189 protein-coding genes, 15 tRNA genes, 6 rRNA genes, 2 other RNA genes and 1 riboswitch (2 of these 213 cut by a window edge) are annotated in these 230,686 nt (G+C 59.9%); of the genes, 148 read left to right on the forward strand and 64 right to left on the reverse strand.

The genetic code is table 11. The features are described 5' to 3' along the window. On the reverse strand, positions 1–263 hold the 5' portion of the coding sequence (gene ppiC, locus SSARUM2_RS00490) for a peptidylprolyl isomerase PpiC (protein ID WP_004934175.1). 19 nt of this gene lie to the left of the window's left edge; only the first 263 of its 282 coding nucleotides appear in the window; the start codon lies at positions 261–263; the stop codon falls past the left edge of the window. Positions 264–372: 109 nt separating this feature from the next. Between ppiC and rep the strand changes: the two genes are divergently transcribed. Further along, entirely contained in the window at positions 373–2,397 is a 2,025-nt protein-coding gene (rep, locus tag SSARUM2_RS00495; RefSeq protein ID WP_033654001.1) for a DNA helicase Rep, read from the forward strand. 177 nt (positions 2,398–2,574) lie between these two features. On the opposite strand, the gene ppx is transcribed toward rep, so the two are convergent. Together ppx and rhlB are read right to left on the reverse strand one after the other, a co-directional pair. Beyond that, positions 2,575–4,071, reverse strand: a complete 1,497-nt coding sequence (gene ppx, locus SSARUM2_RS00500; protein WP_033636627.1) for an exopolyphosphatase — start codon at positions 4,069–4,071, stop codon at positions 2,575–2,577. A 5-nt stretch (positions 4,072–4,076) separates the two neighbouring features. Then, positions 4,077–5,363 carry an ATP-dependent RNA helicase RhlB gene (rhlB, locus tag SSARUM2_RS00505; RefSeq protein ID WP_004934183.1) on the reverse strand — a complete coding sequence of 429 codons (1,287 nt, stop codon included), beginning with the start codon at positions 5,361–5,363 and terminating at the stop codon, positions 4,077–4,079. A 131-nt stretch (positions 5,364–5,494) separates the two neighbouring features. Here rhlB and trxA point away from each other — a divergent pair, with 131 nt between their 5' ends. The 20 genes from trxA (at position 5,495) to SSARUM2_RS00605 (ending at position 23,254) form a co-directional block, all read left to right on the forward strand. After that, complete coding sequence (trxA, locus tag SSARUM2_RS00510) at positions 5,495–5,821, forward strand: thioredoxin TrxA (RefSeq protein WP_033636629.1); 327 nt, start codon at positions 5,495–5,497, stop codon at positions 5,819–5,821. A 400-nt stretch (positions 5,822–6,221) separates the two neighbouring features. Next, the gene (gene rho / locus SSARUM2_RS00515; protein WP_004934188.1) at positions 6,222–7,481 is read left to right on the forward strand and encodes a transcription termination factor Rho; all 1,260 of its coding nucleotides are present in this window, start codon (positions 6,222–6,224) and stop codon (positions 7,479–7,481) included. A gap of 296 nt (positions 7,482–7,777) precedes the next feature. Continuing rightward, positions 7,778–8,875 carry a UDP-N-acetylglucosamine--undecaprenyl-phosphate N-acetylglucosaminephosphotransferase gene (wecA, locus tag SSARUM2_RS00520; RefSeq protein WP_049233749.1) on the forward strand — a complete coding sequence of 366 codons (1,098 nt, stop codon included), beginning with the start codon at positions 7,778–7,780 and terminating at the stop codon, positions 8,873–8,875. A 20-nt stretch (positions 8,876–8,895) separates the two neighbouring features. Then, positions 8,896–9,948 carry an ECA polysaccharide chain length modulation protein gene (wzzE, locus tag SSARUM2_RS00525; protein ID WP_033636634.1) on the forward strand — a complete coding sequence of 351 codons (1,053 nt, stop codon included), beginning with the start codon at positions 8,896–8,898 and terminating at the stop codon, positions 9,946–9,948. Positions 9,949–10,034: 86 nt separating this feature from the next. Then, a complete protein-coding gene (wecB, locus tag SSARUM2_RS00530; protein ID WP_041037227.1) occupies positions 10,035–11,165 on the forward strand; it encodes a UDP-N-acetylglucosamine 2-epimerase (non-hydrolyzing) in 1,131 nt (376 codons plus the stop codon). Continuing rightward, positions 11,162–12,424 (forward strand): UDP-N-acetyl-D-mannosamine dehydrogenase, encoded by a 1,263-nt coding sequence (wecC, locus tag SSARUM2_RS00535; RefSeq protein ID WP_049212737.1) that lies wholly within the window; start codon positions 11,162–11,164, stop codon positions 12,422–12,424. The genes wecB and wecC overlap by 4 nt, the downstream gene beginning before the upstream one ends. Beyond that, positions 12,415–13,488, forward strand: coding sequence for a dTDP-glucose 4,6-dehydratase (rffG, locus tag SSARUM2_RS00540; protein WP_172905242.1), 1,074 nt, complete (start codon positions 12,415–12,417; stop codon positions 13,486–13,488). The genes wecC and rffG overlap by 10 nt, the downstream gene beginning before the upstream one ends. 49 nt (positions 13,489–13,537) lie before the next feature. Then, positions 13,538–14,419, forward strand: a complete 882-nt coding sequence (gene rfbA / locus SSARUM2_RS00545) for a glucose-1-phosphate thymidylyltransferase RfbA (protein ID WP_047569833.1) — start codon at positions 13,538–13,540, stop codon at positions 14,417–14,419. Then, positions 14,397–15,128: a dTDP-4-amino-4,6-dideoxy-D-galactose acyltransferase gene (gene rffC, locus SSARUM2_RS00550; RefSeq protein WP_049212738.1), complete on the forward strand. Its 732-nt coding sequence runs from the start codon at positions 14,397–14,399 to the stop codon at positions 15,126–15,128. The genes rfbA and rffC overlap by 23 nt, the downstream gene beginning before the upstream one ends. Next, entirely contained in the window at positions 15,115–16,245 is a 1,131-nt protein-coding gene (gene rffA, locus SSARUM2_RS00555; RefSeq protein ID WP_033636640.1) for a dTDP-4-amino-4,6-dideoxygalactose transaminase, read from the forward strand. Before rffC ends, rffA begins: the two co-directional genes overlap by 14 nt. Position 16,246: 1 nt before the next feature. Next, positions 16,247–17,497 carry a lipid III flippase WzxE gene (wzxE, locus tag SSARUM2_RS00560; protein ID WP_049212739.1) on the forward strand — a complete coding sequence of 417 codons (1,251 nt, stop codon included), beginning with the start codon at positions 16,247–16,249 and terminating at the stop codon, positions 17,495–17,497. Continuing rightward, entirely contained in the window at positions 17,494–18,579 is a 1,086-nt protein-coding gene (locus SSARUM2_RS00565; protein WP_033636643.1) for a TDP-N-acetylfucosamine:lipid II N-acetylfucosaminyltransferase, read from the forward strand. Before wzxE ends, SSARUM2_RS00565 begins: the two co-directional genes overlap by 4 nt. Next, a complete protein-coding gene (gene wzyE, locus SSARUM2_RS00570; protein ID WP_060439286.1) occupies positions 18,576–19,943 on the forward strand; it encodes an ECA oligosaccharide polymerase in 1,368 nt (455 codons plus the stop codon). Before SSARUM2_RS00565 ends, wzyE begins: the two co-directional genes overlap by 4 nt. Positions 19,944–19,957: 14 nt before the next feature. Further along, positions 19,958–20,698, forward strand: coding sequence for a lipopolysaccharide N-acetylmannosaminouronosyltransferase (wecG, locus tag SSARUM2_RS00575; RefSeq protein WP_033636645.1), 741 nt, complete (start codon positions 19,958–19,960; stop codon positions 20,696–20,698). 365 nt (positions 20,699–21,063) lie between these two features. Beyond that, on the forward strand, positions 21,064–22,467 hold the full coding sequence (locus tag SSARUM2_RS00580) for an amino acid permease (protein WP_060423426.1): 1,404 nt from the start codon (positions 21,064–21,066) through the stop codon (positions 22,465–22,467). A gap of 135 nt (positions 22,468–22,602) precedes the next feature. Continuing rightward, a tRNA-Arg gene (locus SSARUM2_RS00585) sits at positions 22,603–22,679 on the forward strand. 59 nt (positions 22,680–22,738) lie between these two features. Further along, a tRNA-His gene (locus SSARUM2_RS00590) sits at positions 22,739–22,814 on the forward strand. 41 nt (positions 22,815–22,855) lie between these two features. Beyond that, positions 22,856–22,942: transfer RNA gene (locus SSARUM2_RS00595), tRNA-Leu, on the forward strand. A 74-nt stretch (positions 22,943–23,016) separates the two neighbouring features. Continuing rightward, a tRNA-Pro gene (locus tag SSARUM2_RS00600) sits at positions 23,017–23,093 on the forward strand. A gap of 32 nt (positions 23,094–23,125) precedes the next feature. Then, a non-coding RNA gene (locus SSARUM2_RS00605) (RtT sRNA) lies at positions 23,126–23,254 on the forward strand. A 725-nt stretch (positions 23,255–23,979) separates the two neighbouring features. Here the strand turns inward: SSARUM2_RS00605 and hemY are convergent. Genes hemY through hemC form a run of 4 tightly spaced genes read right to left on the reverse strand, consistent with a single transcriptional unit; the run spans position 23,980 to position 28,005 of the window. After that, entirely contained in the window at positions 23,980–25,176 is a 1,197-nt protein-coding gene (gene hemY, locus SSARUM2_RS00610) for a protoheme IX biogenesis protein HemY (RefSeq protein WP_033649634.1), read from the reverse strand. 3 nt (positions 25,177–25,179) lie between these two features. Beyond that, positions 25,180–26,304, reverse strand: coding sequence for a uroporphyrinogen-III C-methyltransferase (gene hemX / locus SSARUM2_RS00615; RefSeq protein ID WP_049195196.1), 1,125 nt, complete (start codon positions 26,302–26,304; stop codon positions 25,180–25,182). 22 nt (positions 26,305–26,326) lie between these two features. Further along, the gene (hemD, locus tag SSARUM2_RS00620; RefSeq protein ID WP_033636649.1) at positions 26,327–27,067 is read right to left on the reverse strand and encodes a uroporphyrinogen-III synthase; all 741 of its coding nucleotides are present in this window, start codon (positions 27,065–27,067) and stop codon (positions 26,327–26,329) included. After that, positions 27,064–28,005 (reverse strand): hydroxymethylbilane synthase, encoded by a 942-nt coding sequence (gene hemC, locus SSARUM2_RS00625; RefSeq protein ID WP_004934233.1) that lies wholly within the window; start codon positions 28,003–28,005, stop codon positions 27,064–27,066. The genes hemD and hemC overlap by 4 nt, the downstream gene beginning before the upstream one ends. Before the next feature lie 316 nt (positions 28,006–28,321). Between hemC and SSARUM2_RS00630 the strand changes: the two genes are divergently transcribed. Then, complete coding sequence (locus SSARUM2_RS00630; RefSeq protein WP_019452546.1) at positions 28,322–30,874, forward strand: class I adenylate cyclase; 2,553 nt, start codon at positions 28,322–28,324, stop codon at positions 30,872–30,874. Between the two features lie 36 nt (positions 30,875–30,910). Here SSARUM2_RS00630 and cyaY read toward each other — a convergent pair whose 3' ends face one another. Continuing rightward, positions 30,911–31,231 (reverse strand): iron donor protein CyaY, encoded by a 321-nt coding sequence (gene cyaY / locus SSARUM2_RS00635; protein ID WP_033649637.1) that lies wholly within the window; start codon positions 31,229–31,231, stop codon positions 30,911–30,913. Between the two features lie 78 nt (positions 31,232–31,309). Between cyaY and SSARUM2_RS00640 the strand changes: the two genes are divergently transcribed. The 6 genes from SSARUM2_RS00640 to uvrD all read left to right on the forward strand — a co-directional run bounded on the left by SSARUM2_RS00640 (position 31,310) and on the right by uvrD (position 36,987). Continuing rightward, positions 31,310–31,516, forward strand: a complete 207-nt coding sequence (locus tag SSARUM2_RS00640) for a lipoprotein (RefSeq protein WP_004934241.1) — start codon at positions 31,310–31,312, stop codon at positions 31,514–31,516. Positions 31,517–31,587: 71 nt separating this feature from the next. Next, the gene (dapF, locus tag SSARUM2_RS00645) at positions 31,588–32,412 is read left to right on the forward strand and encodes a diaminopimelate epimerase (protein ID WP_004934244.1); all 825 of its coding nucleotides are present in this window, start codon (positions 31,588–31,590) and stop codon (positions 32,410–32,412) included. Next, entirely contained in the window at positions 32,409–33,122 is a 714-nt protein-coding gene (locus SSARUM2_RS00650; protein ID WP_033636652.1) for a DUF484 domain-containing protein, read from the forward strand. The genes dapF and SSARUM2_RS00650 overlap by 4 nt, the downstream gene beginning before the upstream one ends. Further along, positions 33,119–34,030, forward strand: a complete 912-nt coding sequence (gene xerC / locus SSARUM2_RS00655; protein ID WP_033654013.1) for a tyrosine recombinase XerC — start codon at positions 33,119–33,121, stop codon at positions 34,028–34,030. The genes SSARUM2_RS00650 and xerC overlap by 4 nt, the downstream gene beginning before the upstream one ends. Beyond that, on the forward strand, positions 34,030–34,746 hold the full coding sequence (gene yigB / locus SSARUM2_RS00660; protein WP_049234398.1) for a 5-amino-6-(5-phospho-D-ribitylamino)uracil phosphatase YigB: 717 nt from the start codon (positions 34,030–34,032) through the stop codon (positions 34,744–34,746). The genes xerC and yigB overlap by 1 nt, the downstream gene beginning before the upstream one ends. Before the next feature lie 78 nt (positions 34,747–34,824). Next, positions 34,825–36,987, forward strand: a complete 2,163-nt coding sequence (uvrD, locus tag SSARUM2_RS00665) for a DNA helicase II (protein WP_033649640.1) — start codon at positions 34,825–34,827, stop codon at positions 36,985–36,987. 46 nt (positions 36,988–37,033) lie between these two features. On the opposite strand, the gene SSARUM2_RS00670 is transcribed toward uvrD, so the two are convergent. Next, entirely contained in the window at positions 37,034–37,507 is a 474-nt protein-coding gene (locus tag SSARUM2_RS00670; RefSeq protein WP_033636654.1) for a WbuC family cupin fold metalloprotein, read from the reverse strand. A gap of 445 nt (positions 37,508–37,952) precedes the next feature. Here SSARUM2_RS00670 and corA point away from each other — a divergent pair, with 445 nt between their 5' ends. Continuing rightward, the gene (gene corA / locus SSARUM2_RS00675) at positions 37,953–38,903 is read left to right on the forward strand and encodes a magnesium/cobalt transporter CorA (protein ID WP_004934262.1); all 951 of its coding nucleotides are present in this window, start codon (positions 37,953–37,955) and stop codon (positions 38,901–38,903) included. 16 nt (positions 38,904–38,919) lie between these two features. Here the strand turns inward: corA and rarD are convergent, their stop codons facing one another. Next, entirely contained in the window at positions 38,920–39,807 is an 888-nt protein-coding gene (gene rarD / locus SSARUM2_RS00680) for an EamA family transporter RarD (RefSeq protein WP_033636655.1), read from the reverse strand. A gap of 65 nt (positions 39,808–39,872) precedes the next feature. Then, positions 39,873–40,343: a thioesterase family protein gene (locus tag SSARUM2_RS00685; RefSeq protein WP_033636656.1), complete on the reverse strand. Its 471-nt coding sequence runs from the start codon at positions 40,341–40,343 to the stop codon at positions 39,873–39,875. Between the two features lie 203 nt (positions 40,344–40,546). Between SSARUM2_RS00685 and pldA the strand changes: the two genes are divergently transcribed. The 3 genes from pldA to rhtC are packed head-to-tail and all read left to right on the forward strand — an operon-like array spanning position 40,547 to position 43,934. Next, a complete protein-coding gene (pldA, locus tag SSARUM2_RS00690; RefSeq protein ID WP_004934270.1) occupies positions 40,547–41,425 on the forward strand; it encodes a phospholipase A in 879 nt (292 codons plus the stop codon). A 43-nt stretch (positions 41,426–41,468) separates the two neighbouring features. Next, entirely contained in the window at positions 41,469–43,301 is a 1,833-nt protein-coding gene (gene recQ / locus SSARUM2_RS00695) for an ATP-dependent DNA helicase RecQ (protein WP_033636658.1), read from the forward strand. A gap of 12 nt (positions 43,302–43,313) precedes the next feature. Further along, entirely contained in the window at positions 43,314–43,934 is a 621-nt protein-coding gene (gene rhtC / locus SSARUM2_RS00700; protein ID WP_016929486.1) for a threonine export protein RhtC, read from the forward strand. Positions 43,935–43,981: 47 nt separating this feature from the next. Here rhtC and rhtB read toward each other — a convergent pair whose 3' ends face one another. After that, the gene (rhtB, locus tag SSARUM2_RS00705; protein ID WP_025304879.1) at positions 43,982–44,602 is read right to left on the reverse strand and encodes a homoserine/homoserine lactone efflux protein; all 621 of its coding nucleotides are present in this window, start codon (positions 44,600–44,602) and stop codon (positions 43,982–43,984) included. Positions 44,603–44,750: 148 nt separating this feature from the next. Here rhtB and pldB point away from each other — a divergent pair, with 148 nt between their 5' ends. Both pldB and yigL read left to right on the forward strand, forming a co-directional pair. Further along, on the forward strand, positions 44,751–45,794 hold the full coding sequence (pldB, locus tag SSARUM2_RS00710; protein WP_060439278.1) for a lysophospholipase L2: 1,044 nt from the start codon (positions 44,751–44,753) through the stop codon (positions 45,792–45,794). Positions 45,795–45,798: 4 nt separating this feature from the next. Next, positions 45,799–46,596, forward strand: coding sequence for a sugar/pyridoxal phosphate phosphatase YigL (gene yigL / locus SSARUM2_RS00715; protein ID WP_033636660.1), 798 nt, complete (start codon positions 45,799–45,801; stop codon positions 46,594–46,596). Between the two features lie 54 nt (positions 46,597–46,650). Here yigL and glpQ read toward each other — a convergent pair whose 3' ends face one another. Beyond that, a complete protein-coding gene (gene glpQ, locus SSARUM2_RS00720) occupies positions 46,651–47,730 on the reverse strand; it encodes a glycerophosphodiester phosphodiesterase (protein ID WP_033649644.1) in 1,080 nt (359 codons plus the stop codon). A gap of 82 nt (positions 47,731–47,812) precedes the next feature. Continuing rightward, the gene (gene glpT / locus SSARUM2_RS00725) at positions 47,813–49,168 is read right to left on the reverse strand and encodes a glycerol-3-phosphate transporter (RefSeq protein WP_033636663.1); all 1,356 of its coding nucleotides are present in this window, start codon (positions 49,166–49,168) and stop codon (positions 47,813–47,815) included. Positions 49,169–49,532: 364 nt separating this feature from the next. Here glpT and glpA point away from each other — a divergent pair, with 364 nt between their 5' ends. From glpA to glpC, 3 genes are read left to right on the forward strand one after another with little or no spacing between them, the layout of a single operon-like run. Continuing rightward, positions 49,533–51,182 carry an anaerobic glycerol-3-phosphate dehydrogenase subunit A gene (glpA, locus tag SSARUM2_RS00730; RefSeq protein ID WP_033636664.1) on the forward strand — a complete coding sequence of 550 codons (1,650 nt, stop codon included), beginning with the start codon at positions 49,533–49,535 and terminating at the stop codon, positions 51,180–51,182. Continuing rightward, entirely contained in the window at positions 51,172–52,440 is a 1,269-nt protein-coding gene (gene glpB / locus SSARUM2_RS00735) for a glycerol-3-phosphate dehydrogenase subunit GlpB (RefSeq protein ID WP_033654017.1), read from the forward strand. The genes glpA and glpB overlap by 11 nt, the downstream gene beginning before the upstream one ends. Beyond that, positions 52,437–53,636: an anaerobic glycerol-3-phosphate dehydrogenase subunit GlpC gene (gene glpC, locus SSARUM2_RS00740; RefSeq protein WP_060431217.1), complete on the forward strand. Its 1,200-nt coding sequence runs from the start codon at positions 52,437–52,439 to the stop codon at positions 53,634–53,636. The genes glpB and glpC overlap by 4 nt, the downstream gene beginning before the upstream one ends. A gap of 35 nt (positions 53,637–53,671) precedes the next feature. Here the strand turns inward: glpC and SSARUM2_RS00745 are convergent, their stop codons facing one another. From SSARUM2_RS00745 to SSARUM2_RS00755, 3 genes are all read right to left on the reverse strand, one after another. Continuing rightward, a complete protein-coding gene (locus SSARUM2_RS00745; protein WP_033636670.1) occupies positions 53,672–54,235 on the reverse strand; it encodes a DcrB family lipoprotein in 564 nt (187 codons plus the stop codon). 80 nt (positions 54,236–54,315) lie between these two features. After that, positions 54,316–54,750 (reverse strand): GNAT family N-acetyltransferase, encoded by a 435-nt coding sequence (locus SSARUM2_RS00750; RefSeq protein ID WP_060439274.1) that lies wholly within the window; start codon positions 54,748–54,750, stop codon positions 54,316–54,318. A 41-nt stretch (positions 54,751–54,791) separates the two neighbouring features. Then, complete coding sequence (locus SSARUM2_RS00755; RefSeq protein WP_033636672.1) at positions 54,792–55,451, reverse strand: 7-cyano-7-deazaguanine/7-aminomethyl-7-deazaguanine transporter; 660 nt, start codon at positions 55,449–55,451, stop codon at positions 54,792–54,794. 219 nt (positions 55,452–55,670) lie between these two features. Between SSARUM2_RS00755 and tusA the strand changes: the two genes are divergently transcribed. Continuing rightward, a complete protein-coding gene (gene tusA / locus SSARUM2_RS00760) occupies positions 55,671–55,916 on the forward strand; it encodes a sulfurtransferase TusA (RefSeq protein ID WP_025304890.1) in 246 nt (81 codons plus the stop codon). 89 nt (positions 55,917–56,005) lie between these two features. Here the strand turns inward: tusA and SSARUM2_RS00765 are convergent, their stop codons facing one another. Beyond that, entirely contained in the window at positions 56,006–58,324 is a 2,319-nt protein-coding gene (locus tag SSARUM2_RS00765; protein ID WP_060439272.1) for a zinc/cadmium/mercury/lead-transporting ATPase, read from the reverse strand. A 681-nt stretch (positions 58,325–59,005) separates the two neighbouring features. On the opposite strand from SSARUM2_RS00765, the gene SSARUM2_RS00770 reads away from it, so the two are divergent. Both SSARUM2_RS00770 and SSARUM2_RS00775 read left to right on the forward strand, forming a co-directional pair. Next, a complete protein-coding gene (locus SSARUM2_RS00770) occupies positions 59,006–60,469 on the forward strand; it encodes a serralysin family metalloprotease (RefSeq protein WP_033636674.1) in 1,464 nt (487 codons plus the stop codon). A gap of 55 nt (positions 60,470–60,524) precedes the next feature. Continuing rightward, entirely contained in the window at positions 60,525–60,902 is a 378-nt protein-coding gene (locus SSARUM2_RS00775; RefSeq protein ID WP_038874139.1) for an AprI/Inh family metalloprotease inhibitor, read from the forward strand. Between the two features lie 42 nt (positions 60,903–60,944). Here the strand turns inward: SSARUM2_RS00775 and SSARUM2_RS00780 are convergent, their stop codons facing one another. Continuing rightward, on the reverse strand, positions 60,945–61,571 hold the full coding sequence (locus SSARUM2_RS00780; RefSeq protein ID WP_033636676.1) for a lysoplasmalogenase: 627 nt from the start codon (positions 61,569–61,571) through the stop codon (positions 60,945–60,947). Positions 61,572–61,730: 159 nt separating this feature from the next. Here SSARUM2_RS00780 and SSARUM2_RS00785 point away from each other — a divergent pair, with 159 nt between their 5' ends. Continuing rightward, positions 61,731–62,087, forward strand: coding sequence for a DUF2500 domain-containing protein (locus SSARUM2_RS00785; RefSeq protein ID WP_033649654.1), 357 nt, complete (start codon positions 61,731–61,733; stop codon positions 62,085–62,087). Between the two features lie 3 nt (positions 62,088–62,090). Here SSARUM2_RS00785 and SSARUM2_RS00790 read toward each other — a convergent pair whose 3' ends face one another. Further along, the gene (locus tag SSARUM2_RS00790) at positions 62,091–62,363 is read right to left on the reverse strand and encodes a DUF1145 family protein (protein ID WP_004934327.1); all 273 of its coding nucleotides are present in this window, start codon (positions 62,361–62,363) and stop codon (positions 62,091–62,093) included. Continuing rightward, entirely contained in the window at positions 62,353–62,973 is a 621-nt protein-coding gene (gene rsmD, locus SSARUM2_RS00795; RefSeq protein ID WP_033636678.1) for a 16S rRNA (guanine(966)-N(2))-methyltransferase, read from the reverse strand. Before rsmD ends, SSARUM2_RS00790 begins: the two co-directional genes overlap by 11 nt. 242 nt (positions 62,974–63,215) lie before the next feature. On the opposite strand from rsmD, the gene ftsY reads away from it, so the two are divergent. From ftsY to rpoH, 4 genes are all read left to right on the forward strand, one after another. Further along, complete coding sequence (gene ftsY / locus SSARUM2_RS00800; RefSeq protein WP_060449761.1) at positions 63,216–64,904, forward strand: signal recognition particle-docking protein FtsY; 1,689 nt, start codon at positions 63,216–63,218, stop codon at positions 64,902–64,904. Between the two features lie 5 nt (positions 64,905–64,909). Further along, complete coding sequence (gene ftsE, locus SSARUM2_RS00805; RefSeq protein ID WP_004934337.1) at positions 64,910–65,581, forward strand: cell division ATP-binding protein FtsE; 672 nt, start codon at positions 64,910–64,912, stop codon at positions 65,579–65,581. After that, the gene (ftsX, locus tag SSARUM2_RS00810) at positions 65,571–66,524 is read left to right on the forward strand and encodes a permease-like cell division protein FtsX (RefSeq protein ID WP_033636680.1); all 954 of its coding nucleotides are present in this window, start codon (positions 65,571–65,573) and stop codon (positions 66,522–66,524) included. The genes ftsE and ftsX overlap by 11 nt, the downstream gene beginning before the upstream one ends. Positions 66,525–66,841: 317 nt before the next feature. Next, entirely contained in the window at positions 66,842–67,699 is an 858-nt protein-coding gene (rpoH, locus tag SSARUM2_RS00815; protein ID WP_004934345.1) for an RNA polymerase sigma factor RpoH, read from the forward strand. A gap of 62 nt (positions 67,700–67,761) precedes the next feature. On the opposite strand, the gene SSARUM2_RS00820 is transcribed toward rpoH, so the two are convergent. Genes SSARUM2_RS00820 through panM form a run of 3 tightly spaced genes read right to left on the reverse strand, consistent with a single transcriptional unit; the run spans position 67,762 to position 71,427 of the window. Beyond that, positions 67,762–69,777, reverse strand: coding sequence for a hypothetical protein (locus tag SSARUM2_RS00820; protein ID WP_120150903.1), 2,016 nt, complete (start codon positions 69,775–69,777; stop codon positions 67,762–67,764). Between the two features lie 43 nt (positions 69,778–69,820). Further along, positions 69,821–71,038: a DUF3142 domain-containing protein gene (locus SSARUM2_RS00825; RefSeq protein ID WP_033649657.1), complete on the reverse strand. Its 1,218-nt coding sequence runs from the start codon at positions 71,036–71,038 to the stop codon at positions 69,821–69,823. Beyond that, complete coding sequence (panM, locus tag SSARUM2_RS00830; protein ID WP_033636683.1) at positions 71,035–71,427, reverse strand: aspartate 1-decarboxylase autocleavage activator PanM; 393 nt, start codon at positions 71,425–71,427, stop codon at positions 71,035–71,037. Before panM ends, SSARUM2_RS00825 begins: the two co-directional genes overlap by 4 nt. A 405-nt stretch (positions 71,428–71,832) precedes the next feature. Here panM and SSARUM2_RS00835 point away from each other — a divergent pair, with 405 nt between their 5' ends. From SSARUM2_RS00835 to SSARUM2_RS00890, 12 genes are all read left to right on the forward strand, one after another. After that, positions 71,833–72,948, forward strand: a complete 1,116-nt coding sequence (locus SSARUM2_RS00835) for a branched-chain amino acid ABC transporter substrate-binding protein (RefSeq protein ID WP_033636684.1) — start codon at positions 71,833–71,835, stop codon at positions 72,946–72,948. A gap of 117 nt (positions 72,949–73,065) precedes the next feature. Continuing rightward, on the forward strand, positions 73,066–73,992 hold the full coding sequence (livH, locus tag SSARUM2_RS00840) for a high-affinity branched-chain amino acid ABC transporter permease LivH (protein WP_015376290.1): 927 nt from the start codon (positions 73,066–73,068) through the stop codon (positions 73,990–73,992). After that, complete coding sequence (locus SSARUM2_RS00845; RefSeq protein WP_049234513.1) at positions 73,989–75,272, forward strand: high-affinity branched-chain amino acid ABC transporter permease LivM; 1,284 nt, start codon at positions 73,989–73,991, stop codon at positions 75,270–75,272. Before livH ends, SSARUM2_RS00845 begins: the two co-directional genes overlap by 4 nt. After that, positions 75,269–76,039, forward strand: a complete 771-nt coding sequence (livG, locus tag SSARUM2_RS00850) for a high-affinity branched-chain amino acid ABC transporter ATP-binding protein LivG (RefSeq protein ID WP_033636686.1) — start codon at positions 75,269–75,271, stop codon at positions 76,037–76,039. The genes SSARUM2_RS00845 and livG overlap by 4 nt, the downstream gene beginning before the upstream one ends. Before the next feature lies 1 nt (position 76,040). Further along, the gene (livF, locus tag SSARUM2_RS00855) at positions 76,041–76,742 is read left to right on the forward strand and encodes a high-affinity branched-chain amino acid ABC transporter ATP-binding protein LivF (RefSeq protein ID WP_049234511.1); all 702 of its coding nucleotides are present in this window, start codon (positions 76,041–76,043) and stop codon (positions 76,740–76,742) included. A gap of 44 nt (positions 76,743–76,786) precedes the next feature. After that, complete coding sequence (locus SSARUM2_RS00860) at positions 76,787–77,974, forward strand: PLP-dependent aminotransferase family protein (protein WP_049234510.1); 1,188 nt, start codon at positions 76,787–76,789, stop codon at positions 77,972–77,974. 188 nt (positions 77,975–78,162) lie between these two features. After that, positions 78,163–79,482 carry a sn-glycerol-3-phosphate ABC transporter substrate-binding protein UgpB gene (gene ugpB / locus SSARUM2_RS00865; RefSeq protein ID WP_033636688.1) on the forward strand — a complete coding sequence of 440 codons (1,320 nt, stop codon included), beginning with the start codon at positions 78,163–78,165 and terminating at the stop codon, positions 79,480–79,482. A 78-nt stretch (positions 79,483–79,560) separates the two neighbouring features. Beyond that, positions 79,561–80,448, forward strand: a complete 888-nt coding sequence (gene ugpA / locus SSARUM2_RS00870) for a sn-glycerol-3-phosphate ABC transporter permease UgpA (protein ID WP_015376293.1) — start codon at positions 79,561–79,563, stop codon at positions 80,446–80,448. Continuing rightward, positions 80,445–81,290, forward strand: a complete 846-nt coding sequence (ugpE, locus tag SSARUM2_RS00875; RefSeq protein ID WP_060453008.1) for a sn-glycerol-3-phosphate ABC transporter permease UgpE — start codon at positions 80,445–80,447, stop codon at positions 81,288–81,290. Before ugpA ends, ugpE begins: the two co-directional genes overlap by 4 nt. A gap of 5 nt (positions 81,291–81,295) precedes the next feature. After that, a complete protein-coding gene (locus SSARUM2_RS00880; protein WP_033649662.1) occupies positions 81,296–82,366 on the forward strand; it encodes a sn-glycerol-3-phosphate import ATP-binding protein UgpC in 1,071 nt (356 codons plus the stop codon). Further along, entirely contained in the window at positions 82,366–83,103 is a 738-nt protein-coding gene (gene ugpQ, locus SSARUM2_RS00885; protein WP_033649663.1) for a glycerophosphodiester phosphodiesterase, read from the forward strand. Before SSARUM2_RS00880 ends, ugpQ begins: the two co-directional genes overlap by 1 nt. A 60-nt stretch (positions 83,104–83,163) precedes the next feature. Next, positions 83,164–84,120, forward strand: a complete 957-nt coding sequence (locus SSARUM2_RS00890) for an AEC family transporter (RefSeq protein WP_049212052.1) — start codon at positions 83,164–83,166, stop codon at positions 84,118–84,120. On the opposite strand, the gene SSARUM2_RS00895 is transcribed toward SSARUM2_RS00890, so the two are convergent. Beyond that, the gene (locus tag SSARUM2_RS00895; protein WP_049234504.1) at positions 84,101–84,430 is read right to left on the reverse strand and encodes a hypothetical protein; all 330 of its coding nucleotides are present in this window, start codon (positions 84,428–84,430) and stop codon (positions 84,101–84,103) included. The two genes, SSARUM2_RS00890 and SSARUM2_RS00895, sit on opposite strands and share 20 nt — an antisense overlap. A 151-nt stretch (positions 84,431–84,581) precedes the next feature. On the opposite strand from SSARUM2_RS00895, the gene SSARUM2_RS00900 reads away from it, so the two are divergent. After that, a complete protein-coding gene (locus SSARUM2_RS00900) occupies positions 84,582–85,442 on the forward strand; it encodes a carboxylate/amino acid/amine transporter (RefSeq protein WP_033649666.1) in 861 nt (286 codons plus the stop codon). A 22-nt stretch (positions 85,443–85,464) separates the two neighbouring features. Here SSARUM2_RS00900 and metR read toward each other — a convergent pair whose 3' ends face one another. Beyond that, positions 85,465–86,409 carry an HTH-type transcriptional regulator MetR gene (metR, locus tag SSARUM2_RS00905; RefSeq protein ID WP_033655133.1) on the reverse strand — a complete coding sequence of 315 codons (945 nt, stop codon included), beginning with the start codon at positions 86,407–86,409 and terminating at the stop codon, positions 85,465–85,467. 90 nt (positions 86,410–86,499) lie between these two features. On the opposite strand from metR, the gene metE reads away from it, so the two are divergent. Then, the gene (metE, locus tag SSARUM2_RS00910) at positions 86,500–88,788 is read left to right on the forward strand and encodes a 5-methyltetrahydropteroyltriglutamate--homocysteine S-methyltransferase (protein WP_077791448.1); all 2,289 of its coding nucleotides are present in this window, start codon (positions 86,500–86,502) and stop codon (positions 88,786–88,788) included. Positions 88,789–88,872: 84 nt separating this feature from the next. Here metE and SSARUM2_RS00915 read toward each other — a convergent pair whose 3' ends face one another. Beyond that, complete coding sequence (locus SSARUM2_RS00915) at positions 88,873–89,700, reverse strand: dienelactone hydrolase family protein (protein WP_033655132.1); 828 nt, start codon at positions 89,698–89,700, stop codon at positions 88,873–88,875. Between the two features lie 489 nt (positions 89,701–90,189). Between SSARUM2_RS00915 and udp the strand changes: the two genes are divergently transcribed. From udp to hemB, 12 genes are all read left to right on the forward strand, one after another. Then, complete coding sequence (udp, locus tag SSARUM2_RS00920) at positions 90,190–90,951, forward strand: uridine phosphorylase (protein WP_004934432.1); 762 nt, start codon at positions 90,190–90,192, stop codon at positions 90,949–90,951. A 130-nt stretch (positions 90,952–91,081) separates the two neighbouring features. Then, positions 91,082–91,864: a tyrosine-protein phosphatase gene (locus SSARUM2_RS00925; protein ID WP_033636699.1), complete on the forward strand. Its 783-nt coding sequence runs from the start codon at positions 91,082–91,084 to the stop codon at positions 91,862–91,864. Between the two features lie 79 nt (positions 91,865–91,943). Next, positions 91,944–92,474, forward strand: coding sequence for a DedA family protein (locus SSARUM2_RS00930; RefSeq protein WP_033649669.1), 531 nt, complete (start codon positions 91,944–91,946; stop codon positions 92,472–92,474). A gap of 140 nt (positions 92,475–92,614) precedes the next feature. Continuing rightward, positions 92,615–94,162: a DNA recombination protein RmuC gene (gene rmuC, locus SSARUM2_RS00935; RefSeq protein ID WP_033655131.1), complete on the forward strand. Its 1,548-nt coding sequence runs from the start codon at positions 92,615–92,617 to the stop codon at positions 94,160–94,162. A 78-nt stretch (positions 94,163–94,240) separates the two neighbouring features. Further along, positions 94,241–94,996, forward strand: coding sequence for a bifunctional demethylmenaquinone methyltransferase/2-methoxy-6-polyprenyl-1,4-benzoquinol methylase UbiE (gene ubiE / locus SSARUM2_RS00940; RefSeq protein ID WP_025304918.1), 756 nt, complete (start codon positions 94,241–94,243; stop codon positions 94,994–94,996). Between the two features lie 13 nt (positions 94,997–95,009). Continuing rightward, positions 95,010–95,618, forward strand: a complete 609-nt coding sequence (locus SSARUM2_RS00945; RefSeq protein ID WP_033636702.1) for an SCP2 domain-containing protein — start codon at positions 95,010–95,012, stop codon at positions 95,616–95,618. Next, positions 95,615–97,246, forward strand: a complete 1,632-nt coding sequence (gene ubiB / locus SSARUM2_RS00950) for a ubiquinone biosynthesis regulatory protein kinase UbiB (protein ID WP_033655130.1) — start codon at positions 95,615–95,617, stop codon at positions 97,244–97,246. Before SSARUM2_RS00945 ends, ubiB begins: the two co-directional genes overlap by 4 nt. 80 nt (positions 97,247–97,326) lie before the next feature. Continuing rightward, positions 97,327–97,590: a Sec-independent protein translocase subunit TatA gene (tatA, locus tag SSARUM2_RS00955; RefSeq protein ID WP_033636704.1), complete on the forward strand. Its 264-nt coding sequence runs from the start codon at positions 97,327–97,329 to the stop codon at positions 97,588–97,590. A 3-nt stretch (positions 97,591–97,593) separates the two neighbouring features. Further along, positions 97,594–98,163 carry a Sec-independent protein translocase protein TatB gene (gene tatB / locus SSARUM2_RS00960; RefSeq protein WP_049234500.1) on the forward strand — a complete coding sequence of 190 codons (570 nt, stop codon included), beginning with the start codon at positions 97,594–97,596 and terminating at the stop codon, positions 98,161–98,163. 3 nt (positions 98,164–98,166) lie between these two features. Further along, complete coding sequence (tatC, locus tag SSARUM2_RS00965) at positions 98,167–98,937, forward strand: Sec-independent protein translocase subunit TatC (RefSeq protein WP_033649673.1); 771 nt, start codon at positions 98,167–98,169, stop codon at positions 98,935–98,937. 53 nt (positions 98,938–98,990) lie between these two features. Further along, entirely contained in the window at positions 98,991–99,773 is a 783-nt protein-coding gene (gene tatD / locus SSARUM2_RS00970; protein WP_033655127.1) for a 3'-5' ssDNA/RNA exonuclease TatD, read from the forward strand. 14 nt (positions 99,774–99,787) lie between these two features. Further along, the gene (gene hemB / locus SSARUM2_RS00975) at positions 99,788–100,810 is read left to right on the forward strand and encodes a porphobilinogen synthase (protein ID WP_033636707.1); all 1,023 of its coding nucleotides are present in this window, start codon (positions 99,788–99,790) and stop codon (positions 100,808–100,810) included. A gap of 45 nt (positions 100,811–100,855) precedes the next feature. Here hemB and rfaH read toward each other — a convergent pair whose 3' ends face one another. Beyond that, positions 100,856–101,344 carry a transcription/translation regulatory transformer protein RfaH gene (gene rfaH / locus SSARUM2_RS00980; protein WP_004934466.1) on the reverse strand — a complete coding sequence of 163 codons (489 nt, stop codon included), beginning with the start codon at positions 101,342–101,344 and terminating at the stop codon, positions 100,856–100,858. Positions 101,345–101,590: 246 nt separating this feature from the next. Here rfaH and pepE point away from each other — a divergent pair, with 246 nt between their 5' ends. The 3 genes from pepE (at position 101,591) to fre (ending at position 104,651) form a co-directional block, all read left to right on the forward strand. Next, positions 101,591–102,316, forward strand: a complete 726-nt coding sequence (gene pepE / locus SSARUM2_RS00985) for a dipeptidase PepE (RefSeq protein WP_033636709.1) — start codon at positions 101,591–101,593, stop codon at positions 102,314–102,316. 62 nt (positions 102,317–102,378) lie between these two features. After that, positions 102,379–103,899: a 4-hydroxy-3-polyprenylbenzoate decarboxylase gene (ubiD, locus tag SSARUM2_RS00990; RefSeq protein ID WP_033649678.1), complete on the forward strand. Its 1,521-nt coding sequence runs from the start codon at positions 102,379–102,381 to the stop codon at positions 103,897–103,899. Between the two features lie 50 nt (positions 103,900–103,949). After that, entirely contained in the window at positions 103,950–104,651 is a 702-nt protein-coding gene (gene fre, locus SSARUM2_RS00995; protein ID WP_004934474.1) for an NAD(P)H-flavin reductase, read from the forward strand. Positions 104,652–104,823: 172 nt separating this feature from the next. Here fre and fadA read toward each other — a convergent pair whose 3' ends face one another. Next, positions 104,824–105,987 (reverse strand): acetyl-CoA C-acyltransferase FadA, encoded by a 1,164-nt coding sequence (gene fadA, locus SSARUM2_RS01000; protein ID WP_025304928.1) that lies wholly within the window; start codon positions 105,985–105,987, stop codon positions 104,824–104,826. Between the two features lie 10 nt (positions 105,988–105,997). Next, positions 105,998–108,187 carry a fatty acid oxidation complex subunit alpha FadB gene (gene fadB, locus SSARUM2_RS01005; protein ID WP_060453009.1) on the reverse strand — a complete coding sequence of 730 codons (2,190 nt, stop codon included), beginning with the start codon at positions 108,185–108,187 and terminating at the stop codon, positions 105,998–106,000. 430 nt (positions 108,188–108,617) lie between these two features. Between fadB and pepQ the strand changes: the two genes are divergently transcribed. The 10 genes from pepQ (at position 108,618) to birA (ending at position 120,443) form a co-directional block, all read left to right on the forward strand. Then, on the forward strand, positions 108,618–109,949 hold the full coding sequence (gene pepQ / locus SSARUM2_RS01010; RefSeq protein ID WP_033649681.1) for a Xaa-Pro dipeptidase: 1,332 nt from the start codon (positions 108,618–108,620) through the stop codon (positions 109,947–109,949). Continuing rightward, a complete protein-coding gene (locus tag SSARUM2_RS01015; protein WP_033649682.1) occupies positions 109,949–110,563 on the forward strand; it encodes an IMPACT family protein in 615 nt (204 codons plus the stop codon). Before pepQ ends, SSARUM2_RS01015 begins: the two co-directional genes overlap by 1 nt. 35 nt (positions 110,564–110,598) lie before the next feature. After that, a complete protein-coding gene (gene trkH / locus SSARUM2_RS01020) occupies positions 110,599–112,050 on the forward strand; it encodes a Trk system potassium transporter TrkH (protein ID WP_004934492.1) in 1,452 nt (483 codons plus the stop codon). Between the two features lie 21 nt (positions 112,051–112,071). Then, positions 112,072–112,605, forward strand: a complete 534-nt coding sequence (hemG, locus tag SSARUM2_RS01025) for a menaquinone-dependent protoporphyrinogen IX dehydrogenase (RefSeq protein ID WP_047569749.1) — start codon at positions 112,072–112,074, stop codon at positions 112,603–112,605. A gap of 391 nt (positions 112,606–112,996) precedes the next feature. Continuing rightward, positions 112,997–114,538, forward strand: a 16S ribosomal RNA gene (locus SSARUM2_RS01030). 88 nt (positions 114,539–114,626) lie between these two features. Next, positions 114,627–114,702, forward strand: a tRNA-Glu gene (locus tag SSARUM2_RS01035). Positions 114,703–114,941: 239 nt separating this feature from the next. Continuing rightward, positions 114,942–117,849: ribosomal RNA gene (locus tag SSARUM2_RS01040) — 23S ribosomal RNA — on the forward strand. Between the two features lie 104 nt (positions 117,850–117,953). Continuing rightward, positions 117,954–118,069 (forward strand): 5S ribosomal RNA (gene rrf, locus SSARUM2_RS01045). The 16S, 23S and 5S rRNA genes sit together here with 1 tRNA gene alongside, the layout of an rRNA operon. A 377-nt stretch (positions 118,070–118,446) precedes the next feature. Further along, positions 118,447–119,484, forward strand: coding sequence for a UDP-N-acetylmuramate dehydrogenase (gene murB, locus SSARUM2_RS01050; RefSeq protein ID WP_039569855.1), 1,038 nt, complete (start codon positions 118,447–118,449; stop codon positions 119,482–119,484). Then, positions 119,481–120,443: a bifunctional biotin--[acetyl-CoA-carboxylase] ligase/biotin operon repressor BirA gene (gene birA / locus SSARUM2_RS01055; RefSeq protein WP_033636716.1), complete on the forward strand. Its 963-nt coding sequence runs from the start codon at positions 119,481–119,483 to the stop codon at positions 120,441–120,443. Before murB ends, birA begins: the two co-directional genes overlap by 4 nt. A 47-nt stretch (positions 120,444–120,490) precedes the next feature. On the opposite strand, the gene coaA is transcribed toward birA, so the two are convergent. Together coaA and SSARUM2_RS01065 are read right to left on the reverse strand one after the other, a co-directional pair. After that, positions 120,491–121,441, reverse strand: coding sequence for a type I pantothenate kinase (coaA, locus tag SSARUM2_RS01060; RefSeq protein ID WP_033636718.1), 951 nt, complete (start codon positions 121,439–121,441; stop codon positions 120,491–120,493). A 219-nt stretch (positions 121,442–121,660) separates the two neighbouring features. Then, complete coding sequence (locus tag SSARUM2_RS01065) at positions 121,661–122,209, reverse strand: GNAT family N-acetyltransferase (RefSeq protein WP_033636719.1); 549 nt, start codon at positions 122,207–122,209, stop codon at positions 121,661–121,663. A 396-nt stretch (positions 122,210–122,605) separates the two neighbouring features. On the opposite strand from SSARUM2_RS01065, the gene SSARUM2_RS01070 reads away from it, so the two are divergent. The 17 genes from SSARUM2_RS01070 (at position 122,606) to SSARUM2_RS01150 (ending at position 139,255) form a co-directional block, all read left to right on the forward strand. Then, positions 122,606–122,681: transfer RNA gene (locus tag SSARUM2_RS01070), tRNA-Thr, on the forward strand. A gap of 25 nt (positions 122,682–122,706) precedes the next feature. Further along, a tRNA-Tyr gene (locus tag SSARUM2_RS01075) sits at positions 122,707–122,791 on the forward strand. 46 nt (positions 122,792–122,837) lie between these two features. Beyond that, positions 122,838–122,953: non-coding RNA, RtT sRNA (locus SSARUM2_RS01080), on the forward strand. A 36-nt stretch (positions 122,954–122,989) separates the two neighbouring features. Continuing rightward, positions 122,990–123,064, forward strand: a tRNA-Gly gene (locus tag SSARUM2_RS01085). Positions 123,065–123,070: 6 nt separating this feature from the next. Then, positions 123,071–123,146 (forward strand) — tRNA-Thr (locus SSARUM2_RS01090). Positions 123,147–123,255: 109 nt separating this feature from the next. Then, on the forward strand, positions 123,256–124,440 hold the full coding sequence (gene tuf / locus SSARUM2_RS01095) for an elongation factor Tu (RefSeq protein ID WP_015376315.1): 1,185 nt from the start codon (positions 123,256–123,258) through the stop codon (positions 124,438–124,440). A gap of 260 nt (positions 124,441–124,700) precedes the next feature. Beyond that, positions 124,701–125,084, forward strand: coding sequence for a preprotein translocase subunit SecE (gene secE, locus SSARUM2_RS01100; protein ID WP_004929916.1), 384 nt, complete (start codon positions 124,701–124,703; stop codon positions 125,082–125,084). Position 125,085: 1 nt separating this feature from the next. Beyond that, entirely contained in the window at positions 125,086–125,631 is a 546-nt protein-coding gene (gene nusG / locus SSARUM2_RS01105; RefSeq protein WP_004929914.1) for a transcription termination/antitermination protein NusG, read from the forward strand. Positions 125,632–125,796: 165 nt separating this feature from the next. Next, positions 125,797–126,225, forward strand: coding sequence for a 50S ribosomal protein L11 (gene rplK / locus SSARUM2_RS01110; protein ID WP_015376316.1), 429 nt, complete (start codon positions 125,797–125,799; stop codon positions 126,223–126,225). Positions 126,226–126,228: 3 nt separating this feature from the next. Next, complete coding sequence (gene rplA / locus SSARUM2_RS01115) at positions 126,229–126,933, forward strand: 50S ribosomal protein L1 (protein ID WP_033636720.1); 705 nt, start codon at positions 126,229–126,231, stop codon at positions 126,931–126,933. Positions 126,934–127,271: 338 nt separating this feature from the next. Further along, positions 127,272–127,769, forward strand: coding sequence for a 50S ribosomal protein L10 (gene rplJ / locus SSARUM2_RS01120; RefSeq protein WP_004929905.1), 498 nt, complete (start codon positions 127,272–127,274; stop codon positions 127,767–127,769). A 63-nt stretch (positions 127,770–127,832) separates the two neighbouring features. Further along, a complete protein-coding gene (gene rplL / locus SSARUM2_RS01125) occupies positions 127,833–128,198 on the forward strand; it encodes a 50S ribosomal protein L7/L12 (protein WP_004929903.1) in 366 nt (121 codons plus the stop codon). A 332-nt stretch (positions 128,199–128,530) separates the two neighbouring features. Next, positions 128,531–132,559, forward strand: coding sequence for a DNA-directed RNA polymerase subunit beta (rpoB, locus tag SSARUM2_RS01130; protein ID WP_033636721.1), 4,029 nt, complete (start codon positions 128,531–128,533; stop codon positions 132,557–132,559). Between the two features lie 118 nt (positions 132,560–132,677). Next, positions 132,678–136,901, forward strand: a complete 4,224-nt coding sequence (rpoC, locus tag SSARUM2_RS01135) for a DNA-directed RNA polymerase subunit beta' (RefSeq protein ID WP_021505232.1) — start codon at positions 132,678–132,680, stop codon at positions 136,899–136,901. Between the two features lie 167 nt (positions 136,902–137,068). Beyond that, positions 137,069–137,515 (forward strand): GNAT family N-acetyltransferase, encoded by a 447-nt coding sequence (locus SSARUM2_RS01140; protein ID WP_033649989.1) that lies wholly within the window; start codon positions 137,069–137,071, stop codon positions 137,513–137,515. Then, a complete protein-coding gene (locus SSARUM2_RS01145; protein WP_033655328.1) occupies positions 137,515–137,979 on the forward strand; it encodes an oxidoreductase in 465 nt (154 codons plus the stop codon). Before SSARUM2_RS01140 ends, SSARUM2_RS01145 begins: the two co-directional genes overlap by 1 nt. Position 137,980: 1 nt before the next feature. After that, entirely contained in the window at positions 137,981–139,255 is a 1,275-nt protein-coding gene (locus SSARUM2_RS01150) for a HAMP domain-containing sensor histidine kinase (protein WP_060439664.1), read from the forward strand. Here the strand turns inward: SSARUM2_RS01150 and SSARUM2_RS01155 are convergent. The 8 genes from SSARUM2_RS01155 to SSARUM2_RS01190 form a co-directional block, all read right to left on the reverse strand. Then, a complete protein-coding gene (locus SSARUM2_RS01155) occupies positions 139,241–139,936 on the reverse strand; it encodes a response regulator (RefSeq protein WP_049212543.1) in 696 nt (231 codons plus the stop codon). The two genes, SSARUM2_RS01150 and SSARUM2_RS01155, sit on opposite strands and share 15 nt — an antisense overlap. An 821-nt stretch (positions 139,937–140,757) precedes the next feature. Further along, the gene (gene thiH / locus SSARUM2_RS01160) at positions 140,758–141,891 is read right to left on the reverse strand and encodes a 2-iminoacetate synthase ThiH (protein WP_060439662.1); all 1,134 of its coding nucleotides are present in this window, start codon (positions 141,889–141,891) and stop codon (positions 140,758–140,760) included. Further along, entirely contained in the window at positions 141,891–142,670 is a 780-nt protein-coding gene (locus SSARUM2_RS01165; RefSeq protein ID WP_041037145.1) for a thiazole synthase, read from the reverse strand. Before SSARUM2_RS01165 ends, thiH begins: the two co-directional genes overlap by 1 nt. A gap of 1 nt (position 142,671) precedes the next feature. Then, on the reverse strand, positions 142,672–142,872 hold the full coding sequence (gene thiS / locus SSARUM2_RS01170; protein ID WP_016929423.1) for a sulfur carrier protein ThiS: 201 nt from the start codon (positions 142,870–142,872) through the stop codon (positions 142,672–142,674). Then, positions 142,869–143,618, reverse strand: coding sequence for a HesA/MoeB/ThiF family protein (locus SSARUM2_RS01175; protein ID WP_060439660.1), 750 nt, complete (start codon positions 143,616–143,618; stop codon positions 142,869–142,871). The genes thiS and SSARUM2_RS01175 overlap by 4 nt, the downstream gene beginning before the upstream one ends. Beyond that, a complete protein-coding gene (thiE, locus tag SSARUM2_RS01180) occupies positions 143,611–144,261 on the reverse strand; it encodes a thiamine phosphate synthase (RefSeq protein ID WP_033655322.1) in 651 nt (216 codons plus the stop codon). The genes SSARUM2_RS01175 and thiE overlap by 8 nt, the downstream gene beginning before the upstream one ends. Next, on the reverse strand, positions 144,254–146,197 hold the full coding sequence (gene thiC, locus SSARUM2_RS01185) for a phosphomethylpyrimidine synthase ThiC (protein WP_060439656.1): 1,944 nt from the start codon (positions 146,195–146,197) through the stop codon (positions 144,254–144,256). Before thiC ends, thiE begins: the two co-directional genes overlap by 8 nt. 114 nt (positions 146,198–146,311) lie before the next feature. After that, a riboswitch (TPP riboswitch) is annotated at positions 146,312–146,436 on the reverse strand. A 39-nt stretch (positions 146,437–146,475) separates the two neighbouring features. After that, positions 146,476–146,967 (reverse strand): Rsd/AlgQ family anti-sigma factor, encoded by a 492-nt coding sequence (locus SSARUM2_RS01190; protein WP_033636734.1) that lies wholly within the window; start codon positions 146,965–146,967, stop codon positions 146,476–146,478. 101 nt (positions 146,968–147,068) lie between these two features. On the opposite strand from SSARUM2_RS01190, the gene nudC reads away from it, so the two are divergent. From nudC to SSARUM2_RS01220, 6 genes are all read left to right on the forward strand, one after another. Next, a complete protein-coding gene (gene nudC, locus SSARUM2_RS01195) occupies positions 147,069–147,836 on the forward strand; it encodes an NAD(+) diphosphatase (RefSeq protein WP_033638644.1) in 768 nt (255 codons plus the stop codon). A gap of 38 nt (positions 147,837–147,874) precedes the next feature. Then, entirely contained in the window at positions 147,875–148,939 is a 1,065-nt protein-coding gene (gene hemE / locus SSARUM2_RS01200) for a uroporphyrinogen decarboxylase (RefSeq protein WP_033636735.1), read from the forward strand. Between the two features lie 9 nt (positions 148,940–148,948). Continuing rightward, the gene (gene nfi, locus SSARUM2_RS01205) at positions 148,949–149,635 is read left to right on the forward strand and encodes a deoxyribonuclease V (protein ID WP_060439654.1); all 687 of its coding nucleotides are present in this window, start codon (positions 148,949–148,951) and stop codon (positions 149,633–149,635) included. A gap of 48 nt (positions 149,636–149,683) precedes the next feature. Next, positions 149,684–150,274: a YjaG family protein gene (locus tag SSARUM2_RS01210; protein ID WP_025160203.1), complete on the forward strand. Its 591-nt coding sequence runs from the start codon at positions 149,684–149,686 to the stop codon at positions 150,272–150,274. A gap of 189 nt (positions 150,275–150,463) precedes the next feature. Then, the gene (hupA, locus tag SSARUM2_RS01215; RefSeq protein WP_004929874.1) at positions 150,464–150,736 is read left to right on the forward strand and encodes a nucleoid-associated protein HU-alpha; all 273 of its coding nucleotides are present in this window, start codon (positions 150,464–150,466) and stop codon (positions 150,734–150,736) included. 36 nt (positions 150,737–150,772) lie between these two features. Next, the gene (locus SSARUM2_RS01220) at positions 150,773–151,444 is read left to right on the forward strand and encodes a DUF1481 domain-containing protein (RefSeq protein WP_079656126.1); all 672 of its coding nucleotides are present in this window, start codon (positions 150,773–150,775) and stop codon (positions 151,442–151,444) included. 49 nt (positions 151,445–151,493) lie between these two features. Here the strand turns inward: SSARUM2_RS01220 and purD are convergent, their stop codons facing one another. Next, on the reverse strand, positions 151,494–152,777 hold the full coding sequence (purD, locus tag SSARUM2_RS01225; RefSeq protein ID WP_033636738.1) for a phosphoribosylamine--glycine ligase: 1,284 nt from the start codon (positions 152,775–152,777) through the stop codon (positions 151,494–151,496). 48 nt (positions 152,778–152,825) lie between these two features. After that, complete coding sequence (gene purH / locus SSARUM2_RS01230) at positions 152,826–154,415, reverse strand: bifunctional phosphoribosylaminoimidazolecarboxamide formyltransferase/IMP cyclohydrolase (RefSeq protein WP_049234649.1); 1,590 nt, start codon at positions 154,413–154,415, stop codon at positions 152,826–152,828. 633 nt (positions 154,416–155,048) lie between these two features. Here purH and SSARUM2_RS01235 point away from each other — a divergent pair. The 5 genes from SSARUM2_RS01235 (at position 155,049) to rrf (SSARUM2_RS01255) (ending at position 160,190) form a co-directional block, all read left to right on the forward strand. Next, positions 155,049–156,590: ribosomal RNA gene (locus SSARUM2_RS01235) — 16S ribosomal RNA — on the forward strand. Between the two features lie 75 nt (positions 156,591–156,665). Beyond that, positions 156,666–156,742 (forward strand) — tRNA-Ile (locus SSARUM2_RS01240). A 38-nt stretch (positions 156,743–156,780) separates the two neighbouring features. Beyond that, positions 156,781–156,856, forward strand: a tRNA-Ala gene (locus tag SSARUM2_RS01245). A gap of 207 nt (positions 156,857–157,063) precedes the next feature. After that, positions 157,064–159,971, forward strand: a 23S ribosomal RNA gene (locus SSARUM2_RS01250). 103 nt (positions 159,972–160,074) lie between these two features. Beyond that, positions 160,075–160,190, forward strand: a 5S ribosomal RNA gene (gene rrf, locus SSARUM2_RS01255). Between the two features lie 166 nt (positions 160,191–160,356). Here the strand turns inward: rrf (SSARUM2_RS01255) and actP are convergent. From actP to acs, 3 genes are all read right to left on the reverse strand, one after another. Further along, positions 160,357–162,009 (reverse strand): cation/acetate symporter ActP, encoded by a 1,653-nt coding sequence (gene actP / locus SSARUM2_RS01260; protein WP_041037522.1) that lies wholly within the window; start codon positions 162,007–162,009, stop codon positions 160,357–160,359. After that, positions 162,006–162,317, reverse strand: a complete 312-nt coding sequence (locus SSARUM2_RS01265) for a DUF485 domain-containing protein (RefSeq protein WP_004930047.1) — start codon at positions 162,315–162,317, stop codon at positions 162,006–162,008. Before SSARUM2_RS01265 ends, actP begins: the two co-directional genes overlap by 4 nt. A 91-nt stretch (positions 162,318–162,408) precedes the next feature. Next, on the reverse strand, positions 162,409–164,367 hold the full coding sequence (acs, locus tag SSARUM2_RS01270) for an acetate--CoA ligase (protein WP_033655143.1): 1,959 nt from the start codon (positions 164,365–164,367) through the stop codon (positions 162,409–162,411). An 899-nt stretch (positions 164,368–165,266) separates the two neighbouring features. Here acs and gltP point away from each other — a divergent pair. Together gltP and SSARUM2_RS01280 are read left to right on the forward strand one after the other, a co-directional pair. Continuing rightward, positions 165,267–166,583, forward strand: a complete 1,317-nt coding sequence (gene gltP / locus SSARUM2_RS01275; RefSeq protein ID WP_015376334.1) for a glutamate/aspartate:proton symporter GltP — start codon at positions 165,267–165,269, stop codon at positions 166,581–166,583. A 274-nt stretch (positions 166,584–166,857) separates the two neighbouring features. Beyond that, positions 166,858–168,201: a condensation domain-containing protein gene (locus SSARUM2_RS01280; RefSeq protein ID WP_033655144.1), complete on the forward strand. Its 1,344-nt coding sequence runs from the start codon at positions 166,858–166,860 to the stop codon at positions 168,199–168,201. Between the two features lie 42 nt (positions 168,202–168,243). On the opposite strand, the gene SSARUM2_RS01285 is transcribed toward SSARUM2_RS01280, so the two are convergent. Together SSARUM2_RS01285 and SSARUM2_RS01290 are read right to left on the reverse strand one after the other, a co-directional pair. Further along, a complete protein-coding gene (locus SSARUM2_RS01285) occupies positions 168,244–171,339 on the reverse strand; it encodes an amino acid adenylation domain-containing protein (RefSeq protein ID WP_282488601.1) in 3,096 nt (1,031 codons plus the stop codon). A gap of 64 nt (positions 171,340–171,403) precedes the next feature. After that, positions 171,404–173,014 carry a condensation domain-containing protein gene (locus tag SSARUM2_RS01290; protein WP_060439184.1) on the reverse strand — a complete coding sequence of 537 codons (1,611 nt, stop codon included), beginning with the start codon at positions 173,012–173,014 and terminating at the stop codon, positions 171,404–171,406. A 534-nt stretch (positions 173,015–173,548) separates the two neighbouring features. Here SSARUM2_RS01290 and SSARUM2_RS01295 point away from each other — a divergent pair. From SSARUM2_RS01295 to SSARUM2_RS01305, 3 genes are all read left to right on the forward strand, one after another. Then, positions 173,549–175,642, forward strand: a complete 2,094-nt coding sequence (locus SSARUM2_RS01295; protein WP_033655147.1) for a TonB-dependent receptor — start codon at positions 173,549–173,551, stop codon at positions 175,640–175,642. Positions 175,643–175,720: 78 nt separating this feature from the next. Then, positions 175,721–178,630, forward strand: a complete 2,910-nt coding sequence (locus SSARUM2_RS01300; RefSeq protein WP_060439183.1) for a condensation domain-containing protein — start codon at positions 175,721–175,723, stop codon at positions 178,628–178,630. 47 nt (positions 178,631–178,677) lie between these two features. Beyond that, on the forward strand, positions 178,678–179,910 hold the full coding sequence (locus SSARUM2_RS01305) for a hypothetical protein (RefSeq protein WP_033636746.1): 1,233 nt from the start codon (positions 178,678–178,680) through the stop codon (positions 179,908–179,910). Between the two features lie 58 nt (positions 179,911–179,968). On the opposite strand, the gene SSARUM2_RS01310 is transcribed toward SSARUM2_RS01305, so the two are convergent. Then, entirely contained in the window at positions 179,969–182,251 is a 2,283-nt protein-coding gene (locus SSARUM2_RS01310) for a TonB-dependent siderophore receptor (RefSeq protein ID WP_060439182.1), read from the reverse strand. 284 nt (positions 182,252–182,535) lie between these two features. Here SSARUM2_RS01310 and fes point away from each other — a divergent pair, with 284 nt between their 5' ends. From fes to SSARUM2_RS01360, 10 genes are all read left to right on the forward strand, one after another. Further along, positions 182,536–183,909: an enterochelin esterase gene (fes, locus tag SSARUM2_RS01315; protein ID WP_072264937.1), complete on the forward strand. Its 1,374-nt coding sequence runs from the start codon at positions 182,536–182,538 to the stop codon at positions 183,907–183,909. Then, positions 183,884–184,090, forward strand: coding sequence for an MbtH family protein (locus SSARUM2_RS01320; RefSeq protein ID WP_033636748.1), 207 nt, complete (start codon positions 183,884–183,886; stop codon positions 184,088–184,090). The genes fes and SSARUM2_RS01320 overlap by 26 nt, the downstream gene beginning before the upstream one ends. Before the next feature lie 32 nt (positions 184,091–184,122). Continuing rightward, positions 184,123–188,067, forward strand: coding sequence for an enterobactin synthase subunit F (locus SSARUM2_RS01325; protein ID WP_060439181.1), 3,945 nt, complete (start codon positions 184,123–184,125; stop codon positions 188,065–188,067). Between the two features lie 176 nt (positions 188,068–188,243). Then, the gene (gene entS / locus SSARUM2_RS01330; RefSeq protein ID WP_033649954.1) at positions 188,244–189,500 is read left to right on the forward strand and encodes an enterobactin transporter EntS; all 1,257 of its coding nucleotides are present in this window, start codon (positions 188,244–188,246) and stop codon (positions 189,498–189,500) included. A gap of 211 nt (positions 189,501–189,711) precedes the next feature. Then, positions 189,712–190,917, forward strand: a complete 1,206-nt coding sequence (locus tag SSARUM2_RS01335; protein WP_060439180.1) for an isochorismate synthase — start codon at positions 189,712–189,714, stop codon at positions 190,915–190,917. Between the two features lie 7 nt (positions 190,918–190,924). After that, positions 190,925–192,553, forward strand: a complete 1,629-nt coding sequence (locus SSARUM2_RS01340; RefSeq protein WP_060439179.1) for a (2,3-dihydroxybenzoyl)adenylate synthase — start codon at positions 190,925–190,927, stop codon at positions 192,551–192,553. A 3-nt stretch (positions 192,554–192,556) separates the two neighbouring features. After that, positions 192,557–193,417 (forward strand): isochorismatase, encoded by an 861-nt coding sequence (locus SSARUM2_RS01345; protein WP_004930014.1) that lies wholly within the window; start codon positions 192,557–192,559, stop codon positions 193,415–193,417. Between the two features lie 60 nt (positions 193,418–193,477). After that, entirely contained in the window at positions 193,478–194,542 is a 1,065-nt protein-coding gene (locus tag SSARUM2_RS01350) for a YncE family protein (RefSeq protein WP_033655153.1), read from the forward strand. Positions 194,543–194,663: 121 nt separating this feature from the next. Next, entirely contained in the window at positions 194,664–195,284 is a 621-nt protein-coding gene (locus tag SSARUM2_RS01355; protein ID WP_080335459.1) for a DUF2238 domain-containing protein, read from the forward strand. 158 nt (positions 195,285–195,442) lie between these two features. Then, entirely contained in the window at positions 195,443–195,823 is a 381-nt protein-coding gene (locus SSARUM2_RS01360) for a hypothetical protein (protein ID WP_033649959.1), read from the forward strand. Between the two features lie 230 nt (positions 195,824–196,053). On the opposite strand, the gene SSARUM2_RS01365 is transcribed toward SSARUM2_RS01360, so the two are convergent. The 6 genes from SSARUM2_RS01365 to aspA form a co-directional block, all read right to left on the reverse strand. Continuing rightward, positions 196,054–196,129 (reverse strand) — tRNA-Phe (locus SSARUM2_RS01365). Positions 196,130–196,289: 160 nt separating this feature from the next. Then, the gene (locus SSARUM2_RS01370; RefSeq protein WP_016929381.1) at positions 196,290–196,865 is read right to left on the reverse strand and encodes a transcriptional regulator; all 576 of its coding nucleotides are present in this window, start codon (positions 196,863–196,865) and stop codon (positions 196,290–196,292) included. Positions 196,866–196,904: 39 nt separating this feature from the next. After that, a complete protein-coding gene (locus tag SSARUM2_RS01375) occupies positions 196,905–198,629 on the reverse strand; it encodes a protein-disulfide reductase DsbD (RefSeq protein WP_060439178.1) in 1,725 nt (574 codons plus the stop codon). After that, positions 198,605–198,928: a divalent cation tolerance protein CutA gene (gene cutA, locus SSARUM2_RS01380; protein WP_004929657.1), complete on the reverse strand. Its 324-nt coding sequence runs from the start codon at positions 198,926–198,928 to the stop codon at positions 198,605–198,607. The genes SSARUM2_RS01375 and cutA overlap by 25 nt, the downstream gene beginning before the upstream one ends. 109 nt (positions 198,929–199,037) lie before the next feature. Continuing rightward, entirely contained in the window at positions 199,038–200,339 is a 1,302-nt protein-coding gene (locus SSARUM2_RS01385) for an anaerobic C4-dicarboxylate transporter (RefSeq protein WP_041037552.1), read from the reverse strand. A 125-nt stretch (positions 200,340–200,464) separates the two neighbouring features. Next, positions 200,465–201,901 carry an aspartate ammonia-lyase gene (gene aspA / locus SSARUM2_RS01390; RefSeq protein WP_004929659.1) on the reverse strand — a complete coding sequence of 479 codons (1,437 nt, stop codon included), beginning with the start codon at positions 201,899–201,901 and terminating at the stop codon, positions 200,465–200,467. A gap of 369 nt (positions 201,902–202,270) precedes the next feature. On the opposite strand from aspA, the gene SSARUM2_RS01395 reads away from it, so the two are divergent. The 5 genes from SSARUM2_RS01395 (at position 202,271) to SSARUM2_RS01415 (ending at position 207,301) form a co-directional block, all read left to right on the forward strand. Further along, positions 202,271–202,759 (forward strand): FxsA family protein, encoded by a 489-nt coding sequence (locus SSARUM2_RS01395; RefSeq protein WP_033636764.1) that lies wholly within the window; start codon positions 202,271–202,273, stop codon positions 202,757–202,759. 189 nt (positions 202,760–202,948) lie between these two features. Then, positions 202,949–203,242 (forward strand): co-chaperone GroES, encoded by a 294-nt coding sequence (locus SSARUM2_RS01400; RefSeq protein ID WP_004929661.1) that lies wholly within the window; start codon positions 202,949–202,951, stop codon positions 203,240–203,242. Between the two features lie 44 nt (positions 203,243–203,286). Beyond that, entirely contained in the window at positions 203,287–204,933 is a 1,647-nt protein-coding gene (gene groL / locus SSARUM2_RS01405) for a chaperonin GroEL (protein WP_004929662.1), read from the forward strand. Between the two features lie 225 nt (positions 204,934–205,158). After that, complete coding sequence (locus tag SSARUM2_RS01410; RefSeq protein ID WP_049194607.1) at positions 205,159–206,778, forward strand: methyl-accepting chemotaxis protein; 1,620 nt, start codon at positions 205,159–205,161, stop codon at positions 206,776–206,778. A gap of 178 nt (positions 206,779–206,956) precedes the next feature. Next, on the forward strand, positions 206,957–207,301 hold the full coding sequence (locus SSARUM2_RS01415; protein WP_025305007.1) for a DUF4156 domain-containing protein: 345 nt from the start codon (positions 206,957–206,959) through the stop codon (positions 207,299–207,301). 82 nt (positions 207,302–207,383) lie between these two features. Here the strand turns inward: SSARUM2_RS01415 and epmB are convergent, their stop codons facing one another. Further along, the gene (gene epmB, locus SSARUM2_RS01420) at positions 207,384–208,412 is read right to left on the reverse strand and encodes an EF-P beta-lysylation protein EpmB (protein WP_049234702.1); all 1,029 of its coding nucleotides are present in this window, start codon (positions 208,410–208,412) and stop codon (positions 207,384–207,386) included. Between the two features lie 42 nt (positions 208,413–208,454). On the opposite strand from epmB, the gene efp reads away from it, so the two are divergent. From efp to sugE, 4 genes are all read left to right on the forward strand, one after another. After that, a complete protein-coding gene (gene efp / locus SSARUM2_RS01425) occupies positions 208,455–209,021 on the forward strand; it encodes an elongation factor P (RefSeq protein ID WP_004929666.1) in 567 nt (188 codons plus the stop codon). A 70-nt stretch (positions 209,022–209,091) separates the two neighbouring features. Next, on the forward strand, positions 209,092–209,223 hold the full coding sequence (locus tag SSARUM2_RS01430) for an entericidin A/B family lipoprotein (RefSeq protein WP_019453400.1): 132 nt from the start codon (positions 209,092–209,094) through the stop codon (positions 209,221–209,223). A 121-nt stretch (positions 209,224–209,344) separates the two neighbouring features. Then, the gene (locus SSARUM2_RS01435) at positions 209,345–209,476 is read left to right on the forward strand and encodes an entericidin A/B family lipoprotein (protein ID WP_033636766.1); all 132 of its coding nucleotides are present in this window, start codon (positions 209,345–209,347) and stop codon (positions 209,474–209,476) included. A 192-nt stretch (positions 209,477–209,668) separates the two neighbouring features. After that, positions 209,669–209,986 carry a quaternary ammonium compound efflux SMR transporter SugE gene (sugE, locus tag SSARUM2_RS01440; RefSeq protein ID WP_004929669.1) on the forward strand — a complete coding sequence of 106 codons (318 nt, stop codon included), beginning with the start codon at positions 209,669–209,671 and terminating at the stop codon, positions 209,984–209,986. On the opposite strand, the gene blc is transcribed toward sugE, so the two are convergent. The 5 genes from blc to frdA all read right to left on the reverse strand — a co-directional run bounded on the left by blc (position 209,980) and on the right by frdA (position 213,900). Beyond that, positions 209,980–210,513 carry an outer membrane lipoprotein Blc gene (blc, locus tag SSARUM2_RS01445; RefSeq protein ID WP_060452843.1) on the reverse strand — a complete coding sequence of 178 codons (534 nt, stop codon included), beginning with the start codon at positions 210,511–210,513 and terminating at the stop codon, positions 209,980–209,982. The genes sugE and blc overlap by 7 nt on opposite strands. An 84-nt stretch (positions 210,514–210,597) precedes the next feature. Then, positions 210,598–210,957 carry a fumarate reductase subunit FrdD gene (gene frdD, locus SSARUM2_RS01450; protein ID WP_033636768.1) on the reverse strand — a complete coding sequence of 120 codons (360 nt, stop codon included), beginning with the start codon at positions 210,955–210,957 and terminating at the stop codon, positions 210,598–210,600. 12 nt (positions 210,958–210,969) lie between these two features. Beyond that, entirely contained in the window at positions 210,970–211,362 is a 393-nt protein-coding gene (gene frdC / locus SSARUM2_RS01455) for a fumarate reductase subunit FrdC (RefSeq protein ID WP_004929673.1), read from the reverse strand. A 14-nt stretch (positions 211,363–211,376) separates the two neighbouring features. Continuing rightward, complete coding sequence (locus tag SSARUM2_RS01460; protein ID WP_033648713.1) at positions 211,377–212,111, reverse strand: succinate dehydrogenase/fumarate reductase iron-sulfur subunit; 735 nt, start codon at positions 212,109–212,111, stop codon at positions 211,377–211,379. Next, the gene (frdA, locus tag SSARUM2_RS01465) at positions 212,104–213,900 is read right to left on the reverse strand and encodes a fumarate reductase (quinol) flavoprotein subunit (RefSeq protein ID WP_060452842.1); all 1,797 of its coding nucleotides are present in this window, start codon (positions 213,898–213,900) and stop codon (positions 212,104–212,106) included. Before frdA ends, SSARUM2_RS01460 begins: the two co-directional genes overlap by 8 nt. 385 nt (positions 213,901–214,285) lie before the next feature. On the opposite strand from frdA, the gene epmA reads away from it, so the two are divergent. Next, on the forward strand, positions 214,286–215,263 hold the full coding sequence (epmA, locus tag SSARUM2_RS01470; protein WP_004929681.1) for an elongation factor P--(R)-beta-lysine ligase: 978 nt from the start codon (positions 214,286–214,288) through the stop codon (positions 215,261–215,263). 67 nt (positions 215,264–215,330) lie between these two features. Here the strand turns inward: epmA and mscM are convergent, their stop codons facing one another. The 3 genes from mscM to rsgA all read right to left on the reverse strand — a co-directional run bounded on the left by mscM (position 215,331) and on the right by rsgA (position 220,711). After that, a complete protein-coding gene (mscM, locus tag SSARUM2_RS01475) occupies positions 215,331–218,678 on the reverse strand; it encodes a miniconductance mechanosensitive channel MscM (protein WP_033648710.1) in 3,348 nt (1,115 codons plus the stop codon). Between the two features lie 13 nt (positions 218,679–218,691). Further along, positions 218,692–219,585: an archaetidylserine decarboxylase gene (asd, locus tag SSARUM2_RS01480; protein WP_047569661.1), complete on the reverse strand. Its 894-nt coding sequence runs from the start codon at positions 219,583–219,585 to the stop codon at positions 218,692–218,694. Between the two features lie 76 nt (positions 219,586–219,661). Continuing rightward, positions 219,662–220,711, reverse strand: coding sequence for a small ribosomal subunit biogenesis GTPase RsgA (rsgA, locus tag SSARUM2_RS01485; RefSeq protein WP_004929686.1), 1,050 nt, complete (start codon positions 220,709–220,711; stop codon positions 219,662–219,664). A 240-nt stretch (positions 220,712–220,951) separates the two neighbouring features. On the opposite strand from rsgA, the gene orn reads away from it, so the two are divergent. The 4 genes from orn to SSARUM2_RS01505 all read left to right on the forward strand — a co-directional run bounded on the left by orn (position 220,952) and on the right by SSARUM2_RS01505 (position 222,036). Further along, positions 220,952–221,497: an oligoribonuclease gene (gene orn / locus SSARUM2_RS01490; protein ID WP_033636776.1), complete on the forward strand. Its 546-nt coding sequence runs from the start codon at positions 220,952–220,954 to the stop codon at positions 221,495–221,497. 191 nt (positions 221,498–221,688) lie between these two features. Beyond that, positions 221,689–221,764 (forward strand) — tRNA-Gly (locus SSARUM2_RS01495). Positions 221,765–221,830: 66 nt separating this feature from the next. Continuing rightward, positions 221,831–221,906 (forward strand) — tRNA-Gly (locus tag SSARUM2_RS01500). A gap of 54 nt (positions 221,907–221,960) precedes the next feature. Next, positions 221,961–222,036: transfer RNA gene (locus SSARUM2_RS01505), tRNA-Gly, on the forward strand. 311 nt (positions 222,037–222,347) lie between these two features. Here the strand turns inward: SSARUM2_RS01505 and queG are convergent. After that, the gene (gene queG / locus SSARUM2_RS01510) at positions 222,348–223,487 is read right to left on the reverse strand and encodes a tRNA epoxyqueuosine(34) reductase QueG (protein WP_033648708.1); all 1,140 of its coding nucleotides are present in this window, start codon (positions 223,485–223,487) and stop codon (positions 222,348–222,350) included. Here queG and nnr point away from each other — a divergent pair. The 7 genes from nnr to hflX form a co-directional block, all read left to right on the forward strand. Next, positions 223,486–225,000 carry a bifunctional ADP-dependent NAD(P)H-hydrate dehydratase/NAD(P)H-hydrate epimerase gene (nnr, locus tag SSARUM2_RS01515; protein WP_049233074.1) on the forward strand — a complete coding sequence of 505 codons (1,515 nt, stop codon included), beginning with the start codon at positions 223,486–223,488 and terminating at the stop codon, positions 224,998–225,000. The two genes, queG and nnr, sit on opposite strands and share 2 nt — an antisense overlap. Positions 225,001–225,010: 10 nt before the next feature. Continuing rightward, the gene (gene tsaE / locus SSARUM2_RS01520) at positions 225,011–225,481 is read left to right on the forward strand and encodes a tRNA (adenosine(37)-N6)-threonylcarbamoyltransferase complex ATPase subunit type 1 TsaE (protein ID WP_033648706.1); all 471 of its coding nucleotides are present in this window, start codon (positions 225,011–225,013) and stop codon (positions 225,479–225,481) included. 7 nt (positions 225,482–225,488) lie between these two features. Continuing rightward, a complete protein-coding gene (amiB, locus tag SSARUM2_RS01525) occupies positions 225,489–227,321 on the forward strand; it encodes an N-acetylmuramoyl-L-alanine amidase AmiB (protein ID WP_060438176.1) in 1,833 nt (610 codons plus the stop codon). A gap of 22 nt (positions 227,322–227,343) precedes the next feature. Continuing rightward, a complete protein-coding gene (gene mutL / locus SSARUM2_RS01530; RefSeq protein ID WP_060452841.1) occupies positions 227,344–229,227 on the forward strand; it encodes a DNA mismatch repair endonuclease MutL in 1,884 nt (627 codons plus the stop codon). Next, positions 229,220–230,161: a tRNA (adenosine(37)-N6)-dimethylallyltransferase MiaA gene (gene miaA / locus SSARUM2_RS01535; RefSeq protein ID WP_004933679.1), complete on the forward strand. Its 942-nt coding sequence runs from the start codon at positions 229,220–229,222 to the stop codon at positions 230,159–230,161. Before mutL ends, miaA begins: the two co-directional genes overlap by 8 nt. A 114-nt stretch (positions 230,162–230,275) precedes the next feature. After that, positions 230,276–230,584 (forward strand): RNA chaperone Hfq, encoded by a 309-nt coding sequence (gene hfq / locus SSARUM2_RS01540; RefSeq protein ID WP_004933678.1) that lies wholly within the window; start codon positions 230,276–230,278, stop codon positions 230,582–230,584. A gap of 98 nt (positions 230,585–230,682) precedes the next feature. After that, positions 230,683–230,686, forward strand: partial view of a ribosome rescue GTPase HflX gene (gene hflX / locus SSARUM2_RS01545; RefSeq protein ID WP_004933675.1) — the beginning only. The gene runs 1,277 nt beyond the window's last position; only the first 4 of its 1,281 coding nucleotides appear in the window; its start codon is at positions 230,683–230,685; its stop codon lies beyond the right edge, outside the window.

Raw genomic sequence — 230,686 nt, forward strand, 5'->3', positions numbered from 1 at the left:
TTGATGATGTGGTAACCGAACTGGGTTTTGACCGGGCCATAAGGTTTGAGCAGCGGGATGCTGAACACCGCTTTATCGAACGCCGGCACCATCGCGCCCTTGTTGAATTCGCCCAGCGAGCCGCCGTTGCGTTTTGACGGGCAGCTCGAGTATTTGCGCGCCAGCGTGTCGAAGCTGACGCCGCGCTTCAGCTTGGCCAGCAGCTCGTTGGCCAGCTTTTCATTGTCTACCAGAATGTGCAGGGCGCACGCCGTTTTTGCCATGGTATTGCCTTTGTCGATGCGAAAATTGCGCTGATTATACCCGCTAAATCTCATCGGCGCTTTCTGCTACAATTCCCTTCCACGTTTTACAGCCGAGCAAGCCAGCACCATGCGATTAAACCCCAGCCAACAACAAGCCGTCGAATTCGTTACCGGGCCCTGCCTGGTGTTGGCCGGTGCCGGTTCCGGCAAGACGCGCGTTATCACCAACAAGATAGCCCACCTGATCCACCATTGCGGCTACCAGGCGCGGCACATCGCCGCCGTGACCTTTACCAACAAGGCCGCGCGCGAGATGAAAGAGCGCGTATCGCAAACCCTGGGGCGCAAAGAAGCGCGCGGGCTGATGATTTCCACTTTCCATACCCTGGGGCTGGAGATCATCAAGCGGGAATACGTGGCGTTGGGGATGAAGTCCAACTTCTCGCTGTTCGACGATCAGGATCAGCTGGCGCTGTTGAAAGAGCTGACCGAAAAGTGGCTGGAAAGTGACAAAACGCTGGTGGCGCAGCTGATTTCGACCATTTCCAACTGGAAAAACGACCTGATCGATCCCCAGCGGGCGGCGGCGCTGGCGCGCTCGGAGCGCGACAAGCTGTTTGCCCACTGCTACGGCCTGTACCACGCCCATATGCGGGCGTGCAACGTGCTGGACTTCGACGACCTGATCCTGTTGCCGACGCTGTTGCTGCAACGCAACGAAGAGGTGCGCGAACGCTGGCAGCAGCGCATCCGCTACCTGCTGGTGGATGAGTATCAGGATACCAACACCAGCCAGTACGAGCTGGTTAAGCTGCTGGTGGGCAACCGCGCGCGCTTTACCGTGGTGGGTGACGACGACCAGTCGATCTACTCCTGGCGCGGCGCGCGGCCGCAGAACCTGGTGCTGCTGAAGGAAGATTTCCCGGCGCTGCAGGTGATCAAGCTGGAGCAAAACTACCGTTCCAGCGAGCGCATTCTGAAGGCGGCTAACATTCTGATCGCCAATAACCCGCACGTGTTTGAAAAGCGGCTGTTTTCCGAGCTGGGGTATGGCGAAGAGCTGAAGGTGGTGACCGCCAACAACGAGGATCACGAAGCCGAGCGGGTGGTGGGGGAGTTGATCGCCCACCACTTCGTGAAAAAGACCAACTACGGCGACTATGCGATCCTGTACCGCGGCAACCACCAGTCGCGGGTGTTTGAAAAGATGCTGATGCAGAACCGCATCCCGTACAAGATTTCCGGCGGCACCTCATTCTTCTCGCGCCCAGAGATCAAGGATCTGCTGGCCTACCTGCGCGTGCTGACCAACCCGGAGGACGACAGCGCCTTCCTGCGCATCGTCAATACCCCCAAGCGCGAGATCGGCCCGGCGACGCTGCAGAAGCTCGGCGAGTGGGCCAACCAGCGCAACAAGAGTTTATTCCACGCCAGTTTCGATCTGGGGCTGAGCCAGCACTTGACCGGACGCGGGCTGGAATCGTTGCAGCGTTTCACCCACTGGCTGGGCGGCATCGCCCAGCAGGCGGAGCGTGAGCCGGTGGCGGCGGTGCGCGATCTGATCCGCGGCGTGGATTATGAGAGCTGGCTGTTTGAAACCTCGACCAGCCCGAAGGCCGCCGAAATGCGAATGAAGAACGTCAATACGCTGTTCGGCTGGATGACGGAGATGCTGGAAGGCAGCGATCTGGACGAGCCGATGACGCTGACCCAGGTGGTGACGCGCTTCACCCTGCGCGACATGATGGAACGCGGTGAAAGTGAAGAAGAGCTGGATCAGGTACAGCTGATGACGCTGCACGCCTCCAAGGGGCTGGAGTTCCCTTATGTGTTCCTGGTGGGCATGGAAGAGGGCCTGCTGCCGCACCAGAGCAGCATCGATGAAGACAATGTCGATGAAGAGCGGCGTCTGGCCTATGTGGGGATCACCCGCGCGCAAAAAGAGCTGATTTTCACCCTGTGCCGCGAGCGCCGTCAGTACGGCGAGCTGGTGCGGCCGGAGCCGAGCCGCTTCCTGCTGGAGCTGCCGCAGGACGATTTGGCATGGGAAACCGAGCGCAAAGTGGTGAGCCCGCAGGAGCGGATGCAGAAAGGGCAGAGCCATCTGGCCAATATCCGCGCCCAGCTGGCCAAGGCCAAAGGCGGGAATTAAAAAGACAGGGCTAGATGACTGACAAAGGAGGAAAAAGCGTGGTTTTTCCTCCTTTGTGATTATCAGCCGAAAATCAATGAATTGATTTTCCTTATTTTTTATATGCTATCTTCTGTAAACCTGGCAATGTCATCAGGTTTGCCATTAACCTCAGGCGTGAATCGCGCCCTGGTCATTTCAACGCTGTTCTTCCAATCGCAGCGTCCAGTGGACGTAGCTCTGCCAGTGGCTTTCCTGCTCCAGCGCCTCGGCGCGCAGCGGATGCTGTTCCAGCCAACCCGGCGGCAAGATCACCGTCAGTTCATCGTCCTGATTGGCGCGCAACCGCACCGCCGGCAGCGTGTCATCGCGGCGGCGGCTGGCGAAGATGATCGCCAGGCGCAAAATGCGGCACAGACGCTGCGCAGTGCGCGGCGGCAGGGCGTTTTGCTGGTTCAACAGCGACAGGTCGAGGGGGTTGCTCTGGTTTTGCAGCAGGGTGGCCAGCAGTTTTTTCTGCGCCGGGGTAAAGCCGGGTAAGTCCAGGTGGCGGATCAGGTAGGCGGCGTGTTGCGGCGCCTGCTTGAAATCGACGCTGAGGCCGAGTTCGTGGATCAGACTGGCGCTGTGCAACAGCTCGCGACATCGCGCATCCAACTGCCACTCGTTGGCGACCTGCTGCGAGAAGTTGGCGGCGAGTTGGCTGACGCGTTCGGCCTGCTCGGTGTCGATCAGGTAGCGGCGCTGCAGGTTGCGGATGGTGCGGATGCGAATATCCTGCTCCACCGGCAGATGCAGCATGCCGTAAACCAGGCCTTCACGCAGCGCCCCGCCGGCAAGCATCATGCTCTCGATGCCCAGTTCCTGGAAGATGGCCAACAGAATGGACAGGCCGCTCGGGAACACCAGCGCGCGCTCCAGCGTCAACCCTTCGATCTCCAGCTCTTCCAGCTTGCCGCACTGAATGGCGCGCTGTTTCAGCTGGCGCAGTTTGGGCAGGGTGATGCGCTCATCCATGCCTTGCGCCACCATGATCTCCTGCAGCGCCTGTACGGTGCCGGAAGCGCCGACGCAGATCTGCCAACCTTGCTGGCGCAGCTGCGGTGCGATCGGCCGCACCATTTCGCGCGCGGCCTGTTCGGCGCGCTCGAAGTTTTCTTGCCCGAGGTTGCGATCGCTGAAGTAGCGCTCCAGCCAGGTGACGCAGCCCATCGACAGGCTATACAGCTGCGATGCCTGTGCGCCGGTGCCGGTGACCAGTTCGGTGCTGCCGCCGCCGATGTCGACGACCAGCCGCCGATCCGGCCCGCCGGTGGTGTGCGCGACGCCATGATAAATCAGCCGTGCTTCTTCTTCGCCGCTGATCACCTGTACCGGGCAGCCGAGGATTTGCTCGGCGGCCTGCAGGAACTCATCGGCGTTGGACGCCAGGCGCAGCGTGGCGGTGGCGACGACGCGGATCTGCTCGCGCGGAATGTCCTGCAGGCGTTCGGAGAACAGCCGCAGGCACTGCCAGCCGCGTTGCATGGCCTCATGCGACAGGTGATTGTTCTGATCCAGCCCGGCCGCCAGGCGCACCTTGCGCTTGATCCGCGCCAGGGTCTGAATGCTGCCGGCCACCTCGCGCACCACCAACATGTGGAAGCTGTTGGAGCCGAGATCGATGGCAGCATAAAGCGTGCTGGAACTGAGCATGGCGATCAGCTCGAGCGTTTACGGTTGTTGCGCGGCGCGCCGCCGCGACGTGGCGCGGAGTTGCGACGTGGGCCGTTGCCGCCGCGCGGGCGCGACAGGCGTTTCGGCGCCGGCAGATCGGTCAGCAGCGCATCGCTGTTGTACTTACTTACCGGAATGCTGTGGTCGATATAGGTCTCGATCGCCGGCAGGTTGAGCGCGTACTCTTCACACGCCAGGCTGATGGAGTGGCCGCTGGCGCCTGCGCGGCCGGTACGGCCGATGCGGTGCACGTAGTCTTCGCAATCGTCAGGCAGATCGTAGTTGAAGACGTGCGTGACGGCAGGAATGTGCAGACCGCGCGCGGCGACGTCGGTGGCGACCAGGATGTCGAGGTTGCCTTTAGTGAAGTCGTCAAGGATGCGCAGGCGTTTTTTTTGCGCCACGTCACCGGTCAGCAGGCCCACGCGGTGACCGTCGGCGGCCAGATGGCCCCAGATGTCTTCGCAGCGGTGCTTGGTGTTGGCGAAGATGATGGCGCGATCCGGCCACTCTTCTTCGATCAGCGTCTGCAGCAGACGCATTTTTTCTTCGTTGGACGGGTAGAACAGCTCTTCTTTAATGCGGTGGCCGGTTTTCTGTTCCGGTTCCACTTCAACATATTCGGCGTTGTTCATCTGCTCGAAGGCCAGCTCGCGTACGCGATAGGACAGGGTGGCGGAGAACAGCATGTTCAGGCGTTGATCGGCCGCAGGCATGCGGCGGAACAGCCAACGGATGTCTTTGATAAAGCCGAGATCGTACATGCGATCGGCTTCATCCAGCACGACAACCTGCATCGCGCCGAGATCGACATAGTTCTGCTTGGTGTAATCGATTAAACGGCCGGTGGTGCCAATCAGAATGTCCACGCCGCTTTCCAGCACTTTCAGCTGTTTGTCGTAGCCGTCGCCGCCGTAGGCCAGGCCCAGTTTCAGGCCGGTGCTCTGGGAGAGCGCTTCTGCGTCGGAGTGGATTTGCACCGCCAGTTCACGCGTAGGCGCCATGATCAAGGCGCGCGGCTGATTGGTCTGGCGATCCTGTTTCGCCGGGTGAGTCAGCAAATAGTGAAAAGTAGACGCCAAAAACGCCAGCGTCTTTCCGGTACCGGTTTGCGCCTGACCTGCAACGTCACGCCCGGAGAGCGTGAGCGGCAATGCTAACGCCTGGATGGGCGTGCAATTGTGAAACCCTTTTTTCTCAAGGGCTTCAAGGACTAACGGGTGCAGGGCGAAGTCGGAAAACTTCTGTTCAGTCAAGTGTGTTTTGCTCATAGTGTGGTAGAATATCAGCTAACTATTGCTTTACGAAAGCACATCCGTTGAAATAAACGCGGTGCAATAAAATCACCTTGAGTTGGTTAATGCTACACCAACAAGGTAGACATAATCCTGTGGAGTAGAACATGAGCGATAAAATTATTCACCTGACTGACAGCAGCTTCGACGCTGACGTGCTGAAAGCGGAAGGGCCGATCCTGGTCGATTTCTGGGCTGAATGGTGTGGGCCGTGCAAGATGATTGCTCCGATTCTGGATGAGATTGCCGAAGAGTTCGAAGGCAAACTGACCATCACCAAGCTGAATATCGATCAGAACCCGGCTACCGCGCCCAAGTACGGTATCCGTGGCATCCCTACGCTGTTGCTGTTCAAGAACGGTGAAGTGGCCGCGACCAAGGTTGGCGCGTTGTCCAAAGGTCAGCTCAAAGATTTCCTGAACGCGAATCTGTAATCGGGCGGGAAGCCCAGTATCAGGCGCCTGGCGGTGATGTTCAATTCACCGCTAGACGCCTGCCAAGAAGCGTGTTAAGTTTAACCACACTGCATATAGAACTTGCCCGAAGTTTTAAATCTAAAGAGTTTGAATCTAAAGCTATACTCTGTGTCGAATCACTGGCGTTGAAAGTAAACTGAACTCAGCCCGTGTTTTGGCAATCAAACGGTTTTGCAAAAATCATTTTTAAGGTACCTTCGATCTTCAACCGTCAATGCGTGCGCCCGATGTAAGCCATTTCTTACCGCGACGGCTCTGCGCCCGGTGATCGAACGTCCAGTAAACAGGCACGCATCTCGCTGCCATACCATTCACGATACAAGTTCGAGACATACCCCGAGTTTAAGAACCCACCACTATGAATCTTACCGAATTAAAGAATACGCCGGTTTCTGAGCTGATTACTCTCGGCGAAAATATGGGGCTGGAAAACCTTGCCCGCATGCGCAAGCAGGACATTATCTTCTCCATTCTGAAGCAACATGCGAAAAGCGGAGAAGATATCTTCGGCGACGGCGTGCTCGAGATATTGCAGGATGGATTCGGTTTCCTCCGCTCTGGAGACAGTTCCTACCTCGCCGGTCCCGACGACATCTACGTATCCCCTAGCCAAATCCGCCGCTTCAACCTCCGCACAGGTGACACCATTTCCGGTAAGATTCGCCCGCCAAAAGAAGGCGAGCGCTATTTTGCCCTGTTGAAAGTCAACGAAGTCAACTACGACAAGCCGGAAAACGCCCGCAGCAAGATCCTGTTCGAGAACCTGACGCCGTTGCACGCCAATTCCCGTCTGCGGATGGAGCGCGGCAATGGTTCGACCGAAGACCTGACGGCGCGCGTACTGGATCTGGCGGCACCGATTGGCCGTGGCCAGCGCGGCCTGATCGTGGCGCCGCCGAAAGCCGGTAAAACCATGCTGCTGCAGAACATTGCGCAGAGCATCGCCTACAATCACCCAGACTGCGTGCTGATGGTGCTGCTGATCGACGAACGTCCGGAAGAAGTGACCGAGATGCAGCGTCTGGTGAAAGGCGAAGTGATCGCATCGACCTTCGACGAACCGGCTTCGCGCCACGTGCAAGTGGCCGAAATGGTGATCGAGAAGGCCAAGCGTCTGGTTGAGCACAAGAAAGACGTGATCATTCTGCTCGACTCCATCACCCGTCTGGCGCGTGCCTACAACACCGTGGTACCGGCTTCCGGCAAGGTGCTGACCGGTGGTGTGGACGCCAACGCCCTGCATCGTCCGAAGCGTTTCTTCGGTGCGGCACGTAACGTGGAAGAGGGCGGCAGCCTGACCATCATCGCGACCGCGCTGGTTGATACCGGTTCGAAGATGGACGAAGTGATCTACGAAGAATTCAAAGGTACCGGCAACATGGAATTGCACCTGGCGCGTAAAATCGCCGAGAAGCGCGTATTCCCTGCGATCGATTACAACCGCTCCGGTACCCGTAAAGAAGAGCTGCTCACCACTTCCGAAGAGCTGCAAAAAATGTGGATCCTGCGCAAAATCATTCACCCGATGGGTGAGATTGACGCGATGGAGTTCCTCATTAATAAGTTGGCGATGACTAAAACCAACGATGAATTCTTCGATATGATGAAACGCTCATAATTCGTTAAAAAATTCGCTGAACGCCACGCCTAGTCGTGGCGTTTTTCGCTTTTGGCGGATACGATAAGTAGCAGTAATGGAAAAGTAAGTTGTTTCCTCGACTTATTGAGAATTCATCTTGTTTGTCGGTCGGCTCGGTGCCGGTCGGCTTTGCTGCTGTCGTTTTGTCAGCCGATGCGAAGAAAATAGGCATGAATCACCGTTGTCATAGGAAATGACCGAAAGGTGGCGGGGGTCGATGGCACAAGCTATTGCCCGTGGTAAGCTGCCTTATCTTCTACAGAGATCTGTTAACTGTGAACTTACTCACTATGAGTACTGAAATTCTATTTGTTTTCCTGTTTTCTTTGGCTTTTCTCTTTGTTGCCCGCAAGGCGGCAAAACGTATTGGTCTGGTAGATAAACCCAATTATCGCAAACGCCATCAGGGGCTGATTCCACTGGTCGGCGGTATTTCCGTTTATGCCGGATTGTGCTTCGCGTTTTGGATTTCCGAACAACCTATCGCGCACGCCAAGCTTTATCTGACCTGCGCCGGCATTCTGGTGTTTGTGGGCGCGCTCGACGATCGTTTCGACATCAGCGTTAAAATCCGCGCCCTGGTGCAGGCGTTGGTCGGCATCGCCATGATGGTGTTCGCCGGCCTGTATCTGCGCAGCTTCGGCCATGTACTGGGCGACTGGGAGATGTTGCTGGGGCCGTTCGGCTATCTGGTGACGCTGTTCGCAGTATGGGCGGCGATCAACGCCTTCAACATGGTCGACGGCATTGATGGCCTGCTGGGTGGGCTGTCGTGCGTCTCCTTCGGCGCGCTGGGTCTGTTGCTGTACCTGAGCGGCCACCATGAGATGGCGTTCTGGTGCTTTGCGATGATCGCCACCATCGTTCCCTATATTTTGCTCAACCTCGGCATTCTCGGCCGCCGTTATAAGGTGTTCATGGGGGATGCCGGCAGTACCCTGATCGGCTTTACCGCCATTTGGCTGCTGCTGCAAAGCTCGCAGGGCAAGGCACACTCGATTAATCCGGTGACCGCACTGTGGATCATCGCTATTCCGCTGATGGACATGATAGCAATTATGTATCGTCGTTTACGCAAGGGGATGAGCCCCTTCTCTCCCGATCGTCAACATATTCACCACCTGATCATGCGAGCCGGCTTTACGCCGCGGCAGGCTTTTGTGTTGATTACCCTGGCGGCCGCATTGCTGGCGGCGGTTGGCGTGATCGGCGAACGCCTGACTTTTATCCCAGAGTGGGTTATGTTGGCATTATTCTTGCTTGCTTTCTTCCTGTACGGTTACTGCATCAAGCGCGCCTGGCGGGTTGCGCGGTACATTAAGCGTATCAAGCGTCGCCTGCGGCGTTCGAGCGATAACAAGCAAGTATCTTAACCAGAGGCTTTTTGGCTGTGATGAATCCAGAAACAACGTCTGACAAGCATACCCCGGCGGTGGATAACGAACTCGATATCCGCGGCCTGTGCTGCACCCTGTGGCGCGGCAAACCGTGGATTATCGGCATTGCGGTGCTGTTCGCGGCGGTCGCGCTGATCGTCTCTTATCTGGTTAAGCAAGAATGGAGCGCGACCGCAATCACCGACAAACCCACGGTGAATGCGCTGGGCGGTTACTACTCCCAGCAGCAGTTCCTGCGCAATCTGGATGTGCGCACGCTGCCGGCGACGGCCGGCGATCAGCCGAGCATCGCGGACGAAGCCTACAATGAGTTCATCATGCAGCTGGCGGCTTACGATACGCGTCGCGATTTCTGGCTGCAGAGCGATTACTACAAGCAACGTCAGGAAGGGGATGCCCGCGCGGATGCGGCGCTGCTCGACGAGCTGATCAACAACATCCTGTTCACGCCGCGCGACGACAAGAAAGTGCCGAACGACGGCGTGAAGCTGACGGCGGAAACTGCCGCGGACGCCAACCGCCTGCTGCGTCAATACGTGGCCTTCGCCAGCCACCGCGCTGCCCTGCACCTGAACGAAGAGATCCAGGGGGCGTGGGCCGCTCGCACTACCTCGATGAAGGCGCAGGTCAAGCGTCAGGAAGCGGTGGCGGAGTCGGTTTACAAGCGCGAGCTGAACACCACGCAGCAGGCGCTGAAAATCGCCGAAAGCCAGGGGATCAGCCGCGCGCAGACCGACACCCCGGCCGAGCAACTGCCGGATTCGGATCTGTTCCTGTTGGGCCGGCCAATGCTGCAGGCGCGTCTGGAAGGCCTGCAGGCCTCCGGCCCGACCTATGACCTGGATTACGATCAGAACCGCGCGATGCTGGCGACGCTGAACGTTGGCCCGACGTTGGATGAGAAGTTCCAGACCTATCGTTATTTGCGCACGCCGGAAGAGCCGGTAAAACGCGACAGCCCGCGCCGGGTATTCTGGCTGATTCTGTGGGGCGCGATGGGCGCTTTGGTTGGCGCGGGCGTTGCCTTGGCGCGTCGGCCGCGTAGTTAAAAAATAATATAATAATCTGATGCAGGGCGCGTGAGCGCCCGATTCGCAGGCGGGGCCTGCGATTAACCGACCAAAAGAGAGTCGCTGTGAAAGTGTTGACTGTTTTCGGCACCAGACCTGAAGCCATCAAAATGGCGCCGCTGGTACATGCACTGGCCCAGGATGAGGCTTTTGACGCAAGAGTCTGCGTAACGGCGCAGCATCGTGAGATGTTGGATCAGGTATTGCGGTTGTTTGAGATCACGCCGAATTACGACCTGAACATCATGAAACCTGGCCAGGGGCTAACGGAAATCACTTGCCGCATCCTGGAAGGGCTGAAAGGGGTGCTGGAAGACTTCAAACCGGACGTGGTGCTGGTGCATGGCGATACCACCACCACGCTGGCGACCAGCCTGGCGGCGTTCTATCAACGCATCCCCGTCGGGCATGTCGAGGCCGGGCTGCGTACCGGCAATCTGTATTCTCCCTGGCCGGAAGAGGCCAACCGCAAACTGACCGGCCACCTGGCGATGTACCATTTCGCGCCAACCGAGAACTCGCGCCAAAATCTGTTGCGCGAACTGCTGCCGGACAACCGTATTTTCGTGACCGGCAATACGGTGATCGACGCGCTGTTCTGGGTGCGTGACCGCGTGATGAGCGATGCCGCGCTGCGGGCTGGCCTGGCACAGCGTTATCCGTTCCTCGACGCCGACAAGAAACTGATCCTGGTCACCGGTCATCGCCGCGAAAGCTTTGGCGGCGGCTTTGAGCGAATTTGCAGCGCGCTGGCGGAGATCGCCCGCAATCACCCGGAAGTACAGGTGGTGTATCCGGTGCATCTCAATCCGAACGTCAGTGAGCCGGTGAATCGCATTTTGAAAGGCATCGACAACGTCATGCTGATCGAGCCGCAGGATTATCTGCCGTTTGTCTATTTGATGACCCAGGCTTACATGATCCTGACCGATTCCGGTGGCATTCAGGAAGAGGCTCCATCGTTAGGTAAACCGGTGCTGGTGATGCGCGACACCACCGAACGCCCGGAAGCGATAGATGCGGGCACGGTGCGTCTGGTCGGCACCGATGTGGCCAAAATTGTTGAAGCGGTGACCCGGCTGTTGACGGACGAAAGCGAATATCACGCGATGAGTCGGGCGCATAACCCATACGGTGACGGACATGCCTGTCAGCGTATCCTCGAAGCTTTAAAGAATCATCAGGTGACACTATGAGTTTTGACACTATTTCGGTTATCGGCCTGGGTTATATCGGCTTGCCAACGGCGGCGGCGTTCGCTTCCCGCAAGAAAAAAGTGGTGGGTGTAGATGTTAACCAACATGCGGTAGATACCATTAACCGCGGCGCGATCCACATCGTCGAACCGGATCTGGACAAAGTGGTCAAGGACGCCGTCGACGGCGGTTTCCTACGGGCGGTGTCCAAACCGCTGGCGGCCGATGCGTTCCTGATCGCGGTGCCTACGCCGTTCAAGGGCAATCACGAGCCGGATCTGGCCTATGTCGAAGCGGCGGCGAAATCGCTGGCGCCGGTGCTGAAAAAAGGCGATCTGGTGATCCTGGAGTCCACCTCGCCGGTGGGGGCCACCGAACAAATGGCGGACTGGCTGGCGCAGGCGCGCAGCGATCTCAGCTTCCCGCAGCAAGCGGGCGAAGCGGCGGACGTGAATATCGCCTACTGCCCGGAGCGCGTGTTGCCGGGGCAGGTGATGGTGGAGCTGATTCAAAACGACCGCGTGATCGGCGGCATGACGCCGAAGTGCTCGGAACGTGCCAGCGCGCTGTACAAGATTTTCCTCGAGGGCGAATGCGTGATCACCAACTCGCGCACCGCCGAGATGTGCAAGCTGACGGAAAACAGCTTCCGCGACGTGAATATCGCCTTTGCCAACGAACTGTCGCTGATCTGCGCTGAGCAGGGGATCAACGTCTGGGAACTGATCCGCCTGGCGAACCGCCATCCGCGGGTGAATATTCTGCAGCCGGGGCCGGGTGTCGGCGGTCACTGCATTGCCGTCGATCCGTGGTTTATCGTGGCGCAGAATCCGCAGCAGGCGCGCCTGATCCACACCGCACGCCTGGTGAACGACGGCAAACCGCTGTGGGTGGTCGATCGGGTGAAAGCGGCGGTGGCCGATTGTCTGGCCGCCACCGACAAGCGCGCGTCCGAGGTGAAAATTGCCTGCTTCGGCCTGGCCTTCAAACCGAATATCGATGATTTGCGTGAAAGCCCGGCGGTAGAAGTGGCGCACCTGATCGCCGAATGGCACGTCGGCGAAACGCTGGCGGTGGAACCGAACGTCGAACAGTTGCCGAAGTCGCTGGCCGGCCATGTGACGTTGACGCCAATCGCGGAAGCGTTGCAGCAGGCCGATGTGATCGTGATGTTGGTCGATCACCAGCAGTTCAAGGCCATCCGGCCGGAAGATGTAAAACAAACATGGGTTGTTGATACCAAAGGAGTATGGCGTTGAAACGTATTTTAGTTACCGGTGGTGCCGGTTTCATTGGCTCCGCAGTCGTGCGGCACATCATCGAGGCCACCGGCGATAGCGTGGTGGTGGTGGATAAGCTGACCTATGCCGGTAACCTCGAGTCGCTGGCGGTGGTGGCCGAGAGCGAGCGCTATGCTTTCGAGCAGGTCGACATCTGCGATCGTGCCGAACTGGATCGGGTATTTGCCCAGTATCAGCCGGACGTGGTGATGCACCTGGCGGCGGAAAGCCACGTCGATCGCTCTATCGACGGCCCGGCGGCCTTTATCGAGACCAACGTGGTGGGCACTTACACCATGCTGGAAGCGGCGCGCCATTACTGGCAGCCGTTGGCAGCGGAGAAGAAGCAGGCTTTCCGTTTCCATCATATCTCCACCGACGAAGTATACGGCGACCTGCACGGCACCGACGATCTGTTCACCGAAACCACGCCGTATGCGCCGAGCAGTCCGTATTCCGCCTCCAAGGCGTCGAGCGATCATCTGGTGCGCGCCTGGTTGCGCACCTACGGTTTGCCGACCCTCGTGACCAACTGCTCGAACAACTACGGCCCTTATCACTTCCCGGAGAAGCTGATCCCGTTGGTGATCCTGAATGCGGTGGCCGGCAAACCGCTGCCGGTATACGGCAACGGCGCACAGGTGCGCGACTGGCTGTATGTCGAGGATCACGCGCGCGCGCTCTATCAGGTCGTGACCGAAGGCGTGGTAGGCGAAACTTACAATATCGGCGGCCATAACGAGCGCAAGAATATCGAAGTGGTGCAGACCATTTGCGATCTGCTGGAAGAACTGGCGCCGAACAAGCCGCAGGGCGTGGCGAACTACCGCGATCTGATCACTTACGTGAAGGATCGCCCGGGCCACGATATGCGTTACGCCATCGACGCCGGCAAAATCGATCGTGAGCTGGGCTGGCGGCCGCAGGAAACGTTCGAAAGCGGCATTCGCAAGACGGTAGCCTGGTATTTGGCTAACGAAACCTGGTGGCGCCGGGTGCAAGACGGCTCTTATGCCGGCGAGCGTTTGGGGTTGTCAGATTAATTTAACGCCGCGCGCGCTTTGCGGCGGCGCGGCGGGTTTTGGAGTACGTATGAAAGGTATTATTCTGGCCGGCGGTTCCGGTACGCGTCTGCATCCGATTACTCGTGGCGTGTCAAAGCAACTGCTGCCGATTTATGACAAGCCGATGATCTATTACCCGATGTCGGTGCTGATGCTGGCGGGGATCCGCGACATTTTGATCATCTCGACCCCGGAAGATCTGCCGTCCTTCGAGCGTTTACTGGGTAACGGCGAACAGTTCGGCGTCAATCTCAGCTACGCTGCGCAGCCTAAGCCGGAAGGTTTGGCGCAGGCGTTTCTGATCGGCGAGGAGTTTATCAACGGCGATTCTTGCTGCCTGGTGTTGGGAGATAATATCTTCTTCGGCCAATCTTTCAGCCCGAAATTAAAAACCGTCGCGGCCCGCACCGAAGGTGCCACCGTGTTCGGTTATCAGGTCATGGATCCTGAGCGCTTTGGCGTCGTGGAGTTTGACGACAACTTCCGTGCGCTGTCGATCGAAGAAAAACCGAAGAAACCGAAATCCGATTGGGCGGTGACCGGCCTGTACTTCTACGATAGCCAGGTGGTGGAGTTTGCCAAGCAGGTGAAACCTTCCGAGCGCGGCGAGTTGGAAATCACCAGCATCAACCAGATGTATCTGGAGCGCGGTGAACTGACCGTCGAGCTGTTGGGGCGTGGTTTCGCCTGGTTGGACACCGGGACTCACGACAGCCTGCTGGAAGCCAGCAGCTTTGTGCAGACGGTAGAAAAACGCCAGGGCTTTAAAATCGCCTGTCTGGAAGAGATTGCCTGGCGTAACGGTTGGCTGGATGATAAGGAACTGAAACGCGCCGCCACTTCATTGTCCAAAACGGGCTACGGCAAGTATTTGCTGGATCTGCTGCATGCGCGTCCACGCCACTATTGAGCCTTTGTCATGGGAAAGCGAGTTTTTCGCGCTCGACAGCGCGAAACTCGGTTTTTCCTCCTCGGCTCCGGCGCTTGCCGAGGCCGATCTGGCGGCTTATAACCTGGTGCAGGCCAAAATTCCCGCGCAGCACCTCGCGTTGGCGGACGGCCTGGCTGATTTGGGATTTCGCCTGGTTGAGGGCGAAGTCGATCTGGTTCTGGCTCTTGAGAGTGATCTAGCGGTTGAACCGGGTTCCGCCGCCCAGATCTCCCGTCTGGCAACCGAGGCCGATATCCCGGCATTGCGCACCGCGGCGGCTCAGGCGTTCACCGTCAGCCGCTTTCGCACGCCCTGGTATCAACCTGATGACAGCGGCCGGTTTTATGCTTTGTGGATCGAAAAGGCCGTTCTGGGCACCTTTGATCATCAATGCTTGCTGGTGCTGGATAGCCAGGGGCAACCCGAAGGCTTTGTCAGCCTGCGTGACATTGGCGGCCAGGAAATGCGCATTGGCCTGTTGGCGGCGTTCCCCGGCGCATACGGCCGGGGCGTGGGCGCCAGGCTGATGACGGCGGCGATCGCCGAATGTCGGCAGCAGGGGATGCAGCGCCTGCGGGTTGCGACCCAGGTGGGCAATATCGCCGCATTACGACTCTATCAACGACAGGGTGCCGTGATTGAAAGCACCGCGTACTGGTTATACAGAGGTAGACATGATTCCATTTAACGCTCCACCGGTTGTTGGCACTGAACTGGAATATATGCAGGCTGCCATGGGCAGCGGCAAATTGTGCGGCGACGGCGGTTTCACCCGCCGCTGCCAGCAGTGGATGGAACAGCGTTTCGGCAGCGCGAAAGTGTTGTTGACGCCTTCCTGCACCGCGTCGTTGGAAATGGCCGCCATTCTGCTGGATATCCAGCCGGGTGACGAAGTGATCATGCCAAGCTTTACCTTCGTTTCCACCGCCAACGCCTTTGTGCTGCGCGGCGCCAAAGTGGTGTTCGTCGACCTGCGTCCAGACACCATGAACATCGACGAAACCAAAATCGAAGCGGCGATCACCGATAAAACCCGCGCGATTGTGCCGGTGCACTATGCCGGCGTGGCCTGCGAGATGGATACCATCATGGCGCTGGCGAAGAAATATAACCTGTTCGTGGTGGAAGATGCCGCGCAGGGCGTGATGTCGACCTACAAAGGCAAGGCATTGGGCACCATTGGCCATATCGGCTGCTTCAGCTTCCATGAAACCAAAAACTACACCGCCGGCGGCGAAGGCGGCGCGACGCTGGTGAACGATCCGGCCCTGATCGATCGGGCGGAAGTCATCCGCGAAAAAGGCACCAACCGCAGCCAGTTCTTCCGTGGCCAGGTAGACAAATATACCTGGCGCGACATCGGTTCCAGCTATCTGATGTCCGACCTGCAGGCCGCCTACCTGTGGGGCCAGCTGGAAGTGGCGGAGCGCATCAACCAGCGCCGTTTGGCTCTGTGGCAGAAGTACTACGACAGCTTCCTGCCGTTGGCCCGCTCAGGCCGCATCGAACTGCCGGTAATCCCGGCCGACTGCGTGCATAACGCGCACATGTTCTATATCAAGTTGCGCGATATCGAAGAGCGCACGGCCTTTATCGACTACCTGAAGGAAGCCGAAATCATGGCGGTGTTCCACTATATCCCGCTGCATGATTGCCCGGCCGGCGAACGCTTTGGCCGCTTTGCCGGCGAAGATCGTTACACCACGCAGGAAAGCGCGCGCCTGGTGCGCTTGCCGCTGTTCTACAATATGTCTGATGTCAATCAGCGTACGGTAATCAATACCATCCTGAGTTTCTTTGCCTGATATGTCGTTGGCAAAAGCATCGATATGGACCGCCGGCTCCACGCTGATCAAAATCGGCGTGGGGCTGTTGGTGGTGAAACTGCTGGCGGTGGCGTTTGGCCCCAGCGGGGTGGGGCAGGCGGGTAACTTCCGCCAGTTGATTACCGTGCTGGGCGTGCTGTCCGGCGCGGGCATTTTTAACGGTATCACCAAATACGTGGCGGAGTACCACCAGGATCCGCAGCGTCTGCGTCTGGCGGTGGGCACCGCGTCGAGCATCGTGCTGGGCTTTTCGACCTTGCTGGCGCTGGTGTTTCTGTTCGCCGCCGAACCGATTAGCATCGGGCTGTTCGGGCATGCCGATTACGTCGATGTGGTGCGCGCCGTCGCTTTCATTCAGATGGGCATCGCCTACGCCAACCTGTTTATGGCGGTGCTGAAAGGCTATCGCGACGCGATGGGCAATGCGCTGGCGGTGATCGGCGGCAGCCTGCTCGGCGTGGTGGCTTATTACCTGTGCTTCAAGCTGGGCGGTTATGAAGGCGCGCTGGCGGGGTTGGCACTGGTGCCGGCGTTGGTGGTACTGCCGGCCGGGCTGATGCTGTGGCGGCGTAAAACGCTGCCGTTGCGCTACCTGGCGCCGCGCTGGGACAAACTCGTGGCCGGCAACCTCGGCAAGTTCACCGTCATGGCGCTGATCACTTCGGTGACGCTGCCGGTGGCCTATGTGATGATGCGTAACCTGTTGGCCGCGCATTACGGTTGGGATGAAGTGGGGATCTGGCAGGGCGTCAGCAGCATTTCCGATGCCTATCTGCAGTTCATCACCGCCTCGTTTACCGTCTATCTGCTGCCGACGCTGTCGCGGCTGACGAACAAGGGCGCCATCTCGCGGGAGATCGTGCGCTCGTTGAAATTCGTGCTGCCGGCGGTAGCGGCGGCGAGCTTTACGGTGTGGCTGCTGCGTGATTTCGCCATCTGGCTGCTGTTCTCGGACAAATTCGTCGCCATGCGCGATCTGTTTGCCTGGCAGCTGGTGGGCGACGTGCTGAAAGTCGGGGCTTATGTGTTCGGCTATCTGGTGATCGCCAAAGCGTCGCTGCGCTTCTATATCCTGACGGAAGTCAGCCAGTTTCTGCTGCTGACGCTGTTCTCGCACTGGCTGATCCCGCTGCACGGCGCGTTGGGGGCGGCTCAGGCCTATATGGCAACCTACATCGTGTATTTCGCGCTCTGTAGCTGCGTATTTCTTATCTATCGTAGACGAGTATGACCACACTGATTCACGTTCTGGGATCCGATATCCCGCATCATAACCAGACGGTGCTGCGCTTCTTCAACGACGTGCTGGCGCCGCGTTTGCCGGCTGAGCAGACGCGGCATTTTATGGTGGCGGCCAAGGATGTGGCGGCACTGGGAGATTTCCCCGCCCTGAACATTGCGCCCTATGCGGACAAGAAAAGCCTGGCGGCGGCGGTCATCGCGCGCGCCCAGGCCGATCGCGATGCGCGCTTCTTCCTGCACGGCCAGTTCAATCCGGGGCTGTGGCTGGCGCTGCTGAGCGGCAAGATCAAGGCGCGTCAGGTCAGTTGGCATATTTGGGGCGCCGATCTGTATGAAGACGCCACCAGCTGGAAATTCCGGCTGTTCTATCTGCTGCGCCGCATTGCCCAGGGGCGGGTGGGGAACGTGTTTGCTACCCGCGGCGACGTGATCCACTACCAGCAGCGCCATGCGCGGGTGCCGGCCTCGCTGCTGTACTTCCCGACCCGCATGGATCCGGCGCTGACCGACGTTCACGTCGAGAAAAACCTGGCCGGGCCGATGACGATTCTGGTCGGTAACTCCGGCGATCGCAGCAATCGGCATATCGAAGCGCTGCAGGCGATTCATCAGCAGTTCGGCGCCGACGTGCGCGTGATCCTGCCGATGGGCTATCCGGCCAATAACGACGCCTACATCGAGCAGGTGCGCGCCGCCGGGTTGCCGCTGTTCGGCGAGAAAAACCTGCAGCTGCTCACGCAGCAGGTGGCGTTTGAGGATTATCTCAATATTTTACGCGCCTGCGATCTCGGCTATTTCATTTTCAATCGCCAGCAGGGGATTGGCACCTTGTGCCTGCTGATTCAGTTCGGCGTGCCTTTCGTGCTCAGCCGGCAAAACCCGTTCTGGCAGGATTTGGCGGAACAGCATCTGCCGGTGCTGTTCTACGGCGATTCGCTGGACGAGGCGGTGGTGCGTGAAGCGCAGCGTCAGCTGGCGGCGGTGGATAAACAGGCGATCGCCTTCTTCAATCCGAACTATGTTGACGGTTGGCAGCAAGCCCTGGCGTTGGCGGCGGGAGAGCACTCATGACGTTGGCGCAATTCGGCGGCCTGTTCGTCGTCTATCTGGTCAGCCTGACGTTTATCCTGACGCTGACCTATCAGGAGTTTCGGCGCGTGCGCTTTAACTTCAACGTCTTCTTCTCGCTGCTGTATTTGCTGACGTTTTATTTCGGTTTTCCTTTGACCTGCCTGCTGGTGTTCCAGTTTGACGTCGAGGTGGTGCCGGTGGAGTTTCTGCTGTACGCCCTGCTGTCGGCGACGGCGTTTTACGCCATCTATTACGTTACCTACAAGACCCGGCTGCGCAAGCGCCGCATGCAGCCGCGCGCTGCGCTGTTTACCATGAACCGGGTGGAAACCCATATGACCTGGGTGCTGCTGGCGTTGGTGGCGATCGGTACCGTTGGGATCTTCTTCATGCAGAACGGCTTCCTGCTGTTCAAGCTCAATTCCTACAGCCAGATTTTCTCCAGCGACGTGTCCGGCGTGGCGCTCAAGCGGTTCTTTTACTTCTTCATTCCGGCGATGCTGGTGGTCTATTTCCTGCGGCAGGATCTGCGCGCCTGGTTCTTGTTCCTGGTGGCGACGGTGGCGTTCGGCATTCTGACCTACGTGATCGTCGGCGGCACCCGCGCCAACATCATCATCGCCTTCGCGCTGTTCCTGTTTATCGGCATCGTGCGCGGCTGGATCACACTGTGGATGCTGGCGGCGGCGGGCATATTCGGCGTGGTCGGCATGTTCTGGCTGGCGTTGAAGCGCTACAGCCTGGACGTCAGCGGCGCGGAGGCGTTTTATACCTTCCTCTACCTGACCCGCGATACCTTCTCGCCGTGGGAAAACCTGGCGCTGCTGTTGCAAAATTACGACAAGATCGATTTCCAGGGCCTGGCGCCGATCTTGCGTGATTTCTACGTCTTTATCCCTACCTGGCTCTGGCCCGGCCGGCCGGACGTGGTGCTGAACTCGGCCAACTACTTCACCTGGGAAGTGCTGAACAACCACTCCGGGCTGGCGATTTCGCCGACGCTGATCGGTTCGCTGGTGGTGATGGGCGGCGCGCTGTTTATCCCGCTCGGCGCGATTCTGGTGGGCATGATCATCAAGTGGTTCGACTGGCTGTATGAGCTGGGCAAAACCGAGCCGAACCGCTATAAGGCGGCCATTCTGCAGGGGTTCTGCTTCGGCGCGGTGTTCAACATGATCGTGTTGGCGCGGGAAGGGGTGGATTCATTCGTGTCGCGCGTGGTGTTCTTCTGCATTATTTTCGGCGCCTGTCTGGTGCTGGCGAAGTTGCTGTATTGGCTGTTCGATACCGCCGGGCTGATCAAGGCCAGAGTGACGCGCACCCGCGCGCTGGCGTCGCCGCCTCGGGCCAACGGTCTTTTGTAAGGGTAATGAGAACGATGGAAGCAAAGATTTCGGTGCCGCAGTATGAGCTGCGCGGTTTCAGCCTGTGGGGCTTTCGCGATATGGCGCACTGCATGGACTTTTTGTTCGACGGCGGCCGGGTAAAACAGGGCACGCTGGTGGCCATGAACGCGGAAAAGATCCTGAAGGCGGAAGAGGACCAGGCGCTGCATGCGTTGCTGGATGAGGCGGAGTACAAGTACGCCGACGGCATCAGCATGGTGCGCTCGATTCGCCGCAAATACCCGGCGGCGGACGTTTCGCGCGTTGCGGGCGCCGATCTGTGGGAAGCCTTGATGCAACGCGCCGGCCGTGAAGGCACGCCGGTCTTCCTGGTCGGCGGCAAGCCGGAGGTTTTGGCGGAAACCGAGCAAAAGCTGCGCAGCCAGTGGAATGTCAACCTGGTGGGCAGCCAGGACGGCTACTTCAAACCGGATCAGCGCGAGGCGCTGTTCGAGCGTATTCGTGCCAGCGGCGCCGCGATCGTGACGGTGGCGATGGGATCGCCGAAGCAGGAGATTCTGATGCGCGACTGCCGCAAGGTGCATCCGCAGGCGCTGTATATGGGCGTGGGCGGCACCTACGACGTCTTTACCGGCCATGTGAAGCGTGCGCCCAAGGTGTGGCAGAACCTCGGTCTGGAATGGCTCTACCGCCTGCTCAGCCAACCCAGCCGCATCGGCCGGCAGTTGAAGCTGTTGAAGTTTGTCGGCTACTACTACAGCGGCAAGATGTAACCCCTCATCCGGGGCGGAAAGTGCTGTTCCGCCCCGGTCTGCTGTACCAATAATCTGCTTTTGCACGTTTCTCCCGCATATCTATAACCCTCGGCCCTAAACGTCGTCGCATTTATTCCATAAAGTTTTAAATTGCGGTTTGCTTATAGCGGCGAAATGCGAAACGATACCGCCCGGAAATTATCCCTGGCCGCTGAAGCTTGATGCGACAGCGCTGAACGATGTCCTTCTCACGGTCACTTCGCTCCGACAACCCGTTGATGCCAATCCGATCGGCAGGGGATGATTTATTCTTTTAATAATGACAATAACGACCGGCAGCGGCCGGCAGGCAAACACGACCCGAGAAAAATTATTGAGGATTTATGGCACACAAAGAGAAACCGCAAGGGCTACACCGGGGCCTTGAGGCCCGGCATATCGAGCTTATCGCTCTGGGGGGCACCATCGGTGTCGGCCTGTTTATGGGCTCGGCCAGTACGCTGAAATGGGCGGGGCCGTCGGTGCTGCTGGCTTACATTATCGCCGGGCTGTTCGTGTTCTTCATTATGCGTTCGATGGGGGAGATGCTGTTCCTCGAGCCGGTTGCCGGGTCGTTTGCCGTTTACGCGCATAAGTACATGAATCCCTACTTCGGTTACCTGACCGCCTGGGGCTACTGGTTTATGTGGATTGCCGTCGGCATTTCTGAAATCACCGCCATCGGGGTATATGTGCAGTTCTGGTTCCCGGAAATACCGCAGTGGGTGCCGGCGCTGATCGCCGTAGCGATGGTCGCGTTGGCCAACCTGGCGGCGGTGCGCCTGTACGGTGAGCTGGAGTTCTGGTTTGCCATGATCAAGGTCACCACCATCATCGTGATGATTCTGGTGGGGCTGGGGGTGATCCTTTTCGGCTTCGGCAACGGCGGTGAACCTATCGGTTTCGCCAATTTGACGGCGCACGGCGGTTTCTTTGCCGGCGGCTGGAAAGGCTTCCTGTTTGCGCTGTGCATCGTGGTGGCGTCCTATCAGGGGGTTGAACTGGTGGGCATCACCGCCGGGGAAGCCAAGAACCCGCAGGTGACGCTGAAACGCGCGATCAACAATATCCTGTGGCGCATCCTGATCTTCTATGTCGGTGCGATCTTCGTCATTGTCACCATCTTCCCGTGGAACGGCATCGGCACCACCGGCAGCCCGTTCGTGCTGACCTTCGCCAAGATCGGTATCGTTGCCGCCGCCGGCATCATCAACTTCGTGGTGTTGACCGCCGCGCTCTCCGGTTGCAACAGTGGCATGTACAGCGGCGGCCGCATGCTGTACGCCCTGGCCAAGAACCGCCAACTGCCGGCGGCGCTCACCAAGCTTTCCGCCAGCGGCGTGCCGGTGAACTGCATCGCCGTCACCATCGGCTGCCTGTTGGTGGGCTCCGCGCTGAACTACATCATCCCGAATCCGGAGCAGGTGTTCGTTTATGTCTACAGCGCGAGCGTGCTGCCGGGCATGGTGCCGTGGTTCGTGGTGCTGATAAGCCAACTCTATTTCCGCCGCGCCCATAAGGAAGCGATCAAAAACCACAGCTTTAAGTCGATCATGTTCCCGTATGTGAACTATCTGACCATTGCTTTTCTGGTTTGCGTGCTGGTCGGCATGGGAATCAACCCGGATACGCGCATTTCCCTGCTGGTCGGGGCGATTTTCTTAGCCGGCGTCAGCTTGTGCTACTTCGCTTTCGGCATGCACAAGAAACATCATCCGGTTGAAAATCGGGTAGAAACGCGCCAATAAACGGCGAAAAGGGGCTACGGAGTGCGCTTTTGTGCGTGGGAGTGAGCAAAGCGTAATCAAACGCAACATTTCTGCGAAAAAGCACTAGACAGGATTGGCGTAAATCCGTAGTATCCCCTCCCGCAACGGCGCTACGCGCCCGTAGCTCAGCTGGATAGAGCGCTGCCCTCCGGAGGCAGAGGTCTCAGGTTCGAATCCTGTCGGGCGCGCCATTAAGTTTGTGCGCAGGAGCTGCGGTGGTATATTACCGCGTGAGTAAGAAGTAGTAATGGTGGCTATAGCTCAGTTGGTAGAGCCCTGGATTGTGATTCCAGTTGTCGTGGGTTCGAGTCCCATTAGCCACCCCACTTCCTGACGAAGTGACGATTTAGCAGTATTTTGTGACAGTGCGAAGGTGGCGGAATTGGTAGACGCGCTAGCTTCAGGTGTTAGTGTTCTTACGGACGTGAGGGTTCAAGTCCCTCTCTTCGCACCACGCAAAATATCTGATAAATATAAGATTTATATGGACAATGGTCTGATAAATCGGGTAGTATGAGCAATACAAATCGGCGAGTAGCGCAGCTTGGTAGCGCAACTGGTTTGGGACCAGTGGGTCGGAGGTTCGAATCCTCTCTCGCCGACCACTTTCAAAAAAACCGACGCAAGTCGGTTTTTTTACGCCTGCAGTTTATGAGGATGAGCACCTCCGCAGGAGGTTCGAGCCTCGCGAAGCGAGACAACGTTGCTTTAGCAACGGCCCGCAGGGCGCGCATCAAAGATGCGCGTAATCCTCTCTCGCCGACCACATTCGAAAAACCTGCTTTTTAAAGCAGGTTTTTTTTCGTCTGCAGTTTATGAGGATGAGTACCTCCGCAGGAGGTTCGAACCTCGCGAAGCGAGACGAAGGTAGACCCGTGCAGCAATGCGCGGGCTTTTTGCGTATCTAAGGATGGGCACTTTGTCTCTGTCGGCAAGCGTGTTGGTTTTCAGCGACAGCGCCATCCAGCGCTGTCGTCAGGTTGAGACAAATAATTGATTGATTTAAAAAGATAAAATGGGCTTTGGCTTAAGTCGTCGTTTTGAGGCGACATTCTTATTACGGCTGCTGGCATGGAATGCCAGAGAGTGGCATATAACAGGAAAGACAGGGTTAAATTAAAAATTAATATATTTCAATGCATTGAGACCCATTTTTTATTGGGAATGGCCTTAGCCTTAAAGTTGGCACGCCAAGTGCAATATTAATAGCGTAGATGCTCATTCCACCTCTTATGTTCGCCTTAGGCCTCATAAACCCTGGGAATGACGCAGAGCCGATTTAGGGTGCCTATCGCCCACGAGAACGATGACTAACCCGTCATCACGCTCAGGGCAAAACGTTGAGTGAGGCACCGCCCCTGTTGTCCTAGACCTGATTGCTTCTTTATACACTTGCCCTACGGCAAGTGTTTTTTTTTGCGCCTCAGGATGTTAACTGGCAAAAAAAAGCGCGGCATCAAGAGCCGCGCTGTTCTTCAATCGTGCAGGGCGCTATTCGCCGCCGTTCTGTTTCAGCGTCAACATCAGTCCTTCGCGCCGCATCTGCGCCGCTTCATCCGAACGATGCAGTTTTTCCAGCGTATCGGCCAACCAGGCGTAGTCGTAGGCATCCGGGCGCTGTTTCAGCGCTTCGCGGAAGACGTCGGCCGCCTGCTGCCACTCGCCGTGTTTCATCAGCAGCTGCCCCAGCGTGCTGTTCAGCAGCGGCGTCGCGCCGTGCTGCTTCATCTGCTGGCGCAGCGCTTTCTCCAACTGCTCGGGGTTGCCGGACTTCAGCCGCGGCAGCAGCAGCACCAGGCGCTCGTCGTATTGGCGCTTCAGGCTGTCGAGCACGATCTCCTGCGCCAGTTCGTGGTCGTTGCATTCGATCAGGTGTTCCACCATCGCGATTTGCAGCGGCACTTCGTGACGCGTCTTGCGGCTCTGATCTTTCCACCAGCGCTTCAGGCCTTCGCTGCCTTCGTCCGCCATCGCCTGATTCATCAGCCCGATATAAGCCTGCTGCTGCAATGCCTGCAGTTGCTCTTCGCTGTGGAGTTCGATTTTACGCATCGACGGCAGCACTTCCAGCAGCGACGCATAGGCGCCGGTGCGCAGATAGGCTTGTTCCGCCAGGCGCAATACTTCCGGATGACGCGGCGCCTGGTTCAGCAGGCGATCGACGCCGTGGCGCGCGGCGTGGTTCTCGCCCTGTGCCAGCTGGATGCGAACCCGGGTGATATCCACCGGCAGCTGATCGGTGTCGGCCGCTTCGGCAGCGCGCTCCAGATATTGGTTGGTGCGGAAGTCATCGCCGCGTTGCTGTGCGGCCTCGGCGGCCAGCAGGTAGTTCACCACCGGCTGTTCGGCATGATCGGCGTTGCGCGTCATCAGCTTCTCGACCTGCTTGTAGTCGCCTTCCGCCAGCTTGATCAGCGCGGCTTTGGTTTGCTGGCGCGCGCGAGTACGCTTGCGGCCGATAAACCAACCGCGCGTGCGGGCGCCGGTGCGGAAGAGACGGCGCAGGATCCACTCGATCGCCAGCAGCACCACGAACAGCAGCACCAGCATGATCGCCAGGCCGGTGACGCTGGTTTCGATATTGTAGTTGTCGGTCTGGATCAGCACATAGCCTTGATGCCCGGCCAACATCGGCCCGAGCACCACGCTGGCGATCACCACCAGGAACAGAAATAGCACGCGTAACATGGCTTAACCCTCCTGGTGAGCGGCAGGGGACTGGGTCATCAGGTTGCGCACCCGGGTCTGCATCACTTTTTCCAGCAGCGGCTGGCTTTTCAGCTGATCTGGCACGTCCATCGAGATCGACTGTTGGCTCAGGCTGTCCAGCTCTTCCAGGAAGGCCTTGGTCGCCGGATCGGTGGTGTCGAAATAGGCGCGCACCCAGGTGGAGACGGTTTCCAGCGATTGCTTGTAGGTCTCGTTCTGGTGGCGCGGGATGGCCTGCGCGGCCACCAGCAGGCGCGAACGGATGTTTTCGCGCAGGTAGATGTCCTGGTTCGGCGCCAGCAGCGGTTCGGCGCTGGCGTCGCGGCGGCGGATGGTAATGAAGTCGGCCATGAAATTGCGCCAGCTCTTGGCCAGGTTCTGCCGCCACTCGGCGATCGAACCGGAGAGCTCGCTGCTGTTTTGATCCATCGGCGCTTCGTCGGTGTCGTTGTCCGCCAAGCGCAGGTTATCCACCTGATTGGACAGCTGATTGACCTTGAGGATGATGCCGTCGTAATCGACCTGGGTCAGCGTAGCAAGCGTGCCGATGTCTTCGGTAATGGCGCGGCGCACGTCGAGCAGGCTAGGATCGTTCATGTCCGCCAGGCTGGCGTCGGCGCTTTTCAGCAGCGCGGCGGCGCTGATCACGTCCTGATCGCTCCACAGCTTGCGGCCGGCCATTTTCACCAGGAAATCGGCCTGCGCCAGCAGCCAGGTTTTGGCGTCGCTGCCGGAGATGGTCGCCACTTTTTCCTGCAACTCGCTCAGTTGGCGCGCGAGGTTAGCCTGCTCGCGATCGGCGGCGTCCAGGGTTTTACCCTGCTGCTGCAACAGGCCTTCCAGCGCATTTCTTTCCTGCTGCTGGCTCTGCTTCACGCCTTCAAGCTGCTGCTGCAGCGCCTGATTGGCGGCGATCAGCTGTTGCGCCTGCTGGTGCGTGTGGTAATAGCCGCCCGCGCCGAGGGCGATGACCAGCACGATAGCGATCGCGCCGAGCACCGGGCCGGTGTTCTTGCCTTTGCGGCTGGCAGCGGCTGGCTGCTGGGAGCTCTCAACCGCGGTGGTTGGCTCTTCAACCGGGGCGGATGGGGTATTTTGTTCCGTCATAGTGGCACATCCCATAGTCAGATTATTGTAGCGCGCGGATCAGCGCGTCATTATCGGCGTTGTCAGCTACCCGAATCGTACGCCAGCCCAAATCCCGGGCGAGGGTAGCCAGGCGTTCGCTCACTACTACCAGGCGGCAACGCAGCAGCCATGAAGAACGATAGTAATCAGGAACTAAAGTATAGAGCTGTTGTAACATTTCACCGCTGGTCACCACCAGCGTATCCACACCGGCGCGCTGCCAGTGGGCGCTCTGCTCGCTGCCGTCGTAGTGCACCGGGCTGCGTTGATAGCATTCATAATAGCTGACGTCGGCGCCGCGCTCGCTCAGCGTCGTGCCCAGCAACTCGCGGCCGCCGTTGCCGCGCAAAATCAGCGCGCGTTTGCCCGCCAGCTTTTGCAGCGCCGGCAGCAGCAGCAGCGTTTCGCTGATCTCGCGTTCGCGCGGGTATTCCACCGGCAAACTGCTGATGCGGTGCAGCGCCAGCCCGGTGGTGCGGCCGATGGCGTAATAAGTCAGGTGCGCGGGCCAGCTCAGCCCGGCGCGGCCGATGACCGAATCGGCATAGTTCACCGAATGCTGCGACAGCACGAATACCAGATCGCCGGCGTTCAACTGCTGCAACGCCTGCGGCAGCTGCGGCAGATCGCCGCCGGGGGCGAAGTCGATCAGCGGTGCATGATAGGCAACCCGGCCGAGTGCGCGCAGCCGGCTCACTAACTGCTCTCCCGAAGGCGATGGGCGGGTTACCAGGATCGTCATGCCGGCGGATTTCCCTGATAAACTTCGCGCAGGATCTCGCGCGCGCCGCGCGCCAGCAGCTCTTCCGCCAGCTCAACGCCCATCCGTTCGGCCTCGGCGGCCGGGCCGCGGCGCTCGCCGCGCACCATCTGGCTGCCGTCCGGCGCGCCGACCAGGGCACGCAGCCACAGGCTGTCGCCATCCAGTTCGGCATAGCTGCCGATCGGCACCTGGCAGCCGCCTTCCAGACGGGTGTTCATCGCCCGTTCGGCGCGCACGCGGGTTTCGGTGGCCGCATGGTTCAGCGGCGCCAGCAGCGCGCGGGTGACGCTGTCGTCGAGACGGCATTCAATGCCGACCGCACCCTGGCCGACCGCCGGCAGGCACTCTTCGGCGCTCAGCGGGCTGCGGATGCGTTGCTCCAGCCCCAGGCGTTTCAGGCCGGCCACCGCCAGAATAATTGCGTCATAGTCGCCGTTGTCCAACTTGGCCAGGCGAGTGCCGACGTTGCCGCGCAGGTCGCGCACGATCAGATCCGGGCGGCGTTCACGCAGCTGGCACTGGCGGCGCAGGCTGGAAGTACCGACCACGCTGCCCTGCGGCAGTTGATCGAGCGAGGCGAAACGGTTGGAAACAAAAGCGTCGCGCGGATCTTCGCGTTCGCAAATGGTGGTCAAACCCAGGCCGGCGGGGAAATCGACCGGCACGTCTTTCATCGAGTGCACGGCGATGTCGGCGCGGCCTTCCAGCAGCGCCAGCTCGAGTTCTTTAACAAACAGGCCTTTACCGCCGACTTTCGCCAGCGGCGTATCCAGAATAACGTCGCCGCGCGTCACCATCGGCACCAACTCGACCTGCAGGCCGGGATGGCAGGCCATCAGACGTTGCTGCACATAATGTGCTTGCCAGAGTGCAAGCGGGCTTTGTCGGGTGGCAATTCGAATAATTTTGTCTAACATGCTTGTTACCGTTTTTATATTTCGCCATCCATCCTACCACTGAGAGCCAATACTGTCAGTGCAAGAAGCCGGAGGCGGAAAAAGGACAACGGAATCAAAGGGACGTGTGATGTGCTTTGGGGCAGTTAACACTGCGGGTAAATCGTTTAGGGAAGCGCTACAATAATTGTGAAGCGTTACCTCCTTTACGGTCAATCAGCAAGGTGTTAAATTGATCACGTTTCCAGCAATAAGTCGCCAAATATTCTTCTTACACTAACGGCGCTTATGGAATACGGGTTTTTTTCTAAACACCGGGATAATCAGGCGAGACGTCTTGTACCTCTACATCGAGACATTGAAGCAGAGACTGGATGCGATCAATCAGCTACGCGTCGATCGCGCCCTGGCGGCTATGAAGCCCGCGTTTCAACGGGTATACAGTCTGCTGCCCACCTTACTGCACCACCATCACCCGCTGATGCCGGGTTACCTGAACGGTAACGTTCCCCACGGCATTTGCCTCTACACGCCTGATGAAACTCAACAAGATTACCTGAACGATTTAGAAGACAAATGGGGCAGCCCGTTTGACAAACCGGCCAGCGGTGAGCTGCCGATCACCGGCGTCTATTCGATGGGCAGTACCTCGTCTATCGGCCAAAGCTGCAGCTCGGATCTCGACATCTGGGTCTGCCACCAGTCCTGGCTGGACAACGAAGAACGCACCCGCCTGCAGCAAAAATGCAGCCTGCTTGAGAAGTGGGCCGCCTCGATGGGGGTGGAAGTCAGCTTCTTCCTGATCGACGAAAACCGCTTCCGCCATAATGAAAGCGGCAGCCTGGGCGGCGAAGACTGTGGCTCGACGCAGCATATCCTGTTGCTCGACGAATTCTACCGCACCGCGGTGCGCCTGGCCGGCAAGCGCATCCTGTGGAACATGGTGCCGGGCGAAGAAGAAGCGCACTACGATGAATACGTGCTGTCGCTGTACGCGCAGGGCGCGCTGACGCCGAACGAGTGGCTGGATCTCGGCGGCCTGAGTTCGCTGTCGGCGGAAGAGTACTTCGGCGCCAGCCTGTGGCAGCTGTACAAGAGCATCGATTCGCCTTACAAGGCGGTGCTGAAGACCCTGCTGCTGGAAGCCTATTCCTGGGAATATCCCAATACCCAACTGCTGGCGACGGACATCAAACATCGCCTGCATCAGGGCGAGATCGTCAGCTTCGGGCTCGACGCCTACTGCATGATGCTCGAGCGCGTCACCCGCTACCTGACCGACATCAACGACACCACCCGCCTCGATCTGGCCCGCCGCTGTTTCTACCTGAAAGTGTGTGAAAAGCTGTCGCTGGCCAAGGCCTGCGTCGGCTGGCGGCGCGAGATCCTCAGCCAGCTGGTCAGCGAATGGGGCTGGAGCGAAGAGCGTCTGGCGATGCTGGACAACCGCGCCAACTGGAAAATCGAACGGGTGCGCGAAGCGCATAACGAGCTGCTCGACGCGATGATGCAGAGCTACCGCAACCTGATCCGTTTCGCCCGCCGCAACAACCTCAGCGTCAGCGCCAGCCCGCAGGATATCGGCGTGCTGACCCGCAAACTGTACGCGGCGTTCGAAGCGCTGCCCGGCAAGGTGACGCTGGTGAACCCGCAGATTTCGCCGGACCTGTCGGAAAACGACTTAACCTTTATTCACGTGCCGGTTGGCCGCGCCAACCGCACCGGCTGGTACCTGTATAATCAGGCGCCGGCTATGGATTCTATTGTCAGCCATCAGCCGCTGGAATATAACCGCTACCTGAACAAGCTGGTGGCCTGGGCCTATTTCAACGGCCTGCTGACGCCGCAGACCCGCCTGCACATCAAGAGCGGCAACCTGTGCGACACCGCCAAGCTGCAGGAGCTGGTGGCCGACGTTTCCCATCACTTCCCGCTGCGCCTGCCGGCGCCGACGCCGAAAGCGCTGTACAGCCCGTGCGAAATTCGCCATCTGGCGATCATCGTCAACCTGGAAAACGATCCGACCGCCGCCTTCCGCAATCAGGTGGTGCACTTCGATTTCCGCAAGCTGGACGTGTTCAGCTTCGGCCAGCAGCAGCAGTGCCTGGTAGGCAGCATCGATCTGCTGTATCGCAACTCCTGGAATGAAGTGCGCACCCTGCATTTCAGCGGCGAGCAGTCGGTGCTGGAAGCGCTGAAAACCATTCTCGGCAAAATGCACCAGGACGCCGCGCCGCCGGAGTCGGTGGAAGTGTTCTGCTACAGCCAGCACCTGCGCGGCCTGATCCGCACCCGTATCCAGCAGCTGGTGTCGGAGTGCATCGAGCTGCGCCTGTCCAGCACCCGCCTGGAGCCCGGCCGCTTCAAGGCGGTGCGCGTCGCCGGGCAGACCTGGGGGCTGTTCTTCGAGCGCCTGAGCGTATCGGTGCAAAAGCTGGAGAACGCGGTGGAGTTTTACGGCGCCATCTCCAACAACAAGCTGCACGGCCTGTCTATCAAGGTGGAAACCGATCAGGTGCATTTGCCGCCGGTGGTGGACGGCTTCGCCAGCGAGGGGATCATCCAGTTCTTCTTCGAAGACACCTCAGACGACAAGGGCTTCAATATCTATATTCTGGACGAGTCGAATCGGGTGGAGGTGTACCACCACTGTGAGGGCAGTAAAGAGGAGCTGGTGCGCGACGTCAGCCGCTTCTATTCATCCTCGCACGATCGCTTCACCTACGGCTCCAGCTTCATCAACTTCAACCTGCCGCAGTTCTATCAGATCGTGCAGCTCGACGGGCGCACGCAGGTGATCCCGTTCCGCAGCAACGTGCTGTCCAGCCTGTGCGTGACGGTGGCCGACGGCGCCGCGCAGCCGCTGAAACAGCAGTTCCAGCTGCATTGACGCCGCAAGGGCTCGGTTGCCGAGCCCTACTTAGCCTCAGGAAAAACGCAATTCCTCGCCGGCCTGCGCGCTGGCCGCTTCGCTGAGCAGCTGATAAAACGGCTGCCCGCTGCGATCGCATAGCCAAGCGCCGTCGCGGTAGTTGAAGTGGTAACCGCCGGCCTTGGTGGCGAGCCACACCTGGTGCAGCGGCTCTTGGCGGTTGATGACGATTTTGGTGCCGTTTTCGAAGCTCAGCGTCATTACGCCGCCATTGGTTTCGTAATCGATGTCCGCATCGCCGTCAAAATCGTCCAGTGTCTCTTCAATATTCAGCATCAGCTGGTCGGCCAACTGGTGAAACTCGCTGTCGTTCATATTCAATTCCTATTGCTTTTCATGATCCACCTGCGATTATAGAGACCTTGGACGCATGAATTACAGGCATTAATGCAAATGAAAAAACAACTACGCTATGCGCTGATGGCCGTTCTGGTTACCGGCCTCGCCGGCTGTGGTCTGAAAGGCCCGCTTTACTTCCCGCCTGCCGACCCCGCCAGCCAAAAACCGGCCAAGCCGCCGGTGCAAACGGGCGATCAGGTGCAAAAGAACCAGCAGGAGCAGTCTGGCTCTCAGCAAAAACCGTCGATGGTCGACCAGTAACACCCTGTTTACGGTGGCGAGCGCCGCCGTAAAATCAAGACGGATAGCGCGTCCAGATAGCGGAGTATGATATGCAGTTCTCCAAAATGCACGGTCTGGGCAACGACTTTATGGTGGTCGATGCCGTTACACAGAATGTCTATTTTTCACCTGAGCTGATCCGCCGGCTGGCCGATCGGCACCTGGGCGTCGGCTTTGACCAGATGCTGGTGGTAGAACCGCCTTACGATCCCGAGCTGGATTTTCACTACCGAATTTTCAACGCCGACGGCAGCGAAGTGGCGCAGTGCGGCAACGGCGCGCGCTGCTTCGCGCGCTTTGTGCGGCTGAAAGGGCTGACCAACAAACGCGACATCCGCGTCAGCACCCAAACCGGGCGCATGGTGCTCAGCGTCACCGACGACGATCTGGTGTGCGTCAACATGGGCGAGCCTAATTTCGATCCGCAGGCGGTGCCGTTCCGCGCCGCCAAGGCTGAAAAGACCTACATCATGCGCGCGGCGGAACACACCGTGCTGTGCGGCGTGGTGTCGATGGGCAACCCGCATTGTGTTTTGCAGGTTGACGATGTAAAAACCGCCAAGGTGGAGCTGCTCGGGCCGGTGCTGGAAGGGCATGAGCGCTTCCCGGAACGGGCCAACATCGGCTTTATGCAGGTGGTCAGCCGCGATCATATCAAGCTGCGCGTTTACGAGCGCGGCGCCGGCGAAACGCAGGCCTGCGGCAGCGGCGCCTGTGCGGCGGTGGCGGTGGGGATCCAACAGGAATTGCTGTCAGAAGAGGTGCATGTAGAACTGCCGGGCGGCAGCCTGCATATTCGCTGGAAAGGGCCGGGCAACCCGCTGTTTATGACCGGCCCGGCAACCCATGTCTATGACGGATTTATTCATCTATGAAAAGCGTAGAAGAACAGAGCGTCGCCGGCCTGGCGCTGGATGACGACACCGTGATGCAGTACCTGCTGCAGAACCCGGATTTCTTTATTCGCAACGCGCGCCAGGTTGAGCAGATGCGCGTGCCGCACCCGGTGCGCGGCACTGTTTCGCTGGTGGAATGGCATCTGGCCCGCCAGCGCAATCACATCGAACGGCTGGAAGAAGAGATCACGCTGCTGATGGAGCAGGCCAGCGCCAACGAAGGGCTGTTCGCCCGGTTGTTGCACCTGCAGGCCGATCTGGCCACCGCCGACAGCCTGCAGGACATGCTCAACCGGCTGCAGCGCTGGGCACGCGGCTTTGGTTTGGCCGGCGCCACGGTGCGCCTGTTCGCCGAGCGCTGGAAGATCGGCGCGCCTTCCGATTTCACCCATCTGGCGCTGACGCGTTCGGCGTTCGAGCCGTTTCGCATTCAGCGGCTGGGCAGCGAACAACATTACCTCGGCGGCCTGAACGGCCCCGAACTGCTGCTGCTGTTGCCGCAGGCCAAACAGATTGGCCAGATTGGCTCGGTGGCGCTGTCGATGCTGGGCGACGATGGCGAACTGGGCATGGTGATCTTCAGCAGCCGCGATACGCAACACTATCAGCAGGGCATGGGCACGGTGATGCTCAATCAACTGGCGCGCATGCTGCCGGCGCTGCTGGAACGCTGGGTCGAACGCGCATGACGCCGATTGCGCCCAGCCTGCAGCAGCCGGTGGACGCTTTTCTGCGTTATCTCAAGGTAGAACGGCAACTCAGCCCGCTGACGCAGCTTAGCTATTCGCGCCAGTTGGCGGCGCTGATGCGCCTGGCGCAGGAGATCGGCGTCACCGACTGGACGGCGCTGGACGCCGCCCGGGTGCGCATGCTGGCGGCGCGCAGCAAACGCGCCGGCCTGCAGTCCGCCAGCCTGGCGCTGCGGCTTTCTTCATTGCGCAGTTTCCTCGACTGGCTGGTCAGCCAGGGCGTATTGCACGCCAACCCCGCCAAAGGCATTCGCACGCCGCGCAGCGGCCGCCATCTGCCGAAAAACATCGACGTCGATGAAATGAACCAGCTGCTGGAGATCGATCTCAACGATCCGCTGGCGGTGCGCGATCGCGCCATGCTGGAGGTGATGTACGGCGCCGGTCTGCGCCTCTCCGAACTGGTGGGGCTGGATTGCCGCCATGTCGATATGGCGGCCGGCGAGGTGTGGGTGATGGGGAAAGGCAGTAAAGAGCGCAAATTGCCGATCGGGCGCACCGCCGTCACCTGGCTGGAACACTGGCTGGCGATGCGCGATCTGTTCGGGCCGGAAGATGACGCGATGTTCCTGTCCAATCAGGGGCGGCGCATCTCGACGCGCAACGTGCAAAAGCGCTTCGCCGAATGGGGCGTGAAACAGGGCGTCAACAGCCATATTCACCCGCACAAGCTGCGTCACTCCTTCGCCACTCACATGCTGGAGTCCAGCGGCGATCTGCGCGCGGTGCAGGAACTGCTCGGCCACGCCAACCTGACCACCACGCAAATTTATACCCACCTCGACTTTCAACATCTGGCGAACGTGTACGATGCCGCGCATCCGCGCGCCAAACGGGGGAAATCCTGATGCATTTTTATCGCCCGCTGCGCCCGCTGGCGGCGCTGACTTTCGATCTGGACGACACGCTGTATGACAATCGCCCGGTGATCCGGCAAACCGAACAACAGTCGGTGGCCTTCCTGCAGAGCTACCATCCCGGTCTGAACAGCTTCCAGTCGGCGGATTTCCACCGCCTGCGCCAAGAGCTGCGCGAGCAGGATCCGGAGATCTACCACGACGTCACCCAGTGGCGCTGGCGCGCCATTCATCTGGCGCTGAGCCGGCAGGGGCTGCGCGATGCCGACGCGGCGATCGGGGCCGATGCGGCGATGCAAAACTTCGCGCTGTGGCGCAGCCGCATCGAGGTACCGGAAGTGACCCACGCCACGCTGAAGGCGCTGGCCGCGCGCTATCCGCTGGTGGCGATCACCAACGGCAACGCCGATCCGGCGCAGTGTGGCCTGGACGGCTACTTCCAGTTCGTGTTGCGCTCCGGGCCGGACGGGCGGGCCAAGCCGTACCAGGACATGTACCACCTGGCCGTTGAGCGGCTGGGCGTGGCGCCCGAGCAGATCCTGCACGTGGGCGACGATCTGACCACCGACGTCGCCGGTGCGCTGCGCGCGGGGCTGCAGGCCTGTTGGATCAACGATCGGCAACGGGATCTGATGCAGGCCGCCGACAGCCGCCTGCTGCCGCATATTGAGATTTCGCAGTTGGCATCGCTGACAGCATTGTTATAATCCCTGCCAGAACTCTGTATAAATTTCCAGTGAAAAACCCGTCAGCGGCGGGTTTTCCCTTAACCATTAGTGGTGCCTATGGACGTCTCCGATCTGCTCGACAGCCTGAATGAAAAACAACGTGAAGCCGTGGCGGCGCCGCGCAGCAACCTGTTGGTTCTGGCCGGAGCGGGCAGCGGCAAGACGCGGGTGCTGGTGCATCGCATCGCCTGGCTGCTGTCGGTGGAGAACTGCTCGCCGTATTCGATCATGGCGGTGACCTTCACCAACAAGGCGGCGGCGGAAATGCGCCACCGTATCGAACATCTGATCGGCACCAGCCAGGGCGGCATGTGGATCGGCACCTTCCACGGCCTGGCGCACCGTCTGTTGCGCGCCCACCACCTGGAAGCCAACCTGCCGCAGGATTTCCAGATCCTCGACAGCGACGACCAGCTGCGGCTGCTCAAGCGCATCATCAAGGCGCTGAACGTTGACGAGAAGCAGTGGCCGCCGCGTCAGGCGATGTGGTACATCAACGGCAAGAAAGACGAGGGTCTGCGCCCGCAGCACGTCGAGACCTACAACAACCCGGTAGAGGCCACCTGGCTGCGCATCTACCAGGCCTATCAGGAAGCCTGCGATCGCGCGGGGCTGGTGGATTTCGCCGAGCTGCTGCTGCGCGCGCACGAGCTGTGGCTGAACAAGCCGCATATCCTCAACCACTACCGCGAACGTTTCACCAACGTGCTGGTGGACGAATTTCAGGATACCAACAGTATCCAGTACGCCTGGATCCGCCTGCTGGCGGGCGGCAACAGCAACGTGATGATCGTCGGCGACGATGACCAGTCGATCTACGGCTGGCGCGGCGCGCAGGTGGAAAACATCCAGCGCTTCCTGAAAGATTTCCCCGGCGCGGAAACCATCCGCCTGGAGCAGAACTACCGTTCCACCAGCAACATCCTGAAAGCGGCCAACACCCTGATCGCCAACAACGACGGGCGCATGGGCAAAAACCTGTGGACCGAAGGCGGCGAAGGCGAACCGATCTCCATCTACTGCGCCTTCAACGAACTCGACGAAGCGCGCTTCGTGGTCAACCGCATCAAGACCTGGCAGGACAACGGCGGGGCGCTGAACGACTGCGCCATCCTGTACCGCAGCAACGCCCAGTCGCGCGTGCTGGAAGAGGCGCTGCTGCAGACGGCGATGCCGTACCGCATCTACGGCGGCCAGCGCTTCTTCGAACGCCAGGAAATCAAGGATGCGCTGGCCTACCTGCGCCTCATTTCCAACCGCAACGACGACGCAGCCTTCGAGCGCGTGGTCAACACCCCGACGCGCGGCATCGGCGATCGCACCCTCGACGTGGTGCGCCAGGCGGCGCGCGATCGCCAGCTGACGCTGTGGCAGGCGACGCGTGAGCTGATGCAGGACAAGGTGTTGGCCGGCCGCGCCGCGTCGGCGCTGCAGCGCTTTATCGAACTGGTGGAGTCGCTGGCGCACGAAACCGCCGACATGCCGCTGCACGTGCAGACCGACCGGGTGATCCGCGATTCCGGGCTGTTCATCATGTATGAGCAGGAGAAAGGCGAAAAGGGGCAGGCGCGCATCGAAAACCTTGAGGAATTGGTGACGGCGACGCGCCAGTTCAGCTATCAGGACGAAGATCAGGATCTGATGCCGCTGCAGGCGTTCCTGTCGCATGCGGCGCTGGAAGCGGGCGAAGGCCAGGCCGACGCCTATCAGGACGCGGTGCAGCTGATGACCCTGCACTCGGCCAAGGGGCTGGAGTTCCCGCTGGTGTTTATCGTCGGGATGGAAGAGGGCATGTTCCCGAGCCAGATGTCGCTGGATGAAGGCGGCCGTCTGGAGGAGGAGCGCCGCCTGGCCTATGTGGGCGTAACGCGCGCCATGCAGAAGCTGACGCTGACCTATGCCGAAACGCGCCGTCTGTATGGCAAAGAGGTTTACCACCGGCCGTCGCGCTTTATCGGCGAACTGCCGGAAGAGTGCGTGGAAGAAGTGCGCCTGCGCGCCAGCGTATCGCGCCCGGTCAATCACCGCCGCATGGGCACGCCGATCAGCGAGAACGATACCGGCTACAAGCTGGGCCAGCGCGTGCGCCATCCCAAGTTTGGCGAAGGCACCATCGTCAATCTGGAGGGCAGCGGCGAGCACAGCCGGCTGCAGATCGCCTTCCCGGGCGAGGGCATCAAGTGGCTGGTGGCGGCCTACGCTCGCCTGGAAACGGTATAAAAGAGAGGGGCGCGTTGCAGGGGGCAGCCCCTGCAATCGTTCAGGATCAGTGAGGGTAGCGATCGCCGACCTGCGCGGTGGCATACCAGCGCATCACCGCTTCGGTGCCTTCACCGCCTTCCTGCGGTGCCCACGGCATGCAGTCCTCTTCGGTCAACGCCTGATACGGGCCCTGCTTTACTTCGAACACCACGCCGCCGGCATCGACCGACAACACCGCATGCCAGGTAAATGCCGGCATCTCCAGCACTTTGGTTTCTTCGCCGAGCAGGGTGCGCTGCGTCACGACGCCGTCATCGTTGAACTGCAGCACGACAAAACGGCCGCGCAGCGGCGTCAGCAGTTCCCAGGTTTGCGGGTGACGGTGCGGGCGGATATAGGTGCCGGGTTCCATGGCGATCGCCAGGCGTTGCACCGGGTCGCTCAACTCTTCGTGTAAGGTGCGGTGCGCGCGCAGGCGGGGCACGCTGGCGGCCTGTTCGCTCATCGCGGTCAGTTCATGGGCGGTAATCTGTTTCATCGTTTAAATCCGCATGCTTGTCGTACCATTAGGGTGATGTCATCTTAGCAACATTCTTGGTGGCGGTAAGCGATCGCCGCGACTTTTTCAGTACGGTTTAGGCGCCATTTTTGCCATTGAACATCGTGATGATTTGTTGCGCAATTATCCCGCCTAACGTGTTGACAGGCTTTTTCTTCTCGGCGTAACATGCGCGCACTATTATCATTGAGGACAGACGCCTTGGACACACCCAGTAGATACTGGCTCACTGACCTGCGCCGCAGGTATAACTTCTAAGGCTCTCCGTTTTTGCTGATAGCCTTCGTGGTTGTCGGCGACCCCGCAAAGCGTCGCTATGAGTCAGATCTCTTCATGGTCTGAAACAAATCGGTGATACGCATCCCCTCTGTTTCTGTGCTTCAACGCGTTGTCCGCACCCGTTACCTTCACGGAGTTTTGGCACATGCTGAGCGCTTTTAAATTAGATAACCGCCGCTTGTCCCGTCTGGAGCTGGACGACTCGGATGATCTCACGTCATCGCTGTGGGTTGATCTGGTCGAGCCGGAAGAGGGCGAGCGTGAGCGCGTGCAGAATGAGCTGGGACAAAGCCTGGCGACGCGTCCCGAACTGGACGACATCGAAGCCTCCGCCCGTTTCTTCGAAGATGAAGACGGTCTGCATATCCACTCCTTCTTCTACTTTGAAGATGCGGAAGATCACGCCGGCAACTCCACGGTGGCGTTCACCATCCGCGACGGCCGCCTGTATACCCTGCGCGAGCGTGAACTGCCGGCGTTTCGCCTGTACCGCATGCGCGCCCGCAACCAGACCATGCTCGAAGGCAACGCCTACGAACTGCTGCTGGATCTGTTCGAAACCAAGATTGAACAGCTGGCGGACGAGATAGAGAACATCTACAGCGATCTGGAACAGCTCAGCCGGGTGATCATGGAAGGGCATCAGGGCGATGAATACGACGCCGCGCTGTCGACGCTGGCGGAGCTGGAAGATATCGGCTGGAAGGTGCGTTTGTGTCTGATGGATACCCAGCGCGCGCTCAACTTCCTGGTGCGCAAGGCGCGTTTGCCGACCGGCCAGTTGGAGCAGGCGCGTGAAGTGCTGCGCGACATCGAATCCCTGCTGCCGCACAACGAATCGCTGTTCCAGAAGGTGAACTTCCTGATGCAGGCGGCGATGGGCTTCATCAACATCGAGCAGAACCGCATCATCAAGATCTTCTCGGTGGTGTCGGTGGTGTTCCTGCCGCCGACGCTGGTGGCCTCCAGCTACGGCATGAACTTCGAATTCATGCCGGAGCTGAAATGGTCGTTCGGCTACCCGGGCGCCATCACCTTGATGATCCTGGCCGGTCTGGCCCCTTACCTGTACTTCAAGCGCAAGAACTGGCTGTAACCCGGCGGCGCCGGGCTCAGCGCAGCTTGCGCTGGGTGTAGAGCGCGTCGAGGGTGAACAGGATCAGCGCCGCCCAGATAAAGCCGAAGGTCACCAGTTTGTCCTGGCCGACGGTTTCGCCGTAGAAGGTGATCGCCAGCAGGAACATCAGCGTCGGGCCGAGATACTGGAAGAAACCGAGCGTCGACAGGCGAAGCCGGGTGGCCGCCGCGGTGAAGCACAGCAGCGGCACGGTGGTGACGATGCCGGCGGCGACCAGCAGCAGGTTCAGCGACCACGGGTTGGCGCTCAGGTGGCTGGTGGGGCTGTCGGCGAACAGGAACAGATAGGCCGCCGCCACCGGCAGCAGCCACAGCGTTTCGATCAGCATGCCGGTCTGGGCGTCGATGGCGATTTTCTTGCGCAGCAGGCCGTAGAAGGCGAAGCTGAACGCCAGCCCCAGACCGATGATCGGCAACGAACCGAACTGCCAGAGCTGCACCAGCACCCCGGTGAACGCCAGCGCCACCGCCACCCACTGCATGCGGCGAAAGCGCTCGCCGAGAAACAGCATCCCCAACAGCACGTTAACCAGCGGGTTGATGAAGTAGCCCAGGCTGGCTTCCAGCATATGGTGGTTGTTCACCGCCCAGATGAACAGCAGCCAGTTGCCGCCGATCAACAGCGCGGTGACCGCCAGCAGCAGCAGCCGTTTGCGATTTTGGCAGGCGGCGCGCACTTTCGGCCAGTTGCGGCCCAGCGTGATCAGCGCCAGCATGAAGAAAAACGACCAGATGATCCGGTGGGTAAGGATCTCGTCCGCGGATACTTGCTGAATCAGTTTGAAATAGGCCGGGGCGATGCCCCACATAAAATAGGCGGCCAGGGCGAAGAAAATGCCCTGACGCGTTTGCTTTGCGTCCATGACGTCACTCGGTGGGGAACGTAAGATGCGGTGAGTGTACTGAAGACGCCCACCGCACACAATCATCAGCCGACCAGATAGGTGGCGGTCGCGGTCGCGATATGCAGGCCGTCGTGGTTATGCAGTTCTACGCGGGCGACGGCGACCTTATTGCCGCTGCGCAGCACGCTGGCGGAGGCGACGAAGTGTTCGCCGCGGCCGGGGCGCAGGTAGTCGACGCGCAGATCGATGGTGCCCATACGCGACAGTTTGGCGGCGATCTCTTCTTCGATCAGCGGCTCCATGCGCGTCAGCACCCCGCCGGCGCAGGCCAGCCCGGCGGCGACGTCGAGCACCGCGGCGATCACGCCGCCGTGCAGAATTTCCTGTGCGGCGTTGCCCACCAGCTTGCGCTGGTTGGTGAAGCTCAGCTCGACGTAATCATCGTCGAAGCGGCGCAGCTCCAGGCCAAGCTCGCGGTTGAACGGCATGTGGTAGACAAAGATTTCGCCGATCTTGCGGCGGGCGGCTTCCAGGGTCAGTGGTGTGGTCGACATAGCGGGTTTCCGTTTTTCTTTTGCGTTTTAAGGGAGCTAACTGGTCAGTCCAGGTTAATGGAATGTTGATTTTATGCTTAACCTTTGTTGCTTTCCAGACTATTCCAATAAAACCGACCTGCGCTGCGGTAAAGCCCCCTTTGTGTGTAAAATGGCCTGATTTTTTCCGGGCTTGCCCTTTTTCGTTGGAGTGAGGAGAGGTTATGCGCATTTTGTCAGGGATCGTTTCCGCCACGCTGCTGATGCCGGCGCTGGCATTGGCTGAGGAAGCCAAAGAGCAGCAGATTCACGATAAGCCGGCGGTGCGGGGCAGCATTATCGCCAACCTGCTGCAGGAGCACGATAATCCGTTCACGCTGTATCCTTACGATCCCAATTACCTGCTGTACACCGACACCAGCGATATCAACAAAGAGGCCATCAAGACGTACAACTGGGCCGACAAGGCGCGCAAGGACGAGGTGAAATACCAACTTAGCCTGGCGTTTCCGCTGTGGCGAGGCATTGCCGGCGACAACTCGGTGCTCGGCGCGTCTTATACTCAGCGCTCCTGGTGGCAATTGTCCAACCGCGGCGAGTCTTCGCCATTCCGCGAAACCAACTACGAGCCGCAGCTGTTCGTGGGGTGGGCGACCGATTACCGCTTTGCCGGTTGGACGCTGCGCGATGTTGAAATCGGCGTTAACCATCAATCCAACGGCCGCTCGGACCCGACGTCGCGCAGCTGGAATCGCGGCTATGCGCGGCTGATGGCGCAAAACGGCAACTGGCAGGTGGATCTCAAGCCCTGGTTCCGCTTCTCGGAGAGCTCGAGCAACGACGACAACCCGGACATCACCAAATACATGGGATACTACCGGTTGAAGGTCGGTTACGCCTGGGGCGACAGCGTGTTCAGCGTCGACAGCCACTACAACTGGAACAGCGGCTACGGCGGCGCGGAACTGGGCTGGAGCTATCCGATCACCCGCAACGTGCGTTTCTATACCCAGGTGTTCAGCGGCTACGGCGAATCGCTGATCGACTATAACTTCCGGCAGACACGGGTGGGCGTTGGTGTCATGCTGAACGATATTATGTAATCATACCCGGTGGGTGTGTACCGATGAAAAAATGGGGAAGTGTGTGTCAACCGCAGCAGTGATTAACAGAGAGTTGCTGGCCGAGCAGGTATTGCGCGATACCTTCGGCTACCAGCAATTCCGTCCGGGCCAACAAACGATTATCAACGCCGCGATCGGCGGGCAGGATTGCCTGGTGGTGATGCCGACCGGCGGCGGCAAGTCGCTGTGTTACCAAATCCCGGCGCTGGTGATGGACGGCCTGACCCTGGTGGTTTCCCCGCTGATCTCGCTGATGAAGGACCAGGTCGACCAACTGTTGGCCTACGGCGTTTCCGCCGCCTGCTACAACTCGACGCAAACCCGCGAGGAGCAGCTGGACGTCATGGCCGGCTGCCGCAACGGCACCATTAAGATGCTGTACATCGCGCCGGAACGGCTGATGATGGAAAGCTTCCTCAACCTGCTCGACCACTGCCCGCCGGCGATGCTGGCGGTGGATGAGGCGCACTGTATTTCGCAGTGGGGCCATGACTTCCGGCCGGAATATCGCGCGCTGGGTCAGCTGAAACAGCGCTTCCCGTCGATGCCGGTGATCGCGCTGACCGCCACCGCCGACGAGTCCACCCGCGGCGATATCGTGCGCCTGCTGTCGTTGCAGGATCCGCTGGTACAGGTCAGCAGCTTCGACCGGCCGAACATCCGCTACACGCTGGTGGAAAAATTCAAGCCGCTCGATCAGCTGTGGCGCTTCGTGCAGGATCAGCGCGGCAAGAGCGGCATTATCTATTGCAACAGCCGCGCCAAGGTGGAAGACACCGCCGCGCGCCTGCAAAGCCGCGGGCTGAGCGTCGGCGCCTACCACGCCGGGCTGGACAACGATCGCCGCGCGCAGGTGCAGGAAGCGTTCCAGCGCGACGATCTGCAGGTGGTGGTGGCCACCGTCGCCTTCGGCATGGGCATCAACAAACCCAACGTGCGCTTCGTGGTGCATTTCGACATCCCGCGCAATATCGAATCCTATTATCAGGAGACCGGCCGCGCCGGGCGCGACGGTCTGCCGGCCGAAGCCATCCTGCTGTACGATCCGGCCGACATGGCCTGGCTGCGCCGCTGTCTGGAGGAAAAACCCGCCGGACAGCAGCTGGATATCGAACGCCACAAGCTGAACGCCATGGGCGCGTTCGCCGAGGCGCAAACCTGCCGTCGCTTGGTGCTGCTCAACTACTTCGGCGAAGGCAAGCACGAGAACTGCGGCAACTGCGACATCTGCCTCGATCCGCCGAAGCGCTATGACGGGCTGGAGGATGCGCGCAAGGCGCTGTCCTGCGTGTACCGCGTCGGCCAGCGTTTCGGCCTGGGGTACATCGTGGAAGTGCTGCGCGGCTCCAACAACCAGCGCATTCGCGAATACGGCCACGATAAGCTGCCGGTGTACGGCATCGGCCGCGATCAGACCACCGAACACTGGACCAGCGTGCTGCGCCAGCTGATCCATCTGGGCTTTATCACCCAGAACATCGCCATGCACTCGGCGCTGCAATTGACCGAGGCAGCGCGTCCGGTGTTGCGCGGCGAAGTGGCGCTGCAGCTGGCGGTGCCGCGCATCCAGAGCCTGAAGTCGCGCGGCAGCGCCAACCAAAAATCCTACGGCGGCAATTACGATCGCAAGCTGTTCGCCAAGCTGCGCAAACTGCGCAAATCGATCGCCGATGAAGAAAACATTCCGCCCTACGTGGTGTTCAACGACGCCACGCTGCTGGAAATGGCCGAGCAGATGCCGATCAAGGCCGGCGATCTGCTGAGCGTCAACGGCGTCGGCCAGCGCAAACTGGAGCGTTTCGGCGCGCCCTTTATGGCGATGATCCGCGACCATCTCGACAATGATGAAGACTGAGGGCAATAAATCATGCTGATGCTGTTTCTCACCGTGGCGCTGGTGCATCTGATTGCGCTGATGAGCCCGGGGCCGGACTTCTTTTTCGTGTCGCAAACCGCCGCCAGCCGCTCGCGCCGCGAGGCGATGATGGGCGTGGTCGGCATTTCTCTCGGCATCGTGGTATGGGCCGGCGTGGCGTTGATGGGGCTGCATCTGATCCTGCAGAAGATGGCCTGGCTGCATCAGATAATCATGGTCGGCGGCGGCATTTACCTGTGCTGGATGGGGTGGCAATTGCTGCGTTCCGCGCGGGCGCAGCAAGCGCAGCCGGCGGCGGAGGCCCAAGTAGCGTTGCCGAAGGCCGGGCGCAGCTTTATTCGCGGCTTCCTGACCAATCTGTCCAACCCGAAGGCGGTGATCTATTTCGGCAGCGTGTTCTCGCTGTTCGTCGGCGACAGCGTCGGCGCCGGGGCACGCTGGGGACTGTTCCTGCTGATCGTCGCCGAGACCTTCGTCTGGTTCAGCCTGGTGGCGGTGGTGTTCGCGCTGCCGGCGATGCGCCGCGGCTACCAGCGGTTGGCCAAGTGGATCGACGGGGTGGCGGGCGTGCTGTTCACCGGCTTCGGGTTACACCTGATCTTTACCCGCTGACCGGCAGTGACATGCCCAAGGCCGAGCAGCGATGCCCGGCCTTTTTTTCAGGCCTTGCGGGCGGTCGCCAGCAGCCCCGCCACCAGAATGAACAGCGAACCGAATACCCGGTTGAGCAGCTGCATTTGGCGCGGCGTTCTCAGCCAGCCGGCGATGCGCGTCGCCAGGGTGGCGTAACCGATCATCACCAGAATATCCACCACCACGGTGGTGACGCCGAGCACCAGATACTGCTCGGCCTGCGGCTGATTGGGCAAAATGAACTGCGGGAACAGCGCGGCGAGGAACACGATGCTTTTCGGGTTGGTCAGGTTGACCAGCACCGCGCGGCGGAACAGACGGCGGCGCGGCATGCTGCCCGCCAGCGCATGCAGATCCAGCGCCCCGGCGGCGCGCCATTGCTGGATGCCGAGCCACACCAGGTAGGCGGCGCCCAGCCATTTCAGCAGCTCGAACGCCAGCAGCGATTGCGATATCAGCGCACCGAGGCCGATGCCCACCAGCACGATGTGCGCGCTCAGCCCGACCTGTAGCCCGGCGATCGACGCGGCGGCGCCGCGATAGCCGTGGCTGATGCCGGTGCTCATGGTGTTGATGGCGCCTGAGCCGGGGGACAGGCTGAGGATAAGCGTGGTCAGCAGATAGGTTAACCACCAGTCCAAGGTCATGGTTCTTCGGCTCCCTGAAAGTGTCGTTTTGTGCCACAATGCGCCGAGGCGGCGCCGTTTTTTGTAAGAATTGAATCACAATACGCTAGTATGATTTCTTGTGCCAGCGGTCACATTTTCCGCCGGCCCCACAGGGAAAACGCTCTCGATGACCTCGTTCACTCTCAGCTCCGATGACTGGTTAACGCGTGAAACGCAGTTCGCTGCCTTCGCCACCGGGCCGCTGCTGGATTTCTGGCGGCTGCGGGAAGAGGGCGAGTTCAGCGGCGTGGACGGCGTGCCGATCCGCTTTGTGCGTTTCAGTTCTGCGCGGCATCAGCGGGTGGTGGTGGTCAGCCCCGGCCGCATCGAAAGCTACGTGAAATACCCCGAGGTGGCCTACGATCTGTTCCACTGCGGTTACGACGTGGTGATCGTCGATCATCGCGGCCAGGGGCGCTCCGGCCGTTTACTGGCGGATACGCACCGCGGTCATGTGGTAAACTTCGCCGACTACGTGGACGATTTCGAGCAGCTTTGGCAGCGCGAGGTCGAATCGCGCGGTTATCGGCAGCGCTTCGCGCTGGCGCATTCGATGGGCGGCGCGATCCTGGCGCAGTTCCTGCAGCGCCGGCCGCAGGCGTTCGACGCGGCGGCGTTTTGCGCGCCGATGTTCGGCATCCAGTTGCCGATGCCGGATTGGCTGGCCGACCACATTCTCGACTGGGCGGAGAGCCGCCCGGCGATCCGCGACTATTACGCGGTGGGCACCGGCCAGTGGCGGCCGCTGCCGTATGTGGTCAACGTGTTGACCCACAGCCGCGAACGCTACCGGCGCAGCCTGCGCTATTACGCCGATTACCCCGAGCTGCAGGTGGGCGGGCCGACCTACCATTGGGTGCGGGAGAGCATCCGCGCCGGCCGGCAGATTATCGCTCGGGCCGGGGCGATCACAACGCCGCTGTTGCTTTTGCAAGCCGGTGAAGAACGAGTCGTCGACAACCGTTCGCACCAGGCTTTTTGTCAGGCTCTGTCAGACGCGGGGCGCCCTTGCGAAGGGGGGCTTCCGTGGGTTATCAACGGCGCACGCCATGAGATCCTGTTCGAGCGGGACGCGATGCGCGCCGAAGCACTGAACGCAATCCTGCGCTTCTTTGCTCAACACTTAGGCGGCGCGCTGCCGCCGACAACTCCATCAGAGGTTAGAACATAACGCTATGTATCACGTCGTCGCTTCCGATTTAGATGGCACGCTGCTGTCTCCCGACCATACCCTGTCGCCGTACGCCAAAGAAACGCTGAAGTTGCTGACCCAGCGCGGCGTGCATTTCGTATTCGCCACCGGCCGCCACCATATCGACGTGGCGCAGATCCGCGACAGCCTGGAGATCAGCGCCTTTATGATCACCTCCAACGGCGCGCGGGTGCACAATACCGCCGGCGAGCTGATTTTCAGCCACAACCTGGACGAGGATATCGCCCGCGATCTGTACGGCATGCTGCACGACGATCCGGAGATCACCACCAACGTCTACCGCAACGACGATTGGTTTACCAACCGCGAAAGCCCGGAGCAGGAAGAATTCTTCCAGGAGTCGGTGTTCAAATACCAGCTGTTCGAACCGGGCCTGCTGGAAACCGACGGCGTCTGCAAGGTCTACTTCACCTGCGAAGATCACGAGCGGCTGCTACAGGTGGAAGACGCCATCAACGCGCGCTGGGGCGATCGGGTCAACGTCAGCTTCTCGTTCCCGACCTGCCTGGAAGTGATGGCGGGCGGCGTGTCGAAAGGGCATGCGCTGGAAGAAGTGGCCAAGATCATCGGCTATACGCTGCAAGAGTGCATCGCCTTCGGCGACGGCATGAACGATCTGGAGATGCTGTCGATGGCCGGCAAGGGCTGCATCATGCGCGACGCGCATCAGCGCTTGAAGGATATGTTGCCGGAGCTGGAAGTGATCGGCTCCAACGTCGATAACGCGGTGCCGCACTACCTGCGCAAGATGTTCCTCTGACATAACCCGGGCGTTTCTCGGAAATAACAAGGGCGCCTTGCGGCGCCCTTGGCATTACTTGTGCTGGCCCTGCTTCTGCAGGAACTGCACGCCCTTGTCCGGGAAGTCGGTGAACACGCCGTCGACGCCGGCCTGGTTGTAAATCACGTCATACAGCTGGTTCACGTCGGTCACGTACTTCGGCAGCGCATCGGCGCGGATGGTGAACGGATGCACCGCCAGCTTGCTGGCGTGCGCTTCTTTCACCATGTCGGTCAGCACGATGTGGCCCGGCTTGGATTTATCCGCCACCACCAGCATGTGGTAGTCCGGCCCGATGCCGTCGGCATACTGAGCGATTTTCTGCATCGCGCCCGGCTTGAACATCCAGTCGTAGTCGTATTCTACCCACTTGCCGTCGGCTTTCTGCTCGTAGGTTTCCTGCCAGTCGTTATAGGCGATCAGCTGCACCAGCTTCAGATCCATGCCCAGCTTCGGCTCCAGCTCGTTCTTGATGCGTTTGAGCTCGTTGGCGTCGAAGCACTGCAGGTAGACGTTGTCGTTTTTGCCGGTGTAGCCGTATTGCTTGAGCACCGCCAGCACTTTGCTGGAGATGTCCTTGCCTTCCTGTTTGTGGAACCACGGCGCCTTGATTTCAGGGTAGATGCCGATGTTCTTGCCGGTCGAATGGTTCAGACCCTGCACGAACTCGATCTCTTCCTGGAAGGTGTGTACGCGGAAGTCGGATTTGCCCATCGGGAAGCGGCCAGGGTAGCCCTGCACCTTCTTGCCGTTTTCGATTTCAAAGCCTTCGGTGAACTTCAGCGATTTGATCTCCGCCAGAGTAAAGTCGATGGCGTAATAACGGCCGTCCTTGCGCGCGCGGTCCGGGAAGCGTTCGGCAACGTCGGTGACGCGATCGAGGTAATGGTCGTGCAGCACCACCAGCTCGTTGTCTTTGGTCATCACCAGATCTTGTTCGAGGTAATCGGCGCCCTGCGCGTAGGCCATCGCCTTCGCCGGCAGGGTGTGTTCCGGCAGGTAGCCGCTGGCGCCGCGGTGGGCGATCACTACTTTGTCCGCCGCCTGCGCGGCGCTGACCATTGAGGTAGCGAGAATGATCCCTGTCAGCAGGGCTTTGACTTGAGTCCGCATTCCGTTTTCTCCGTGTTGTTGGGGGCAGGGTAGTAAAAAGGCCGCAGGGCGGCCTTTAAATCATGCAAAAGTCGTGTGACGGTTAGCCGCGCTTGCCGGCAGCGATTTCCGCGTGGTGTTTCTTTTCGTTCAGCATGGTCAGCAGCAGCAGGATAACCGCCAGCACGCCGCCGCCGATCATCACCATGAAGCCGCCGTCCCAACCGAAGAAGTCTACGGTGTAGCCGACGATGGCGCTGGCCGCAACCGAGCCGCCCAGGTAGCCGAACAGGCCGGTGAAGCCTGCGGCGGTGCCGGCGGCTTTCTTCGGCGCCAGCTCCAGCGCGTGCAGGCCGATCAGCATTACCGGGCCGTAGATCAGGAAGCCGATGACCAGCATACAGATCATGTCCACGGTCGGGTTGCCCGGCGGGTTCATCCAGAACACCACGGTGGCGATGGTCACCAGCGTCATGAAGAACACGCCGGTGGCGCCGCGGTTGCCTTTGAACACTTTGTCCGACATCCAGCCGCACAGCAGGGTGCCCGGGATACCGGCGTATTCATACAGGAAGTAAGCCCAGGAAGACTTGTCCAGCGCGAAGTGCTTCACTTCTTTCAGGTAGGTCGGCGACCAGTCCAGAATGCCGTAACGCAGCAGATAGACGAACACGTTGGCGACCGCGATGTACCACAGCAGCTTGTTCGGCAGGATGTACTGCATGAAGATCTGTTTGGCGGTCAGCTCTTCTTCGTCTTTTTCGCTGTAGTCGTCCGGATAGTCGTTTTTGTACTCTTCAATCGGCGGCAGGCCGCAGGATTGCGGGGTGTCCCGCATCAGGCCGAAGGCGATCAGAGCCACCAGGATGGCGCCGAAGGCCGGCATGTAAAGCGCAGCGTGCCAGTCGTTGAACCAGGCCATGCCCAGCAGGAACAGCAGCGGCGGCAGGCCGCCACCCACGTTGTGGGCGCAGTTCCAGATGGAGACGATGCCGCCGCGTTCTTTCTGCGACCACCAGTGCACCATGGTGCGGCCGCACGGCGGCCAACCCATGCCCTGGAACCAGCCGCACAGGAACAGCAGGACGAACATGATGGCGATGCTGGAGGTGGCCCACGGCACGAAGCCCATGAACAACATCACCGCCGCCGCCAGGATCAGGCCGGCAGGCAGGAACACTCGCGGGTTGGAACGGTCGGAGACCGAACCCATGATGAATTTGGAGAAGCCGTAGGCGATGGAAATGCCCGACAGCGCGAAGCCGAGGTCACCGCGGCTGAAGCCTTGTTCGATCAGGTAAGGCATGGCCAGGGTGAAGTTCTTACGCACCAGATAGTAAGCGGCGTAACCGAAGAAGATCCCCAGGAAAATTTGCCAGCGCAGCTTACGGTAGAGCGGGTCTACCTTATCGCTCGGCACACGGGCGATGTGTGCGGCCGGCTTAAAAATACTCAACATGAGCGCCTCCGATGGCTTTATCTGTTATCACATCAATATGACCTTTTACGTTCATTTGATGATTGAGCGGATATCGAATGTGGTGTTTTTGTGTTCCATAACGAGCGCCATTGTCGTCAAATACGCCTGGTGTCGCTGTGACGAATGGCGCAATTGTTACACTTTTATGAAACCACGGCGGATTTTGAGCGATTCGTTAACGTTATGAAATAGAAAAACGTCCAAAAATCGTGATTATGATCACATTGATGGTTTTTTGTGGACATTTTTATTTCGTTTGATGTTCGTTATTGTTCCTTATCAAACAAAGACCCTTATAACCGTGGCTCAATAGGCTCATAACTACCGATCCTGAGGGAGCGACATGAGCAGCTATTTTGACGGCGGCGAAACGGATGTGATCATCATCGGCGGCGGCGCCACCGGCGCAGGCATCGCCCGCGACTGCGCGCGGCGCGGCTTGCGCTGCATTTTGCTGGAGCGCCACGACATCGCCACCGGCGCCACCGGCCGCAACCACGGTTTGCTGCACAGCGGCGCGCGCTATGCGGTGACCGACGGCGAGTCGGCGCGCGAGTGCATCGAAGAGAACCGCATCCTGAAACGCATCGCCCACCACTGCATCGAGCGCACCGATGGGCTGTTCATCACCCTGCCGCAGGACTCGCTGGACTATCAGCAACAGTTTATCGCCGCCTGTCGCCAGGCCGACATCGACGCCGAAGCGATCGACCCGCAGCTGGCGCTGCGGCTGGAGCCGGCGGCTAACCCGGCGCTGATCGGCGCGGTGCGCGTGCCGGACGGCACCGTCGATCCCTTCCGGCTGACCGCCGCCAACATGTTGGACGCGCGCGAACATGGCGCGCAGATCCTGACCTACCACCAGGTGGTGGGATTGTTGCGCAGCGGCGATCGGGTGACGGGCGTGCGCGTTTACGACCATCAGAATCAGCGGCGCTATGCGCTGCATGCGCCGGTGGTGGTCAACGCCGCCGGCATCTGGGGCCAGCAGATCGCCGAATACGCCGATTTGCGCATCCGCATGTTCCCGGCCAAGGGGGCGCTGCTGATCCTCGGCCACCGCATCAACAACATGGTGATCAACCGCTGCCGCAAACCGGCGGACGCCGACATCCTGGTGCCGGGCGACACCATCTCGCTGATCGGCACCACCTCGACCCATATCGACTACGACCAAATTGACAACATGCTGGTGACCCCGCAGGAAGTGGACATTCTGATCCGCGAGGGGGCGCTGTTGGCGCCCACCCTGGCGCAGACCCGCATTCTGCGCGCCTACGCCGGGGTACGGCCGCTGGTGGCCAGCGACGACGACCCCAGCGGGCGCAACGTCAGCCGCGGCATCGTGCTGCTCGATCACGCCGCCCGCGACGGGCTGGAAGGGTTTATCACCATCACCGGCGGCAAGCTGATGACCTACCGCCTGATGGCGGAGTGGGCCACCGACAAGGTGTGCGAAAAGCTTGGCGTAAACCGCCCGTGCACCACCGCGCAGGATGCGTTGCCCGGCTCCCGCCAGTCGGCGGAGGAGACGGTGCGCAGCGTGGTTTCTCTGCCCGCCAGCATTCGCGGCTCGGCAATTTACCGCCACGGCGATCGCGCCAGCCAGGTGCCGGCGGCCGATCGGCTCGACACCAGCCTGGTGTGCGAATGCGAGGCGGTGACCGCCGGGGAAGTGCGTTATGCGGTCAACTCGCTGACCGTCAATAACCTGGTGGATCTGCGCCGCCGCACCCGCGTCGGCATGGGCACCTGCCAGGGCGAACTCTGTGCCTGCCGCGCCGCCGGGCTGTTGACGCGCTTTAACGTCAGCACGCCGCAGCAGTCCATCGCGCAGCTGTCGCAGTTCCTCAACGAACGGTGGAAAGGCGTGCGGCCGATCGCCTGGGGCGATGCGCTGCGCGAGAGTGAATTTACCAGCTGGGTTTACCAGGGGCTATGCGGGCTTGAAGCCCAGGCCGACAAGGAGCAGGAGGCGGATGATGCGATTTGACGTAGTGGTGATTGGCGGCGGCCTGGCGGGCCTGAGCTGCGCCATTGCCGTGGCCGAACAGGGCAAGCGCTGCGCGGTGGTCAGTTCCGGCCAGAGCGCGCTCTACTTCTCTTCCGGCTCGCTCGACCTGCTGGCGAGATTGCCGGACGGCACGCCGGTCGAAATGCCGCTGGCGGCGCTACCGCAGCTGGCGCAGCAGGCGCCGCAGCATCCGTATGCCCTGATCGGGCCCGGCCGGGTGGCGGCGCTGTCCGCCGCCGCGCAGCGGTTGTTGGAGCGCTGCGGGCTGAACCTGCAGGGCGAGGGCGCCAACAACCATCTGCGCATTACGCCGCTTGGCACGCGTCGCGCCACCTGGCTCAGCCCGCAGGCGATCCCGACGTTGCCGCTGACCGGCCAACTGCCGTGGCGGCGCATTGCGGTGATCGGCATCGAAGGCTTCCTCGACTTCCAGCCGCAGATGGCCGCCGACTCTCTGAGCCGGGAGCTCGGCGTAGAGACGGAGGTGGCCTATCTGCACATGCCGGCGCTGGACAGATTGCGCAATAACCCCAGCGAGTTCCGCGCGGTAAACATCGCCCGGGTGCTGGATTTGATGGAAAGTCTGCCGCCGATGGCCGAGGAACTGCGGCGGTTGGCGGGGGCAGCCGACGCGCTCTTTCTGCCGGCCTGTTTGGGATTGGAGGACGACGCGTCGCTGGCGGTGCTGCAGGATGCGGTCGGCAAGCCGATCCGGCTGCTGCCGACGCTGCCGCCTTCGGTGCCCGGCATGCGCTTGCATCAGGCGCTGCGGCGGCGTTTTCAACAGCTGGGCGGCGTTTTCATGCCCGGCGACAGCGTGCTGCGCGCCGAGTGCGAAGCCGGCCGCGTCACGGGCCTGTATACCCGCAACCACGGTGATATTCCGCTGCGGGCGCAGCAGGTGGTGTTGGCCAGCGGCAGCTTCTTCAGCAACGGGCTGGTGGCGGATTTCGACGGGGTGCGCGAGCCGATCTTCGGGCTGGACGTACACAGCCGCGCGGATCGCGCCGACTGGAGCCGGCGCGAGCTGTTCGCGCCGCAGCCTTATCTGCAATTTGGCGTGCGCACCGACGGCAGGCTGCGGGCGATGAAGCAGGGCATGCCGTTCGACAATCTGTACGCCATCGGCGCGGTCGCCGGCGGCTACGATCCGCTGCAGCAAGGCTGCGGTGCCGGCGTGTCATTGATCGGTGCGCTGCACGTCGCGCAGCAGATCGCCGCGGAGGAAAATGCATGAGCCTGCATCAGGACCACAGCTTTGAAAGCTGCATCAAATGCACCGTCTGCACCACCTATTGCCCGGTCGCCAAAGTGAACCCGCTCTATCCGGGGCCGAAACAGGCGGGGCCGGACGGCGAGCGGCTGCGGCTGAAAGATCCGGCGCTGTACGACGAAGCGCTGAAATACTGCACCAACTGCAAACGTTGTGAAGTGGCCTGCCCGTCCGACGTCAAAATCGGCGATATCATTCAGCGCGCCCGCGCCGACTTCGCCCAGAGCAAGCCGACGCTGCGCGACGCCATCCTCAGCCACACCGATATCATGGGCTCGCTGTCGACGCCGTTCGCGCCGATCGTCAACGCCGCCACCGGGCTGAAACCGGTGCGCAAGCTGCTGGACAAGGCGCTGAAGATCGATCACCGTCGCGAACTGCCGAAATACTCGTTCGGCACCTTCCGCCGCTGGTACCGGCAACAGGCGCAGGCTCAGCGGCGCTATGCCGAGCAGGTGGCGTTTTTCCACGGCTGCTTCGTCAACTATAACCATCCGCAGCTGGGCAAGGATTTGATCCGGGTATTCAACGCGCTGGATATTGGCGTGCAGCTGCTGAAGCGCGAGAAATGCTGCGGCGTGCCGCTGATCGCCAACGGGTTTATCGAGCAGGCCAAAAAGCAGGCCAGGGTTAACGCCGAGTCGCTGCATGAAGCGGTGCTGGAGCGCGGCATCCCGGTGGTGGCGACCTCATCGAGCTGCACCTTCACCCTGCGCGACGAATATCCTCATCTGCTGGACGTGGACACCACCCCGGTGCGCGACCGGGTGGAGCTGGCGACGCGCTATCTCTATCGCCTGATCAATCAGGGGCGCAGCCTGCCGCTGAAGCGCACGCCGCTGCGGGTGGCTTATCACACGCCTTGCCATATGGAGAAGATGGGCTGGACCGCCTACACCCTGGAGCTGCTGCGGCAGATACCGGGGCTGGAGCTGGTGGTGCTGGATTCGCAGTGCTGCGGCATCGCCGGCACCTACGGGTTCAAATCGGAGAACTACGCCACTTCGCAAGGCATCGGCGCGCCGCTGTTCCGGCAGATCGAAGAGAGCGGAGTGGATCTGGTGGTGACCGACTGCGAGACCTGCAAATGGCAGATAGAAATGTCCACCAGCAAGCACTGTGAGCATCCGATCACCCTGCTGGCGCAGGCGCTGGTATAAAAACGAGAGGGCCGGCAAGCCGGCCCTCTGTGGGATTACTGCTTCAGCTTCAGGGTGGAGATGATGCCTTCGGCTTCGGCCTGCGCCTGTTGCTGATTGTCCGCCGGCAGCGTCACCTGAATGGTCAGCATGTTGTTGTTCAGCGAGCCGATCAGGACGGAGGAATAGGCTTTTTCGCCGCCGCTGGTGATGATGCTGTCCAGCTGACGCAGCGGCACGCCGTTGACGTCGAGCGCTTTGTTGGTGATCACCTGCAGGTTGGCGTCACGCGCGCGCTGGGTATTCTCCAGGCGCTTGGCCAGGGTCTCCAGGCTGTCGGCGGTCTTGTCGCCCAGGATCACGATCACCGCGCGCTGGCCGGTGCTGTCTGCGTAAACATGCATGTTGTTGGCCTGGTTGCCCAGCTTGCCGCTCTGATCCGCCATGCCGACCGGCAGGGTGAACGCCAGTTTACCGTCCAGCAGGCTGACCTGCTGCCCGGCCGGCGCGCTGGCCGCCGCGCCGTCAGACGCTGCCTTGGTGTCTTTGGTGTCGCCGTCGCAGGCCGCGAGGCCAAGCGCCAGCAGGCTGATACCCATCAATTTCGCTACTTTACGCATCGGGCTTCCTTCTTCCTTTCCGGTAGGGATTCACTGTCGTATCGCAACCTATTCCAGGCTGAAATGCAAGGCAGATGTTGTCACAAGTTTTTCTCCAGTAATAGCCGATAATCAGCCACTTCGCCTTTCTTTTCCAGCTGAACAATCTGATAGTGGTGGGCGAGCAGCATCGTCAGCATGGCGCGGAACCGGTTACGGGTTTTGACCGTCAGCCGGCGATAGCCCTGCGCCCGCGCCCAGCGCTCCTGTTCGGCTAACAAGGCCTGCGCCACGCCGTGGCGACGAAATGCCGGCAGCACGCCGCCCAGCCAGCTGTAAAACACCGTTTCCCGCTGTTGATAACCGAGTTTGAAACCGGCCGGCTGGCCGTCGATGTCGGCGATCAACAGGCTGGCGGAGGCACCGCCGATGCGCCGCTGCAGATCGGCCAGGCTATGCAGGCCGCCGAATTCGGGGATGCGCTGGTAAAGGCGGTGGATTTCTTCGAGCGTGGCGGTGCGGACGATTGGGATCATGGGCGGCCTCCAAAGGATAGGGCCGCCCAGAATAACACGGCTCAGCCCGGCTGCAGGCTGCCGCTGCGCGCCGCGATGCGTTTGAGCAGCATGTTCAGCAACACGCCGTACATCGGCAGGAAGAACAGCAGGCAGATCATCACCTTGAAGCTGTAATCCACCAGCGCGATCTCCACCCAGTTGTTGGCCATGAAGGGATCGCTGCTCTTGTAGAAGGCGATGAAGAAGAACGCCAGCGTATCGCTGATATTGCCGAAGAACATCGCCGCCGCCGGCGCCACCCACCAGGCGCTGCGTTGGCGCAGGCGATTGAAGACGTGAACGTCGAGGATCTGGCCGAGCACGTAGGCCATAAAGCTGGCGACGGCGATACGCGCCACGAACAGGTTAAAACTGCCCAGCGCCGCGAAGCCCTGCCATTCTCCCTGATAGGTGACGGTGGAGATCACGTAGGAGATGAACAGCGCCGGCACCATCACCGCCAGGATAATCCGCCGCGCCAGCGGCGCGCCGAAGATGCGCACGGTCAGATCGGTCGCGAGGAAGATAAACGGGAAGGTAAAGGCGCCCCAGGTGGTATGGAAGCCGAAAACGGTGATCGGCAGCTGCACCAGGTAGTTGCTGGAGGTAATGATGGCGATATGAAACAGCGAAAGCCAGACCAACGCCGTGAAGCGCTGCTGTGCGGTAAACGAATACATATTGTAGCCTTTTTAGCAGTGGGGTGAGGGAACCCAGTGTGTCTTGTCAAAACAGCAAAAAACGCTGCGCGGCGGCATGATACGCGTTTGCGCAACCAATGCAATGGTTAAATTTAACGCAAACGTTAACGCATCTTGCGCAGAAAAACTACCGGCGTAAACTAGGCGCTAATGAGATGCGGCGAGCGTTCGCCGATCGTTTTGAACGAGAAAAATTGCATGACTGACTTATTTGCCCAGGCAGACCAGACGCTCGACGCGCTGGGCCTGCGTTGCCCGGAACCGGTGATGATGGTGCGCAAAACCGTGCGCCATATGGACAACGGCGAAACGCTGCTGATTATCGCCGACGATCCGGCCACCACCCGCGATATTCCGGGGTTCTGCCGCTTTATGGAGCACACGCTGGTGGCGCAGGAGACCGAGCAGGCGCCATACCGTTATCTGCTGCGTAAAGGTGTATAACGGCGACACGGTGGTGTTGATGAAGGAAAAGTCCCTTTCCCCGAAATGACAACGGGCGCGCTCTGCCGCGCCCGTATTGGTTTCCGAACTTAGCTGCGCTTTTTCAACAACCGCAGCGCGTTGGCGGTGACCAGCGCGGTGGCGCCGGAGTCGGCCAGCACCGCCAGCCACAAACCGGTCAGCCCCAGCAGGCTGGTGATCAGGAAGACCCCTTTCAATCCCAGCGCGATGGTGATGTTTTGCCGGATATTGGCGTGGGTGGCGCGCGAGATGCGGATCATCTCCGCGACGCCCAGCAGCCGGTTGTGGGTCAGGGCGGCGTCGGCGGTTTCCAATGCCACGTCGGTGCCGCTGCCCATGGCGATGCCGATGCTGGAGGCTTTCATCGCCGGGGCGTCGTTGATGCCGTCGCCGATCATCGCCGTCGGACGCAGTTCGCTCAGCTCGGTGACCGCGTTGACCTTATCTTCCGGCAACAGACTAGCGCGATAGTCGAGGCCCAGCTCGCCGGCGATCGCCGCGGCGGCACGCGGGTTGTCGCCGGTCAGCATCACGCCGCGAATACCCAGCGCGTTCAGTTCGGCTATCGCCTGTTTGGCGTCGCTGCGCAGCGTGTCGCGCAGCGCCATCAAGCCGATGGGCGCGCCGTCTTCCAGCACCACCACCGCCGTTTTACCGGCGTTTTCCAGCTTGTCTACCTGGCTCTGCCATTGAACGTCGAGCAGGCCCGGCGCCAGCTTGCCCGGCGCGCTGATCAGCACGGTCTTGCCGTCCACGATCCCTTCCACGCCGACGCCGGCCAGCGCGCGGCGCGCCTGCGCCAGCGGCAGCTCGGCCCCGCTTGCGGCGGCGCGGTTGATGATCGCCTGCGCCAGCGGGTGATGTGAACCGGCCTCCACCGCGGCGGCAAGCTGCAGCAACCGCTGTTCGGTGAGTGTGCCTATCGGCAGCACGTCGGTCACCGTCGGCTTGCCTTCGGTCAGGGTGCCGGTTTTATCGAAGGCGATGGTTTGTATCTGGCCCAGTTGCTCCAGCGCCGCGCCGCCTTTAATCAGCGCGCCGCGCCGCGTGGCGGCCGCCAGCCCGGATGTAATGGCCGCCGGGGTCGAGATCACCAGCGCGCACGGACAGCCGATCAGCAGCAGCGTCAGGCCGCGATAGATCCAGGTATCCCACGGCTGCGAGAACAGCAGCGGCGGCACCAGGATCACCGCGACAGCCAGCAGCATAATGGCCGGGGTGTAAAAACGGCTGAACCGATCGAGGAAGCGTTCGATCGGCGCGCGGCGCTCTTCGGCTTCTTCAATCAGCTGCAGAATGCGGTCGATGGCGTTTTTGCCGGGCTCGGAGATCACCTTCATCTGCGCCGCCTGATCGACGGACAGGCTGCCGGCGGCCACTTTCTCGCCCTGCTGGCGCTCGACCGGCACCGATTCGCCGGTCAGGGCGCTTTCGTCGAAGCTGGCGAACGGATTGAGCAGCTCGGCGTCGGCCGGCAGGCGCCCGCCGGGCGCGATTTCAATCACGTCGCCAGGGCGCAGGCTGGCGACCGGCACGCGTTTGCGTTCCGTGCCTTGCAGCAGCAGCGCGTCTTCCGGCACCAGCTCCATCAGCGCCGTCACGCCGCGTCGCGCGCGGTTGGCGGCGTAGGATTCCAGCAGTTCGCCGACCATAAACAACAGCAGCACCATCGCCGCTTCGGCGGTGGCGCCGATGAACAGCGCGCCGATGGCCGCCACGCTCATCAGCGTTTCGATGGCGAATGGCGTGCCGGAGCGGATCAAACGCAGCGCCTTGGCGGCGACCGGCGCCAATCCGACCAGCGTGGTGGCGATAAAGGCGATGCGCCCCAGCTCCGGGTTAACCCGATCCAGCACCCAGCTGACGACCATCAGGGTAGTTAACAGCAGCAGCGGTGCGAATTCGCCGAAGCGTGAGGTTTTCGGCGCGGCGGCTTTGGCGTTCTGAGTGCCGAGCAGGGTAAAGCCGGCCTGGGCGACCGCGTCCTGGATCCGCAGGCTGATGTCGGACTGTGCGTCGACTACCAGTTTCTCGGTCGCAAACAGCACCCGCGCGCTGTCGACGCCGGGGAGTGCGGTGACGGCATTTTCGATTTTCTTGGCGCAGCTGGGGCAGTCCATGCCGGTGACTTTCCAGCTGAAACGTTGGCTACCGGAAGGGGGAGCGGCGGCCAGCCTGTCGCTTTCCTCGTCCGGATCGTCGGGCGTGGCGGCGCAGCAGCCGCTATCGCCATGATCGTGATGATGGTGGGCCTGTTCGGCCTGCGCGGCGGCGTTTTTCGGTTCGCTGCTGCAGCCATGCTGCGTTTTGCTGTGGCTGTGGTTGCAGCCGCATCCGCCTTCGGCGTGGTGATGTTCCTGATGATTATGGTTTTGCTGATTGTGCATAACGTCCCCCTTCGGGCTGTTAAACGGGTTTGCTCAACTGACTCTACACCCTGGAGTCCACTCCAGAGTCAAGCGCCGGATGAGAATTATTGCTAACGGCGTTCAAGCGTAGAAAGGGGGATTCATTCAATAATGAATAATGCGAATTTTAATCTATCGGCTTTTCTTATTCCCTATTTGGGGAAACAGGCTCGCCGCCGATAGTTTAAATAAGAAAATAATATTCCTATAGAAACTAAAAAATCGCCCGACCTAATAATAAAGAGTTATTAATCTATAACGCTTTAGCAAAATTTACCTTTTACCCTGGGGAAAGCCAGCATGATTCGCTTGAGTCTGCAGGCCGCATTGCTATTGAAGTTTGGTGCCAACTTCTCCTCATCAAGTTTCATTTGTTTTGTAAAGAAGCCAAAAAAGCAGCATAACAAACTTTCGTTGTGATAATAAATGGTTGATTATTTTATGTGCAGTTTTGCGACCCTGCCTATAATTGGAATCGATTACCATTTTTAATGGTGATCTTATTTACTGATATATATGCATTAATTCTACCTAACACACTGCCGGCAACGGCGCATAAGCCCCTTCCAGCAGGCCTGAGGTTCATTAGCCCTGGCTTACGGGGAGGTTATGTCTATCTGTCTGATTGATATCAATCAGGTAATGAGTGGAATCGAACCAATGCAATCTACTAAAAAGGCAATTGAAATTACTGAATCCAGCCTTGCAGCCGCAACAACTGGCTACGATGCTGTAGACGACCTGCTGCATTATCATGAGCGGGGCAACGGGATTCAGATTAATGGCAAGGATTCATTTTCTAACGAGCAAGCTGGGCTGTTTATTACCCGTGAGAACCAAACCTGGAACGGTTACAAGGTATTTGGCCAGCCGGTCAAATTAACCTTCTCCTTCCCGGACTATAAGTTCTCTTCCACCAACGTCGCCGGCGACACCGGGCTGAGCAAGTTCAGCGCAGAACAGCAGCAGCAGGCTAAGCTGTCGCTGCAGTCCTGGGCGGACGTCGCCAATATCACCTTCACCGAAGTGGCGGCCGGTCAAAAGGCCAACATCACCTTCGGCAACTACAGCCAGGATCGTCCCGGCCACTATGATTACGGCACCCAGGCCTACGCCTTCCTGCCGAACACCATTTGGCAGGGCCAGGATCTGGGCGGCCAGACCTGGTACAACGTCAACCAATCCAACGTGAAGCATCCGGCGACCGAAGATTACGGCCGTCAGACGTTCACCCATGAGATTGGCCATGCGCTGGGCCTGAGCCACCCGGGCGACTACAACGCCGGTGAGGGTAACCCGACCTATCGCGACGTCACCTATGCAGAGGATACCCGCCAATTCAGCCTGATGAGCTACTGGAGTGAAACCAACACCGGTGGCGACAACGGCGGCCACTATGCCGCGGCTCCGCTGCTGGATGACATTGCCGCCATTCAGCATCTGTATGGCGCCAACCTGTCGACCCGCACCGGCGACACCGTGTACGGTTTTAACTCCAACACCGGTCGCGACTTCCTCAGCACCACCAGCAACTCGCAGAAAGTGATCTTTGCGGCCTGGGATGCGGGCGGTAACGATACCTTCGACTTCTCCGGTTACACCGCTAACCAGCGCATCAACCTGAACGAGAAATCGTTCTCCGACGTGGGCGGCCTGAAGGGCAACGTCTCGATCGCCGCCGGTGTGACCATTGAGAACGCCATTGGCGGTTCCGGCAACGACGTGATTGTCGGCAACGCGGCCAACAACGTGCTGAAAGGCGGCGCGGGTAACGACGTGCTGTTCGGCGGCGGCGGGGCGGATGAGCTGTGGGGCGGTGCCGGCAAAGACATCTTCGTGTTCTCTGCCGCCGGCGATTCCGCACCGGGCGCTTCAGACTGGATCCGCGACTTCCAGAAAGGGATCGACAAAATTGACCTGTCGTTCTTCAACAAAGAGGCGCAGAGCAGCGATTTCATTCACTTCGTCGATCACTTCAGCGGCACGGCCGGCGAAGCGCTGCTGAGCTACAACGCTTCCAACAACGTGACCGATTTGTCGGTGAATATCGGTGGCCATCAGGCGCCGGACTTCCTGGTGAAAATCGTCGGCCAGGTTGACGTCGCCACTGACTTTATCGTGTAACACAGCAACGGAACGCCCGGCGCAGTCTCGGCCGGGCGTGATGCGGGAGCCCGGTATGAAAGGTACTTTAACGCGCACCGCTTTGGCGGCGGGCGGCATGATGGTGACGAGTGCGGTCATGGCCGGCAGCCTGGCGCTGCCGACCGCGCAGTCGCTGGCGGGGCAATGGCAGGTGGCCGACAGCGAGCGGCAATGCCAAATCGAGTTTTTGGCGAATGAGCAAAGTGAAACCAACGGCTATCAGCTGGTGGATCGGCAACGTTGTCTGCAAAGCGTGTTTGCGGCCGAGGTGGTGGGCTGGCGCCCGGCGCCGGACGGCATCGCCCTGCTGCGGGCGGATGGCAGCACGCTGGCGTTCTTCTCGCGCGACGGCGATCTGTATCGCAATCAGCTGGGCGCCGATGATGCCCTGACGTTGAAAGCGCTGGCTTGATAATGAAAAACGGGTTCGGCGCGCCGAACCCGCGGCAGATAGTTACAGGTAGAGCGAACGCACGATCAGGAAGTGGCCGGAGAAGTAACAGAAAGCCACGATGGCGTCCGCCGCGCGGAAGGTGAAACGGTAGCGGTTGAGCAGCCAAACCACGTTGGCCAGCAGCAGCAGCGAGGTGCCGGTCAGCAGCGAGAAGCCGAAATCGGTGCTGCGCAGGAAATATTGCTCGCCCGCCAGCCAGACCATCAGCAGCGTCATCGCCACGTAGGTGACGATCGGCCAGCGCATCTCTTCCAGCCGGGTCCAAAGGGTGGCCAGCAGCAACGCGCCGATCGCCAGCAGCGCCAGCGGCAGCGGCCAGAACAGGCTGAACGTCATCTGGCTGGCGAAGCTCAGGGTATACAGCAGATGGGACAGGAAAAAGGCGCCGATGGCGTACAGCACCCGCTCGCGCGGCAACAGGAGCAGCGCGTCGCCGATCAGCGTCGCCAGCAGGCCGAGCACGATCAGATAACCTGCTGCGCCGAGCACCGGCGCCTGCCAGGCCAACAGCAACAGCAGCAGCAGCGTGACGGGTTTGAACACCCAGCGCTGCCAGCGCGGGCCACGGTATGAGGCGTCGACGAACAGCCAACCGGAAAAGAATACGGCAAGGAACGGCCAACTCATTTATGTCTTCCTTATGCATGAGGGAGCCGCAACAACCGGCTCCAAACTGTCACCAATGTCACTTCTTATTTCAGTGTAGGTAGCCTGCCGACGATCGACAATGCTTTCTTGAGAATGCTATGTTTACGCCGATTTGGCCGTGAAGGAAATGGGAAACCGATGAGCAAGCCACCGTTATTTTTTGTCGCCGTGATTGCGCTGATCGCCGTGCTGGCCACGCAACGCTACTTCAAACAGCGCCAGCGGGAGGCGGAAAACGATCGCGCGCCGATGCGCAGCCTGCAGGTGACGGTGAGCGACAAGCGCAGCTTCCCGGTCGCCAGGACCCGCGCGCCGCAGCGCGAACCGCTGGTCAATGAGCCGATGTATTACGAGGTGGTGTTCAGCCCGAACCAGGGCGGTGAAGACATCACGCTTCGGCTGAAACAGTGGCAATACAACCCGATAGAAAAAGGCGCGCAGGGCACGTTGAACATGCAGGGCACGCGCTTCGTCTCTTTCAGCGTTCAGCCGTAGCGGTCATTTCTTCTTGATGGGCGGCTGTTTCTTTTGCCAGGCCAGCAGCTCGAACACGCCAAAGATAAAGATCTTGGCTTCTTGCCAGTAGCTGATTGGCTGATCCTTCGGCTGGGTGGATTTCAACAGCACCAGCTGCAGGCCGTGCATCACCACCATAAAGAACAGCGCCACGTCGATGAAATACTTCAGCGGCTTGGGAAAAGGATGGAACAGGTTAGAGAGCAGGAAGCCCCACACGCACAGCATCAGCAGGCGGCCCAGATTAATCAGCATGGTCGGTTTTCTCTTGCGAACGAATATAAAGGCGATAGGCCACCTGGCCGGCGACCTTCTCCCGGTGCAACTGCCAGCTGGCAGGCACGTCCGCCGCGGCGCTTTCCGCCTCGGCTTCTACATAGATCCAGGCCTCGTCGGCCAGCCAGCCACGCTGCTCCAGCAGCAAGGCGGTCTCTGCCAGCAGGCCTTTGCGAAACGGCGGATCGAGGAACACCACGTCGAACGGTTGGCCCTCGCCCGCCAGCCAGCTCAGCGCGTTGGTGTTGATAACCACCCCCTTGCCCTGCAGCAGCGCCAGATTTTTTTCCAGCTGCTGCGCCACCGGCCGTTCGAATTCCAACAGCGTGGCGCTGCCGGCGTAGCGCGACAGCGCTTCCAGCCCTAATGCGCCGCTGCCGGCGAAACAGTCCAGGCAGCGCGCGCCCTGAATCACCGGCGCCAGCCAGTTGAACAGGGTTTCGCGCACCCGATCGGTGGTGGGGCGCAGCCCCGGGCTGTTCGGCACCGGAAGCTTGCGACCGCGCCATTGGCCGCCGATGATGCGGATCTGTCCGGCTGCGGCCTGGGGCGGTTTTTTGGCCGCCGCCCGTGGCGAGAGTCTTGTCATAAGCGTTGTTTGATTTCTTTTGCGGCGCGGAGCCGTAGAGGTTAACGAAAAGTTGCCCCTATTCTACCGGTGACGGGCTTCGGGGGGAACGGTAAAACTTTGTTGTCTGATTTCACACCGGAAAGCATGCCGGATGCGTGTTGCTGCGCGAGGGAAAGTGATAGACTCGGCGGATTATTGTCAGCATATATCCTTCAGGTATGTAGGGTAAGCGAGCCTTCGGTACGGAGTAGAGTCATAACATGGCAAAAGATAAGAAACGTGGGTTTTTCTCCTGGCTGGGGTTTGGCCAGAAGGAAAAGGAAGAAGAGCAACAGCAACCTGAGCAGCCGGTAGAGCAGGCGGAGCCTCAGGCCGCGGAGACACCGGCTGAACCGGCCACCGCCAAGCTGGATGACAAGCTCCCCGCCCAGGAATCTGAACCTGCCGCCTCCGTCGACACCCCGGGAGAGTGGGATAGCGGCCAGGCCGGCGAACCCATCGCGGAAAACCTGCCGGCGGCGGCCGAACACCCGACGGCGCAAGCGTTGGCCGAAGAGATTGTCAGCGTGACCGAGCAGGTAGTGGCGCAGCAGCAGCCGGTCGTCGAGCCCGAGCCGGTGGTTGAGCCCGAGCCGGTCGTTGAACCCGAGCCGGTCGTTGAACCCGAGCCAGTTGTTGAGCCTGAGCCGGTGGTTGAGCCTGAGCCGGTCGTTGAGCCTGAGCCGGTCGTTGAGCCTGAGCCGGTCGTTGAACCCGAGCCGGTCGTCGAGCCCGAGCCGGCCGTCGAGCCAGAGCCGGCCGTTGAACCTGAGCCGGTTGTCGAGCCTGAGCCTGTCGTCGAACCTGAGCCGGTCGTTGAGCCCGAGCCGGTCGTTGAACCCGAGCCGGTTGTCGAGCCCGAGCCGGTTGTTGAGCCCGAGCCAGCCGCTGAGCCCGAGCCGGTCGTCGAACCAGAATCGGAGCCGGAAGAAGAAGCGCCGCTTGAACCTGTGGTGCCGGCCGCTGCGCAAGAGCAGGAGCGGCCGACCAAAGAGGGCTTCTTCGCTCGCCTGAAACGTAGCCTGCTGAAAACCAAGCAAAACCTCGGCTCCGGCTTTATGGGGCTGTTCCGCGGTAAAAAGATCGACGACGACCTGTTCGACGAGTTGGAAGAACAGCTGCTGATCGCCGATGTCGGCGTGGAGACCACGCGCAAGATCATCACCTCCCTGACCCAGCACGCCAGCCGCAAGCAGCTGAAAGACGCCGAAGCGCTGTACGGCAAGCTGAAGGAGGAAATGTCCGAAATTCTGGCCAAGGTCGATCAGCCGCTGGATGTCAGCGGGAAAACCCCGTATGTCATTCTGATGGTCGGCGTGAACGGCGTGGGTAAAACCACCACCATCGGCAAGCTGGCGCGCCAATTCCAGGCGGAAGGCAAGTCGGTGATGCTGGCGGCGGGGGATACTTTCCGCGCCGCGGCGGTGGAGCAGCTGCAGGTGTGGGGCGAACGCAACCGCATTCCGGTGGTGGCGCAGCATACCGGGGCGGATTCCGCTTCGGTGATCTTCGATGCGGTGCAGGCCGCCAAGGCGCGCGGCATCGATGTCTTGATCGCCGATACCGCCGGTCGTCTGCAGAACAAATCGCACCTGATGGAAGAGCTGAAGAAGATCGTCCGCGTCATGAAAAAACTGGACGACCAGGCCCCCCATGAGGTTATGCTGACGCTCGATGCCAGCACCGGCCAGAATGCGGTCAGCCAGGCGAAATTATTTAATGAGGCCGTGGGCTTAACCGGCATCACGCTGACTAAACTGGACGGTACCGCCAAGGGCGGGGTGATCTTCGCCATCGCCGATCAGTTCGGTATCCCGATTCGCTATATCGGCGTCGGGGAAGGCATCGAAGATTTGCGGCCGTTTAAGGCTGACGATTTTATTGAGGCACTTTTTGCCCGAGAGGATTAATACGGATGATTCGCTTTGAACAGGTCAGTAAAGCTTATCTGGGCGGACGGCAAGCGCTGCAGGGGGTCGATTTCCATCTGCGCCCGGCGGAAATGGCGTTTCTGACCGGCCATTCCGGCGCGGGGAAAAGTACCCTGCTGAAACTGATTTGTGGTATCGAACGGCCCAGCGCCGGCCACATCTGGTTTGGCGGCCACGACATCAGTCGTTTGAAAAACCGCGAGGTGCCGTTCCTGCGTCGGCAGATCGGCATGATCTTCCAGGATCACCACCTGCTGCTGGATCGCACGGTGTATGACAATGTGGCGATGCCGCTGATCATCGCCGGCGCCAGTACCGAAGACATCCGCCGCCGCGTCTCCGCCGCGCTGGACAAGGTCGGTTTGCTGGATAAAGCGAAGAACTTCCCGATTCAACTGTCCGGCGGTGAGCAGCAGCGCGTGGGCATCGCCCGTGCGGTGGTGAACAAGCCGGCGGTGTTGCTGGCGGATGAACCGACCGGCAACCTGGACGACGCGCTGTCGGAAGGCATTCTGCGCCTGTTTGAAGAATTCAACCGCGTCGGCGTCACCGTATTAATGGCGACGCACGACACCGGGCTTATCGCCCGCCGCAATTACCGCATCCTGACGCTGAGCCAGGGCCGCATGCAAGGGGGCGCTCACCATGGCCAATAACGCAAAAACCGCCAAGAGCAAGGCGCTGCGCGGCGGCTGGCGCGAACAGTGGCGTTACGCCTGGATGAACGCCATCAAAGACATGCTGCGCCAGCCGTTGGCGACGCTGTTGACGGTGATGGTGATCGCCATCTCCCTGACGCTGCCGAGCGTGTGCTACATCGTGTGGAAAAACGTCAGCACCGCGGCCAGCCAGTGGTACCCGACGCCGCAGCTGACGGTCTACCTGGATAAATCGCTCGACGACGACGCGGCGCTGAAAGTGCTCGACGCCATCAAGGCGGAAGCCGGCGTGGAGAAGGTGAATTACCTGTCGCGTGAAGAAGCGCGCGGCGAGTTCCGCAACTGGTCGGGCTTTGGCGGCGCGTTGGACATGCTGGAAGAGAACCCGTTGCCGGCGGTGGCGATCGTTACGCCGAAGATGAGCTTCCAGAGTTCGGATACCCTCAACACCCTGCGCGATCGCGTGGCGGCGGTGCAGGGCGTGGAAGAAGTGCGTATGGATGACAGCTGGTTTGCCCGCCTGGCGGCGCTGACCGGGTTGGCGGGCCAGATCGCGGCGATCATCGGCGTGCTGATGATCGTGGCGGTGTTCCTGGTGATCGGTAACAGCGTGCGTCTGAGCATCTTCAGCCGCCGCGACACCATCAACGTGATGAAGCTGATCGGCGCCACCGACGGTTTTATCCTGCGGCCGTTCCTTAACGGCGGGGCGATGCTCGGCTTTGCCGGCGCGCTGCTGTCGCTGGTGCTGTCCGGCGCGCTGGTGTGGCAGCTGGAGTCGGTGGTCGCCGGGGTGGCCAAGGTGTTCGGCACCACCTTCACCCTCCACGGGCTGGGCTGGGACGAGGCGCTGTTGCTGCTGATCATCTCCGCGATGATCGGTTGGATCGCCGCCTGGCTGGCGACGGTGCAACATTTACGCCGATTTACACCACAGTAAGATTTTTTTGGTATACTCTTCTCCTGCTGCTTTTGATCGCGTTGCGGGAGAAGAGTGACCTCAAGCGAAGTCAGCACAACACCTCTCTTCTTAGCGCACAAATTCCCTATCGGCCTGCACTCTCGTCACGTATTGTCAGCAACAATGCTTGCAAAAAAGGGTGAACTTTTAGGGCGGAGTACGGTCAAAAATTGCAGCAAATGTTAAGGTGCCCGGCGTGTGGAACCGCTTTTGCTTCAGCAACTGCCGTAGAATCAATCATTTCCCCGCTGTAATAATCACCTGCATGATTTTGTATTCTCATAGAGAGGGTTTGAATGACCAAAGAAATGCAAACTTTAGCCTTAGTACCCCAAGGTAGCTTGGAAGCCTATATCCGGGCAGCCAACGCCTATCCGATGCTGACGGCAGAGGAAGAGCGGGAGCTGGCTGAACGGCTGCATTATCAGGGCGATCTGGATGCCGCTAAGCAGCTCATCCTGTCTCACCTGCGCTTTGTCGCTCATATTGCCCGCAACTATTCAGGCTATGGTCTGCCACAGGCGGATCTGATTCAGGAAGGCAATATCGGCCTGATGAAAGCCGTTCGCCGCTTCAACCCTGAAGTCGGCGTGCGTCTGGTTTCCTTTGCGGTGCATTGGATTAAGGCGGAAATCCACGAGTACGTATTGCGCAACTGGCGCATCGTGAAAGTGGCGACCACCAAAGCGCAGCGCAAGCTGTTCTTTAACCTGCGCAAAACCAAACAGCGTTTGGGCTGGTTCAACCAGGACGAAGTGGAACTGGTGGCCCGCGAGCTGGGCGTAACCAGCAAAGACGTGCGCGAGATGGAATCTCGCATGGCGGCGCAGGACATGACGTTCGATCCGACTCCGGACGACGAGGCCCGCGATGGCCAGTCGATGGCGCCGGTGCTGTACCTGCAGGACAAGAGCTCCGACTTCGCCGAAGGCATTGAGGAAGATAACTGGGAAAGCAACGCCGCAGACAAACTGGCCTATGCGCTGGAAGGTCTGGATGAGCGCAGCCAGCATATCATCCGCGCCCGCTGGCTGGACGACGACAACAAGTCGACGCTGCAGGAGCTGGCCGATCAGTACGGCGTTTCCGCCGAGCGCGTGCGCCAGCTGGAAAAGAACGCCATGAAGAAATTGAAAATGGCGATCGAAGCCTGAGTCGATGCGATATTCGAAAAAAAGCCCGGCAAGCCGGGCTTTTTCATGCCTGAAATTCGGCGTTATGGCGCCACGGTGGCGAAGTCCGGCGCTGGGCAGTCGTAGCCGAATTTCGCCGCCCACGGGTAGCGAGTGCCGGTGTTAATGTAGCGTTGATAAAGCGCCCGGCCGGTCTTGGCGTCGCGCTTGATAACCCAGCTGGCGGCGTTACACAGCACGGCGGCATAGGCCTGGCTCTTCGGCGGCAGCAGATCGGCCGCCTGTTGCGCCAGCCCCACCGCCTGCCAGCGATAGTGCAGGAAACGGTTGTCCTGCGCCAGCAGCGCCGCCTTGGCGCGCGCCGCTTCTGCGCTGTCGATCCAGCTTTTATGCTTCAGCTCGCGAGTATCGAACGCATCCCCCAGATAGGAATAGCCGGCGCCATAGATGGCGTAATCCGGCGTCATCTCATAGCCGGTAAACTCCAGCCCCTGGGCGCGCAGCAGGTTGGCCGCACGATAGTAAGCTTGCGCGCGCGCCAGCGGCGCGGCGGATTTGTCCTTGGCGGCCTTCAGCTCATCGGCGTACTGCTGCGCCGCTTGCCGGTAGTTAGGGATATCGAAATAGGCCTGGGCTTCCGCGGCCCGCCCGGCGCGCATCAAGCGCCGCGCCAGCAGTTCGCGCAGCTGCACTTCCGGCGTGATTTGCTGGCCACCACCGTAGTCGTCCGGGTTAACCGGCTTGAGCGGCGTCGTCGGCGCCGGGGCGTGCTTATCGACAAAGCCTTTCAACTCATCGACGGTCAGCACGCGCTCCGCCACGTCGGCCACGTCGGCCCAGTAGATCGCCTTGCCGCGATACAGCAGGTCCATCGCCTGCAGATAGTCGCCGCGGTTCAGCGCCAGAATAGCCTGTTCGCCGGCCACCCGGCACTCGGGGACGATGGTTTCCGCGACGAAGTCGGCGTTGCGCTGTTCGCCCCAGCTTTCGTCGGCGGGGAACGCGCTTGCCGCCTTGGCGTAGGCGGCGGTGGCGGCTTTCACGTCGCCGTCGCGCAGCGCCATTTTGGCGCGCAGCCACCACGCCAGGCCGCTGTCGCCGGCGTTTTTCAGCAGGCTCGCCGCCATCGGGTACTGCCCGGAACGGTAGGCCAATGCCGCCAGCCGATCGCTGCCGGCGAAGCCGCTTTTCACCGTGCCGTCCAGCAGCGTCAGGATCTGGCTGATGATCTGGGCAGAGCGGCCGTTGCCGTCGGTATCCGCCATTTGCAGATTGCCGCTGCGGGCGAACAGCTCAATGGTCACCAGCTGCTGGATCAACGGATCGCCGATCACCTGCTTCAGCGTTTCCAGATGGTCGGGATTGACCAGGTAGCTGGAGACGTACTGCAGCGACTGCCCGCCGCTCGGATCGCCCTGCGCCGCCTGCTGTGCGTACAGGTGGGCAGCGGGGGCGACGTCACCCAGCCACAGGTGGATGCGCGCCTGCTGCCCGAGGCTGCTTAGCGCCAGCTGGTCGGGATCGGCGGCGCCGCTTTTCACCCGATCGATCACCTGCTGGAACGCCGCCAGCGCCTGTTCAAGTTCGGCTTTAGGCGGATGCTCGGCGGCGGGGGCCGCTTCACCCGATTCATTCACCGGCGTACCGTGGTCAGCCATCAACACCCGCCCAAGCGAATACTGCGCCCGCAGCCCCCAGTCGCCTTGTTCGGCGGCCGGGAGCTTCAGCACCTGCTGGAAATAGTCTGTGGCGCGCGGATCATGGCTGGCGAAAGCGACGGCGCCCAGTTGATAAAGGCGTGCGGCGTTGGACAACCCCTGAGTATTGACGGCGTCAGCCTCTTCCACCGTTTTGGCGGCGCGCATTTTGCCGATCGCCACCGTTTCCGGCGACTGCGGCATCGGTTTCGGCGGCATCGGCGGCGGCGGGGCTTGCCAGTGCGGCAGCTGCTTATCCGCCGGCACCAGTCGGCTGGCTTCGAAGGCGAAATTGCCCTCCGGCATATACAGCAGGGTGCCGTTGCGGTCGATCAGCAGCCGGTTAGGGAAATCCGGGCCGCAAGCATAGCCGCTCAGCGGCAGCGCGGCGCCGATCAGCATGGCCAGCGGAAGAAGGCGGCGGGTGTTCCGTGCCGCGCGCGTATCAAGGTGTGACAAGGGTGCCTCCTGGCGTCAGTTGTTGGCAGCGTAGCCAGCCCAGCGGCCGGGATTGCCCGGCGCGCAGCTGATCGCCGCTGATGCGAATAAAGCGTTGCCGCTGCGGTGCGGATTCCAGCCGGTAGTTGCCGACCGCGTCCGCCGCCAGGCAGTCGTCGGCGCGGATGGCCACCTCTTGCGGCAGCGGGGCGTCCACCAGCCCGTTGTTATGAATTATCAGATCATACAGCCCGTTTTGCTGTGGCTGAGGCCTAAATTTTACCTGCCAGTCGACGTTCAGCGGCTGCCGTTCGATCACCGCTCGCAGCGTGGCGAGCGACCAGGCGCGCCGATCGTCCGCCAGCGGCAAGCGGAACCAGATAATGCCGCGCAGCCGGGGCGGCGTTTGCTGCGCCAGCGTCTGCAGAAAATCGGCGATCTGCTGCGGCGCGACCGTCAGCTCGCGGCCGTTGCCCGCCACGCGCAGCGAGGACTCGCTCTCCACCTGCGCGCCCTGCGCATCAAACCCCAGCAGCGCCATGCCGTAGGCCGGCAGCGCGACGCGAAACGGCTTCGGTGTGACGGAGGCGTACTGCCGCACCCAGCGCAGCGCCAAGGAGCCGTCAAACAGCCCCTGCTGCGGCGAGAGCACCGCGTGCACCTGCAGGACGGAGCTGTCGGCCTGTTGCAATACGCCGGGCAGGTCGGGCGAGCCGATCCAGGCCGGCAGGGCGGTGATGCCGAGCTGCAAAGCGGCGGGCAGCCGTTGGCGCAGTTGCTGCAGAAAGCGTTGGTAGTCCGGCAGGCGGGCGGTGGCGGCGTCATGATCGATCTCGACGCCGGTGACGGGCAGCCCGGCCGCCTGCCAGCGTTGGGTGAGCGCCAGCAGGCGCTGGATAATGGCCTCTTGGTCCAGCTGCGGCAGCTGGCCGTCGAGGCGCGCCACCAGCCAGAGCGGGCGGCCGTCCTGCCGCAGCAGGTTGAGATCGGCCGGGATCTCCCGCCAGCCCTCGCGCGGATGTACCTGCAGCGCCAGCACGCGCAGCCCACCGAACAGATCGCGGCTGTGTGCCAGCGCATCGGCGTGCTGCGGCGTCCAGACCCGCTGCCAGATATAAACCTGCTGATCCCAGCCTGAGGCCAGGCGCAGCGCCTGCTGGCGCCCGAGGAACGCGGCCGCCAGCCCCAGCGCAATCAAGACCAGCGCCGCCAGCCGGCGTTTCATTTTTGCCAGAGATCGCCCTGCGGTGCGAAGCCGCAGGCGCGCATGAAGTTATCGACTTCCCCGCGTTCGCGCGGCGCCAGGCCGGCGGTCGACAGCTGCCAGTGGGCGATCTGCGGCAGCTGACGCTGCGCATCCTGCACCAGGTAAAGACCGACGCCGCGGCGGCGCGTCACTTCGCGTACCAGCAGGTCCTGCAGCTCGGCGCGGTCGTTCTGCAGCGCGATTTTCACCGCCCCCAGCAGCCGCTCGTTGAAGCGGGCGGCGAACAGCGCCTTGCCGTCGCTCAGCCAGCTCTGCCACTGTTCCGGCTGCTGGTGCGGCCAAATTTTACCGAGGTCGATAAGGTCTTGCGGGGACAGCGCGGTCAGGCGCTCGATGGTCAGTTTCATGCAGAATTTCCGCGCAGCTAAATGATGCCGACAGTGTAATAGATCTTGTGCAGAGCGTTGTGTAAGTTTTTCTGTACGATTACTGTGCAATATGTTTTTTGCACGGGGCATTTTCCGAGTAAATAGTTAGTAAACGGATTGTTAACCAGCACAACGCACTACGCCTCAAGGTAAAGAGCGCAGGTTTAATTCGAATTTTATCCTGTTTACACCGCTTGTTTCTGCCTGATGAAGTTGATTTGCAGAAGAAAATTCCTGTTTAATGGCATGAAAAATAAAGTCTTATTAGAAAATAATGCCGACAAAGCGCCTAAATCATTATTACTTATAACAAAAGCGGTCAATAACGATCCGGTGCAGGCAAACACAACAGGTACGTTCACAACGACAGATGGGGATTCGCGGATGAAATTAACAACAGGTAAGGCACTGCTGGCGGGTTGTATTGCGATGGCCATGAGCCAGGCGGCCATGGCGAAAGACATCAAGGTGGCGATCGTCGGGGCGATGTCCGGCCCGGTCGCGCAGTATGGCGACATGGAGTTTACCGGCGCGCGCCAGGCGATTGCCGACATCAACGCCAAGGGCGGCATCAAGGGCGACAAGCTGGTCGGTGTGGAATACGACGACGCCTGCGACCCGAAACAGGCGGTTGCGGTCGCCAACAAGGTGATCAACGACGGCATTCGCTACGTGATCGGCCACCTGTGCTCCTCGTCCACCCAGCCGGCGTCCGATATTTATGAAGACGAAGGCGTGATCATGATTACCCCGGCGGCCACCAACGCCGATCTGACCACCCGCGGCTACAAGATGATCATGCGCACCACCGGCCTGGACTCGGATCAGGGCCCGACCGCTGCCAAATACATCCTCAGCGACATCAAGCCGAAGCGCATCGCCGTGGTGCACGACAAGCAGCAATATGGCGAAGGCCTGGCGCGCTCGGTGCGCGACAGCCTGAAAAAACAGGGCACCGAAGTGGCGATGTTCGAAGGCATCACCGCCGGCGACAAAGACTTCTCCACCCTGGTGGCGCGCCTGAAGAAAGAGAATATCGACTTCGTGTATTTCGGCGGTTACTACCCGGAAATGGGCCAGATCCTGCGTCAGGCCAAGCAGGCCGGGTTGACCACCCGCTTCATGGGGCCGGAAGGCGTGGGCAACTCCTCGCTGTCCAACATCGCCGGAGCCGCTTCGGAAGGCATGCTGGTGACGTTGCCGAAACGCTACGATCAGGTGCCTGCCAACCAGCCGATCGTCGATGCGTTGAAAGCCAAGAAGCTGGATCCGACCGGCCCGTTCGTCTGGACCACCTATGCCGCGCTGCAGTCGCTGACCACCGGCATGGAGCGCAGCGGCAGCCAGGAGCCGGCGGACATCGTCAAGGATCTGAAAACCGGCAAGCCGGTGGAGACCGTGATGGGGCCGCTGAGCTGGGATGACAAGGGCGATCTGAAAGGCTTCGAGTTCGGCGTGTTCGAATGGCATGCCAACGGCACGTCCACACCGATCAAATAAGCCATAATGATTAGGGTGGGGCGCGGCTCGCTGCGCCCGGCGGGTCGGCTTGCCGGCCCCGTCTCCCTTTACCCGCCGGTTCTCCGCTGGCGGGTTTCGCAGCCAAGGGTTCAGAGTATGTCAGAGCAGCTCCTCTATTTTCTGCAGCAGATGTTCAACGGCTTAACGTTGGGCAGCACCTATGCATTGATCGCCATCGGTTACACCATGGTTTACGGCATCATCGGCATGATCAACTTCGCCCACGGCGAGGTGTACATGATCGGCAGCTATGTCTCCTTTATCGTTATCGCCGCCCTGATGATGCTCGGCATCGACGTCGGCTGGTTGCTGATCGGCGCCGCGTTTCTGGTCTCGATCGTCATCGCCAGCGCCTACGGCTGGAGCATCGAGCGGGTGGCCTACAAGCCGGTGCGCAACTCCAAGCGCCTGATTGCGCTGATCTCGGCCATCGGCATGTCGATATTCCTGCAAAACTACGTCAGCCTGACGCAGGGCTCACGCGATCTGGCGCTGCCCAGCCTGGTGACCGGCCAGTGGGTGCTGGGGGAAAGCAATGGCTTCGCCGCCACCATCAGCACCATGCAGCTGACCATCTGGCTCGTGACCTTCCTGGCGATGCTGGCGCTGACGCTGTTTATCCGCTATTCGCGCATGGGCCGCGCCTGCCGCGCCTGTGCGGAAGACCTGAAGATGGCCAGCCTGCTGGGCATCAACACTGACCGGGTGATCTCGCTGACCTTCGTCATCGGGGCTGTGATGGCGGCGGTGGCCGGGGTGTTGCTCGGCCAGTTCTACGGCGTCATCAACCCCTACATCGGCTTTATGGCCGGCATGAAAGCCTTCACCGCCGCGGTCTTGGGCGGCATCGGCAGCATTCCCGGCGCGATGATCGGCGGCCTGGTGCTGGGCGTGGCGGAAGCGCTGACCTCCGCCTATCTCAGCACCGAATACAAAGACGTGGTGTCGTTCGCGTTGCTGATCGTGGTGCTGCTGATCATGCCGACCGGCATCCTCGGGCGTCCGGAGGTTGAGAAAGTATGAAACTCAATCTGCTCAATGCGCTGATCGCCACGGCGGTGCTGTTCGTGATGGCGTCGTTCCTGATGGGCATGCAGCTTAGCCTGGACGGCACCAAGCTGGTGGTGCACGGCGCGGCGGAAGTGCGCTGGATGTGGATCGGCATCGGCTGCGTCATCGTCTTTTTCTTCCAGCTGTTGCGCCCGCTGCTGCAGCAGGGATTGAAAAAAGTCTCCGGCCCGGCGTTCGTGCTGCCGAGCTTCGACGGCACCACGCCGCGGCAAAAGCTGCTGGCGGCTCTGCTCATCGTCGCGGCGGTCGCCTGGCCGTTCCTGGTATCGCGCGGCACGGTGGATATTGCCACCCTGACGCTGATCTACGTGATGCTGGGCCTCGGCCTCAACGTGGTGGTGGGCTTGTCCGGCTTGCTGGTGCTCGGCTACGGTGGTTTCTACGCCATCGGCGCTTACACCTACGCGCTGCTGAATCACTATTACGGCCTCGGCTTCTGGGAGAGCCTGCCGCTGGCGGGCATCGTCACCGCCGCCTTCGGCTTCCTGCTCGGTTTCCCGGTGCTGCGGCTGCGCGGCGACTATCTGGCGATCGTGACGCTCGGCTTCGGTGAGATCGTGCGCATCCTGCTACTGAACAATACCGAGATCACCGGCGGGCCGAACGGCATCAGCCAGATCCCGAAACCGACCTTTTTCGGCCTGGAGTTCAACCGCAGCGTGCGCGACGGCGGTTGGAATACCTTCCATAACTTCTTCGGCCTGAAATACGATCCGAGCGATCGCATCATATTCCTGTATCTGGTGGCGCTGCTGCTGGTGGTGCTGACGCTGTTCGTCATCAACCGCCTGCTGCGCATGCCGCTGGGGCGCGCCTGGGAAGCGCTGCGCGAAGACGAGATCGCCTGCCGCTCGCTGGGCCTCAGCCCGACGCGCATCAAGCTGACCGCCTTTACCATCAGCGCCGCTTTCGCCGGGTTTGCCGGCACGCTGTTCGCCGCGCGCCAGGGCTTCGTCAGCCCGGAATCTTTCACCTTCGTCGAATCGGCCTTCGTGTTGGCGATCGTCGTACTGGGGGGCATGGGCTCGCAGTTCGCGGTCATTCTGGCGGCGATCCTGCTGGTGGTGTCGCGCGAACTGATGCGCGATCTGAATGAATACAGCATGTTGCTGCTGGGTGCGCTGATGGTGTTGATGATGATTTGGCGGCCGCAGGGGCTGTTGCCGATGAAACGGCCGCAGCTGAAGCTGCAGGCGGCGGACATTCAGGCGGGCAAGGGGGAGCAGGCATGAGCGTTCAACCTTTACTGCAGGTGGAGGGCCTGTCGATGCGTTTCGGCGGGCTGCTGGCGGTCAACAACGTGGCGTTGACGCTGAACGAAGGCGAAATCGTGTCGCTGATCGGCCCCAACGGCGCCGGTAAGACCACGGTGTTCAACTGCCTGACCGGTTTTTACCGCCCGACCGGCGGCACCATCAAATTGCGCGATCGCCACCTGGAAGGGCTGGCGGGGCAGGCCATCGCCCGCATGGGCGTGGTGCGCACCTTCCAGCACGTGCGGCTGTTCCGTGAAATGACGGTGATCGAGAACCTGCTGGTGGCGCAGCATCAGCACCTGAAAAGCGGCGTGTTTGCCGGGCTGTTGAAAACCCCGGCCTTCCGCCGCGCCGAAGCCGAGGCGCTGACGCACGCGGCGGAGTGGCTGGAGCGCGTCGGCCTGCTGGAGATGGCCAACCGTTCGGCGGGCAACCTGGCCTACGGGCAGCAGCGGCGGCTGGAGATCGCCCGCTGCATGGTGACCCGGCCGGAGCTGCTGATGCTGGATGAACCGGCTGCCGGCCTCAACCCGAAAGAGACCGACGAGCTGGACCACCTGATCGTCGAGCTGCGCGATCGGCATAAGGTATCGGTGCTGCTGATCGAGCACGACATGAAGCTGGTGATGGGCATCTCCGACCGCATTTATGTGGTGAATCAGGGCACGCCGCTGGCGCAGGGCACACCGGCGGAGATCCGCAACAACCCGGACGTGATCCGGGCTTATTTGGGCGAAGAATAATATGCTGTCATTCAATCAGGTATCCGCCCATTACGGCAAAATTCAGGCGCTGCATCAGGTCAGCCTCACGATAAGCCAGGGTGAAATTGTGACGTTAATCGGCGCCAACGGCGCCGGTAAAACCACGCTGCTAGGCACTCTGTGCGGTGAGCCGCGCGCCAGCGAAGGCAGCATCGTCTTCCAGGGTCAGGACATCACCCAGTGGCAAACCTCGCGCATCATGCGTGAAGCGGTGGCGATCGTGCCGGAAGGGCGGCGCGTCTTCTCGCGCATGACGGTGGAAGAAAACCTGGCGATGGGCGGCTTCTTCGCCGATCGCCGGCAGTATCAACAGCGCATCGAACGGGTGTTCACTCTGTTCCCGCGCCTGCTGGAGCGCCGAAACCAGCGCGCCGGCACCATGTCCGGCGGCGAACAGCAGATGTTGGCCATCGGCCGCGCGCTGATGAGCCAGCCGAAGCTGCTGCTGCTCGACGAGCCCTCGCTCGGGCTGGCGCCGATCATCATCCAGCAGATCTTCGACATCATTCAGCAGCTGCGGGAAGAGGGCATGACCATCTTCCTGGTGGAGCAAAACGCCAATCAGGCGCTGAAATTGGCGGACCGCGGTTATGTGCTGGAAAACGGCCGCGTGGTGTTGGAAGATACGGGGGCTGCATTGTTAGCCAACGAAGCAGTGAGGTCGGCGTATCTGGGCGGTTAATCCGCCCCCCTACGAATTAAAATAATCAGGTACGAGAAGAAGAAATGAAGACAGAAGGGTTACTCGCGCAGCGCATCGTTAACGTAAAAAGTTCGGCCATCCGTGAATTGCTTAAACACAGCAAGATGGAACACGTCATTTCGCTGGCGGGCGGCATCCCCTCTGATGCGCTGTTCGATTTCGAAGGATTGAGCATCGCCACCCAGCAGGCGATCACCGAACAGCCGAAAAGCGCGTTCCAGTATGGCTTGACCGAGGGCAGCCCGCTGCTGCGTGAGCGCATTTGCGCGCTGTGCGCCGAGCGCGGCGTCACCGCGCGCGCGGAAGAGGTGATGGTCACCGCCGGCTCGCAGCAGGCATTGGATTTGGTGATGCGAGCCATCGTCAACCCCGGCGACGTGTTCGTGGTGGAGCGCCCGACCTACCTGGCGGCGCTGCAAACGCTGGAGCTGGCGGAAGCCAACATCATGTCGGTCTCGTCAGACAGCGACGGTATGGTGGTGGAAGAGCTGGCCGAGCTGCTGAAAACCCAGCGCATCAAGGGCGTGTACGTGGTGCCGAACTTCGGCAACCCCAGCGGCATCACCCTGAGCGCCGCGCGCCGCGAACTGCTGGTGAGGCTGGCCGCCGAACATAACTTCCTGATCATCGAAGACGATCCGTACGGCGAGCTGCGTTTCACCGAAGAGCGCCACCCGACGCTGCATCAGGTGTCGCAGCGGGTGCTGGGCAACACCGACCACATCATTTATACCTCGACCTTCTCCAAGATCCTGGCGCCGGGCCTGCGGTTGGGCTGGGCGATCCTGCCGCCGTTCCTGTTGCATAAAGTGGCGATCATCAAGCAGGCGGCGGATCTGCACGCCAGCGCGCTGTCGCAGAGCATCGTCGAATGCTACCTCGGCCTGGATCGCCTGCCGGCGCAGATCGACAAGATCCGCGCCGCCTACAAGCAAAAGGGCGAGATCCTGGCCGGTTTGGTGGAGCAGGAGCTGGGCGACTACATCACCTTCGATAAGCCGAAGGGCGGCATGTTCCTGTGGGCGCGTTTCCGCCAGCCGTTCAACGCCACCGAATGGCTGAATACCACGCTGCAGCAGGGCGTGGTGTTCGTGCCGGGGGAATACTTCTTCTCCGACAACCCGGATCGTTCGACCTTCCGCCTGTCGTTCGCCACCGCCACCGAGCAACAAATGCAGGAAGCGGTGGCGCGCCTGCGCCGTTCGATGTAATCCCCGCGGCGGCGGAGCCCATGCCCGCCGCCGACATCAAACTGCCATCTTCACTTCACTCTCCTGTCACATGGCTGTCACTTTTTAGTTATTTTTCTGTCATCCGCGCATGGCATGTTAGCTTCCGAACAAAAAACTGATTCTTTTCGCTCACGCGCTTTTACACCAGCTTTTTTCAGGAGTTAGGCATGCTCACCTACGCTATTCGCAAAACCACGCTGTGCGTCGCATTGACCCTGGCGGTCAGCACTCAGGCGCTGGCGGCGACCGAGATCCCGTTCTGGCATTCGATGGAAGGCGAACTGGGTAAGGAAGTGGACTCCCTGGCGGATCGCTTCAACCAGTCGCACAGCGACGTCAAGATTGTGCCGGTTTACAAAGGCAACTACGAACAGAGCCTGGCGGCGGGCATCGCCGCTTACCGCTCCGGCAAGGCGCCGGCGATCCTGCAGGTTTACGAGGTGGGCACCGCCACCATGATGGCCAGCAAGGCCATCAAACCGGTCTACGAAGTGTTTAAAGAGGCCGGCATCAACTTCGACGAGTCGGTGTTCGTGCCGACGGTAGCCGGCTATTACACCGACAACAAGAGCGGCCATCTGCTGTCGCAGCCGTTCAACAGCTCCACGCCGGTGCTGTACTACAATAAAGACGCCTTCAAGAAGGCCGGCCTGAACCCGGATCAGCCGCCGAAAACCTGGCAAGAGCTGGCGGCGGATACCGCCAAACTGCGTGAGGCCGGCATGAAGTGCGGCTACGCCAGCGGCTGGCAGGGCTGGATCCAGCTGGAGAACTTCAGCGCCTGGCACGGCGTGCCGTTCGCCAGCGAAAACAACGGTTTCGGCGGCACCAACGCCAAGCTGGAGTTCAACAAGCCGCTGCAGGTCAAGCATATCGCGCTGCTCGAAGCGATGAACAAGAAGGGTGATTTCACCTACTTCGGCCGCAAAGACGAATCCACCGAGAAGTTTTATAACGGCGACTGCGCCATCACCACCGCGTCATCCGGTTCGCTGGCGGACATCAAGCACTACGCCAAATTCAACTACGGTGTCGGCATGATGCCGTACGACGCCGACGCGAAAAACGCGCCGCAGAACGCCATCATCGGCGGGGCCAGCCTGTGGGTGATGAACGGTAAAGACGCCGCCACCTACAAGGGCGTGGCCGAGTTCCTGCAGTACCTGGCGCAGCCGGAAATCGCCGCCGAATGGCACCAGAAGACCGGCTATCTGCCGATCACCACCGCGGCTTACGATCTGACCAAGCAGCAGGGCTTCTACGACAAGAACCCGGGGGCCGACGTCGCCACTCGCCAGATGCTGAACAAGCCGCCGTTGCCGTTCACCAAGGGCCTGCGCCTCGGCAACATGCCGCAGATCCGCAGCGTGGTGGATGAGGAACTGGAAGGCGTGTGGACCGGCAAGAAAACGCCTCAGCAGGCGTTGGACGCCGCCGTGCAGCGCGGTGACGTGCTGCTGCGCCGTTTCGAAGCATCGACCAAGTAACCCTGCGTCGCGGGCCCGGCAGACCGGGCTCGCGTCTTCACGCCGATCCTTCCGTACCCGATTAATGGTTTAACTGCTATGTCATCTTCCCGTCCCGGTTTCGGCTGCAGCTGGTTGCCCTATGCGTTGGTGCTGCCGCAGCTGCTGATTACCGCCGTCTTCTTTTTATGGCCCGCCGGCGAGGCGCTGTGGTATTCGGTGCAGAGTCTCGATCCGTTCGGCCTGTCCAGCCAGTTTGTCGGGCTGGATAACTTTAAGCAGCTGTTTCAGGATCCTTACTACCTCGACTCGTTCTACACCACGCTGATCTTCAGCTTCCTGGTGGCGGGCATCGGGCTGGCGGTTTCGCTGTTCTTCGCCGCGCTGGTGGACTACGTGCTGCGCGGCAGCCGCCTCTATCGCACGCTGATGATCCTGCCCTATGCGGTGGCGCCGGCGGTGGCGGCGGTATTGTGGATCTTTCTGTTCAACCCCGGCTTGGGGTTGATCACCCATTTCCTCAACGGGCTGGGTTATAACTGGAACCATGCGCAAAACAGCGGCCAGGCGATGTTCCTGGTGGTGCTGGCCTCGGTATGGCAGCAGATAAGCTATAACTTCCTGTTTTTCCTCGCGGCGCTGCAGTCGATCCCGCGCTCGCTGGTGGAGGCGGCGGCCATCGACGGCGCCGGCCCGGTGCGGCGTTTCTTCCATCTGGTGCTGCCGCTGATCGCGCCGGTGAGCTTCTTCCTGCTGGTGGTCAATCTGGTGTACGCCTTCTTCGATACCTTCCCGGTGATCGACGCCGCCACCGGCGGCGGGCCGGTGCAGTCCACCACCACGTTGATCTACAAGATCTACCGCGAAGGCTTCGCCGGATTGGATCTCTCCAGCTCTGCCGCGCAGTCGGTGATCCTGATGCTGCTGGTGATCGGCCTGACGGTGATCCAGTTCCGCTTCGTTGAACGTAAGGTGCGCTATCAATGATTGAGAATCGACGCGGGCTGGATATCTTCAGCCATGTGATGCTGATTATCGGCGTGCTGGTGGTGCTGTTCCCGCTGTACGTGGCCTTTGTCGCCGCCACGCTGGACGACAAGCAGGTGTTTCAGGTGCCGATGACGCTGGTGCCCGGCGGCCACCTGTGGGAAAACATCCGCAATATCTGGCAGGGCGGCGTGGGCAACCTCAAGGTGCCGTTCTCGCTGCTGCTGCTGAACAGCGTGATCATGGCGCTGGCGATCACCTTCGGCAAGATCGCGGTGTCGGTGCTGTCGGCTTACGCCATCGTGTACTTTCGCTTCCCGCTGCGCAGCCTGTTCTTCTGGCTGATTTTCCTCACCCTGATGCTGCCGGTGGAGGTGCGTATCTTCCCGACGGTGGAGGTGATCTCCAACCTCAACCTGCTGGACAGCTACACCGGCCTGACGCTGCCGCTGATGGCCTCGGCCACCGCGACCTTCCTGCTGCGCCAGTTCTTCATGACGCTGCCGGATGAGCTGCTGGAGGCGGCGCGCATCGACGGCGCCGGGCCGATGCGTTTCTTCTGGGACATCGTGCTGCCGCTGTCGAAAACCAATCTGGCGGCGCTGTTCGTCATCACCGTTATCTACGGCTGGAACCAATACCTGTGGCCGATCCTGATCACCAGCGACGCCTCGATGGGCACCGCGGTGGCGGGCATCAAGAGCATGATCTCCACCTCCGGCGCGCCGACCCAGTGGAACCAGGTGATGGCGGCGATGATTCTGACTTTATTGCCACCGCTGGCGGTGGTGCTTCTGATGCAGCGCTGGTTTGTGCGCGGTCTGGTTGATAGCGAGAAATAACGACGATGGCAGGATTAAAACTACAGGCGGTCACCAAGTCTTACGACGGTAAAACGCCGGTGATCAAACAGATCGACCTCGACGTGGCGGACGGCGAATTCATCGTGATGGTCGGCCCGTCCGGCTGCGGCAAATCCACGCTGCTGCGGATGGTGGCCGGGCTGGAACGCACCACCAGCGGCGATATCTATATCGATACCCGACGCGTGACCGATCTGGAGCCCAAGGATCGCGGCATCGCGATGGTGTTCCAGAACTACGCGCTCTATCCGCACATGAGCGTGTACGACAACATGGCCTACGGCCTCAAGATCCGCGGTTTCGGCAAGGATCATATCCGCCAGCGGGTGGAAGAAGCGGCACGCATCCTGGAGCTGGAGCCGCTGCTCAAACGCAAACCGCGCGAGCTTTCCGGCGGCCAGCGCCAGCGCGTGGCGATGGGGCGCGCCATCGTGCGCGAACCGGCGGTATTCCTGTTCGATGAGCCGCTTTCCAACCTGGATGCCAAGCTGCGGGTGCAGATGCGCCTGGAGCTGCAACAGCTGCACCGCCGTCTGAAAACCACCAGCCTGTACGTGACCCACGATCAGGTGGAGGCGATGACGCTGGCGCAGCGGGTCATCGTGATGAACAAGGGCGTGGCGGAGCAGATCGGCACCCCGAGCGAAGTGTACCAACGGCCGGCTTCGCTGTTCGTCGCCGGCTTTATCGGATCGCCGGCGATGAACCTGCTGCCAGGCACCCTGAGCGCCGACGGCGGCCAGCTGCTGCTGGCGGACGGCATGGCGCTGCCGTTGCCGGTGGCCAAACCGCAGTGGGCGGGGCGGCCGTTGACGTTGGGCATTCGGCCGGAGCATATTCAGTTGGTGGCGCAAGGCCAGGGCGTGCCGCTGCAGCTGCAGACGCTGGAGCTGCTGGGGGCCGATAATCTGGCGCACGGCCAGTGGGGCGGCCACGGGGTGATCGTGCGGCTATCGCATGAAACCTTGCCGGCGGCGGGCAGTACGCTATATTTGCAGCTGCCTGCTCAGGCGCTGCACTTCTTTGACACCGACAGCGGATTACGGATGGATTGATGACCAGACACTGGCCTTACCCTCATATCGTCGCCCACCGCGGCGGCGGTTCTCTGGCGCCGGAAAACACCCTGGCGGCGATCGACGTCGGCGCGCGCCACGGCCACAAGATGATCGAGTTCGACGCCAAGCTGGCGCAGGACGGGCAAATTTTCCTGCTGCACGACGACACGCTGGATCGCACCAGCAACGGCTGGGGCGTGGCGGGCGAGCTGCCGTGGGACAAACTGGTGCAGCTGGACGCCGGCAACTGGTACAGCTCGGCCTTCAAGGGCGAGCGGCTGCCGCTGCTGTCGGAGGTGGCGGAACGCTGCCAGGAACACGGCCTGATGGCCAATATCGAGATCAAGCCGACCACCGGCAGCGACGATGAAACCGGCCGGGTGGTGGCGCTGGCGGCGCGGCTGCTGTGGCAAGGGCAGACCGATCCGCTGCTTTCTTCCTTCTCGGTGGACGCGCTGGCGGCGGCGCAGCGCACCGTGCCGGATTTGCCGCGCGGCCTGCTGCTGGAGGACTGGGACGACAACTGGCGCGAGCTGACCGAACGCCTGGATTGCGTCTCGCTGCATATCGATCACAAAGCGCTGACCGCCGAGCGGGTAAAAGCGTTGAAAGACGCCGGGCTGCGCATTCTGGTGTATACCGTCAACCAACCGGATCGCGCGCGCCTGCTGCTCGACTGGGGCGTTGACTGCATTTGCACCGACCGGATAGATTTGATCGGCCCGGATTTTTAATCCGGCGCCGATGAATCCCGCGACGACAAGCCTTGCCGCCGCACCACCGGAAGGAATGCGATGCCTGGCTTTATGATGTCACTGTGGCACCAGATCGTGCTGTCTTTACCGCTGTTTGTGCTGATCGCGTTGGGTTATGGGCTGATTCGCTGGGGGAAATGGCCTGCTGGCATCACCGATGGCCTGACGCGCTTCGTGTTTTCCCTCGCCTTGCCCGCCATGCTGTTTCGCATGATGTGCGACTTCTCGCAGCGCCCGGCGGTCGACGCCCGGCTGCTGATCGCGTTTTTCGGCAGTTGCCTGATCGTGTTCGTGCTCGGCCGTCTCGTCGCCCGGCACCTCTTTCGGCTGGATGGCGTCGCCGGATCGGTGTTTGCGCTGGGCGGCATTTTCTCCAATAACGTGATGCTCGGCTTGCCGATCGCCAGCGTGATGCTGGGGGAGGCGGCGATCCCGTCGGTGGCGCTGGTGCTGGTGTTCAACGGCCTGATCCTGTGGACGCTGGTGACGGTGTCGATCGAGTGGGCGCGCAACGGTTCGCCGACGCTGAGCGGTTTCGTTAAAACCGCGCGCAGCGTGCTGACCAATCCGCTGATCGTCGGCATTCTGTCCGGCACCCTGTTCAGCCTGACCGGCCTGCCGCTGCCGGCCTTCGTCGATCGGCCGATCAGCATGCTCGGCCAGGTGGCGGCGCCGCTGTCGCTGGTGGTGCTGGGCATGGGGCTGGCGGAGTACCGCATCGGCGAAGGCTGGCGGCTGAGCAGCGCCATCTGCGTGCTGAAATTGCTGGTGCAGCCATTAGTGATTTGGCTGCTGGCCTGGATGATGGATCTGCCGCCGATGGAGACCCGGGTTGTGGTGCTGCTGGGCTCGATGGCGGTGGGGGTGAACGTCTACCTGATGTCGCGCCAGTTCAATACGCTCACCGGCCCGGCCGCCACCAGCCTGGTGATGTCCACCGTGCTGGCGGCGATCACTACGCCGCTGATCCTCACCGTTATGGGCGTGCGGGCGTAGCCGGCATCGGCGCCTGCGGCACCGCCGGCGCGGTGCGATTGAACGGATCGCGCGGCTGGTTGCCGTTGGGCAGCAGCTGCCCGCCGTTCGGCGTGGTTTGCAGCAGCTGCTGCCGTTGATTGTCGGACTGCCGTTGCTGCTGCAGGCGGCGTTGATCCATCTGCCGATTGTTCAACAGACGCTGTTGCTGAGCCTGTTGGCTGTTTTGGTTGAGCAACTGCTGCTGTGAGCGCAGGTCGGTTACGCCGTTGGCCGCCGCAGCCAGGCCGGGCAGCCACAGCAGAACAAACAGGATGTGAGAAGTTTTCATAATGGTTACCTCGCCTTTTTATTAAGCCTAACCCAACGGTGAAATTTTGCCGGTAGTTTGTCTTTTGTTCAGATGTAAACCGCCTTTTCGCCAACGCGGCGCGCATCTTCCGTTACAATCGCCCTTTCGGTCTTTTTAGGGTGAACCCATCGTGCTGCTTTTGGTTATAACCACCATCCTGTGGGCGTTTTCTTTCAGCCTGATTGGCGAGTACCTGGCGGGCCAGGTCGACAGCGGGTTCTCGGCGCTGGTGCGCATCGGGCTGGCGGCGTTGGTGTTCCTGCCGTTTCTGCGCTGGCGCAATATCAAGCCCAGGGTGATCCTGCTGTATATGCTGGTGGGCGCCTTCCAACTGGGCATCATGTACCTGTTCAGCTTCCGCGCCTATCTCTACCTGACGGTGCCCGAATTCCTGCTGTTCACCGTGCTGACGCCGCTGTACATCACCTTGATCTACGATTTGCTGAGCGGCCGGCGTCTGCGGTGGGGCTACGTATTCAGCGCGCTGCTGGCGGTGCTGGGCGCGGCGATCATCCGCTATCACCAGCTGAGCGAACACTTTTGGTGGGGGCTGCTGTTGGTGCAGGCGGCGAATATCAGCTTCGCCATCGGCATGGTCGGCTATAAGCGCCTGATGGAAGTGCACCCCTTGCCGCAGCACACCGCATTTTCCTGGTTCTACCTGGGGGCGGCGGTGGTGGCGGTGGTGGCCTGGTTCCTGTGGGGCAATCCGCAGCAGCTGCCGACCACCAATCTGCAGTGGGGCGTGCTGATCTGGCTGGGCGTGGTGGCGTCGGGGCTGGGCTACTTCATGTGGAACTATGGCGCGACGCAGGTGGATGCCGGCACGCTCGGCATCATGAACAACATGCATGTGCCGGCCGGTTTGTTGGTCAACCTGGCCATCTGGCAACAGCAGCCGCATTGGCCGAGCTTTATCATTGGCGGGGCGGTGATCGTCGCTTCGCTGTGGGTACACCGGCGCTGGGTGGCGCCGAAACGGCTCGGCTAAGCGGGCGGGCCACCCGGTACGTTTATACGTCGGCCGTCAACGCTTTGGCGCCGGCAGCGCCAGGGCGTGCCGCGTCGCGCACAAACGGCAGATGATCGCAGGCGTGCTGGCGGGCCGAGCGGATAAAGGCTTCGGTCACCGCCTGGCGCTGTTCGCCGTCGCGCACGGCGGCGTACAAGCGACTCCACAGGCCGTCACCCAGGGTTTTGGTCACTATCAGCCCCTGCTGTTCGAAACTTTCCACCACCCAGTGCGGCAGCGCCGCAATCCCCATCCGCGCCGATACCATCTGGATCAGCAGCAGTGTGTTATCGACGTTCTTCAACGCCGGGCTAACGCCCGCCGGCTGCAGAAAATGCCGCCAGATATCCAGCCGCTGGCGCTGCACCGGGTAAATCAACAGCGTTTCGTCACTCAAGTCTGCCGGCTCGATGTGCGGCTTGCCGGCCAGCGGATGATCCGGCGCCAGCACCAGGCGTACCTCGAAATCGAACATCGGCGAATAGTGCAGGCCGCTGCGCGGCAGAATATCCGACGTCATGACCAGATCCAGCTCGCCCTGTTGCAAGGCCGGCTGCGGATCGAAAGTCACGCCGGAAGTAAAGTCCATCACCACCTGCGGGAAACGCCGGCGGAAGTTGTCCAGCGCCGGCGTCAGCCACTGAATGCAGCTGTGGCATTCGATGGCGATGCGCAGCGTGGTCTGGTGCGGTTCGTGGCAGGCCTGCAGCGCCTGTTGGATCTGCGGCAGCACCTGTTCTGCCAGCTGCAGCAGGATCTCGCCCTGGGCGGTGAAGCGCAGCGGCTGGCTCTTGCGCACGAACAGCTTGAAGCCCAGACGTTGCTCAAGATCGCTGAACTGGTGCGACAGGGCAGACTGCGTCTGATGAAGTTGGGCCGCCGCCCCCGCCAACGAACCGCTGTTGCGCAGGGCCTGCAGCGTCCGTAAATGTTTCAGTTCGATCATGAGAGTCCTTCACATTGACAGTGAATAAATTGCGCTTGTGGTTAATACAGTACCTGCTGATTATGGATGTGTAAACATCTGGACGGCTAAATGGGGAATATGACGATGGCAATTTTGAATCACACACTGGGTTTTCCTCGCGTTGGGCTACGACGTGAGCTGAAAAAAGCTCAGGAAAGCTACTGGGCCGGCAACTCAACGCAGGAAGAGCTGTTGGCGGTTGGCCGCGAGCTGCGCGCTCGTCATTGGCAACAGCAACAGCAGGCCGGGGTGGATTTGGTGCCGGTCGGCGATTTCGCCTGGTACGATCATGTGTTGACCACCAGCCTGCTGCTGGGCAACGTGCCGGCGCGCCATCAGAATGCGGATGGCACGATCGATCTGGACACGCTGTTTCGCATCGGCCGTGGCCGCGCACCGACCGGCGAGCCGGCGGCCGCGGCGGAAATGACCAAATGGTTCAACACCAACTATCACTACATGGTGCCCGAATTCCAGCAAGGCCAGCAGTTCAAGCTGGGCTGGACTCAGCTGCTGGACGAAGTGGACGAAGCGCTGGCGCTCGGCCATCGCATCAAGCCGGTGCTGCTGGGCCCGGTGACCTATCTGTGGCTGGGTAAGGTGAAGGGCGAGCCGTTCGACCGCCTGTCGCTGCTGAAAGACATCCTGCCGGTTTACCAACAGGTGCTGGCCGAGCTGGCGAAACGCGGCGTCGAGTGGGTGCAAATTGATGAGCCTGCGCTGGTGCTGGAACTGCCGCAAGCCTGGCTGGATGCGTTCAAACCGGCTTACGACGCGCTGCAGGGGCAGGTGAAGCTGCTGCTGACCACGTATTTCGACAGCGTCGGCCACAACCTCGATACCGTCCGCACGCTGCCGGTGCAGGGGCTGCATGTCGATCTGGTCGCCGGCCATGACGATATCGCCGTGCTGAGCGCCGCATTGCCGCAAGACTGGCTGCTGTCGCTGGGGGTAATCAACGGGCGCAACGTCTGGCGCGCCGATCTGAGCCGCTGGTTCGAACGTCTGCAGCCGCTGGTGGGCAGCCGTCCGCTGTGGATCGGCAGCTCCTGTTCACTGCTGCACAGCCCGATCGATCTGAGCGTGGAAAGCCGTCTGGACGAAGAAGTGAAAAGCTGGTTCGCCTTCGCCCTGCAAAAATGCGCCGAGCTGGCGCTGTTGAGCTCGGCGCTGAACGCGCCTGACGCGACGAAACTGGCCGAACTGGACGCCTACAGCGCGCCGATCCGCGCCCGCCGTCAGTCGAGCCGCGTGCACAACCCACAGGTCGAGCGCCGCCTGGCGGCGATCACCGCGCAGGACAGCGAACGCCACAGCGCTTACGCCGAACGCGCCAGGGCGCAGCGCGAACGTTTCAACCTGCCGGCCTGGCCGACCACCACCATCGGTTCGTTCCCGCAGACCACCGAGATCCGCGGCCTGCGTCTGGACTTCAAACAGGGCCGTTTGGACGGCAACAACTACCGCACCAGCATCGGTGAGCACATCAAACAGGCGATCGTCGAGCAGGAGCGTCTCGGGCTGGACGTGCTGGTGCACGGTGAAGCCGAGCGCAACGATATGGTGGAGTATTTCGGCGAGAACCTCGACGGCTTCGTGTTTACCCAGAATGGCTGGGTGCAGAGTTACGGCTCCCGCTGCGTGAAGCCGCCGGTGATCATCGGTGACGTCAGCCGCCCGGAAGCCATCACCGTCGAATGGGCCAAATTCGCCCAGTCGCTGACCGACAAGCCGGTGAAAGGCATGTTGACCGGGCCGGTGACCATCCTGTGCTGGTCGTTCCCGCGTGAAGACGTGACCCGCGAAGTGATTGCCAAGCAGATTGCGCTGGCGCTGCGCGATGAGGTGGAAGATCTGGAAAAAGCCGGCATCGGCATCATCCAGATCGACGAACCCGCGCTGCGCGAAGGGCTGCCGCTGCGCCAATCCGACTGGGCGGCGTACCTGAACTGGGCGGTGGACGCCTTCAAGCTGAACGCCGCCGTGGCGCGGGACGACACCCAGATCCACACCCACATGTGTTACTGCGAGTTCAACGACATCATGGACTCCATCGCCGCGCTGGACGCCGACGTGATCACCATCGAGACCTCGCGTTCCGATATGGATCTGCTGGAAGCCTTCAAAGAGTTCGAATACCCGAACGAAATCGGGCCGGGCGTCTACGATATCCACTCGCCGAACGTGCCGAGCGTGGAATGGATTGAAGCGCTGCTGCGTAAAGCGGCGCAGAACATCCCGGCGGAACGCCTGTGGGTTAACCCGGATTGCGGCCTGAAAACCCGCGGCTGGCCGGAAACCCGGCAGTCGCTGGCCAACATGGTATTGGCGGCACAGCGCCTGCGCGAGCAAGCGTGATGTCGTGCGGCGGATAAGCCGCCGCTTATAGATTTACTGGTGTGATGATTGGGCGCTTCGGCGCCCTTTTTTATGCGGGGGAAATTATTTGACGCCGTGCTGGGCAAACCACGCCAGCATGCGCTGCCAGCCGTCCTCCGCCGCTTCGGCGTTGTAGCTGGGACGATAATCGGCGTTGAATGCATGCCCGACCTCGGGATACACCACGATTTCGGCCTCGGCGTTGGCGGCGCGGATCGCCTGACGCATGGTTTCCACCGTCTCCAGCGGGATGCCGCTGTCCTGCCCGCCATACAGCCCCAGCACCGGCGCCGACAGGTGGGTGGCGACATCGACCGGATGCTTCGGCGAGTTCAGCGTTTTCTCGCCGACCAGTTTGCCGTACCAGGCGACCGCCGCCTTCAACTGCGGGTTATGCGCCGCGTACAGCCAGGTGATGCGGCCGCCCCAGCAAAAACCGGTGATCGCCAGCTTGCCGGCGTCGCCGCCGTGGCGGATAGCCCAGTGCGCCGCGTGATCCAGATCCGACAGCACCTGACGATCCGGCACCTTGGTGACCAGCTGCTGGAACAGCTCGCCGATATCGGTGTAGTCGTTGGCGTCGCCCTGGCGGAAATAGAGCTCGGGCGCGATCGCCAGATAGCCCTGCTTGGCCAGGCGGCGGCACAGATCCTGAATATGTTCATGGACGCCGAAGATTTCCTGCACCACCAGCACGATGGGGAAAGGGCCGCTCTGGTCGGCGGGTTTGGCGACGTAGGCCGGCAGCGCATCGCCTTGGGAAGGGATGGTCGTTTGCCCGGCGTGAATGCCCTGTTCGTCGGTGATAATCGCGGAGGCGGCCAATGGCGCGGCGGCCGGGGCGAATCCCCCCTGAGCCTGTTCTAATGTCATCACATGTTCGGTTTTCATTGCGGTCTCCGTGCAATAGAAAAAAGCGCTGAGATTAACTATAGGAAAGATTACCCATTATTGGCGCTGCGTGGCGCACTTTCGGACAAGTCGATAAAAAACGGCTAATTATCTGGCTTTGCGGCATTTTTAAGCGCTTTTTATCATGTTATTACGCGTTTTGCCCCGCGTAAGTGCCATAAGGTGCGTTAGAAGGCTTTTTTGTCCCTAAGCAACCGATAAGTTGGGGTTATTTCGGATTGATCAGCTAAATAGTTTCAGCCGGCAACCAACGGGCGAGGAGCAGCCGAGTTTGTCGGCTAGACTGAGGTTTAGCGGCGCGTTCCGGATGCGTCATAGTTCTTTTTTTTGTGATAAAAATCACAAAAAATATGTAGCATGTAATTTGTTTCTCTTTTCATAGTGATTGTCGTCACGAAATTAAGCGGCGATTTTCAGTAGAGTGCTTTTTTGTTCCTCCCAATAAACATGATCCATGAGGAGTCTCGTATGTCTCAGTCTGACGTTTTTCATCTCGGCCTCACCAAGAACGATTTACAAGGGGCCCAGCTTGCCATCGTGCCGGGCGATCCGCAGCGCGTAGAGAAGATTGCCAAGCTGATGGAAAATCCGGTGCATCTGGCCTCCCATCGTGAATTCACTACCTGGCGCGCGGAGCTGGACGGCAAGGCGGTGATCGTCTGCTCTACCGGTATCGGCGGCCCGTCTACCTCTATCGCGGTGGAAGAGCTGGCGCAGCTGGGCATTCGCACCTTCCTGCGCATCGGCACCACCGGCGCCATTCAGGCAAACATCAACGTCGGTGACGTACTGGTCACCACGGCGGCGGTACGCCTCGACGGCGCCAGCCTGCACTTCGCGCCGATGGAGTTCCCGGCGGTTGCGGACTTCGCCTGCACCACCGCGCTGGTGGAAGCGGCCAAGGCCAGCGGCGCCACCACGCACATCGGCGTGACCGCCTCTTCCGATACCTTCTATCCGGGCCAGGAGCGTTACGACACTTACTCCGGCCGTGTGGTCAGCCGCTTCAAAGGTTCGATGGAAGAGTGGCAGGCGATGGGCGTGATGAACTATGAAATGGAATCCGCCACGCTGCTGACCATGTGCGCCAGCCAGGGCCTGCGTGCCGGCATGGTGGCCGGGGTGATCGTCAACCGCACCCAGCAAGAGATCCCGAACGCCGAGACCATGAAAAACACCGAAAGCAAAGCGGTGCAGATCGTGGTGGACGCCGCCCGCCGCCTGCTGTAATCGCCTTTCCCCCAGCGGGCCGCCGACGCGGCCCGTTTTTCCATTCGCGGCGAATCTGTTACGGTGATACTCCTCAGCGCTGCGCCGATGGCCGCCGCGCGTTGTCATAACAAAAACAACGAGGACGTTTATGACCGCCCAGATCCTGCTTCATCCTTCGCTCGCGCCGCTCGACGGCGGCATCAATTTCCGCGACTTCGGCGGCAACGGCGTGGCCGACGGGCGCCGCATCAAGCGCGGCCTGCTGTTCCGCTCCGGTTCCCTCGAGCGGCTGACGGAAAACGACTGCGCCTTTCTCGCCGGCGTGCCGGTGCGCTCGGTGCTGGACTACCGTGATGCCGACGAGGTGCAGGCCAAACCGGATATTCTGTGGAGTGGCGCCGATTATCACCATGTGCCGGCCAACCCGCTGAGCAGCGAAGTCAACGCCAACCTGGAGAAGCTCACCAACGAAACGCTGGCCGCCTTCGACGCCCGCGCGTTCATGCTGGAGCTGTATCGCCGCCTGCCGTTCGGCAATGCGGCCTATCAGCGGCTGGCGCAGCTGTTGAGCAATCCTGGCGGCGGCGCCATCGTGCAGCACTGCGCGGTCGGCAAGGATCGCACCGGGGTCGGTTCGGCACTGGTGCTGTTCGCGCTGGGGGCCGACGAAGCGACGGTGCTGGAAGACTATCTGCTGACCGAAACCACGCTGGCCACTTTCCGCGAGCAGATGCTGGATCAGCTGTCTATCAAGCTGAATGCGGCGGCGCTGGAGCAATTCGCCTACGTGCTCAGCGCGCGCGAGGAGTTCCTGATGACGGCGCTGGGCTGCATCCGTCAGCAATACGGTTCCACCGATCGCTGGCTGGAAGCGGAATACGGCCTGGGCGCAGCCCAGCGCGAAGCGCTGCAGGCGTTCTACCTCGAGTAAATCGCCGAGCGTTTAGCCGGGGTTTAACTCGCCCCGGCCTATCCTAGGCGGCGAATTATCGCGTATCAGGAGCCCCGCATTGAGCCTCAATGACGTTATCAACTGGGTCAGCGACGTCGTGCGTCAGCACGAAGGCTGGGCCATTCCCATCATCTTCTTCCTGGCGTTCGGCGAGTCGCTGGCGTTTTTGTCGCTGCTGCTGCCGGCCACGGTGATCCTGCTGGCGCTGGGCGCGCTGATCGGCGAAAGCGGCATCGCCTTTTGGCCGATTTGGGCCGCCGCCGCCGTCGGGGCGTTTTTCGGCGACTGGCTCTCTTACTGGATCGGCTATCACTATCAGGATCGCGTGGCCCATATGTGGCCGCTGTCGCGCAATCCGCAGCTGCTGGTGCGCGGCCACGCATTCTTTGAACGCTGGGGCGTGCTGGGCATTTTCATCGGCCGCTTCTTCGGCCCGCTGCGCGCTGTGGTGCCGCTGGTGGGCGGCATTTGCGGCATGCCGCAGCGTTATTTCCAGTTAGCCAACGTCACGTCGGCGATGATCTGGGCGTTCGGCATTCTGGCGCCGGGGGCATTCGGCATCAAGTGGCTCAGCCAGTGGCTGGGCTGATTTCTCGCTAAATTGCGCAGCGCCGCGCAATATTGTGCTCGGCGGGTAAAATCAGGCTGGACATCCATACAGCCTCCCCTTAACGTGACGGGCAATGGGCGTGCGAAACGCTGGAACGGCAAGGTGCAACAGGAGGCAGGGTGGATACCAGTCTGATTTATGGGATTGGCGGCGTAGCGATCGGCATGCTGTTGGGGTGGTTGATCGCCAGTCTGCGGGTGCAGCAGGCGAATGCGCAACATGAAACCGAACTGCGGTTGCTGGAGCAAGCGTTGCAGCAGGCGCAGCAGGAAACGGCTGCGCGGCAAGAGGCTCTGCAGCGCCACGAGCAGCAGCTGCGGCAGAGCGAGCTGGAGCTACGCAACCTGCACAGCCAGTTGGCGGCCGGGCATGAAAAGCTGCAACAGCTCAACCATTGGCGCAACGAATGTGAACTGCTTAATCAGGAGCTGCGCGCCCAGCGCGAGGTCAACAGCGCGCAGGAGGCCGAGCTGCGCGAAGTCACCATCCGTCTGGAAGAGACGCGCATGGCGGCGGAAGAGAAGCAGCGCCTGCTTATCAACAGCGAACAGCGCCTCACCACCCAGTTTGAAAACCTCGCCAACCGCATTTTTGAACACAGCGGCCGCAAGGTGGACGAGCAAAATAAGCAAAGCTTGGATCGGTTGCTGCTGCCGCTGCGTGAACAGCTGGACGGTTTCCGCCGGCAGGTGCAGGACAGTTTTGGTCAGGAAGCGCGGGAGCGCCACACGCTGACGCACGAGATACGCAATCTGCAGCAGTTGAACGCGCAGATGGCGCGCGAAGCCATCAACCTCACCAAGGCGCTCAAAGGCGACAACAAGACGCAGGGCAACTGGGGCGAGGTGGTGCTGAGCCGGGTGTTGGAGGCTTCCGGCCTGCGCGAAGGGCACGAGTATGAAACGCAGGTCAACGTGCGGGTGGATCACCAGAGCCGCATGCAGCCCGATGTGATCGTGCGCCTGCCGCAGGGCAAGGACGTGGTGATCGACGCCAAGATGTCGCTGATCGCCTACGAGCGCTATTTCAACGGTGAAGACGAGGTGGAGCGCGAAGCGGCGCTGAGCGAACATATCGCCTCGCTGCGCGGCCACATTCGCATGCTGGGCCGCAAGGACTATCAGCAGTTGCCGGGGCTGCGCTCGTTGGACTATGTGCTGATGTTCATTCCGGTCGAGCCCGCCTTCCTGCTGGCTATCGATCGCGAACCGGAGCTGATCAGCGAAGCGCTCAAGCACAACATCATGCTGGTCAGCCCGACCACGTTGCTGGTGGCGCTGCGCACCATCACCAACCTGTGGCGCTATGAGCATCAAAGCCAGAACGCGCAGCGCATCGCCGATCGCGCGGCGAAACTGTATGACAAGATGCGGCTGTTCGTGGACGATATGTCCGCGCTGGGGCAGAGCCTGGACAAGGCGCAGGGCAGTTATCGTCAGGCGATGAACAAACTGAGCGAAGGCCGTGGTAATCTTATCGGCCAAATTGAAGGTTTCCGCGCGCTGGGGGTTGAGGTCAAACGGCCGATAAACCCGCTGCTGGCGCAGCAAGCCGGCGCGCAACACGATGAAGCGGAAGAGGCGAACGACGACGATGTCGCCGCGCTGCCGCAGACGAAAGACGATGACGATACCGCCGGGGAACCGGGCTTCGTTTCGCACGGCTGAGGCCGTGGCGAGGTGGGGTATTCTCCGAGCTTCTGGTACACTCATCCACACAAAATTGACTGAATAGCAGGCAGGACAATGGCAGATCAACCGCAGGAAACCACCGATTTCGGTTTTCGCACCGTCGCTAGAGACGAAAAACAGGCCATGGTGGCGGACGTTTTTCATTCGGTAGCGGCAAAGTATGACGTGATGAACGACCTGATGTCGTTCGGCATCCACCGTATCTGGAAGCGTTTCACCATTGACTGCAGCGGCGTGCGCCGCGGGCAGCGCGTGCTGGATCTGGCCGGCGGTACCGGCGACCTGGCCGCCAAGTTCTCCCGCATGGTCGGCGAGCAGGGGCAGGTGGTGCTGGCGGACATCAACGATTCGATGCTGAAGATGGGGCGCGAGAAACTGCGCGATCGCGGCATCGTCGGCAACATCAATTACGTGCAGGCCAACGCCGAAGCGCTGCCGTTCCCGGACAACTACTTCGATTGCATCACCATCTCCTTCGGCCTGCGCAATGTCACCGACAAAGACAAAGCGCTGCGCTCAATGTTCCGCGTGCTCAAGCCGGGCGGCCGCCTGCTGGTGCTGGAGTTCTCCAAGCCGCTGCTGGCACCGCTGAGCAAGGCTTACGATGCCTACTCCTTCCACGTGCTGCCGAAGATCGGCGAGCTGGTGGTGAAAGATCCGGACAGCTACCGCTACCTGGCGGAATCGATCCGCATGCACCCCGATCAGGAAACCCTGAAGGGCATGATGGGCAACGCCGGTTTTGAAAACGTCACCTATTTCAACCTGACCGGTGGGATTGTTGCCCTGCATCGCGGCTTCAAGTTCTGAGAGGGAGATGCCGATGCTGTTTACCCCTCTGCTGACCGCTGCGCTGGAAACCTCGCTGAATAACCTGCTGTTTCGCGATCGCAGCATGAAAGCCGCTCGCCAACGCCTGGCGGGCAAGGTGCTGCGCATCGAACTGGAAGAGCTGGCTTCACCGCTGGTGCTGGTGTTCAGCGAACTGCGCGTAGACGTGCTTGGGCAGTCCGAAGACAGCGCCGATTGCACGGTGCGCAGCCGCATTCCCGTCTTACTGAAGCTGCGCGATCGCCAGCAGTTGCCGGTGCTGATGCGCAGCGGCGAATTGACGGTGGAAGGCGATATTCAGGTGGTGCAACAGCTGGTTGGCCTGCTCGATCTGGCGGAGTGGGATCCGGCGGAGTGGCTGGCGCCTTACATCGGCGATATCGCCGCCCAGGGTATTACGCAGGCGCTGGGAAAAGGCGCCTCGCTGCTGAAAGCCGGCTTTATGCGCCGGCAGCAGGACATGGCGGAGACGTTGACGGAAGAGTGGCGCCTGGCGCCGGGGCCACTGGAAGTGGTGTGGTTCAACGAAGAAGTTGATGCTCTCGCCCGCAGCGCGGAAGCGCTGTTTGCCCGCATGGACAAGTTGGAGGGCAAGCGATGACCCCAGGCGAACTGCGCCGTTTGTATTTTATCGTCCGCGTTTTTCTCAGCTATGGGCTGGACGAACTGATCCCTAAAATGCGTTTGACGCTGCCGCTGCGCTTTGGCCGCCGGCTGCTGTTCTGGATGCCGAATCGGCACAAGGACAAGCCGCTGGGCGAACGGCTGCGGCTGGCGCTGCAGGAGCTGGGGCCGGTATGGATCAAGTTCGGCCAGATGATGTCGACCCGCCGCGATCTGTTTCCGCCGCACATTGCCGATCAGCTGACGTTGTTGCAGGATCGGGTGGCGCCTTTCGACGGCGCGCTGGCGCGTAAACATATCGAGCTGGCGATGGGTGGCCCACTGGAAACCTGGTTCGACGATTTCGACCAGCAGCCGCTGGCCTCTGCCTCGATCGCGCAGGTGCATACCGCGCGGTTGAAAACCACCGGCCAGGAAGTGGTGCTGAAGGTGATCCGGCCGGATATCGGGCCGATCATCAAGGCCGACGTGCGGCTGATGTACCGGTTGGCCGGCTGGGTGCCGAAGCTGTTGCCGGACGGCCGCCGTCTGCGCCCGCGTGAAGTGGTGCGCGAGTACGAGAAAACCCTGCTGGACGAATTGAACCTGCTACGCGAAGCGGCCAACGCCATTCAGCTGCGCCGCAATTTCGACGGCAGCCCAATGCTGTACGTACCGGAAGTTTATTCCGACTACTGCCGTGAAAGCGTATTGGTGATGGAACGCATCTACGGCATTCCGGTCTCGGACATCGCCACGCTTGAACGGCAGGGCACCAACATGAAACTGTTGGCGGAACGCGGCGTCCAGGTGTTCTTTACCCAGGTATTCCGCGACAGCTTCTTCCATGCGGACATGCATCCCGGTAATATTTTCGTCAGCTACGAACATCCTGAAGATCCTTGCTATATCGGCATCGACTGCGGCATCGTCGGCTCGCTGAACAAGGATGACAAGCGCTATCTGGCGGAAAACTTCATCGCCTTCTTCAACCGCGATTACCGCAAGGTGGCGGAACTGCACGTCGACTCCGGTTGGGTGCCGCGCGACACCAACGTGGAAGACTTCGAATTCGCCATTCGCACCGTGTGCGAGCCGATTTTCGAGAAGCCGCTGGCGGAAATTTCCTTCGGCAACGTGCTGCTGAACCTGTTCAACACTGCGCGCCGCTTCAATATGGAAGTGCAGCCGCAGCTGGTGTTATTGCAGAAGACCTTGCTGTATGTTGAAGGGCTGGGGCGCCAGCTCTACCCGCAGCTGGATCTGTGGACTACCGCCAAGCCGTTCCTCGAGAGCTGGCTGCGCGATCAGGTCGGCATTCCTGCCGTGGTGCGCGCGCTGAAAGAGAAAGCGCCGTTCTGGGCGGAGAAGCTGCCCGAACTGCCCGAGCTGTTTTACGACAGCCTGCAGCAGCATAAACTGTTGCAACAAAGCGTTGATAAGCTGACCAACCAAATGCAGGCTCAGCGGGTTCGTCAGGGGCAGTCACGTTATTTGTTCGGCGTTGGCGCTACACTGTTAGTAAGCGGTACGCTGTTGCTGCTGGGGCAAATCGAGGTGTTTCCCGCCTGGATGATGGCCGCCGGCATCGTATGCTGGGTGATTGGCTGGAAGCGAACCACCTGATTTAATTCGTTACTCTGGTAAGGCCAGGCCTATAATGCGGGCTGGCTTTAAAAGACCCTTTAAAATTAGAGGTAATTGAAATGGGCGGTATTAGTATTACGCAATTGTTGATCATCGCAGTGATCGTGGTGCTGCTGTTCGGCACCAAAAAACTGCGCACGCTGGGCTCCGATCTCGGTGCCTCAATCAAGGGCTTCAAAAAGGCGATCGGCGACGATACGCCGTCGAACCCCAACACGGCTGAAAAAAGCAGCCTGGATGACGCTGACTTCGCGGCCAAGCCTATTACCGATAAGCAGCCGGAAGTGAAACCGGAAGAGTCGAAGAACAAAGAGCAGGTATAAACCGTGTTTGACATTGGGTTTAGTGAGCTGCTGCTGGTGCTGGTGATCGGCCTGATTGTTCTGGGGCCGGAACGGTTGCCGGTCGCGGTCAGAACGGTGTCGGGCTGGATCCGCGCGCTGCGCTCGCTGGCGGCCTCGGTGCAGCACGAACTGTCTCAGGAACTGAAGCTGCAGGAGCTGCAGGACAGCCTGAAAAAAGCCGAACAGGCCGGCCTGCAGAACCTGACGCCGGAACTGAAGGCATCGATGGATGAGCTGAAAGACGCGGCGGAATCATTGAAACGCACCTACCGGGGCGAGACAGAAGAGCTGGCGAACACCATTCATAACCCGCAGGCCATCGATCCGGAAGCCTTGCACGACGGCGTGACGCCGGCGGAAGCGGCAACCCGCGTCAGTGCGCCCGCCGCCGTGCCAAAACCGGCAGCGGAGCCTGAGGCCGTTGCGGCTGCGTCCCCGGCTACGCCCGTGGCGGCGCAACCGGCCAAAGCACCGGTGGAAACCGCGCCGGCACCTGTCGAACCTGTTGCGGATAAAACCCCAGCGTCTCACCAACCTAGTGGCGATCGTTAATACATGGCTGTTGAAGATACCCAACCCCTTATCAGTCATCTGATAGAGCTGCGCAAGCGGCTGTTGAACTCGATTATTTGCGTGCTGGCGGTGTTCGTGGTGCTGGTGTTTTTCGCCAACGACATCTACCAGCTGGTTTCTGCACCGCTGCTCAAGCAGCTGCCGGCCGGGGCGAGCATGATCGCCACCGACGTGGCGTCACCGTTCTTTACGCCGATCAAGCTGACCATGATCGTCTCGGTGTTCGTCTCCGCGCCGATGATTTTGTATCAGGTGTGGGCATTCATCGCACCGGCGTTGTACAAGCATGAACGCCGCCTGATGATGCCGCTGCTGGTGTCCAGCAGCCTGCTGTTCTACCTCGGCATGGCTTTCGCCTACTTCATCGTGTTCCCGCTGGCCTTCGGCTTCTTTGCCAAGACCGCGCCGATGGGGGTGACCATTGCGACCGACATTAAAAACTACCTCGATTTCGTCATGGCGCTGTTTATGGCGTTTGGCGTCGCCTTCGAAGTGCCGGTCGCCATCATTCTGCTGTGCTGGAGCGGCGTCACCTCGCCGGAAGATCTGAAGAAGAAACGGCCATATGTGTTGGTCGGCGCGTTTGTGGTCGGCATGCTGTTGACGCCGCCGGACGTGTTCTCGCAAACCCTGTTGGCAATACCGATGTATCTGCTGTTTGAAGTGGGGGTATTCTTCGCTCGCTTCTATACCGGCAAGCGTCGTCCGCAAGCGGAAGAAGAAGACGAGGGTGACGAACCCCCAGCCTCCTGATCCACATTGATTGCTAAGCCGCCCACTGGGCGGCTTTTGCTTTGGAAAAAACCATGTTTGATATCGGCGTTAATCTCACCAGCAGCCAATTCGCCAAAGATCGCCAGGCGGTGGTGGAACGCGCCCGCGCCGCGGGCGTGACGGGGATGTTGATTACCGGCACCGATCTGGCGGAGAGCCGCGAGGCCGCCGAACTGGCGCGGCAACATGCGGGCTACTGTTGGTCTACCGCCGGCGTGCATCCGCACTACGCCAGCGGCTGGGATGAACACACCGCCGAGCAGATTTATGCGTTGGCCGCGCGCCCTGAAGTGGCGGCGATCGGCGAATGCGGCCTGGATTTCAACCGCAATTTCTCGACGCCCGCGCAGCAGGAAGCGGCGTTCACCGCGCAGCTGGCGCTGGCGGCGGAGTTGGCGCTGCCGGTGTTTCTTCATTGCCGCGACGCACACGCACGTTTTGCCGAGCTACTGACGCCGTGGTTGGATAAACTGCCCGCGGCCGTGGTGCACTGCTTCACCGGCACCGCCGAAGAATTAACTAGCTGCCTGTCGCTGGGCCTGTCGATCGGGATTACCGGTTGGGTCTGCGACGAGCGGCGCGGCCTGGAATTGCGCGCCCTGTTGCCGCAGATCCCGGCCGAGCGTCTGCTGCTGGAAACTGACGCCCCTTATCTGTTGCCCCGGGATTTACAGCCTAAACCCGCATCTCGCCGCAACGAACCCTGTTTCCTGCCCCATATCGTGCATCAGGTCGCCGTCTGGCGACAGGAAGAGCCGCAATGGCTGGGGCAAAAAACCGATGAGAACGCCCGCCGGCTATTCCGGCTGGTTTGAGCTAGGAGAAAACTATGAGCTATGCATTTCCGGGCACCTTCCCTGGTCGCCGTATGCGCCGCGTGCGCCGTCATGATTTCAGCCGCCGCCTGGTGGCCGAGAACCAACTGACGGTCAACGACCTGATTTATCCGGTGTTTGTCATGGAAGGCAGCAACCGTCAGGAAGAAGTGGCCTCGATGCCGGGCGTATCGCGCATGACGATCGATCTGCTGGTCAAGGAAGCGGAAACTATCGCCAAACTCGGCGTGCCGGTGATCTCCCTGTTCCCGGTGATTGAGCCAGGTCTGAAATCGCTGCATGCGGAAGAAGCCTATAACCCGGAAGGGCTGGTGCAGCGCACGGTGCGCGCGCTGAAAGACGCGGTGCCTGAGCTGGGCATTCTGACTGACGTAGCGCTCGATCCCTACACCACGCACGGGCAGGATGGGGTAATCGATGAGCAGGGTTATGTGATTAACGATGTGACCAAAGACATCCTGGTGCGTCAGGCGCTTTCCCATGCCGAAGCGGGCGCGGAAATCGTGGCGCCGAGTGACATGATGGACGGCCGCATCGGGGCGATCCGCGATCGTCTGGAATTGCAGGGTCTGGTGAATACCCAGATTATGGCCTACTCCGCCAAGTATGCTTCCTGTTACTACGGCCCGTTCCGCGATGCGTTGGGTTCCAGCGGCAATCTGAAGGGTGGCAACAAGAAGACCTATCAGATGGATCCGGCCAACAGCGATGAAGCGCTGCAGGAGATTGCACAGGATCTGCAGGAAGGCGCGGATATGGTGATGGTGAAACCGGGCATGCCGTACCTCGACGTTGTGCGCCGCGTGAAGGATACCTTCGGCGTGCCAACCTTCGCTTATCAGGTGTCCGGCGAGTACGCCATGCATATGGCGGCGATTCAGAACGGCTGGCTGCAGGAGCAGCCAGCGGTGATGGAGTCGTTGATGTGCTTCAAACGCGCCGGCGCCGACGGCGTGCTGACCTACTTCGCCAAGCGTGTCGCACAGTGGCTGCATGACGATGCGATGCGTCGCTAAGCGTGAAATGAGCCAACAAAAAGGCGCCTGAGGGCGCCTTTTGCATTACATCTTCTGGAACTGTCGGTTGTCGATGCTTTGGCTGACCTGTTTGTTGATCAGGTTGAGCAACAGCATGGAGCGCGCCTCGCCGTCCGGCTCGGTGTAGATCGCCTGCAGCCCTTCGAACACGCCGTCGACGATCAGGACGGTATCCCCCGGCTGTGGGGTTTCCGGATCGACATAGGTTTCGCTGGCGTGCGTGCGCAGCTCATCGATCACCTTGCTTGGGATGACGCTCGGCAGCGCGCCGAAGCGCACGAAGTGGCTGACGCCGCGGGTGGCGCTGATGGTGGTGGTGTGAATGCGCTCCGGGTCGAACTCCACAAACAGATAGTTGGGAAACAGGGGTTCGCTGACCGCGATACGCTTGCCGCGCACGATCTTTTCCAGCGTGATGATCGGGCTGAGGCAGTTTACCTGCTGCCGTTCCAGATGTTCCTGCGCCCGCAACAGCTGACCGCGTTTGCAATAAAGTAGATACCAGGATTCCATAATTTCACATGCCTTTCTGCCAGCCGGTAAGCATATCAAAAGCGCTTCCGGATACATAGTGATGCAAGTTTCAGCGTGTAACATCACCTATCTCTATGAAGATGCGGCTATTAGCGAGGGGTCACACACTTATCGATACGGCGCTGGTATAACAGAGGGCTAAAAATTTGTTACCGTCACAGTATGGCAAGGCGTTGCGCTACCGGCTGTGACGCTATTCATCGTTTTTGACCGAGGGAAAGATAAATGGAGCTGTTTCTGTTGAGCAACGGCAAGCTGTCTGGCGAAGCCGAGCTGCTGGGGTATGCCAAAAGCCAACTGCTGGCGATGATTGCACGTCGCGGCATCAAATCCGCCGTCTTTATCCCTTATGCGCTGATCCGTTACGACTACGACCAGCGTGCGCAGGAGCTGGCGCAAACGCTGGGCATCGAAGTCACCAGCATCCATCACGCCGCTTCGCCGGCGGCGGCGATCGCGCAGGCGGAGTGCATTTTGGTCAGCGGCGGCAATACCTGGTTGCTGAACCAAATGCTGCACGAACAAGGCTTGATCGTGCCCATCCAGCGCGCGGTGCGCGAGCGCGAAGTGCCTTACGTCGGCTGGAGCGCCGGTTGCAACGTGGCCACGCCGAGCATTCGCACCACCAATGATATGCCGGTGCGCTGCAGCGTAGTGCTGCCGGCGCTGGGGCTGTTCCCGGTGCAAATCAACCCGCATTACATCGACGCGCATATCAGCGGCCACATGGGCGAAACCCGTGACGAGCGCCTGGCGGAGTTCTGCGCGATCAACCCAAGTGAATCGGTGGTGGCGCTGCGTGAAGGCAGCCTGCTGCACGTTGAAGGCAACGAGCTGCGTTACTTCAGCGCCAACGGGCAGGGCTTCAAGGTGTTCCGCCACGGCGAGGAGACGCGCGAATATCAGGATACGCGTGCGCTGGCTGCGCTGGTGCCGTTCAACTGCGGCTGAGGGCCACCCCGCAGCGGGCGGCGTTAACAAAATTGCAGCAACAACCGTGAAGAGGGCTTATAATGCCCTCCCCACTGGCCGTTATAATGATCAGCATGAAATACCGTGACTTACGCGATTTCCTCTCGTTGCTGGAGAAGAGAGGGGAACTAAAACGCATCAGCCAGCCGATCGATCCTTACCTGGAAATGACGGAGATTGCCGATCGCACCCTGCGGGCGGGCGGCCCGGCATTGCTGTTTGAAAACCCGAAAGGCTACGACATGCCGGTGCTGTGCAACCTGTTTGGCACCGCCAATCGCGTAGCGATGGGCATGGGGCAGGAAGACATCAGCGCGCTGCGCGAAGTCGGCAAACTGCTGGCGTTCCTCAAAGAGCCGGAGCCGCCGAAAGGCTTCCGCGATCTGTTCGACAAAATGCCGAAGTTCAAGCAGGTGCTGAACATGCCGACCAAGGTGCTGGGATCCGCGCCTTGTCAGGAGCAGGTATGGCAGGGCGAGGACGTCGATCTGGGCCGTATTCCGGTGATGCACTGCTGGCCGGAAGACGCCGCGCCGCTGATCACCTGGGGGCTGACGGTGACCCGCGGCCCGCATAAGGAACGGCAAAATCTCGGCATCTATCGCCAGCAGGTGCTGGGCAAGAATAAAGTGATCATGCGCTGGCTGTCGCATCGCGGCGGCGCGCTGGATTATCAGGAGTGGTGCCAGGCGCACCCCGGCGAGCGTTTCCCGGTTGCGGTGGCGCTGGGCGCCGATCCCGCCACCATCCTCGGCGCGGTGACGCCGGTGCCGGATACCCTGTCTGAATACGCTTTTGCCGGGCTGCTGCGCGGCAATAAAACCGAAGTGGTCAAGTGCCTTTCCAACGATCTGGAAGTGCCCGCCAGCGCTGAAATCGTGCTGGAAGGCTATATTGAGCCGGGTGAAATGGCGCCGGAAGGCCCCTACGGCGACCACACCGGTTACTACAATGAAATCGACCAGTTCCCGGTGTTCACCGTCACCCACATCACCCAGCGCCGCAACGCGATCTACCACTCGACCTACACCGGCCGCCCGCCGGATGAGCCGGCGATCCTGGGCGTGGCATTGAATGAAGTGTTCGTGCCGATTCTGCAAAAGCAGTTCCCGGAAATCGTCGATTTCTATCTGCCGCCGGAAGGGTGCTCGTACCGCCTGGCGGTAGTGACCATGAAGAAACAGTACGCCGGCCACGCTAAACGCGTGATGATGGGTGTCTGGTCGTTCCTGCGGCAGTTTATGTACACCAAATTTGTTATCGTCTGCGATGACGACGTCAATGCGCGCGACTGGAACGACGTAATTTGGGCGATCACCACACGAATGGATCCGGCAAGGGATACCGTTCTGGTGGAGAATACGCCGATCGACTATCTGGACTTCGCCTCACCGGTTTCCGGCCTGGGTTCGAAGATGGGGCTGGACGCCACCAATAAATGGCCGGGTGAAACCGATCGCGAATGGGGCCGTCCGATTCAGATGGATGAAAAGGTACGTGCGCGCGTCGACGAAATCTGGGATGAGCTCGCAATCTTCAGTGACAGGGAACCGACGCTGTAGCGTCAGGCCCTGTTCTCAGCTTTGCATTGATGACCCGACAGAGGGAACGCATGACAATATTGAGCTGTAAAGTGACCTCGGTAGAGGCCATTACCGATACGGTTTATCGGGTACGTCTGGTGCCCGAGCAGCCGTTTTCTTTCAAGGCAGGGCAATATCTGATGGTGGTGATGGACGAGCGCGACAAGCGCCCGTTCTCGCTGGCATCTACCCCGACGCAGCAAGATTACATCGAGCTGCACATCGGCGCTTCGGAGCTGAATCTGTACGCCATGGCGGTGATGGATCGCATCCTGAAAGAGCAGGCGATCACCGTCGACGTGCCGCACGGCGATGCCTGGCTGCGGGAAGAGGGTAGCCGTCCGCTGGTGCTGATTGCCGGCGGCACCGGTTTCTCTTATGCGCGTTCAATCCTGTTGACCGCGTTGGAGCAGCAGCCCGATCGCGATATTTCTATCTACTGGGGCGGGCGTGAGCTGAAGCACCTGTACGATCTGAGCGAGCTGGAAGCGCTGTCGTTGCAGCATCCGAATCTGAAGGTGATCCCGGTGGTCGAGCAGCCGGAAGCCGAATGGCGCGGCCGCAGCGGCACCGTGCTCAGCGCGGTGCTGCAGGATTTCGGCACGCTGGCGGAGCACGACATCTATATCGCCGGGCGTTTCGAGATGGCGAAAATCGCCCGTGAGCGTTTCTGCGCCGAGCGCGGCGCGCTGGAAGCGCATATGTTCGGTGACGCGTTTTCGTTTATCTGACCGATGCGATGCGCAGTGAACGGGGTGGCCGAGGGTCGCCCCGTTTTTATTTGGGCGCCGGCAAACGTCAGGCATAAAAAACCCGCCCCTGACAGGCGGGAAGAACGGCAACTAAACTTGGCGGGATGCCGCGATTTGAAGTGGTGACGCGGTCATCCCAAGATAGACACAGCTAAACGCGTTCAAAGACGGTGGCGATGCCCTGGCCCAGGCCGATGCACATGGTCGCCAGGCCGAACTGCGCGTCGCGACGTTCCATGTTGTTCAACAGGGTGGTCGAGATGCGGGAGCCTGAACACCCCAGCGGGTGGCCGAGCGCGATGGCGCCGCCGTTCAGGTTGATCTTGTCGTCGATGCTGTCCATCAGCCCCAGATCCTTGATGCACGGCAGCGACTGGGCGGCGAACGCCTCGTTCAGCTCGAACAGATCGATGTCCTGCACGCTCAGACCGGCGCGTTTCAGCGCCAGCTTGCTGGCCGGCACCGGGCCGTAACCCATGATGGAAGGATCGCAGCCGACGACCGCCATCGAGCGGATGCGGGCGCGGGCCTTCAAACCGAGCGCTTTGGCGCGCGATTCGCTCATCAGCAGCATGGCGGAAGCGCCGTCCGACAGGGCGGAAGAACTGCCGGCGGTGACGGTGCCGTTGACCGGATCGAACGCCGGACGCAGGGCCGACAGGCTTTCGACGGTGGTTTCCGGGCGAATGACTTCATCGAAATCGTAACGGGTCAGCACGCCATCGGCGTCGTGGCCGTTGGTCGGTATGATCTCGTTTTTGAAGTAACCTGCCAGCGTCGCCGCATGCGCGCGCTGGTGGGAGCGGGCGGCAAACTCATCCTGCATCTGGCGGCTGATGTTGTGCATCTTGGCCAGCATTTCGGCGGTCAGCCCCATCATCCCGGCGGCTTTGGCCACGCTGCGGCTCAGCCCCGGATGGAAATCCACGCCGTGGTTCATCGGCACATGACCCATGTGTTCCACGCCGCCGATCAGGCTGACGTGCGCGTCGCCGACCATGATGGCGCGCGCCGCGTCGTGCAGCGCCTGCATCGAAGAGCCGCACAGGCGGTTGACGGTCACCGCCGGCACGCGGTGCGGGATCTCGGCCAGCAGCGCGGCGTTGCGGGCGATGTTGAAGCCTTGCTCCAGCGTCTGCTGCACGCAGCCCCAGTAAATGTCATCGATCTCGGCGGCATCCAGCGCCGGGTTGCGGCTCAGCACTTCACGCATCAGGTGAGCGGAGAGATCTTCGGCGCGCACCTGGCGGAAGGCGCCGCCCTTGGAGCGGCCCATCGGCGTGCGTACGGCATCAACAATAACTACGTTTTCCATCTTTATGACCTCATGCCGGTTGGCGGGTAGCGACGTCGGACAGCGGTGTCGCCACCGGGTAGTAGCTTTCATTGCGTTCGGCCTTGGCGCGCAGACCGGCCGGCACCTGATACAGGGCGCCGAGGTGTGCGTAACGCTGGGCCAGCTCAACATAGTTGGCGGTGCCGAGCGTATCCAGGTAGCGGAACGCGCCGCCGTGGAACGGAGGGAAGCCGATGCCGTAAACCAACGCCATATCGGCTTCCGCCGGGCTGGCGACGATCTTCTCTTCCAGGCAGCGAACCACTTCGTTGATCATCGGGATCATCATGCGCGCGATGATTTCTTCGTCGCTGATGGTCTGGCGCGGTTGGCTCACTTCGGCCAGCAGCGCGTCGGTCTGCTCGTCGTTGTCCTTGCGCGGTTTGCCTTTGCTGTCCTGGCTGTAGCGGTAGAAGCCCAATTGATTTTTCTGACCGAAGCGCTGGTTGTCGAACATCACGTCAATGGCGTCGCGATAGTCTTTGCTCATGCGATCCGGGAAGCCGGCGGCCATTACCGCCTGCGCGTGGTGCGCGGTGTCGATGCCCACGACGTCGAGCAGGTAGGCCGGGCCCATCGGCCAGCCGAACTGTTTTTCCATCACTTTATCAATCTGACGGAAGTCGGCGCCGTCGCGCAGCAGCAGGCTGAAGCCGGCGAAATACGGGAACAGCACGCGGTTGACGAAGAAGCCCGGGCAGTCGTTCACCACGATTGGCGTTTTGCCCATGCGGCTGGCGTAGGCCACCACTTTGGCGATGGTGTCATCGCTGGTCTGTTCGCCGCGGATGATTTCAACCAGCGGCATGCGGTGTACCGGGTTAAAGAAGTGCATGCCGCAGAAGTTTTGCGGGCGCTTCAGCGATTTTGCCAGGTGATTAATCGGAATGGTCGAGGTGTTCGACGCCAGCACGGTGTCCTCACCGATCAGGTTTTCCACTTCCGACAGCACGGCGGCTTTGACCTTCGGATTCTCGACGACCGCTTCAACGATCACCTGTGCGCGCCCGATGCCGGCGTAGTCCAGCGTCGGCTGAATGGTCGACAGCACCTGCGCCATTTTCAGGCCATCCAGCTTGCCGCGCTCCAGCTGCTTATTGAGCAGCTTGGCCGCTTCGCTCATGCCCAGCGTCAGCGACTTGTCGCTGATGTCTTTCATGATCACCGGCACGCCTTTCAGCGCCGATTGGTAAGCGATGCCGCCGCCCATGATGCCGGCGCCCAGCACCGCCGCCTGTTTCGGCGCATCCACATTCTTGGCCAGCTTTTTCGCCTGGCTCTTCACGAACTGATCGTTGAGGAAGATGCCGACCAGCGCGCGCGCTTCGTTGGAACGCGCCAACGGCACGAAGCTGGCGGTTTCCAGTTTCAGCGCTTCATCGCGGCCCAGCTTGGCGGCGGCTTCAATGGTCTTCACCGCGGTCATCGGCGCCGGGTAATGTTTACCGGCGGTCTGCAGCACCATGCCTTTGGCGGTGGTGAAGCTCATCGCCGCTTCAATCGGGCTGAGTTTCAGCGGCTCCAGCTTAGGTTGACGCGCGGCGCGCCAGTCCAGCTTGCCGTCGATCGCCTGTTGCAGCATGTTGAGCGCCGCTTCGGCCAGTTTTTCCGGTGCCACCACCGCATCCACCAGGCCGACTTTCAGCGCCTCTTTGGCGCTGACGTCTTTGCCGGCGGCGATGATTTCCAGCGCGCTGTCGTTACCCAGCAGGCGCGGCAGGCGGACGGAACCGCCGAAGCCCGGCATGATGCCCAATTTGGTTTCCGGCAGGCCAATGCGCGCGTCCGGTGAGGCGACGCGGAAATCGGTCGCCAGAATGCATTCGCAACCGCCGCCGAGCGCATAGCCGTTAATGGCCGAAATGGTCGGCACCGGTAAATCTTCCAGCCGGTTAAAGACGTTGTTGGCGAACACCAGCCACTCTTGCAGCTTTTCAGCCGGTGCGGCGAACAGAGAAAGGAATTCGGTGATATCGGCGCCGACGATAAACGCGGCTTTGGAGGAACGCAGCAGCAGCCCTTTCAGCTCAGGCTGGTTTTCCAGCACGGTGAGCGCTTCGCCCAGGCTGGCTACGGTGCGGGTGTCCAGCTTGTTGACCGAGCCCGGTGCGTTGAACACCAGCTCGGCGATGCCGTTATCGAGCCAGTGCAGTTGTAATGTTTCGCCTTGGTAGAGCATGTCTATCTCCTGAATCAGCGTATGATCTGGTATGACCAGATGATGAGGAGTGTGGTTTTTATGTTAAAAATATGCAAATGAGAGATTGCATATTTGCTGGTCGGATCACATCTCACCAAGTTAGCGTTTTGATTTAAAACGAAGTTATATTTTATGTGCTATCGGCATTTGCTGGCGGTTGTCGGTCTTCATACACTTGCCAGCGGCGATTTATCATTCAGGCGAGGTTAGGCATGAATAAGGCGGCTGGCGTCATGGCGACGACGATGCGGGGCTGACGATGGCACTCGGCTGGCTAAGGTTAAACTGCGGATGTAACGGCATTTGCCGGGAATTGCGAGCTGCTCCGCATGCCCAACGCGATGAGGTTGGTGCGCCGGAGCGCTGTGTTAAGATGACTTCTTTCGTGCTAAGGCATAAGGGTAATGTGATGGAAACGCTGGCTTCTTTGTATAACGACCACCTGGCAGAGCTGCAAAAACGCGCGCGCGAAGTGCTGGAGCGCAACAAGTTGGATGCGCTGCTGATTCACTCCGGTGAACTGCAAAAGGTATTTTTGGACGACCATAGCTATCCGTTCAAAGTGAACGCGCATTTCAAAGCCTGGGTGCCGGTGACGTCGGTGCCGAACTGCTGGTTGTGGATTGATGGCGTCAACAAGCCGAAGCTGTGGTTCTACTCCCCGGTTGACTACTGGCACAGTGTAGAGCCGCTGCCGGACAGTTTCTGGACCAAATCCCTTGAATTGATGCCGCTGGCCAACGCCGACGCTATCGCCCAGCAGCTTCCGCCGCAGCGCGAGCGCGTGGGCTATATCGGTTATGCGCAACAGCGTGCCCGCGATCTCGGCATCCCTTCGGAGAACATCAACCCGAAAGCGGTGTTGAACTACCTGGATTTCCACCGTTCGATCAAAACCGGCTATGAGCTGGCCTGCATGCGCGAAGCGCAGAAGACGGCGGTAACCGGCCATCGTGCGGCGCATGAAGCCTTCCTCTCCGGCATGAGCGAGTTCGACATCAATCTGGCCTACCTCACGGCGACAGGCCACCGCGATACCGACGTGCCTTACGACAACATCGTGGCGCTGAACGAACACGCTTCGGTACTGCACTACACCAAGCTGGATCATCAGCCGCCGGCCGAATCCCTGAGTTTCCTGATCGACGCCGGCGCGGAATACAACGGCTACGCTGCCGATCTGACCCGCACCTACGCGGCGCAAAGCGGCAGCGAATTCGCCCATCTGGTGAAAGATCTCAACGGTGAACAGCTGGCGCTGATCGACACCATCAAAACCGGCGTGCGCTATACCGACTACCATGTGCAGATGCACCAGCGCATCGCCAAGCTGCTCAAGAATCACAAGCTGGTGAACGGCCTCAGCGAAGAGGCGATGGTTGAAACGGGCATCACTACGCCGTTCCTGCCGCACGGGCTGGGCCACCCGCTGGGCCTGCAGGTGCACGACGCCGCCGGCTTTATGCAGGACGAGCAAGGCACCCATCTGGCGGCGCCGGCCAAGTATCCGTTCCTGCGTTGCACCCGCGTGTTGCAACCGGGCATGGTGTTGACCATCGAGCCGGGTCTGTACTTCATCGAGTCTCTGTTGGCGCCGTGGCGCAGCGGTGAGTTCAAGCAGCACTTCGCCTGGGATCGCATCGATGCGCTGAAGCCGTATGGCGGCATCCGCATCGAAGACAACATCGTGATCCACGAAAAGCGCATCGAGAACATGACGCGCGATCTGAACCTGGCCTGATGCGGCCGTATCCGATACCGGCGGAAGCAACCTGCTTTACCGAAGAAATAAAGAAGAGCCGTTTTATCACCCTGCTGGCGCCGACCAGCGGGGTAGAAGCGGCAAAGACGTTTATTCAGCAGGTGCGGGATGAACACCCGGCGGCGCGGCACCATTGTTGGGCCTTCGTCGCCGGCAGCCCCGATGACTCGCAGCAGCTGGGATTCTCCGACGACGGAGAGCCGTCGGGTACCGCCGGCAAACCGATCCTCGCGCAGCTCATGGGCAGCGGCATCGGGGAAGTGACCGCCGTGGTCGTTCGTTACTACGGCGGCGTCAAGTTGGGCACCGGCGGATTGGTGAAAGCCTATGGCAACGGTGTTCAACAGGCGTTGAAGCAGCTGGCGTTGGCTCAAAAGGTGCCGGAAGCCGAATATATCTTGCAGTGCGACTATGCGCAGTTGGCGTTGGTGGAGAACTTGCTGCAGCAAACCGCAGGTCGGATCCTGCAGGGTGAATACGGCGCCGCCGTCGTGCTGCATCTGGCGTTGCCGGCCACCGAGGTCGAGCTGTTTGGGAATAAATTGCGTGATCTTAGTCGCGGTAATTTGCAATTAACCCCCATTTCGCAATAATTCCTCCCAATTGAATTGCTAAGGATCGTGCTGAAATGCATTTTCGCGCCATAACCCGTATCGTTGGTCTGCTGGTCATCCTGTTCTCCGGGACGATGTTTATTCCCGGCCTGGTGGCATTGATTTACCGCGATGGGGCGGGGCGCGCGTTCAGCCAAACCTTCTTCGTGGCGCTGACCATCGGTCTGATGCTGTGGTGGCCGAACCGCAAACAGAAACACGAACTGAAACCCCGCGAAGGCTTCCTGATCGTCGTGCTGTTCTGGACCGTGCTGGGCAGCGTGGGGGCATTGCCGTTCCTGTTTTCTGAACGGCCCAACTTGTCGCTGACCGACGCCTTCTTTGAATCCTTCTCGGGGCTGACGACCACCGGTGCGACGACGCTGGTGGGACTGGATTCGCTGCCGAAGGCCATTCTGTTCTATCGCCAAATGCTGCAATGGATGGGCGGCATGGGGATCATCGTGTTGGCGGTGGCGATACTGCCGATACTCGGCGTCGGCGGCATGCAGCTGTATCGGGCGGAAATGCCCGGGCCGCTGAAAGATAACAAGATGCGCCCGCGCATCGCCGAAACAGCCAAAACCCTGTGGCTAATCTATGTGTTGCTGACCGTAGCCTGTGCGCTGGCGCTCTGGGGAGCAGGAATGTCGGTGTTCGATGCTATCGGCCACAGTTTCTCGACCATCGCCATCGGCGGCTTTTCTACCCACGACGCCAGTATCGGTTATTACGCCAGTCCGACCATCAACACCATCATCGCCGTGTTCCTGCTGATTTCCGGCTGTAACTACGGCCTGCACTTCGCTTTGCTCAGCGGCCGCAGTCTGAAGGTATATGGGCGCGATCCTGAATTCCGCATGTTCATCTTCGTCCAGCTGACGCTGGTGGTGGTGTGCACGTTGGTGCTCTGGGGACATGGCGTCTATAAGAGCGGTATGGAAACGCTCAATCAGGCGTTCTTCCAGGTGGTATCGATGGCGACCACGGCCGGTTTTACGACCGACAGCATCGCCAAGTGGCCGCTGTTCCTGCCGATGCTGTTGTTGTGTTCGGCATTCATCGGCGGCTGCGCCGGCTCGACCGGCGGCGGCCTGAAGGTGATCCGTATTCTGCTGTTGTACCTGCAGGGCTCGCGCGAGTTGAAAAGGCTGGTGCACCCTAACGCGGTCTATACCATCAAATTGGGCAACCGCGCGCTGCCGGAACGCATTCTGGAGGCGGTGTGGGGATTTTTCTCCGCCTATGCGCTGGTGTTTATCGTCAGCATGCTGGCGATCATTGCTACCGGCGTTGATGATTTCTCCGCGTTTGCCGCAGTGACGGCAACGCTGAATAACCTCGGCCCCGGCCTGGGCGTAGTGGCGGATAACTTCACCACGATGCCGGCGGCGGCCAAGTGGATCCTGGTGGTGACGATGCTGTTCGGGCGCCTGGAAGTGTTTACATTGCTGGTGCTGTTTACGCCAACCTTCTGGCGTGAGTGAGCCTGATATAAGGAGTACGCCATGAAGGCATTGATACTTTATTCGAGCCGTGACGGGCAAACACGTGCTATCGCTTCTTATATAGCAAGCAAATTGCAGGATACGCTGCGCTGTGAGGTGATCGATCTGCTGCAGGCGGAACAGGTCGACCTTAATCAGTATCAGCTGGTGATGATCGGTGCTTCTATCCGTTACGGGCACTTTAACCCGGTGTTGGATAAATTCGTCAAACGTCATGCCGAGCAGCTGAATCGAATGCCGAGCGCGTTCTTTGCCGTGAACCTGACGGCGCGCAAACCGGAAAAGCGCTCGCCGCAAACCAACGCTTATACCCGCAAGTTTCTGCTGGCCTCGCCGTGGCAGCCAAAACAGTGCGCGGTGTTTGCCGGCGCATTGCGTTATCCGCGCTATCGCTGGTTCGACCGCATCATGATTCAATTTATTATGCGTATGACGGGTGGTGAAACGGATACCAGTAAGGAAGTGGAGTACACCGATTGGCAGCAGGTCGATCGTTTCGCCCAGGAATTTAGCCAGATCCCGTACGAAAAGTGACAAAAACGCGGGTTTGGCCAGCGTTTTGCCGAAAAAATCCGCGCTTGAAAAGTTTTTTGCATTTAGGGGTTGCGGCCTGCCGAGAACTCCCTATAATGCGCCTCCACTGACCGGGAACAACGACTGACAAGCCGCCGGGTCAGCGAGAAGACAGCGAAATAAACGCTTGACTCTCCGGGCTAAAAGCGTAATATACGCAGCCCGCGCCGATGAGTTTCTCGGCACTGCTCTTTAACAATTTATCAGACAATCTGTGTGGGCACTCCACAAGACGATATCCAGCATCTTCGGATGCAAAAAAATATCAAGTCTTTAAGAGTGACTAACTGAAGTAAAATTCATGCAGTAAATCTTTGAGCATCGCTTCTCGAGTGGAAGCACATCAAGCTTTTAATTGAAGAGTTTGATCATGGCTCAGATTGAACGCTGGCGGCAGGCTTAACACATGCAAGTCGAGCGGTAGCACAAGAGAGCTTGCTCTCTGGGTGACGAGCGGCGGACGGGTGAGTAATGTCTGGGAAACTGCCTGATGGAGGGGGATAACTACTGGAAACGGTAGCTAATACCGCATAACGTCGCAAGACCAAAGAGGGGGACCTTCGGGCCTCTTGCCATCAGATGTGCCCAGATGGGATTAGCTAGTAGGTGGGGTAATGGCTCACCTAGGCGACGATCCCTAGCTGGTCTGAGAGGATGACCAGCCACACTGGAACTGAGACACGGTCCAGACTCCTACGGGAGGCAGCAGTGGGGAATATTGCACAATGGGCGCAAGCCTGATGCAGCCATGCCGCGTGTGTGAAGAAGGCCTTCGGGTTGTAAAGCACTTTCAGCGAGGAGGAAGGTGGTGAGCTTAATACGCTCATCAATTGACGTTACTCGCAGAAGAAGCACCGGCTAACTCCGTGCCAGCAGCCGCGGTAATACGGAGGGTGCAAGCGTTAATCGGAATTACTGGGCGTAAAGCGCACGCAGGCGGTTTGTTAAGTCAGATGTGAAATCCCCGGGCTCAACCTGGGAACTGCATTTGAAACTGGCAAGCTAGAGTCTCGTAGAGGGGGGTAGAATTCCAGGTGTAGCGGTGAAATGCGTAGAGATCTGGAGGAATACCGGTGGCGAAGGCGGCCCCCTGGACGAAGACTGACGCTCAGGTGCGAAAGCGTGGGGAGCAAACAGGATTAGATACCCTGGTAGTCCACGCTGTAAACGATGTCGATTTGGAGGTTGTGCCCTTGAGGCGTGGCTTCCGGAGCTAACGCGTTAAATCGACCGCCTGGGGAGTACGGCCGCAAGGTTAAAACTCAAATGAATTGACGGGGGCCCGCACAAGCGGTGGAGCATGTGGTTTAATTCGATGCAACGCGAAGAACCTTACCTACTCTTGACATCCAGAGAACTTAGCAGAGATGCTTTGGTGCCTTCGGGAACTCTGAGACAGGTGCTGCATGGCTGTCGTCAGCTCGTGTTGTGAAATGTTGGGTTAAGTCCCGCAACGAGCGCAACCCTTATCCTTTGTTGCCAGCGGTTCGGCCGGGAACTCAAAGGAGACTGCCAGTGATAAACTGGAGGAAGGTGGGGATGACGTCAAGTCATCATGGCCCTTACGAGTAGGGCTACACACGTGCTACAATGGCGTATACAAAGAGAAGCGACCTCGCGAGAGCAAGCGGACCTCATAAAGTACGTCGTAGTCCGGATTGGAGTCTGCAACTCGACTCCATGAAGTCGGAATCGCTAGTAATCGTAGATCAGAATGCTACGGTGAATACGTTCCCGGGCCTTGTACACACCGCCCGTCACACCATGGGAGTGGGTTGCAAAAGAAGTAGGTAGCTTAACCTTCGGGAGGGCGCTTACCACTTTGTGATTCATGACTGGGGTGAAGTCGTAACAAGGTAACCGTAGGGGAACCTGCGGTTGGATCACCTCCTTACCTAAAGATATTGCTTCGAGTGGCGTGCTCACACAGATTGTCTGATGAAAAAGTAACGAGCAAAAGCGTCATAAAAGTACGGTGTCGTGTCCCCTTCGTCTAGAGGCCTAGGACACCGCCCTTTCACGGCGGTAACAGGGGTTCGAATCCCCTAGGGGACGCCAAGCTTCCGACCCACCCGGTGAAAGCGGCGGTCTTCAGTATCTGACGATACACCATATCTTAAAGATGACTTTCGAGTCATGTTTAAGATATTGCTCTTTAACAATCTGGAACAAGCTGAAAATTGAAACATGACGGCTGAAATTCATTCCTCCGTAGATGTACTGGAATGAAGAGTAACCTGTCATAGAGTCTCTCAAATGTTTGCAACTTGAACGATGGAAACATCTTCGGGTTGTGAGGTTAAGTGACTAAGCGTACACGGTGGATGCCTAGGCAGTCAGAGGCGATGAAGGGCGTGCTAATCTGCGAAAAGCGTCGGTAAGGTGATATGAACCGTTACAACCGGCGATACCCGAATGGGGAAACCCAGTGTGTTTCGACACACTATCATGTCATGAATACATAGTGGCATGAGGCGAACCGGGGGAACTGAAACATCTAAGTACCCCGAGGAAAAGAAATCAACCGAGATTCCCCCAGTAGCGGCGAGCGAACGGGGAGGAGCCCAGAACCTGAATCGGCTTGTGTGTTAGTGGAAGCGTCTGGAAAGTCGCGCAGCAAAGGGTGATAGCCCCGTACACTAAAATGCACAGGTCGTGAGTTCGATGAGTAGGGCGGGACACGTGACATCCTGTCTGAATATGGGGGGACCATCCTCCAAGGCTAAATACTCCTGACTGACCGATAGTGAACCAGTACCGTGAGGGAAAGGCGAAAAGAACCCCGGCGAGGGGAGTGAAATAGAACCTGAAACCGTGTACGTACAAGCAGTGGGAGCACCTTCGTGGTGTGACTGCGTACCTTTTGTATAATGGGTCAGCGACTTATATTTTGTAGCAAGGTTAACCGTATAGGGGAGCCGTAGGGAAACCGAGTCTTAACTGGGCGATTAGTTGCAAGGTATAGACCCGAAACCCGGTGATCTAGCCATGGGCAGGTTGAAGGTTGGGTAACACTAACTGGAGGACCGAACCGACTAATGTTGAAAAATTAGCGGATGACTTGTGGCTGGGGGTGAAAGGCCAATCAAACCGGGAGATAGCTGGTTCTCCCCGAAAGCTATTTAGGTAGCGCCTCGTGAACTCATCTTCGGGGGTAGAGCACTGTTTCGGCTAGGGGGCCATCCCGGCTTACCAAACCGATGCAAACTCCGAATACCGAAGAATGTTATCACGGGAGACACACGGCGGGTGCTAACGTCCGTCGTGAAGAGGGAAACAACCCAGACCGCCAGCTAAGGTCCCAAAGTCATGGTTAAGTGGGAAACGATGTGGGAAGGCATAGACAGCCAGGATGTTGGCTTAGAAGCAGCCATCATTTAAAGAAAGCGTAATAGCTCACTGGTCGAGTCGGCCTGCGCGGAAGATGTAACGGGGCTAAACCATGCACCGAAGCTGCGGCAGCGACGCTTAGGCGTTGTTGGGTAGGGGAGCGTTCTGTAAGCCGTTGAAGGTGGCCTGTGAGGGTTGCTGGAGGTATCAGAAGTGCGAATGCTGACATAAGTAACGATAAAGCGGGTGAAAAGCCCGCTCGCCGGAAGACCAAGGGTTCCTGTCCAACGTTAATCGGGGCAGGGTGAGTCGACCCCTAAGGCGAGGCTGAAAAGCGTAGTCGATGGGAAACAGGTTAATATTCCTGTACTTGGTGTTACTGCGAAGGGGGGACGGAGAAGGCTAGGCTGGCCGGGCGACGGTTGTCCCGGTTTAAGCGTGTAGGGGGTGTGACCTGGTAAATCCGGTTGCATACTAACCCTGAGGCGTGATGACGATGCACTACGGTGCAGAAGTAGTTGATGCCCTGCTTCCAGGAAAATCCTCTAAGCTCCAGGTAACATTAAATCGTACCCCAAACCGACACAGGTGGTCAGGTAGAGAATACCAAGGCGCTTGAGAGAACTCGGGTGAAGGAACTAGGCAAAATGGTGCCGTAACTTCGGGAGAAGGCACGCTGGCATGTAGGTGAAGTCCCTTGCGGATGGAGCTGAAGCCAGTCGAAGATACCAGCTGGCTGCAACTGTTTAATAAAAACACAGCACTGTGCAAACACGAAAGTGGACGTATACGGTGTGACGCCTGCCCGGTGCTGGAAGGTTAATTGATGGGGTCAGCCGCAAGGCGAAGCTCTTGATCGAAGCCCCAGTAAACGGCGGCCGTAACTATAACGGTCCTAAGGTAGCGAAATTCCTTGTCGGGTAAGTTCCGACCTGCACGAATGGCGTAATGATGGCCAGGCTGTCTCCACCCGAGACTCAGTGAAATTGAACTCGCTGTGAAGATGCAGTGTACCCGCGGCAAGACGGAAAGACCCCGTGAACCTTTACTATAGCTTGACACTGAACATTGAGCCTTGATGTGTAGGATAGGTGGGAGGCTTTGAAGCGTGGACGCCAGTCTGCGTGGAGCCATCCTTGAAATACCACCCTTTAATGTTTGATGTTCTAACTCGGCCCCGTGATCCGGGGTGAGGACAGTGTCTGGTGGGTAGTTTGACTGGGGCGGTCTCCTCCCAAAGAGTAACGGAGGAGCACGAAGGTTAGCTAATCACGGTCGGACATCGTGAGGTTAGTGCAAAGGCATAAGCTAGCTTGACTGCGAGAGTGACGGCTCGAGCAGGTACGAAAGTAGGTCTTAGTGATCCGGTGGTTCTGAATGGAAGGGCCATCGCTCAACGGATAAAAGGTACTCCGGGGATAACAGGCTGATACCGCCCAAGAGTTCATATCGACGGCGGTGTTTGGCACCTCGATGTCGGCTCATCACATCCTGGGGCTGAAGTAGGTCCCAAGGGTATGGCTGTTCGCCATTTAAAGTGGTACGCGAGCTGGGTTTAGAACGTCGTGAGACAGTTCGGTCCCTATCTGCCGTGGGCGTTGGAAGATTGAGAGGGGTTGCTCCTAGTACGAGAGGACCGGAGTGAACGCACCACTGGTGTTCGGGTTGTCATGCCAATGGCATTGCCCGGTAGCTAAGTGCGGAAAAGATAAGCGCTGAAAGCATCTAAGCGCGAAACTTGCCTCAAGATGAGTCTTCCCTGGGCCTTTAAGGCCCCTGAAGGAACGTTTAAGACTAAGACGTTGATAGGCTGGGTGTGTAAGTGCAGCGATGCATTGAGCTAACCAGTACTAATGATCCGTGAGGCTTAACCTTACAACACCGAAGGTGTTTTAGAGACGAAGATATTTTCAGCGAAGTTCCGAGATTGGTTCTGATGGCGACACGAAAGTGAAGCGGTTGGAATGAAACAGAATTTGCCTGGCGGCAATAGCGCGGTGGTCCCACCTGACCCCATGCCGAACTCAGAAGTGAAACGCCGTAGCGCCGATGGTAGTGTGGGGTCTCCCCATGCGAGAGTAGGACACTGCCAGGCATCAAACCAAGCCGAAAGCCCTGAACTGACGTTCAGGGCTTTTTGCTATGGGGAAAATAAATTCCCTGGCTGTATTTATTGCTTATAGAAATACCTCTATTGGCATATGCTGCTTATTTTCATAAGGAAGCATAATGTTTTTTGTCAGAGAAAAAGCTAGCTAAATATATAATTGATAGCTCCAAATTATTATTTAAATAATAAAAATATCTATTTATGAAGATGTTGATGAGAATTATCCGGTTATATCAAGGATAAATCTTAATTCTCCAGTGTATTAGGCGATAAATTTCACGTTAATTAAAACAAATATTAGCCAGACGCCTCGAATCGAGTAGACTAGGCGAAAGATTATTTCTTTATGGGTACTGAACGTTATGTCTACTGAAAGCGCGTCTTTAAAAAACCACAATACGTTTGCGCTCCCGGTCAACGCAGCGCACCTGATCATGGCCGATAGAATTGAGCTGATGCTCAAAGTGTGGCAACAAACGCGCAAGCGTCAGGAGCCGCTGCTGATTCTCGGTGAAGGTAGCAACGTGCTGTTCCTGGAGGATTTTTCTGGCACGGTAATGGTCAATCAGTTGAAAGGTATCGATGTTCGGGAAGATAACGATGCCTGGTATCTCCACGTCAGCTCCGGTGAAAACTGGCATGACCTGGTGCAATATACGCTGCAGGCCGGGATCTGCGGCCTGGAAAACCTGGCGTTGATTCCTGGATTGGCCGGCTCCGCCCCTATCCAGAACATCGGCGCCTACGGCGTCGAATTGAAAGACGTCTGCGAGTATGTCGATCTGCTGGACTTCTCTACCGGTGCTATCGATCGCATTCCGGCTGCCGAGTGTGGTTTCGGTTACCGGGAAAGCATTTTCAAACACCGTTTCCAAACCGGGCATGTCATTGTCGGGCTGGGCCTGCGTCTCAACAAACAATGGCAACCCAAATTGAGCTACGGCGATCTGGCCAGGCTGGATCCCGCCACGGTGACGCCGCTTCAGGTATTTGAATCCGTATGCGCCATGCGCCGCAGCAAGCTGCCCGATCCGCGTGAAACCGGTAATGCCGGCAGCTTCTTCAAGAATCCGCTGGTGAACGCAGAGAAAGCCGCAGAACTCATCGCCAAATATCCCGGCATGCCGCACTATCCACAGCAGGATGGCCAGGTGAAGCTGGCCGCCGGATGGCTTATCGATCAATGCGAACTGAAAGGATATCGTATCGGCGGCGCTGCGGTACACCGTCAGCAGGCGTTGGTGCTGGTGAACATCGACAACGCCCACAGCCAAGATGTGGTGGCGCTGGCGCGCCACGTACGCAAGACAGTGGCCGATAAATTTGGCGTCTGGCTGGAGCCTGAGGTGCGTTTTATTGGCGCGACCGGTGAGCTGAATGCCGTGGCGGTGCTGTCATGAAAGATACCAAGGTTCCGTTAAAACTGATCGCGCTGCTGGCCGACGGTGAATTTCATTCCGGGGAACACCTGGGTGAGTCACTGGGCATGAGCCGTGCGGCGATCAATAAGCATATTCAGACCATTCGCGAATGGGGGCTGGATGTCTTTACCGTGCCCGGCAAAGGCTACAGCCTGCCTGGCGCCATCCAGCTGTTGGAAGCCGAGCGCATCCTCAGCCTGCTGGAAGACAAGCGTGTAAGCGTGTTGCCGGTGGTCGATTCCACCAACCAATACTTGCTGGACCGCATTGCCGAATTGCACTCTGGTGACGCCTGTGTCGCTGAATACCAGCAGGCAGGGCGAGGGCGCCGCGGGCGGCAGTGGATCTCGCCATTCGGCGCTAATTTATACCTGTCGATGTTCTGGCGACTGGAGCAGGGGCCGGCTGCGGCCATGGGGCTTAGCCTGGTGATCGGGATGGTGATGGCGGAAGTTCTGCAGCGTCTCGGTGCGGCCGATGTGCGCGTGAAGTGGCCTAACGATCTCTACCTGAACGATCGTAAATTGGCGGGGATCCTGGTCGAACTGACGGGGAAAACCGGCGATGCGGCTCAACTGGTCATCGGTGCCGGCATCAACCTGGCGATGCGTGATACCAATGCCAGCGCCATTACTCAAGGATGGATTAACCTACAGGAAGCGGGAATTCAGATCGATCGCAATGAGCTGGCTGCAACCCTGCTTAATGAACTGCGTCAGTCGCTGAAACAGTTTGAGATAGACGGACTGGCGCCCTTTATCGGTCGCTGGCGTACCCTGGATAACTTTATCGACAGGCCGGTCAAGCTGCTTATCGGCGAGCGGCAGATTGTGGGTATCGCCCGAGGAATCGATTCGCAGGGCGCGCTGCTGCTGGAACAAGACGGGGAGATCAAGCCCTTCATCGGTGGAGAGATATCGCTGCGCAGCGCAGAATAGTTAGAGAAAGCAGGGGACGGCAACGTCCCCTGAATCGATCGGTAGGCTTACTTTCTTAAACGCACGCTTTCAACGGCGTGGTTAGCGCTTTTGGTCATGATCAGGCTGGCGCGTTCGCGTGTAGGCAATATATTCTGCTGCAAATTCAACCCGTTAATTTCATTCCATAATTGCGTGGCGATATTAATCGCTTCCGGTTCCGGCAATTTTGAATAGTGATGGAAATAAGAATCGGGATTGGAAAATGCGCCTTGACGGAATTTCAGGAAGCGATTGATATACCAGCTTTGCAATAGCGTCTCCGGGGCATCGACATATATAGAGAAGTCGACAAAATCGGAAACGAATACGCGATGCGGATCGTGAGGATAATCCATGCCGCTTTGCAATACGTTAAGCCCTTCCAAGATCAAAATATCCGGTTGCTCGATGACTTTATTACCTTCGGGCACAACGTCATAGATCAAATGAGAATAAACCGGAGCGGTGACGCGTTTGGCGCCGGATTTCACTTCCGACACGAATTTCACCAGGCTATGCATATCGTAAGACTGCGGGAAGCCTTTTTTCTTCATCAGACCGCGCTCGTTCAGCACCTTATTAGGATGCAAGAAGCCGTCGGTCGTGATCAGCTCCACGCTGCGATGTTCAGGCCAGCGGCTCAGCAACGCTTGCAACAGACGAGCGGTCGTGCTCTTACCAACGGCTACGCTGCCGGCGATGCCGATGACATAGGGAATCTTTTGCCCGTCGGTGCCGAGGAATTGCTCCAGCACCGCCTGTCGGCGCAGGTTGGAACTGATATAGAAGTTCAACAGCCGTGACAGCGGCAGATAAATCTGCGCAACTTCTTCCAACGAGAGATCTTCGTTAATCCCTTTCAGTTTAACGATCTCTTCTTCCGACAACGTCAGCGGCACCGAATCTCGCAACGCCGCCCATTGGGTACGATCGAACTGTAGGTAAGGCGTTGCTAAAGATTGATCTCTTTTTATCATAAGCCAAATTCTGCCTGTTAACGCAGGTTGGGAAAGGCGCCGGACGCCAACTCCAGAGAATAAACAAGCTGCATATTATAGACAGCTTCGTTTTTGGCGTAGACTTTTTTCGCAAAAGTTGTCGATAGGCAGCAGTTTATGTCAATTGTGCGAAGCGGCGCGCAGTTGATAAAGCGGGGTTGCAAGGCGGCATCATCGGGGCCGGATACCGCCTGAAGGTTAACTGGCGATGGCGCGCGAAGGTTGGTTCACGGTGAACAGGCGTTTGTAATAAATAACGGTCGGATGGTAATGCCCATCGGGCCCCGCCGCATAATCCGGCAGCTCGCCCAAACAGCGATAACCCAGGCTGCGATAAAGCGCTTCTGCCGCCGAACCGGCCTGCGTATCCAGGTACAATAGCCCGCGTTGCTGCTGCAGCGCCGAGTGCTCCAGCGTCTTCATCAGCGCCTGACCTACGCCGTTGCGACGAGCGCGGCTATGCACCAACAGCTTCACCACCTCCGCACGATTACGGCCGTTCGGCTTCTGACAGAGTTCGAGTTGCACGGTGCCAACGACGCCGCGCTCGTCGCGGGCAATCCACAGCAGCAGTTCACCTTTAGCTAGGGCCGGTCGCAGACTGTGGAAGTAGCTCTCGGCGTCTTCGTGAGGGATTAAGGTGTCGTAACCGACAGAAGCGCCGTGCGTGACGGCATCGGTCAACAGGCGGGCCAATTCATCCCGGTAAATCGGCAGCGTAGCGGCGTTGATAGGCACTATTTTCATGAGTCATTCCTCCAGATATGGGGGTAATGAAGAGAAGCAATAACTGAGCCACAGCGGCGAAAGGCATGACGACGGCAAAAGGGTGAGGGATCAGTGTAGCTCACGCCTCGGTCCGGGGCAGGTATCCCCTTTTTGGTGCATCGATCCCGCTCACAGTTTACCGTTGCGGGTTAAGTGTTTTGAGAAGCCCGACACGGAGAAAGCGGCGCTCAAGGCTTGCAAAAAGTGGATAAAATTGTAGAGAATGATTGCCGCGAGTGATGAATGTTTGCACGCCGCAGGCTGCGAATTGCATGACAGTATGCAAAATTGACTGATTTGTGAGCGAAAGTGCGCGTAAAGCAATTTTTTTGTTGCATAGGTCGCCCGCTCTACCTAGAATGCGCTGCACTTGATGCCGGCTTAGCTCAGTAGGTAGAGCAACTGACTTGTAATCAGTAGGTCACCAGTTCGATTCCGGTAGCCGGCACCATTCAAGTCACAAGTAGTTAAAATCTGGTGGGGTTCCCGAGCGGCCAAAGGGAGCAGACTGTAAATCTGCCGTCACAGACTTCGAAGGTTCGAATCCTTCCCCCACCACCAAATCTTGCCTTCGGCGATTAACTGAAATGCGATAAATGCCGCAACGGTTGATAGCGGGAGGAGAGGGCGAAAGCCTTCGGCAAGGTTCGAGCTGTGCAGCGCAAGGCGCAGCCGGCCCGAAGGATGCGAGCCGAGTGATGAACAATCCTGCTCCATCCCAAAATTCTACAGAAAAATCAGGTAGCCGAGTTCCAGGATGCGGGCATCGTATAATGGCTATTACCTCAGCCTTCCAAGCTGATGATGTGGGTTCGATTCCCACTGCCCGCTCCAAGATGTGCTGATATAGCTCAGTTGGTAGAGCGCACCCTTGGTAAGGGTGAGGTCGGCAGTTCGAATCTGCCTATCAGCACCACTTCTTAATTTCTCGCCCCCTGATTTTCTTTCTGTTCTGGATTCAACGAGCAAATGCTTGGTTGATGTGGTGATACCACCGATTTATCCGTGTCTTAGAGGGACAATCGATGTCTAAAGAAAAGTTTGAACGTACAAAACCGCACGTTAACGTCGGTACTATCGGCCACGTTGACCACGGTAAAACTACCCTGACTGCAGCGATCACTACCGTACTGGCTAAAACCTACGGCGGTTCTGCACGTGCTTTCGACCAGATCGATAACGCGCCAGAAGAAAAAGCTCGTGGTATCACCATCAACACCTCTCACGTTGAGTATGACACCCCGACTCGTCACTACGCGCACGTTGACTGCCCAGGGCACGCCGACTACGTGAAAAACATGATCACCGGTGCTGCGCAGATGGACGGCGCGATCCTGGTAGTTGCTGCGACTGATGGCCCAATGCCTCAGACCCGTGAGCACATCCTGCTGGGTCGTCAGGTTGGCGTTCCTTTCATCATCGTATTCATGAACAAATGCGACATGGTTGATGATGAAGAGCTGCTGGAACTGGTAGAAATGGAAGTTCGCGAACTGCTGTCCGCTTACGACTTCCCAGGCGACGACCTGCCAGTAATCCGCGGTTCCGCGCTGAAAGCGCTGGAAGGCGAAGCTGAGTGGGAAGCGAAAATCATCGAACTGGCTGAAGCGCTGGACAGCTACATCCCAGAGCCAGAGCGTGCTATCGACAAGCCGTTCCTGCTGCCAATCGAAGACGTATTCTCCATCTCCGGTCGTGGTACCGTTGTTACCGGTCGTGTTGAGCGCGGTATCATCAAAGTTGGCGAAGAAGTTGAAATCGTTGGTATCAAAGACACCGTTAAGTCTACCTGTACTGGCGTTGAAATGTTCCGCAAACTGCTGGACGAAGGCCGTGCTGGTGAGAACGTAGGTGTTCTGCTGCGTGGTATCAAGCGTGAAGAAATCGAACGTGGTCAGGTACTGGCGAAGCCAGGCTCCATCAAGCCACACACCCAGTTCGAATCTGAAGTGTACATCCTGAGCAAAGATGAAGGTGGTCGTCACACTCCATTCTTCAAAGGCTACCGTCCACAGTTCTACTTCCGTACCACTGACGTGACCGGTACCATCGAACTGCCAGAAGGCGTAGAGATGGTAATGCCAGGCGACAACGTGAACATGGTTGTAACCCTGATTCACCCAATCGCGATGGACGACGGTCTGCGTTTCGCAATCCGTGAAGGCGGCCGTACCGTTGGCGCAGGTGTTGTTGCTAAAGTTATCGCTTAATCGCTGATAAAGTTTGACGCGACACGCGGTAAAAGGGCATCATTTGATGCCCTTTTTCTACGCTGTGAACTAGAACCTATCTCATCAGCGATTTTGCAGTCATAATCATTGGTGAGATGGGCTCTTAAACCGTATTGACTGAAATACGTCATGGCGTAAAACACCGGGATAGCGCTGAAGCGGTATCCGATCGGTTTGGTTTGCCTCGCAATGCGAGGCAAAGTTGTTTGTTCTGAATCATCATTGTGACAGGTTGGTTTATGAGTGCGAATACCGAGGCTCAAGGGAGCGGACGCGGCCTGGAAGCGGCAAAGTGGCTGATCGTCGCCGTTCTGTTGGTTGTGGCTATTGTCGGTAACTATTACTACCGTGATTTAAGCCTGCCATTGCGCGCGCTGGCAGTTGTGCTGATCATCGCCGTTGCAGGTGCAGTGGCTCTGATGACCACCAAAGGCAAAGCCACCGTTGCGTTTGCCCGCGAAGCGCGTACCGAAGTACGTAAAGTGATTTGGCCAACTCGTCAGGAAACGCTACACACCACGTTGATCGTTGCCGCGGTAACCGCCGTGATGTCACTGATTCTGTGGGGGCTGGATGGTATTCTGGTCCGTCTGGTGTCGTTTATTACTGGCCTGAGGTTCTAAAATGTCTGAAGCTCCAAAAAAACGTTGGTACGTCGTTCAGGCGTTTTCCGGTTTTGAAGGTCGCGTAGCACAATCGCTGCGTGAACACATCAAACTGCACGATATGGAAGAGTTGTTCGGCGAAGTGATGGTGCCTACGGAAGAAGTGGTTGAAATCCGTGGCGGCCAACGTCGCAAGAGCGAGCGTAAATTCTTCCCTGGCTACGTGCTGGTGCAGATGGTGATGAATGACGCCAGCTGGCACCTGGTGCGCAGCGTACCGCGCGTCATGGGGTTCATCGGCGGTACGTCTGACCGTCCTGCGCCGATCAGCGATAAAGAAGTTGATGCGATCATGAACCGCCTGCAGCAGGTTGGTGACAAGCCGCGTCCGAAAACGCTGTTCGAACCGGGCGAGCTGGTGCGCGTCAACGACGGCCCGTTTGCCGATTTCAACGGTGTGGTCGAGGAAGTCGATTACGAGAAGAGCCGCCTGAAAGTTTCCGTTTCCATCTTTGGTCGTGCAACGCCGGTGGAACTGGACTTCAGCCAGGTTGAGAAAGGCTGATCGAATAATCAGCAACGAGTGGCCCGTTGCCGCTTGTCAAAGGCGCGAAATTGAACTACAATTTCGCGCCTTTTGTTTTTAGATGCCTTGCCTGATGCATGTTGGGCGGGGTGAAACACGGGGAGCCTCTTGCGAGGCGATACTACCCAAACCGAGGAAATTTAAATGGCTAAGAAAGTACAAGCCTACGTCAAGCTGCAAGTTGCAGCTGGTATGGCGAACCCGAGCCCACCAGTGGGTCCAGCTCTGGGTCAGCAGGGCGTTAACATCATGGAATTCTGTAAGGCATTCAACGCTAAGACTGACAGCGTTGAAAAAGGTCTGCCGATTCCGGTTGTTATCACCGTTTATTCTGATCGCTCCTTCACTTTCGTTACCAAAACCCCGCCAGCAGCAGTTCTGCTGAAAAAAGCGGCTGGTATCAAGTCTGGTTCCGGTAAGCCGAACAAAGACAAAGTAGGTAAAGTGACTCGTGCTCAGGTACGTGAAATCGCAGAAACCAAAGCTGCGGACATGACTGGTTCTGACGTTGAAGCGATGACTCGCTCCATCGAAGGTACCGCTCGTTCCATGGGCCTGGTAGTGGAGGATTAAGAGATGGCTAAGCTGACCAAGCGCATGCGCGTGATCCGTGACAAAGTTGATGCTACTAAACAGTATGACATCGCTGAAGCTGTTGCTCTGCTGAAAGAGCTGGCCACCGCTAAATTCGTAGAAAGCGTTGACGTTGCCGTTAACCTCGGCATCGACGCTCGTAAATCTGACCAAAACGTTCGTGGCGCTACCGTTCTGCCACACGGCACCGGTCGTTCCGTTCGCGTTGCCGTATTTGCCCAAGGCGCTAACGCTGAAGCAGCAAAAGCTGCCGGCGCAGAGCTGGTAGGTATGGACGATCTGGCTGACCAGATCAAGAAAGGCGAAATGAACTTCGACGTTGTTATTGCTTCCCCGGATGCAATGCGCGTTGTAGGTCAACTGGGCCAGATCCTGGGTCCACGCGGCCTGATGCCAAACCCGAAAGTGGGTACCGTTACTCCGAACGTTGCTGAAGCAGTGAAAAACGCTAAAGCAGGTCAGGTTCGCTACCGTAACGACAAAAACGGCATCATCCATACCACTATCGGTAAGGTTGATTTCGACGCAGACAAACTGAAAGAAAACCTGGAAGCCCTGCTGGTTGCGCTGAAAAAAGCAAAACCTTCTCAGGCGAAAGGTATGTACATCAAGAAAGTTAGCCTCTCCACCACCATGGGTGCTGGCGTTGCTATCGATCAGAGCGGTCTGTCTGCTGCAGCGAACTAATCGCATTTGCGATTATCGCTTTGACTTGGGGCCAAGATTTGTCTAGAATCTTATGCCCCAAGGTTTTGCTATTGGCTATGCCGTAGGCAAAACAAAGATTTTTCGGTTGGAGCCTGGCCTATCCAGGCCTCCGTCCAAGACCGCAGGTGTATCGCAAGATACTTAATCCTTCCTGCGTAGACGGTGACAGAGCCTAAGAAAATTTTTCTTTTTTATAAAAGAATGTCTTTGCTGGATTCTGCTCACCGTGTTAAGCCGCTCGGCGTGGCGTTTTACAAAGCGCCGAGTGAAGTGAGTTCCGGGGGATTTTCCCCGGCTAATCCAGGAGCAAAAAGCTAATGGCATTAAATCTTCAAGACAAACAAGCGATTGTTGCTGAAGTCAGCGAAGTAGCCAAAGGCGCGCTGTCTGCGGTTGTTGCGGATTCCCGCGGCGTTACCGTAGATAAAATGACTGAACTGCGTAAAGCAGGTCGTGAAGCTGGCGTTTACATGCGTGTTGTTCGCAACACCCTGATGCGTCGCGTAGTTGAAGGCACTCCATTCGAATGCCTGAAAGACACGTTTGTCGGTCCAACCTTGATTGCATTCTCTCACGAACACCCGGGCGCTGCTGCTCGTCTGTTCAAAGAGTTCGCGAAAGCGAATGCAAAATTCGAGGTTAAAGCTGCGGCCTTTGAAGGTGAGCTGATCCCAGCGGCGCAAATCGACCGCCTGGCGACGCTGCCAACTTACGAAGAAGCGATCGCACGCCTGATGGCAACCATGAAAGAAGCCGCTGCCGGCAAACTGGTTCGCACTCTGGCTGCAGTACGCGATCAGAAAGAAGCGGCGTAAGCCATTCTTTCTTAGCCTTTGCTAACGTATTTAAACTATTTCTGAATTTTAGGAACAATTGTTATGTCTATCACTAAAGACCAAATCCTGGAAGCAGTTGCCGCTATGTCCGTAATGGACGTTGTTGAACTGGTTTCCGCTATGGAAGAAAAATTCGGCGTTTCTGCTGCTGCTGCTGTAGCTGTAGCTGCTGGCCCGGCTGAAGCTGCTGAAGAGAAAACTGAATTCGACGTTATCCTGAAAGCTGCTGGCGCTAACAAAGTTGCTGTTATCAAAGCAGTACGTGGCGCTACCGGCCTGGGTCTGAAAGAAGCTAAAGACCTGGTTGAATCTGCTCCAGCCGCTCTGAAAGAAGGCGTGAGCAAAGATGACGCAGAAGCTCTGAAAAAATCTCTGGAAGAAGCTGGCGCTGAAGTTGAAGTTAAATAAGCCAACCTTTCCGGTTGCAGCCTAGTCTTTTAGGCTGATGGCTGGTGACTTTTTAGTCACCAGCCTTTTTGCGCTGTAGGGCGCCAGTAGCGTTTCACACTGTTTGGCTGCTGGTTTCGCCTCCCAATGTTTGTTTCTATTGACGACTTAATATACCGCGGTCTTTGCACTACCAGGAGTTCTGGGGGAAGACGCGATGAAATGGTTTAAGCGTGATAGCAAGAGACATTGCGGAAAGTGTTCCCGCTTTCCGGTCGACAAAACGGTGTTGCATGAACTGTCCCTAATCGGACGGACAGATTGGGTCACTGATCAGCGAGCTGAGGAACCCTATGGTTTACTCCTATACCGAGAAAAAACGTATTCGTAAGGATTTTGGTAAACGTCCACAAGTGCTGGACATACCATATCTCCTTTCTATCCAGCTTGACTCGTTCCAGAAGTTTATCGAGCAAGATCCAGAAGGGCAGTACGGCCTTGAAGCCGCATTCCGTTCTGTTTTCCCTATCCAGAGCTACAGTGGCAATTCGGAGCTGCAATACGTTAGCTACCGTCTTGGTGAGCCGGTCTTCGACGTCAAAGAGTGCCAGATCCGTGGTGTGACGTTCTCTGCACCGCTGCGCGTAAAACTGCGCCTGGTTATCTATGAGCGCGAAGCGCCTGAAGGTACGGTCAAAGACATCAAGGAACAAGAAGTCTACATGGGCGAAATTCCGCTCATGACCGAAAACGGCACCTTTGTGATCAACGGTACTGAGAGGGTTATCGTATCTCAGTTGCACCGTAGTCCTGGCGTATTCTTCGACAGCGATAAGGGTAAAACCCACTCCTCGGGTAAAGTGCTGTACAACGCACGCATCATCCCTTACCGCGGTTCATGGTTGGACTTCGAGTTCGATCCGAAGGACAACCTGTTCGTGCGTATTGACCGTCGCCGCAAACTGCCTGCGACCATCATTCTGCGCGCGCTGAACTACACCACTGAACAGATCCTCGACCTGTTCTTTGACAAGATCGTCTTCGAAATCCGTGACAACAAGCTGCAGATGGAGCTGGTGCCAGAGCGCCTGCGTGGTGAGACCGCTTCGTTCGACATCGAAGCCAACGGCAAGATCTACGTAGAGAAAGGCCGTCGCATCACCGCTCGTCATATCCGTCAGCTGGAAAAAGACGACATTCAGAGCATTGAAGTACCGGTAGAGTACATCGCGGGCAAAGTGGTCGCGAAAGACTATATCGATACCAATACCGGCGAACTGATCTGCGCAGCCAACATGGAGCTGTCGCTGGATCTGCTGGCCAAGCTGAGCCAGTCCGGCCACAAGCGCATCGAAACGCTGTTCACCAACGATCTGGATCACGGCGCGTATATCTCTGAAACGCTGCGCGTCGATCCGACCACCGATCGTCTGAGCTCGTTGGTAGAAATCTACCGCATGATGCGCCCTGGTGAGCCGCCAACGCGCGAAGCTGCCGAAAGCCTGTTCGAGAACCTGTTCTTCTCCGAAGACCGCTACGATCTGTCCGCGGTTGGCCGTATGAAGTTCAACCGTTCTCTGCTGCGCGACGAGATCGAAGGTTCGGGCATCCTGAGCAAAGACGACATCATCGAAGTGATGAAGAAGCTCATCGATATCCGTAACGGCAAGGGCGAAGTGGACGATATCGACCACTTGGGCAACCGTCGTATCCGTTCCGTCGGCGAGATGGCCGAGAACCAGTTCCGCGTAGGTCTGGTGCGTGTTGAGCGTGCGGTGAAAGAGCGTCTGTCTCTGGGCGATCTGGATACCCTGATGCCTCAGGACATGATCAACGCCAAGCCGATTTCGGCGGCGGTGAAAGAGTTCTTCGGCTCCAGTCAGCTGTCCCAGTTCATGGACCAGAACAACCCGCTGTCCGAGATCACGCACAAGCGTCGTATCTCCGCACTGGGCCCGGGCGGTCTGACCCGTGAGCGCGCCGGCTTTGAAGTTCGAGACGTACACCCGACTCACTACGGCCGCGTGTGCCCAATCGAAACGCCGGAAGGTCCAAACATCGGTCTGATCAACTCCCTGTCCGTGTACGCACAGACTAACGAGTATGGCTTCCTGGAAACCCCGTACCGCCGCGTGCGTGACGGCGTGGTGACCGATGAAATCAACTACCTGTCTGCTATTGAAGAAGGCAACTTCGTTATCGCCCAGGCGAACTCCAACCTGGATGAAGAAGGCCGCTTCGTAGAAGACCTGGTCACCTGCCGCAGCAAAGGCGAATCAAGCCTGTTCAGCCGCGACCAGGTTGACTACATGGACGTATCCACCCAGCAGGTTGTTTCCGTTGGTGCTTCACTGATTCCATTCCTGGAACACGATGACGCCAACCGTGCATTGATGGGTGCGAACATGCAACGTCAGGCCGTACCTACCCTGCGCGCTGACAAGCCGCTGGTTGGTACCGGTATGGAACGCGCCGTAGCGGTTGACTCCGGCGTAACCGCCGTTGCCAAACGCGGCGGTGTGATCCAGTACGTGGATGCTTCCCGTATCGTTATCAAAGTTAACGAAGACGAGATGTACCCGGGCGAAGCAGGTATCGATATTTACAACCTGACCAAGTACACCCGTTCTAACCAGAACACCTGCATCAACCAGATGCCGTGTGTGAATCTGGGTGAGCCAATCGAGCGCGGCGACGTGCTGGCGGATGGCCCATCGACAGACCTGGGCGAACTGGCACTGGGCCAGAACATGCGCGTAGCGTTCATGCCTTGGAACGGCTACAACTTCGAAGACTCCATCTTGGTCTCCGAGCGCGTGGTGCAGGAAGATCGCTTCACCACCATCCACATCCAGGAACTGGCGTGCGTGTCTCGCGACACCAAGCTGGGGCCTGAAGAGATCACTGCCGACATCCCTAACGTGGGTGAAGCTGCGCTCTCCAAGCTGGATGAATCCGGTATCGTGTATATCGGTGCTGAAGTGACCGGCGGTGACATTCTGGTCGGTAAGGTAACGCCTAAAGGCGAAACCCAGCTGACGCCGGAAGAGAAACTGCTGCGTGCGATCTTCGGTGAGAAAGCGTCTGACGTTAAAGACTCTTCTCTGCGTGTACCGAACGGCGTTTCCGGTACGGTTATCGACGTGCAGGTCTTCACCCGCGATGGCGTGGAAAAAGACAAGCGCGCGTTGGAAATCGAAGAGATGCAACTGAAGCAGGCGAAGAAAGACCTGACTGAAGAACTGCAGATCCTGGAAGCCGGCCTGTTTGCGCGTATCCACGCGGTGCTGGTTGCCGGTGGCATCGAAGCCGACAAGCTGAGCAAGCTGCCGCGCGATCGCTGGCTGGAACTGGGCCTGACCGACGAAGAGAAGCAAAACCAGCTGGAGCAACTGGCTGAGCAGTACGACGAACTGAAATCCGACTTCGAGAAGAAGCTGGAAGCCAAGCGTCGTAAGATCACTCAGGGCGACGATCTGGCGCCGGGCGTGCTGAAAATCGTCAAGGTTTATCTGGCCGTTAAACGTCAGATCCAACCAGGTGACAAGATGGCGGGCCGCCACGGTAACAAGGGTGTTATCTCCAAGATCAACCCGATCGAAGATATGCCTTACGATGAAAACGGCACGCCGGTAGACATCGTACTGAACCCGCTGGGCGTACCATCACGTATGAACATCGGTCAGATCCTGGAAACCCACCTGGGTATGGCTGCGAAAGGCATCGGTGAGAAGATCAACCAGATGCTGAAGCAGCAGCAGGAAGTGGCCAAGCTGCGTGAGTTCATCCAGAAGGCCTACGATCTGGGCGACGACGTTTGCCAGAAAGTTGACCTGAACACCTTCAGCGACGACGAAGTGCTGCGTCTGGCAGAGAACCTGAAAAAAGGTATGCCGATCGCAACGCCGGTGTTTGACGGTGCGAAAGAGACTGAAATCAAGCAACTGCTGGAAATGGGCGGTATCCCGACCTCCGGTCAGATCACGCTGTTCGATGGCCGTACCGGTGAGCAATTCGAGCGCCAGGTTACTGTCGGCTATATGTACATGCTGAAACTGAACCACTTGGTTGACGATAAAATGCACGCCCGTTCAACCGGTTCTTACAGCTTGGTGACTCAGCAACCTCTGGGTGGTAAAGCGCAGTTCGGTGGTCAACGCTTCGGTGAGATGGAAGTGTGGGCACTGGAAGCATACGGCGCGGCTTATACCCTGCAGGAAATGCTCACCGTTAAGTCGGATGACGTTAACGGCCGTACCAAGATGTACAAAAACATCGTGGATGGCGACCACCGGATGGAGCCAGGCATGCCGGAATCCTTCAACGTACTGTTGAAAGAAATCCGCTCGCTCGGCATCAACATCGAACTGGAAGACGAGTAATCGTCATGCCGGCTCAGGCTCCCCGCCTAAGGGAGCCTGAGGGTGGTTGTTCAGGTCACACGGGTACCTACTGCGGTTGTGGGTACCCAACAGGTTTAACTCCGACAGGAGCCAATCCGTGAAAGACTTATTGAAGTTTCTGAAAGCGCAAACTAAGACCGAAGAGTTTGATGCGATCAAGATTGCTCTGGCCTCGCCAGACATGATCCGTTCGTGGTCGTTCGGTGAAGTTAAGAAGCCGGAAACCATTAACTACCGTACGTTCAAACCAGAGCGTGACGGCCTTTTCTGCGCCCGTATCTTCGGGCCGGTAAAAGATTACGAGTGCCTGTGCGGTAAGTACAAGCGCTTGAAACACCGCGGCGTGATCTGTGAGAAGTGCGGCGTTGAAGTGACCCAGACCAAAGTGCGTCGTGAGCGCATGGGCCACATCGAGCTGGCTTCGCCGACCGCGCACATCTGGTTCCTGAAATCGCTGCCATCCCGCATCGGTTTGCTGCTGGATATGCCGCTGCGTGACATCGAACGCGTACTGTACTTCGAATCCTATGTGGTGGTCGAAGGCGGTATGACCAACCTCGAGCGCCGTCAGATCCTGACCGAAGAGCAGTATCTGGACGCGCTGGAAGAGTTCGGTGACGAATTCGACGCCAAGATGGGTGCGGAAGCTATTCAGGCCCTGTTGAAAAACATGGATCTGGAAGCCGAGTGCGAGCAGCTGCGTGAAGAGCTGAACGAAACCAACTCCGAAACCAAGCGCAAGAAGCTGACCAAGCGTATCAAGCTGCTGGAAGCGTTCGTGCAGTCCGGTAACAAACCGGAGTGGATGATCCTGACCGTGCTGCCGGTACTGCCGCCGGATCTGCGTCCTCTGGTTCCGCTGGATGGCGGTCGTTTCGCGACCTCGGATCTGAACGATCTGTATCGCCGCGTGATCAACCGTAACAACCGTCTGAAACGCCTGCTGGATCTGGCTGCGCCGGACATCATCGTGCGCAACGAAAAGCGTATGCTGCAAGAAGCGGTAGACGCCCTGCTGGATAACGGCCGTCGCGGTCGTGCCATCACCGGTTCCAACAAGCGTCCTCTGAAATCTTTGGCCGACATGATCAAAGGTAAGCAGGGTCGTTTCCGTCAGAACCTGCTCGGTAAACGCGTTGACTACTCCGGCCGTTCCGTAATCACCGTAGGTCCATACCTGCGTCTGCATCAGTGCGGTCTGCCTAAAAAGATGGCGCTGGAGCTGTTCAAACCGTTCATCTACGGCAAGTTGGAGCTGCGTGGCCTGGCCACCACCATCAAAGCCGCCAAGAAAATGGTTGAGCGTGAAGAAGCCGTCGTTTGGGATATCCTGGACGAAGTGATCCGCGAACACCCGGTACTGCTGAACCGTGCACCAACCCTGCACCGTTTGGGTATCCAGGCGTTTGAACCGGTTCTGATCGAAGGTAAAGCGATCCAGCTGCACCCGCTGGTTTGTGCGGCCTATAACGCCGACTTCGATGGTGACCAGATGGCCGTTCACGTACCGCTGACGCTGGAAGCCCAGCTGGAAGCGCGTGCGCTGATGATGTCCACCAACAACATCCTGTCCCCTGCGAACGGCGAGCCAATCATCGTTCCTTCTCAGGACGTTGTACTGGGTCTGTACTACATGACCCGCGACTGTGTTAACGCCAAGGGCGAAGGCATGGTGCTGAACGGTTCCAAAGAAGCTGAGCGTGTTTACCGCGCCGGCCTGGCGTCTCTGCATGCGCGCGTTAAAGTGCGTATCACCGAAGACGTCAAAAACGCCGAAGGCGAATGGACTTCTCAGACCAGCATCATCGACACCACCATCGGCCGCGCCATCCTGTGGATGATCGTACCGAAAGGTCTGCCGTACGCGATCGTTAACCAGCCTTTGGGCAAGAAAGCGATCTCCAAGATGCTGAACACCTGTTACCGCATCCTGGGCCTGAAGCCGACCGTTATCTTTGCTGACCAGATCATGTACACCGGTTTTGCTTACGCAGCCCGTTCCGGCGCTTCCGTAGGTATCGACGACATGGTTATCCCGGCCAAGAAAGCGGAGATCATCGAAGAAGCGGAAACTGAAGTTGCCGAGATCCAGGAGCAGTTCCAGTCTGGTCTGGTTACCGCCGGCGAACGCTACAACAAAGTGATCGATATCTGGGCTGCAGCGAACGAACGCGTTGCGAAAGCGATGATGGAAAACCTGTCGGTAGAAGACGTGGTTAACCGTGACGGCGAAGTGGAACAGCAAGTTTCCTTCAACAGCATCTTTATGATGGCCGACTCCGGTGCGCGTGGTTCCGCCGCTCAGATTCGTCAGCTGGCCGGTATGCGTGGTCTGATGGCGAAGCCGGACGGCTCCATCATCGAAACGCCAATCACCGCGAACTTCCGTGAAGGTCTGAACGTACTCCAGTACTTCATCTCCACCCACGGTGCTCGTAAAGGTCTGGCGGATACCGCACTGAAAACCGCGAACTCCGGTTATCTGACCCGTCGTCTGGTTGACGTGGCGCAGGATCTGGTTGTGACCGAAGACGACTGTGGCACCCACGACGGCATCCTGATGACTCCGGTTATCGAAGGTGGCGACGTGAAAGAGCCGCTGCGTGAACGCGTTCTGGGCCGTGTGACGGCAGAAGACGTCCTCAAGCCGGGTACGGCGGACATTCTGGTGCCACGCAACACCCTGCTGAACGAGAAGGCGTGTGACCTGTTGGAAGAGAACTCTGTCGACAGCGTTAAAGTCCGTTCCGTGGTGAGCTGTGAAACCGACTTTGGTGTGTGCGCAAACTGCTATGGTCGCGACCTGGCACGTGGCCACATCATCAACAAAGGTGAAGCCATCGGCGTTATCGCGGCACAGTCCATCGGTGAGCCGGGTACACAGCTGACGATGCGTACGTTCCACATCGGTGGTGCGGCATCTCGTGCGGCTGCTGAATCCAGCATCCAGGTGAAAAACAAGGGTAGCATCAAGCTGAGCAACGCGAAGTTCGTTATGAACGCTGCGGGCAAGCTGGTGATCACCTCGCGTAACACCGAACTGAAACTGATCGACGAATTCGGCCGTACCAAAGAAAGCTACAAGGTGCCTTACGGTGCCGTGATGGGCAAAGGCGACGGTGAAGAAGTTAACGGCGGCGAAACCGTTGCTAACTGGGATCCGCACACCATGCCGGTCATCAGTGAAGTCAGCGGCTTCATTCGCTTCGCGGACATGGTCGACGGCCAGACCATTACTCGCCAGACCGACGAACTGACCGGTTTGTCTTCTCTGGTAGTTCTGGACAGCGCAGAGCGTACCGGTAGCGGTAAAGACCTGCGTCCGGCACTGAAAATTGTTGACGCTCAGGGCGAAGATGTATTGATCCCAGGTACTGATATGCCTGCTCAATACTTCCTGCCGGGCAAAGCGATCGTTCAGCTGGAAGACGGCATTCAGATCGGTGCGGGTGATACCCTGGCGCGTATTCCTCAGGAATCCGGCGGTACCAAGGATATTACCGGTGGTCTGCCGCGCGTTGCCGACCTGTTCGAAGCACGTCGTCCGAAAGAGCCGGCAATCCTGGCTGAAATCAGCGGGATTATCTCGTTCGGTAAAGAGACCAAAGGCAAACGTCGCCTGGTGATCTCTCCGCTGGACGGCAGCGACGCTTACGAAGAGATGATTCCGAAATGGCGTCAGCTTAACGTGTTCGAAGGCGAAGTGGTGGAACGTGGCGACGTCGTATCCGACGGCCCAGAGTCTCCGCACGACATTCTGCGTCTGCGTGGCGTGCATGCGGTTACCCGCTACATCACCAACGAAGTGCAGGAAGTTTACCGTCTGCAAGGCGTTAAGATTAACGATAAGCACATCGAAGTTATCGTTCGTCAGATGCTGCGTAAAGGCACTATCGTTAGCGCTGGTGGCTCCGAGTTCCTGGAAGGCGAGCAGGCTGAAGTGTCTCGCGTCAAGATTGCCAACCGTCAGCTGGAAGCTGAAGGTAAGATCCCGGCAACCTTCTCGCGCGATCTGCTGGGTATCACCAAGGCTTCCTTGGCGACCGAGTCCTTCATCTCCGCTGCATCGTTCCAGGAAACGACGCGCGTTCTGACCGAAGCTGCCGTAGCCGGCAAGCGTGATGAACTGCGTGGCCTGAAAGAGAACGTCATCGTGGGCCGTCTGATCCCAGCCGGTACCGGTTACGCTTATCATCAGGATCGCATGCGTCGCCGTGCTCAGGGTGAAGCGCCGGTTGTTCCGCAAGTCAGCGCGGAAGAAGCGACGGCTAACCTGGCCGAGCTGCTCAACGCAGGCCTGGGCGGCAGCGACGACGAGTAATCGTCATCCGCGCCGCGGGCCCGGCATGCCGGGCCCATCGCCAGATAAACCGCCCCCTCGGGGGCGGTTTTTTTTCGCCTCATGCCGGGGCCGAGCAAACTTTGCTACTATGGTTACAGCAGAAATTGACCGGCGCTTTTTACCTGACAACCAAGGACAGTGCGAACATGGACAGCCTCATTACCTTCGAAAAATTGACGGCGCAACACCTGCCTTACCTGTATGAGATCCGCTTTTCCGTTGAGGAAAACCTGCTGCATCCGCATCAGATCCAGTATCTGCAGCGCAAACAGGCGCTGGAGGACATCAACCAGGGCGGCGGCTGGATCTGCAAGCATGGCGACGACTATGCCGGCGTTGGCTTCGGGCTATTCATCCCTGAACCGCTGATCGGCGGCCTGTTCGTGAAGCCGGAATACCAGTCGAAGGGGATCGGCTCCGCCTTGCTGGCACGGATCACTCACTGGATGTTTGAACACGGCGCCGAAGCGATCCACTTAACCACCGATCCCGGCTCCAAAGCCGAAGGCTTTTATCAACATCACGGCTGGGCCGTGGTCGGGCAGGATGAATTCGGCCAGGTCGAACTGGTGAAACGCCAAGAGGGTGACTGATGAAAATCAACGGATTGATGACGTTACTGCTGCTTTCGCTGTTCAGCGCGCCGCTGTATGCGGCCGTTGACTACTTTTACCTGAAGCCGCTCGACGGCGAGAAGATCAAGATAACCCGGCAGATGCTGGAGGCGATGCCGTCGCACACGATTAAAACCTCGACCAATTTCACCCCGGAAGATACGTTCACCGGCGTTGAGCTTGCGGAGCTGGTGAAAGCCTATCATCTGAAAGGCCAGTCGGTGCGCGCTTTCGCCTGGGATGATTACTCCTATTCGATGCCGATTGACGAGATGACTAAATACCGCGTGATCGTCGCCTATCAGCGCGGCGGCAAGCCGATCGACGTGGGGGAACTGGGGCCGTTCGCCATTATTTATCCGCGCGATAGCTACGCCGAGCTGAATAACCTGGATGTGAACGCGAAAACCGTCTGGCAAGTTAAACGGTTGGAGCTGAAATAAGATGAGCAAAAAACTGATCGGTACTCTTATCGCGTTGGTTGCCATCTTCTCCTTATTGATTTTGTTGATTGCCATTAACTTCGGCGGCGTAAAAGAACGCTATAAGCAGATCGAGCCCAATCTGGACAACTACTCGGTGGCCGAGATCCTCTTTCTGGCGTTTGAAAGAACCAAAACCGCGCTGCTGCTCAGTGAAAACAACGACTACGACGCCTTCCAGATCAAAAAGAAAATCTTCTACTCGAAGATTCAGATCCTGGAGAGCCGTTCTACCTTCAGCGACTCTTTTTATTACGACGACGAGTTCATCAAGAATGTTGCGCTGCTGAAGCAGCAGTACCGCACGTTGGACGATCTCTCCGCCGGCTTGCTGGTGGGGCAGAAAAACAAGGCGGACATTCTCTCTTATATGGATGATATCGAGGGCACGCTGGTCGATATCCAGGAAATTATTTATCGGATACAGATTAAAAACTTTACCGAAGTGAAAGGCATCATCCAGGAGAATTCGAGTAAAGCCGAGATGTTCGCCCTCTTTTCGTTGATTTTGGTGTTTCTGATGATGTTCCTGGTGCTGAGAAATGCCTTCTCGTTAAAAGAGATCATCAAGAACAAGAACATCTTTATCTCTTCCATCTACCACGAGATCGCCGGCTCGACTCAGGCCATCGTCATTGCCGCGGATATCATGGAGCACGAGCTGGCGCAGGAAGAGTTGAAAAAAGAAGCCCGCCTGATCTCCTATCACGGCAATAAGATCGCCGAACAAACGCGCGAGGTGATGGATTATTCGCGGCTTGAGATGGGGGAAGTCAAAATCAATATTTCCACCTTCCGGCTGAATGAGGTGGTGGACGATGCCGTAACCGGCATCGGCGCCGGACGCGGCAATCGTCTCGTGATTCACCGTTCGTCTTATGCCGGCCTGATTGGTTCTGATAAATACAAGCTCTACCGAATATTGGCCAACTTGCTCAGCAACGCGGACAAATTTACCCACCGCGGCGCGATAACCCTTAACGTGAAGGTATGTCACGGCAATCTGTATTTGCGGGTAAAAGACACCGGCATCGGGTTTAACGTCAAAAATCTGGATCGGTTGTATAAGGCGTTCAATCAGGGGGTGGAAAGGGAAACGCGGCAGGGGTTGGGGCTGGGGCTGACCATTATCAAAAATTACGTCACGACGATGAAAGGTACCATTAAAGCCAAATCCGTCGAAGGGGTGGGCTCATCGTTTTTGATCCGCATCTCGGTCAAACTAATTAAAGAATAGGTTCGACAGCAGCAGCGAGGAGATAATCAGCGGCTTGGTCGGTTTTTCCACCAGATGTACGTCATAGTGCAGGATCATATCGCCGATGTTTTTCTCGTAGTGATTCAGCTGGCCGGTCAGAATGATGATGCGGGCGTGCGGATCGAGGGCGTCTTTAATTTTCTTCACAACGCGTTCGGAGGTCTCGCCGAAATCCAACAGCCAGTCCAGAATAAACGCCTCAAAGGACTGCTGTTCCAGCGCGGCCAGCATGGCGTCCGCCGTCTGAAAGGTCTCAGTCTCGATGCCGTATCGGCTGGCGATCTTCTTCAACAGTTCGAGAATATCCCCATCATTGTCCAGGATAGCGATACGCGGGGCCGGCAGAAAGTCTATCTTGTTGACTTTGTACAGCGGAGCCTCGGCGGCATGTTCCCGATTGGTGTTGATGATGAAAAGATCGTCTTTTTTGCAGGCGTAGGTTTCGTCGTTGTCCGCTTGCGTGACCGGGCGCTCGTCAACCTCAATATTGCAGCGCTTGTGAATGCTGTTCATGATAAAGACGGCGTTATGCGTCCTTTGGCCGGCAAACGGCTCGTTGAAGTACTGAAATACCTTTTTGACTTCATCGAGGGTGATGCCTCTTTTGCCATCCAGCTTCTGTTTGGCGCTGTTGTACTGAAGGTTCAGTATGTTGGCCATCGTGGAGGCATGCTTTCTGTCGCCAACTCCTTTCAGAGTGAGCAACGCGCTGATTGCATCGATGTAATTTGGCGTTTTCTTCATGACAACCTTGGCTTTTTTTGATGTTGACCGCGAGCGCTGAAAAACCTGCGCGAGGACCCGTGCTGGATTATAGATGATGACTGGGGGTTGCAGCGATATCAGTTTGATTTTGCTTGTCAAACTCAAAATACACTCGATGCTAAATAAAAAAACACTCAAAAGACATTCACATTTAATCGTTTGTATGGTTAATTAGCGCACATACTGTGTGATTCGCGTCCTGGGGGGGTGCCAGTCTCACAAAATAAACCGCCTGCTCTTGTCCGTAAGCAGGGAGCAGGCGGCAAAAAGATCCGCGGCCAACACCAGGGCCAATGGCAGCACCGGGGATGACCACTCGAATCTCTCTTCGTCGCTGTACCTTCTTATCCTCGTTCCCACTTTTCTGCCGCCACAGCGCTCTATGAGTATCACTCCTGAGTGAGTGCCGCACATCGTTATGCCATCTTTCTGACTGCCCATTAGCCGACAAGGCAATCTGCCCGTACGCCCTTACCGGCCGCGATACGCCATATGCGCGTTGCCGCGGACGAGGGCCCGGCGTCGCGCAAGAGAAGCTCCGGCGCGATCCGGGATGGGATAAGGCGGGGCCATCGAGAGGGTGACGGCCCCGGCCGACGCCGGGTTTGGCGGTCGGCAAGGTCACTATAGCCGGGGAGGTTACCGGCGCCAGCGCCGGCGTTCGGCATTGCGCGGCCGCTCCAGCGTTTTCTTCATGCGGCGGTAAACGTTGCCGCTTATTGCGTGCTGCGTCCCAGATAACCGTCCCAGTCTTTCCACACCGGCTGCAGCCCGGCGTTGCTGATGGCCTCGGCGACCTGCTGTGGCGTGCGGCCGTCGTGCGGCTCGAACTGTTCCAACTCCGGCGGCACGTCGTCGGCATAGCCGCCGGGCTGCGTCTTGGATCCGGCGCTGACGCTGTTGATCGCCACCGGGATCATGTGATCGCGGAAGTACGGCGATTCACGCGTAGACAGCGACAGCTCAACGTCCGGTGCGAACAGCCGGAAGGCGCAGATCAGCTGCACCAACTGAGGCTCGCTCATGATCGACGCCGGCTCAATGCCGCCGGCGCAGGGGCGTAGACGCGGGAACGAGATCGAGTAGCGGCTCTGCCAGTAGGTTTGCTGCAGGTAGAACAGATGTTCCGCCAGCAGGTAGCAGTCGGTGCGCCAGCTGTTGGACAGGCCGATCAACGCACCGAGGCCGATCTTGTCGATCCCGGCGCGCCCCAGGCGATCCGGCGTGGCCAGGCGCCAATGAAAATCCTGCTTCTGCCCGCGCAGATGGTGCTGCAGATAGGTGGCCGGATGGTAGGTTTCCTGATACACCAGCACGCCGTCCAGGCCCAGCGCTTTCAGTTCGGCGTACTCGTCCTGCGCCAGCGGCTGCACTTCCATCATCAGCGAGCTGAAGTGGCGGCGGATCGCCGGAATGTGCTGACGGAAATAGTCCATGCCAACCTTACTCTGATGTTCGCCGGTGACCAGCAACAGGTGCTCGAACCCCAGCGCCTTGATGGCTTCGCACTCGCGTGCGATCTCCGCCGCGTCCAGCGTTTTGCGCTTGATGCGGTTGCTCATCGAAAAGCCGCAGTAGGTGCAGTCGTTGGCGCACAGGTTAGAAAGGTACAGCGGCACATAGAAGCTGACGACGTTGCCGAAGCGCTGACGGGTCAGCTGCTGCGCGCGCTGCGCCAGCGGTTCCAGATACGGCGCGGCGGCGGGGGAGATCAGCGCCATAAAGTCGTCGCGCGTCAGCTTGTCGGCGGTCAACGCGCGTTCCACGTCGCGTGCGGTTTTGCTGTTGATGCGCAGCGTAATGTCGTCCCAATCCAGCTGTTGCCAGCGGCTACTGAAATCGTCGGCCATCACTGCGCCTCCTCTGGTTGGCTGAGGAAGGCGGTCAGCGGGCTGGAGGCGGCCGCACCGCGCTGGCTGGCACCCAATCCGGCGCTGCGCGCCAGCTCGCCGGCCTCCAGCGCCAGGCGAAACGCCCGTGCCATTTGCACCGGGTCGCGCGCCACGGCGATGGCGGTATTCACCAGCACCGCGTCGGCACCCAGCTCCATCGCTTCCAGCGCGTGGCTCGGCGCGCCGATGCCGGCGTCGACCACCACCGGCACCTTGGCCTGCTCGATGATGATCTCGAGGAAGTCACGGGTGCGTAGACCGCGGTTGGAGCCGATAGGGGCGCCGAGCGGCATCACCGCCGCGCAACCCACCTCTTCCAGCCGTTTGCACAGCACCGGATCGGCGCCGCAGTAGGGCAGCACCACAAAACCGTCTTTCACCAGCGTTTCCGCCGCCTTCAACGTTTCTATCGGATCCGGCAGCAGGTATTTCACATCGGGATGGATCTCCAGCTTCACCCAGTGGGTGCCGAGCGCTTCGCGCGCGAGCCGGGCGGCGAACACCGCTTCGGCGGCCGTTTTGGCACCGGAGGTGTTGGGCAATAGCCTTACGCCCAGCTGCTGCAGCGGCGCCAAAATGGCGTCGTTGCCGCCGCGCAGATCGACGCGCTTCATGGCCATGGTCACCAGCTGTGAGCCGGAGGCCGCCAGCGCCTCCAGCATCAACGCCGGGGTGGCGAACTTGCCGGTGCCGGTGAACAGGCGCGAGGTAAAAGTGGTATCGGCGATTTTCAGCATGTCAGCCTCCGGCGATCGCTTGAAACAGCAAAATGTCGTCACCGTCCTGCACCTGATGGTCGGCCCAGTCGGCGCGCGGGATGATGGTTTGGTTGATCGCCAGCGCGGTGCCCGGCTGGTGGCGTTCCAGCTGGGTCAGCAGGGCGGCGACGCTGAGCGGCTGCGCCAGCTCCAGCGGTTGGTCGTTCAGACGGATCTTCATGCCGCGCCTCCGCATACCGGGCAGGCGCGGGCCTGGCTCAGTTGCAGCGTGCTCCAGCTCTGCTGCTTGCCGTCGAACAGCCGCAGCTTGCCGTTGAGGGAGGAAGGCATACCGGCCAGCATCTTGATGGCTTCCAGCGCTTGCAGAGTGCCGATCACGCCCACCACCGGGCCGAGCACCCCGGCGGTGCGGCAGTTGCGCTGCGGCTCTTCCTGCTCCGGGTACAGGCAGGCGTAGCAGCCGTGCGCATAGGGCGGCTCGAGCACCAGCAGCTGGCCGCTGAAGCCGACCGCGCTGCCGCTGATCAGCGGCTTGACGGCGGCGATGCAGGCGGCATTGACCTCATGACGGGTCGCCATATTGTCGCAGCAGTCCAGCACCAGATCGGCGCGGGCGACCGCGTCGCGCAGCGCTTGCCCCTGCAGCCGCTGCGCCAGCGGGATGGATTCCACCAACGGGTTCAGCGCCTGCAGGTGGCGTTGCGCCAGCGCCGCCTTGCCGGTGGCGGTATCGGCGCTGCGGTAGAGGATTTGCCGCTGCAGGTTGGTGACATGCAGCTGGTCGTCGTCGGCCAGCAGCAGCGTGCCGACGCCGGCGGCGGCCAGATACAGCGAAGCCGGGGAACCGAGCCCGCCCAAACCGACGATCAGCACCGTGGCGCGCTTGAGTTTCTCCTGGCCTTCCGGGCCGACGTCCTCCAGCAGCAGCTGGCGGCTGTAGCGCAGGAATTCCTGATCGTTAAGCATCGTTCGGATCCTCGCCTTCGATCAGCCGCAATAGCTCGGCCGTCGCCGCGCGCCAGTCCGGCGCTTGGGTGATGGCGCTGACCACCGCCACGCTGCCGACGCCGCACGCCAGCACTGCCGGTACGCGATCGATGCTGATCCCGCCGATCGCCACCGTCGGGTAATCCGCCAGGCCGGCGATGTGGCGTTTCAACTCCGCCAGCCCCTGCGGCGCCGAAGGCATGTCTTTGGTTTGGGTGGGGAAGATGTGCCCCAGCGCGATGTAGGAAGGTTTCACCGCCAGCGCGCGCGCCAGCTCCGCGTCGTCATGGGTGGACACGCCCAGCCGCAGCCCGGCGCGGTGAATGGCCGCCAGATCGGTAGTATCGAGATCCTCCTGGCCCAGATGCACGCCGTAAGCGCCGTGCTTGATCGCCAGCCGCCAGTAGTCGTTGATGAACAGCCGCGCCTGATAACGCTGGCCCAGCGCGATGGCGGCGGCGATATCCGCTTCGACCTGCTCGTCAGGCAGATCCTTGATGCGCAGCTGGATGGTGGTGACGCCGGCCTCCAGCAGGCGAGCGATCCATTCCACGCTGTCGACGACCGGGTAAAGCCCCAGTTTGTGGGGCGTAGCCGGGAAGGGGGTCGTGATATCAGTCATTGCTTGTCTCCTCTTGCAGGGTGCCGGCGCTGTGATACAGCTCGCTGCCGCGGGCGCGGAACTCGGCGGACATTTTCTCCATGCCGGTCAGCTGCACTTCGATCGGCTTGGCGGCCTCCTGGGCGGCGGCGTAGTCGCGCACCTCCTGCGAAATTTTCATCGAGCAGAATTTCGGCCCGCACATCGAGCAGAAGTGGGCGACCTTGCCGGACTCCTGCGGCAGGGTTTCGTCGTGATAGGCGCGGGCGGTGGCCGGATCGAGCGCCAGATTGAACTGATCTTCCCAGCGGAATTCGAAACGCGCCTTGGACATGGCGTTATCGCGGATCTGCGCACCCGGATGGCCTTTGGCCAGATCGGCGGCGTGAGCGGCGATCTTGTAGGTGATCAGGCCCTGCTTGACGTCCTCTTTGTTCGGCAGGCCGAGGTGTTCTTTCGGCGTGACGTAACACAACATGGCGCAGCCGAACCAGCCGATCATTGCCGCGCCGATGCCGGAGGTGAAATGGTCATAGCCCGGGGCGATATCGGTGGTCAGCGGGCCGAGGGTGTAGAACGGCGCTTCGTGGCAGTGTTCCAGCTCTTCGGTCATGTTGCGGCGGATCATCTGCATCGGCACGTGGCCCGGGCCTTCGATCATCACCTGCACGTCGTATTCCCAGGCGATTTTGGTCAGCTCGCCCAGCGTATGCAGCTCGGCGAACTGGGCTTCGTCGTTGGCGTCCTGAATCGAGCCGGGGCGCAGGCCGTCGCCGAGCGACAGCGAAACGTCGTAGGCGGCGCAGATCTCACAGATTTCACGGAAATGCTGATAGAGGAAGTTTTCCTGATGGTGCGACAGACACCATTTGGCCATGATCGAGCCGCCGCGCGACACGATGCCGGTCAGGCGTTTGGCGGTCATTGGCACGTAGCGCAGCAGCACGCCGGCGTGGATGGTGAAGTAGTCGACCCCTTGCTCCGCCTGTTCCAGCAGCGTATCGCGGAACATCTCCCAGGTGAGGTTTTCCGCCACGCCGTTGACCTTCTCCAGCGCCTGGTAGATCGGCACGGTGCCGATGGGCACCGGGCTGTTGCGCAGGATCCACTCGCGGGTTTCGTGAATATAGCGGCCGGTAGAGAGATCCATCACGGTGTCCGCGCCCCAGCGGGTGGACCACACCAGCTTCTCCACCTCTTCTTCGATCGACGACGTGACCGCCGAGTTGCCGATATTGGCGTTCACCTTCACCAGGAAATTGCGGCCGATGATCATCGGCTCCGCCTCCGGGTGATTGATGTTGGCGGGAATGATGGCGCGGCCGGCGGCCACTTCATGGCGCACGAACTCCGGCGTGATGTTGTCCGGCAGGTTGGCGCCCCAGCTTTGGCCCGGGTGCTGGTGGCGCAGCACCTCGCCGCGAATGCGCTCGCGCCCCATGTTTTCACGGATGGCGATGAACTCCATCTCCGGGGTGACGATACCGGCGCGGGCATAGTGCAGCTGGGTCACACGCCTGCCCGGCAGCGCCTTGCGCGGCAGCGGCAGATGTTCGAAGCGCAGGTGATCCAGCCCCTCGTCCGCCAGCCGCTGTTGGGTGAAGCCGGAGCTGGCGCCGCTGAGGGTGGCGGTATCGCCGCGCGTGTCAATCCAGCCGGCGCGCAGTTTGGCGAGACCGGCGTGCACGTCGAGCTTGGCCTGCGGATCGCCGTACGGGCCGGCGGTGTCATACACCGGGATCGCCTCGTTGGGTTCATACTGCGGATTGTCTTTGCTGCCGCCGAGCAGGGTCGGGCTGAGCTGAATTTCGCGCATCGGCACCTGGATATCGCTGCGCGAGCCTTGCAGATAGATACGGCGTGAGTTCGGGAAAGCCATGCCTTGCAGGGTGTCGATAAACTGCTGGGCGGCTTCGCGTTGCGCTTTACGGGCGCGCGGTGGATTAACGTTAGACATAGCAAGTTCCTACCAGTGTGTTGGGTTGGGAAAGTTGCTTGTCTGGAGCTCGGAGGGAGTAATGATGGTGGCCGATAAGGCAGGGCGCCCGCAAGGGGAAGGCCGTGCCTGTGGCGATAGATTACTCTTGTTCCCTTCGCGGGTATTAACCCGATCAGGTTCCGCGGATCCCGAATTAACGGTCTCAGCCTGGCTGATTCGATGAACAAATCAGGCGCTAGGCACTCCGACAAGATGCCCCCCAGTATAGGAGGGATAAGAAAAAAAACTATAAAATTTTAACGCGCCGGATCCGGCTGCGGTTGCTGCGCGGCTTCCGCCTCCAGCAGGATCAGCTTATCTTCCAGCGCAAAGCGCGCCGCCAGCGTTTCGCCGATATCCGACAAGGCCTGGTGGAATTCCAGACAAACCTCCTGATCGATATCCACTTCGGTATAGCGATCGTGGAACGCCATGATCTGTTCGGTATTGGCCCACAGCTTGGGGTAGATGTTCACCGCCAGCGACATTTTCGGACTGGCTGCGCCTTCCACTTGTTTGATAATTCTGTCATAGATATGAAAATGCCCTGCGGAGAGGTAATCCACCAGGTTGTGGCAAAAGTTCTCCAGCGCTTTTTCATTCAGCGGCGTATGCTTTTCTTTATTCGGTTTGAGGCCTACCAGCGTGCAGTAGGCGACCAGCAACTGCTTGCGGGCCTGAAGCCATTGATCAACTAATTCATTACTACCGCCAACGCGCTGAGTCAGCCTTTCCAAACGGTTGAGCATGTTTGACTCCGTGTAAGTAATAAAAGTAACCGGTAAGTTATTAAAATGTAACAAAGCCGATTCGTAGAGTGCCAGTGAAGCTGAGGTTGTGCAACAACGATATGGAACTTGCATTAACGGGCAATGAAAACGGCTGGTGGATCGTCAGCCATGAAAGCAAACTTTGGTTACCGAACGGTGAATTGCCGTCGGGGACGGCCGCCACCCTCGGGCTGCAGGGCCGTATGGCGCGCACCATCGGTGAGTGGGCGGGGGCGCCGGTTTGGCTGGTGCGCCAGGCGATGCCGCGGGAGATGGGCTCGGTGCGTCAGCTGTTGGATCTGGATCGCGGTCTGTTTCAGCTTGCCGGGCGCGGCGTGCAGCTGGCGGATTTCTACCGTTCACATCGCTATTGCGGCTACTGCGGCCATGAGATGCACCTCAGCCGCAGCGAGAGCGCCTGCCTGTGTGGCCACTGCAAAGAGCGCTACTATCCGCAGATTGCACCCTGCGTGATCGTCGCCATTCGGCGCGAGGATCAGATCCTGCTGGCGCAACACGTGCGCCATCGCGGCGGTATCCACACGGTGCTGGCCGGCTTCGTCGAAGTGGGCGAAACGCTGGAGCAGGCGGTAGCGCGCGAAGTGATGGAAGAGAGCAATATCGAAATCAAGAACCTGCGCTACGTCACTTCACAACCCTGGCCGTTCCCGCACTCGCTGATGATGGCCTTTATGGCCGATTACCATCAGGGGGAAATTCGTCACGATCCCAAGGAGCTGCTCAACGCCGGCTGGTATCGCTACGACCAGCTGCCGCTGTTGCCGCCGCCCGGTACCGTGGCGCGCCGGTTGATTGAGGACACCGTGGCGCTGTGCCGGGCAGAATAATGTACAATGGCCGGCAGATTATTAAGGGAGCCCCATAAATGACTGAGTTGAAGAACGATCGCTACCTGCGCGCGCTGTTGCGCCAGCCGGTGGATGTGACCCCCGTATGGATGATGCGCCAGGCCGGTCGTTATTTACCGGAGTACAAGGCGACCCGCGCCCAGGCCGGTGATTTCATGTCGCTGTGCAAGAACGCGGAGCTGGCCTGCGAGGTCACGCTGCAGCCGCTGCGCCGCTATGCGCTGGACGCCGCCATCCTGTTCTCCGACATTCTCACCATTCCCGACGCCATGGGGCTCGGCCTGTACTTTGAAGCCGGCGAAGGCCCGCGTTTCAGCTCTCCCGTTACCTGCCGCGCCGACGTCGACAAGCTGCCGGTGTTCGATCCGGAAGTGGAGCTGGGCTATGTGATGAACGCGGTGCGCACCATTCGCCGCGAGCTGAAGGGCGAAGTGCCGCTGATCGGCTTCTCCGGCAGCCCGTGGACGCTGGCGACTTATATGGTCGAAGGCGGCAGCAGCAAAGCCTTCACCAAGCTGAAGAAGATGATGTATGCCGAACCGGCCACGCTGCATCTGTTGCTGGACAAGCTGGCGGACAGCGTGATCCTGTATCTCAATGCCCAGATCAAAGCCGGCGCGCAGTCGGTGATGGTGTTCGACACCTGGGGCGGCGTGCTGACCGGGCGCGACTACCGCGAGTTCTCTTTGCACTACATGCACAAGATCGTCGACGGGCTGCTGCGTGAAAACGACGGCCGCCGCGTGCCGGTGACGCTGTTCACCAAAGGCGGCGGGCAGTGGCTGGAGGCGATGGCCGCCACCGGCTGCGATGCGCTGGGGCTGGATTGGACCACCGACATCGCCGACGCGCGTCGGCGCGTCGGCGACAAAGTGGCGCTGCAGGGCAATATGGATCCGTCGATGCTGTATGCCTCTCCGGCGCGCATCGCGGAAGAAGTGGAGACCATTCTGGCCGGTTTCGGCCACGGCAACGGCCATGTGTTCAACCTGGGCCACGGCATCCATCAGGATGTGCCGCCGGAGCACGCCGGCGCCTTCGTCGAGGCGGTACACGCGCACTCGGCGAAATACCACCGTTAAGGATTCGATGTGACCGATATGGCGGCCCTGCGCGCCGAACAGCTGCGGCGCGCGGCTGAAGTCATTCGCTACGACGATCTGCCGGCCGAACCGCCGGCCTTCATCGCCGGCGCCGACGTGGGCTTCGAGCAAGAAGGGGCGGTGACGCGCGCCGCCATCGCCATCCTGCGCTATCCGTCGCTGGAACTGGTGGAGTATCAGGTGGCGCGCATCGCCACCGTCATGCCCTACATCCCGGGCTTCCTGTCGTTTCGCGAATACCCGGCGCTGTTGGCCGCCTGGGGGCAGCTGCAGCAGAAACCGGGGCTGATCTTCGTCGATGGGCATGGCATTTCGCATCCGCGGCGTCTCGGCGTCGCCAGCCATTTCGGCCTGCTGGTCGATGTACCGACCATCGGCGTGGCCAAGAAGCGCCTGTGCGGCAAATTCGCGCCGCTGGACGCCGCCGTCGGCGCGCTGGCGCCGCTGGAAGATAAGGGTGAACCGCTGGGCTGGGTGTGGCGCAGCAAGGCGCGTTGCAACCCGCTGTTCATCTCTACCGGCCATCGCGTGAGCGCCGACAGTGCGCTGGGGTGGGTGCAACGCTGCATGGCGGGCTACCGATTACCGGAGCCGACCCGCTGGGCCGACGCCATCGCGTCGCGCCGTCCGGCGTTTCAGCGTTGGTTGCAGCAGCATCCGGAGGTGTCGCCATGAGCGATTTCGGGTACACTGCGCCGCAGATAACGCGTAAGAGAGTAAAGCATGCTACGTAACCCGATTCATTTACGTCTGGAACGGCTCGAGGCCTGGCAACATTTGACCTTTATGGCCAGTTTGTGCGAGCGTATGTACCCGAATTACCAGATGTTCTGCAAACAGACCGAGTTCGGCGATCCGGCGGTTTATCGCCGCATTCTGGATTTGGTGTGGGAAACGCTGGTGGTGAAGGACGCCAAGGTCAACTTCGACAGCCAGCTCGAGAAGTTGGAAGAGGCGATTCCGTCGGCGGAAGATTACGATCTTTACGGCGTTTACCCGGCAATTGATGCCTGTATCGCATTAGGGGAACTGATCCATTCGCGGCTCGGCGGGGAGACGCTGGAGCACGCCATTGCCATCAGCGAAACATCGATTCGCACCGTGGCGATGTTGGAAATGACCCAAGCCGGTAAGGAAATGACCGACGAAGAGTTGGAAAGTTTGCCTGCGGTAGAGGAAGAATGGGACATTCAATGGGAAATTTTCCGCCTGTTGGACGCCTGTGAAGAGCGCGATATAGACCTGATCAAGGGGCTGCGATCCGACCTGCGAGAGGCCGGTGTCAGCAACATCGGGATAAATTTAGCGCAATAAGGCAACAAAACGTGATTTAACGCCTGATTTGTCATGCCTTAAGGCTTCACATCCGCACCCTGTCTGGTCTACATTTGGGGGGCGTAAAAAAAGTGGCTATCGGTGCGTGTATGCAGGAGAGTGCTGTCAATCGGCATATCCGTCGCACTCGATGCTTTGCAAACGATAAACACACTGTAAGGATAACTTATGAACAAGACTCAACTGATTGATGTAATCGCGGACAAGGCTGACCTTTCCAAAGCACAAGCTAAACTGGCTCTGGAATCCACCCTGGCTGCTATTACTGAGTCTCTGAAAGAAGGTGATGCAGTACAATTGGTTGGCTTCGGTACTTTCAAAGTAAACCATCGTAGCGAGCGCACTGGCCGCAACCCACAGACTGGCAAAGAAATCAAAATCGCAGCAGCCAACGTGCCTGCGTTCGTTTCTGGCAAAGCACTGAAAGACGCTGTTAAATAAGACCGCGCCTCGGTGAAAAGAATAAACAGGGGGGCGATGGCGCCCCTTTTGTTTGCTCGTCGGGCGCTCATGGCCGTTGGCATCGCCGTCGGCCTGAGTGCCTGCAGTTTCCATTCCGATATCCCCAGCTTTACCGCCAGCGGCTTCGTGGCCGATCAGGGTGTGATACGCCTGTGGCGTAAAGACGATGAGCAACATCGTCCGCAGGTGTTGGTCAGCGTCTACAGCCCTTACCGTGGTCCGGGTACCATCACCACGCTGTACACCTATCAGGGCGACGTGCTGCGCCAAATCAAACGCAACGACGCCGACGGCGATCGAGATTCCATTCAGCTGCGCTTTGCCGACGACGGCACGGTGAGCTTTATGCAGCGCCAGTTGGCGACACGCCGCGAACCGTTGACCAGCGATGAAATCGCTCTGTACCAATATCAGGCGCGGCGGATCCTTGAAGTGAGCAATGCGCTGCGCGCCGGCAAGGTGAAATTGCTGCAGGGGCGCTGGATGCAGGGCGAGGTGCAAACCTGCGACGGCCAACGCATGAAACCGGGGCTGGATGCCGCCTCCATCGTTTGGATCGAGAAACGCGCCCGCAGCAGTAGCCGGCCGGTGAGCGTCGCCTGGCTGGAAGCGCCCGAAGGCAGCGAACTGCTGCTGGTGGCGAACGACGACTTCTGCAGCTGGGAACCGAAAGAAGACCAGCTGTAAAAAAGGCCCCGCGCTGCGGAGCCTCCCATCATGACCTTAGACGGCCAAATCACTTGCCGCGCGCAATCGCGCGATAACCGATGTCTTTGCGGCAGAAGCTGCCCGGCCACTGAATGCCTTCCGCCAGCTGGTAGGCGCGTTGCTGCGCCTGCGCCACGGTGTCGCCCAGCGCCGTTACGCACAGCACGCGGCCGCCGCTGGTGACGACATCATCGCCCTGCAGGCGTGTACCGGCGTGGAAGACCTTGCCGTCGGCGCTTTCCTGCTGCGGCAATCCCTGGATCACTTCGCCGTTGCGATAGTCGCCCGGATAACCGCCGGCCGCCAGCACCACCCCGAGCGCAGGGCGTTCGTCCCAGTCGGAGCTTTTCTCGTTCAGGCGGCCTTCGGCACCCGCCAGGCACAGCTCCACCAGATCGGAGCGCAGGCGCAGCATGATCGGCTGGGTTTCGGGATCGCCAAAACGACAGTTGAATTCGATCACCTTCGGCTGGCCATCGGCGGCGATCATCAGGCCGGCGTACAGGAAGCCGACGTAGGTGTTGCCTTCCGCCGCCATGCCGCGCACCGTCGGCCAGATCACCTGATCCATGGCGCGCCGGTGGATTTCGTCGGTCACGACCGGCGCCGGGGAGTAAGCCCCCATGCCGCCGGTATTCGGGCCGGTGTCGCCGTCGCCGACGCGTTTGTGGTCCTGGCTGGTGGCCATTGGCACCACGTTCTCGCCGTCGACCATCACGATGAAGCTGGCTTCTTCGCCGTCGAGGAACTCTTCCACCACGATGCGATGACCGGCGTCGCCGAAGGCATTGCCGGCCAGCATGTCTCGCACCGCCTCTTCCGCTTCCTGCAGCGTCATCGCGACGATCACGCCTTTACCGGCCGCCAGGCCATCGGCCTTGATGACGATCGGTGCACCTTTGCGGCGCACATAGGCCAGCGCCGGCTCCACCTCGGTAAAGTTTTCATATTCGGCGGTCGGGATGCGGTGGCGCGCCAGGAAATCCTTGGTGAAGGCTTTGGAGCCTTCGAGCTGCGCGGCGGCCTGTGACGGGCCGAAGATTTTCAAACCGGCGGCCTGGAAGGCATCGACCACGCCGATCACCAGCGGCGCTTCCGGCCCGACGATAGTCAGACCGATGTCATGGCTCTGGGCGAAAGCGACCAGGGCAGGGATGTCGGTGGCGGCGATCGCCACGTTTTCCAGATTGGCTTCCAGCGCGGTGCCGGCATTGCCCGGCGCAACGTAGACTTTGTCCGCCAGCGGAGACTGGGCGGCTTTCCAGGCCAGCGCGTGCTCGCGCCCGCCGTTGCCGATAATCAAAATGTTCATCAGAGGCTCCACGAATGGCGTGCGCTGAAGCGCACGCGGCAAAAGGAATTAATGGCGGAAGTGACGCATGTCGGTAAAGATCATGGCGATGCCGTGTTCGTTGGCGGCGGCGATCACTTCGTCGTCGCGGATAGAGCCGCCCGGCTGGATCACGCAGGTGATGCCGACCGCCGCCGCGGCATCGATGCCGTCGCGGAACGGGAAGAAGGCGTCGGAGGCCATGGCAGACCCTTTCACTTCCAGCCCTTCATCGCCCGCTTTGATGCCGGCGATCTTGGCGGAGTAAACGCGGCTCATCTGGCCGGCGCCTATGCCGATGGTCATGTTGTCACGTGCATAGACGATGGCGTTGGATTTCACGAACTTGGCCACTTTCCAGCAGAACAGCGCGTCGCGCAGTTCCTGTTCGGTCGGCTGACGCTCGGATACCACACGCAGATCGGCGGCGGTTACCATGCCCAGATCGCGATCCTGCACCAGCAGGCCGCCGTTGACGCGCTTGAAGTCCAGCCCTGCCACGCGTTGCTGCCACTGGCCGCAGGCCAGCACGCGCACGTTCTGCTTGGCGGCCAGCAGGGAGCGCGCTTCCTGGGTGACGTTTGGCGCGATGATCACTTCCACGAACTGGCGGCTGATGATCGCCTGCGCGGTGGCGGCATCCAGCTCGCGGTTAAAGGCGATGATGCCGCCAAAGGCGGAGGTCGGGTCGGTTTGGTAAGCGCGCTCGTAGGCGGCCAGGATGTCGTCGCCGATCGCCACGCCGCAAGGGTTGGCGTGTTTGACGATCACGCAGGCCGGCTCGGCGAACTCTTTCACGCATTCCAGCGCGGCGTCGGTATCGGCGATGTTGTTATAAGACAGCGCCTTGCCCTGCAGCTGCTCGGCGGTCGCGACGGACGCTTCCTTTACCTCTTCTTCTATATAGAAGGCGGCCTGCTGGTGGCTGTTCTCACCGTAGCGCATATCCTGCTTCTTGATGTAGTTGAGGTTCAGGGTGCGCGGGAAGCGGCCGGACGGCTGCTCGGTCTCGCCGTGGTACGCCGGCACCAGCGCGCCGAAGTAGTTGGCGATCATGCTGTCGTAGGCGGCGGTGTGTTCGAAGGCCTTGATGGCGAGATCGAAGCGGGTGGCGTAGCGCAGCGAACCGTCGTTGTTGTCCATCTCGGTAATAATGGCGGCGTAGTCGCTGCTCTTCACCACGATGGCGACGTCTTTATGGTTCTTGGCGGCGGAGCGCACCATGGTCGGGCCGCCGATATCGATATTCTCGACCGCGTCTTCCAGCGAGCAATCCGGGCGCGCCACGGTTTGGGCGAACGGGTACAGATTGACGACCACCATGTCGATAGGCTGGATGTCATGCTGAGTCATGACGGCGTCGTCCTGCCCGCGGCGGCCGAGAATACCGCCGTGAACTTTTGGGTGCAGGGTCTTTACTCGTCCGTCCATCATCTCCGGGAAGCCGGTGTAGTCGGAAACTTCGGTAACGGGCAGACCGGCGTCTGCCAGCAGGCGAGCGGTGCCGCCGGTGGAGAGCAGTTCAACGCCGCGCTGGGAAAGCGCTTCGGCGAATTCAACGATACCGGCTTTGTCAGACACGCTGAGCAGGGCCCGGCGGATTGGACGAGGTTGTTGCATGGTTTTATCCCTTGGCTTTGAGTCGCAATTAAAGAGCGTTACGTGAATGTCCACCTCGTTCTCTCTATAAGGAAAGGTTTTTGCCTTATAAGGGAGGGGCAGGCGCATATTCAGGTAACGCCCCCATAAAAAGGGGGATCGTTTCGTCGCGGGGAATTGTAGCGAAAACGTTTGCGTGGCGCTCGTAAATTTTCCGTGCAAATCGCATCTGTGGATAACACTGTGTGCAAGTAGGTATAAGGCGGGGTTTTGCTGTGGAATGCAGCGAACGATCGTTTTTGCGGAAAATACCTGTTGCGGCCTGCGAGGAACTCCCTATAATGCGCCTCCATCGACACGGAACATGTGAACAACTTCACAGAGTATCCGGGGTCGCAGAGAAAAAATCCTGAAAATTAGGGTTGACTCTGAAAGAGGAAAGCGTAATATACGCCACCTCGAGTTAGCAAGCGAAAGCGCCTAACTCACTGCTCTTTAACAATTTATCAGACAATCTGTGTGGGCACTCCACAAGACGATATCCAGCATCTTCGGATGCAAAAAATATCAAGTCTTGAAGAGTGACTAACTGAAGTAAAATTCATGCAGTAAATCTTTGAGCATCGCTTCTCGAGTGGAAGCACATCAAGCTTTTAATTGAAGAGTTTGATCATGGCTCAGATTGAACGCTGGCGGCAGGCTTAACACATGCAAGTCGAGCGGTAGCACAGGGGAGCTTGCTCCCTGGGTGACGAGCGGCGGACGGGTGAGTAATGTCTGGGAAACTGCCTGATGGAGGGGGATAACTACTGGAAACGGTAGCTAATACCGCATAACGTCGCAAGACCAAAGAGGGGGACCTTCGGGCCTCTTGCCATCAGATGTGCCCAGATGGGATTAGCTAGTAGGTGGGGTAATGGCTCACCTAGGCGACGATCCCTAGCTGGTCTGAGAGGATGACCAGCCACACTGGAACTGAGACACGGTCCAGACTCCTACGGGAGGCAGCAGTGGGGAATATTGCACAATGGGCGCAAGCCTGATGCAGCCATGCCGCGTGTGTGAAGAAGGCCTTCGGGTTGTAAAGCACTTTCAGCGAGGAGGAAGGTGGTGAGCTTAATACGCTCATCAATTGACGTTACTCGCAGAAGAAGCACCGGCTAACTCCGTGCCAGCAGCCGCGGTAATACGGAGGGTGCAAGCGTTAATCGGAATTACTGGGCGTAAAGCGCACGCAGGCGGTTTGTTAAGTCAGATGTGAAATCCCCGGGCTCAACCTGGGAACTGCATTTGAAACTGGCAAGCTAGAGTCTCGTAGAGGGGGGTAGAATTCCAGGTGTAGCGGTGAAATGCGTAGAGATCTGGAGGAATACCGGTGGCGAAGGCGGCCCCCTGGACGAAGACTGACGCTCAGGTGCGAAAGCGTGGGGAGCAAACAGGATTAGATACCCTGGTAGTCCACGCTGTAAACGATGTCGATTTGGAGGTTGTGCCCTTGAGGCGTGGCTTCCGGAGCTAACGCGTTAAATCGACCGCCTGGGGAGTACGGCCGCAAGGTTAAAACTCAAATGAATTGACGGGGGCCCGCACAAGCGGTGGAGCATGTGGTTTAATTCGATGCAACGCGAAGAACCTTACCTACTCTTGACATCCAGAGAACTTAGCAGAGATGCTTTGGTGCCTTCGGGAACTCTGAGACAGGTGCTGCATGGCTGTCGTCAGCTCGTGTTGTGAAATGTTGGGTTAAGTCCCGCAACGAGCGCAACCCTTATCCTTTGTTGCCAGCGGTTCGGCCGGGAACTCAAAGGAGACTGCCAGTGATAAACTGGAGGAAGGTGGGGATGACGTCAAGTCATCATGGCCCTTACGAGTAGGGCTACACACGTGCTACAATGGCGTATACAAAGAGAAGCGACCTCGCGAGAGCAAGCGGACCTCATAAAGTACGTCGTAGTCCGGATTGGAGTCTGCAACTCGACTCCATGAAGTCGGAATCGCTAGTAATCGTAGATCAGAATGCTACGGTGAATACGTTCCCGGGCCTTGTACACACCGCCCGTCACACCATGGGAGTGGGTTGCAAAAGAAGTAGGTAGCTTAACCTTCGGGAGGGCGCTTACCACTTTGTGATTCATGACTGGGGTGAAGTCGTAACAAGGTAACCGTAGGGGAACCTGCGGTTGGATCACCTCCTTACCTAAAGATATTGCTTCGAGTGGCGTGCTCACACAGATTGTCTGATGAAAAAGTAACGAGCAGAAATACCTTTATAGGCTTGTAGCTCAGGTGGTTAGAGCGCACCCCTGATAAGGGTGAGGTCGGTGGTTCAAGTCCACTCAGGCCTACCACTTCTCGGAAGTGGAAAAGGTACTGCGCGTGACTGTATGGGGCTATAGCTCAGCTGGGAGAGCGCCTGCCTTGCACGCAGGAGGTCAGCGGTTCGATCCCGCTTAGCTCCACCATATAGTCCGGTATTTCACTACTTCAGAGTATATTGGAAACAGTATGCTGCGAAGTATTTTGCTCTTTAACAATCTGGAACAAGCTGAAAATTGAAACATGACGGCTGAAATTCATTCCTCCGTAGAAGTGCTGGAATGAAGAGTAACCTGTCATAGAGTCTCTCAAATGTTTGCAACTTGAACGATGGAAACATCTTCGGGTTGTGAGGTTAAGTGACTAAGCGTACACGGTGGATGCCTAGGCAGTCAGAGGCGATGAAGGGCGTGCTAATCTGCGAAAAGCGTCGGTAAGGTGATATGAACCGTTATAACCGGCGATACCCGAATGGGGAAACCCAGTGTGTTTCGACACACTATCATGTCATGAATACATAGTGGCATGAGGCGAACCGGGGGAACTGAAACATCTAAGTACCCCGAGGAAAAGAAATCAACCGAGATTCCCCCAGTAGCGGCGAGCGAACGGGGAGGAGCCCAGAACCTGAATCGGCTTGTGTGTTAGTGGAAGCGTCTGGAAAGTCGCGCAGCAAAGGGTGATAGCCCCGTACACTAAAATGCACAGGTCGTGAGTTCGATGAGTAGGGCGGGACACGTGACATCCTGTCTGAATATGGGGGGACCATCCTCCAAGGCTAAATACTCCTGACTGACCGATAGTGAACCAGTACCGTGAGGGAAAGGCGAAAAGAACCCCGGCGAGGGGAGTGAAATAGAACCTGAAACCGTGTACGTACAAGCAGTGGGAGCACCTTCGTGGTGTGACTGCGTACCTTTTGTATAATGGGTCAGCGACTTATATTTTGTAGCAAGGTTAACCGTATAGGGGAGCCGTAGGGAAACCGAGTCTTAACTGGGCGAATAGTTGCAAGGTATAGACCCGAAACCCGGTGATCTAGCCATGGGCAGGTTGAAGGTTGGGTAACACTAACTGGAGGACCGAACCGACTAATGTTGAAAAATTAGCGGATGACTTGTGGCTGGGGGTGAAAGGCCAATCAAACCGGGAGATAGCTGGTTCTCCCCGAAAGCTATTTAGGTAGCGCCTCGTGAACTCATCTTCGGGGGTAGAGCACTGTTTCGGCTAGGGGGCCATCCCGGCTTACCAAACCGATGCAAACTCCGAATACCGAAGAATGTTATCACGGGAGACACACGGCGGGTGCTAACGTCCGTCGTGAAGAGGGAAACAACCCAGACCGCCAGCTAAGGTCCCAAAGTCATGGTTAAGTGGGAAACGATGTGGGAAGGCACAGACAGCCAGGATGTTGGCTTAGAAGCAGCCATCATTTAAAGAAAGCGTAATAGCTCACTGGTCGAGTCGGCCTGCGCGGAAGATGTAACGGGGCTAAACCATGCACCGAAGCTGCGGCAGCGACGCTTAGGCGTTGTTGGGTAGGGGAGCGTTCTGTAAGCCGTTGAAGGTGGCCTGTGAGGGTTGCTGGAGGTATCAGAAGTGCGAATGCTGACATAAGTAACGATAAAGCGGGTGAAAAGCCCGCTCGCCGGAAGACCAAGGGTTCCTGTCCAACGTTAATCGGGGCAGGGTGAGTCGACCCCTAAGGCGAGGCTGAAAAGCGTAGTCGATGGGAAACAGGTTAATATTCCTGTACTTGGTGTTACTGCGAAGGGGGGACGGAGAAGGCTAGGCTGGCCGGGCGACGGTTGTCCCGGTTTAAGCGTGTAGGGGGTGTGACCTGGTAAATCCGGTTGCATACTAACCCTGAGGCGTGATGACGATGCACTACGGTGCAGAAGTAGTTGATGCCCTGCTTCCAGGAAAATCCTCTAAGCTCCAGGTAACATTAAATCGTACCCCAAACCGACACAGGTGGTCAGGTAGAGAATACCAAGGCGCTTGAGAGAACTCGGGTGAAGGAACTAGGCAAAATGGTGCCGTAACTTCGGGAGAAGGCACGCTGGCATGTAGGTGAAGTCCCTTGCGGATGGAGCTGAAGCCAGTCGAAGATACCAGCTGGCTGCAACTGTTTAATAAAAACACAGCACTGTGCAAACACGAAAGTGGACGTATACGGTGTGACGCCTGCCCGGTGCTGGAAGGTTAATTGATGGGGTCAGCCGCAAGGCGAAGCTCTTGATCGAAGCCCCAGTAAACGGCGGCCGTAACTATAACGGTCCTAAGGTAGCGAAATTCCTTGTCGGGTAAGTTCCGACCTGCACGAATGGCGTAATGATGGCCAGGCTGTCTCCACCCGAGACTCAGTGAAATTGAACTCGCTGTGAAGATGCAGTGTACCCGCGGCAAGACGGAAAGACCCCGTGAACCTTTACTATAGCTTGACACTGAACATTGAGCCTTGATGTGTAGGATAGGTGGGAGGCTTTGAAGCGTGGACGCCAGTCTGCGTGGAGCCATCCTTGAAATACCACCCTTTAATGTTTGATGTTCTAACTCGGCCCCATAATCTGGGGTGAGGACAGTGTCTGGTGGGTAGTTTGACTGGGGCGGTCTCCTCCCAAAGAGTAACGGAGGAGCACGAAGGTTAGCTAATCACGGTCGGACATCGTGAGGTTAGTGCAAAGGCATAAGCTAGCTTGACTGCGAGAGTGACGGCTCGAGCAGGTACGAAAGTAGGTCTTAGTGATCCGGTGGTTCTGAATGGAAGGGCCATCGCTCAACGGATAAAAGGTACTCCGGGGATAACAGGCTGATACCGCCCAAGAGTTCATATCGACGGCGGTGTTTGGCACCTCGATGTCGGCTCATCACATCCTGGGGCTGAAGTAGGTCCCAAGGGTATGGCTGTTCGCCATTTAAAGTGGTACGCGAGCTGGGTTTAGAACGTCGTGAGACAGTTCGGTCCCTATCTGCCGTGGGCGTTGGAAGATTGAGAGGGGTTGCTCCTAGTACGAGAGGACCGGAGTGAACGCACCACTGGTGTTCGGGTTGTCATGCCAATGGCATTGCCCGGTAGCTAAGTGCGGAAAAGATAAGCGCTGAAAGCATCTAAGCGCGAAACTTGCCTCAAGATGAGTCTTCCCTGGGCCTTTAAGGCCCCTGAAGGAACGTTTAAGACTAAGACGTTGATAGGCTGGGTGTGTAAGTGCAGCGATGCATTGAGCTAACCAGTACTAATGATCCGTGAGGCTTAACCTTACAACACCGAAGGTGTTTTAGAGACGAAGATATTTTCAGCGAAGTTCCGAGATTGGTTCTGATGGCGACACGAGAGTGAAGCGGTTGGAATGAAACGAATTTGCCTGGCGGCAATAGCGCGGTGGTCCCACCTGACCCCATGCCGAACTCAGAAGTGAAACGCCGTAGCGCCGATGGTAGTGTGGGGTCTCCCCATGCGAGAGTAGGACACTGCCAGGCATCAAACCAAGCCGAAAGCCCTGAACTGACGTTCAGGGCTTTTTGCTATGCGTAAAACGCAAAAAAGCGCAGCTACGCTGCGCTGTTTCTCCGACAAAACAGCCAGAGAAAAGGCCCCGAAGGGCCTTTGATTAGGGTGTGTTTGCTTTTTTCACTTATTATTCGGTCAATGCGAGCTGCCCTGAGAGATGCCCAACCCGGTTTGCGAACGGACAAACTGAGCCCGGAAGCGTTCCCGCTCTTGCTGCCCGGCCAGCGAGCTGTCGGTGATCGAGAATAGCCAGGTACCGACAAAGGCGACAATCATCGAGAACAGCGCCGGATATTCATAAGGGTAAATCGGTTTTTCATGGCCGAGGATCTGCACCCAGATCGTCGGGCCGAGGATCATCAGAATCACCGCCGTCAACAGGCCCAGCCAGCCGCCAATCATCGCGCCGCGAGTGGTCAAACGCGACCAGTACATCGACAGGATGATGATAGGGAAGTTACAGCTGGCGGCGATAGAGAACGCCAACCCGACCATAAAGGCGATGTTCTGCTTCTCGAACAAAATCCCCAGGGCAATGGCGACAATGCCTAGCACCACAACGGTGATCTTGGATACTCTCAGTTCGTCGCGCTCGGTTGCCTTGCCGTTTTTCATCACGCTGGCGTACAGATCGTGAGAAACGGCCGAGGCGCCGGCCAGCGTCAGGCCTGCAACGACCGCCAGAATGGTGGCGAAGGCCACCGCCGAGATAAAGCCGAGGAAGAAGTTGCCGCCAACGGCATTGGCCAGGTGTACCGCCGCCATGTTGGTGCCGCCCAGCAGCGCGCCGGTGGCGTCTTTGAACGCCGGATTGGCGCTGACCAACAAGATGGCGCCGAATCCGATGATAAAGGTCAGGATATAGAAATAACCGATAAAACCGGTGGCGTAGAACACGCTCTTGCGCGCTTCTTTGGCGTCACTCACGGTGAAGAAGCGCATCAGGATGTGCGGCAGACCGGCGGTGCCGAACATCAGCGCCAGGCCGAGCGACAGCGCGGAAACCGGATCGGATACCAGGCCGCCTGGGCTCATGATGGCGATGCCTTTCGGATGCACTTTCACCGCTTCGGCGAACAGGGTGTTGAAGTCGAAGTTAACCGACTTCATCACCATCAGCGCCATAAAGCTGGCGCCGGACAGCAGCAGCACCGCCTTGATGATTTGCACCCAGGTGGTGGCCAGCATGCCGCCGAACAGCACGTACAGCACCATCAGGATACCGACCAGGATCACCGCCACGTGGTAGTTGAGCCCGAACAGCAGCTGGATCAGCTTGCCGGCGCCGACCATCTGCGCGATCAGATACAGCGCCACCACCACCAACGAGCCGCAGGCCGACAGGGTGCGGATCGGTTTCTGTTTTAGGCGGTAAGAGGCGACATCGGCAAAGGTATAGCGGCCGAGGTTGCGCAGGCGCTCCGCGATCAGGAACAGAATGATCGGCCAGCCGATGAGGAAGCCGATGGAGTAGATCAGGCCGTCATAGCCCGAGGTGTAGACCAGGGCGGAGATGCCGAGAAACGAGGCGGCAGACATGAAGTCGCCGGCGATCGCCAACCCGTTTTGCAGGCCGGTGATGCGCCCGCCCGCGGTGTAGTAATCCTGACGGGAACGGGTGCGTTTGGACGCCCAATAGGTGATGTAGAGCGTGGCGCCGACAAACAGGATAAACATCACGATCGCCTGGATGTTCAGCGGCTGACGATGCACTTCGCCGCCGATGGCTTCGGCGCAGGCCAGACCGGGCAGCAACAGCAGCGCGGTGGCAGAGAATAAGCGCTTCATTGTTTCACCTCACGCAGAATTTCTGCGGTGAGGCGATCGAACTCGCCGTTGGCGCGAAACACGTAGATCCCGGTCAAGACGAAAGAGATCACGATCAGCCCGACGCCGACCGGGATCCCGCGGGTGATGGTCGATCCGGCGGCGATCGGCGTGCCGAGCCATTGCGGATCGAAGGCGATCAACAGAATAAAGCCGACGTACAGCGCCAGCGTAATCAGCGAAAGCAGCCAGGCGAACCGGCCGCGTTTTCTCACCAGCTCTTTAAAGCGCGGGTTTTCTTCAATCCCTTGATAAATGGTGTCATTCATCAGAGTGTCTCCAGTCGGTATTGAGAGATTACGCCGCGCCAGGGCCGCTCAACGGCGCGTTATCCGAATGAACGGCCTGAAGCGGCGTAAATTATGACGGCACTTTCATTGATTGTTTTTCTTCCAACAGCTTGTCGACTACGGCCGGATCCGCCAGCGTGGAGGTGTCCCCCAGGTTGCTGGTGTCGCCGGCGGCAATTTTGCGCAGGATACGCCGCATGATCTTGCCGGAGCGCGTCTTGGGCAGCGAATCTGTCCAGTGCAGCACGTCCGGCGTGGCGATCGGCCCTATCTCTTTGCGCACCCAGTTGCGCACTTCGGTATAGAGCTCCGGCGTCGGTTCTTCGCCGTGGTTCAGCGTGATGTAGGCGTAGATCGCCTGGCCTTTGATGTTATGAGGAATGCCGACCACCGCGGCTTCGGCGATTTTCGGGTGCGATACCAGCGCAGACTCGATCTCGGCGGTGCCCAGACGGTGGCCGGAGACGTTCAGCACGTCGTCGACGCGGCCGGTGATCCAGTAGTAACCGTCCTCGTCGCGACGGGCGCCGTCACCGCTGAAGTACATGCCTTTGAAGGTCGAGAAGTAGGTTTGCTCGAAGCGGTCATGATCGCCGAACAGGGTGCGTGCCTGGCCCGGCCAGGAGTCGACGATCACCAGGTTGCCTTCGCAGGCGCCTTCCTGCGGTGTGCCGACGTTATCGACCAGCGCCGGCTGTACGCCGAAGAACGGCCGCGTGGCGGAACCGGCCTTCAGCTCGGTGGCGCCCGGCAGCGGGGTAATCATGAAGCCGCCGGTTTCGGTTTGCCACCAGGTGTCGACGATCGGGCACTTTGCGTTGCCTATCTTGTTGTAGTACCACTCCCAGGCTTCCGGGTTGATCGGCTCGCCGACCGAGCCCATGATGCGCAGCGAATCGCGTCGGGTGCCTTCGATCGCCTTGTCGCCTTCGGCCATCAGGGCGCGAATGGCGGTTGGTGCGGTATACAGAATGTTGACCTGGTGCTTGTCGATCACCTGCGACAGGCGATTGACGCCCGGATAGTTAGGCACGCCTTCGAACATCAGCGTGGTGGCGCCGCAGGCCAGCGGGCCGTACAGCAGATAGCTGTGGCCGGTAACCCAGCCCACGTCGGCGGTGCACCAGTAAATGTCGCCGTCGTGGTAGTCAAACACATATTTAAAGGTCATCGCGGCGTACACCAGGTAGCCGCCGGTGGTGTGCAGCACGCCTTTCGGTTTGCCGGTCGAGCCTGAGGTGTACAGGATAAACAGCGGATCTTCGGCGTTCACTTCTTCCGGCGGGCAGTCGGCGGAGACGCCCTGGATCAGCTCATGCCACCACAGATCGCGCCCTTCCTGCCAGTAGCCCGGCTTCCCGGTGCGTTGGAACACCACCACGTTGGCGACGCTGACCACGCTGGGATTTTTCAGCGCATCATCGACGTTCTTTTTCAGCGGCACGGCGCGGCCGGCGCGCAGGCCTTCATCGGCGGTGATCACCAGCTTGGCGTTGGAGTCGATAATGCGCCCGGCGACCGCTTCCGGCGAGAAGCCGCCGAAGATCACCGAATGTACGGCGCCGATGCGCGCGCAGGCCAGCATCGCGACCGCCGCTTCCGGCACCATCGGCATATAGATAGCCACCACGTCGCCCTTTTTCACGCCGAGCTTTTTCAGCACGTTGGCGAACTGGCAGACGTCATGGTGCAACTGTTTGTAAGTCACTTTTTTGGATTGGGTCGGGTCATCGCCTTCCCAGATAATGGCGGTTTGGTCGCCGCGCTCGGCCAAATGGCGGTCCAGACAGTTGGCCGCCAGGTTCAACGTGCCGTCTTCAAACCAGCGAATGCTGACGTGGCCCGGATCGAACGAGGTATTTTTAACTTTGGTATAGGGTTTGATCCAATCCAGGATTTTGCCATGCTCACCCCAGAAAGCCTCTGGGTCTTGAACCGACTGTTGATAATACTCTTGGTATTGTGCCGGATTAATCAGGGCGCGTTCTGCAATTGCAGAAGGAATAGCGTGTTTATGCAGTTGGCTCATAGCTTTTCTCCTTGAAGTTGTTAATGATATGTCAACTGAAGGTTAAGTATAGTTTGCTACGATTCTTTGTTTCTTTTTTGCGCGGCAGATCACGCAACAAAGATATTGATTTGTAATCGTTCTGTCGCATTTGCAGGGCATATCTATCTCTTTGGTGCTTAAATCCCCATAAACCCGCATTTTTAACCAAAAACACTTATATAAAGAACAAAAAAGAATAAACAAAGAAGGGGGTAACTGCCTCTCTATTAATAGATACGCGCAGGGTCATAATTATTTCTCGCTATAATCTTTTTGGATTATTTTTCGCTATTAATATTCGAAGTTGGTATTAACACCATATAACGATGGACGACACATCGTGAAATAACGTTTTATTAACCTTAATTCCTGATGAAAGGTCGGATGATACCTTATGGCATTCGCTCTACAATATCGTTCGTTTTTTAATCTGAATATAAAGTGGCGCTGCATTTATGGCCGAAAGTGTCACTCGGTCAATTCTCATTTATTTGACTTTTAAGTAACAAAATATAAACATTTTATGCGGATTAAATATGCAGAATGGGTGAAAAATAACGCATTTTAATGGCGTTCAAAAAATCGTCTCCGGCGTGCTTACGTGCTTCATTGTATGAAAAATTATGTTTTTAATAACAAGCAATTATGCCGTTTGAAATAGTAACGCGAAATTTTTGTTATTCGATTCAGCGCTCAACCCTGACAAATCAAGGCTTGCAGAGCATGCCGCCCGGATGATACAGATTTATACTGCGTCGCACCCAGGGCAGGTGAACGCTTCCACTGAATTAACATAAGCCTGTAATAAATGATTAAGTATTCTTTTCGCCGTGTTGCGACTTTGTACGGCGAAAAGGGTCTTTGAGGACTTTTTGGGTATGAAAAGTGTAAAAATTAGCCTGGCTTGGCAAATCCTGATCGCGTTGGTGCTGGGTATTATTGTTGGCGCGGTATTGCACAACCAGACCGAATCTCGTGAGTGGCTGGTGAGTAATATTCTCAGCCCGGCGGGCGATATCTTTATTCGTCTGATCAAGATGATTGTGGTGCCGATCGTTATTTCCACGCTGATCGTCGGTATTGCCGGTGTGGGCGATGCGAAAAAGCTGGGCCGCATCGGATTGAAAACCATTATCTACTTCGAAGTGATCACCACCGTCGCCATCGTGGTGGGGTTGACGTTGGCCAACGTATTCCAACCCGGCCACGGCATCGATATGTCGACGCTGACCACGGTGGACATTTCGCAGTATGAGAAAACCACCGAACAGGTGCAAAGCGGTTCGCACAGCCTGGTGGCGACTATTCTGTCGCTGATCCCGTCGAACGTCTTCTCGTCGATGGCCAAGGGCGACATGTTGCCGATTATCTTCTTCTCGGTGCTGTTCGGTCTGGGGCTGTCGTCGTTGCCGAAAGAGACCAAAGAACCGCTGCTGAAGGTGTTCAAGGCGGTGTCCGAAAGCATGTTCAAAGTCACCCACATGATCATGCGCTATGCGCCGATCGGGGTGTTTGGCCTGATTGCGGTCACGGTAGCCAACTTCGGTTTCGCTTCGCTGCTGCCGCTGGCCAAACTGGTGGTGCTGGTGTACTTCGCCATCGCGTTCTTCGCCCTGGTGGTGCTGGGGGCGGTCGCCCGGCTGTGCAACCTGCGCATCTGGACGCTGATCCGCATCCTGAAAGACGAACTGATCCTGGCTTATTCCACCGCCAGCTCGGAAACGGTGCTGCCGCGCATCATCGAAAAGATGGAGGCTTACGGCGCGCCCAAGTCGATCACCAGCTTCGTGGTGCCGACCGGCTACTCCTTTAACCTGGATGGCTCGACGCTGTACCAGAGCATCGCCGCCATCTTTATCGCCCAGCTGTACGGCATCGAGCTGTCGTTGGGGCAGGAGATCGTGCTGGTGCTGACGCTGATGGTCACCTCGAAAGGGATCGCCGGCGTGCCGGGCGTCTCGTTCGTGGTGCTGCTGGCCACGCTGGGCAGCGTCGGTATTCCGCTGGAAGGCCTGGCGTTCATCGCCGGCGTGGACCGTATCCTGGATATGGCGCGCACCGCGCTGAACGTCGTGGGTAACGCGTTGGCGGTATTGGTGATCGCCAAATGGGAGCACCAGTTCGATCGCAAGAAGGCGCTGGCCTACGAAACGGAGTTTCTGGCGCAGAAGGTGAAGCCGGCCAATCAGGCCTAATCGCCGAGTCTCGTCGATGTTAAAAACGCCCCGGGCAGTTGTGCCGGGGCGTTTTGTTTTTATGGCCCTTCAATCTGCCGCTTTCTTTTCTTTGCCCTATTGCGCGACTTGCATCCCCGCTTAACAGAATCTAAAGTGTTACCAAATTAATAGAAATGATAATAGATGTTATTATCATTTTCATTTGATGATGTATGGAGACACGCAAAAGCCGTTGAACGGCGGGGTTACGCCCGTTCGGCGTCTTTATTCGGGCTTATCAAAGGTAGGTAACATGTCGGACACCGCTTTGGCCTCTGAATGGTTGCCGCTGGCGCCAGCGCAGCTTGATTTCTGGGAAGAACACACCTTGCACCCCGGGCAGACCCTGTCCACCGTCGCACACTGCACCGAACTGTGCGGCGCGGTAGAGGAAGAGACGCTCTGCCGGGCGATCGCCACTACCCTCGCCGAGACGCAGGCGTTTGCCCTGCGCTTTGGTGAGCGGCGTGGCGACGCTCCTCCGCCGTTACGGCACGATCCACAACGCATACCGCCATTACAACGCATCGATCTGCAAACGCACGGCGATCCCTGGCAGGCGGCGCAAAGCCTGATGCGCGAAGATATCGCGCAGCGCCGGGCGCTGCACAGCGAGCCGCTAGCCGCCGCCTGGCTGCTCAAGCTGGGGCCGGAGCGCTACCTCTGGTACGTGCGTGCGCACCATATTCTGGTTGATGGCTTCGGCATGGCCTTGATTGAACACCGCTGCGCCGCGTTATATGCGCACTATCTGGGTGAAGGCAGCGCGGGTATTCCCTTTGGCGCCTTTGACGCCTTTCAACAGGCCGAGCTGGCCTACGCTGATTCTGAGCGATGCGAGCGCGATCGGCGCTTTTGGCAGAGCTATCTGCCGCCGTCGCAGGCGCTGCCGACGGTGCGCAAGGGCGGTGAGGCCTATGGCGTGCGGCGTCTAAGCACCCACCACCGGCTGCCGGCGGCGGTATCGCAACGGCTGGCACAGCTGGCGGAACGCAGCGGCATCAATTGGCCCGACTTGCTGGTGGCGCTGTCGGCGGCCTGGCTGTTTCAGGTGATGCCGCGCGACACCCGACAAGGCGATACGCTGCCGATGTGGATGCCGGCGATGAATCGCCGCGGGCAGGCTGCCACCAACGTGCCTTCGCTGGCGGTCAACACGCTGCCGCTGCTGGTGTCGCCACCCCCGTCGGCGACGCTGGGAGATTTTCTGATGACGATGGCGCAGCAACTGCGGGAGCTGCGCAGCCACGCCGGCTACCGCCTGCGTCAACTGGCCGCCGATCGCGGCGTGGAGCCAGACTCGCGCTTCTTTATTTCTCCTTTCATCAACGTGCAACCCTTCGATGCGCCCCGGTTTACCGGCTGCAGCGGCACCCGCCGCGTATTGGCCGGCGGTTCGGGCGACGGTTTTAATCTGACTTATCGCGGCCGCACCGACGCCCGCGATCTGCAGGTCGATATCGATATTTATCTGGAACAGTTCCCGACGGAGGATGTGCTGGACTATGGCGAGGCGCTGCAAGAGTTTCTGTTGCGCGCGCTGCAGCGGGAAGCCTGGGAACAACCGCTGGCGGCTCTGACGGCGTTGCCTGCCTGATAAAGTGCGGGCGGGGGATGTCCCCGCCCGAGTTTTACGGCATCAGTTGGCCAGCAATGCCGCCACTTCGCGCGCGTTCTTGCATGGCAGGAGCGAACTGCTTACCAGCCGGGTGCCGAAAGCGTCATTGAGGCGCTCCGCCACCTGTTTGATATGCGGCAACTTCAGTCCCATGGCGATAAACGCCGTCTCTTCTCCCCATTCCGGGCGTGGCGTTACGCCGATCGCCTGCCAGTAAATAGTCAGGATCTCTGCGCTGCGCGCCAAAGGCGCGTTCGGCGGCGGCGCCGCACAGGCGTTCAGCGCCGGCGCGGTTTGCTGGTGGCTCAGATCGGCGCGGATGCGATGGCGGTCGGTTTTGCCGTTGGCGGACAGCGGCAGCGCCTCGGCATGGATAAAGCGCGTGGGAATATGGGTGCAGGGCAGATAGCCGGTGGCGAAGGCGCGGATCTCGGACAGCGGCAGCGGTTTGCCGTCGCGGGTCAGATACAGGGCGCCGAGCGCCGCTTCGTTGTTCTCTCCGCTGGGATAGTCCACCACCACCATATCCAGGATCGCCGGATGGCGGCGCAGCACATCTTCGATTTCCGGCAACGAGACGCGCACGCCGCGGATCTTCACATAGCCGTTCACCCGGGTGGCGAACATGATGTTGCCGTCCGCACGGTAGTAGCCCTGATCGCCGGTGCGAAAAGCGCGCAGCGGTTGCCCGTCCGGCCCTTCGAGGGTGACGAAGTCATGCTGCTTCAGCTCCCCCTGCTCCAGATAGCCCAACGCCAGGTTGACCCCGGCGGTATGAATGCGGCCGACCACGCCGGCCGGGCAGTGGCTGCCGTCGTCATGGCAGATGAAGTAGCGGTTGGCCGGCAGCGGGCGGCCGTAAGGCACGGTGCCGCTCTCCTGCGGGGTGATCGGGTGCCAGATGCTCCAGATGGTGGTTTCGGTCGGCCCGCCGAGCGAGAACAGCGCGAGATCCGGGCGCAGGGTGCGCAGGGTTTGCACCGTCGCCGGCTTGATGTAGTCGCCGCCTTGCGCCACCAGGCGCAGCGAACGCAGGCTGTCGGCCGTTTTGCAGGTGAGCAGCATCTCCAGAATGGCGGGCACCGAACACCACAGGGTGACCCAGTGCTTTTCCACCAGCTGGTTCCAGCTGATGGCGTCCTTTTCCTGATGCGGCGCCGGCAGTACCAGCGTAGCGCCGGCGCACAGCGAACCGAACAGATCGAACATCGACATGTCATGGTGCGGCGGCGTGACGGAGATGAAGACGTCGTCGGCGGTGACCGCCCAGTGTTGCTGGGTCTGGTGGACGACGTTGGCGGTGGCGCGGTTGTTGAGCACCACGCATTTGGGTTTACCGGTGGTGCCGGAGGTATACAGGTAGTAGCTCGCGGCCTGGCTGGCGCTGCGTTCCGCCAACGTCTGTTCATCCGGCAGCGCAGGCGCGCGATCCGTCGGCGCCAGCAGGGCCGCCGGCGTTACGCCGATCGGCGTCTCCAGATCGCCGCCGTGCACCACCAGCGTCGGCCGGCAGTTTTCCAGCAGGTAGGCGGTGCGCTCCGGCGGCGAGTTGATATCGACAGGCACCCAGATCACGCCCTGCAGGGCGCAGGCGAGGCTGAAGATGATCTGTTCCGGGCTGCGCGGTAGATACAGCGCCACCACGTTGCCCGGCTGCACGCCGCGGCTCTGCAGGTTGGCGATCGCCGTGGCGATCGGCTGGCCCAGTTCGCGGTAGGTCAGCGTCTGTTCGCCGCAGATCAGCGCGTTGCCGCCGTTTTGTACGCCAAACAGCCGCTCGGCCAGCTGCGCCAAATAAGGATAAGGTGCGTAATTCGCTTCGCTGTCGTTGTGGCGGTAATGCGTCAGATCGATGAAGTCCCGCGGCGCGATCGCCAGGTCGGCCCGTTGACAGCTGTGCAGGATGCGTCGCTGCAGTGCCGCCAGCATGGCTTCTACCTGCTCGCCGTGCAGCGCCTGCTCGGCGTAGTCCACGCACAGCTGCAGGTTTTTTTCGCTGTCCAGCGTCAGGCGAATGTCGATGGCGACCTGCGGCGTTTGGGTCAGGCCGTCGTGGAAGCGCACCGGCGCCTCGGCCGGCAGCGTTTCCCAGCCCAGGCAGTTGGTCAGGATCACCGGCAGCGCCGGGCCGCCCTGGCTTTGGCCGAGCAACTGCCGCGCCAGATCGACGCCGGAAAACGTCAGGTGGTCGAGCGCGCCGAGCACGTCGTCCTGTAAGGCTTGCGCGCGCTGGATAAAGTCTTCGCCGTGGCGGGAATAGTGCACCGCCACGAAGCTGGAGGCGTTGCCCAGAGCGCCGTCGGCGGCGGGGAACGCTACCGGCACGCCGACGCACAGCTCGCCGTCGGTGGTCCAGTGGGCCAGCGTATCGAGGATCAGCGCCGACAGCAGGCTGTTGCGCAGCAGCGCATGCGGCGATCCCAGACGGCCAAGCCGTTTTATCGTATCGCGCGGCAGCGTCAGGCTGGCGCGGCGATAGCGCGACGAGGTGAGATTGGCGAGCGGGGCGCGCCACGGCAACGCCGACGGCGTGGTGACATCCTGCAGCTTTTCGCGCCAGTAGGCGGCGTCGGCCTGGCGCTGCGCCGCCGATGCGGTGGGGAGCGGCAGCGCGGCGGCGGTCGGCGTCAGAGGGCGATCGTCGAACAGGCGTGCGATCACGGTGGAGATCCCTTGGCCGTCGAGGATCAAGGCATCGAAACTGGTAAAGATCAGCGTATCGTACGGCGATCCCGTCGGATCCTGCTGTTCGGCAAGTTGGATCACGGCGATGCGCCACAGCGGTTGGCTCGGATCGTGGCGCTGGTGGGAGTAACGCTCGCGCAGTTGTTCGACCTGGCGCTGCGCCGCTTCGCCATCAAGGGCGCGCAGATCGTGACGATCCAGATGCAGCGTCACCTCCGGGCGTACGTGCTGCGTGCCGCGCTGCACATCAATGCAGGTGCGCAACGCCGGGTAGTGCTGTACCAGCTCGGTCAGGCGCGCTTCAAAGCGCGGCATATCCGGCTGCCGGGCGCGGTATTCGCGAAAGTCGTGCATCGCCACGCCGCCGAGCGGCCATCGATCGCTGCGGCCCAGAAGATAGGCCTGCTGCAGTGCGGTTAATGCTGTCTCCATGGTACTTCCCTATAGTCGCTAACCGATTAAAACGAGCCGGGCGCCGCGCGCCCGGAAACCGATCTCAGTGCTGCGGCGCCAGCGCGGCGAGCAGCGTTTTCGCATGCCGTCCTGCCTCGGGCGAGCGTTGGCAGATCAGCGCCGCCAGCGCCGCAGGGGAGGAATGCGCCGCCAGATCCTGTGCCGTCAGCGCCGCCGCCAGATACTTGTTGAGCACCGTCAGCAGCGCGTTCACCCCGGCATCCGGCAAGGCCAACCGGCGGATATCGTCGTGGTCGCGCAAGCCGGCCCCGGGGGCCACCCGCGCCAGCAGCCGATGCAGCACCTGGCGCACCGGTGCCTGCTGCGCCAGCGCGTCGGGCGTGCATTGCGCCAACAGCTGCGACAGCGGGCGATCGAACGCCTCCGTTTGCCGCGCGGCCAAGTGCAGCAGCGCCAGGTAACAGGCCAGCAGGCGTGGCAGCACCTGCTCGGGGAACGCATCCAGCCGCACGTCCCAGTTGATCAGAATGCCGTCGTCGACGTGGGCGACCTGCGCATCCAGCGCCACCTGCGGCCCCTGAGAGATGACCCAGCCGAGATGGCCGAAGGTGTCGGTGACCCGTTCGGAAAACAGCGTCTTGCCGCGGATGCCGAAACCGGCGGTAAACACCACCGGCGAAGGCTGCAGGCTGCCGTGCAGGCGCGACAGATCGCGCATCACGCTCACGCCGGGGTAATCCGCATGCTCGATCAGCTCCGCCAGCTGCGTCATCAGGCGCCGGCAGAAGGCGCTCAGATTTTCCGTCGGGTTCAGCTCCACGCCGAGCAGCACCAGGTTAGAGAAATCGCCGATGAGGCGATGCGCGTCCTCCCGCTCGCTCTCGCGGTGGAACAGCGGCACGTTGAGCCGAAAGCGCGTCATGTTCCAACCCTGGCCGACGGCCAGCGCGAACAGCGCTAAAAACAGCGTTGAGAGCGAGGTGTGGTGCCGTTTGGCGACGTCCTCCAGTGCGCGGCTTTCTTCCGCATTCAGCTGTATGGCCAGGCGATCGCTGCGGCAGCGGTCCGGCGTGCGCAGCAGGTGCGGCGCCGGTGGCACCTGCGCCAGGCGCTCACGCCACCAACGCTGGCCGCGTTCGCGCCGCTGGCGTAGCGCCTCGTCGGCGTCGCGTTGTTCGAGGTGATCGAAGTAGGCCGGCGGCATGTCATGGGGGGGCGCCGGTGGGCACTGGTGATAAAACGCCGTCAGATCTTCCATCAACAGGCGAAAGCTCATGGCATCGCCGGCGATCATATCGAGATCGACATGCAGGCGGCTGCGCCCTTCCGGCAACAGGCTCAGGCTGATATCGCAGGGCACGCCCTGCTCCAGCGGCAGCAGCTGGGTGCTTTTCGCCTGGCGTTTGGCGGCGAGCGCGGCCGCCAGCGTCGCTTCATCGGCATGTTGCCAGTCGTCGATATGCAAGGTGTGCCGGGGGCCGGGAGGCGCGATCGTCTGCCGGCCATCATCGGTAATGCGCAGGCGCAACAGCGGATGATGCAGGTACAGCGCATCAACGGCCTGGCGTAGTCGGACGAGATCCAGCTCGCCGCCGTCGAATTCCGCATACAGGTGGGCGGCCATGCCGCCGAGGGGAGGAGCGGACTGTCGGCCTACCCAATAGGCGGCCTGCATCGTGGTCAAAGCTTTCATCGGGTATCCATTTTGATTCAGCCAACGAGACTGCAAGAATATATCCAAATGTTAATAGGAATGAAAATTATTATTATTTAATCCATTTGGCGCGAAGGTGCTATTTATAAGGGGTTTTAGCGATGCCGGGCAGGTAGGGCTTTGGAGGTGAATAATTTATCTATATTATTCTTAGCATTGAAATGATTGCTTGTTATTGCAGCGCTTGTTTTACCTGCAAAAATATAAGGCTTTCTGGCTGTTTCCGTGCTCGGCTCCTCATCTTTGTTGATAATGATTTGCATTAGAAAATGCAAAATATTATCATTCTTAACACTCTTTTACGTTTTTATACAAGCTGCCGGCCGCTTCGCCGGCGGCTTGGCCGTGGACGGGGCCGCGCTCGTTTGGCCGCGAAAAACATGGGTTTGCCGCAGGGATAAGCAACAGCAAGGCCGGGAAGGCCGCAGCGTCATGGTCTGTGTGAGTGTCGATGTAGGTTGTGTAAAAAAAATCAAATTTTGTGCACCTCTGGGATGAAAGGAGAAGACATCTATGGGCAAGCATTTTGCGGCTCAACGGCATGAAAGCGTAGGAAACGGGGAAAAAGCGGGGATGAAAGCCATTGGGGCGTTTTCCTCCGTATTTTTAGGGGTTTGTTCACTGGCGATCGGTAACGTCAACGCGGCGGAAACGAAGAGCAACGAAACCTACCAGGACGCGGAAACGCTGCTGGTTACCGGTGAGAAGATCAAACGTTCCATTTTTGACACTGGTTCCAGCGTCGAAGTGTTCGACAGCAACCGCATCGCCTCGATGCCTAATGCGACACAGGTTCCCGATTTGCTGCGCATGACCCCCAACGTAGTGGATGTCGGCATCGGCAACGATCTGCCAACCGTGCGTGGCGTTGACGGCTCCGGCCCGACCACCGGTGCTGGCGCTTTCCTCAGCGGCACCCGCCCACGCCTCAATCTGTCGTTGGACGGCCGTTCGCTAACCTATAACGAACAAGCCTACGGACCGCAATCGCTGTGGGATCTGGATCGCGTTGAAGTGTTCCGCGGCCCACAAAGTTATATTCAGGGGCGTAACGCCATCGCCGGTGCCATCGTCATGGCCAGTAAAGATCCGACCTTCGAATGGGAAAGCGCCTTCAAGGGCGGGGCTGGCAATCAGCACTCTTCACAGTTGGCGGCCATGGCGTCCGGCCCGCTGGTGGAAGATCAGCTGGCGTTTCGCGTCAGCGTCGATCGCCAGCGCCGCCGCAGCGATGCTGACCTGCCGGCCTATGAGCCAGTGGGCGATCCGCGCGAAGTGGAAGCCACCACCGCCCGCGCCAAGCTGCTGTTCAATCCGGCCGGTTTGCGCGATCTGACCACCAAACTGACCTTTAACCACTTCGGCAGCTCCGCGCCGCAAAACGAAAGCCTCAACCCGCAACCGCATCCTGCGAGTGCGCGTCACGACATCCGCCGGCCGGTGTTCAAAAGCAATGTGAACAGCGGTATCTGGGATCTGGCCTGGGAGGCCTCCGATGGCCTGGCGTTGGAAAACCGCGTTATCTATACCGATTTCAACATTAACCGTGCCACGGCTTATAAGCTGCCGTACGCCGACATCGGCGGCAAAGAGGTGCACGTGGAGCCGGTGGTGCGCTTCGGCGGCGCGGACAGTCGCCTGCACGGGCTGGCGGGGCTGCGTTATTTTCACGCCAAGCAGGATGAGTTCGTCAATATCTTCGGCGGCGCGACGTTTAAAGATAAAACCGACACTAACTCGGCCTTCGCTGAGTTGACCTATGCGCTGACGCCGCAGGTGGACGTGACTGCCGCCAGCCGTCTGGAACGCGAACATCGCCAACGCAACGGTGGCAGCCAGGCGGTGCGCATCGACTTCGATGAAACCTACACCGTGTTCCTGCCGAAGTTGGACGTGGCCTGGAAACCGACGGACACTCAAACCTACGGTGCCAAGATCGCGCGCGGTTATAACGCCGGCGGCGCGGGCATTACTCTCAGCAGCCCGATCGTCAGTTACACCTACGGTTCCGAGTATGTCTGGAACTATGAGCTGTACACCCGTCATCATCTGAAAGACGCCAACGTGGTGCTGACCAGCAACGTGTTCTACAACGATTACAAAGACATGCAGCTGCCTTATTACTTGGGTGAAAACTCCAGCGTGATCCGTAACGCCGACAAGGTGGAAACCTACGGCGCGGAAATCGGCGCCACTTGGCAGCCGCGTTGGGACTTCGAGCTGTTCGGTAACGTTGGTCTGCTGAAAACCAAGATCAAAAAGTTCTCGGGCAGCGGCGTGGAAGGGCATGAATTGGGACGCGCGCCGGCTTACACCGCCAACATGGGCGCCAAATATCAGTTCCTGAAAGGGTGGGAAGTGAGCACTAACGTGGCGTTCTCGGACTCCTATTACTCGGCGTATGACAATGATTCGCGCGGGCGCATAGGTTCCTACTGGTCGGCTAACGCCCAACTGGCCTACACCTTCGCCTATGGGCGCGCCACGCTGTTTGCGCAAAACCTGTTCGACTCCGAGCGCCGCATTATGGTTGGTGGCAACGACATCTACACCGCGACGCAGCAGCGCCCGCGCATGGTCGGCGCGGCAGTTGAGCTGAATTTCTAACGCTATCGTGATGACGGGGGACGAATGTCCCCCGTTTTATGCGCTATCCCGGCACGGCCGGGCAGAGGAGATAACGCAGTGATCGGTGATTTTGACAGCATTCTGAGCGATGAAGAGGCCCAGCGGCTGGAGAGCGCGTTTCAGGCGCTGGGCGCGGCGTCGGCGAGCGGCGAGCGGCCGGTAAGCGAAGCCGAAGAACGGGCATGGTTTGCCCATCTGCAGCAGGGTGACGCACGCGGGCAGCGGGCGTTGGCCTGGCGTTTGACGGGGGATGTGGATATCGCCCAATTGACGGCGGCGCTGCAGGCGCTGGTGCGGGAAACGCCGGGCGTGGACGTGCGCTACGTTTTTGATGACGAAAACGGCCTGGTGAAACGCCCCGCCGGCTCGGCGCCGTTGCCGTTGAGCCTTCGTCAGGTGGCGGACGAACAACAGGCCATTTGTCGCCTGCTGCAAGCGCAGGCAACGCCGTTTGTACTGGAAAGCGAAGCGCCGCTGCGCTGCCTGGTGTTGCTCACGCCGGGCGATAACGTGATTTTGGGCGTGGTCTTGCATGACATCCTGGCGGAAACGCTGCCGTGGCGTCATCTGCCGGCGATGCTGTCCGCCCGTTATAACGGGGACGCGATGCCTCTGCCTTTCGCGGCGGAGCCGGTCGAGCTGGCGGAAACTCCGGAGCCGCAGCTGCCGTGGGTGCGCCAGGCGGTCTCACTGCAGGATTATCGCAGCCCGGCGCAGCGCGCTGAAGCCTTACCGCCGGTGGGCGCGCGCGTGGTCACGCGCATTGCGCGCTCGCTGTTGCCCGCCAACGACACGCCGCGGGCGCTGCTGGCGGCGGTGGCGGCGCGGTTTGCCGAGTTCGTCGCCGCGCAGGCCGGCGGCCAAGCGGTGCAGCTGTGCGTGCCGGCGGCGGATACGGCAGAGTGCGTCGGCCTGGAGCTGGGCCTGACGGCGCCGCCGCTGATGCGCCTGACCGTGCAGCATGGCGAGGGCGATATCGGGCAGCGGCTGCTGGCGCAAACCGTGGCTGAACAGCCGGACCCGCAACGGGCGCAGCTGCTGGTGGCCTGGCGCGACGATCTGGCCGCAGAGTGGCGGCTGGAAGGCGTTCACGCCGAACGCCTGTTGCTGCCGCCGCTGCATACGCCGTTTGAGCTGGCGCTGCTGCTGGGGTTGCCGGAGGCGGAAGCGCTGACGCTCGAGTTGGTCACCGATCCGCGCCTCTCTCCGCATGTGGCGCCTTTCCTGCTGGAGCAGTTCAGCGCCTTCCTGGCCGGGCAGCGGATTGCCGTCGCATTGCCGGCGGCTGAGTCCGTTTCCCCGGCGATGGCCGCGCCGGCGGCGAACGGCGACGCGGACGAAAGCGTTGCACCGCTGATTTTGCAGGAGTTCCGTGAGGCGCTGGTGGCGCCGGAAATGACCCTGGATGAAGACTTCTTCGATCGCGGCGGCCATTCGCTGGTGGCCACCCGGGTGATCGGCCGTTTGCTGAGCCTGCATCAGATCGAAATCAACATTAACGACCTGTTCAGCCATCCGACGGCGCGCGGGTTGGCGGGTTATGCCAAACGCCTGAACGTTGCGCAGCCGAATGCCGCGGTGGCCACCGCCGACGATCATGATCGGGCGCAGGCACCGCTGTCGCTGGCTCAGGAATCGCTGTGGAAGGTGTATGAAGCCTTCGGCCATGACGAGATTTTCAACCTGCCGTTCTCTCTGCGCTTCTTCGATGCGGTGGATGAAACGGCGCTGCGTCAGGCGTTTATCGACGTCATGACTCGCCATACCGTGCTGCGTTCACGCTTCGTCGAGCAGCAGGGCGCGGTGGTGCAGGTGGTGGTGCCGGCCGCCGAGCTGCCGGAGTACCAGTGGTTCCGCTTCTCCCACGAGACGCCGGCGGGCAACGCCGCCGCCCTGTTGGCCGACGCCGGCCAGCACCGGTTCGATCTGGCCGCCGAGCTGCCGCTGCGCGTCACGCTGCTGCGCGATGCGGACAACGGTCAGCAACTGCTGTCGCTGCTGTTCCACCATGTGGTGCTGGATGAATGGTCGCTCAACCTGATGATGGATGAATTGGGCGTCGCCTACCGCCATCGCGTCGTCGGCCAGGCGCCGCAGTGGAGCGGGCAGCCGCCGCAGTTCCACACCTTCGCCCGGCAGCAGCGGGCCTCCGGGGTGCAGCAGCAACATCTGGACTACTGGCTCGACGCGCTGCGCGGCGCGCCGGTCGGCCAGCCGATCTTCCGGCAAGAGCCATCCACCCACCCGGCGGTGCCGGCACCGGCGGACGTCAACGGCGGCTGGCTGGAGTTCGAGGTCGATCCCGCCGTGGCGGAAGGCCTGTATCAGCTCGCCCGCCGCAACAACGCTTCGCTGTTCAACGTGGTGTATGCCGGGATTACCTCGGCGCTGCACCTGCTTGGCGGCCCGGCGGATCTGTTGGTGGGCACCTCGACCTCCGGCCGTAACGACGCCGAGTTCTTCGATACCGTCGGCTACTTCACCACCGTGGTGGTGCACCGCGTGCGCTTCGACGAGGGGCTGACGGTGGCCGGGTTGGTCAGCCAGGTGAAAAACACCATCAACGGCTCGCTGCCGTACACCGATATTCCAATCGATCTGGTGGAGGAAGGGTTGTTCGGCGTGGACGCCGACCGCAAGAACCACATGTTCGAAGTGTTTATCCAGATCCACAGCCGCATCAAGCTGAACGGCGAGTTCCGGCTGCAGGACGGCAGCGCGATCGCCTACCGCCAGGTGGAGCCGGAAAAAGCCGAGTCGCTGCTCGGCCTGCAGTTTGAGGTGATGGAAGACGATCTGGCCGGGGCGAAATCCCTGCGGGTGATGATGACCTACCGCCAGGATCACTACAGCCGGGAGCAGGCCAATCTGATCGCCGACGGCGTTCAGCACGTCTTTACCCAGTTTGCGCAGCACATCGCTGGCGATATCGCTCTGGCGGCGCTGCCGCCCGGGCCGCAGGCATGACGTTGTTTCACTCTAACCGAAAGCATGATTTTCAAGGAGATAAAAGGATGTCTGGAACCCTAGCAACCCCGCGCGCGTTACTTTCGCTGCTGGTGGCGGCCTCTCTGGTGGTCGCCGGCGCTGCGCAGGCCGACGATGCCGGCATCAAACCGCAGGACATCAAGCGCGAGGCGCTGTCGTCGGCGGTGGTGGAGATGGCCTACAGCACCTCGCAACAGGCGCTGTTCGTCAGCGCGCCGGACTGGAAGGAAGAGGCGCGCTCCCGTGTGCTGCGGCTGGATCCCAACACCCTGGCGATCAAGGCGGAGATCCCGCTGCAGGTGAAAGGCTTCGGCGTGGCGCTGAACGATGCGGGCAATCGCCTGTACCTGACTCAGGGCTTCAACGGCGAAGTCGGGGTGGTGGACACCACCACCAACCACGCGCTGGGCAGCATCAAGCTGCTGGACAAAGCGGTGCTGGAGCAGGCCTACAAGCAGGCGGGCATCAGCGGCAAGCGCCTGGACTTCCTGCTGGCGGAGTTGAAGAAGTTCAAAATCACCGAGGACTACCTGTACCGCATTCGCGAGATCAAGTATGACGCGCAAAGCGGCCGCCTGTTCCTGCCGGGGCTGGGCTTTGGCGTCGACAGCGTGCTGTACGTGGTCGATACCAAGGCCGGCAAGCTGGAGAAAGTGATCCCGGGCTTCGGCTACAACGCGGTGGGTATCACATTGGATGAGAAGGGCCGCCGGGTATTCGTCTCCAACATGCAGGGGCAGGTGATCACCCTGAACGCCGACACGCTGGCGATCACCGCCACCCACGAAGTGCAGGCCGATCAGCTGCTGAATCTGGTGTATGATCCGGCGAGCAATCGTCTGCTGGGTGTCGATCAGGGTATCGATCGCGATAACTACCGCAATCATCATCTGGGGCACGACTACGTGAAGCGCAGCAGCGGCCACCGGGTATTCGCGCTGGATGCGGACAGCGGCAAGGTACTGGCCAGCGAGCTGACGGATGAGGTGCCGATCGGCCTGCTGCTCGACGAGCGCAGCCAGCGGCTGTACGTCGCCAACCGCAAAGGCGTGCGCGTGGATCACGGCGCCGGGACGCTGACGGTGTTCGACGCCAAGACGCTCAAGCGCCTGCAAACCGTAGATCTGCCGCCGCACCCTAACAGCCTGGCGTTGGATCCGAAAGGCGACGCGCTGTTCGTGACGGTGAAAAACGACGGCGCTTCCACCAAGGCCGGCAAGCCGGAAAGCGTGGTGCGTATTCAGCTGCACACCAACTAACTGAATATAAATATAAAAAAGGGGCGCCGCGGCGCCCCTTTGTCATTGGGTCATGTCATCAGAAGTGGGTGTTGATGCTCATGTAGTAGGTGCGGCCCGGTTCGTTGTAGGTGGCCGCGCCTGCACCGGCGATGTTGATCGCGCCGGTGTTCGGATCGCCCACGTTCTGCGCGTTGCCGGCGCGGAACTGGCGTTTGTCGAACAGGTTATCGATGCCGGCGGTGAGGCTGACGTTTTTGGTCAGGTCATAGGTCGCGCTGGCGCCGACGACGGCATAAGGGCTGACCTCGCGGGTTTCGCCGCCGGTGGCCGGTTTACCCTGGTAGTTGTACTTCTTCGGCTTCTGACGGCCGTACCAGGTCAGGGTGGACTGCATCGACAGATCCTGCGTGGCCTGCCAGCTGAGGGTCGAGTTGACGGTGAACTTCGGGATCACCGACAGGTAATCGCCGGTGGTCTTGTTCTTGTTCTCGATCATGTAGGTGGCGTTGTTGCTCCAGGTGACGGTCTCGCTGACCGGCACGTTCAGCGAGCCTTCCAGCCCTTGCACCACCGCTTTCGGCACGTTTTCCCACTGATAGACCGCCGTGCCGGTGCTGCTGGTGGCGATGCGAGAGTTACCCGCCTCAATCTTGTTGTGGTAATCGTTGCGGAAGTAGGTCACGCCGGCCAGCCAGCCTTCGTTATGGAATTCCAGCCCGATCTCTTTGTTGACGCTGGTCTCCGCCTTCAGATCGTCGTTGCCCAGCAGGTAGCAGCCGTTTTTGGTATCGCTGCCGGCACATCCCTGACCTTTGCTGTACAGCAGATAGTTGCCGTTGGTCTGGAACAGCGTCGGCGCTTTGTAGGAACGCGCGATGCCCATCTTCAGCGTGAAGTAGTCGCCCAGTTCCTGCGACAGGTTCAGCGCCGGGCTCCAGTTATTGCCGGATTCCGAATGCAGATCGTAGCGCAGGCCCGGCGTCAGCATGGTGGTGTCGGTCAGTTCAATGTTGTCTTCGGCGAACAGCGAGAAGATATGCGCGGAAGCATAAGGGCTGCGCGTACCGTTAGTCATGCCGGGAATGGTGCCGCCCATCAGCGTTTGACTGGTGGAGGTGCCGTCCTTCATCCGCTGCTGGGTCCACTCGGTACCCAGCGTGGCGGTCTGGGCAACGCCCAGTTCAAACGGCACGCTGACTTCGCTGTGCGCCAGGAAGTCGTCCAGCTTGGTGGTGCCGAAGCCGGTGTTTTTGGTGTCGAAGATGCCTTCGGTGCCGCCGGCCAGCCCTTCGTTCAGGCGGGTGTTGCGGGTGCGCTCAAACTGCACGTAGTTGTTGGTGCTCACGCCGTTGTCCCAGGCGCCGCGGTGGGTCAGGCCGAAGGTTTCACGGTAGATGCGGTTGGTCTCTTCGCCGTAGTTGCTCTGCACCAGGGCGTTGGTGTTGGTGTTCTGGGTATCGCCGGCGTACAGGTTGCCCTGGCGGCCGTAAGCGTACTCGAACTCCAGCGACTGCAGATGGGCGAAGTCCCAGTGCAGCAAGGCGTCGATATTTTTATCGACCACCCCTTCGCGCCCGGCCGGGACGCTGTTGGCGTAGGCGCCGACGCGTTCGGACTTATGCGATTCGTTAATGTCCCAGGCGTCGGCCTGCGTTTTGCTGTAGCCGCCGAACAGACGGAAGCTCAGGGAATCGCTCAGTGGGCCGGACAGGCTGAAGTCGGTGCGTTTGGTGGCGCCTTCCTGCTTGTGCTGCGGCACGTTGAAGTAGCCGTTCAGCGAGCCGTGCAGCGCATCGCCGGCCTTCTTGGTGATGATGTTGACCACGCCGCCCGCGGCGCCGTTGCCGTAGCGCGCCGCGGCAGGGCCGCGCAGCACTTCGATGCGCTCGATCATTTCCGGCGGCACCCAGGCGGTATCGCCGCGCGAGTCGCGCTCGCCGCGCCAGCCCTGACGCACCGAGTTGCGGCTGGAGGCCGGTTTGCCGTCGATCAGAATCAGGGTGTTTTCCGGGCCCATGCCGCGGATATCGATCTGGCGGTTGTTGCCGCGCTGGCCGCTGGTGGAGTTGCCGGTCAGGTTAACACCGGGCATGGTGCGGATCAGTTCGCTGATGTCGCGCGCCGGCGGGCGTTTCTTGATCTCATCGGCGGTGATGGTGGACACCCCAGGCGCCTGCAGGTTCTGCCGGGCGGCGGTCACGACGATGGTGTCTTCGCCGCGCGGCTTTTTATCCGCGGCGCCGCTGTTTTCTTCCGTGGTGGGGGTATCGGTCTGCTGCGCGGCGTTGGCGAACGCGGACGCGCCCAATCCCAAGCCGATAAGAGTGGCTAAAGAATAACGTGATAGCTTGCTTTTCATTTGAGTGTCCTACCTTGCTGCCATCCCTCGCCGAACGGGGGGAAGGGCGGTTGTAGTTTTTGTGTAGTCGGAAATAGAAAATCGGCTGCGGCAAGGGATGCCATTGATATATCCCCGATCCCTGTCCGTTGCGCGCAATACCAGCACGATCTCCAAGCCTTACACACTATTGCAAATGCAAATTATTATCAATAGTATTTGGCGTACAGTGCGTTCGGGCGGTGGCCGGCGATAGGGAAAAGTCGACGTTCCCGGTGCCGCCAACTACAAAATGGGTAGGCGTTGTGAATACAGAACTACAGTCAGAAAGCAGCAGATTATTGGCCAGCAGCAATGCGGGTAGTCCAGGATGGTGGTTGACGGTGGCACGGCGCGGTACGCCATGGGTAGAACCGGCGGGTAATGGCCGCTGGCGAACCACCTTTTTCTGGCGCGATCCTCAGGGATGCGAATTGACCTCCGCCTACCGCCGCGTGTGGATCAACATCAACTGCCTGACCGACCATCACCAGCCGAATCCGCCGCAAAGCCTGCAGCGTTTGGCCGGCACCGACGTGTGGTACTGGCAGACCGAGCTGAGCGGCGCCTGGCGCGGCAGCTACTGCTTTATTCCCTGCTTTGACGAGCGGCCGCCGGCGTTCAGCGGCGACGATGCGCACGCCAACATGCACAACCTGCGCCACTGGTGGCACCAGGTGTTCGCCAGCGCCACCCCCGATCTGCTCAACCCGTATCGCTCCTGGCAAAGCGCCAGCGGCCACAGCGTCTCCGGCCTGCACATGCCGGATGCGCCGCCGCAGCCGGTATGGCGTTCGTTCGACGAGTATGAGATCGCCAGCGGGCGCTGCACGCCGCCGCTGCCGGCGCGTTTGCAGCGCCATACCTGGCAGAGCGAGCGCCTGGGCAACAGCCGCGACGTTTGGATCTACACCACCGGCGACAGCAAGCCGGCCGAGCGTCCGTTGGCAATCCTGCTCGACGGTCAGTTCTGGGCGAAGCAGATGCCGGTCTGGGAGCCGCTGATGCAGCTGACCCGCGAGGGAGCGTTGCCGGAAGCGGTGTATGTGTTGATCGACATCATCGATCTGCCGCACCGGGCGCGAGAATTAACCTGCAAGGACGATTTCTGGCTGGCGGTGCAGGAAGAACTGATGCCGCAGCTGGCCGACTGGGCGCCGCACAGCGACAAACCGGCCGATACGGTGGTGGCGGGGCAAAGCTTTGGCGGCCTGGCTTCCCTGTATGCCGGGCTGCGCTGGCCGCAGTGCTTCGGCGCGGTAATTACCCAGTCCGGTTCCTACTGGTGGCCGCGGCGCGACATGCTGCAGCTGCCGAGCATCCCCGACGACGCCTGCTGGCTGATGCAGCAGGTGGAACGGCATGGCCTGGGCAACCACGGTGCGCTGAAGGTATTTATGGAAGCCGGTTCGCAGGAAAAGCTGGTGCATCGGGTCAGCGGCGAAATGGCGGCTCGCCTGAGCGACGCCGGCCATCGGGTGCACTACCGGGTGGTGGAAGGCGGGCACGACGCGTTGTGCTGGCGCAGCGGCCTGACCGACGGGCTGCAGGCGGTCTGGGCCTCCGCTTTCGCCACCGCTTATCCGGCATCGGCGACGGCACGAGGAACACATGATGGAAAGCCTGAATCCGTTCGATGATCAACAGCAGCGCAGCCTGGTGCTGCGCAACGTACAACAACAATACAGTTTGTGGCCGGATTTCCGCGCCATTCCGTCCGATTGGACGATCGTCTTCGGCCCGGCGGCGCGCACCGCGTGCACCGAGTGGCTGGAACAGCATTGGCAAGACATTCTGCCGGTCGCAGCAAGCAAGGCGTGACCGGCGCCAGGTAATCACGGGAGCAATAAGCAGTGTCACACACCCCTAACTCTCTCAGCGGCCCGGCGCTTGCGGGCGAATGGCCGCTGGTCGCGGCGCAACCCGGCATCTGGGTCGCCGATCAAATCTCCCCGCATCGCAATGCCTACGCGGTGGCCCACGCCATCGAACTCAACGGCCCCATTGCCGTAGAGCCTCTGCTGCAGGCCATCATCCAGGGCCTGGGCGAGGTGGACATGCTGCGCCTGCGTTTTGCGGAACGCGACGGCGTGCCGGTGCAATGGCTGGATGACGCGCTGGCGGTGCACGAGCCGGAACTTGTCGATCTGACGACGTCGCCGGATCCCGAAGCCGCCGCGCGCGCGCTGATGGACATCGATCTGGCGAGCGATCTGCGCGCCGGCAGCGGCGCACCGCTGTATCGCCATGTGGTGATGCGCCTGGCGGATAACCGCTGGTTCTGGTATCAGCGCTATCACCATCTGCTGGTGGACGGTTTCAGCTTCACCGCCATCGCTCGCCGCGTGGCGGCGATTTACACCCATATTTGCCGCGGCGACGCGCTGGAACCGACGCCTTTCACGGCGTTCAGCGACGTGGTGGCGGAATACCAGGCTTACCGGGAGGCGCCGGCCTGGCAGCGCGACGCCGATTTCTGGCTCGAAAAAGCGCGGCAGTTGCCGCCGCCGGCCACGCTCTGCCCGCAGCCGCTGGCCGGGCAAACCCCCACGCCGCGCATCCACCGGCTGGAACAGCGCTGCGATCCGCAGGCTTTCGCCGAACTGGTGCAGTGCGGCGCGCAGCAGAAGCTGAACGCCGCCGATATGGCGGTGGCGCTGGTGGCGCTGTGGGTATCGCGCCTGAGCGGCCAACCGAGTTTCAGCGCCGGTTTTATCTTCATGCGCCGTACCGGATCGGCCGCCCTGTGCGCCGCCGGGCCGGTGATCAACGTGCTGCCGATGGAGATGCATCTCGAGCCGCAGGCCACGCTGTATGAGGCCGCCGCCCGCATCAGCCGCGAGCTGAAAACGGTGCGCCGCCATCAGCGCTACGACGCCGAACAGGTGCAGCGCGATCTGGGGCGCATCGGCGACGGCGAACCGCTGTACGGCACGGTCTTCAACTTCAAAATGTTCGATTACCAGCTGGATTTCGCCGGTATCGAAGGCATCACTCACGATCTGGCCTCCGGGCCGGTGCGCGATCTGGAGATTGCGCTGTTTATCGACGAACACCATCAGTTGAAGGTTGAGCTGCTGGCCAACGCCGAGCGTTACGGCCGCCAGGAACTGCAGGCGCACCTGCAGCGGCTGCCGCTGCTGCTGGCGCAGTTCGCCGCGCAGGCAACGTTGCCGATCGGCGAAGCCGATATGCTGACCGCCGACGATCATGCGCTGCTGGCGCGGGTCAACGACACGGCGCACCCGGTGCCGGCGACCACGCTGAGCCAGTTGCTGGCGCAGCAGGCGCAAACCACGCCGGACGCGCCGGCGCTGGCGGATGCGCATTTCAATTTCACCTACCGCGAAACGCGCGAGCAGGTCATGGCGCTGGCGCGCGAGCTGGTTGCGCAGGGCGTGCGGCCGGGCGACATCGTGGCGGTGGCGCTGCCGCGTTCGGTGTTCCTGTCGCTGGCGTTGATGGCGATCGTGGAAGCGGGCGCCGCCTATCTGCCGTTGGACACCGGTTATCCGGACGAGCGGCTGGCGATGATGCTGGAAGACGCCGCGCCCCGGCTGGTCATCACCAACCCGGCGCAGCAGGCGCGGTTCGCCGACAAGGGCGAAATTTTGCTGTATGACGCGCCGCTGCCGGCCGATCACGCCGCCGGGGTGGCGATCGCGAGCCCGACGCCGAACCATGCGGCCTATATCATCTTTACTTCCGGCTCCACCGGGCGCCCGAAAGGTGTGCTGGTCGGCCATCAGGCGATCGTCAACCGCTTGCTGTGGATGCAGCACCAGTATCCGCTGGGGGCGGACGACGCGGTGCTGCAGAAAACGCCGTGCAGTTTCGACGTCTCGGTATGGGAATTCTTCTGGCCGCTGATGGTCGGCGCCCGGCTGGTGATGGCGCCGCCGGAGGCGCACCGCGATCCGCAGCAGCTGCAACAGCTGATCGCGCAGCACCGCATTACCACGCTGCACTTCGTGCCGTCGATGCTGGCGGCTTTCGTTGCCGCCCTGGACGACGACGCGGCGGTGGCGAGCTGCGCCGCGCTGCGCCAGGTGTTCTGCAGCGGCGAAGCGCTGCCGGCGGAGCTGTGCCGCCTGTGGCAAAGCCGCACGGCGGTGCCGCTGCACAACCTCTACGGCCCGACCGAAGCGGCGGTGGACGTGACCTGGCATCCGGCCCACGGCGACGCGCTGGCGAAGGTGACCGGCGCCAACGTGCCGATCGGCCTGCCGGTATGGAACACCGGACTGCGCATTCTTGACGCGCGCCTGCGGCCGGTGCCGCCGGGCGTGGCGGGCGATCTGTATCTGACCGGCGTGCAGCTGGCGCACGGCTACCTTGGCCGGCCGGATCTGACCGCCAGCCGCTTTGTCGCCGATCCGTTCGGCGAGGGCGGGCGCATGTACCGCACCGGCGACGTGGCGCGCTGGCTGCCGGACGGCGCGGTGGAATATTTGGGCCGCAGCGACGATCAGCTGAAGATCCGCGGGCAGCGGATCGAGCTGAGCGAAATCGACCACGCCTTGCTGTCGCTGCCGGGCGTGCGCCAGGCGGTGACGCACGCGCTGGTGTTGCAGGGCACGCCGGTGGACGCTGGCGGCGATGCGCGCCAGTTGGTGGGCTATCTGGTGATGCAGCCTGGCGCGAGCTGGGATGCGGAAGCCCTGCGCGCGGCGCTGGCCGACCGGCTGCCGCCGCACATGGTGCCGGTGGCGCTGGTGGAAATGAGCGATTTGCCGCTGAGCGCCAACGGCAAGCTGGATCGCAAGGCCTTGCCGCAGCCGCAGGGCGGCGAGCGCAAGGCTGGGCGGCCGCCGCAGGCCGGGCTGGAAAGCGAGATCGCGGCGGTATTTGCCCGATTGCTGCAGCGCGAGCAGGTGTTCGCCGATGACGATTTCTTCGCGCTCGGCGGCCATTCGCTGCTGGCGATGCGGCTGGCGGCGGAGCTGCGCCGCGATCTGGGCAAGGCGGTGTCCGTCGGCCAGGTAATGGTGGCGTCGCGCGTCGAGCAGTTGGCTGTCTTGTTAGCGGAAGATCGCACGCAGGAAGAGGCCGATCGCAGCGGCTTCGACAGCGTATTGCCGCTGCGCGTCACCGAGGGGCCGACGCTGTTCTGTCTGCACCCGGCGTCCGGTTTCTCTTGGCAGTTCAGCGTATTGCCGCGCTATCTCGATCAGCACTGGTCGCTGGTCGGTATCCAGTCGCCGCGGCCGGACGGCCCGCTGGCACTGAGCGAAGATATGGATCAGGTGGTGGATGCCCACCTGCAGACGGTGTTGCAGGTACAGCCGCACGGGCCGTACCACTTCATCGGCTACTCGCTGGGCGGCACGCTGGCGCAGGGCATTGCCGCCCGGCTGCAGGCGCGCGGCGAGCAGGTGGCGTTCCTCGGCCTGCTGGATACCTATCCGCCGGAGACCCAAAACTGGGACGTGATGCTGGACGACAACGTGTTGAAGGAGGTGCAGCGCGAGCGCGAGCAGTTCCTGGCGGTGTCGCAGGATACGCTCGATCCGGCGCTGGGCGAGACGCGCACCGCGATGTTCGACAACATTGAAGCCAACTACGCCGACTCGGTGCGGTTGTTGTCGCACACGCGTACCGCCCGTTTCCACGGCCAGGCGACGCTGTTCGTCGCCAAACGCACGCTGCAGGAAGGGATGGACGTGCAGCAAACCTGGTCGCAGTACGTCGATGCGCTGCAGGCGCACGAGCTGGACTGCGCGCATGTCGATATCGTTTCGCCGGCGTCGTTCAAAGTGCTGGGGCCGCTGCTGAACCGGATCTTGCGCACGCTGTAATCGCGTCCGTCATCTCGCCGCCAGGCACGGGGATGACCCCGCGTGTGGCGGCGTTTCTTGCGGTTGCTCACGGTTGAATATCAATGAGTTTTATTATCATTATTGATTTCGCCATCTGTGCTAGCATAGCGCCCCGCAACTGCAGAATCCCCGTTTAACGATGTGGTGAAAAACCGATGAGTAGCAAACCCTCCATCCTGCTTGATTTTAGCCTGCTGAAAACCAACCGGGCTTTCCGCGCGGTATTCTGCGCGCGCTTTATTTCCATTGTGGCGCTGGGGCTGATGGCGATCGCCATCCCGGTGCAGATCCAGGCGCTGACCGGTTCCACCCTGCAGGTCGGGCTGGCGGTGACGCTGGCCGGCGGCGGCATGTTCGCCGGGCTGCTGATGGGGGGCGTATTGGCCGATCGCTATGAGCGGCGCCGACTGATCCTGTTCGCGCGCTCCACCTGCGGCATCGGCTTCGTCGGCCTGTGCCTCAACGCCCTGTTGCCGTCGCCTTCGCTGGCGGCCATTTATCTGCTGGCAGTGTGGGACGGCTTCTTCGGCGCGGTGGGGGTGACGGCGCTGCTGGCGGCCACGCCGGCGCTGGTGGGCCGCGAAAACATCGTGCAGGCGGGCGCCATCAGCATGCTGACGGTGCGCTTCGGCTCGATCCTTTCTCCGGCGATCGGCGGCCTGGTGATCGCCCATATGGGCATTGCCTGGAACTACGGCCTGGCGGCGTTCGGCACCCTGCTGACGCTGCTGCCGCTGCTGAGCCTGCCGCAGCTGATGCCACCGCCGCAGCCGCGTGAACACCCGCTGCGCGCGCTGGCGGGCGGTTTCGCCTTCCTGTTCCAGAATAAGGTGATCGGCATGGTGGCGCTGATCGGCGCGCTGCTGACCATGGCCAGCGCGGTGCGCGTGCTGTACCCGGCGATGGCGGAAAGCTGGCACATCGACGCCGCCCACCTCGGCTATATGTACGCCGCCGTGCCGCTCGGCGCCGCCATCGGTGCGTTCACCAGCGGGCGCGTGGCGCACGTGGCGCGCCCCGGTTGGGTGATGTTGCTGACGGCGATCGCGGCGTTCGCCGCCATTGGCCTGTTCGGCCTGATGCCGTGGTACAGCCTGGCGTTGCTGTGCCTGGTGGCGTTCGGCTACCTGAGCGCGCTGAACTCGCTGCTGCAGTACGGCCTGATCCAGAGCCTGACGCCGGACAACTTCCTCGGCCGCATCAACGGCCTGTGGACGGCGCAGAACGTGGTGGGCGATGCGCTGGGCGCGTTGCTGCTGGGGGCGATGGGCGCCTTTATGCTGCCGGCGATGAGCGCCAGCGGTTTCGGTTTCGGCGCGGCGCTGCTCGGCATCCTGTTGCTGTTCGCCATGACCGGTTTGCGCCAGGTGACGCTGCACAAACCGGAGCCGCAGCCCGCCACAGAAAAGTAGTCGAACGCGTTAAGACAACGCTGTGGGATCAAATAGCAATGCTTATCATCGGCATGCGTAAAATCCACAGCGTTTATGTCATGATTTTGAAATGAAAGAAGTGCTTACGTTTATTGACATGGCAAATATCGGCGAGTAATTTAGCGCGGAATTAACTCAAATGATAATCATTATTATATTGGTTATCACTTCAAAATCTGAGGGCGAAGCGATGGATACTGCCGTGAACGACATCAATCGAAAGGAAATGCAGGAGCGCGAAGAACACCGGTTCGCCGCTGATTTTTCTCCGGCGTCGGGCTTCTTCTTTACCTCCCCTTTCCGCAGCTTGACCACCACCGGATGTTTCAGCCGCATTCGCCTGCCGGCCGCGGACGGCGCCGATCTGAACGGCGAGTTCCAGCGCAGCGTGCGGCAGGCGTTTGCCGAGGCCCGTCAGGCCGGTATCAAAAATCCGCTGCTGTGCGGCGCTATCCCGTTCGATACCCGGCAGCCTTCGGCGCTGTTTATTCCGCAGCAGAGCCGCTGGTTCGATCGCGCCGCTTTTATGGCCGGCGTTCAGCCGGCGGCAGAGGGGCCGGAGCTGGCTGGCATAACGGAGCTGCCGCCGCAGCAGCCGTTCATGAACATGGTCAGCGATGCCGTTGACGCGATGAAGGCCGGTGAGCTGGATAAAGTGGTCTTGTCGCGCCTGCTGGAGATCGAAACGCGCCGGCCGGTGGATCGCCATGCGCTGATGGCGCGCGTGATCGCCCAAAACCCGCACGGTTTCCACTTCCACGTGCCGCTGGATCAGGGCGCGCTGTTGGGCGCCAGCCCGGAGCTGCTGCTGCGCCAGGACGGCGGCCGTTTCTACTCCAACCCGCTGGCCGGTTCCGCCCGGCGCGAGGCCGACCCGCAGCGCGATCGCGAAGTGGGGGAGCGGCTGATGGCCTCGGCGAAAGATCGCCACGAGCATCGCATCGTCACCGAAAGCATGCGTGACGTGCTGGCCGGCCGCTGCCGCTACCTGAACGTGCCGCACACCCCTGAATTGTTGACCACCACCACGCTGTGGCATCTCTCCACGCCGATCGACGGCGAGGCGGCCTCTCCAGACGAAAATGCCCTGTCGCTGGCCTGCCTGTTGCACCCGACGCCGGCGCTGTGCGGCATGCCGACGGCCCAGGCACACACCCTGATCGGCAAGCTGGAGCCGTTCGATCGCGGCCTGTTTGGCGGCATCGTCGGCTGGTGCGATGACGAAGGCAACGGCGAGTGGGTAGTGACTATCCGCTGCGGCACCGTTGACGGCAACCGGGTGCGTCTGTTCGCCGGCGCCGGCATTGTGGAAGACTCTTCACCCGAATCTGAATGGCATGAAACAGGCACCAAACTCAGCACCATTCTGCGTGCCTTTGGTATGAATCAAGGATAACGACAAGATGAGCATTGCCTTTACCCCCTGGCCGGCGGAGTTCGCCAGCCGCTATCGCGAACGCGGCTACTGGACTGACAAGCCGCTGACCGAGATCCTCGACCGCCAGGCCAACAACGACGCCCCGGCGATTATCGACGCCCAGGGCAGCCTGACCTACCGCGAGCTGCAGCAGCGCTCCGATCGCCTGGCGGCCGCTCTGCTGCGCCGCGGCGTGAAATCCGGCGACACCGCGTTGGTTCAGCTGGGCAACGTGGCGGAGTTTTATATCGTGTTCTTCGCGCTGCTGAAAATTGGCGTGGCGCCGGTCAACGCGCTGTTCAGCCATCAGCGCAGCGAGCTGAATGCCTATGCCGAGCAGATCAAACCGGCGCTGCTGATCGCCGATCGCCAGCACGGGCTGTTTGCCGACGATCAATTCCTGAACGCCTTCCGCGATGCGCATCCTTCGCTGCGGGTTGTGGCGCTGCGTAGCCAGCCCGAGGGCGAGCTGGCGCTGGCCGCCTGGCTGGATGAAGCGAGCGACGGTTTTGTCGCGCAGCCTTCCGCGGCCGATCAGGTGGCGTTCTTCCAGCTTTCCGGCGGCAGCACCGGTACGCCGAAGCTGATCCCGCGCACCCACAATGATTACTACTACAGCATTCGCCGCAGCGTGGAGATCTGCCGTTTCGACGCGCAGACCCGCTATCTGTGCGCGCTGCCGGTGGCGCACAACTACCCGATGAGTTCGCCGGGCGTGCTGGGCGTGTTTTATGGCGCCGGGCTGGTGGTGTTCGCCGCCGATCCGGACGCCGGGCAGTGCTTCCATCTGATCGAACAGCACCAAATCAACGTGACGGCGCTGGTGCCGCCGGCGGTCACGCTGTGGCTGCAGGCGATCGAAGAGTGGGGCGGCAATGCCCAACTCGCCAGCCTGAAACTGCTGCAGGTGGGCGGCGCCAAGCTGGGCGAGACGCTGGCGGCGCGCATTCAGAACGAAATCGGCTGCCAACTGCAGCAGGTGTTCGGCATGGCTGAAGGGTTGGTCAACTACACCCGGCTGGACGACGACGAACGCCACATCCTGACGACGCAAGGGCGGCCAATGTCGCCGGACGACGAGGTGTGGGTGGCGGATGACGACGGCAATCCATTGCCGGCGGGCGAGGTCGGCCGGTTGATGACGCGCGGGCCTTATACCTTCCGCGGTTACTACCAGAGCCCGGCGCACAACGCCGACGCCTTCGACGCCGACGGTTTCTACTGCTCCGGCGATCTGATCAGTATCAGCGAAGACGGCTACATCACCGTGCAGGGGCGGCAGAAAGATCAGATCAACCGCGGCGGAGAGAAGATCGCCGCCGAGGAGATCGAGAACCTGCTGCTGCGTCATCCGGACGTGATCAACGCCGCGCTGGTGTCGATGCCGGACGCGCTGATGGGGGAGAAGAGCTGCGCCTATATCATCGCCAACGCGCCGCTGAAGCCGGTGGTGCTGCGCCGCCACCTGCGCGAGCAGGGCGTGGCGGACTTCAAACTGCCGGATCGCTTTATTCAGGTGGACAGCCTGCCGCTGACCCCGGTCGGCAAAGTGGACAAAAAACGGCTGCGCCAGCAGCTCGACGCGCAACTACAGACTCAGGCTCAGGGAGATTAATCGATGGCCATTCCAAAACTTAATGACTACGCGCTGCCGACGGCGGACGAACTGCCGCAAAATAAAGTCACCTGGCAGGTAGAACCGCAGCGCGCCGCGCTGCTGATCCACGACATGCAGCAGTATTTCCTCAATTTCTGGGGCGAAGACAGCGCGCTGATTAAACAGGTGGTGGAGAACATCGCCAACCTGCGCCGCTACTGCAAACAGCAGGGCATTCCGGTGTTCTATACCGCGCAGCCGAACCAGCAGAGCGATGAAGACCGCGCGCTGTTGAACGACATGTGGGGGCCGGGCCTGAACAAACACCCCGAGCAGCAGGCGGTGACCGCCGCGCTGGCGCCGGACGAAGACGACACGGTGCTGGTGAAATGGCGCTACAGCGCCTTCCACCGCTCGCCGCTGCAGGAGATCCTGCAGGAGTCCGGCCGCGATCAGCTGATTATCTGCGGCGTGTATGCGCACATCGGCTGCCTGACCACCGCCATCGACGCCTTCATGCGCAATATCCAGCCGTTCATGGTGGCCGACGGCCTGGCGGATTTCTCGCGCGACGAACACCTGATGGCGCTGCGCTACACCGCCGGCCGCTGCGGCCGGGTGGTGACCACCGCGTCTCTGTTGCCGGCTGCCGGTATCGCCAGCATCGATGCGCTGCGTCAGCAGATCCTGCCGCTGCTTGACGAAGACAGCGAAGACATGGGCAACGATGAGAACCTGATCGATTATGGCCTGGATTCGGTGCGCATCATGGAGCTGGCGACCCGCTGGCGCAAGATCCGCGGCGATATCGACTTTATCGCGCTGGCGCGCAACCCGACCATCGACAGCTGGTGGGCGCTGCTTTCCGAAGAGAAAGCCTGATTTTAATAACGAGAGAGGGCGGCCGCTCGGCCGCCCCGTTGGTTCTATAAGGAGATTACGATGAATGCTTTGATCACCAAGGGAAAACGTGCGGCATTTCCGCTGATGCTGCTGTCCACGCTGCTGTTCTCCAATACGCTGCTGGCGCAGACCGCGCCGGAAGTGCTGCGCAAGCCGGTTGGCAAGGGCGCCTATGAAATGGCCTACAGCCCGAGCGAGAACGCGCTCTATCTGGCGACGTCGCAGAGCCGCAAGCTGGACAAGGGCGGCATCGTTTATCGTCTGGATCCGACCACGCTGGACGTGACCCAGATTATTCATAATGACATCAAACCGTTCGGCGCCGCCGTCAACGCCAAGACCGGCACGCTGTTCTTCGGCAACACCGTCAATAACTCGGTGACCGCCATCGACGCCAAGACCGGCGAGGTGAAAGGCCGCCTGGTGCTGGACGCGCGCAAGCGCTCCGAGACCGTCAAGCCGCTGGCGCCGCGCGAACTGGTGGCGGATGCCGACAGCGATACCCTGTACATCACCGGTCTGGGTGAATCCAGCGTAGTGTGGGTGGTGGACGGCAAGGATCTGACCCTGCGCGCCACCGTGACCGACACCGGCAAATACGGCACCGGCCTGGCGCTGGACGCCGCCGCCAAACGTCTGTACGTTACCAACGCCGACGGCGAGCTGGTGACCATCGACACCCAATCCAACAAGGTGCTGTCGCGCAAGAAGCTGGATGAGTCCAAAGAGCACTTCTTCCTGAACATCAGCCTGGATACCGCTACCCATCGTGCGTTCATCACCGATTCCAAGCAGCCGCAGGTGCTGGTGGTGGATACCCGCAACGGCAACATTCTGAGCAAGATCGACGTACCGGAATCGCTGGCGGTGCTGTTCAACCCGGCGCGCAATGAAGTTTACGTCACCCATCGCCAGGCGGGCGAAGTGAGCGTAATCGACGCCAAGAGCTACAAGGTGCTGAACACCATCAAGACGCCGACCCACCCGAACAGCCTGGCGCTGTCGCCGGACGGTCAGACGCTGTACGTCAGCGTCAAGCAGGCTTCCAGCCGCGAGAAAGAAGCCACCGCGCCGGACGACGTGATCCGCGTAGCGCTGAAATAATCCCGCTCAGGGTACGCGCATATCGAACAGGCGAAGCGGCGACGCTCCGCCTGTTTTTTTTCGCCCCAGGATCTGCGGTATAAAGAGTGTATTGATCCGTTAACCCGAAGGAACGTTGGTTATGCCTGCCTCGCGTACCCCGCTGTTATTGTCCGTTATCACCCTGCTGCTGCTGGCCGCGCTGATCCACAGCGGCATCCGCCCTTACGATCGCCCCACCTGGCTGATGGAGGTGGCGCCGGTATTGGTAGTTTTGCCGCTGCTGTGGCTGACTTATCGCCGCTATCCGCTGACGCCGCTGCTCTACACGCTGATTTTATTTCATGCGTTGATCCTGATTTTCGGCGGCATGTACAGCTACGCCCGCGTACCGCTGGGGTTTGAGGTGCAGCAGTGGCTGGATCTTGGCCGCAACCCGTACGACAAACTGGGGCATTTCTTCCAGGGATTGGTGCCGGCGCTGGTGGCGCGCGAGATCCTGCTGCGCGGCGGCTATGTGCAAGGGCGCAAGATGCTGGGCTTCGTGGTGTGCTGCATCGCGCTGGCCATCAGCGCCGTTTACGAGCTGATCGAGTGGTGGGCGGCGCTGGCGCTGGGCCAGGGCGCCGACGAGTTTCTCGGCACCCAGGGTGACCCGTGGGATACCCAGTCCGATATGTTCTGCGCCTTGCTCGGCGCGCTATGCGGTTTGCTGCTGTTCGCCGGTTGGCAAGACCGGCAAATTCGCCGCCTGTGTCGATAAATCTTGGTAACAAAGGCGTGGTTGGAGGGGGCTGCATTTAATCGCGTTTACCGCCGGTTCAGCGTATTTGTGCTATATCACTGGTTCGGAGCGGCTGTTTGAATGCGAGACTGAGTTTGATCATTACCCCCTTATCCCGAAAAGCGTACGCAGTATGGATGTCGTTAACGATAGGGCTCAGCTTTGCGTGGCTAAATCTTTTGGATCTCTATAACAACGACACGTTGTTCTTTCAGAAGTTAACGATTTCCGTCATCAATAACACCTCGTTCGCCGATGTCGTCGCCTCTTACCTGAGACTGATTCTGTATCTACCTTTCGGGCTGTTGGCGATCGTGTTGACGCTGTTGTTTTGCGCCCGGCGGCTATGCGATACCCGGCTCTTTGTGCTCGCTTGGCCGATTTCTCTGGCGGTCTTCTTGGTCTTTTGGTTTGTTAATGTCGCTTTCCCCGGACATCTCAATCTGGTGTTGGTCGCTAAATCTTGCGTACTGGCACTGATTGGGCTGGTTCCGCCGAGGAAACGAGAGGCCGAATAATCGAACGCAGTTCGATGAAGAGTCCGTACCCAGAAAGCGAAAAACCCGCCATAGGCGGGTTCTTCTAAATAGGGCGACCGGACTCGGACAACCGGCGTCTGCGCCGCGTTGAACAGCGCTTTAGCGCTGGCCCGAGGGTGAGGCCTTTGGCCGAATAATCGAACGCAGTTCGATGAAGAGTCCTGGCCCTGAAAAGCAAAAACCCGCCTTTTGGGCGGGTTCTCTAAATATGGTGCCCGGACTCGGAATCGAACCAAGGACACGGGGATTTTCAATCCCCTGCTCTACCGACTGAGCTATCCGGGCAACGGGCAGCATTAAACCGTATTGGCCGATGGCCGTCAACGGCTTTATGCATGAAAGGCGTTAAAACGCGTCCGGTTGCTGGCTTTTCAGGCAAAGGGCGCAAAAATTGCGCCTGTTCAGGCTATCTCCTTGGGCTGACGGCGCCGCAAGCGCGGCTCGCCTAGCTTAGCGCCCCGTTGCGGCGGCACTGCGCCACCTGCAAGATGTCTTCCGCCAGCCGTTTGGCGACCGATACGTCCTGGAGCTGGCGTTTTACCAGCAGTTTGCTCAGGCAGCCTTCCTGAATCAATTCCATTTGCTGCGCCACCATGTCGGCGTCGTCGGCGTCCATTTCACGCAGCAGTTCGCGGGTCAGCTCCAGCGAGGTCAGCTTTTGCTGTTCCGCCAGTTGGTGGATCGGGTGATCCGTTTCCGGGAAGAAGCTGCAGGCGGCGATAAACAGGCAGCCGGGATAGCGGTCTTGCTGCACGTATTCCGCCAGCACGTCATAGCGCGCCAGCAGCTTTTGCTGCGGGCTCAGGTTTTCATCCAGCAACAGCTGGCGGCGCCAGGTGTCGATCTGTTGGCCGTGGTAGCGCAGGCAGTCGTACAGCAGCGCTTCGCGATCCGGCCAGAACCGTTTGAGATCGCCGGGCTGAACGTCGAGTTTTTCCGCCAGCATCTCTAATGTGGCGGTCGCCAGGCCCTGTTGTTCCAACAGGCCCAGCGCGGTATCAAGGACGTGTTCACGTTGCACTTGTGCTTCCTCCCATTCGCTTCCGATCTTCAGTGTCAGTTATCGCATCACTTTCTGCAAATGCGCGTTGAAGGCTTCTGCCTTCATAAAACCGGTGACCCGCTGGGCCGTCAGCTCCTGGCCCGCCGGATCGAAGAACAGGATCGTGGGTAACCCCAGTACCTGCAAATGCTTCAGCAGCGCCGCCTGTTCCGCGCCGTTGGCGGTGACGTCCGCCTGCAGCAGCACCGCGTTGGCCAGGCTCGCCTGCACCGCCGCATTGCTGAAGGTGTATTTCTCGAACTCTTTACAGGCCACGCACCAGTCGGCGTACAGATCCAGCATCACCGGCTTGCCGCGCGCCTGTTGCAGCGCCAGATCGAGCTGCTCGACGTTGTTGATGCGGGCAAAGGCCAGGTGTTGTTGAGCCGCCTGCTGCGCCTGATCGGCGCCGAAGGCCCAATCCTGCAGCGGCCGCGCGGCGATCACCGCCGCCGCCAACAGCAGAAGCTGCAGGGCGCGCGCCCAGCCGCGCGCGCTTCTCAGGCTCAGAGCGAAGGCCCAGCCGAAGAACGCCAGGCCGAGCAGGCTCCACAGACGCAGGCCCCACAGATCGCCGATCACTCGCTCCAGCAGGAACACCGGCAGCGCCAGGATGACGAAGCCGAAGGCCTCTTTCACGTACTGCATCCACGGGCCGCTGCGCGGCAGCAGGCGGTTGCCGAACAGGGTGACGATCACCAGCGGAATGCCCATCCCCAGCGCGTACAGGTACAGCGTGCCGCCGCCGGCCCACAGGTTACCGCTCTGGGCGATATACAGCAGGATGGCGCTGAGCGGCGCGGTGGTGCAGGGCGAGCAAATCAGCCCGGCCAGGGCGCCCATCAGGAACACGCCGGTCAGCGAGCCGCCGCGCTGGGTGTTGCTCCAGTTCGCCAGCCGGGTTTGCAGCGCCGAGGGCAGCTGCAGGGAATAGAGGCCGAACATCGACAGCGCCAGTGCGATAAACAGCACCGACAGGCCGATCAGCACGTAAGGGTGCTGCAGCGCCGCCTGGAACTGCAGGCCGGCGGCGGCCACCACCAGCCCCAGCAGGGTGTAGGTGAGCGCCATGCCCTGCACGTAAACCACCGCCAGCGCCAGAATGCGGCCGCTGCTTTGCGGCCGGTCGCGGCCGAGGATGATGCCGGAGATCAGCGGGTACATCGGCAGCACGCACGGGGTGAAGGCGATGCCGATGCCGATCAGCAGCGCCCACAGCGGCGAGAACGGCAGGCTGGCCGGCGTAGCGGGCTGTTCGGTTGGCGCAGGGGCAGCCGCCGGGAGCGGGGCGACATCGCCGGCGCTGACGGCATCCAGCGGGATGATGCGGGTTTCCGGCGGATAGCAGAAGCCGGCCTCGGCGCAGCCCTGATAGGTGACGCTGAGGCTGGCGTTGGCCGCCGCCTGTTGCAGCGGCACCTGCAGATTCAGCTGCTGTTTGAAAATCGCCACTTCGCCGAAGAACTCGTCCTTGTGGCTCAGCCCTTCGGGCAGGGTAAAGGCGCCGAGCGTCGCCTGCTGCGGCACCAGTTTGATCTGCTGGCGATACAGGTAGTAGCCGGGGCGGATCTGCCAGTTCAGCGTCACCTGGCTGCCTTGCTGTTTGAAATCGAAGGCGAAGGCCTGATCGACAGGCACGAACTGGCTGCCGCCCTTCGGCGCGAACAGCGAAGCCTGCGCCGCCTGCGGCAGGAAGAACAGGCTGCACAGCAGCAAAATCAGTTTAAGGAAGCGTTGATCCATAACAGGTAGTCTTTATCTCCGGCCATCACCGGCAGCACCAGCAGCTCGGGCGTCTGGTAAGGGTGATGTTGTTTCAGGGTGTCGAGCAGGGCCTGCTGACGGCGGCGATCGCTTTTGAACAGCATCTGCACTTCGTATTCCTGTTCCAGTTTCCCTTCCCAGTAATACAGCGAGGTGGCGCCGGGCAGCAGCGTGGCACAGGCCGCCAGCTTATCGCCCAGGACCCGCGCCGCCAGTTCCTGGGCGCTGGCTTCATCGGGTGCGGTACAGAGTATGACGACAGCTTCGCAATCAGACATCTTCAGCCCTCTCATCGGTTCGAATGGGCACTATACCCTGAAGGCGGATTGGCTAGAAGGCGAGTTTATCGCCAGAAGGAAAACCGGGGCCGCAGCCCCGGTCGGAGCGTTACAGCATGATGCTGCCGAGCAGGAAGCCGAATACCACGGCGAAGATCACGCCCATGGTGCCGGGAATGAAGAACGGATGGTTGAACACGAAGCGGCCGATGCGCGTGGTGCCGGTATCGTCCATCTGCACCGCGGCGACCAGCGTCGGGTAGGTCGGCAGGATGAACAGGCCGGAGACGGCGGCGAAGGAGGCGACGGCGGTCAGCGGCGACACGTTCAGCGCCAGCGCCATCGGCATCAGCGCCTTGGCGGTAGCGGCCTGCGAGTACAGCAGCGCCGAGCAGAAGAAGAAGATCACCGCCAGCAGCCACGGGTGCGCCTGAATGACGCTGCCGGCCGTCTCTTTGATCCAGTCGATGTTGGCCTGCACGAAGGTATCGCCCAGCCAGGCGACGCCGAGGATACAGATACAGGCGCTCATGCCCGCCTTGAAGGTGCTGGAGTTCAGCACCATGTCGGTGTCGACGCGGCACAGCAGGGTGGTCAGCGTGGCGACGCTCAGCATGATGATCAGGATGGCGTTGGTGGTGTTCATCAGCGGCTTGGCCACCAGGCCAAGACCCGGGCTGTTGATGATGGCGTAAGCCACTACGCACAGCACGCCCAGCAGGAACAGCAGCACCGAGGCTTTGGCGCGCGGTTTGATCTCCAGCGCGTTGTTGCCGCGCAGGGTGATCAGGCCTTCTTCCAGGCGTTTCAGGTACACCGGGTCGTTAGACAGCTTGGAGTCGAACAGCCAGGTCACCAGCAGCGACATCACCAGCACGGCGCAGAAGGTGGACGGGATCACCACCATCAGCAGGTGCAGGTAGCTGACGCCGTGGCCTTCCATCACCGAAGACATATACACCACCGCGGCGGAGATCGGCGAGGCGGTGATGGCGATCTGGGCGGACACTACGGCGGTCGACAGCGGCCGGCAAGGCTTGATGCCCTGTTCTTTCGCCACTTCGGCGATCACCGGCAGCGCCGAGAGCGAGATGTTGCCGGTGCCGGCGAAGATGGTCAGGAAGTAGGTGACGATAGGGGCGAGAATGGTGATGTGCTTGGGGTTCTTGCGCAGCAGCTTTTCGGTCTGCTGCACCAGGTAATCCATCCCCCCGGCGACCTGCATGGCGGAGATCGCCGCGATCACCGCCATGATGATGGAAATCACGTCGAAGGGAATGCTGCCCGGCTTGACGCCGATCAGCGCCAGGACCAGAACGCCCAATCCCCCCGCGAACCCGATACCGATACCGCCCAACCTGGCCCCTAAAAAGATGGCCAGCAGAACGATAACCAATTCTACGGCTAGCATAGTGTTTACTCCTTAAAATGAGAGAAATTGAAAATCAAACGTTAAAATTTTGTGGGCGCCTAAAAGTAAAAAGGCACGCTATCCAGAGGATTTAGCGTGCCTTTCAGGGCTACCGGGTAGGTCTGTTATTGTTCATTTTCATCCGTATAGCGTTTGGCTTTATAGGCCGGGTGCATCAGGTTCTCCACGGAGAAGATGTCATCCAGCTCGGCTTCGGTCAGCAGGCCGCGTTCCAGCACCACTTCACGCACGCTCTTGCCGGTTTCGGCGCAGATCTTCCCGACGATGTCACCGTTATGGTGGCCGATGAACGGGTTCAGATAGGTGACGATACCGATCGAGTTGAAGACGTAGTGTTCGCAGACTTCTTTATTCGCGGTGATGCCGTTAATGCATTTTTCCAGCAGGTTGTAGCAGGCGTTGGTCAGGATATGGATCGACTCGAACATCGCCTGGCCGATCACCGGCTCCATCACGTTCAGCTGCAGCTGGCCCGCTTCGGCCGCCATGGTAACGCAAGTGTCGTTGCCAATCACCTTGAAACACACCTGATTGACCACTTCCGGCACGACCGGGTTCACTTTGGCCGGCATGATGGACGACCCCGCCTGCAGCTCAGGCAGGTTGATTTCGTTCAGGCCGGCGCGCGGGCCGGAGGAGAGCAGGCGCAGGTCGTTGCAGATTTTGGACAGTTTCACCGCCAGGCGTTTGAGCGCGCTGTGCACCATCACGTAGGCGCCGCAGTCGGAGGTGGCCTCGATCAGGTCTTCCGCCGGCACCACCGGCAGGCCGCTGACTTCCGCCAGTTTTTGCACCGCCAGCGGCTGGTAGCCTTCCGGGGTGTTGAGCGCGGTGCCGATGGCGGTGGCGCCCAGGTTCACTTCCAGCAGCAGCTCCGCGGTGCGGTGCAGGTTGCGGGTCTCTTCGTTCAGCAGCACGCTGAAGGCGTGGAACTCCTGGCCGAGGGTCATCGGTACCGCGTCCTGCAGCTGGGTGCGGCCCATTTTCAGGATGGTTTCGAACTCTTTCGCCTTGCGGTCGAAGCCTTCGCGCAGCTGGTTGATGGCGTCGATCAGCTTCTGGTTGGAGGCGTACACCGCGATGCGGAACCCGGTCGGGTAGGCGTCGTTGGTGGACTGGCACTTATTGAGGTGATCGTTCGGGTTCAGGTACTGGTATTCGCCTTTTTGGTGACCCATCAGCTCCAGGCCGATGTTCGCCAGCACTTCGTTGGTGTTCATGTTCAGCGAGGTGCCTGCGCCGCCCTGGAACACGTCCACCGGGAACTGATCCATGCACTTGCCTTTATCCAGTACCTCGTCGCAGGCCTGGATGATCACGTCGGCGATTTTGCGCGGGATGGTTTTGAGTTCTTTGTTGGCCATCGCCGCGGCCTTTTTCACCATCACCATGCCGCGAACGAACTCGGGGACATCGCTGATTTTGCTGTTGCTGATGTAGAAGTTTTCAATCGCACGCAGAGTGTGGACTCCGTAGTAAGCGTCTGCGGGGACTTCACGTGTTCCTAACAGGTCTTCTTCGATACGAATGTTGTTTGACATGAGAACCTTCTCTATGTGTTGCTGCCGAATTAATAATGTGTCAGGTCAAGGCTAATAAGGGCACAGCCTAAATTAATGTTGCCGAAGGCTTGGGGCGTGAAACGATTAACCAAATCGCCCGTTGCTGCCCAGATCATATGCTGGTTGGTAAGAAATGACTGAATCCAGATCACCTTATGGTGTTTAAGGATATGCCCTTTTCCGGTTCTGTGACTTCTTTCACGTTTGTGAACTTTAGCAATAAAAACCGGCTCTCGGTTGAAATGGTGGGGGGATGCCCTCATTGTAATGGTGTCGGCCGTTTACGGCCTCTTTTTTCGCGCCGTCGCCCCGTGGCGGCCGCGCTTTACCTACCGATAGGAGAACCAGGTGCGCTGGTTACCGCTACTGCTGATATTTCTGCTGGCTTACATAGAAATATCCATCTTTATCAAAGTCGCCGCCGTGCTCGGCGTGGCTGTCACCCTGCTGCTGGTGGTGTTCAGCTCCTGCGTCGGCATTTCGCTGGTGCGCAATCAGGGCATGAAAACCTTCGTGCAGATGCAGCAAAAACTGGCGGCCGGCGAAAGCCCGGCGGCGGAAATGGTGAAAAGCGTTTCGCTGGTGCTGGCGGGCTTCCTGCTGCTGATCCCGGGTTTCTTCACCGACTTCCTCGGCCTGTTGCTGCTGCTGCCGCCGGTGCAAAAAACGCTGACGCTGAAGCTGATGCCGCATCTGTCGGTTTATCGCCCCGGCGGTTGGACGGGCGGTGACGCCGCTAACGGCAACACTTTCGACGGCGAATTCCAGCGCAAGGACGACGAACGCTCGGTGCTGGAACACCGCCCGGACGAGGAGCGCAAGCCTCACGATCGTTAAGCAAACGCGGCTCAGGCCGCGTTTTTTCTCTCTGTAGCACCCGCGCGGCCAAAAATGCGAAATTTTTTTCGTTAGCCCCCTTGAAGGGGGCTGGAACGCCCCCATCTCAAATGCCACGAGGCCGGTAATAACAACCATCCGGTGTACAACCCTAAATCTGATAGAGACCTTCTTACAGGAGAGCGTTCAATGAGTATTCGTCCATTGCATGACCGCGTTATCGTCAAGCGCAAAGAAGTTGAATCAAAATCTGCTGGCGGCATCGTCCTGACTGGCTCTGCTGCGGGTAAATCCACTCGCGGTGAAGTGGTTGCAGTGGGTAAAGGGCGTGTGCTGGAAAACGGCAACATCCAACCGCTGGATGTGAAAGTTGGCGATATCGTGATTTTCAACGACGGCTACGGCGTGAAAGCAGAGAAGATCGACAATGAAGAAGTGTTGATCATGTCCGAAAGCGACATTCTGGCAATTGTTGAAGCGTAATTGCGCTTTATCTTCTGAACTGAACGAGTTGAAGGGAAATACCAATGGCAGCTAAAGACGTAAAATTCGGCAATGACGCTCGCGTGAAAATGCTCCGCGGCGTGAATGTTCTCGCTGATGCAGTAAAAGTGACCCTGGGCCCGAAAGGCCGCAACGTAGTGCTGGATAAATCTTTCGGCGCACCGACCATCACCAAAGACGGCGTTTCCGTTGCGCGTGAAATCGAACTGGAAGACAAGTTCGAGAACATGGGCGCACAGATGGTGAAAGAAGTGGCCTCCAAAGCGAACGACGCGGCGGGCGACGGCACCACCACTGCAACCGTACTGGCTCAATCCATCATCACCGAAGGCCTGAAAGCGGTTGCTGCAGGCATGAACCCGATGGATCTGAAGCGCGGCATCGACAAAGCGGTTGTCGCCGCGGTTGAAGAACTGAAGAAACTGTCCGTACCTTGCTCTGATTCCAAAGCTATCGCTCAGGTAGGCACCATCTCCGCCAACTCCGACGAAACCGTGGGTAAACTGATCGCGGAAGCGATGGAGAAAGTGGGCAAAGAAGGCGTTATCACCGTTGAAGAAGGCACCGGCCTGCAAGACGAGCTGGACGTGGTTGAAGGTATGCAGTTCGACCGCGGTTACCTGTCCCCATACTTCATCAACAAGCCGGAAACCGGTTCTGTTGAGCTGGAAAGCCCGTTCATCCTGCTGGCTGACAAAAAGATCTCCAATATCCGCGAAATGCTGCCGGTGCTGGAAGCCGTTGCCAAAGCAGGCAAGCCGCTGCTGATCATCGCTGAAGACGTTGAAGGCGAAGCGCTGGCGACCCTGGTGGTCAACACTATGCGCGGCATCGTGAAAGTGGCTGCCGTTAAGGCGCCTGGCTTCGGCGACCGCCGTAAAGCCATGCTGCAGGACATCGCAACCCTGACTGCCGGTACCGTTATCTCTGAAGAGATCGGTCTGGAGCTGGAAAAAGCCACCCTGGAAGATCTGGGCCAGGCAAAACGCGTTGTGATCAACAAAGACACCACCATCATCATCGATGGCGTGGGCGACGAAGCGACCATCCAGGGCCGCGTTGCTCAGATCCGTCAGCAGATCGAAGAAGCGACCTCTGACTACGATCGTGAAAAACTGCAGGAGCGCGTAGCGAAACTGGCCGGCGGCGTTGCCGTTATCAAGGTTGGCGCAGCGACTGAAGTTGAAATGAAAGAGAAGAAAGCCCGCGTTGAAGACGCCCTGCACGCGACCCGCGCCGCAGTGGAAGAAGGCGTGGTGGCCGGCGGTGGCGTAGCGCTGATCCGCGTTGCAGGCAAAATCGCCGCGCTGAAAGGCGACAACGAAGACCAGAACGTGGGTATCAAAGTTGCGCTGCGCGCAATGGAAGCCCCTCTGCGTCAGATCGTGGTGAACGCCGGTGAAGAAGCTTCCGTTATCGCCAACCAGGTGAAAGCGGGCGAAGGCAGCTACGGCTACAACGCTTACTCCGAAGAATACGGCGACATGATCGCGATGGGTATCCTGGATCCAACCAAAGTTACCCGTTCTGCTCTGCAGTACGCGGCTTCCGTGGCTGGCCTGATGATCACCACCGAATGCATGGTTACCGACCTGCCGAAGGCTGACGCACCGGATCTGGGCGCAGCAGGCGGCATGGGCGGCATGGGCGGTATGGGCGGCATGATGTAATCATCCCCCACACGCTGGTGTGCTGAGAACCCCGGTCAAACGACCGGGGTTTTTTTTATCTTAAAAATCAATAAAAAGAATGTTTGTTTAGCTTGTTATTAGTTTAATGAATGAATTATTGCATTATTTTGCTTTTACCCTAAACCGTTGTCGTTTAGTACCGATATAGCCCCTACCGGGCGGGGAATTTTCCCTCGCCGGTGTGACTGTCAACGGAGACGACTTATGCTGAAAAATATGAAAATAGCCACCTGGCTGATGTTGATGCTGTTGCTGTTGGGCTTGATGCCCATGGGAACCGGCGCCATCGCCTTCTATTTCATGCAGCAAAACGGCAACAGCATCGGCAGGATGAGCACTTTCTCCGACGAGGAAGCGGCGCTGAACCGCAGTTGGCGTGCTTTGCTGCAAACACAGACGCTGATCGACAACATGGCGTTCGAGCGCATGGCGCAGACGGACGCCGCCGATATCCGTAAGGGCATCACTGAGGCACGTAACGAGCTGCGCAGCGCCGACGTCGCGTTCAACCTGTTTTGGGAGACGCCGGGCCTGACGGTATCGCGCCCGGATCTGGGCGAGGCGATGAAAACGGTCTATCTGGCGCAGCAGGCGGTGCTGAAGCAAGAGCTGACGCTGTTGGCCGACACGCCGCAGGCGGCGCTGATCGAGCGGCTGCACGCCATGGCCGCTGAGAAGCGCCAGGTGCGCCAGCGGCTGGATAGCCAGTTTGCCGACTACATGCGGGCCACGGTGGCCGCTCATCGTCTGGCGGTGGAGGCGGCGGTGCAGACCCAAAAAGTCTTTGCACGCCTGCTGAGCGGCACCCTGGCGGCGATCCTGCTGCTGCTGGTCGCCGTGCAACGTGATTTCCGCCGGCGCTTGATCCTGCCGCTGCGCCAGATTGCCGAACACTTGCAAAAGGTTGGGCGCGGCGATCTGCGCAGCGAGATCGCGGTACGCAACAGCAATGAGATCGGCATGCTGTTCGCCAGCCTGCGGACGATGCAGCAGGAGCTGAGCGCCACCGTGCAACAGGTGCGTGATGGCGTGGAGTCGATCAATCACGGTACGCACGAGATCGCCGTCGGCAACGCCGATCTTTCCAGCCGTACGGAAGAACAGGCCAGCGCGCTGACGGAAACCGCCGCCAGCATGGAACAGATCACCGCTACGGTGCGGCAAAACGCCGATAACGCCAGCCAGGCCGCCGGCATGGTCAATCAGACTGCCGGCATTGCCCGCAACGGCGAAACGCTGATGGCCAACGCGGTCGACAAGATGCGGGCTATCAACGACAGCGCGCGCCAGGTGGGGGATATCACCAGCGTGATCGACGGCATCGCCTTCCAGACCAATATTCTGGCGCTGAACGCCGCCGTGGAGGCCGCGCGAGCCGGAGAACAAGGCAGGGGTTTTGCGGTGGTGGCCGGCGAGGTGCGCAATCTGGCGCAGCGCTGCGCGACCTCGGCCAAGGAGATCAGCAGTTTGGTCGACGGCGTAACCGGCGATATCGCCGTCGGCGTGCGCCTGGTCGAGCAGGCGGGCGAGACGATGAATGCCATCGTTGGCTCGGTGAACCAGGTGACGTCGCTGATGGACAACATCTCGTACGCGTCGGAAGAGCAAAGCAAGGGCATTGAGCAGGTCGGAGTGGCGGTGACCCAGATGGATCAGGTGACGCAGCAGAACGCCGCGCTGGTGGAGGAGGTGGCGACCACCGCCGTCGGCGTGGAGGAGCAGGCGGCCCTGCTGGCGCAGGCGGTGGCGGTATTCCAACTGGCGGAGGGGGAAACGCGCCAGGACGAAGCGCAGGCATCGGCGGCCGTTGCCGGTTGGGCATAACGCCGCCGCACTGTATTTGATGATATTTTTGCCGCCGGGGGCGATTTAGCTGGTAAACTGTTAAGTCATCAGCTGTCGCTCAAGACGTTGGCCCGCTCGCGTGGCAACGGATGCTTAAGAGATGGCATCGCTTTCTGATAAGCTTTTGCGTAATTCTCAACATCGAATGGGGAACAAGATGCGGATTAAAGCCTTACTGGGTCTCTCGGCAGCGATGCTGCTGGCGGGTTGCAGCACCACTCATGAACTGACCGCTGCGGGTCAGCAGATCAAGTTCACCGACAGCAAGCCGGCGGCGGAATGCCAGCTGTTGGGGGAAGTGACCGGCACCCAGAGCAACTGGCTGTCCGGCAACGGCGGTGAAGGTAGCTCCATGCGCGGGGCGGCCAACGATCTGCGCAACAAGGCGGCGGCCATGGGCGGCAACGTGATCTACGGCGCCAACAGCCCGAGCCAGAACCTGCTCTCCAGCTTCGCACCGCTGGACAGCAAAATGGTCGGCCAGGTTTACAAGTGCCCGTAAGGCGCTGAGGCCGCAGCCGCAAAGAGGTAAAAAAAGAGGAATGCCACGGCATTCCTCTTTTCGTTGGGGCATTTGGCGCACGTCACTCCTGCATCAGGCGCAGATCGATCGGCGTTTTGCTCGGTTCGCCGCCCACTTCGCGCGTCAGGCGCGGCACCAGATAACCGGACACCTTGCTCAGCAGCGCCTGCATGATGGCGCGCGCTTCATCGTCGCTGACCATGAAGTGCGCCGCGCCCTGCACCTTGTCCAGCACGTGGATGTAGTAAGGCAGGATACCGGCGTCGAACAGCGCATTGCTGAGCGCCGCCAGCGTGTCGGCATCGTCGTTGACGTCGCGCAGCAGCACGCTCTGGTTGAGCAGCGTGACGCCGGCGAGGCGCAGCTGCTCCATGGCGCTTTGCAGATCGCGGTCAATTTCGTTGGCGTGGTTGATGTGCGTGACCATCAGCACCTGCAGGCGCGAGGCCGATAGCAGGCGGCACAGCGCCGGCGTGATGCGCGCCGGGATCACCACCGGCAGACGGGTGTGAATGCGCAGGCGTTTCAGGTGCGGGATGGCCTCCAGCTCGCCGACCAGCCACTCCAGCTCGCTGTCTTTGGCCATCAGCGGATCGCCGCCGGAAAAAATGATCTCGTCCAGTTCCGGGTGTTGGCGGATATAATCCAGCGCCTGCCGCCAGTTGTTCTTGTTGCCCTGATTATCCTGATAGGGGAAGTGGCGGCGGAAGCAGTAACGGCAGTTGACCGCACAGCCGCCCTTGACCAGCAGCAGCGCGCGATTGCGGTATTTGTGCAGCAGGCCCGGCACCACGCTGCGCTGCTCATCGAGCGGATCGGTGGTGAACCCTGGGGCGTTGATGAACTCCTCTCTGGCGGTCAGCACCTGGCGCAGCAGCGGGTCGTTGGCATCGCCGGGGCGCATGCGCGCAGCGAAGGCGCGCGGCACGCGCAGGGCAAACAGCCGGCGGGCATCGCGCCCCTGCGGCAGTTCCGGGTGCGTATTCAGTGACAAAAGCTGCAGTAATTCATCTGGATCGGTAATAACATCGGCGAGTTGATGCAACCAATCTTCTCTATGTGCCGTACTTTGGGTTATAATGTGTGCCATTTTTTTGGCTAAGCTACCAGTTCAAATATTCAGAGGGCCATCATGGCGACTTATTCTAGCAACGATTTCCGTCCGGGTCTTAAAATCATGTTCGAGGGCGAACCTTACGCCGTCGAAGCCAGTGAGTTCGTTAAGCCGGGCAAAGGCCAGGCGTTTGCACGCGTGAAAATGCGTCGTCTGCTGACCGGCACCCGCGTGGAAAAAACCTTCAAGTCTACCGATTCTTGCGAAGGCGCAGACGTGATGGACACCAACATGAACTACCTGTACAGCGACGGTGAGTTCTACCACTTCATGCACCCTGAGTCTTTCGAACAGCATCAGGTTGACGGCAAAACCGTCGGCGACGCGGCCAAATGGCTGCAGGATAACGCAGAGTGCATCATCACCCTGTGGGATGGCCGTCCAATCGCCGTTCAGCCGCCGAACTTCATCGAAGCGGAAATCACCGATACCGATCCTGGCCTGAAAGGCGATACCGCAGGGACTGGCGGCAAGCCGGCTACCCTGAGCACCGGCGCCGTGGTTAAAGTGCCGTTGTTCGTCCAGATCGGCGAAGTGATCAAAGTTGACACTCGCTCTGGCGAATACGTCTCTCGCGTTAAATAAGTTTCAAAGCAGAGGAACCCCCGCGGTTCCTCTGTTTTATCCCATCCCCGTTCGTTGGCAGAAAACCCGCATGTTCAAGAAAACGTTGTTGGCCGTGCTCTCCCTGTTGTTCCTTTTCTCCCTTAGCGGTTGCAATACGTTTCGCGGTTTCGGCGAGGACGTGCAGCATCTCGGCGGCGCCATTTCGCGCACGGCCAGCTGATCCCGCCCTTTAACCCGATGTATTTGCGCCACAAAGCCGGTGGTGATTCCACTCCCTGCGCCAATTTTGACTAAGCTTAGAAAGCCGTACTTTTTCATCAACGACAAATAAGGACTTTCTTATGCTGAAGAAAAGTATTATCGCGATCTTCTCTTTGATGATTTTGACCTCGTTGACCGCCTGTAATACCACCCGCGGCGTGGGTGAGGACATTCAGGCCGGCGGCAAGGCCATTCAGCGCAGCGCGGAATAATCCGTTCTCCACCCGGCGGCGTTCCGCGTGCGGAGGGCCGCCGCATTTCCTCCTCTTGCCTGAGCGTTAACGCTGCTGCTATCCTGCCGCAGTGCGGGTGAGGTTACCCGCCGTTCTTCACCCCGCTGAACGGGACGACCCGTTTACGCGTCATTATATCGGGGACGACCCCAGTGGAAGGGAGGCCGTCTCATGGCCTGGATTATTCTGCTTATCGCCGGTTTGCTTGAAGTGGTTTGGGCTATCGGTCTGAAATACACTCACGGTTTTACCCGGCTGACGCCGAGCATCATCACCATCGCCGCGATGGTGGTCAGCATGTTGTTGTTGGCCAACGCGATGAAAACGCTGCCCGCCGGCACCGCCTATGCGGTGTGGACCGGCATCGGCGCGGTGGGCGCGGCCATCATGGGCATGGTGCTGTTGGGCGAGTCGACCAATATCGCGCGTATCATCAGCCTGTGCCTGATCGTGGTCGGCATCCTCGGGCTGAAGTTCAGCAGTCACTGATCGGCGGGCTGCTCCACCCAGATCAGCGCATTGGTGGCGAAACCGTAGCCTTTGGCCGTCTGCAATAAGCTGTCGCGTACGCCGGCGTCAAGCGTCGGGGTGCGCGACAGGATCCACAGATAGTCGCGGTTAGGGCCGCAAACCAGCGCGTAGCGATACTCCGGATCCAAGGCTATCACGTTATAGCCGCCGTAGAAGGGGCCGAAGAACGACACTTTCAGCGCCGCGACCTGCGGTGAACCGATAAAGTAGGCTTTGCCTTCGCTTTCTTGCCATTGCTGTTTCTGCGGATTGAAGCCGCGATTGATGACTTTCAGCCCGCCGTCGGCGCGTGGGCTGTAGTGTGCGGTCACCCGCTGCAAACCGCGTTCAAAACGATGATCCAGACGCGCGATTTCGTACCAGGTGCCGAGATAGCGCTGACTGTCGAAAGGGGTCACGACCTTGATGTCTTTGGGCGGGGAGACGCTGCAAGCGACGGAGAGCAGGGCGGAAAGCATGACGCTAAGCTTTGACCATAAACGCATCGGTGACTCCTGTTTACCGGGGGCGAGTAGACAGTGTAGCCGATGAGCAAAGGGCGGCCAACGGGCGTTGGCCGCCTGAGCGGTTTACAGGGTGACGACGCCGATAACGGTGACCACGCTGAGGATCGCCGCCAGACCGTAGAACACCCATTTGCCGGCCGGTACGTGGATCTTCAGATCGTGCATCGCATGGTGGATGCGGTGCAGGCCGCACCACAGCGGCAGGATGATCATCAGCAGCAGGAACAAGCGGCCGATCAGGCTCTGGCAGAACGCCAGCACGCGCTCGTAACCCAGCGCTTCACCGGGGAACAGCCCCAGCGGCAGCAGAATGCCGACCAGCAGCACGATGGCCGGCGCGACGATCGCGCTCCACATGCCGCCGGCGCCGAACAATCCCCAGAAAACCGGCTCGTCGGAGCGTTTAGGTGCTTGATTTATCATGTTTCCTCCGGATTAGATCAGGGCCACGGCCAGGATGACCACGCTGACGACGATGGTGACGGCCCACAGCCCTTTCACGATGGGGCCCGGCCCCATTTTCTCGCTGTTGACCACGATATTGGCGGCCTTCGGCGCCAAATCGAACCAGGTTTTGGTGTGCAGCGCCGCCGCCAGCAGGGCGACGACGTTGATCAACAGCACCAGCGGGTTCTGCAAGAAGCCGACGAAGCCGGCCCAGCTCTCGGCGCCGCCCTTTAGCGCGAACACGCCGTAGAGCAGCACGATGCTGAACCAGACCGCCAGCACCGAGGTGCCTTCGCGCAGCATGTAGAAACGGTAAAAGCCGAGCTTTTGCCACCAGGTGGGCGTCATGGTGCGCACATAGGGCTTACGTTGAGTTGTCATGGCAATTTTCTCCCTTATTGCGGCTTCAGCATGGCGATCATGAAGTCTTTGGCGCTCTCCACCTTGCCCTGCTGGATGGCGGCGGCGGGATCGACGTGTTTCGGACAGACTTCTGAGCAATAGCCGACGAAGGTGCAGCTCCAGACGCCGTTTTGGCCGTTAAGCTGCGGCATACGCTGTTTCTTGCCGTGGTCGCGGTTGTCCAGGTTGTAGCGGTGCGCCAGCGTGATCGCCGCCGGGCCGATAAACTCGGGGTTGAGGCCGAACTGCGGGCACGCGGCGTAGCACAGGCCGCAGTTGATGCAGCCGGAGAACTGGTGATATTTGGCCATCTGCGCCGGGGTCTGCACGTTCGGGCCGTCTTCCGGCTTGCGATCGTTGCCGATGATGTAAGGCTTGATCGCCTCCAGGCTTTCGATGAAGTGGGTCATGTCGACCACCAGATCGCGCTCGATCGGGAAGTTGCCCAGCGCTTCGACCTTCATGCCGCCGACGTAATCGCGCAGGAAGGTTTTGCACGCCAGCTTCGGCACGCGGTTGACCATCATGCCGCAGGAGCCGCAGATCGCCATGCGGCAGGACCAGCGGTAGGAGAGATCCGGCGCCAGGTTATCCTTGATGTAGCCCAGCGCGTCGAGCAGCGAGGTCTGTTCGTCGTAAGGCACGGCGTAGGTGACGAAATGCGGCTCGGCGTCGCTTTCCGGGTTATAGCGCATGACTTCGATCTTCAGGGTTTGCATCTCAGCCATTTGCCTGCTCCTTATTCTTTTTCTCCTGCGCTTCGGCTTCTGCGCCGTAGACGCGTTTGGCCGGCGGCAGCTTGGTGATTTTTACGTCGCTGTATTCGAGACGTGGCGCGCCCTGCGGGTTATGGAACGCCAGCGTATGCTTGAGGAAGTTGACGTCGTCGCGCTCGGTGCAGCCTTCGTCCAGGCGCTGGTGAGCGCCGCGCGACTCTTTGCGGTTAAACGCGGAGTGCGCCATGCATTCGGCGACGTCCAGGCCGTAGCCCAGCTCGATGGTGTACAGCAGATCGGTGTTGAACACGCTGGAGTTGTCGGTGATGTTGACGCGCTTGAAGCGCTCTTTCAGCTCCGCCAGCTTATCGATGGTTTTTTGCATCAGCTCCGGCGTGCGGTAGATGCCGCAGCCCTCTTCCATCGACAGCCCCATTTCGTCGCGGATCTTCGCCCAGTTTTCGTTGCCTTCCTGCTTCATCAGGTTGCTCAGGCGGGTTTCGACATCGCGGGTTTGCGCATCCAGCGCGCTGCCGTTGGCCGGCGCGGTTTCCAGCGCGCGCCGCGCCGCGTGCTCACCGGCGACGCGGCCGAACACCACCAGTTCTGCCAGCGAGTTGGAGCCGAGACGGTTGGCGCCGTGCAGGCCGACGGAGGAGCATTCGCCGACCGCGAACAGCCCCTTGATGCGGGTTTCGCAATTCTGATCGGTTTCAATGCCGCCCATGGTGTAGTGCGCGGTAGGGCGCACCGGGATCGGATCTTTCACCGGATCGACGCCGACGTAGGCCTTGGCCAGTTCGCAGATGAACGGCAGCCGCTCCAGCAGCTTTTTCTCGCCCAGGTGGCGCAGATCGAGGTAGACCACGTCGCCGCGCGGGGTGGCGATGGTGCGGTCGGCGCGCCATTCGTGCCAGAAGGCCTGGGACACCTTGTCGCGCGGGCCCAGCTCCATGTATTTGTTCTTCGGCTCGCCCAGCGGGGTTTCCGGGCCCATGCCATAATCTTGCAGGTAACGGTAGCCGTCCTTGTTCACCAGGATGCCGCCTTCGCCGCGGCAGCCCTCGGTCATCAGGATGCCGGAACCGGGCAGGCCGGTCGGGTGATACTGCACGAACTCCATGTCGCGCAGCGGCACGCCGTGGTGGAACGCCATGCCCATGCCGTCGCCGGTAACGATGCCGCCGTTGGTGTTGTAGCGGTAGACGCGCCCGGCGCCGCCGGTGGCCATCACCACTGCGTTGGCGCGGATCTGCACGCGGGTGCCTTCCATCATGTTGAGCGCCACCAGGCCGCGCGCCTGGCCGTCATCCACCAGGATATCCAGCACGAAGTGCTCGTCGAAGCGTTGAATTTGCGGGTATTTCAGCGAGGTCTGGAACAGGGTGTGCAGCATGTGGAAGCCGGTCTTGTCGGCGGCGAACCAGGTGCGTTCGATCTTCATGCCGCCGAAGCGCCGCACGTTGACCGACCCATCCGGTTTGCGGCTCCACGGGCAACCCCACTGCTCGAGCTGGGTCATCTCGCGTGGGCACTGATGGACGAAGTGATCGACCACGTCCTGTTCGCACAGCCAGTCGCCGCCGGCGACGGTGTCGTGGAAGTGGTAGTCGAAGGTATCGTGATCCTGGGTGACGGCGGCGGAGCCCCCCTCGGCGGCGACCGTATGGCTGCGCATCGGGTAGACCTTAGAGATCAGCGCGATTTTCAGTTGGGGATTGGCTTCCGCTGCGGCTATTGCTGCACGTAAACCAGCGCCCCCGGCCCCAATAATGGCAAGATCGGCGTTAAAGGTTTGCACTGCATTCCTCCAATGTTCTTGTTAAGAACGGCAAGTTAAATATCTATGCTTAAAATTTAGCGAGCTCTTCGGGTGCTAACTAATTGAACCGATTAATGTTGCTTAAAGGTTAAGGATAGATATCTCCCACCAATAATGGGGAATTAACTATACCTAAAGTTAAGTAGTCGAAATTTGATGTGATCGATTGTTTTGTCGATTAACGCTCGACCAACAGGCTTGCCTGCCTTTTCGCGTGTTCGGCGTGCTTTACCCTTTTTAACGCGCTTTTGTCGCCTATTTATCGGAAATTGGCGTTATGGCCGGTTGTGCATCGTGAAGAATTTGTTTGGCTGCAAGGATGCGAGTAGACTGCATCCCCTGTTTGATTTCGGAGTTAATTACCATGAGCGAAACGGCAAGCTGGCAGCCTAGTGCACCCATCGCCAATTTGTTGAAACGCGCAGCGATTCTGGCTGAGATCCGGCGTTTCTTCGCCGATCGTGGCGTGCTGGAAGTTGAGACGCCCACCATGAGCCAGGCGACGGTCACCGACGTTCACCTGTTCCCGTTCGAGACGCGTTTCGTCGGGCCGGGGGCGGCAGAGGGCCTGACGCTATACATGATGACCAGCCCGGAATATCACATGAAGCGCCTGCTGGCGGCGGGCAGCGGCCCGATCTACCAAATGGGGCGCAGCTTCCGCAATGAAGAAGCCGGGCGGCATCACAACCCGGAATTCACCATGCTGGAGTGGTACCGTCCGCACTACGACATGTACCGCCTGATGAACGAGGTGGACGATTTGCTGCAACAGGTGCTGGACTGCGAGAGCGCGGAGACCCTGTCTTATCAGCAGGCGTTCCTGCGCCATCTGGACATCGATCCGCTGTCGGCGGAGAAGGCGCAGCTGCGTGAAGCGGCGGCCAAGCTCGACTTGAGCAACATCGCCGATACTGAAGAAGACCGCGATACGCTGCTGCAGCTGCTGTTTACCGTGGGCGTGGAGCCGCATATCGGCCGTGAAAAGCCGGCGTTCGTTTACCACTTCCCGGCCAGCCAGGCGGCGTTGGCGGAGATCAGCACCGAAGACCACCGCGTGGCGGAGCGTTTCGAGGTGTACTTCAAGGGCATTGAGCTGGCGAACGGTTTCCGCGAGCTGACCGACGGCCGTGAACAGCAGCAGCGCTTCGAGCAGGACAATCGCAAACGCGCGGAGCGCGGCCTGCCGCAGCAGCCGATCGACTACAACCTGCTGGCGGCGTTGCAGCACGGCATGCCGGAATGTTCCGGCGTGGCGCTGGGCGTGGATCGCCTGGTGATGCTGGCGCTGGGCGCCGAGAGCCTGAGCGACGTGTTGGCCTTCCCGGTTGGGATCGCCTGACGTTTCAGGCGCAGAGAAAAGCAAAAGGGTCGGCATTTGCCGGCCCTTTTTTTATCGCGAGAACCGCTTACAGCCCCCCGGCGTCGCGCTTGGTGTTCGGCGCCGGCGTGGACGGCGGCGTACGGCCGTTGTTGGTCAGCCGCGACAGCGTCTCGGTGCGCACCTGGAACGGCGGGTACGGCAGCGTGATGCCGTGCTCGCGGTAGCCCGCCAGGATCAACTGGTGGATCTCGTGGCGCAACGGCATGCGGTGGCCCATCTCGGCGGCGTAAATACGCATCTCGAAGATCTGAATGCCCTGTTGCAAATCGACCAGGTAGACTTCCGGCACCGGATTGTCCAGCACCAGCGAACAGCGCTCGGCAGCGTTCATCAGGATCTTGGTCACCTCTTCGCTATTGGCCTCGCCCGGGGCCGGCACGGTCAGCACCACGCGGGTGATGGCGTCCGAGAGCGACCAGTTGACGAACTGCTCGGTGATGAACGCCTTGTTCGGCACGATGATCTCTTTGCGGTCCCAATCGGCGATGGTGGTCGCGCGGGTATTGATCTTGGTTATCGTGCCGGTCAGGTTGCGGATCGTTACGGTATCGCCGATGCGGATCGGCTTCTCGAACAGGATGATCAGGCCGGAGATGAAGTTGGAGAAAATCTCCTGCATGCCAAAGCCGAGACCCACGCTGAGCGCGGTGACCACCCACTGCAGTTTCGACCATTCGATGCCGATCCAGGAAAAGCTGAGAATGGCGCCGAACAGCAACAGCAGGTATTTGGTGATGGTGGTGATGGCGTAACCGGTGCCCGGCGACAGATCCAGGTGCTGCAGCACCGCCAGTTCCAGCAGCGCCGGCAGGTTGCGCACCAGCTGCATGGTGATGATCAATACCAGAATGGCGATCAGCACTGCGCCGAGGGTGATCGGATGGGCGGTTTCCACGCCGTTGACCGTCGAGGTCACGTCCCACAGCGAGATATTTTCCAGGAAGCTGAAGGCGGAGTGGATCTCCGACCACAAAACGATCACCGACACCAGCGCGATCAGCGTCAGGATCGAACGCACCAGCCGCAGCGACTGGGCGCTGATGGTATCCAGGTCTATCTCTGAGTAGTCCATATCCACCGAACCTTCGGTGCTGTTCGGGGTATGCGAGGTTTCGTCTTCGCCGCGGGCGCGCTGGGCCAGAATGTCCGCGCGGCGCTGTTTGGCGCGGTCGAAGGCGATGCGTCGCCGTTGGATCAGCATCCAGCGGCGGATGATGTGGTAGACGACCAGCAGCAGGAACCAAATCGCCACCGAGGTTTCCAGGCGCGCCAGCAGCGCCTGCGCGGTGGTGAGATAACCGACGCTCGACGCCAGCGCCGCCAGCAGCGGCGCCGACAGCAGCAGCCCCCAGAAGGCGCTGTTGAGCATGTTGTCGCCGGAGCCGTTTTTATCCAGATACAGCGGGATGCCGGCGCGTTTGAGGCTGTGGGTGACCAGCGCCAGCGCCAGACACAGCAGAATGAAGCACAGCCGCCCCAGCGTGTTGGCGAACTCGCGCTCTTTCAGGCTATCGAAGGTGATCAGCGCCATGATCAGCGGCACGATCAGCCAGATCGACATCTTGTAGTAGCGCATGGCGCGCGAAACCTGCTTCGCCGGCCAGCGGAAGTGCACGATGAACAACCCTTGCGGGTGGGCGAAGGCGGCGCAGATCATGCAGATCCACAGGATCGGCAGCGTGGCGGTCACCCCTTTGCCGATCGCTTCCGCCACCGGGTAGTTCCAGGCGCTCTGCAGGCCGTAGCCGAGCGCGGCCCACAGCACCGGCAGCGGCATCGCCACCAGAATCGACCAGAACACGGTGCGCACCGTCAGGAAGAATTCGTCCTGCGTCACCTTGCCGACGCGGCTGCTGGCGCGCTCGAGGAAGGCGTGGTAGTGCTTGCGCGAACTGATGCTGAAAATCACCAGCAGCAGGGCGCCGAAGATCGGGATCAGCGTTTCGCGGCTGGTCACCATCATCATGAAGGCGCCGCCGAGCTGCGACAGCGTGTCCAGCGACAGAACGCGCGTCAGATCGTGCGCCACGTTGAGCGGATAAGAGAAGTTGATCGGATTGACGTCCGGCACCCAGAACAGATAGCGGTGGGTGGCGTCGCGAATTTCGTTCAACGCTTCGATCAACTGGGTGTTGGCCACCTTCAGCTTGGTCAGCTCGAGGATTTGGGTGTCGCAACCGGACAACAACGAGTTCAGCAGCTCGCGCTGGGTGCGCAGCTGGGCATCGACGATGCGCTGCTCCTGGTTGGTCAGCGCGCTGCCGTCGTCGCGCTTGAATTCGCGCTGCGACAGTTTTTCCAGCTGAGTTTCAAACTGCAGGCGCTGCACGCGCAGCTGGGCCATGTCGCCGTCCAGCTGTTGCGGCTTGGGCATTTCCGGCAGCGTCGCCACCTGGGCGCGCAGGGTTTCCCCCAGCGCCGACGACGAACCGAGCCACTGGGCCTGCTCGATGATGGTGCTCAGCGCCTGGCGCACCTGCAGCGTCTGCGCCGCCGCCTGCCGCTGCTGCGATGAAATCAGATCCATGCGCTGCGCCTGGCTGTTCAGCGCGGCGGACAGTTCGCGGTTGATCTGCAGCTGTTGGCTGATGCTTTTTGGCAAATCGCCGTTCTGCTCGGCCAACTGCTCGGTTTTTTCCAGCGCCTGTTCCGCTTCGCGTTGGCGCTGGGCGTTGAGGTTGTTGCGCAGCGCCTGCAGTTGAACGTCTATTTTCTCGTGGCGCTTTTTATAGACTTCGGCGCGCATGCGCGCCAGCTCCTGCCGGTTGTTGGCCGACAGCTGCGCCAGTTCCAGCTCGTCCACTTTGGCCTTGCGCGCCGCGGCTTCGGTCTGCAGCAGGGCCAGGGCGGCCTGCGCGTACGGCGTGGTCGGGTTGGCGGGCTGCGCCTGCAGGCGGCGCTGCACTTCCGTCAGCGCACGGCGGGCGTCGGTCTGCTGCTGCGGCAGCTGGCCGAGTGAATCGCTGATTTCCCGCGTGCGATCCTGCTCTTGCTGCAGCAGGCGCGCCTGTTCCAGCAGCAGACTGCTGGTTTGCAGGATCTGCTGTTCCAACTCGGCGGCCGGCAGATCGTCGCCGTTCGGCAGGATCTTGTTGCTTTCCAGCACCAGCTGGCGGCGCAGTTCCTGCGTCATCTTCGGGAAATCGTCGATCACCCTCTGATACTGCTCGGAGCGAGTCTGCGACTCTTTACGCTCCGCCAGCCAGTTGAGGGCGCTTTGCAGCGCCTCGGTGGTCTCCGCCTGATTCGGCGCGTTTTTGCTGCTTTCCGCCTGCTTCAGCTCTTGCTTGAGCTGGGTCTCGGTCGGCAGGGGAGCGGCCAGCGCCGGTTGCCACAGCAGGCAACCGAGCAAAAGCGTGATGATCAGGCGCACGGCGTCGATTCCTTTAGAGCGGGGTCTGTGGTGTTTCAGCGGCGGCCGGGATTTCGGCGAACGCCTCACCCATGCGGGTGACGGTGCCGTTTTGCAACTGCGGCGCGAGCTGCACGCTGCCTGCGGTAAACAGATTGATCACCGTGGAGCCAAGCTTGAAGCGGCCCATCTCGGCGCCTTTTTCCAGCGCGATGGCGCCCTCTTCACCGGCGGCCGGGTAGGTCCAGCGTTTGATGATGCCTTCGCGCGGCGGCGTGACGGTGCCGGCCCAAACGGTTTCGATGCTGCCGACGATGGTGGCGCCGACCAGAATTTGCACCATCGGCCCGATGTCGGTGTCGAACACGCAGATCACGCGCTCGTTGCGCGCGAACAGGTTAGGCACGTTGGCGGCGGTGAGCGGGTTGACCGAGAACAGATCGCCCGGCACATAGATCATTTCGCGCAGCACGCCGGAGCATGGCATGTGCACGCGGTGGTAATCGCGCGGCGCCAGATAGGTCGTGGCGAACAGGCCGTTGCGGAACGGTTCGGCCAGCAGGTAGTTGCCGGCCAGCAGCGCTTCCAGGCTGTAGTGATGGCCTTTGGCCTGGAAGATTTGATCGTCGCGGATCGGGCCGAGCTGGCTGATGGCGCCATCGGCGGGCAGCGCCAGCCAGTTGGCGTCGGCGATGATTGGGCGTGCGCCATCGCGCAGCGGGCGCACGAAGAAGTCGTTGAAGGTGGCGTAAGACGCCAGGTCCGGATTTTGCGCTTCCTGCATGTCCACGCGGTAGAAGCGGGCGAAGGCCTTGATCACCAGTTGGGTCAGCCAGCCGGCCCGTTTGTCGGCGCCCCAGCCCGCCAGGCGGGTCAGCGCCAGCTTCGGTAGCCAATATTGCAATTTAATCTTGATGCTATCCAGCACGTTAACCTCGTGAATCAGGGTAAAGGGCGCGCATTGTAACGAGGGCCTCGCCGTCGTCAATGCCCGCCCGTCAGTGTCAGTCTGCGGCGTCCGTGAAGTTCTTGCGAACCTTCACCTGCGCCATGCTTTCCAGAATGCGGTGATAGTTGTCGAAACGCTCTTCCGCGATATCGCCTTTCTCCATCGCCGCGCGGATGGCGCAGCCGGGATCGGTATCGTGGCGGCAGTCGCGGAATTTGCAACCACCTAAATAATCACGGAATTCGACAAATCCGCGGGTGATTTGTTCCGGCTCCAGGTGCCACAGGCCAAACTCGCGCACCCCCGGGGAGTCGATCACGTCGCCGCCGTGCTGGAAATGGTACAGCCGCGCGGCGGTGGTGGTATGTTGCCCGAGGCCCGATACGTCGGAAACCTGATTTACCAGAATTTGCTCTTCGGACGGCGGCAGCAGCGCATTCAGCAGGCTGGATTTGCCGACGCCGGACTGGCCGGCGAAGATGCTGATGCGCCCGGCCAGCGCCTGTTCGAACTCCGCCATGCCTTCCCGCGTCTGGCTGGAGACTTCCAGCACCCGGTAGCCAATCTTGCGATAGATATCCATCATGCCGTCGACCAGCTTGCGCGCTTCGGCGTCCAGCAGGTCGATTTTGTTGAGCACGATCAGCGGCTCGACTTCGAGCGTTTCGCAGGCCACCAGATAGCGGTCGATGATGTTCAGCGACAGCTCGGGCAGGATCGCCGACACGATGACGATCTGATTGATATTGGCGGCGATCGGCTTCACGCCGTCGTAGAAGTCCGGGCGCGTCAGCACCGAGGTGCGTTCGTGCACCGCTTCCACGATGCCCTTCACCCCTTCATGGGTACCCAGGCCGGGGCGCCACACCACGCGATCGCCGGTGACCAGCGAACGCAGCGTACGGCGGATATTGCAGCGGTGCTGAGTGCCATCCGGCGCCTCAACGTCGGCGTGCATGCCGAAACGGCTGATGACGACGCCTTCCTGCGGCTCGCCCAGTTGGGAATCATCCGGTTCCGGTTTGTTATCAGCGCGCTTCAGACGGCGCTGATGGTTCGCCTGCACGCGGCGTTGCTGACCTTTGGACAGTTTGTTCTTACTCACTGCGCCTCACTTGACTCGATTTTATACCTTTACACGTACGGCGGCGGTTGGGGCCTTCCCCGGCCGCAGCCTTGAACCCGTCGGGGTATATGTCGCCCAGGGCGACCAAAAAGACTATGATACACGCTATTTTATATTAAATAACCGTTGTTAGCCGTCGGCTGCGGCGCGTCGCCACCGGCGGCGCCCGCCGTCTCGTCCGCACAGCGTTTTTCTCTCGGCTTTTAGGCAGGAAACATCATGACAGGAAACGAAAATAACCTGATTTGGATCGATTTGGAGATGACCGGGCTGGATCCCGAGCGTGACCGCATTATCGAGATCGCCACGCTGGTCACCGACGCCAACCTGAACATCCTGGCGGAAGGGCCGGTGATCGCCGTACATCAGTCCGACGAACAGCTGGCGCTGATGGACGAGTGGAACGTGCGTACCCATACCGGCAGCGGGCTGGTGGAGCGGGTGAAAGCCAGCCGCCAGGACGATCGCGCCGCCGAGCTGGAAACGATAGCCTTCCTGCAGCAGTGGGTGCCGGCCGGCAAATCGCCGATCTGCGGCAACAGCGTGGGCCAGGATCGCCGTTTCCTGTTCCGCTATATGCCGGAGCTGGAGGCCTACTTCCATTACCGCTACCTGGACGTCAGCACGCTGAAGGAGCTGGCGCGCCGCTGGAAGCCGGAAATTCTCGCCGGCTTTAAAAAGCAGGGCACCCATCAGGCGCTGGACGACATTCGTGAATCGGTGGCCGAACTGGCGTATTACCGCGAACATTTCATCCAGCTCTAAGGTGCGAGGGCCTCTGCGGGGAAAAAACGCCGGTTTTAGCCGCTTAATTCGCCAATCTGGCGCTTTAATCGGCAATCAAACAAAAATCGCGTTTTTTTGCTTTCAGGGGCTTGCGGCAAAAAGGATTTCTCGTATAATGCGCACCCCGTACCGATGAAGAATTTCGTAACGTTCCACCATCGATACGCCGGGCGGGAATAGCTCAGTTGGTAGAGCACGACCTTGCCAAGGTCGGGGTCGCGAGTTCGAGTCTCGTTTCCCGCTCCAAATTCAACAATGTCGCGATGCGGCATGATGAATAAATAAAGCAGTATCAAGCAGTACCTATGCGACGCGGGAATAGCTCAGTTGGTAGAGCGCAACCTTGCCAAGGTTGAGGTCGCGAGTTCGAGCCTCGTTTCCCGCTCCAAAAATTCAAAGGTCACGCCAGTGTTTGGTGGCCGGATGCCAAAAGCATCTCAATGCGGGAATAGCTCAGTTGGTAGAGCACGACCTTGCCAAGGTCGGGGTCGCGAGTTCGAGTCTCGTTTCCCGCTCCAATTTTCTCTTCGTTTCAAACTCAAATCCAACGCCTTATCCGGCGCGGGTTTTTGTCCCGTTTTACACGCCTGGTAAAAATGTTGTGAACAGAGTTATCCACAGCCTCTGCACATAAACTCGCCTGCCTGAAAAATCAACGTCATACAAATTAAATATTTATCTATTTGATTTATAAGTTTATTTATTTATCCCAAAACGTTATGCCGATCACTTGCTCTTTTTGTTGCAGTTGAAAGACAACGTGTTTTTATTTTTATGCACAAATCCACAGAGTGAGTCTTCCGGCGCTACGTCCGAATGGCGCACGCCGTCAGGCATCCCTTGGCAAACCTTTTTCCACAGCCCGTATCAGCCGTTTTTTCTGCGCCGTTTGCACCTCGATGCCCTGCGCTTCGCGGCGGGCGAGCTGTTGCGCCAGCGCCCAGTGGATATGTTCGTCCAGCATGGCGTTCTGGCCCAAACGGGTGCGCAGTGCGAGCACGATGCCGTCCTCGTAGGGCGCATTGCCCAGCGCCACGGCGATATTGCGCAGCCAGCGCAGATGGCCGATGCGGCGTATCGCCGAGCCTTCGGTGATGCGCAGGAATTTTTCCTCCGTCCAGTTGAACAGATCGATCAACTGCGGCGCATGCAGCGCGGCGCGCGGGCTGAAATCGTCTTCGTCGGTAAGCTGCGAAAAGCGGTTCCACGGGCAGATCAGCTGGCAGTCGTCGCAGCCGTAGATGCGGTTGCCGAGCAGCGGGCGGAACTCCTCCGGGATCGCGCCTTCCAGCTCGATGGTCAGGTAGGAGATGCAGCGCCGGGCGTCTACGGTATAGGGGGCGACGATGGCGCCGGTCGGGCAGGTGGTGATGCAGGCGACGCAGCGGCCGCACTGCTCTTCCTGCGGCTGGTCTACCGGCAGCGGCAGATCGATCAGCAATTCGCCGAGGAAAAACCACGACCCGGCTTCACGGTTGAGAATTAGTGAGTGTTTACCAACCCAGCCGATGCCCGCCTTGGCGGCCAGCGCGCGTTCCATCACCGGCGCAGAATCGACAAAGGGGCGGAAATTCAACTCGCCGCAGTAGGCCTGGATCTGATCGCCCAACTTTTTCAGGCGCTGGCGCAACAGCTTGTGATAGTCGCGCCCCAGCGCATAGCGGCTGACGTAGCCCAGCTGCGGATTTTGCAAGGTGCTGGCAAATGCCGCCTTGGCCGGCAGGTAGTTCATGCGTACGCTGATCACTCGCAGCGTGCCCGGCAACAGTTCGTGAGGGCGTGCGCGCAGCATGCCGTGGCGCGCCATCCATTCCATTTCGCCGTGGTACTGTTTGTCGAGCCAGGCCTGCAGCTTCGGCTCTTCAAGGCTCAAATCGGTATCGCAGATGCCAACCTGCTGGAATCCTAGCGATTGCCCCCATTGCTTGATATGTTGGGCGAGTTGATGGAGATCGAGGGGGTGCGTCATGACGGGCCACAGTGAAAAAGCATACGCTGACAGTTTACCACACTCTGTCTGGCCTGCGGATTGGATCCGTCGCTCGGAACCCGCAGCGGCGGCCTCGCTCGGTATTTCTCTTTACGATTTGATGCAGCGCGCCGGTCAGGCGGCCTACGCGCTGGCGCGCAACGCGTATCCCTCCCGCGACCACTGGCTGGTGCTGTGCGGCCACGGCAACAACGGCGGCGACGGCTATGTGGTGGCGCGCCTGGCGAAGGCGGCGGGCGTGCAGGTGACGCTGATCGCCTGCGACGGTGCACGGCCTTTGCCACCGGAAGCCGCAGCGGCCCGCGAGGCCTGGCAAGCCGCAGGCGGCGACATTCTGCCGGCGAGTAGCCGCTGGCCGGCGTCTGTTTCTCTCATCATCGACGGCCTGTTAGGTACCGGCCTGGGCAGCGCGCCGCGTGCGCCCTACGACGCGCTGATCGAGGCCGCCAACCGCCATTCGGCACCGGTGGTGGCTCTTGACATCCCGTCCGGCCTGCTGGCGGAGAGCGGCGCGGCGCCGGGCGCGGTCGTGCGTGCCGCGCACACCGTCACGTTCATCGGCCTCAAGCCGGGGTTGCTGACCGGCCAGGCGCGCGACTGGGTCGGGCAACTTCATCAGAATGCGCTAGGCTTATCGGGTTGGTTGGCGAAGCAACCGGAGCAGATTCAGCGGCTTACCGCCGAGGTGTTGCCGCGTTGGCTGCATCCGCGCCGTCCCTGCGCCCATAAGGGCGAGCATGGCCGCCTGCTGTTGGTGGGCGGCGATCGCGGGTTCGGCGGCGCCATTCGCATGGCGGCGGAAGCGGCGCTGCGTAGTGGGGCTGGATTGGTGCGAGTGCTTACTCACATGGAGCATGTCGCGCCGCTGTTGGCGGCTCGGCCGGAGCTGATGGCGCAGGCGCTGGACGAGGCGACGCTGCGGCAGGCGATGCAATGGGCGGATGTGCTGGTGATTGGCCCGGGTCTGGGCCAGGCTGAGTGGGGCAAAAACGCCCTGAACGTGCTGCAAACCAGCGATAAACCGGCCTTGTGGGACGCCGATGCGCTGAACTTGCTGGCATTAAATCCCGAGAAACGGCAGAATCGCGTGATGACTCCGCATCCTGGAGAGGCGGCGCGGTTGTTGAGCTGCAGCACTGCCGACATCGAGAGTGATCGCTTACTTGCCGTGCGCAAGCTGACGGCGCGCTACGGTGGCGTGGCGGTGCTGAAAGGCGCAGGTACGCTGATCGCCGATGAGCAGGGGCAGATGGCGATCGCCGATGTCGGCAACGCCGGCATGGCCTCCGGCGGCATGGGCGATGTGCTGTCGGGCATCATCGGCGGTTTGCTGGCGCAAAAGCTCTCGCTGTATGATGCCGCCTGTGCGGGCTGCGTTGTACACGGCGCGGCCGGCGATCGCGTAGCGGAAAGACAAGGAACAAGAGGCATGTTGGCGACCGATTTACTGCCGGACATCCTTCATTTCGTTAACCCTGAGTGGGCAAAATAGACTTTATCGAATGAAAGAACTCGTTTTACCTCTGCCGGACGAGGCAGCGACTGTCGCTTTGGGCACCACTTTGGCCCAGGCCTGCGATCGCGCCAGCGTCATCTATCTCTACGGCGACCTGGGCGCCGGTAAAACCACCTTCAGCCGTGGTTTCCTGCAGGCGTTAGGGCATCAGGGCAACGTCAAAAGCCCGACCTACACGCTGGTGGAACCCTATGCCTTGCAGCCGCTGGCGGTGTATCACTTCGATCTGTATCGCCTGGCCGATCCGGAAGAGCTTGAATTCATGGGCATTCGCGATTACTTCGCGCAAGACGCCATCTGCCTGGTCGAATGGCCGCAGCAGGGCACCGGCGTGCTGCCGGAGCCGGATCTGGCGCTGCATCTTAGCTATCAGGGCGAGGGGCGAGAGGCGAAGATCGAGGCGATTTCCGCATACGGCAGCCAGCTGTTAGACCGCATTCATGGATCACAGGGATGATGCTGCAATGACGCACGTGTTGAAAAAATTTGCGGTCATCATGCTGATCGCCGTGCTGGGGCCGCTCGGCGCGTTGAACGCGCTGGCGGCGTCCTCGCTGTCCGATATCAAAGTGACCAACGCCCAACGCGAAGCGACGGTGTCGGTGAGCTTCAATGGCCCGCCGGACTATGCGTTTTTCCCGCTGCACGGCCCGGAACGCGTGGTGCTGGACGTTAACCAGAAGGGCAAGGTCGGCGGTCTTCCGCTCAATTTCAGCGGGCAAAACCTGGTGAAAAGCATTCGTTCCAGCGCGCCGAAAGACGCGCAGAGCGTGCGCCTGGTGTTTGATCTGACCCAGCGCGCCAAAACCCGCGTCGCCACCCGCCAGAACGGCGGCGTGCATACCGTGGTGTTCACCATTACGGCCGAAGGCGGCGCCAATACCGTGGTGCGTAAAGCGCCGGTGCAAACGCCTGCGCCGGTTGCGGTCAATCCACCGCCGCGTCAGGCGCCGGTCACGGTCAGCCAGCCACCGCGCCAGGCGCCGGTCGCGGTGCGTGAAGCGCCGGAGCCGCCGCTGCGCAAAGCGCCGACAGGATCGAATCCCTTCACCAATAAACAGACCGTGGTCGCAGGCACCGCCACAGAGGTCACGCCGCGCAGCAGCCGCGTTTCCGCCGGTTCCGGCGATCGGGTGGTGGTAGCGATCGACGCCGGCCACGGCGGCCAGGATCCGGGCGCCATTGGCCCGAGCGGGCTGAAAGAAAAGAATGTCACCATCGCCATCGCGCGCCGCCTGCAGGCGATGCTGGACGCCGATCCGCAGTTCAAACCGGTGCTGACCCGTACCGGCGACTATTTCATCTCGGTGATGGGGCGCTCCGATGTGGCGCGTAAACAGGGCGCCAACGTGCTGGTCTCCATCCACGCCGACGCCGCGCCAAACCGCAGCGCCAGCGGGGCCTCCGTCTGGGTGCTGTCCAATCGCCGCGCCAACAGCGAAATGGCCGGCTGGCTCGAACAGCATGAGAAACAGTCCGAGCTGCTCGGCGGCGCCGGCGATCTGCTGGCCAACAGCCAGGCTGACCCTTACCTGAGCCAGGCAGTGCTGGATCTGCAGTTCGGCCACTCGCAGCGCGTCGGGTACGACGTGGCGGTGAAAGTGCTGCAGCAGCTGCAGAGTGTCGGATCGTTGCATAAACGCCGGCCGGAACACGCCAGCCTGGGCGTGCTGCGTTCGCCGGATATTCCCTCGCTGCTGGTGGAAACCGGATTTATCAGCAATAGCACGGAGGAGCGGCTGCTGGGCAGTAGCGCGTATCAGGAGAAGATTGCCAGAGCCATTCATAACGGCCTGCGCAGCTACTTCCTGGCGCATCCGCTGCAAGCCGACCCAAAGGTGGAAAACCGACCGCTGGACGTCGCAGCGGCGGTTAACACCTCAACACCAGACGTGCGCCAGCCTGAGCCTATCGTCAGCTCGGCCGGCGCGAGCCGCAGCGTAAGCGGCAAGACCCGGATCCACGTGGTGAAGCGGGCGGAAACGCTGTCCGGCATCGCCGACAGCTACGGCACCACCATGGCGGCGCTGCGTGATCTGAACAAACTGAAAAAAGACGGCGTGTGGGTAGGGCAACGTCTGAAGGTGCCGGCGGGGAAAGCCGCCGCCGTCACCACCACCGTCGCCAAGGCGAAAACGCCGGCGAAGAAAACGTCTAAACATAAAGTGGCCCGCGGGGATACGCTCTCCTCCATCGCTTCTCGCTACGGGGTCAGCGTCGGCGATCTGAAACGGGTCAATAATCTGAAGTCGGACGTCGCGCCGCTGGATCGGACGCTGACCATTCCGCAGGCCTAGCGCCATCGCTACAGGAGCCAGCATGCCTATCCAGGTGTTACCGCCGCAGCTTGCCAACCAGATTGCCGCCGGAGAGGTGGTTGAACGCCCCGCGTCGGTCGTCAAGGAACTGGTGGAAAACAGCCTGGACGCCGGCGCAACGCGCATCGATATCGATATTGAACGCGGCGGTGCCAAGCTGATCCGCATTCGCGACAACGGCTGCGGCATCGGCAAGGACGATCTGGCGCTGGCGCTGGCACGGCACGCCACCAGTAAAATCAGCACGCTCGACGATCTGGAGGCTATCGTCAGCCTCGGTTTCCGCGGCGAAGCGCTGGCCAGTATCAGCTCGGTTTCCCGTTTGACCCTGACGTCGCGCACCGCCGAGCAAAGCGAGGCGTGGCAAGCCTATGCCGAAGGGCGCGAGCAGGCGGTGACCCTCAAACCCGCCGCGCACCCGGTCGGGAGCACGCTGGAAGTGCTGGATCTGTTTTACAATACGCCGGCGCGCCGCAAGTTCATGCGCACCGAAAAAACCGAATTCGGCCATATCGATGAAGTGGTGCGGCGCATTGCACTGGCGCGTTTCGATGTGGCGATCAACCTCAGCCACAACGGCAAACCGATCCGCCAATACCGGGCGGCGAAAGAAGAGAGCCAGCACGAACGCCGTTTGGGCAGCATCTGCGGCCCGGCGTTTTTGCAGCATGCGCTGAACATCGACTGGCAGCACGGCGATTTGAGCATCCGCGGTTGGGTGGCGGATCCGGCCGGGGCGCGCCAGCTGGGTGAAATGCAGTATTGCTACGTCAACTGCCGCATGATGCGCGATCGTTTGATCAATCACGCTATTCGTCAGGCCTATCAGGATCAGCTGAAGGACGATCAGCAGCCCGCTTACGTGCTGTATCTGGAGGTCGATCCGCATCAGGTGGACGTCAACGTTCATCCCGCCAAGCACGAGGTGCGTTTCCATCAGGCGCGGCTGGTGCACGATTTTATCTACCAGGCGGTAACCACCGTGCTGCAGCAGGCCGGTCAGACGCCGCCGCTGCCGCTGGCGGAAACGCCTGACGAAGCGCCCGCGCCGGTCTGGCAGCCGGAGAACCGCGTCGCCGCCGGCGGCAACCATTTTTCTCAGCCTGCGCCGCGCCGTGAAACGCCGCCACCGGCCGGCACCGCCCGCGAGCGGGCGCCGCAGCCGGGTTGGCAAACGACCGGCGGTTACCAGAAACGCGAAGGCGAGCTGTACGGTAAACTGATGCAGCCCGCCGCCGAGCCGCAGGCCGATGCCGCGCCGGAAGTTTCGAGCAAGCCGCCGCTGTTCCCGCCGACGAAAGCCGCAGCGGAAACGCCGTTGGCGGGCGGCCAACACAGTTTTGGCCGGGTGTTGATGATCCATCCGCCGTGCTACGCGCTGATTGAGCAGCGCCAGCAGCCGGCGTTGCTCAATCTGGCGGTAGCCGAACGCTGGCTGCGCCAGGCGCAGCTCAACCCGCCGGCGGAAGGGCTGCGGCCGCAGCCGCTGCTGATCCCGATTAAGCTGACGTTGGAGAAGCGCGAAGCGGCGGCCATTGCGCGGCATCAGGCGCTGCTCGTGGCGATGGGGCTGGATCTGCAGACGGATCACGGCCGTGTGACGCTGCGCGCAGTGCCTTTACCATTACGCCAACAAAATTTACAAAAACTGATACCCGAACTGTTAGGCTATCTGGCCGAACATCAGGAGATGTCGCCCGCGGTGCTGGCCACCTGGCTCGCTCGCCGTCTTGGCAGCGAACATGAACAGTGGAACACCTCGCAAGCGATACAATTGTTGACCGACGTTGAACGACTTTGCCCGCAGCTGGTCAAATCGCCACCGAGCGGACTTTTACAACCCGTTGATTTACAGGCCGCACTGGCGGCCCTCAAGCATGACTGACACTGAAATGACACCACGTCCCCCGGCTATTTTCATCATGGGGCCGACCGCCTCGGGCAAGACCGCGCTGGCGATCGCGCTGCGCGAACGCCTGCCGGTGGAACTGATCAGCGTCGATTCCGCGCTGATTTACCGCGGCATGGATATCGGCACCGCCAAGCCGAGCGCCGAAGAATTGGCGCAGGCGCCGCATCGGCTGATCGATATCCGCGATCCCGCCGAAGCCTACTCGGCCGCGGAGTTTCGCGCCGACGCGCTGAAGGAGATGGCCGACATCACCGCCGCCGGGCGCATTCCGCTGCTGGTCGGCGGCACCATGTTGTATTTCAAGGCGTTGCTGGAAGGATTGTCGCCGCTGCCGTCCGCCGATCCCGCGGTGCGCGAGCGCATCGAACGGCAAGCGGCGGAGCAGGGCTGGGAGGCGTTGCATCGGCAGTTGCAGGCGATCGATCCGGTCGCGGCATTGAGAATTCATCCGAATGATCCGCAGAGACTGTCCAGAGCACTGGAAGTTTTTTTTATTTCGGGTAAAACTTTAACGGAACTGACTAAAATTTCGGGTGAATCGTTGCCGTATCAAGTTCACCAATTTGCGATAGCGCCGACCAGCCGTGAGTTGATCCATCAACGCATCGAGCTGCGGTACCATCAAATGTTGGCGGCGGGTTTTGAGACGGAAGCGCGTGCACTTTTCGCACGGGGTGATTTGCATACGGACTTGCCCTCCATTCGCTGTGTCGGTTACCGCCAGATGTGGTCATACTTGTCTGGTGAAATTAGTTACGATGAGATGGTTTATCGTGGTATTTGCGCAACACGTCAGTTGGCTAAACGCCAGATGACCTGGTTACGGGGTTGGGAGTCGGTCCATTGGTTGGACAGTGAAAAGCCGGGAGAGGCTTTGGACTCGGTGACACAGGTTGTTAGTGCATAGGTTGGGTGATTGTGTACAATTGCTGAGTATTCAGCGCGCAAATTTTTTACGTCGTTTATTTTAGAGCCGACAGGTTCTTAGTTACAAACAACAAGCAAATAAGGAAAAGATAGAATGGCTAAGGGGCAATCTTTGCAAGATCCGTTCCTGAACGCATTGCGTCGTGAACGTGTTCCGGTTTCTATTTATTTGGTGAATGGTATTAAGCTGCAAGGCCAGATTGAGTCTTTTGACCAGTTTGTCATCCTGTTGAAGAACACGGTTAGCCAGATGGTGTACAAGCACGCTATCTCTACCGTTGTCCCGTCTCGCCCGGTCTCGCATCACAGCAACAACCCGAGCGGCGGTTCAAGCAACTATCACCATGGCAACAATCCGTCTGCGCAGCAACAGCCGCAGCAGGAAAGCGATGACGCTGAATAAAGCGCGTTGCAAGTCAACCATGACGGGGAGCATAAGCAGCCGCGGGCTGTTTATGTCCCCCAAACTCACGGTGAGTGTCCGTTTGAGAGGTTGCACGCTTGT

The organism is Serratia sp. K-E0102 (assembly GCF_029962625.1).
GTDB classification, from domain to species: domain Bacteria; phylum Pseudomonadota; class Gammaproteobacteria; order Enterobacterales; family Enterobacteriaceae; genus Serratia; species Serratia sarumanii.

Excerpts from the sequence above, each read along its gene's own strand:
- rsmD (WP_033636678.1), bottom strand. The coding sequence starts at position 62,973 with ATGACAAGACTCTCGCCACGGGCGGCGGCCAAAAAACCGCCCCAGGCC.
- rhlB (WP_004934183.1), bottom strand. The coding sequence starts at position 5,363 with ATGAGCAAAACACACTTGACTGAACAGAAGTTTTCCGACTTCGCCCTG.
- yigB (WP_049234398.1), top strand. The coding sequence starts at position 34,030 with ATGCATTTTTATCGCCCGCTGCGCCCGCTGGCGGCGCTGACTTTCGAT.
- SSARUM2_RS00835 (WP_033636684.1), top strand. The coding sequence starts at position 71,833 with ATGAAATTAACAACAGGTAAGGCACTGCTGGCGGGTTGTATTGCGATG.
- tatD (WP_033655127.1), top strand. The coding sequence starts at position 98,991 with ATGTTTGATATCGGCGTTAATCTCACCAGCAGCCAATTCGCCAAAGAT.
- SSARUM2_RS00915 (WP_033655132.1), bottom strand. The coding sequence starts at position 89,700 with ATGAAAACCGAACATGTGATGACATTAGAACAGGCTCAGGGGGGATTC.
- rplK (WP_015376316.1), top strand. The coding sequence starts at position 125,797 with ATGGCTAAGAAAGTACAAGCCTACGTCAAGCTGCAAGTTGCAGCTGGT.
- ftsE (WP_004934337.1), top strand. The coding sequence starts at position 64,910 with ATGATTCGCTTTGAACAGGTCAGTAAAGCTTATCTGGGCGGACGGCAA.
- rfbA (WP_047569833.1), top strand. The coding sequence starts at position 13,538 with ATGAAAGGTATTATTCTGGCCGGCGGTTCCGGTACGCGTCTGCATCCG.
- acs (WP_033655143.1), bottom strand. The coding sequence starts at position 164,367 with ATGAGCCAACTGCATAAACACGCTATTCCTTCTGCAATTGCAGAACGC.
- blc (WP_060452843.1), bottom strand. The coding sequence starts at position 210,513 with ATGCGTTTATGGTCAAAGCTTAGCGTCATGCTTTCCGCCCTGCTCTCC.
- fadA (WP_025304928.1), bottom strand. The coding sequence starts at position 105,987 with ATGGAAAACGTAGTTATTGTTGATGCCGTACGCACGCCGATGGGCCGC.
- SSARUM2_RS01410 (WP_049194607.1), top strand. The coding sequence starts at position 205,159 with ATGCTGAAAAATATGAAAATAGCCACCTGGCTGATGTTGATGCTGTTG.
- hupA (WP_004929874.1), top strand. The coding sequence starts at position 150,464 with ATGAACAAGACTCAACTGATTGATGTAATCGCGGACAAGGCTGACCTT.
- SSARUM2_RS00640 (WP_004934241.1), top strand. The coding sequence starts at position 31,310 with ATGAAAAAACAACTACGCTATGCGCTGATGGCCGTTCTGGTTACCGGC.
- rplJ (WP_004929905.1), top strand. The coding sequence starts at position 127,272 with ATGGCATTAAATCTTCAAGACAAACAAGCGATTGTTGCTGAAGTCAGC.
- SSARUM2_RS01265 (WP_004930047.1), bottom strand. The coding sequence starts at position 162,317 with ATGAATGACACCATTTATCAAGGGATTGAAGAAAACCCGCGCTTTAAA.
- SSARUM2_RS01190 (WP_033636734.1), bottom strand. The coding sequence starts at position 146,967 with ATGCTCAACCGTTTGGAAAGGCTGACTCAGCGCGTTGGCGGTAGTAAT.
- SSARUM2_RS01385 (WP_041037552.1), bottom strand. The coding sequence starts at position 200,339 with ATGCTAGCCGTAGAATTGGTTATCGTTCTGCTGGCCATCTTTTTAGGG.
- aspA (WP_004929659.1), bottom strand. The coding sequence starts at position 201,901 with ATGTCAAACAACATTCGTATCGAAGAAGACCTGTTAGGAACACGTGAA.
- murB (WP_039569855.1), top strand. The coding sequence starts at position 118,447 with ATGTCTACTGAAAGCGCGTCTTTAAAAAACCACAATACGTTTGCGCTC.
- SSARUM2_RS00670 (WP_033636654.1), bottom strand. The coding sequence starts at position 37,507 with ATGAAACAGATTACCGCCCATGAACTGACCGCGATGAGCGAACAGGCC.
- SSARUM2_RS01220 (WP_079656126.1), top strand. The coding sequence starts at position 150,773 with ATGGCGCCCCTTTTGTTTGCTCGTCGGGCGCTCATGGCCGTTGGCATC.
- livG (WP_033636686.1), top strand. The coding sequence starts at position 75,269 with ATGAGCGTTCAACCTTTACTGCAGGTGGAGGGCCTGTCGATGCGTTTC.
- rho (WP_004934188.1), top strand. The coding sequence starts at position 6,222 with ATGAATCTTACCGAATTAAAGAATACGCCGGTTTCTGAGCTGATTACT.
- tusA (WP_025304890.1), top strand. The coding sequence starts at position 55,671 with ATGACTGACTTATTTGCCCAGGCAGACCAGACGCTCGACGCGCTGGGC.
- hfq (WP_004933678.1), top strand. The coding sequence starts at position 230,276 with ATGGCTAAGGGGCAATCTTTGCAAGATCCGTTCCTGAACGCATTGCGT.
- SSARUM2_RS01285 (WP_282488601.1), bottom strand. The coding sequence starts at position 171,339 with ATGGAGACAGCATTAACCGCACTGCAGCAGGCCTATCTTCTGGGCCGC.
- pldB (WP_060439278.1), top strand. The coding sequence starts at position 44,751 with ATGACCTCGTTCACTCTCAGCTCCGATGACTGGTTAACGCGTGAAACG.
- ubiB (WP_033655130.1), top strand. The coding sequence starts at position 95,615 with ATGACCCCAGGCGAACTGCGCCGTTTGTATTTTATCGTCCGCGTTTTT.
- SSARUM2_RS00790 (WP_004934327.1), bottom strand. The coding sequence starts at position 62,363 with ATGCTGATTAATCTGGGCCGCCTGCTGATGCTGTGCGTGTGGGGCTTC.
- orn (WP_033636776.1), top strand. The coding sequence starts at position 220,952 with ATGACAGGAAACGAAAATAACCTGATTTGGATCGATTTGGAGATGACC.
- birA (WP_033636716.1), top strand. The coding sequence starts at position 119,481 with ATGAAAGATACCAAGGTTCCGTTAAAACTGATCGCGCTGCTGGCCGAC.
- SSARUM2_RS00770 (WP_033636674.1), top strand. The coding sequence starts at position 59,006 with ATGCAATCTACTAAAAAGGCAATTGAAATTACTGAATCCAGCCTTGCA.
- metE (WP_077791448.1), top strand. The coding sequence starts at position 86,500 with ATGGGGAATATGACGATGGCAATTTTGAATCACACACTGGGTTTTCCT.
- SSARUM2_RS01345 (WP_004930014.1), top strand. The coding sequence starts at position 192,557 with ATGGCCATTCCAAAACTTAATGACTACGCGCTGCCGACGGCGGACGAA.
- groL (WP_004929662.1), top strand. The coding sequence starts at position 203,287 with ATGGCAGCTAAAGACGTAAAATTCGGCAATGACGCTCGCGTGAAAATG.
- SSARUM2_RS00945 (WP_033636702.1), top strand. The coding sequence starts at position 95,010 with ATGCTGTTTACCCCTCTGCTGACCGCTGCGCTGGAAACCTCGCTGAAT.
- rarD (WP_033636655.1), bottom strand. The coding sequence starts at position 39,807 with ATGGACGCAAAGCAAACGCGTCAGGGCATTTTCTTCGCCCTGGCCGCC.
- SSARUM2_RS01415 (WP_025305007.1), top strand. The coding sequence starts at position 206,957 with ATGCGGATTAAAGCCTTACTGGGTCTCTCGGCAGCGATGCTGCTGGCG.
- rhtB (WP_025304879.1), bottom strand. The coding sequence starts at position 44,602 with ATGACCTTGGACTGGTGGTTAACCTATCTGCTGACCACGCTTATCCTC.
- tatA (WP_033636704.1), top strand. The coding sequence starts at position 97,327 with ATGGGCGGTATTAGTATTACGCAATTGTTGATCATCGCAGTGATCGTG.
- SSARUM2_RS01430 (WP_019453400.1), top strand. The coding sequence starts at position 209,092 with ATGTTCAAGAAAACGTTGTTGGCCGTGCTCTCCCTGTTGTTCCTTTTC.
- livH (WP_015376290.1), top strand. The coding sequence starts at position 73,066 with ATGTCAGAGCAGCTCCTCTATTTTCTGCAGCAGATGTTCAACGGCTTA.
- SSARUM2_RS01350 (WP_033655153.1), top strand. The coding sequence starts at position 193,478 with ATGAATGCTTTGATCACCAAGGGAAAACGTGCGGCATTTCCGCTGATG.
- SSARUM2_RS00860 (WP_049234510.1), top strand. The coding sequence starts at position 76,787 with ATGAAGACAGAAGGGTTACTCGCGCAGCGCATCGTTAACGTAAAAAGT.
- SSARUM2_RS00845 (WP_049234513.1), top strand. The coding sequence starts at position 73,989 with ATGAAACTCAATCTGCTCAATGCGCTGATCGCCACGGCGGTGCTGTTC.
- queG (WP_033648708.1), bottom strand. The coding sequence starts at position 223,487 with ATGACGCACCCCCTCGATCTCCATCAACTCGCCCAACATATCAAGCAA.
- hemE (WP_033636735.1), top strand. The coding sequence starts at position 147,875 with ATGACTGAGTTGAAGAACGATCGCTACCTGCGCGCGCTGTTGCGCCAG.
- SSARUM2_RS01210 (WP_025160203.1), top strand. The coding sequence starts at position 149,684 with ATGCTACGTAACCCGATTCATTTACGTCTGGAACGGCTCGAGGCCTGG.
- SSARUM2_RS01310 (WP_060439182.1), bottom strand. The coding sequence starts at position 182,251 with ATGAAAAGCAAGCTATCACGTTATTCTTTAGCCACTCTTATCGGCTTG.
- rffC (WP_049212738.1), top strand. The coding sequence starts at position 14,397 with ATGCGCGTCCACGCCACTATTGAGCCTTTGTCATGGGAAAGCGAGTTT.
- hemX (WP_049195196.1), bottom strand. The coding sequence starts at position 26,304 with ATGACGGAACAAAATACCCCATCCGCCCCGGTTGAAGAGCCAACCACC.
- hemB (WP_033636707.1), top strand. The coding sequence starts at position 99,788 with ATGAGCTATGCATTTCCGGGCACCTTCCCTGGTCGCCGTATGCGCCGC.
- metR (WP_033655133.1), bottom strand. The coding sequence starts at position 86,409 with ATGATCGAACTGAAACATTTACGGACGCTGCAGGCCCTGCGCAACAGC.
- thiS (WP_016929423.1), bottom strand. The coding sequence starts at position 142,872 with ATGAAGATCCGTCTGAACGACCAACCGCTGGAGCTGGCGCAGCCGCTC.
- SSARUM2_RS00750 (WP_060439274.1), bottom strand. The coding sequence starts at position 54,750 with ATGATCCCAATCGTCCGCACCGCCACGCTCGAAGAAATCCACCGCCTT.
- hemD (WP_033636649.1), bottom strand. The coding sequence starts at position 27,067 with ATGACGATCCTGGTAACCCGCCCATCGCCTTCGGGAGAGCAGTTAGTG.
- gltP (WP_015376334.1), top strand. The coding sequence starts at position 165,267 with ATGAAAAGTGTAAAAATTAGCCTGGCTTGGCAAATCCTGATCGCGTTG.
- SSARUM2_RS00825 (WP_033649657.1), bottom strand. The coding sequence starts at position 71,038 with ATGAAACGCCGGCTGGCGGCGCTGGTCTTGATTGCGCTGGGGCTGGCG.
- SSARUM2_RS01360 (WP_033649959.1), top strand. The coding sequence starts at position 195,443 with ATGTCGTTAACGATAGGGCTCAGCTTTGCGTGGCTAAATCTTTTGGAT.
- SSARUM2_RS00895 (WP_049234504.1), bottom strand. The coding sequence starts at position 84,430 with ATGAAAACTTCTCACATCCTGTTTGTTCTGCTGTGGCTGCCCGGCCTG.
- wecG (WP_033636645.1), top strand. The coding sequence starts at position 19,958 with ATGGAAGCAAAGATTTCGGTGCCGCAGTATGAGCTGCGCGGTTTCAGC.
- SSARUM2_RS01400 (WP_004929661.1), top strand. The coding sequence starts at position 202,949 with ATGAGTATTCGTCCATTGCATGACCGCGTTATCGTCAAGCGCAAAGAA.
- SSARUM2_RS00880 (WP_033649662.1), top strand. The coding sequence starts at position 81,296 with ATGGCAGGATTAAAACTACAGGCGGTCACCAAGTCTTACGACGGTAAA.
- ugpE (WP_060453008.1), top strand. The coding sequence starts at position 80,445 with ATGATTGAGAATCGACGCGGGCTGGATATCTTCAGCCATGTGATGCTG.
- coaA (WP_033636718.1), bottom strand. The coding sequence starts at position 121,441 with ATGATAAAAAGAGATCAATCTTTAGCAACGCCTTACCTACAGTTCGAT.
- glpC (WP_060431217.1), top strand. The coding sequence starts at position 52,437 with ATGAGCCTGCATCAGGACCACAGCTTTGAAAGCTGCATCAAATGCACC.
- rplA (WP_033636720.1), top strand. The coding sequence starts at position 126,229 with ATGGCTAAGCTGACCAAGCGCATGCGCGTGATCCGTGACAAAGTTGAT.
- tuf (WP_015376315.1), top strand. The coding sequence starts at position 123,256 with ATGTCTAAAGAAAAGTTTGAACGTACAAAACCGCACGTTAACGTCGGT.
- rfaH (WP_004934466.1), bottom strand. The coding sequence starts at position 101,344 with ATGGAATCCTGGTATCTACTTTATTGCAAACGCGGTCAGCTGTTGCGG.
- SSARUM2_RS00685 (WP_033636656.1), bottom strand. The coding sequence starts at position 40,343 with ATGTCGACCACACCACTGACCCTGGAAGCCGCCCGCCGCAAGATCGGC.
- entS (WP_033649954.1), top strand. The coding sequence starts at position 188,244 with ATGAGTAGCAAACCCTCCATCCTGCTTGATTTTAGCCTGCTGAAAACC.
- nudC (WP_033638644.1), top strand. The coding sequence starts at position 147,069 with ATGGAACTTGCATTAACGGGCAATGAAAACGGCTGGTGGATCGTCAGC.
- SSARUM2_RS00580 (WP_060423426.1), top strand. The coding sequence starts at position 21,064 with ATGGCACACAAAGAGAAACCGCAAGGGCTACACCGGGGCCTTGAGGCC.
- SSARUM2_RS01460 (WP_033648713.1), bottom strand. The coding sequence starts at position 212,111 with ATGGCTGAGATGCAAACCCTGAAGATCGAAGTCATGCGCTATAACCCG.
- tsaE (WP_033648706.1), top strand. The coding sequence starts at position 225,011 with ATGAAAGAACTCGTTTTACCTCTGCCGGACGAGGCAGCGACTGTCGCT.
- thiC (WP_060439656.1), bottom strand. The coding sequence starts at position 146,197 with ATGTCTAACGTTAATCCACCGCGCGCCCGTAAAGCGCAACGCGAAGCC.
- nusG (WP_004929914.1), top strand. The coding sequence starts at position 125,086 with ATGTCTGAAGCTCCAAAAAAACGTTGGTACGTCGTTCAGGCGTTTTCC.
- SSARUM2_RS01290 (WP_060439184.1), bottom strand. The coding sequence starts at position 173,014 with ATGAAAGCTTTGACCACGATGCAGGCCGCCTATTGGGTAGGCCGACAG.
- SSARUM2_RS01295 (WP_033655147.1), top strand. The coding sequence starts at position 173,549 with ATGGGCAAGCATTTTGCGGCTCAACGGCATGAAAGCGTAGGAAACGGG.
- dapF (WP_004934244.1), top strand. The coding sequence starts at position 31,588 with ATGCAGTTCTCCAAAATGCACGGTCTGGGCAACGACTTTATGGTGGTC.
- trkH (WP_004934492.1), top strand. The coding sequence starts at position 110,599 with ATGCATTTTCGCGCCATAACCCGTATCGTTGGTCTGCTGGTCATCCTG.
- SSARUM2_RS01355 (WP_080335459.1), top strand. The coding sequence starts at position 194,664 with ATGCCTGCCTCGCGTACCCCGCTGTTATTGTCCGTTATCACCCTGCTG.
- SSARUM2_RS01340 (WP_060439179.1), top strand. The coding sequence starts at position 190,925 with ATGAGCATTGCCTTTACCCCCTGGCCGGCGGAGTTCGCCAGCCGCTAT.
- SSARUM2_RS01320 (WP_033636748.1), top strand. The coding sequence starts at position 183,884 with ATGGAAAGCCTGAATCCGTTCGATGATCAACAGCAGCGCAGCCTGGTG.
- ftsY (WP_060449761.1), top strand. The coding sequence starts at position 63,216 with ATGGCAAAAGATAAGAAACGTGGGTTTTTCTCCTGGCTGGGGTTTGGC.
- cutA (WP_004929657.1), bottom strand. The coding sequence starts at position 198,928 with ATGTCTGATTGCGAAGCTGTCGTCATACTCTGTACCGCACCCGATGAA.
- hemC (WP_004934233.1), bottom strand. The coding sequence starts at position 28,005 with ATGTTAGACAAAATTATTCGAATTGCCACCCGACAAAGCCCGCTTGCA.
- hemY (WP_033649634.1), bottom strand. The coding sequence starts at position 25,176 with ATGTTACGCGTGCTATTTCTGTTCCTGGTGGTGATCGCCAGCGTGGTG.
- glpB (WP_033654017.1), top strand. The coding sequence starts at position 51,172 with ATGCGATTTGACGTAGTGGTGATTGGCGGCGGCCTGGCGGGCCTGAGC.
- pepE (WP_033636709.1), top strand. The coding sequence starts at position 101,591 with ATGGAGCTGTTTCTGTTGAGCAACGGCAAGCTGTCTGGCGAAGCCGAG.
- pepQ (WP_033649681.1), top strand. The coding sequence starts at position 108,618 with ATGGAAACGCTGGCTTCTTTGTATAACGACCACCTGGCAGAGCTGCAA.
- ftsX (WP_033636680.1), top strand. The coding sequence starts at position 65,571 with ATGGCCAATAACGCAAAAACCGCCAAGAGCAAGGCGCTGCGCGGCGGC.
- uvrD (WP_033649640.1), top strand. The coding sequence starts at position 34,825 with ATGGACGTCTCCGATCTGCTCGACAGCCTGAATGAAAAACAACGTGAA.
- ugpB (WP_033636688.1), top strand. The coding sequence starts at position 78,163 with ATGCTCACCTACGCTATTCGCAAAACCACGCTGTGCGTCGCATTGACC.
- SSARUM2_RS01280 (WP_033655144.1), top strand. The coding sequence starts at position 166,858 with ATGTCGGACACCGCTTTGGCCTCTGAATGGTTGCCGCTGGCGCCAGCG.
- purH (WP_049234649.1), bottom strand. The coding sequence starts at position 154,415 with ATGCAACAACCTCGTCCAATCCGCCGGGCCCTGCTCAGCGTGTCTGAC.
- epmB (WP_049234702.1), bottom strand. The coding sequence starts at position 208,412 with ATGGCACACATTATAACCCAAAGTACGGCACATAGAGAAGATTGGTTG.
- SSARUM2_RS01015 (WP_033649682.1), top strand. The coding sequence starts at position 109,949 with ATGCGGCCGTATCCGATACCGGCGGAAGCAACCTGCTTTACCGAAGAA.
- SSARUM2_RS01305 (WP_033636746.1), top strand. The coding sequence starts at position 178,678 with ATGTCTGGAACCCTAGCAACCCCGCGCGCGTTACTTTCGCTGCTGGTG.
- SSARUM2_RS00890 (WP_049212052.1), top strand. The coding sequence starts at position 83,164 with ATGCCTGGCTTTATGATGTCACTGTGGCACCAGATCGTGCTGTCTTTA.
- mutL (WP_060452841.1), top strand. The coding sequence starts at position 227,344 with ATGCCTATCCAGGTGTTACCGCCGCAGCTTGCCAACCAGATTGCCGCC.
- thiH (WP_060439662.1), bottom strand. The coding sequence starts at position 141,891 with ATGGCCGACGATTTCAGTAGCCGCTGGCAACAGCTGGATTGGGACGAC.
- SSARUM2_RS00745 (WP_033636670.1), bottom strand. The coding sequence starts at position 54,235 with ATGCGTAAAGTAGCGAAATTGATGGGTATCAGCCTGCTGGCGCTTGGC.
- xerC (WP_033654013.1), top strand. The coding sequence starts at position 33,119 with ATGACGCCGATTGCGCCCAGCCTGCAGCAGCCGGTGGACGCTTTTCTG.
- SSARUM2_RS00565 (WP_033636643.1), top strand. The coding sequence starts at position 17,494 with ATGACCACACTGATTCACGTTCTGGGATCCGATATCCCGCATCATAAC.
- SSARUM2_RS01150 (WP_060439664.1), top strand. The coding sequence starts at position 137,981 with ATGAGCAAAAAACTGATCGGTACTCTTATCGCGTTGGTTGCCATCTTC.
- SSARUM2_RS01145 (WP_033655328.1), top strand. The coding sequence starts at position 137,515 with ATGAAAATCAACGGATTGATGACGTTACTGCTGCTTTCGCTGTTCAGC.
- secE (WP_004929916.1), top strand. The coding sequence starts at position 124,701 with ATGAGTGCGAATACCGAGGCTCAAGGGAGCGGACGCGGCCTGGAAGCG.
- actP (WP_041037522.1), bottom strand. The coding sequence starts at position 162,009 with ATGAAGCGCTTATTCTCTGCCACCGCGCTGCTGTTGCTGCCCGGTCTG.
- pldA (WP_004934270.1), top strand. The coding sequence starts at position 40,547 with ATGCGCATTTTGTCAGGGATCGTTTCCGCCACGCTGCTGATGCCGGCG.
- SSARUM2_RS01335 (WP_060439180.1), top strand. The coding sequence starts at position 189,712 with ATGGATACTGCCGTGAACGACATCAATCGAAAGGAAATGCAGGAGCGC.
- wzzE (WP_033636634.1), top strand. The coding sequence starts at position 8,896 with ATGAATCCAGAAACAACGTCTGACAAGCATACCCCGGCGGTGGATAAC.
- rpoH (WP_004934345.1), top strand. The coding sequence starts at position 66,842 with ATGACCAAAGAAATGCAAACTTTAGCCTTAGTACCCCAAGGTAGCTTG.
- trxA (WP_033636629.1), top strand. The coding sequence starts at position 5,495 with ATGAGCGATAAAATTATTCACCTGACTGACAGCAGCTTCGACGCTGAC.
- wzyE (WP_060439286.1), top strand. The coding sequence starts at position 18,576 with ATGACGTTGGCGCAATTCGGCGGCCTGTTCGTCGTCTATCTGGTCAGC.
- glpQ (WP_033649644.1), bottom strand. The coding sequence starts at position 47,730 with ATGCGGACTCAAGTCAAAGCCCTGCTGACAGGGATCATTCTCGCTACC.
- SSARUM2_RS01155 (WP_049212543.1), bottom strand. The coding sequence starts at position 139,936 with ATGGCCAACATACTGAACCTTCAGTACAACAGCGCCAAACAGAAGCTG.
- rplL (WP_004929903.1), top strand. The coding sequence starts at position 127,833 with ATGTCTATCACTAAAGACCAAATCCTGGAAGCAGTTGCCGCTATGTCC.
- cyaY (WP_033649637.1), bottom strand. The coding sequence starts at position 31,231 with ATGAACGACAGCGAGTTTCACCAGTTGGCCGACCAGCTGATGCTGAAT.
- rhtC (WP_016929486.1), top strand. The coding sequence starts at position 43,314 with ATGCTGATGCTGTTTCTCACCGTGGCGCTGGTGCATCTGATTGCGCTG.
- SSARUM2_RS01375 (WP_060439178.1), bottom strand. The coding sequence starts at position 198,629 with ATGGATCAACGCTTCCTTAAACTGATTTTGCTGCTGTGCAGCCTGTTC.
- SSARUM2_RS00925 (WP_033636699.1), top strand. The coding sequence starts at position 91,082 with ATGACCGCCCAGATCCTGCTTCATCCTTCGCTCGCGCCGCTCGACGGC.
- purD (WP_033636738.1), bottom strand. The coding sequence starts at position 152,777 with ATGAACATTTTGATTATCGGCAACGGCGGGCGCGAGCACGCGCTGGCC.
- SSARUM2_RS00755 (WP_033636672.1), bottom strand. The coding sequence starts at position 55,451 with ATGTATTCGTTTACCGCACAGCAGCGCTTCACGGCGTTGGTCTGGCTT.
- panM (WP_033636683.1), bottom strand. The coding sequence starts at position 71,427 with ATGAAACTGACCATCGAGCGCCTGACCGCGCTGTCCCCGCAAGACCTT.
- yigL (WP_033636660.1), top strand. The coding sequence starts at position 45,799 with ATGTATCACGTCGTCGCTTCCGATTTAGATGGCACGCTGCTGTCTCCC.
- SSARUM2_RS01175 (WP_060439660.1), bottom strand. The coding sequence starts at position 143,618 with ATGCTTAACGATCAGGAATTCCTGCGCTACAGCCGCCAGCTGCTGCTG.
- rep (WP_033654001.1), top strand. The coding sequence starts at position 373 with ATGCGATTAAACCCCAGCCAACAACAAGCCGTCGAATTCGTTACCGGG.
- frdD (WP_033636768.1), bottom strand. The coding sequence starts at position 210,957 with ATGATAAATCAAGCACCTAAACGCTCCGACGAGCCGGTTTTCTGGGGA.
- ubiD (WP_033649678.1), top strand. The coding sequence starts at position 102,379 with ATGCCCTCCCCACTGGCCGTTATAATGATCAGCATGAAATACCGTGAC.
- fre (WP_004934474.1), top strand. The coding sequence starts at position 103,950 with ATGACAATATTGAGCTGTAAAGTGACCTCGGTAGAGGCCATTACCGAT.
- ugpA (WP_015376293.1), top strand. The coding sequence starts at position 79,561 with ATGTCATCTTCCCGTCCCGGTTTCGGCTGCAGCTGGTTGCCCTATGCG.
- SSARUM2_RS00775 (WP_038874139.1), top strand. The coding sequence starts at position 60,525 with ATGAAAGGTACTTTAACGCGCACCGCTTTGGCGGCGGGCGGCATGATG.
- SSARUM2_RS00650 (WP_033636652.1), top strand. The coding sequence starts at position 32,409 with ATGAAAAGCGTAGAAGAACAGAGCGTCGCCGGCCTGGCGCTGGATGAC.
- hemG (WP_047569749.1), top strand. The coding sequence starts at position 112,072 with ATGAAGGCATTGATACTTTATTCGAGCCGTGACGGGCAAACACGTGCT.
- wzxE (WP_049212739.1), top strand. The coding sequence starts at position 16,247 with ATGTCGTTGGCAAAAGCATCGATATGGACCGCCGGCTCCACGCTGATC.
- corA (WP_004934262.1), top strand. The coding sequence starts at position 37,953 with ATGCTGAGCGCTTTTAAATTAGATAACCGCCGCTTGTCCCGTCTGGAG.
- SSARUM2_RS00820 (WP_120150903.1), bottom strand. The coding sequence starts at position 69,777 with ATGCTGATCGGCGCCGCGCTGCCGCTGAGCGGCTATGCTTGCGGCCCG.
- SSARUM2_RS01065 (WP_033636719.1), bottom strand. The coding sequence starts at position 122,209 with ATGAAAATAGTGCCTATCAACGCCGCTACGCTGCCGATTTACCGGGAT.
- tatC (WP_033649673.1), top strand. The coding sequence starts at position 98,167 with ATGGCTGTTGAAGATACCCAACCCCTTATCAGTCATCTGATAGAGCTG.
- SSARUM2_RS01435 (WP_033636766.1), top strand. The coding sequence starts at position 209,345 with ATGCTGAAGAAAAGTATTATCGCGATCTTCTCTTTGATGATTTTGACC.
- ubiE (WP_025304918.1), top strand. The coding sequence starts at position 94,241 with ATGGCAGATCAACCGCAGGAAACCACCGATTTCGGTTTTCGCACCGTC.
- nnr (WP_049233074.1), top strand. The coding sequence starts at position 223,486 with ATGACGGGCCACAGTGAAAAAGCATACGCTGACAGTTTACCACACTCT.
- ppx (WP_033636627.1), bottom strand. The coding sequence starts at position 4,071 with ATGCTCAGTTCCAGCACGCTTTATGCTGCCATCGATCTCGGCTCCAAC.
- SSARUM2_RS01140 (WP_033649989.1), top strand. The coding sequence starts at position 137,069 with ATGGACAGCCTCATTACCTTCGAAAAATTGACGGCGCAACACCTGCCT.
- SSARUM2_RS00765 (WP_060439272.1), bottom strand. The coding sequence starts at position 58,324 with ATGCACAATCAGCAAAACCATAATCATCAGGAACATCACCACGCCGAA.
- SSARUM2_RS00780 (WP_033636676.1), bottom strand. The coding sequence starts at position 61,571 with ATGAGTTGGCCGTTCCTTGCCGTATTCTTTTCCGGTTGGCTGTTCGTC.
- livF (WP_049234511.1), top strand. The coding sequence starts at position 76,041 with ATGCTGTCATTCAATCAGGTATCCGCCCATTACGGCAAAATTCAGGCG.
- thiE (WP_033655322.1), bottom strand. The coding sequence starts at position 144,261 with ATGACTGATATCACGACCCCCTTCCCGGCTACGCCCCACAAACTGGGG.
- rffA (WP_033636640.1), top strand. The coding sequence starts at position 15,115 with ATGATTCCATTTAACGCTCCACCGGTTGTTGGCACTGAACTGGAATAT.
- frdC (WP_004929673.1), bottom strand. The coding sequence starts at position 211,362 with ATGACAACTCAACGTAAGCCCTATGTGCGCACCATGACGCCCACCTGG.
- SSARUM2_RS00785 (WP_033649654.1), top strand. The coding sequence starts at position 61,731 with ATGAGCAAGCCACCGTTATTTTTTGTCGCCGTGATTGCGCTGATCGCC.
- fadB (WP_060453009.1), bottom strand. The coding sequence starts at position 108,187 with ATGCTCTACCAAGGCGAAACATTACAACTGCACTGGCTCGATAACGGC.
- rffG (WP_172905242.1), top strand. The coding sequence starts at position 12,415 with ATGGCGTTGAAACGTATTTTAGTTACCGGTGGTGCCGGTTTCATTGGC.
- miaA (WP_004933679.1), top strand. The coding sequence starts at position 229,220 with ATGACTGACACTGAAATGACACCACGTCCCCCGGCTATTTTCATCATG.
- rpoB (WP_033636721.1), top strand. The coding sequence starts at position 128,531 with ATGGTTTACTCCTATACCGAGAAAAAACGTATTCGTAAGGATTTTGGT.
- udp (WP_004934432.1), top strand. The coding sequence starts at position 90,190 with ATGTCTCAGTCTGACGTTTTTCATCTCGGCCTCACCAAGAACGATTTA.
- epmA (WP_004929681.1), top strand. The coding sequence starts at position 214,286 with ATGAGCGAAACGGCAAGCTGGCAGCCTAGTGCACCCATCGCCAATTTG.
- efp (WP_004929666.1), top strand. The coding sequence starts at position 208,455 with ATGGCGACTTATTCTAGCAACGATTTCCGTCCGGGTCTTAAAATCATG.
- ugpQ (WP_033649663.1), top strand. The coding sequence starts at position 82,366 with ATGACCAGACACTGGCCTTACCCTCATATCGTCGCCCACCGCGGCGGC.
- wecC (WP_049212737.1), top strand. The coding sequence starts at position 11,162 with ATGAGTTTTGACACTATTTCGGTTATCGGCCTGGGTTATATCGGCTTG.
- glpT (WP_033636663.1), bottom strand. The coding sequence starts at position 49,168 with ATGTTGAGTATTTTTAAGCCGGCCGCACACATCGCCCGTGTGCCGAGC.
- SSARUM2_RS01165 (WP_041037145.1), bottom strand. The coding sequence starts at position 142,670 with ATGCTGAAAATCGCCGATACCACTTTTACCTCGCGCCTGTTCACCGGC.
- amiB (WP_060438176.1), top strand. The coding sequence starts at position 225,489 with ATGACGCACGTGTTGAAAAAATTTGCGGTCATCATGCTGATCGCCGTG.
- glpA (WP_033636664.1), top strand. The coding sequence starts at position 49,533 with ATGAGCAGCTATTTTGACGGCGGCGAAACGGATGTGATCATCATCGGC.
- sugE (WP_004929669.1), top strand. The coding sequence starts at position 209,669 with ATGGCCTGGATTATTCTGCTTATCGCCGGTTTGCTTGAAGTGGTTTGG.